This window comes from Providencia sp. PROV004, assembly GCF_011045615.1.
Taxonomy (GTDB): Bacteria; Pseudomonadota; Gammaproteobacteria; order Enterobacterales; family Enterobacteriaceae; genus Providencia; species Providencia rettgeri.
Genome location: NZ_CP042859.1, coordinates 3279411 through 3510096 on the forward strand (window position 1 = coordinate 3279411; position 230686 = coordinate 3510096).

The 230686-nt window shown below is 40.4% G+C and carries 203 protein-coding genes, 12 tRNA genes, 3 rRNA genes and 1 riboswitch (2 of these 219 only partly in view); of the genes, 99 read left to right on the forward strand and 119 right to left on the reverse strand.

Annotated elements, in window-relative coordinates:
- A protein-coding gene (locus FVA69_RS14975) for a M66 family metalloprotease (protein WP_164529062.1) crosses the window boundary here: on the forward strand, window positions 1-1734 show its 3' portion. 1500 nt of this gene lie to the left of the window's left edge; the window shows 1734 of its 3234 coding nt (coding positions 1501-3234); the start codon falls outside the window, past its left edge; its stop codon occupies window positions 1732-1734.
- 69 nt (window positions 1735-1803) lie between these two features.
- Here the strand turns inward: FVA69_RS14975 and FVA69_RS14980 are convergent, their stop codons facing one another.
- Both FVA69_RS14980 and gndA read right to left on the reverse strand, forming a co-directional pair.
- The gene (locus tag FVA69_RS14980) at window positions 1804-3000 is read right to left on the reverse strand and encodes a multidrug effflux MFS transporter (protein ID WP_164529063.1); all 1197 of its coding nucleotides are present in this window, start codon (window positions 2998-3000) and stop codon (window positions 1804-1806) included.
- A 136-nt stretch (window positions 3001-3136) separates the two neighbouring features.
- Window positions 3137-4543, reverse strand: a complete 1407-nt coding sequence (gene gndA / locus FVA69_RS14985; protein ID WP_164529064.1) for an NADP-dependent phosphogluconate dehydrogenase — start codon at window positions 4541-4543, stop codon at window positions 3137-3139.
- A gap of 242 nt (window positions 4544-4785) precedes the next feature.
- On the opposite strand from gndA, the gene FVA69_RS14990 reads away from it, so the two are divergent.
- Window positions 4786-6369 carry a TerC family protein gene (locus tag FVA69_RS14990; RefSeq protein WP_004909274.1) on the forward strand — a complete coding sequence of 528 codons (1584 nt, stop codon included), beginning with the start codon at window positions 4786-4788 and terminating at the stop codon, window positions 6367-6369.
- 182 nt (window positions 6370-6551) lie between these two features.
- Window positions 6552-6932, forward strand: a complete 381-nt coding sequence (locus tag FVA69_RS14995; RefSeq protein WP_123382133.1) for a hypothetical protein — start codon at window positions 6552-6554, stop codon at window positions 6930-6932.
- Between the two features lie 199 nt (window positions 6933-7131).
- Here FVA69_RS14995 and asmA read toward each other — a convergent pair whose 3' ends face one another.
- The 6 genes from asmA to apbC form a co-directional block, all read right to left on the reverse strand.
- The gene (gene asmA / locus FVA69_RS15000; protein ID WP_123382134.1) at window positions 7132-8970 is read right to left on the reverse strand and encodes an outer membrane assembly protein AsmA; all 1839 of its coding nucleotides are present in this window, start codon (window positions 8968-8970) and stop codon (window positions 7132-7134) included.
- A 127-nt stretch (window positions 8971-9097) separates the two neighbouring features.
- Window positions 9098-9679: a dCTP deaminase gene (gene dcd, locus FVA69_RS15005; protein ID WP_004909269.1), complete on the reverse strand. Its 582-nt coding sequence runs from the start codon at window positions 9677-9679 to the stop codon at window positions 9098-9100.
- 38 nt (window positions 9680-9717) lie between these two features.
- Entirely contained in the window at window positions 9718-10362 is a 645-nt protein-coding gene (gene udk, locus FVA69_RS15010; protein ID WP_004256495.1) for a uridine kinase, read from the reverse strand.
- A gap of 178 nt (window positions 10363-10540) precedes the next feature.
- Window positions 10541-11497, reverse strand: coding sequence for a zinc metalloprotease HtpX (gene htpX / locus FVA69_RS15015; RefSeq protein ID WP_164529065.1), 957 nt, complete (start codon window positions 11495-11497; stop codon window positions 10541-10543).
- Between the two features lie 86 nt (window positions 11498-11583).
- Window positions 11584-12144, reverse strand: coding sequence for a LemA family protein (locus FVA69_RS15020; protein WP_004909264.1), 561 nt, complete (start codon window positions 12142-12144; stop codon window positions 11584-11586).
- Between the two features lie 207 nt (window positions 12145-12351).
- Entirely contained in the window at window positions 12352-13464 is a 1113-nt protein-coding gene (gene apbC, locus FVA69_RS15025; protein ID WP_004256506.1) for an iron-sulfur cluster carrier protein ApbC, read from the reverse strand.
- A 262-nt stretch (window positions 13465-13726) separates the two neighbouring features.
- Here apbC and metG point away from each other — a divergent pair, with 262 nt between their 5' ends.
- The 4 genes from metG to cdd all read left to right on the forward strand — a co-directional run bounded on the left by metG (window position 13727) and on the right by cdd (window position 18152).
- Window positions 13727-15754, forward strand: coding sequence for a methionine--tRNA ligase (gene metG, locus FVA69_RS15030; protein ID WP_164529066.1), 2028 nt, complete (start codon window positions 13727-13729; stop codon window positions 15752-15754).
- A 143-nt stretch (window positions 15755-15897) separates the two neighbouring features.
- Window positions 15898-16365, forward strand: a complete 468-nt coding sequence (locus FVA69_RS15035) for a CidA/LrgA family protein (RefSeq protein WP_164529067.1) — start codon at window positions 15898-15900, stop codon at window positions 16363-16365.
- Window positions 16365-17060: a CidB/LrgB family autolysis modulator gene (locus tag FVA69_RS15040; protein WP_164529068.1), complete on the forward strand. Its 696-nt coding sequence runs from the start codon at window positions 16365-16367 to the stop codon at window positions 17058-17060. The genes FVA69_RS15035 and FVA69_RS15040 overlap by 1 nt, the downstream gene beginning before the upstream one ends.
- 204 nt (window positions 17061-17264) lie before the next feature.
- On the forward strand, window positions 17265-18152 hold the full coding sequence (cdd, locus tag FVA69_RS15045; RefSeq protein WP_110731803.1) for a cytidine deaminase: 888 nt from the start codon (window positions 17265-17267) through the stop codon (window positions 18150-18152).
- 157 nt (window positions 18153-18309) lie between these two features.
- On the opposite strand, the gene FVA69_RS15050 is transcribed toward cdd, so the two are convergent.
- From FVA69_RS15050 to FVA69_RS15070, 5 genes are all read right to left on the reverse strand, one after another.
- Window positions 18310-18957, reverse strand: a complete 648-nt coding sequence (locus FVA69_RS15050; RefSeq protein WP_109910993.1) for a hypothetical protein — start codon at window positions 18955-18957, stop codon at window positions 18310-18312.
- On the reverse strand, window positions 18944-19612 hold the full coding sequence (locus FVA69_RS15055) for a hypothetical protein (RefSeq protein WP_109910992.1): 669 nt from the start codon (window positions 19610-19612) through the stop codon (window positions 18944-18946). Before FVA69_RS15055 ends, FVA69_RS15050 begins: the two co-directional genes overlap by 14 nt.
- 155 nt (window positions 19613-19767) lie before the next feature.
- A complete protein-coding gene (locus tag FVA69_RS15060; RefSeq protein WP_109910991.1) occupies window positions 19768-21153 on the reverse strand; it encodes a serine protease in 1386 nt (461 codons plus the stop codon).
- 8 nt (window positions 21154-21161) lie between these two features.
- Window positions 21162-21860 carry a hypothetical protein gene (locus tag FVA69_RS15065; RefSeq protein WP_164529069.1) on the reverse strand — a complete coding sequence of 233 codons (699 nt, stop codon included), beginning with the start codon at window positions 21858-21860 and terminating at the stop codon, window positions 21162-21164.
- 59 nt (window positions 21861-21919) lie between these two features.
- Window positions 21920-22543, reverse strand: a complete 624-nt coding sequence (locus tag FVA69_RS15070; RefSeq protein ID WP_004909242.1) for a hypothetical protein — start codon at window positions 22541-22543, stop codon at window positions 21920-21922.
- Window positions 22544-22968: 425 nt separating this feature from the next.
- On the opposite strand from FVA69_RS15070, the gene FVA69_RS15075 reads away from it, so the two are divergent.
- Complete coding sequence (locus tag FVA69_RS15075) at window positions 22969-24666, forward strand: NAD-dependent malic enzyme (protein WP_109910989.1); 1698 nt, start codon at window positions 22969-22971, stop codon at window positions 24664-24666.
- 282 nt (window positions 24667-24948) lie between these two features.
- Complete coding sequence (locus tag FVA69_RS15080; RefSeq protein ID WP_110731802.1) at window positions 24949-25830, forward strand: rhomboid family intramembrane serine protease; 882 nt, start codon at window positions 24949-24951, stop codon at window positions 25828-25830.
- Window positions 25831-25894: 64 nt separating this feature from the next.
- Here the strand turns inward: FVA69_RS15080 and FVA69_RS15085 are convergent, their stop codons facing one another.
- From FVA69_RS15085 to FVA69_RS15105, 5 genes are all read right to left on the reverse strand, one after another.
- Window positions 25895-26677 carry a sulfite exporter TauE/SafE family protein gene (locus tag FVA69_RS15085; RefSeq protein ID WP_004909234.1) on the reverse strand — a complete coding sequence of 261 codons (783 nt, stop codon included), beginning with the start codon at window positions 26675-26677 and terminating at the stop codon, window positions 25895-25897.
- Window positions 26677-27522 (reverse strand): MurR/RpiR family transcriptional regulator, encoded by an 846-nt coding sequence (locus tag FVA69_RS15090; RefSeq protein WP_004909230.1) that lies wholly within the window; start codon window positions 27520-27522, stop codon window positions 26677-26679. Before FVA69_RS15090 ends, FVA69_RS15085 begins: the two co-directional genes overlap by 1 nt.
- A gap of 15 nt (window positions 27523-27537) precedes the next feature.
- Window positions 27538-28899: a PTS transporter subunit EIIC gene (locus tag FVA69_RS15095; protein ID WP_164529070.1), complete on the reverse strand. Its 1362-nt coding sequence runs from the start codon at window positions 28897-28899 to the stop codon at window positions 27538-27540.
- A gap of 56 nt (window positions 28900-28955) precedes the next feature.
- Window positions 28956-29876, reverse strand: a complete 921-nt coding sequence (gene murQ / locus FVA69_RS15100; RefSeq protein WP_164529071.1) for an N-acetylmuramic acid 6-phosphate etherase — start codon at window positions 29874-29876, stop codon at window positions 28956-28958.
- Between the two features lie 168 nt (window positions 29877-30044).
- The gene (locus FVA69_RS15105) at window positions 30045-30740 is read right to left on the reverse strand and encodes a sugar-binding protein (RefSeq protein WP_109910986.1); all 696 of its coding nucleotides are present in this window, start codon (window positions 30738-30740) and stop codon (window positions 30045-30047) included.
- Between the two features lie 368 nt (window positions 30741-31108).
- On the opposite strand from FVA69_RS15105, the gene sanA reads away from it, so the two are divergent.
- The gene (gene sanA, locus FVA69_RS15110; protein ID WP_109910985.1) at window positions 31109-31813 is read left to right on the forward strand and encodes an outer membrane permeability protein SanA; all 705 of its coding nucleotides are present in this window, start codon (window positions 31109-31111) and stop codon (window positions 31811-31813) included.
- 20 nt (window positions 31814-31833) lie between these two features.
- Here sanA and yeiB read toward each other — a convergent pair whose 3' ends face one another.
- Together yeiB and folE are read right to left on the reverse strand one after the other, a co-directional pair.
- Window positions 31834-32979, reverse strand: coding sequence for a DUF418 domain-containing protein YeiB (gene yeiB / locus FVA69_RS15115; RefSeq protein WP_123382139.1), 1146 nt, complete (start codon window positions 32977-32979; stop codon window positions 31834-31836).
- A gap of 3 nt (window positions 32980-32982) precedes the next feature.
- Window positions 32983-33642, reverse strand: coding sequence for a GTP cyclohydrolase I FolE (gene folE, locus FVA69_RS15120; protein WP_004256561.1), 660 nt, complete (start codon window positions 33640-33642; stop codon window positions 32983-32985).
- 447 nt (window positions 33643-34089) lie between these two features.
- Here folE and moeA point away from each other — a divergent pair, with 447 nt between their 5' ends.
- The 3 genes from moeA (at window position 34090) to FVA69_RS15135 (ending at window position 36634) form a co-directional block, all read left to right on the forward strand.
- Window positions 34090-35331, forward strand: coding sequence for a molybdopterin molybdotransferase MoeA (moeA, locus tag FVA69_RS15125; protein ID WP_110731801.1), 1242 nt, complete (start codon window positions 34090-34092; stop codon window positions 35329-35331).
- A 5-nt stretch (window positions 35332-35336) separates the two neighbouring features.
- Window positions 35337-36089 (forward strand): molybdopterin-synthase adenylyltransferase MoeB, encoded by a 753-nt coding sequence (moeB, locus tag FVA69_RS15130; protein ID WP_181937022.1) that lies wholly within the window; start codon window positions 35337-35339, stop codon window positions 36087-36089.
- A gap of 209 nt (window positions 36090-36298) precedes the next feature.
- Entirely contained in the window at window positions 36299-36634 is a 336-nt protein-coding gene (locus FVA69_RS15135; RefSeq protein WP_004909208.1) for a zinc ribbon domain-containing protein YjdM, read from the forward strand.
- Between the two features lie 69 nt (window positions 36635-36703).
- Here the strand turns inward: FVA69_RS15135 and FVA69_RS15140 are convergent, their stop codons facing one another.
- From FVA69_RS15140 to FVA69_RS15150, 3 genes are all read right to left on the reverse strand, one after another.
- Window positions 36704-38278 (reverse strand): ABC-F family ATPase, encoded by a 1575-nt coding sequence (locus tag FVA69_RS15140; protein ID WP_231136585.1) that lies wholly within the window; start codon window positions 38276-38278, stop codon window positions 36704-36706.
- Window positions 38279-38537: 259 nt separating this feature from the next.
- The gene (locus FVA69_RS15145; protein WP_004909204.1) at window positions 38538-38996 is read right to left on the reverse strand and encodes a GNAT family N-acetyltransferase; all 459 of its coding nucleotides are present in this window, start codon (window positions 38994-38996) and stop codon (window positions 38538-38540) included.
- 30 nt (window positions 38997-39026) lie between these two features.
- Window positions 39027-39602: a TIGR00730 family Rossman fold protein gene (locus FVA69_RS15150; RefSeq protein ID WP_109910982.1), complete on the reverse strand. Its 576-nt coding sequence runs from the start codon at window positions 39600-39602 to the stop codon at window positions 39027-39029.
- Window positions 39603-39921: 319 nt separating this feature from the next.
- Here FVA69_RS15150 and rhtA point away from each other — a divergent pair, with 319 nt between their 5' ends.
- Window positions 39922-40809, forward strand: a complete 888-nt coding sequence (gene rhtA / locus FVA69_RS15155; protein ID WP_109910981.1) for a threonine/homoserine exporter RhtA — start codon at window positions 39922-39924, stop codon at window positions 40807-40809.
- Between the two features lie 325 nt (window positions 40810-41134).
- Complete coding sequence (dps, locus tag FVA69_RS15160) at window positions 41135-41638, forward strand: DNA starvation/stationary phase protection protein Dps (protein ID WP_004909197.1); 504 nt, start codon at window positions 41135-41137, stop codon at window positions 41636-41638.
- A gap of 137 nt (window positions 41639-41775) precedes the next feature.
- Here dps and dinG read toward each other — a convergent pair whose 3' ends face one another.
- Window positions 41776-43887, reverse strand: coding sequence for an ATP-dependent DNA helicase DinG (gene dinG / locus FVA69_RS15165; protein WP_004909193.1), 2112 nt, complete (start codon window positions 43885-43887; stop codon window positions 41776-41778).
- 257 nt (window positions 43888-44144) lie between these two features.
- On the opposite strand from dinG, the gene FVA69_RS15170 reads away from it, so the two are divergent.
- Window positions 44145-44306, forward strand: a complete 162-nt coding sequence (locus tag FVA69_RS15170) for a hypothetical protein (RefSeq protein WP_004256593.1) — start codon at window positions 44145-44147, stop codon at window positions 44304-44306.
- Window positions 44307-44344: 38 nt separating this feature from the next.
- Window positions 44345-45184 (forward strand): 3-mercaptopyruvate sulfurtransferase, encoded by an 840-nt coding sequence (gene sseA, locus FVA69_RS15175; RefSeq protein ID WP_004909190.1) that lies wholly within the window; start codon window positions 44345-44347, stop codon window positions 45182-45184.
- Window positions 45185-45264: 80 nt separating this feature from the next.
- On the opposite strand, the gene FVA69_RS15180 is transcribed toward sseA, so the two are convergent.
- The 3 genes from FVA69_RS15180 to rhlE all read right to left on the reverse strand — a co-directional run bounded on the left by FVA69_RS15180 (window position 45265) and on the right by rhlE (window position 48120).
- Window positions 45265-45513 (reverse strand): GlsB/YeaQ/YmgE family stress response membrane protein, encoded by a 249-nt coding sequence (locus tag FVA69_RS15180; protein ID WP_004256598.1) that lies wholly within the window; start codon window positions 45511-45513, stop codon window positions 45265-45267.
- A gap of 159 nt (window positions 45514-45672) precedes the next feature.
- Window positions 45673-46614, reverse strand: a complete 942-nt coding sequence (dusC, locus tag FVA69_RS15185) for a tRNA dihydrouridine(16) synthase DusC (RefSeq protein ID WP_109910980.1) — start codon at window positions 46612-46614, stop codon at window positions 45673-45675.
- Window positions 46615-46782: 168 nt separating this feature from the next.
- A complete protein-coding gene (gene rhlE, locus FVA69_RS15190) occupies window positions 46783-48120 on the reverse strand; it encodes an ATP-dependent RNA helicase RhlE (protein ID WP_109910979.1) in 1338 nt (445 codons plus the stop codon).
- Between the two features lie 285 nt (window positions 48121-48405).
- Here rhlE and cecR point away from each other — a divergent pair, with 285 nt between their 5' ends.
- The 5 genes from cecR to FVA69_RS15215 all read left to right on the forward strand — a co-directional run bounded on the left by cecR (window position 48406) and on the right by FVA69_RS15215 (window position 54254).
- The gene (gene cecR / locus FVA69_RS15195) at window positions 48406-49104 is read left to right on the forward strand and encodes a transcriptional regulator CecR (protein WP_109910978.1); all 699 of its coding nucleotides are present in this window, start codon (window positions 48406-48408) and stop codon (window positions 49102-49104) included.
- A 153-nt stretch (window positions 49105-49257) separates the two neighbouring features.
- Window positions 49258-50253 (forward strand): secretion protein HlyD, encoded by a 996-nt coding sequence (hlyD, locus tag FVA69_RS15200; RefSeq protein ID WP_115167704.1) that lies wholly within the window; start codon window positions 49258-49260, stop codon window positions 50251-50253.
- 9 nt (window positions 50254-50262) lie between these two features.
- Window positions 50263-52002, forward strand: a complete 1740-nt coding sequence (locus FVA69_RS15205) for an ATP-binding cassette domain-containing protein (protein WP_110731800.1) — start codon at window positions 50263-50265, stop codon at window positions 52000-52002.
- Window positions 51999-53138, forward strand: coding sequence for an ABC transporter permease (locus FVA69_RS15210; protein ID WP_110731799.1), 1140 nt, complete (start codon window positions 51999-52001; stop codon window positions 53136-53138). Before FVA69_RS15205 ends, FVA69_RS15210 begins: the two co-directional genes overlap by 4 nt.
- Window positions 53139-53147: 9 nt before the next feature.
- On the forward strand, window positions 53148-54254 hold the full coding sequence (locus FVA69_RS15215; RefSeq protein WP_109910976.1) for an ABC transporter permease: 1107 nt from the start codon (window positions 53148-53150) through the stop codon (window positions 54252-54254).
- Window positions 54255-54466: 212 nt separating this feature from the next.
- On the opposite strand, the gene FVA69_RS15220 is transcribed toward FVA69_RS15215, so the two are convergent.
- The 8 genes from FVA69_RS15220 to FVA69_RS15255 form a co-directional block, all read right to left on the reverse strand.
- Window positions 54467-55174 (reverse strand): Bax inhibitor-1/YccA family protein, encoded by a 708-nt coding sequence (locus FVA69_RS15220; RefSeq protein ID WP_109910975.1) that lies wholly within the window; start codon window positions 55172-55174, stop codon window positions 54467-54469.
- A 133-nt stretch (window positions 55175-55307) separates the two neighbouring features.
- A complete protein-coding gene (gene moaE, locus FVA69_RS15225; RefSeq protein WP_004909169.1) occupies window positions 55308-55760 on the reverse strand; it encodes a molybdopterin synthase catalytic subunit MoaE in 453 nt (150 codons plus the stop codon).
- 1 nt (window position 55761) lies between these two features.
- Window positions 55762-56007 carry a molybdopterin synthase sulfur carrier subunit gene (gene moaD / locus FVA69_RS15230; RefSeq protein WP_004909166.1) on the reverse strand — a complete coding sequence of 82 codons (246 nt, stop codon included), beginning with the start codon at window positions 56005-56007 and terminating at the stop codon, window positions 55762-55764.
- Window positions 56007-56483, reverse strand: a complete 477-nt coding sequence (moaC, locus tag FVA69_RS15235) for a cyclic pyranopterin monophosphate synthase MoaC (protein WP_109910974.1) — start codon at window positions 56481-56483, stop codon at window positions 56007-56009. Before moaC ends, moaD begins: the two co-directional genes overlap by 1 nt.
- A gap of 24 nt (window positions 56484-56507) precedes the next feature.
- The gene (gene moaA, locus FVA69_RS15240) at window positions 56508-57488 is read right to left on the reverse strand and encodes a GTP 3',8-cyclase MoaA (protein WP_109910973.1); all 981 of its coding nucleotides are present in this window, start codon (window positions 57486-57488) and stop codon (window positions 56508-56510) included.
- Window positions 57478-57617, reverse strand: a riboswitch (molybdenum cofactor riboswitch). It overlaps the preceding gene by 11 nt.
- 432 nt (window positions 57618-58049) lie before the next feature.
- Window positions 58050-60716 (reverse strand): TonB-dependent hemoglobin/transferrin/lactoferrin family receptor, encoded by a 2667-nt coding sequence (locus tag FVA69_RS15245; RefSeq protein ID WP_164529072.1) that lies wholly within the window; start codon window positions 60714-60716, stop codon window positions 58050-58052.
- Between the two features lie 134 nt (window positions 60717-60850).
- Window positions 60851-61792 (reverse strand): FecR family protein, encoded by a 942-nt coding sequence (locus tag FVA69_RS15250; protein WP_162598816.1) that lies wholly within the window; start codon window positions 61790-61792, stop codon window positions 60851-60853.
- 2 nt (window positions 61793-61794) lie between these two features.
- Entirely contained in the window at window positions 61795-62292 is a 498-nt protein-coding gene (locus FVA69_RS15255) for an RNA polymerase sigma factor (protein ID WP_004909157.1), read from the reverse strand.
- Between the two features lie 291 nt (window positions 62293-62583).
- Here FVA69_RS15255 and FVA69_RS15260 point away from each other — a divergent pair, with 291 nt between their 5' ends.
- Window positions 62584-63492 carry a gluconeogenesis factor YvcK family protein gene (locus FVA69_RS15260; RefSeq protein ID WP_004909155.1) on the forward strand — a complete coding sequence of 303 codons (909 nt, stop codon included), beginning with the start codon at window positions 62584-62586 and terminating at the stop codon, window positions 63490-63492.
- A gap of 213 nt (window positions 63493-63705) precedes the next feature.
- On the opposite strand, the gene uvrB is transcribed toward FVA69_RS15260, so the two are convergent.
- From uvrB to bioB, 5 genes are all read right to left on the reverse strand, one after another.
- Window positions 63706-65724: an excinuclease ABC subunit UvrB gene (gene uvrB / locus FVA69_RS15265; protein WP_115167709.1), complete on the reverse strand. Its 2019-nt coding sequence runs from the start codon at window positions 65722-65724 to the stop codon at window positions 63706-63708.
- A 627-nt stretch (window positions 65725-66351) separates the two neighbouring features.
- Window positions 66352-67029 carry a dethiobiotin synthase gene (gene bioD / locus FVA69_RS15270; protein ID WP_109910969.1) on the reverse strand — a complete coding sequence of 226 codons (678 nt, stop codon included), beginning with the start codon at window positions 67027-67029 and terminating at the stop codon, window positions 66352-66354.
- Window positions 67022-67807: a malonyl-ACP O-methyltransferase BioC gene (gene bioC, locus FVA69_RS15275; protein ID WP_164529073.1), complete on the reverse strand. Its 786-nt coding sequence runs from the start codon at window positions 67805-67807 to the stop codon at window positions 67022-67024. Before bioC ends, bioD begins: the two co-directional genes overlap by 8 nt.
- A complete protein-coding gene (gene bioF, locus FVA69_RS15280; RefSeq protein ID WP_164529074.1) occupies window positions 67785-68942 on the reverse strand; it encodes an 8-amino-7-oxononanoate synthase in 1158 nt (385 codons plus the stop codon). The genes bioC and bioF overlap by 23 nt, the downstream gene beginning before the upstream one ends.
- Window positions 68942-69979, reverse strand: a complete 1038-nt coding sequence (bioB, locus tag FVA69_RS15285; protein ID WP_164529075.1) for a biotin synthase BioB — start codon at window positions 69977-69979, stop codon at window positions 68942-68944. The genes bioF and bioB overlap by 1 nt, the downstream gene beginning before the upstream one ends.
- Before the next feature lie 93 nt (window positions 69980-70072).
- Between bioB and bioA the strand changes: the two genes are divergently transcribed.
- Window positions 70073-71341 carry an adenosylmethionine--8-amino-7-oxononanoate transaminase gene (gene bioA / locus FVA69_RS15290; RefSeq protein WP_164529076.1) on the forward strand — a complete coding sequence of 423 codons (1269 nt, stop codon included), beginning with the start codon at window positions 70073-70075 and terminating at the stop codon, window positions 71339-71341.
- Window positions 71342-71582: 241 nt separating this feature from the next.
- On the opposite strand, the gene pgl is transcribed toward bioA, so the two are convergent.
- The 5 genes from pgl to FVA69_RS15315 form a co-directional block, all read right to left on the reverse strand.
- Window positions 71583-72563 carry a 6-phosphogluconolactonase gene (gene pgl, locus FVA69_RS15295; RefSeq protein WP_109910964.1) on the reverse strand — a complete coding sequence of 327 codons (981 nt, stop codon included), beginning with the start codon at window positions 72561-72563 and terminating at the stop codon, window positions 71583-71585.
- 116 nt (window positions 72564-72679) lie between these two features.
- The gene (locus tag FVA69_RS15300; protein ID WP_109910963.1) at window positions 72680-73474 is read right to left on the reverse strand and encodes an inositol monophosphatase family protein; all 795 of its coding nucleotides are present in this window, start codon (window positions 73472-73474) and stop codon (window positions 72680-72682) included.
- A 31-nt stretch (window positions 73475-73505) separates the two neighbouring features.
- Window positions 73506-73934, reverse strand: coding sequence for an NUDIX hydrolase (locus tag FVA69_RS15305; RefSeq protein WP_004909135.1), 429 nt, complete (start codon window positions 73932-73934; stop codon window positions 73506-73508).
- Window positions 73931-75133 (reverse strand): DegT/DnrJ/EryC1/StrS family aminotransferase, encoded by a 1203-nt coding sequence (locus FVA69_RS15310; RefSeq protein WP_109910962.1) that lies wholly within the window; start codon window positions 75131-75133, stop codon window positions 73931-73933. The genes FVA69_RS15305 and FVA69_RS15310 overlap by 4 nt, the downstream gene beginning before the upstream one ends.
- Before the next feature lie 14 nt (window positions 75134-75147).
- The gene (locus FVA69_RS15315; RefSeq protein ID WP_164529077.1) at window positions 75148-76116 is read right to left on the reverse strand and encodes a Gfo/Idh/MocA family protein; all 969 of its coding nucleotides are present in this window, start codon (window positions 76114-76116) and stop codon (window positions 75148-75150) included.
- Window positions 76117-76870: 754 nt separating this feature from the next.
- Here FVA69_RS15315 and FVA69_RS15320 point away from each other — a divergent pair.
- Complete coding sequence (locus tag FVA69_RS15320) at window positions 76871-77689, forward strand: pyridoxal phosphatase (protein ID WP_109910960.1); 819 nt, start codon at window positions 76871-76873, stop codon at window positions 77687-77689.
- A gap of 84 nt (window positions 77690-77773) precedes the next feature.
- Here FVA69_RS15320 and modC read toward each other — a convergent pair whose 3' ends face one another.
- From modC to modA, 3 genes are read right to left on the reverse strand one after another with little or no spacing between them, the layout of a single operon-like run.
- Complete coding sequence (gene modC / locus FVA69_RS15325; protein ID WP_004909131.1) at window positions 77774-78841, reverse strand: molybdenum ABC transporter ATP-binding protein ModC; 1068 nt, start codon at window positions 78839-78841, stop codon at window positions 77774-77776.
- A 1-nt stretch (window position 78842) separates the two neighbouring features.
- Complete coding sequence (gene modB / locus FVA69_RS15330) at window positions 78843-79532, reverse strand: molybdate ABC transporter permease subunit (RefSeq protein WP_109910959.1); 690 nt, start codon at window positions 79530-79532, stop codon at window positions 78843-78845.
- A gap of 25 nt (window positions 79533-79557) precedes the next feature.
- Window positions 79558-80334, reverse strand: a complete 777-nt coding sequence (modA, locus tag FVA69_RS15335) for a molybdate ABC transporter substrate-binding protein (protein WP_109910958.1) — start codon at window positions 80332-80334, stop codon at window positions 79558-79560.
- Window positions 80335-80611: 277 nt separating this feature from the next.
- Here modA and FVA69_RS15340 point away from each other — a divergent pair, with 277 nt between their 5' ends.
- Complete coding sequence (locus FVA69_RS15340) at window positions 80612-81661, forward strand: ElaD/SseL family deubiquitinase (RefSeq protein ID WP_004909126.1); 1050 nt, start codon at window positions 80612-80614, stop codon at window positions 81659-81661.
- A gap of 85 nt (window positions 81662-81746) precedes the next feature.
- Here the strand turns inward: FVA69_RS15340 and FVA69_RS15345 are convergent, their stop codons facing one another.
- Entirely contained in the window at window positions 81747-81899 is a 153-nt protein-coding gene (locus FVA69_RS15345; RefSeq protein WP_004909125.1) for an AcrZ family multidrug efflux pump-associated protein, read from the reverse strand.
- Window positions 81900-82117: 218 nt separating this feature from the next.
- Between FVA69_RS15345 and modE the strand changes: the two genes are divergently transcribed.
- The 3 genes from modE to FVA69_RS15360 all read left to right on the forward strand — a co-directional run bounded on the left by modE (window position 82118) and on the right by FVA69_RS15360 (window position 85546).
- A complete protein-coding gene (gene modE, locus FVA69_RS15350; protein ID WP_004909124.1) occupies window positions 82118-82906 on the forward strand; it encodes a molybdenum-dependent transcriptional regulator in 789 nt (262 codons plus the stop codon).
- 138 nt (window positions 82907-83044) lie between these two features.
- Window positions 83045-84514 (forward strand): molybdate ABC transporter ATP-binding protein ModF, encoded by a 1470-nt coding sequence (modF, locus tag FVA69_RS15355; protein ID WP_164529078.1) that lies wholly within the window; start codon window positions 83045-83047, stop codon window positions 84512-84514.
- A gap of 204 nt (window positions 84515-84718) precedes the next feature.
- Entirely contained in the window at window positions 84719-85546 is an 828-nt protein-coding gene (locus FVA69_RS15360; RefSeq protein ID WP_109910955.1) for a CPBP family intramembrane glutamic endopeptidase, read from the forward strand.
- Window positions 85547-85666: 120 nt separating this feature from the next.
- On the opposite strand, the gene FVA69_RS15365 is transcribed toward FVA69_RS15360, so the two are convergent.
- From FVA69_RS15365 to FVA69_RS21750, 7 genes are all read right to left on the reverse strand, one after another.
- Window positions 85667-87784 carry a metallophosphoesterase family protein gene (locus FVA69_RS15365; RefSeq protein ID WP_110731792.1) on the reverse strand — a complete coding sequence of 706 codons (2118 nt, stop codon included), beginning with the start codon at window positions 87782-87784 and terminating at the stop codon, window positions 85667-85669.
- Window positions 87785-87816: 32 nt separating this feature from the next.
- Window positions 87817-88524: an oligogalacturonate-specific porin KdgM family protein gene (locus tag FVA69_RS15370; RefSeq protein ID WP_109910953.1), complete on the reverse strand. Its 708-nt coding sequence runs from the start codon at window positions 88522-88524 to the stop codon at window positions 87817-87819.
- A gap of 176 nt (window positions 88525-88700) precedes the next feature.
- Window positions 88701-90251, reverse strand: a complete 1551-nt coding sequence (locus FVA69_RS15375; RefSeq protein WP_164529079.1) for a fructose PTS transporter subunit IIA — start codon at window positions 90249-90251, stop codon at window positions 88701-88703.
- 12 nt (window positions 90252-90263) lie between these two features.
- On the reverse strand, window positions 90264-92849 hold the full coding sequence (locus FVA69_RS15380; RefSeq protein WP_164529080.1) for a glycoside hydrolase family 38 C-terminal domain-containing protein: 2586 nt from the start codon (window positions 92847-92849) through the stop codon (window positions 90264-90266).
- A gap of 91 nt (window positions 92850-92940) precedes the next feature.
- A complete protein-coding gene (locus FVA69_RS15385; RefSeq protein WP_110731791.1) occupies window positions 92941-94059 on the reverse strand; it encodes a PTS fructose transporter subunit IIC in 1119 nt (372 codons plus the stop codon).
- A complete protein-coding gene (locus tag FVA69_RS15390) occupies window positions 94046-94366 on the reverse strand; it encodes a PTS fructose transporter subunit IIB (RefSeq protein WP_004909112.1) in 321 nt (106 codons plus the stop codon). The genes FVA69_RS15385 and FVA69_RS15390 overlap by 14 nt, the downstream gene beginning before the upstream one ends.
- A 22-nt stretch (window positions 94367-94388) precedes the next feature.
- The gene (locus FVA69_RS21750) at window positions 94389-94835 is read right to left on the reverse strand and encodes a hypothetical protein (RefSeq protein WP_109910949.1); all 447 of its coding nucleotides are present in this window, start codon (window positions 94833-94835) and stop codon (window positions 94389-94391) included.
- Window positions 94836-95763: 928 nt separating this feature from the next.
- On the opposite strand from FVA69_RS21750, the gene gpmA reads away from it, so the two are divergent.
- The gene (gpmA, locus tag FVA69_RS15400; RefSeq protein ID WP_004909107.1) at window positions 95764-96516 is read left to right on the forward strand and encodes a 2,3-diphosphoglycerate-dependent phosphoglycerate mutase; all 753 of its coding nucleotides are present in this window, start codon (window positions 95764-95766) and stop codon (window positions 96514-96516) included.
- 173 nt (window positions 96517-96689) lie between these two features.
- On the forward strand, window positions 96690-97430 hold the full coding sequence (locus tag FVA69_RS15405) for a hypothetical protein (protein ID WP_109910947.1): 741 nt from the start codon (window positions 96690-96692) through the stop codon (window positions 97428-97430).
- 65 nt (window positions 97431-97495) lie between these two features.
- Here FVA69_RS15405 and FVA69_RS15410 read toward each other — a convergent pair whose 3' ends face one another.
- From FVA69_RS15410 to FVA69_RS15430, 5 genes are all read right to left on the reverse strand, one after another.
- Window positions 97496-98416, reverse strand: a complete 921-nt coding sequence (locus FVA69_RS15410; protein WP_110731789.1) for a hypothetical protein — start codon at window positions 98414-98416, stop codon at window positions 97496-97498.
- Window positions 98417-98832: 416 nt separating this feature from the next.
- On the reverse strand, window positions 98833-99888 hold the full coding sequence (gene aroG / locus FVA69_RS15415) for a 3-deoxy-7-phosphoheptulonate synthase AroG (protein WP_164529081.1): 1056 nt from the start codon (window positions 99886-99888) through the stop codon (window positions 98833-98835).
- 356 nt (window positions 99889-100244) lie between these two features.
- Window positions 100245-100967 carry a nicotinamide riboside transporter PnuC gene (gene pnuC, locus FVA69_RS15420; protein ID WP_004909102.1) on the reverse strand — a complete coding sequence of 241 codons (723 nt, stop codon included), beginning with the start codon at window positions 100965-100967 and terminating at the stop codon, window positions 100245-100247.
- Window positions 100968-101031: 64 nt separating this feature from the next.
- Entirely contained in the window at window positions 101032-102072 is a 1041-nt protein-coding gene (nadA, locus tag FVA69_RS15425) for a quinolinate synthase NadA (RefSeq protein WP_004909097.1), read from the reverse strand.
- 498 nt (window positions 102073-102570) lie between these two features.
- Window positions 102571-103416, reverse strand: a complete 846-nt coding sequence (locus FVA69_RS15430) for a hypothetical protein (RefSeq protein ID WP_123382150.1) — start codon at window positions 103414-103416, stop codon at window positions 102571-102573.
- Window positions 103417-103816: 400 nt separating this feature from the next.
- Here FVA69_RS15430 and FVA69_RS15435 point away from each other — a divergent pair, with 400 nt between their 5' ends.
- Entirely contained in the window at window positions 103817-104695 is an 879-nt protein-coding gene (locus FVA69_RS15435; RefSeq protein WP_164529082.1) for an aminoglycoside 6-adenylyltransferase, read from the forward strand.
- A gap of 345 nt (window positions 104696-105040) precedes the next feature.
- Here the strand turns inward: FVA69_RS15435 and FVA69_RS15440 are convergent.
- From FVA69_RS15440 to sdhC, 22 genes are all read right to left on the reverse strand, one after another.
- Window positions 105041-105116, reverse strand: a tRNA-Lys gene (locus FVA69_RS15440).
- A 160-nt stretch (window positions 105117-105276) separates the two neighbouring features.
- Window positions 105277-105352, reverse strand: a tRNA-Lys gene (locus FVA69_RS15445).
- A gap of 37 nt (window positions 105353-105389) precedes the next feature.
- Window positions 105390-105465 (reverse strand) — tRNA-Lys (locus FVA69_RS15450).
- A gap of 196 nt (window positions 105466-105661) precedes the next feature.
- Entirely contained in the window at window positions 105662-106453 is a 792-nt protein-coding gene (cpoB, locus tag FVA69_RS15455) for a cell division protein CpoB (RefSeq protein ID WP_109912827.1), read from the reverse strand.
- Between the two features lie 22 nt (window positions 106454-106475).
- Complete coding sequence (gene pal / locus FVA69_RS15460; protein ID WP_004909091.1) at window positions 106476-106973, reverse strand: peptidoglycan-associated lipoprotein Pal; 498 nt, start codon at window positions 106971-106973, stop codon at window positions 106476-106478.
- 44 nt (window positions 106974-107017) lie between these two features.
- Window positions 107018-108310, reverse strand: a complete 1293-nt coding sequence (gene tolB / locus FVA69_RS15465) for a Tol-Pal system beta propeller repeat protein TolB (protein WP_004909089.1) — start codon at window positions 108308-108310, stop codon at window positions 107018-107020.
- A gap of 146 nt (window positions 108311-108456) precedes the next feature.
- Window positions 108457-109575, reverse strand: a complete 1119-nt coding sequence (gene tolA, locus FVA69_RS15470) for a cell envelope integrity protein TolA (RefSeq protein WP_109912828.1) — start codon at window positions 109573-109575, stop codon at window positions 108457-108459.
- A 51-nt stretch (window positions 109576-109626) separates the two neighbouring features.
- Entirely contained in the window at window positions 109627-110049 is a 423-nt protein-coding gene (gene tolR, locus FVA69_RS15475) for a colicin uptake protein TolR (RefSeq protein WP_004256786.1), read from the reverse strand.
- Window positions 110050-110066: 17 nt separating this feature from the next.
- Window positions 110067-110750, reverse strand: a complete 684-nt coding sequence (gene tolQ / locus FVA69_RS15480) for a Tol-Pal system protein TolQ (protein ID WP_004256787.1) — start codon at window positions 110748-110750, stop codon at window positions 110067-110069.
- A complete protein-coding gene (ybgC, locus tag FVA69_RS15485; protein WP_004256789.1) occupies window positions 110747-111142 on the reverse strand; it encodes a tol-pal system-associated acyl-CoA thioesterase in 396 nt (131 codons plus the stop codon). The genes tolQ and ybgC overlap by 4 nt, the downstream gene beginning before the upstream one ends.
- Window positions 111143-111276: 134 nt before the next feature.
- Window positions 111277-111564 carry a cyd operon protein YbgE gene (gene ybgE, locus FVA69_RS15490; RefSeq protein WP_004256791.1) on the reverse strand — a complete coding sequence of 96 codons (288 nt, stop codon included), beginning with the start codon at window positions 111562-111564 and terminating at the stop codon, window positions 111277-111279.
- A 5-nt stretch (window positions 111565-111569) separates the two neighbouring features.
- Window positions 111570-111683, reverse strand: coding sequence for a cytochrome bd-I oxidase subunit CydX (cydX, locus tag FVA69_RS15495; RefSeq protein WP_004909083.1), 114 nt, complete (start codon window positions 111681-111683; stop codon window positions 111570-111572).
- Between the two features lie 11 nt (window positions 111684-111694).
- A complete protein-coding gene (gene cydB, locus FVA69_RS15500; protein WP_004909081.1) occupies window positions 111695-112834 on the reverse strand; it encodes a cytochrome d ubiquinol oxidase subunit II in 1140 nt (379 codons plus the stop codon).
- Window positions 112835-112848: 14 nt separating this feature from the next.
- On the reverse strand, window positions 112849-114417 hold the full coding sequence (cydA, locus tag FVA69_RS15505) for a cytochrome ubiquinol oxidase subunit I (protein WP_004256799.1): 1569 nt from the start codon (window positions 114415-114417) through the stop codon (window positions 112849-112851).
- 841 nt (window positions 114418-115258) lie between these two features.
- Entirely contained in the window at window positions 115259-116131 is an 873-nt protein-coding gene (sucD, locus tag FVA69_RS15510) for a succinate--CoA ligase subunit alpha (protein WP_004256808.1), read from the reverse strand.
- Complete coding sequence (gene sucC / locus FVA69_RS15515; protein ID WP_004909077.1) at window positions 116131-117297, reverse strand: ADP-forming succinate--CoA ligase subunit beta; 1167 nt, start codon at window positions 117295-117297, stop codon at window positions 116131-116133. Before sucC ends, sucD begins: the two co-directional genes overlap by 1 nt.
- Before the next feature lie 132 nt (window positions 117298-117429).
- A complete protein-coding gene (gene odhB / locus FVA69_RS15520; protein WP_004909074.1) occupies window positions 117430-118641 on the reverse strand; it encodes a 2-oxoglutarate dehydrogenase complex dihydrolipoyllysine-residue succinyltransferase in 1212 nt (403 codons plus the stop codon).
- 14 nt (window positions 118642-118655) lie between these two features.
- Window positions 118656-121469, reverse strand: a complete 2814-nt coding sequence (gene sucA / locus FVA69_RS15525) for a 2-oxoglutarate dehydrogenase E1 component (protein WP_004909072.1) — start codon at window positions 121467-121469, stop codon at window positions 118656-118658.
- A 496-nt stretch (window positions 121470-121965) separates the two neighbouring features.
- Window positions 121966-122682 carry a succinate dehydrogenase iron-sulfur subunit gene (locus FVA69_RS15530; protein ID WP_110731784.1) on the reverse strand — a complete coding sequence of 239 codons (717 nt, stop codon included), beginning with the start codon at window positions 122680-122682 and terminating at the stop codon, window positions 121966-121968.
- 35 nt (window positions 122683-122717) lie between these two features.
- Window positions 122718-124484, reverse strand: a complete 1767-nt coding sequence (gene sdhA, locus FVA69_RS15535; protein WP_004909067.1) for a succinate dehydrogenase flavoprotein subunit — start codon at window positions 124482-124484, stop codon at window positions 122718-122720.
- Entirely contained in the window at window positions 124485-124829 is a 345-nt protein-coding gene (gene sdhD, locus FVA69_RS15540; RefSeq protein WP_004909064.1) for a succinate dehydrogenase membrane anchor subunit, read from the reverse strand.
- On the reverse strand, window positions 124823-125212 hold the full coding sequence (gene sdhC, locus FVA69_RS15545) for a succinate dehydrogenase cytochrome b556 subunit (RefSeq protein WP_004909059.1): 390 nt from the start codon (window positions 125210-125212) through the stop codon (window positions 124823-124825). Before sdhC ends, sdhD begins: the two co-directional genes overlap by 7 nt.
- Window positions 125213-125882: 670 nt before the next feature.
- On the opposite strand from sdhC, the gene FVA69_RS15550 reads away from it, so the two are divergent.
- Entirely contained in the window at window positions 125883-127169 is a 1287-nt protein-coding gene (locus tag FVA69_RS15550; protein ID WP_004909058.1) for a citrate synthase, read from the forward strand.
- 84 nt (window positions 127170-127253) lie between these two features.
- Here the strand turns inward: FVA69_RS15550 and FVA69_RS15555 are convergent, their stop codons facing one another.
- Complete coding sequence (locus tag FVA69_RS15555) at window positions 127254-128015, reverse strand: AraC family transcriptional regulator (RefSeq protein WP_117162219.1); 762 nt, start codon at window positions 128013-128015, stop codon at window positions 127254-127256.
- Between the two features lie 132 nt (window positions 128016-128147).
- Between FVA69_RS15555 and FVA69_RS15560 the strand changes: the two genes are divergently transcribed.
- Window positions 128148-129275 carry a multidrug effflux MFS transporter gene (locus FVA69_RS15560; protein ID WP_164529083.1) on the forward strand — a complete coding sequence of 376 codons (1128 nt, stop codon included), beginning with the start codon at window positions 128148-128150 and terminating at the stop codon, window positions 129273-129275.
- 315 nt (window positions 129276-129590) lie between these two features.
- Here the strand turns inward: FVA69_RS15560 and FVA69_RS15565 are convergent, their stop codons facing one another.
- Both FVA69_RS15565 and FVA69_RS15570 read right to left on the reverse strand, forming a co-directional pair.
- Entirely contained in the window at window positions 129591-130334 is a 744-nt protein-coding gene (locus FVA69_RS15565) for a type 2 GTP cyclohydrolase I (RefSeq protein WP_164529084.1), read from the reverse strand.
- 199 nt (window positions 130335-130533) lie between these two features.
- Complete coding sequence (locus FVA69_RS15570; RefSeq protein ID WP_004909050.1) at window positions 130534-130740, reverse strand: YbfA family protein; 207 nt, start codon at window positions 130738-130740, stop codon at window positions 130534-130536.
- Window positions 130741-131184: 444 nt separating this feature from the next.
- Here FVA69_RS15570 and kdpF point away from each other — a divergent pair, with 444 nt between their 5' ends.
- The 7 genes from kdpF (at window position 131185) to FVA69_RS15605 (ending at window position 139551) form a co-directional block, all read left to right on the forward strand.
- Entirely contained in the window at window positions 131185-131274 is a 90-nt protein-coding gene (kdpF, locus tag FVA69_RS21845; protein ID WP_071524535.1) for a K(+)-transporting ATPase subunit F, read from the forward strand.
- Window position 131275: 1 nt separating this feature from the next.
- Window positions 131276-132979: a potassium-transporting ATPase subunit KdpA gene (kdpA, locus tag FVA69_RS15580; RefSeq protein WP_164529085.1), complete on the forward strand. Its 1704-nt coding sequence runs from the start codon at window positions 131276-131278 to the stop codon at window positions 132977-132979.
- Between the two features lie 13 nt (window positions 132980-132992).
- On the forward strand, window positions 132993-135056 hold the full coding sequence (gene kdpB, locus FVA69_RS15585; RefSeq protein ID WP_109912832.1) for a potassium-transporting ATPase subunit KdpB: 2064 nt from the start codon (window positions 132993-132995) through the stop codon (window positions 135054-135056).
- Window positions 135057-135066: 10 nt separating this feature from the next.
- On the forward strand, window positions 135067-135660 hold the full coding sequence (gene kdpC, locus FVA69_RS15590) for a potassium-transporting ATPase subunit KdpC (protein WP_109912833.1): 594 nt from the start codon (window positions 135067-135069) through the stop codon (window positions 135658-135660).
- Between the two features lie 8 nt (window positions 135661-135668).
- A complete protein-coding gene (kdpD, locus tag FVA69_RS15595; protein WP_109912834.1) occupies window positions 135669-138356 on the forward strand; it encodes a two-component system sensor histidine kinase KdpD in 2688 nt (895 codons plus the stop codon).
- Between the two features lie 16 nt (window positions 138357-138372).
- Window positions 138373-139059, forward strand: a complete 687-nt coding sequence (gene kdpE, locus FVA69_RS15600) for a two-component system response regulator KdpE (protein WP_004909034.1) — start codon at window positions 138373-138375, stop codon at window positions 139057-139059.
- A 96-nt stretch (window positions 139060-139155) separates the two neighbouring features.
- Window positions 139156-139551, forward strand: coding sequence for a DUF5329 family protein (locus tag FVA69_RS15605; RefSeq protein WP_109912835.1), 396 nt, complete (start codon window positions 139156-139158; stop codon window positions 139549-139551).
- Between the two features lie 216 nt (window positions 139552-139767).
- On the opposite strand, the gene glnS is transcribed toward FVA69_RS15605, so the two are convergent.
- From glnS to nagE, 6 genes are all read right to left on the reverse strand, one after another.
- Window positions 139768-141435, reverse strand: a complete 1668-nt coding sequence (gene glnS / locus FVA69_RS15610; RefSeq protein ID WP_004909016.1) for a glutamine--tRNA ligase — start codon at window positions 141433-141435, stop codon at window positions 139768-139770.
- Between the two features lie 169 nt (window positions 141436-141604).
- Window positions 141605-142420: a sulfite exporter TauE/SafE family protein gene (locus FVA69_RS15615; RefSeq protein ID WP_110732271.1), complete on the reverse strand. Its 816-nt coding sequence runs from the start codon at window positions 142418-142420 to the stop codon at window positions 141605-141607.
- A 210-nt stretch (window positions 142421-142630) separates the two neighbouring features.
- Window positions 142631-143437: a sel1 repeat family protein gene (locus FVA69_RS15620; protein WP_241254165.1), complete on the reverse strand. Its 807-nt coding sequence runs from the start codon at window positions 143435-143437 to the stop codon at window positions 142631-142633.
- The gene (locus tag FVA69_RS15625; protein ID WP_164529086.1) at window positions 143434-144687 is read right to left on the reverse strand and encodes a hypothetical protein; all 1254 of its coding nucleotides are present in this window, start codon (window positions 144685-144687) and stop codon (window positions 143434-143436) included. Before FVA69_RS15625 ends, FVA69_RS15620 begins: the two co-directional genes overlap by 4 nt.
- 185 nt (window positions 144688-144872) lie before the next feature.
- Entirely contained in the window at window positions 144873-145127 is a 255-nt protein-coding gene (locus FVA69_RS15630; protein WP_004909005.1) for a colicin E3-like toxin immunity protein, read from the reverse strand.
- A 241-nt stretch (window positions 145128-145368) separates the two neighbouring features.
- On the reverse strand, window positions 145369-147396 hold the full coding sequence (nagE, locus tag FVA69_RS15635) for an N-acetylglucosamine-specific PTS transporter subunit IIBC (protein ID WP_164529087.1): 2028 nt from the start codon (window positions 147394-147396) through the stop codon (window positions 145369-145371).
- A gap of 416 nt (window positions 147397-147812) precedes the next feature.
- Here nagE and nagB point away from each other — a divergent pair, with 416 nt between their 5' ends.
- The 10 genes from nagB (at window position 147813) to FVA69_RS15685 (ending at window position 153952) form a co-directional block, all read left to right on the forward strand.
- Window positions 147813-148616 (forward strand): glucosamine-6-phosphate deaminase, encoded by an 804-nt coding sequence (gene nagB / locus FVA69_RS15640; protein ID WP_004909001.1) that lies wholly within the window; start codon window positions 147813-147815, stop codon window positions 148614-148616.
- A gap of 75 nt (window positions 148617-148691) precedes the next feature.
- A complete protein-coding gene (gene nagA / locus FVA69_RS15645; RefSeq protein WP_123382157.1) occupies window positions 148692-149855 on the forward strand; it encodes an N-acetylglucosamine-6-phosphate deacetylase in 1164 nt (387 codons plus the stop codon).
- An 11-nt stretch (window positions 149856-149866) separates the two neighbouring features.
- A complete protein-coding gene (gene nagC / locus FVA69_RS15650) occupies window positions 149867-151090 on the forward strand; it encodes a DNA-binding transcriptional regulator NagC (RefSeq protein ID WP_115167741.1) in 1224 nt (407 codons plus the stop codon).
- A 369-nt stretch (window positions 151091-151459) separates the two neighbouring features.
- A tRNA-Met gene (locus FVA69_RS15655) sits at window positions 151460-151536 on the forward strand.
- Window positions 151537-151542: 6 nt separating this feature from the next.
- Window positions 151543-151627, forward strand: a tRNA-Leu gene (locus tag FVA69_RS15660).
- Window positions 151628-151658: 31 nt separating this feature from the next.
- Window positions 151659-151733 (forward strand) — tRNA-Gln (locus tag FVA69_RS15665).
- A gap of 31 nt (window positions 151734-151764) precedes the next feature.
- Window positions 151765-151839 (forward strand) — tRNA-Gln (locus tag FVA69_RS15670).
- A gap of 50 nt (window positions 151840-151889) precedes the next feature.
- Window positions 151890-151966: transfer RNA gene (locus FVA69_RS15675), tRNA-Met, on the forward strand.
- Window positions 151967-151976: 10 nt separating this feature from the next.
- Window positions 151977-152051, forward strand: a tRNA-Gln gene (locus FVA69_RS15680).
- A 545-nt stretch (window positions 152052-152596) separates the two neighbouring features.
- Window positions 152597-153952 carry a dicarboxylate/amino acid:cation symporter gene (locus FVA69_RS15685; RefSeq protein WP_109912839.1) on the forward strand — a complete coding sequence of 452 codons (1356 nt, stop codon included), beginning with the start codon at window positions 152597-152599 and terminating at the stop codon, window positions 153950-153952.
- A gap of 70 nt (window positions 153953-154022) precedes the next feature.
- On the opposite strand, the gene ubiF is transcribed toward FVA69_RS15685, so the two are convergent.
- A complete protein-coding gene (ubiF, locus tag FVA69_RS15690) occupies window positions 154023-155210 on the reverse strand; it encodes a 3-demethoxyubiquinol 3-hydroxylase (protein ID WP_164529088.1) in 1188 nt (395 codons plus the stop codon).
- 461 nt (window positions 155211-155671) lie between these two features.
- Between ubiF and miaB the strand changes: the two genes are divergently transcribed.
- The 5 genes from miaB (at window position 155672) to lnt (ending at window position 161441) form a co-directional block, all read left to right on the forward strand.
- Window positions 155672-157102: a tRNA (N6-isopentenyl adenosine(37)-C2)-methylthiotransferase MiaB gene (gene miaB, locus FVA69_RS15695; protein WP_004908990.1), complete on the forward strand. Its 1431-nt coding sequence runs from the start codon at window positions 155672-155674 to the stop codon at window positions 157100-157102.
- Between the two features lie 39 nt (window positions 157103-157141).
- Window positions 157142-158194 (forward strand): PhoH family protein, encoded by a 1053-nt coding sequence (locus FVA69_RS15700; protein ID WP_004908988.1) that lies wholly within the window; start codon window positions 157142-157144, stop codon window positions 158192-158194.
- A complete protein-coding gene (ybeY, locus tag FVA69_RS15705) occupies window positions 158195-158662 on the forward strand; it encodes an rRNA maturation RNase YbeY (RefSeq protein WP_004908987.1) in 468 nt (155 codons plus the stop codon).
- 365 nt (window positions 158663-159027) lie between these two features.
- Window positions 159028-159912, forward strand: coding sequence for a CNNM family magnesium/cobalt transport protein CorC (corC, locus tag FVA69_RS15710; RefSeq protein WP_004908986.1), 885 nt, complete (start codon window positions 159028-159030; stop codon window positions 159910-159912).
- Complete coding sequence (gene lnt, locus FVA69_RS15715) at window positions 159912-161441, forward strand: apolipoprotein N-acyltransferase (RefSeq protein WP_164529089.1); 1530 nt, start codon at window positions 159912-159914, stop codon at window positions 161439-161441. Before corC ends, lnt begins: the two co-directional genes overlap by 1 nt.
- A gap of 47 nt (window positions 161442-161488) precedes the next feature.
- On the opposite strand, the gene FVA69_RS15720 is transcribed toward lnt, so the two are convergent.
- Window positions 161489-162412, reverse strand: a complete 924-nt coding sequence (locus FVA69_RS15720) for a sugar kinase (RefSeq protein WP_109913201.1) — start codon at window positions 162410-162412, stop codon at window positions 161489-161491.
- Window positions 162412-163431, reverse strand: a complete 1020-nt coding sequence (locus FVA69_RS15725) for an SPFH domain-containing protein (RefSeq protein ID WP_164529090.1) — start codon at window positions 163429-163431, stop codon at window positions 162412-162414. The genes FVA69_RS15720 and FVA69_RS15725 overlap by 1 nt, the downstream gene beginning before the upstream one ends.
- Before the next feature lie 151 nt (window positions 163432-163582).
- On the opposite strand from FVA69_RS15725, the gene FVA69_RS15730 reads away from it, so the two are divergent.
- Window positions 163583-164296 carry an NUDIX hydrolase gene (locus FVA69_RS15730; RefSeq protein ID WP_004908966.1) on the forward strand — a complete coding sequence of 238 codons (714 nt, stop codon included), beginning with the start codon at window positions 163583-163585 and terminating at the stop codon, window positions 164294-164296.
- A 48-nt stretch (window positions 164297-164344) separates the two neighbouring features.
- On the opposite strand, the gene FVA69_RS15735 is transcribed toward FVA69_RS15730, so the two are convergent.
- From FVA69_RS15735 to FVA69_RS15755, 5 genes are all read right to left on the reverse strand, one after another.
- Entirely contained in the window at window positions 164345-164872 is a 528-nt protein-coding gene (locus FVA69_RS15735; RefSeq protein WP_004908962.1) for a hypothetical protein, read from the reverse strand.
- 110 nt (window positions 164873-164982) lie between these two features.
- Entirely contained in the window at window positions 164983-165483 is a 501-nt protein-coding gene (locus FVA69_RS15740; protein WP_004908960.1) for a protein disulfide oxidoreductase, read from the reverse strand.
- 386 nt (window positions 165484-165869) lie between these two features.
- Window positions 165870-166601, reverse strand: coding sequence for a DsbA family protein (locus FVA69_RS15745; RefSeq protein ID WP_004908958.1), 732 nt, complete (start codon window positions 166599-166601; stop codon window positions 165870-165872).
- Window positions 166598-168670 (reverse strand): protein-disulfide reductase DsbD family protein, encoded by a 2073-nt coding sequence (locus FVA69_RS15750; RefSeq protein ID WP_164529091.1) that lies wholly within the window; start codon window positions 168668-168670, stop codon window positions 166598-166600. Before FVA69_RS15750 ends, FVA69_RS15745 begins: the two co-directional genes overlap by 4 nt.
- 48 nt (window positions 168671-168718) lie before the next feature.
- Window positions 168719-169129: a hypothetical protein gene (locus tag FVA69_RS15755; protein ID WP_042851762.1), complete on the reverse strand. Its 411-nt coding sequence runs from the start codon at window positions 169127-169129 to the stop codon at window positions 168719-168721.
- 609 nt (window positions 169130-169738) lie between these two features.
- On the opposite strand from FVA69_RS15755, the gene FVA69_RS15760 reads away from it, so the two are divergent.
- From FVA69_RS15760 to nadD, 8 genes are all read left to right on the forward strand, one after another.
- Entirely contained in the window at window positions 169739-170605 is an 867-nt protein-coding gene (locus FVA69_RS15760) for a glutamate/aspartate ABC transporter substrate-binding protein (RefSeq protein WP_004257033.1), read from the forward strand.
- A 115-nt stretch (window positions 170606-170720) separates the two neighbouring features.
- Window positions 170721-171461: an amino acid ABC transporter permease gene (locus FVA69_RS15765; RefSeq protein ID WP_109913204.1), complete on the forward strand. Its 741-nt coding sequence runs from the start codon at window positions 170721-170723 to the stop codon at window positions 171459-171461.
- Window positions 171462-171465: 4 nt separating this feature from the next.
- Complete coding sequence (gltK, locus tag FVA69_RS15770; protein ID WP_109913215.1) at window positions 171466-172143, forward strand: glutamate/aspartate ABC transporter permease GltK; 678 nt, start codon at window positions 171466-171468, stop codon at window positions 172141-172143.
- On the forward strand, window positions 172140-172865 hold the full coding sequence (locus tag FVA69_RS15775) for an amino acid ABC transporter ATP-binding protein (protein WP_004257041.1): 726 nt from the start codon (window positions 172140-172142) through the stop codon (window positions 172863-172865). The genes gltK and FVA69_RS15775 overlap by 4 nt, the downstream gene beginning before the upstream one ends.
- Before the next feature lie 350 nt (window positions 172866-173215).
- A complete protein-coding gene (gene leuS / locus FVA69_RS15780) occupies window positions 173216-175798 on the forward strand; it encodes a leucine--tRNA ligase (RefSeq protein ID WP_164529092.1) in 2583 nt (860 codons plus the stop codon).
- A 30-nt stretch (window positions 175799-175828) separates the two neighbouring features.
- Complete coding sequence (lptE, locus tag FVA69_RS15785) at window positions 175829-176368, forward strand: LPS assembly lipoprotein LptE (protein ID WP_004908937.1); 540 nt, start codon at window positions 175829-175831, stop codon at window positions 176366-176368.
- Window positions 176368-177399 (forward strand): DNA polymerase III subunit delta, encoded by a 1032-nt coding sequence (gene holA, locus FVA69_RS15790; protein WP_164529093.1) that lies wholly within the window; start codon window positions 176368-176370, stop codon window positions 177397-177399. The genes lptE and holA overlap by 1 nt, the downstream gene beginning before the upstream one ends.
- Entirely contained in the window at window positions 177392-178057 is a 666-nt protein-coding gene (nadD, locus tag FVA69_RS15795; RefSeq protein ID WP_109913207.1) for a nicotinate-nucleotide adenylyltransferase, read from the forward strand. The genes holA and nadD overlap by 8 nt, the downstream gene beginning before the upstream one ends.
- On the opposite strand, the gene FVA69_RS15800 is transcribed toward nadD, so the two are convergent.
- A complete protein-coding gene (locus FVA69_RS15800; protein ID WP_238789255.1) occupies window positions 178045-178689 on the reverse strand; it encodes a DUF1722 domain-containing protein in 645 nt (214 codons plus the stop codon). The genes nadD and FVA69_RS15800 overlap by 13 nt on opposite strands.
- Before the next feature lie 344 nt (window positions 178690-179033).
- Here FVA69_RS15800 and rsfS point away from each other — a divergent pair, with 344 nt between their 5' ends.
- The 9 genes from rsfS (at window position 179034) to lipA (ending at window position 187730) form a co-directional block, all read left to right on the forward strand.
- Complete coding sequence (rsfS, locus tag FVA69_RS15805; RefSeq protein ID WP_080641496.1) at window positions 179034-179360, forward strand: ribosome silencing factor; 327 nt, start codon at window positions 179034-179036, stop codon at window positions 179358-179360.
- 2 nt (window positions 179361-179362) lie between these two features.
- Window positions 179363-179833, forward strand: a complete 471-nt coding sequence (rlmH, locus tag FVA69_RS15810; RefSeq protein ID WP_004908925.1) for a 23S rRNA (pseudouridine(1915)-N(3))-methyltransferase RlmH — start codon at window positions 179363-179365, stop codon at window positions 179831-179833.
- A 32-nt stretch (window positions 179834-179865) separates the two neighbouring features.
- Entirely contained in the window at window positions 179866-181755 is a 1890-nt protein-coding gene (gene mrdA / locus FVA69_RS15815; RefSeq protein ID WP_004908921.1) for a peptidoglycan DD-transpeptidase MrdA, read from the forward strand.
- Between the two features lie 37 nt (window positions 181756-181792).
- Entirely contained in the window at window positions 181793-182905 is a 1113-nt protein-coding gene (gene mrdB / locus FVA69_RS15820; RefSeq protein ID WP_109913209.1) for a peptidoglycan glycosyltransferase MrdB, read from the forward strand.
- A 13-nt stretch (window positions 182906-182918) separates the two neighbouring features.
- Window positions 182919-183887, forward strand: a complete 969-nt coding sequence (gene rlpA, locus FVA69_RS15825) for an endolytic peptidoglycan transglycosylase RlpA (protein WP_004908915.1) — start codon at window positions 182919-182921, stop codon at window positions 183885-183887.
- Window positions 183888-184059: 172 nt separating this feature from the next.
- Window positions 184060-185271, forward strand: a complete 1212-nt coding sequence (gene dacA / locus FVA69_RS15830; RefSeq protein ID WP_109913210.1) for a D-alanyl-D-alanine carboxypeptidase DacA — start codon at window positions 184060-184062, stop codon at window positions 185269-185271.
- A gap of 151 nt (window positions 185272-185422) precedes the next feature.
- Complete coding sequence (gene ybeD / locus FVA69_RS15835) at window positions 185423-185686, forward strand: DUF493 family protein YbeD (protein WP_004908910.1); 264 nt, start codon at window positions 185423-185425, stop codon at window positions 185684-185686.
- Between the two features lie 391 nt (window positions 185687-186077).
- Window positions 186078-186641 (forward strand): lipoyl(octanoyl) transferase LipB, encoded by a 564-nt coding sequence (lipB, locus tag FVA69_RS15840; protein WP_231136593.1) that lies wholly within the window; start codon window positions 186078-186080, stop codon window positions 186639-186641.
- Window positions 186642-186764: 123 nt separating this feature from the next.
- Window positions 186765-187730 (forward strand): lipoyl synthase, encoded by a 966-nt coding sequence (lipA, locus tag FVA69_RS15845; RefSeq protein ID WP_004908904.1) that lies wholly within the window; start codon window positions 186765-186767, stop codon window positions 187728-187730.
- A gap of 133 nt (window positions 187731-187863) precedes the next feature.
- Here the strand turns inward: lipA and cspE are convergent, their stop codons facing one another.
- Complete coding sequence (cspE, locus tag FVA69_RS15850; RefSeq protein ID WP_004257099.1) at window positions 187864-188073, reverse strand: transcription antiterminator/RNA stability regulator CspE; 210 nt, start codon at window positions 188071-188073, stop codon at window positions 187864-187866.
- 216 nt (window positions 188074-188289) lie between these two features.
- On the reverse strand, window positions 188290-188748 hold the full coding sequence (locus FVA69_RS15855; protein WP_004908893.1) for a methylated-DNA--[protein]-cysteine S-methyltransferase: 459 nt from the start codon (window positions 188746-188748) through the stop codon (window positions 188290-188292).
- A gap of 288 nt (window positions 188749-189036) precedes the next feature.
- Between FVA69_RS15855 and nrdH the strand changes: the two genes are divergently transcribed.
- From nrdH to emrB, 11 genes are all read left to right on the forward strand, one after another.
- A complete protein-coding gene (gene nrdH, locus FVA69_RS15860; RefSeq protein ID WP_109913212.1) occupies window positions 189037-189264 on the forward strand; it encodes a glutaredoxin-like protein NrdH in 228 nt (75 codons plus the stop codon).
- A gap of 8 nt (window positions 189265-189272) precedes the next feature.
- Complete coding sequence (nrdI, locus tag FVA69_RS15865; protein WP_109913213.1) at window positions 189273-189686, forward strand: class Ib ribonucleoside-diphosphate reductase assembly flavoprotein NrdI; 414 nt, start codon at window positions 189273-189275, stop codon at window positions 189684-189686.
- Between the two features lie 11 nt (window positions 189687-189697).
- Window positions 189698-191830: a class 1b ribonucleoside-diphosphate reductase subunit alpha gene (gene nrdE, locus FVA69_RS15870; RefSeq protein ID WP_109913214.1), complete on the forward strand. Its 2133-nt coding sequence runs from the start codon at window positions 189698-189700 to the stop codon at window positions 191828-191830.
- Window positions 191831-191842: 12 nt separating this feature from the next.
- Window positions 191843-192814 (forward strand): class 1b ribonucleoside-diphosphate reductase subunit beta, encoded by a 972-nt coding sequence (gene nrdF, locus FVA69_RS15875; protein WP_004908884.1) that lies wholly within the window; start codon window positions 191843-191845, stop codon window positions 192812-192814.
- A gap of 728 nt (window positions 192815-193542) precedes the next feature.
- Entirely contained in the window at window positions 193543-194742 is a 1200-nt protein-coding gene (gene proV, locus FVA69_RS15880) for a glycine betaine/L-proline ABC transporter ATP-binding protein ProV (protein WP_004908883.1), read from the forward strand.
- Window positions 194735-195910 (forward strand): glycine betaine/L-proline ABC transporter permease ProW, encoded by a 1176-nt coding sequence (gene proW, locus FVA69_RS15885; protein ID WP_164529095.1) that lies wholly within the window; start codon window positions 194735-194737, stop codon window positions 195908-195910. Before proV ends, proW begins: the two co-directional genes overlap by 8 nt.
- A gap of 102 nt (window positions 195911-196012) precedes the next feature.
- Window positions 196013-197008 (forward strand): glycine betaine/L-proline ABC transporter substrate-binding protein ProX, encoded by a 996-nt coding sequence (gene proX, locus FVA69_RS15890; protein ID WP_109913278.1) that lies wholly within the window; start codon window positions 196013-196015, stop codon window positions 197006-197008.
- A gap of 130 nt (window positions 197009-197138) precedes the next feature.
- A complete protein-coding gene (locus FVA69_RS15895; RefSeq protein WP_109913277.1) occupies window positions 197139-198338 on the forward strand; it encodes an MFS transporter in 1200 nt (399 codons plus the stop codon).
- Between the two features lie 663 nt (window positions 198339-199001).
- Complete coding sequence (mprA, locus tag FVA69_RS15900; protein WP_164529096.1) at window positions 199002-199517, forward strand: transcriptional repressor MprA; 516 nt, start codon at window positions 199002-199004, stop codon at window positions 199515-199517.
- Window positions 199518-199733: 216 nt separating this feature from the next.
- Window positions 199734-200915, forward strand: a complete 1182-nt coding sequence (gene emrA, locus FVA69_RS15905; RefSeq protein ID WP_109913275.1) for a multidrug efflux MFS transporter periplasmic adaptor subunit EmrA — start codon at window positions 199734-199736, stop codon at window positions 200913-200915.
- Window positions 200916-200968: 53 nt separating this feature from the next.
- Window positions 200969-202468, forward strand: a complete 1500-nt coding sequence (gene emrB / locus FVA69_RS15910; protein ID WP_231136594.1) for a multidrug efflux MFS transporter permease subunit EmrB — start codon at window positions 200969-200971, stop codon at window positions 202466-202468.
- A 151-nt stretch (window positions 202469-202619) separates the two neighbouring features.
- On the opposite strand, the gene FVA69_RS15915 is transcribed toward emrB, so the two are convergent.
- Window positions 202620-203714 (reverse strand): tRNA/rRNA methyltransferase, encoded by a 1095-nt coding sequence (locus FVA69_RS15915; RefSeq protein ID WP_110731775.1) that lies wholly within the window; start codon window positions 203712-203714, stop codon window positions 202620-202622.
- Between the two features lie 169 nt (window positions 203715-203883).
- On the opposite strand from FVA69_RS15915, the gene FVA69_RS15920 reads away from it, so the two are divergent.
- From FVA69_RS15920 to FVA69_RS15950, 7 genes are all read left to right on the forward strand, one after another.
- Complete coding sequence (locus tag FVA69_RS15920; protein ID WP_109913272.1) at window positions 203884-204585, forward strand: tRNA-uridine aminocarboxypropyltransferase; 702 nt, start codon at window positions 203884-203886, stop codon at window positions 204583-204585.
- Window positions 204586-204813: 228 nt separating this feature from the next.
- The gene (locus tag FVA69_RS15925; protein WP_164529097.1) at window positions 204814-207459 is read left to right on the forward strand and encodes a bifunctional acetate--CoA ligase family protein/GNAT family N-acetyltransferase; all 2646 of its coding nucleotides are present in this window, start codon (window positions 204814-204816) and stop codon (window positions 207457-207459) included.
- A 159-nt stretch (window positions 207460-207618) separates the two neighbouring features.
- On the forward strand, window positions 207619-208974 hold the full coding sequence (gene pssA, locus FVA69_RS15930; protein WP_164529366.1) for a CDP-diacylglycerol--serine O-phosphatidyltransferase: 1356 nt from the start codon (window positions 207619-207621) through the stop codon (window positions 208972-208974).
- A gap of 67 nt (window positions 208975-209041) precedes the next feature.
- Complete coding sequence (locus FVA69_RS15935; protein ID WP_184957451.1) at window positions 209042-209374, forward strand: YfiM family lipoprotein; 333 nt, start codon at window positions 209042-209044, stop codon at window positions 209372-209374.
- A 118-nt stretch (window positions 209375-209492) separates the two neighbouring features.
- On the forward strand, window positions 209493-209816 hold the full coding sequence (locus FVA69_RS15940) for an antibiotic biosynthesis monooxygenase family protein (RefSeq protein ID WP_109913268.1): 324 nt from the start codon (window positions 209493-209495) through the stop codon (window positions 209814-209816).
- Window positions 209809-210216, forward strand: coding sequence for an amino acid-binding protein (locus tag FVA69_RS15945; protein WP_109913267.1), 408 nt, complete (start codon window positions 209809-209811; stop codon window positions 210214-210216). The genes FVA69_RS15940 and FVA69_RS15945 overlap by 8 nt, the downstream gene beginning before the upstream one ends.
- Window positions 210197-210907, forward strand: a complete 711-nt coding sequence (locus FVA69_RS15950; protein ID WP_123382167.1) for an ArsR/SmtB family transcription factor — start codon at window positions 210197-210199, stop codon at window positions 210905-210907. The genes FVA69_RS15945 and FVA69_RS15950 overlap by 20 nt, the downstream gene beginning before the upstream one ends.
- 83 nt (window positions 210908-210990) lie before the next feature.
- On the opposite strand, the gene FVA69_RS15955 is transcribed toward FVA69_RS15950, so the two are convergent.
- The 7 genes from FVA69_RS15955 to gmhB form a co-directional block, all read right to left on the reverse strand.
- A tRNA-Asp gene (locus FVA69_RS15955) sits at window positions 210991-211067 on the reverse strand.
- 59 nt (window positions 211068-211126) lie between these two features.
- A 5S ribosomal RNA gene (rrf, locus tag FVA69_RS15960) occupies window positions 211127-211242 on the reverse strand.
- Between the two features lie 143 nt (window positions 211243-211385).
- Window positions 211386-214403, reverse strand: a 23S ribosomal RNA gene (locus tag FVA69_RS15965).
- 315 nt (window positions 214404-214718) lie between these two features.
- A tRNA-Ala gene (locus tag FVA69_RS15970) sits at window positions 214719-214794 on the reverse strand.
- Window positions 214795-214926: 132 nt separating this feature from the next.
- Window positions 214927-215003, reverse strand: a tRNA-Ile gene (locus FVA69_RS15975).
- 65 nt (window positions 215004-215068) lie between these two features.
- Window positions 215069-216608, reverse strand: a 16S ribosomal RNA gene (locus FVA69_RS15980).
- The 16S, 23S and 5S rRNA genes sit together here with 3 tRNA genes alongside, the layout of an rRNA operon.
- Window positions 216609-217037: 429 nt before the next feature.
- Window positions 217038-217604 (reverse strand): D-glycero-beta-D-manno-heptose 1,7-bisphosphate 7-phosphatase, encoded by a 567-nt coding sequence (gene gmhB, locus FVA69_RS15985; protein WP_004915273.1) that lies wholly within the window; start codon window positions 217602-217604, stop codon window positions 217038-217040.
- A gap of 168 nt (window positions 217605-217772) precedes the next feature.
- Between gmhB and metN the strand changes: the two genes are divergently transcribed.
- From metN to proS, 6 genes are all read left to right on the forward strand, one after another.
- The gene (metN, locus tag FVA69_RS15990; RefSeq protein ID WP_004915275.1) at window positions 217773-218804 is read left to right on the forward strand and encodes a methionine ABC transporter ATP-binding protein MetN; all 1032 of its coding nucleotides are present in this window, start codon (window positions 217773-217775) and stop codon (window positions 218802-218804) included.
- Window positions 218797-219450, forward strand: coding sequence for a methionine ABC transporter permease MetI (gene metI / locus FVA69_RS15995; RefSeq protein ID WP_004257375.1), 654 nt, complete (start codon window positions 218797-218799; stop codon window positions 219448-219450). Before metN ends, metI begins: the two co-directional genes overlap by 8 nt.
- A 59-nt stretch (window positions 219451-219509) precedes the next feature.
- Window positions 219510-220331, forward strand: coding sequence for a MetQ/NlpA family lipoprotein (locus FVA69_RS16000; RefSeq protein WP_004257378.1), 822 nt, complete (start codon window positions 219510-219512; stop codon window positions 220329-220331).
- Window positions 220332-220453: 122 nt separating this feature from the next.
- The gene (gene rcsF, locus FVA69_RS16005; protein WP_004908829.1) at window positions 220454-220855 is read left to right on the forward strand and encodes an Rcs stress response system protein RcsF; all 402 of its coding nucleotides are present in this window, start codon (window positions 220454-220456) and stop codon (window positions 220853-220855) included.
- 7 nt (window positions 220856-220862) lie between these two features.
- Window positions 220863-221582: a tRNA (N6-threonylcarbamoyladenosine(37)-N6)-methyltransferase TrmO gene (gene tsaA / locus FVA69_RS16010; protein ID WP_164529098.1), complete on the forward strand. Its 720-nt coding sequence runs from the start codon at window positions 220863-220865 to the stop codon at window positions 221580-221582.
- A 99-nt stretch (window positions 221583-221681) separates the two neighbouring features.
- Window positions 221682-223400 carry a proline--tRNA ligase gene (gene proS / locus FVA69_RS16015; protein WP_004908825.1) on the forward strand — a complete coding sequence of 573 codons (1719 nt, stop codon included), beginning with the start codon at window positions 221682-221684 and terminating at the stop codon, window positions 223398-223400.
- A gap of 62 nt (window positions 223401-223462) precedes the next feature.
- Here the strand turns inward: proS and chbG are convergent, their stop codons facing one another.
- From chbG to nlpE, 7 genes are all read right to left on the reverse strand, one after another.
- Window positions 223463-224218, reverse strand: coding sequence for a chitin disaccharide deacetylase (gene chbG, locus FVA69_RS16020; protein WP_164529099.1), 756 nt, complete (start codon window positions 224216-224218; stop codon window positions 223463-223465).
- 35 nt (window positions 224219-224253) lie between these two features.
- Window positions 224254-225606: a 6-phospho-beta-glucosidase gene (locus FVA69_RS16025; RefSeq protein ID WP_164529100.1), complete on the reverse strand. Its 1353-nt coding sequence runs from the start codon at window positions 225604-225606 to the stop codon at window positions 224254-224256.
- 108 nt (window positions 225607-225714) lie between these two features.
- On the reverse strand, window positions 225715-226581 hold the full coding sequence (chbR, locus tag FVA69_RS16030; RefSeq protein WP_109911813.1) for a transcriptional regulator ChbR: 867 nt from the start codon (window positions 226579-226581) through the stop codon (window positions 225715-225717).
- A gap of 10 nt (window positions 226582-226591) precedes the next feature.
- Window positions 226592-226939 carry a PTS N,N'-diacetylchitobiose transporter subunit IIA gene (gene chbA, locus FVA69_RS16035; protein WP_004908815.1) on the reverse strand — a complete coding sequence of 116 codons (348 nt, stop codon included), beginning with the start codon at window positions 226937-226939 and terminating at the stop codon, window positions 226592-226594.
- A gap of 44 nt (window positions 226940-226983) precedes the next feature.
- Window positions 226984-228342, reverse strand: coding sequence for a PTS N,N'-diacetylchitobiose transporter subunit IIC (gene chbC, locus FVA69_RS16040; RefSeq protein WP_036957985.1), 1359 nt, complete (start codon window positions 228340-228342; stop codon window positions 226984-226986).
- Between the two features lie 115 nt (window positions 228343-228457).
- Window positions 228458-228778, reverse strand: coding sequence for a PTS sugar transporter subunit IIB (locus tag FVA69_RS16045; RefSeq protein ID WP_004908810.1), 321 nt, complete (start codon window positions 228776-228778; stop codon window positions 228458-228460).
- 371 nt (window positions 228779-229149) lie between these two features.
- Window positions 229150-229806, reverse strand: coding sequence for an envelope stress response activation lipoprotein NlpE (gene nlpE, locus FVA69_RS16050; RefSeq protein ID WP_109911812.1), 657 nt, complete (start codon window positions 229804-229806; stop codon window positions 229150-229152).
- 271 nt (window positions 229807-230077) lie between these two features.
- Between nlpE and rof the strand changes: the two genes are divergently transcribed.
- Window positions 230078-230341: a Rho-binding antiterminator gene (gene rof / locus FVA69_RS16055; protein WP_004908806.1), complete on the forward strand. Its 264-nt coding sequence runs from the start codon at window positions 230078-230080 to the stop codon at window positions 230339-230341.
- Between the two features lie 63 nt (window positions 230342-230404).
- On the opposite strand, the gene tilS is transcribed toward rof, so the two are convergent.
- A protein-coding gene (gene tilS / locus FVA69_RS16060) for a tRNA lysidine(34) synthetase TilS (protein WP_164529101.1) crosses the window boundary here: on the reverse strand, window positions 230405-230686 show its end. The gene runs 1071 nt beyond the window's last position; the window shows 282 of its 1353 coding nt (coding positions 1072-1353); its start codon lies beyond the right edge, outside the window — the gene reads right to left on this strand; the stop codon is at window positions 230405-230407.

The following is a 230686-nucleotide window of genomic DNA, read 5'->3' on the forward strand; positions in this document are numbered from 1 at the left end:
TATGGAAATAAAAGTTTAAAACTAGGAACGGGTGAAAGTGTTCTTTTTATTTATGATTTACATAAAAAATGGTTCCCTATTTATCTTAATAACGAACCTTATATCGCAAAGAATGACGATTCAACGAGTAATTTGGAATACATTGAAAATACATGGTCAACGACAATTTCTGAAGAGTATATTCACCCTGATATAAAGCTAGAGTTTGTTTTGAAAGAGCAAAAAGGAACACTATCAAATATTGATATTGGCGCCCCAAATGAATTACTGGTCAATACATTAGATATTGGCCTACTTACCCCCCCAAGGGATGTACTTCTTTTCCAAGAAAAACCCGAGCTTAATCGGCAATATTACCAAACTATTCCCGTTAAAAATTTTATTGTTTCTCGCTATGAGCCAATTCACCTTACAAAAGTAGTGATGCCTAATGGCCAAGTTTTCACCGATAAAGCAACAGGAAAAGGAGGCGCGTATAGCGGCAATATGAGGGAGTCGATAACCAAACGTTTTTATGCCGATGGCATTAATCTAGCAAATTATGGTGTAAACAGTTCAGCTTCTGATGCTGAGTCATTTAATCCTACGAGCCAAATAACTGCCTATAATTCTGTTGGGGTATATGAGAATGGGAGGGTTATTCATGGCTGGTCAGGCGGCGGTGGAAAAGCAACGTTAAATAGAACCGATAGTAATGAGCTTAGTCATGAATTTGGCCATAACTTTGGCCTAAGTGATTACTATGGGGGCACAGAAGGAGGAACACATGCAACTGCCGATAAAAAGAATTCAACATGGCTATGGGATCCTTATAATAACTATTTTATTCCAAATACCTATCAAGATGGTTCATTAAACCATGACGCAATGAGTGGTGGGGAAGCTTACAATCCCAAATACAATGCCTATACCGCATACACACCAAATTCCCTTGTTGCTATCCAAAAAAAATTAGAAAGCAATTATACTTTTAGCTCAGAATCATCGACGGGATATAAAAAATGGGATCCGAATATAAAAAAATTGGTTGACGCTAAATTAGATCTTTCCAATTTCAATATCATTAATTTTTCCCCAAAAAATGGTTCTGATATTACAACTGATCGCATAAATGAACTGTTAAAAAAAAGTAACTTAGTCTATCTTTGCCAAGGAAATGGCTATTATGCACCGAATATTAGTCTCCCAGCAGCATCCGAGCATAATAAAAATAGCATTATCAAGATAAAGTCATATGCACAATGGAATAGCAAAATACATGTCAATAATAAGGTGGAGACAATCACCAAAAATGATTTATTTTGCTATCGTTCAGATGGGGTCAGTTGGAAACGAATTTCGGAACCAGAATCTGCTATTCATAAAAAAGCCAGAAAACAGGGTGTAGAGGTTGTCACTTTAATGGGCTTCTATGATCCTGAAGGAACCATTGATAGCTATATTTATCCCCCTTCATTTGGTTCTTATGGCATGGTTTATCAAAATGATGCGCGAGTTAATACTGATTCCCCCTACCTAGAGGTGATTTTTAACGACGGGAACAAAAAACAATATCAGCTTAATAACTTCCGTGGCAATAAAGATATGATGAATAAATTCCATATTAATATTGAACACGGTTTAATCCCAATTGAGACTAAGCTGTATATTAATAATAAAATGGTTCATTCAAGACCTATTGAAATTAAAGAGAATCGGTTTCTCACTACGATTAATGGCACTATTGTTGAATAAATAATCCAATCCTGTCACTGGTTATATCCAACAACCAGTGACATCTTGATGTATCAATAAAAATAGTTTTTAACCCGCCTTAGTCAGTGAATGGCTAGCAAATGATAAACTCGTTTTTCTTGCTATTAGCCCAAACAGACAACCGACTAACATCACTATTGCTAAGGATAATTTTGGGACAATGGGCAAACCGATTGCACAAAGCCCAAGAGCTGCCCCTCCGGCCATTTGTACAAAACCAACTAACGCAGAAGCGGTTCCTGCTTCCTGACCAAAAGGTTCTAAAGCATAACTAGTTGCCGTTCCCATCATAAAGGCCAGCCCTGTACAAGCACAGGCGACAGGTAACATATAGACTAACCAATGGCTTTGTATTTCTACCGGCAATACGACAAAACCTAGCAATAATCCTAAGCAACCAAGTGCCATCATTAAACTACCCACTAATAAACAGGTTGGTCGCCCTATTTTATGAATAAAGTAATTAGCGATATAACTGGCAAACATGATCCAAAAACCATTAATACCGAATACAATAGAAAACGCTAGCGGAGATAACTGCGCATCCCCCATCAGTACAGTTGGTGCAAGTGACACATAAGTTAATGCCATACCCATCGTGCCTGCGTTCACTAAGGCAAAAATAATAAATTGATAATTTCCTAAAATTCGCCAATAGGTTTTCAGCGGAATAATCTTTGCTTTAGGTAAATTAGCTGGCCGTGTTTCCGGTAAAAAAGCAACAGTTAGCACTAATATAACCAACGCATACAAAGCAAGAAACCAGAACGGTGCCCGCCAGCCCCATGCCTCTGCCAGCAAACCTCCGAGTAGTGGAGCTAATGCTGGAACAATATTTAATGTCCCATTTAAGAAACCAAAAGCGCGAGCGGCTTCCGTACCATTCATTCGGTCACGTACACAACTAAATGCCACTACCGAAGTACAACAAACCGCAACACCTTGCAATAAACGTGATGCAATAAATACCGTAGGTGCTGTTGCTACAATAGCAACACCTGCACCAATGATGTACAACAGCATACCCGCAATCGCGACAGGTTTTCGCCCATATCTATCGACTAATGGGCCCGAAATCAATTGCCCTAACCCCAGAACAAGAATGAACAATGCTATCGTTGACTGGATCACCGACTCACTGCTACCTAACTCCTTCGCAATATCAGGTATTGTTGGTAAATATAAATCAATCCCTAATGGACCAAGTAAGACTAATAAAAGTAATAAGATAAGAAAATTACGCATAAACCATGCCTAGACTCGATAAAATGTAATTTAGAAAATACTCATAATTATAAATTCAACATTTTACGGTGCTTAAAAGTCAAAAAAGGCGCTAAACTTAGCGCCTTTCATGTCATCAACAATCAATGATGACGGATTATTCCATCCATTCAGTATGGAAAACGCCGTCTTTATCAGTACGCTTATAAGTGTGAGCACCGAAGTAGTCGCGCTGCGCTTGGATTAAGTTTGCAGGCAATACCGCTGAACGGTAGCTATCATAATAAGAAATAGCAGCTGAGAATGTTGGTGTTGGGATACCATTTTGTACACCATAGCACACCACATCACGCAGTGCTTGCTGGTATTCGTCAGCAATTTGTTTAAAGTATGGCGCTAACAACAAGTTGGCAATTTTTGCATCTTGGTTATACGCATCAGTGATTTTTTGTAGGAACTGCGCACGAATGATACAGCCTGCACGGAATATTTTTGCGATTTCACCGTAGTTTAAATCCCAATTATATTCTTCTGATGCCGCTTTCAGCTGTTGGAAGCCTTGTGCATAAGACACAATTTTACCTAAATACAGTGCGCGGCGAACTTTTTCAATAAACTCTTTTTTATCGCCTTCAACCGCTTTCAGTACTGGACCTGTTAATACTTTAGAAGCTGCAACACGCTGATCTTTTAAGAAAGAAATATAACGTGCAAATACAGATTCAGTAATTAACGTCAGAGGGATACCTAAATCCAGCGCACTCTGGCTAGTCCATTTACCGGTACCTTTATTAGCCGCTTCATCAAGAATCACGTCAACCAGATATTTACCATCTTCATCTTTTTTCTTGAAGATATCTGCTGTGATTTCAATTAAATAGCTACTCAGTTCACCTTTGTTCCACTCAGCAAAGATGCCAGCTAATTCTTCGTTGCTCAGGTTCAATGAACCTTTTAATAATGAATAGGCTTCTGCGATTAATTGCATATCACCGTATTCAATACCGTTGTGAACCATTTTAACATAGTGGCCCGCACCATCTGCACCAATATAGGTCACACAAGGTTCACCTTCTGCTTGTGCTGCAATTTCTTTTAAGATTGGTGAAACTAACTCATAAGCTTCTTTCTGACCACCAGGCATAATTGAAGGACCTTTTAATGCGCCTTCTTCACCACCTGAAACACCAGTACCGATGAAATTAAAACCTTGCTCAGATAATTCACGATTACGACGGATAGTGTCAGTAAATAAGGTATTACCACCGTCAATTAAGATATCCCCTTTGTCCAGATGAGGAGTCAGCGAGGCAATTGTTTTGTCCGTTGCTTCACCCGCTTTTACCATCAACAAGATGCGGCGAGGTTTTTCCAGAGAGTCAACAAACTCTTCAATTGTATAGTTGGGAACTAATTTTTTCCCTGGATTTTCGGCAATCACTTCATCTGTTTTATCTTTAGAACGATTAAAGATAGACACTGAGTAACCACGGCTTTCAATGTTGAGCGCAAGGTTACGCCCCATGACTGCCATTCCGACAACACCAATCTGCTGCTTTGACATGAACAACTCCTGTCTGATTAGGACCAAGTCAGCCTCGACCGTGCTGACATTCTGTTAACGGGATCACATATTAACCTAGGATTGTGTTGCATGGTAGTTATTGATGCAATCGATGACGTATACAAGGCCATTTTTGTCAAGAATTGTCCAACTAACGTTATTTTTTATTGATATTTCGTTCAACAAACCGCATTATTCACTCGTCGGTATAAGCCGTCATATCAGAAGGTAAAACAAACTGTATGGAATGGATCGCAGATCCTTCGATTTGGGCGGGCCTCGCTACCCTTATCGTTCTAGAAATCGTTCTTGGTATTGATAACCTCGTCTTCATCGCCATTCTGGCCGATAAGCTCCCGCCAAAGCTGCGTGATAGAGCCCGTGTAACTGGACTTTTATTAGCCCTGATTATGCGTGTTGTGCTTCTATTTAGCCTGTCATGGCTCATTACCCTCACGAAACCGATATTAACTCTCTTTGATCACGCCTTTAGTGCTCGAGACCTAATTATGTTGGTGGGTGGTTTATTCCTCTTGTTTAAAGCCACAATGGAGCTAAACGAGCGGTTGGAGGGGAAAGACGAACACACCAATACCCAAAGAAAGACATCTAATTTCTGGGCTGTTGTTGCACAAATTATTGTTCTTGATGCTGTATTCTCACTAGACTCCGTGATCACCGCTGTCGGTATGGTTGACCATATCGGTGTAATGATTGCAGCTGTGACCATTGCAATGGCATTAATGATTTGGGCAAGTAAACCGTTAACGAGCTTTGTTAACCAGCACCCAACCATTGTCATACTGTGTTTGAGCTTCTTACTGATGATTGGTTTCAGCTTAGTTGCCGAAGGGTTTGGCTATGCCATACCGAAAGGTTACTTATACGCTGCAATTGGCTTCTCTATCATGATTGAAGTCCTAAACCAATTTGCTCAATTTAATCGACGTAAATTCCTTAAAGGCTCACGTCCACTACGTGAACGTACAGCAGAGGCGGTATTACGCATTCTTAGCGGTAATAACGAACGTGGAGAATTAGACCCACATACTTCTGATCTTATCGCTGATAATCAATCCGTTTTTGACCCACAAGAGCGTTTAATGATTGCTCGAGTGCTCGGTATGGCACAACGTAACGTAGAAAGCATTATGACTTCACGCCATGATGTGGATTATCTCGACATTAATAAATCATCTTCAGATTTACTGCAATTAATGGAGAAAAACCCACACTCGCGTTTAGTGGTCATTGATGAAACTATCAGCGATGAACCTGTTGGGGTAGTACATGTAATGGATTTGGTTAAACAGCAATTAAAAGGCCAACCATTAAACTTACGTGCATTGATTACCCAACCATTGATATTCCCAGAAGGGTTGTCTCTGTTAAAAGCGTTAGAGCAGTTTCGTAAGGCGCATACTCACTTTGCCTTTGTTGTGGATGAGTTTGGTTCTATCGAAGGTATCGTGACATTGACTGATGTAATGGAAACGATCGCAGGTAACTTGCCGGTTGGTGATGAAGAAAATGACTCACGCCACGACATTCAAAAACTGGATGATGGTACTTGGATTGCCAACGGCTTTATGCCACTTGAAGACCTGATCATGTTTATCCCTATGGAATTAGACGATAAACGTGAGTATGAAACGATTGCGGGTCTTTTAATGGAACACTTACAACGTGTTCCTGAAGTGGGTGAACAAGTGACAATTAACGGTTGTATATTCCAACCTCTTGAGGTTAACAGCCACCGAGTCAATAAAGTGTTAATCACTCCACCAGCCCCTGAGGGGGATGGCTATGAGTTTGAAGATGACTAATTAGCACGTGCTTTTTGACTAAATACCAGCCTATATGGCTGGTATTTTTTTGCCTAAAACCTATAGATATCAACCTTTAGACGATTAAGCGCAAAATAGTGGCGTTTTTTAAAAGAAAAATACATTCAAAGCTTGAATAATTCAGCGTATTAAATACAACTAATTTAAACGAAGGTCACATTGTGAAAATAAAAACTAGCCAATCAAATAGCAGTACGATCCAAGTGCCTAGTACAAGTACAAAAAAAAAATCAGAAAATATAGCAGTTACAGCAATAAGCATTAATAATAACGTTAAATGTTGCCCTGTACTGATTAAAGAGAACAGTAATAATTTAATCACTAATCAAAGTGATAAATTACAAAAAACACCAGAAAAAACAAATAATTTCAATAAAATAAGTAAATTGAGCACCCAAATCACCAAATTAATTACAACTATACATGATATTAACACTGAGCAATTTAATCCGAATGACTCTTCATTTTTTCAAAATTTATCGGATAAAATGATTCAACTAAATAATGATCTTTCTGATTACAAAAATAAAATAAGTTCATAAAAAGAGAAAACACCCATTTAAGGGCGCTTCAGACTGCTGACAAACCTATTATGTTTGGCAGCAAATCTAATAGATTTTGAAAATAAATTAGGAAAATCAATAAATTGATTTTCGGCTGATAACACAAAGCGGGAAAAACCACGCTTTTATCCCGCTTTGTCAACAACCTCAAACGCCCATTTAAGGGCGTTTTGTTATCTTAAAGGGCATTCAATAAATCATTGAGTCCTTTATTTTCTTCTTTCTTCAAGAAGTTACCAAGCGCTTCTTTAGCTTGTGTACGTAACTCATTACGCAGTAATTTTTCGACATCTAATTGGTATTTCAAATTATGCCAATTACCATAAATTCGCAGTGGAATGGTCATGGCTTGCAATTGTTGAACTAAACGTGAATCCCCACCCCAGCCATTGGCAATATTAACCCCTAAATTGACATCAATGGTTTCATTAGGGATATTCATACGGCCTTGCCCACTGATGTTAACTAAGGATGACATCGCATTCATAGAGGAAATGTTCAACGTACCTTTATTTAATTTACCTGCCACAGTGAAAGAATCAACCTCAGTGACGTTCCCCGTATTCACGGGCGCATTAATTTTACTGGTTACTCTGGAAACCGATTGCTGAATTAATAACGGAATATTCAATCCCTGTAATTTGGCATTTCTTAACTCAAAATTAACAGGCCCTTGCCACTGGTTTTTCACTGCATTGTCATCATAACCCACACCCGATAACGCCGCATTTAACGAAATTATTCCACTTAATTTTTGTGGCATATTGAAGGCTTTTAATAATGGAGTTAAATCGATATTTTTTAAATCTGGTTTTGCTGAAACATAAGCGGGAGTTGAACTGTAATTAAATGTCACCGGTATTGAAAAATCACCACCAAATGCCTTACCTTGTAATTTTGAAACAGTTAAACGAGGTGTTTGGTTTTGTGCCTCAAAAACTACATCACTAACCGTCATTCCACGATAGATTAACTGCTTAATGGCTAAATTGATATCGGCGGAAAATGCCTGCAAGCCTGATAAATCATACTGTTGAGGATTTGCACCAGAAATAACAGGCTTAACACCAACACGGTTATTATTCGTCTCTGATTCTACACTGGTACTGGCAGGCGCTGTTCCTAATAGATTATCTAAATCTAATTTCTCGGCGACTAAATTAACCCTAATTTCTGGGGTATTCGTTAATTGGATACTGCCATTACCTGATAGGCCACTTTCGTTAGCTGTTATTAACAAATTGCTTAAACTCGCACTTTCCACTTTCCCTTTGGTATATAGGAAATCACTTGTTATTTGCCCTTCAATTCCACTTTCAGGTAAATCAACACCACTCAATTTATAGTCAAACTGAGTTAATTTGCCACTAATCCTTTGATTAATATCTGATAAATCGATATCTGCGCGTAGATTAAATACAAACTCTTGTTGGTTTTTATTTAGATTTCCACTGAATTTAACTGCGACCTGTTTTTTATCACTTTTCTTCAGTGATAAATCAATGTTGCGCAGATTAAATTCATCTTTAGCAGTTTGCCAAATAACTAAGCTATTAGAAATATTAATTTTTTCTATATCTAATAACCAGTCACTTTTCTCTTGTGCAGAGGTTGATGTTGGCACACCACCAGGCGCTACAGGGGCGTTACGGTGAGTTTGGATTTCGCTATCGGGTGTCTTGCGGATAACAGCACCATCAATAACAATTTGCTCAACAGAGAGTTTATGGGAAATGAGAGGCCATAATTCAACATCTAAGCGCATATTATCTGCACTTAGTATGGGTTTAGCCGCATTCGGCGCAGTAAGAGAAACAGGCCCAGTAATAATGCTTAAGGTTGGCCACACATGCCAACGCATATCACCGTTGAATTCAAGTTGATAACCACTTTTTTTCTCTACTTGTTCAACAATATAATGACGGAAATCATTCGGGTTCACTAACATTACGAGTGTTGTTAACCCAGCAACAATTACCACAAGTAAAATAATCAGTGTCGTCAAAAAACGTTTCATCCTTCCCTCTCTTAAATTCCGCTTGCGCTCGCCACAAAAATGAACTCACACCTATCCCTGAAAATGGGCGGAAATTACCGGTTTAATCTCCATTAAACACAACAATTTCCGCAAAGTTCACCGGTTATCAGTCTTCACTGATACGGCTACCAACAGCACCTTGTTGGTTTTTATATTTAGCATCTTGTCGGCTATTATAAGGGCGATCGGCACTGCCAGATAACGGCTCAAAGCTTAATGCACCAATCACCATGCCGGGACGCAATGCTAACGGTAATTTACCTGAATTATAAAATTCTAACACGATTTGCCCATGCCAACCGGGATCAATTCGATGTGCGGTTACGTGTACCATCAAACCTAGTCTCGCTAATGAAGAGCGCCCGTCTAACCAACCTACAAGGTTATCAGGGAGCGTAACAGACTCAAGCGTCACTGCAAGTGCTAATTCTCCTGGGTGCAGGAAAAATGGCTCATCCTCATCAAGAACAATTTCATCGCTCATGACGCGATCTAATGCGGCATTAACCTCATCTTTAGGGCCACTAAGGTCAATAAATGCAGCAGTGTGTCCTCGAAAAACGCGGAATTGATTTCCCAAACGAACATCTGCAGTTGCACCATTGATTCGTTCAACTGGTGGGCGTGGGCTAATAACTAATTTACCATCATCCATCCATTGAATAATATCGCGGTCACAAAGACGCATGGTTGTTTCCCCCTTCATTATTTTAATTTCTGCGCGGTTTAATCTTGACAGAATTCGCCAATTTTCGCTTTCAAGATATCAATCGCTACACGGTTTTTCCCACCGCGAGGAACAATGATATCGGCATATTGCTTTGATGGCTCAATAAATTGCAAAAACATTGGGCGAACCGTTTTATTATATTGGTCAATAACGGAATCAAGCGTTCTGCCCCTTTCATTTACATCACGTTTAATACGGCGCATCAAGCAAATATCAAGTGGTGTATCAACAAAAATAGAAAAATCCATTTCACCACGTAAGCGTTTATCTGTTAATAACAAAATACCTTCAATGATAATGACTTTTTTAGGTTTGAACGTGATGGTTTTTTGTTTACGTGTATGAGCGACATAGTCGTATTGCGGAATTTCTACTGCTTGGCCACTTTTCAGTGATTTGAGATGTTCATAAAGCAAGCTGTGGTCCATCGAGTTAGGATGGTCATAATTTACTTTAAGGCGTTCTTCCATTGGGACATCGGCTTGGTCTTTGTAATAACAATCTTCTGGAATAACACCGATATTATGATCACCGACCTGTTCTCTTAACTCACGGTATAACGTGCTTGCAATTAAGCTTTTGCCAGATGCAGAGGCTCCCGATATACCTACAATGGTACAGTGATGCGCTATGTCAGTCATAAAATGATAACCTGGTTAAATATTTAGAAATGAGATACACAACAGAAAAATGTTATGTTGGCGGAATTATAGGGGGTAATGGCGTGTTGTTCCAGCATACCTCAACAAAGTTCGCTAAAAAAACACCCATTAGATAGGAAATGCCGTAAATCGGAGCGTACAAAATGTCATTTATACACTAAAACTGTTTTTTTCCTTCTAATACCGCAATGCGATTTTCAATCGAGGGGTGAGTTGAAAACACAGAATCGCCCTTATTAAAAATATAAGCGGCCTTACGGTAAGCTTGCCCTGTGGTACTGTTATCATATTCATGGGTTTCATGATTACCGGAGATTTTTTTCAACGCACTAATCATGGCTTGGTTATCTGCAGTCAAATCCACTGCCGCGGCGTCAGCCATATATTCACGAGTGCGAGATAAATAAAAATAGAGTATTTGGGTTATCCACGGCAAAACAAAATTTAGAACTAATAGGATCATTTGCGCTTTATTAGCGGCATTATTGCGGCTGCGCCCTGCTGTTCGGATAAAAATCTGACTAAATAAATTCGTTACCGTTAAAATCACGTTTGCCAAAATCCCCACATACAGGGTTAATTTTGAATCACCATGAATAATGTGCCCAACTTCATGAGCGAGAACGGCTTGAACTTCTTGCCGATTAAGCATTTGCAACAAACCTCTGGTTACCCCCACAAGCGCATTACGGTTATTCCACCCTGCCGCAAAAGCATTCGGCTCATCCGTTTCTAAAATATATAAACGGGGAATATAACCTAAACTAGCACTTAAACTTAATTCTTCAATAATATTAAAAAGTTGTTTTTCTTGGGGGCTACTCGCATTTTCTTGGGTTATTTCTCTGGCATTCATCCCAGCTAACATCATTTTATGGCCTCTAAAATGAATATAAATCAACCCAAGAAAGGTTAAGCCTAAAACAATAAAAGTGGCGATAGGTAATTCATGAAGTGTCACAAACATCATCGCATTATCGACTAAGTCCAATTGCTCATTTGGGTGTGTTGCAATATCCGCCAATAAGCCAATAATTAGCATTAAAAAAATATAGCTCATCACCACTAAGCGTGTGCGAATATTATTTTTACGAATGACGTTTCTAAAATCCATAATGTGACCTGTTATCTACCACTCATATAATATCGGAACACCATAAGGCATTCCGATGATTGATAACTTCAAAGGTTAAGCGGTTTTTAATCAAAATTAATACGACGTGATTCCTCAGTCTTGATGGTTTCTTCATCAAGACGCCAATATTCCTTGGAAATTTTTAAGCTAGGAATAATGCCAACAATTAGTGCCGCAGGCATAGACGCAATATACGCATTATAAGTTTCTAATGAGCGGTTATAACCACGTTTAGCAAATGACAATTTATTTTCTGAAGAAACGATTTCTTCTTGTAAATTTGCCATAATTGCATCGGATTTTAGCTCAGGATAAGCTTCAACTGCGACATTAATCGCCCCACTGGTCACCATTTTTGATAATGCATCTTCGGCTTCGCGGGCTTTATCCCCTGTCGCATTTTGTGCTTGTGTCCGTAGTTCAGTAATTTTACTGAACACCTCGGTTTCATGGCTTAAATATTTTTTAACTGTTGCCAATAAGCTATCAAATACTTTTCCACGACGGTCTAATTGAACTGAAATTTCTGTTTCACTCGAAATAACAGCTTCTCGCAACGCAACGATACGGTTATAAAAATAAATAACGATCAGCACCACGACAACAATAAAAATTAAAAATTTCATAGTCACCTTTTCGGATTACCCGTAGAAAGAAAACTGATTAAATAACAGATGCGGCTATTCTACGCGAACATGACTCAATAAAGAAATATTCCGCGAACAATTCAGAAAAATAGAAGGCTAAAACAAATGCGTTTAGTAGAGGAAAGTGTCGACAATAAATAAGGCTATTTAGCCATAAACTAAATAGCCTTTTTGCTCTATAACCGATTAAACTGCACGGAAAGAAATTTCTGTTGGGATCTTATCCCCTTCCCAATACATCAAAGCAGAAATTCCTGAAGCAATTTCGCGGTAGATATCGGCAAATTCGCCTTCTGGATCACGCATAACAGTAGGCTGGCCACGGTCAAGGTCTTCACGTAAAGAAATATGCAGAGGAACCTGTCCCAATAATTTAGTATGGTATTTTTCTGCTAATTTCTCAGCACCACCGGTACCAAAAATCGGCTCTACATGCCCACAATTGCTGCAAATATGTGCGCTCATGTTTTCAACCACACCCAGTACTGGGACATTGACTTTCTTAAACATCACAATACCTTTCATGGCATCAACCAAGGCGATATCTTGTGGTGTTGTCACTACCACTGCCCCAGTGACAGGGATATTTTGAGAAAGTGTTAATTGGATATCTCCCGTTCCCGGTGGCATATCGATAACTAAGTAATCCAAATCCGGCCATAGCGTGTCTTGCAGCATCTGCATTAATGCTTTGCTTGCCATTGGACCACGCCAAACCATGGCGTTGTCATCCGTCACTAAGTAACCGATTGAGTTTGTTGCCAAGCCATACGCCATAATCGGGGCCATATGCTGACCATCTGGAGAGGTTGGGCGCTCTAATGTTGTGCCTAACATATTTGGAATTGATGGGCCGTAAATGTCCGCATCAAGGATCCCCACTTTCGCCCCTTCTTGTGCCAGAGCGAGCGCTAAGTTCACAGAAGTGCTTGATTTACCAACGCCACCTTTACCCGAACTGACGGCTAAGATATTACGAACACCATTAATACCCGGCAAATCATTTGCACGTTTTAATGTCGTGATGTCATGACGCAGTTTCCATTCAACAGCATGAGCGCCTGTTTGTTGCTTCAATTCAGCGGTCTTTTCGCTAATTAAAGTTTGAAACGGCCCTTTCCAAACGAATGGCATAACTAATTCGACATGCAGCACGTTGTCCAACATTGCGCAATGATGTAACGCTTTGATAGAAATCAAATTACGTTGCAGTGTTGGGTGTGTAAATGAAGCCAAAACTTTGGAGACTTGTTCAGTCAGCAGTTCTGGTTTGTTCTGCTCGGGGGATTTATCGTTCATCCCGGCTCCTTTATTTATATTTTTGAACTAGGTACATCCTGAATAATAAGCTACATAAAATTAAACAGATATACTTTGACTGAGATTAATCATAACAGAGAACACAAAAAATAGTGATTACCCCGCATAGTAAAAACCACAAAGAGGTAAAAATTTCTTTTTCGAACAAATTGCCAATTAATATTTTATACCCCTAGCAGCGATGGTTTTGATCGGTTAACATCAAAGACCCTTTTCAAATAATGGAAGTAAGAAAGTTACTATGTCTCAAGTCGCGAATAAATTACTGGTAACCTGTGCGTTACCCTATGCTAACGGTTCAATCCATCTTGGTCATATCCTGGAACATATTCAGGCTGATATTTGGGTCCGTTATCAGCGAATGCGCGGCAAAGAGGTTCACTTTATCTGTGCCGATGACGCGCACGGAACTCCAATCATGCTTAAAGCTCAACAACTTGGCGTAACGCCAGAAGAGATGATTGCGGCAGTGAACCAAGAGCATCAGAACGATTTTGCTGGTTTCGCCATTAGTTATGACAACTATCACTCCACACACAGTGAAGAAAACAAAGTCTTATCAGAGCTAATTTACGGGAAACTGAAAAATAACGGTTTTATTAAAAACCGCACTATCTCACAGCTTTTCGACCCAGAAAAAGGCATGTTCTTACCAGATCGCTTCGTTAAAGGCACTTGTCCAAAATGTAAAGCCGAAGACCAATATGGTGATAACTGTGAAGTCTGTAGCGCAACCTATAGCCCAACAGAGCTGATTAACCCACGTTCAGTGATTTCTGGCGCTACACCTGTCATGCGTGATTCAGAACACTTTTTCTTTGATCTTCCTGCATTTAGCGACATGCTTCAAGCGTGGACTCGCTCTGGCGCATTACAAGAACAAGTCGCCAACAAAATGCAAGAATGGTTCGAATCCGGCCTACAACAATGGGATATTACCCGTGATGCGCCTTATTTCGGTTTTGAAATTCCAGATGCACCGGGTAAATATTTCTATGTCTGGTTAGATGCCCCTATCGGTTACATGGGCTCCTTTAAAAACCTGTGTAATAAACGCGGTGACCTCGACTTTGACGAGTTTTGGAATAAAGATTCAAAAACCGATCTTTACCATTTCATTGGTAAAGATATCGTCTATTTCCACAGCCTGTTCTGGCCTGCCATGTTAGAAGGTAGCCAGTATCGTAAACCAACAAACCTGTTTGTTCATGGTTATGTCACGGTTAATGGGGCAAAAATGTCGAAGTCGCGCGGTACATTTATTACTGCCCGCTCTTACTTAGATCACCTAGATGCCGACTGCTTGCGCTATTACTATGCAGCAAAACTGTCTTCGCGTATTGATGACATCGATTTTAATTTGGAAGATTTCGTCCAGCGCGTCAACAGCGACATCGTCAATAAAGTGGTTAACTTGGCATCACGTAATGCGGGCTTTATTGCTAAACGCTTTGGCGGTCAATTATCAGCAAACCTTGCTGAGCCAGAGTTATACCAACAATTTGTTGATGCCGCTAAAGTTATCGGTGAGGATTATAACAACCGTGAATATAACAAAGCGATCCGTGAAATCATGGCATTAGCCGATATCGCAAACCGCTATGTTGATGAAAAAGCCCCTTGGGTTGTGGCAAAACAAGAAGGTAAAGATCAAGAGCTGCAAGATATTTGCTCGATGGGCATCAATTTGTTCCGCGTTCTGATGACTTACCTGAAACCTGTTTTACCAGGGCTCACTAAGCGTGCTGAAGCTTTCTTAAATAGTGAATTATCATGGGATGCGATTAACACCCCATTATTGAACCACAGCGTCGCACCATTTAAGGCATTGTTTAACCGCATTGAAATGGCAAAAGTGGATGCAATGGTCGAAGCCTCAAAAGAGAGTATCAAACCCGTTCAGCAACTTACGGGGCCGCTAGCCGATGACCCAATTCAAGATACCATCACCTTTGATGACTTTGCGAAAATTGACCTGCGAATTGCATTAATCAAGCAAGCTGATTTTGTTGAAGGCTCAGACAAGCTACTGAAATTACAATTAGATATTGGCGGTGAAACTCGCCAAGTATTTTCTGGTATTCGCTCCGCTTACCCAGACCCTAAAGCTTTAGAAGGCCGTTTAACCGTGATGGTTGCCAACCTCGCACCCCGTAAAATGCGTTTTGGTATTTCTGAAGGTATGGTAATGGCTGCTGGCCCTAGCGGTAAAGATATCTTCTTACTCAGCCCAGACAGTGGTGCACAACCCGGTATGCAAGTTAAATAACCCATACTTGCTCTAGTCTGTTATTCATTAAAAGTGGGAAGCTAAATACTTCCCACTTTTTTATTGGCTTTTTATTGTGATCGGTAGCACAATAATAAAGTTAATTGTATGATGAATAGATATTACATTACAGGACCAGCCTCATGTCATTTAAACAGGTACTGATAACGGGATGGCAATATTTGCGAGCTTTCGCAATACTCTACCTTTGCCTGATTATTGGAAACCTTATCTCAACACGACTTCCATTCTCCATCCCTGGCAGCATTGTCGGCATGTTAATTTTATTCATACTGCTTGCGTTACAAATTATTCCCGCGAAGTGGGCACAACCCGGTTGCAGCATTTTGTTGAAAAATATGACCATCCTGTTTGTTCCTATTGGTGTTGGCATAATGAATTACTATGAATTACTCAGCCAACAAATGGTTCCTATCATCGTTTCCTGTGTGGTTAGTACCTTAATCGTTATGGTCGTTGTCGCCATCAGTTCCAACTATATTCATAAGGAACGCCCTGTCGTTGGGGCTCAACCTGATGACGTTCCTTTACCCCCCGAAGACCCAATTTCTTCGGTCATTAATAATGATAAAACTAAGGGGAATGAATAATGTTAGAACATATTTGGTGGTCATTGCCGCTGACCATTGTGGTGTTTTATTTGGCTCGTAAGCTGTCGACCACATTTAAGTTACCGATTTTAAACCCACTATTAATTACTATTGCGGTATTGATTGCACTACTAGTGATCACGAATACCTCTTATGAGCACTATTTTGCAGGTAGCAAAATACTCAATGATTTACTACAGCCTGCAGTCGTCGCGCTCGCTTTTCCACTTTACGAACAAATGCACCAAATTCGAGCCCAGTGGAAATCTTTATTAAGCATTTGTTTTGCAGGTAGTTTAGTGGCCATGTTTAGCGGTGCCGCCATCGCGTTATGGTTGGGGGCAACCCCTGATATCGCGGGTTCTATTTTGCCTAAATCGGTTACTACCCCTATCGCGATGGCTGTTGCTAATTCGGTTGGTGGGATCCCTGCGATTAGTGCCGCCTGCGTGTTATTTGTTGGGATCTTAGGCGCCATGTTTGGCCATAGCTTATTTGATGTGCTGCGTGTACGAACCCACGCATCAAGGGGACTCGCGATGGGAACCGCTTCCCACGCCCTAGGCACTGCCCGCTGTGCCGAAGTGAATTACATTGAAGGTGCTTACAGTTCCCTTGCATTGATGACCTGTGGGGTTATCACCTCACTTATAGCCCCGTTTATCTTTCCTGTTATTTTACATCTTTTTAGCTAAGCTTAATTCACTAAGCCAATATCCAAGCAAATGAGTAAGAGGAATTTATTAGCCTCTTACTCACTAACACACGGAGAAAACATGAGATATATCTCTCAATTAAAGAATTTGTTTCATATGTTTCATTTAAAATGGTGACTTAAGTCACATATTGTTGAGCGCATTATTGAATAGAATAAAAATAATTAATTAGGGAGGTAACACATGCATTCACGATTTAAGGCCGCTTGGGCCGAACTTCCAGAAAAGTTACAGTCGGTACTTAGACCAATCATTGATAATTCTGATTTCCGAGGTATGTTAACAGCGGAACAAGTCAAACAGATTAAAGCTGAAGCAGGTGTAAGCGACGCTGAATTAGCCTTTGCGTTGTTGCCTTTCGCTGCGGCTTATGCAATTACTCCAATCTCCCATTTTCACGTTGGTGCAATCGCTTGCGGCGCAAGTGGTAATTTATATTTCGGCGCCAATATGGAATTTAGCCATGTTTCAATGGGGCAAGTGATCCATGCAGAACAGTGTGCAGTGACACACTCTTGGATGAAAGGTGAAACGCAGATTACCTCAATTACCGTGAATTACACACCTTGTGGGCACTGCCGCCAATTTATGAATGAATTGCGTGAAGGCGGTAAAATTATGGTGAATTTACCGGGCCGCACACCCGCAGTACTACACCACTATTTACCCGACTCATTTGGGCCGTCTGACCTCAATATTACTACTTTACTACTCGACCCTGTTGACCATGGCTATAAAAACCAAAGCCGTGACCGGTTATTAAGTGCAGCAATTGAGGCTGCAAACCAATCCCATGCACCTTATAGCCGATCCCATTCAGGAATTGCGTTACAATTAAAAGATGGCTCACTGTTTACCGGACGCTACGCAGAAAATGCCGCATTCAACCCAAGTTTACCACCACTGCAAGCCGCTTTAATTATGATTAACCTTGCAGGTAAAGATATTCACGCCATCGACCAAGCTAAGTTTGTTGAAAAACAAGATGCGATTATCAAACATTGGTGTGTGACCGAAAATACATTACAGGCACTAGGTTGCCAAAATATTGAATTAGCTTATTTGGATTAATTTGATATTGATTTAAAAGTAACGGTTATTGCTGGGAGCTTGAATAAATAGCAATAACCGTATAGTTGTTATTAGAACTTTAATCTTGTTCACAAAACTATTTACCTGCAAAGTGGCCATCCATAATAGGACTCACTAGTTTTGATTAATATATGCCCTAGTAAGTAAATTCATTAAACAATTTTTCTGTTTCATTTATCGTGTCTTCTAATGTAATAACTAAAGGGATCTTTCGCATTTTTTCTAGCCAAGCTTGGCTTTGTTGCTGTTTTATCGATACAGATTGCGCGGCTTCTTCTTTCATGTCTAGCCAAATGCTAGCAAATAACGCTGATTCACCATTAAGTGATTTATTAGAAAAGCTATTTAATAGTTTCCCTATAATTTTATTCTTTTTATCTATAGATAATACTTCAAATACATCTTTAAACAACCAACCTTCATAAGGAATCCCTGAATTTAACATCGCTTCTTTTTTTATTTTAATAAATTCTTGATGTGTAATATCACCAATTGGGATGTTATCACTTTCTTTGCGATTTTTCATAATTCGTCCATATGCTAATTTGACTTCTTTTTGATACCGACTCCGTTTTTCACTGGTGAATGACTCACCCCGTGCCTTCATATGATTATTTAAAAACTCTTTTTCTAGATAAATAAAAATACTGAAATATTTATCACTTGAATCATTTACCTTTTGAGGGTTATATTTTTCATTAAAAGAGTAACCTTTATTTATGAGAATTAAACATGATAAAATTATAAAAATTAATTTAGAAATAATAAATTTAGAAACCATCATTAGAACTCCTTTTATTCTTATTAAAATTCATTGAATTATTAATCATTTCTTCAAACATAAAGTCTAATTCTTTTTCTATATTTTTAACTAAAGTAATCCGCCTCATTTTCTCCAGCCATCTTTTGCTTTTAATTTGCTTGTCTGATGGTGGTTTGGAAGCTTCTCTTACCATTGCATACCAAAGCATCATGAATAATTTAGCTTCCTTCGCAGGATCGTTGTTATTCATCACAAAAACGAACTGTTGCCATAGTGCCTCTCGGTTTCTCTCATTAATAATATCTAAAACATCTGCTAAAATCCAAGCATGATAAGACATTCCCATTTCATTTAAATTCTCACGATAAAAATCCATTGCCTGTTCATGGCTTAATTTTTTAATAAATGCTTCTTTTGGATACTTTAAAAATTCTAACATTGGGTTATTATCTTTTCCCCCCTTGAAAATAACTAATTTTTTTCTATCAAATATTAAATCCTTAGATTCAGAAAAGTATAACATCTGTAGCATAAAGAAAAGACGTGGCGTTTTAACACCTTTTTTTTCACAAAAATTAGTTGTATTTTTTTTATTATATTTTACATTATTTCCTTGAGGATTTTGGCAAGCACCGAGAAGAAAAACTGAAAGCACAACTATTAATTTATAATTCATATACATCCTTGTGATTCATAAAGTTAGAAACCAATAATCTTAAAAATAAATTATGTAAAAAACACATTGCCCACATAAAAAGAAACATCAGTAATCACCATTCGTTTACTAATAACTAAAATAATTTATTTTATTATAAGTAGACTTTTTAAATATTAATTAAAACTAAAAGATCCTCCAGAAGAATAACCACTATAACTAAATTCAGGTATACTTGGCATTGAGGGTATTGAGTATTTATCTTCAAATGAGTCCATTGAATTGTTCATTGATGACATATTGTCTCTTAACTGGCCAATCATATTTTCAAAATGATGGTTATTTCTTATGGTATCTGTAGGGAAGTCTTTAAATCCTGGCGTTCCCGGAAGAACAACACTCGGGCGTTCTAGATAATAATTTGTTGGTGTTTCATTATCCTTAAACCTATCAAGTAGGTTTGTTGTACGAGGTGCTAATTGTCTATTCGGTTCGGATTTTGGATAAGTGCTTTCCAATATCGATTTATCTACCATATTGTGTGGATACTTAATTGGAGGTGTTGACTTGTTGTTTATTGATGGCATATTTCCCCTTAAATCATCAATCATACGATCATAATGAGCAACATCTGGTTGATAATTAACTGATGGTGAATCAAATAAGCCTGTTTCTGGTAATATATAGTCAGGTCTTTCTAAATAATATTCAGACAATAGATTTTTATGTGTAAATTCCGTTTGGCCACGCCAATCTGTTTGTACTTGAAATGATTCTAAATGTTGTGAAGGATAATCCCAAAATGAAAAACGCTCTGTTCCTCTATCAATTAAAGGGTTTCCTGTATTATAAATAATTGTATTTATTCTATCCATATTATCTTCTTCTATATGAGATATAATATTTTGATAAGATTTCTTGGCTGTAACCACCACGCCATCTACTACATTATCAATATCCAGAACTCGTTTAGTCCAACTATGTATTTTAGGCTGCATATGCGCTGGAGCTTCATATAATGCTCTAAACATTATATCTTTAGTATTTATACTTAATAATATTTCACTTTCTATATCACCTACAGAATTTAAAGCTCTCTGCCAATAACTCTCTCTTTGTTCTCTAGGTAACACAAAAAATACAGGTTCTAAAGTCCATGCATCAGAAGGAAGATTATAATAAGAAAATACACTACTATGAAATAATTTAGCCTCTATGTGATTTATATCACCATAGATTACATCCTTTCCATCTTCAAATCTATTTTTTAGGGTTTGAACATAAGCTATTGCCATATCATAGCGAATACGCTCAATTATAAACTCATCTTGCACTCCAATATGCTCTAAAATAGCTTCATCTAAATAATTAAGCGCAAAAGCACCTGAAAGAGAATCACCTTTAACCACACTATTAGCTAATTTAGCATATCGGTCTCCTTTACTTTCCAAATATTCATACATCAACTTTGGTTCTTTGGTTACGTATAAAATTTTAATTGCATTAGAAACATCACTACGAGTTAACTTTAAATCACCCTTTCTAATTTCTTGAGTTCTCATATTATCTCCTAATTTTTAACATGGTCGAGTAAAAAAATGCGTATTTTTTCCCTCATTATATTGCTATTAGATAATTCTTTAGCATCAAAATAAAATTTAACCTTAGTTCCTATTTCTGGAATCAAAAAATATTGAAAACACTTATGATACTTCTCATCAATTGGTAACCATTCACACTCAATTAAAAAAATTACTTCATTATTAATTTCCTTCCAATAATATCCTTTTTTATTAAAATACATATCATCTTTATGACCAATACTTCTTCGTATTGTTACAGTCACTTCAGTAAAATAAAGATCCAACTCTTCATCATAATATAACTCCCCCTTTCTTTTGAGGTACCCCATATCTAAATACACGTGTTTTCTATAACTCAAATATTTTTCAGGGTTTCCTTTTAATGGTTCAGCATAAACTTCTATAATTTTAACATCATTACTTACCTCATTAGATGGTTTCAAATCAGACCAAGACATTCGCATTGGCAGCACTCTAAAATTAGCCTCACACTCTTTTTTATTTTCAATAAACCTTGGGTCAAAATAGCTATACCCTTCATATTCAGCAAATGGAAAAACATACTCGCTAGGAACTTCTATAATATTCTTATTAAACTGCCCACAGACAAAGCCGGGGCGGTTCTCGCCATTTACAATGCAGGAAAATAATAATAACGGTAGAATTAAACAAAAATATAATTTCATAATAATTGACACCTTAATACTTATATAACATTTAGTTTTCAAACTTATTTAAATGAAAACTATGATTTAGCAGAAGCTAATGTTTTACTCATACGTTCATACCATTTATTAATAATTATTTTCTGTTTTTTAGTGGCCTTCTTTTCCTTTTCTAACATCACTTTCATCAAGCTGTATATTACCGATAATTCATGGCCACGGTCTCCGGAAGCTGCCATAATTTTTTGCCAATAAAATTCTTTTTCTTTTTCATCTAATACAGAAAATACCACACCTAAAACCCAAGCTTCTTCGGGTATTTTATTACGTAACATGACCAGATAGTGTATTTCATCTGCTTCTTTATAAGTCATATCATGAGAGACTTTTTCACCTGTACTCTGTTTCTTCGCTTTTCGCTTCAATACTTGAAGCATTTCTAATGCATGGTCATAATTTATTTTGTCTATCAATGTGTTATTAATTGTTTTGTTTTTTTCTTTCATCACCAAATAAAAATAATCTGTTATAACTCGACCAAAAATTGATGAGCCATATTTGTTTTCATAGAAATAGCTGTCAATATTCCTTAGTGTTTCGATTGGGTTATAGTCTGCTCTTGAATGATTCATTCCTCCTAGAAATGCCATAATAAGTAATATATAAATACGCTTATTTCTTAACACCCCATTAATTAAATTCATAAAACTCCTTAGTGAAAAATGAAATATAAAATAAAATTCAACTTATATAAATTTAAAACTTGCAGCAATATATGATATTTAAAAATATAATTTAACTTTCAGTGAATCCGTTTTTTCTCTCTGTAACTGACTAAAAATAAGAAAAAACATGAAAAAATTGAACCCGCAGAAAAGCTAAACTAACGTTTGAAAACGTAAAAATAACGATGAGACATTCATTATTTGCCTAAGCGTGATCTACCTACCGTAATGCGTATGCCGTTATCGGCTTTCATTCCCTTCCGCGCATAAACTCCTTATCATATGCACAATATTTTTCAGTAAATTTTTTAACGCTTTTTTATCATTATTTACTGTACATATTTGCTGTTTAGCTTAGGATCTACCCTGACTTTGTTGATTAATCGTCCGAAGAGTGATATTTCATGGAACATGAGTACGAAACAAAACGCCCTCTCTATATACCCTACGCTGGCCCAATTTTGCTTGAATTCCCTTTGCTGAATAAAGGAAGCGCCTTCACCGAAGAAGAGCGTGCAAATTTTAACTTGCATGGTTTACTTCCTGAACAAGTAGAAACCATCGAAGAACAAGTTGAACGTGCCTACCGCCAATTAATTGATTTTAAATCAGATATTGATAAACACATTTATCTGCGAAATATTCAAGACACCAACGAAACCTTATTTTATCGCCTTATAGATGCTCACCTCACTGAAGTAATGCCTATTATCTATACCCCAACCGTGGGTGAAGCTTGTGAGCATTTCTCTGACATTTATCGTCGTGCACGTGGTTTATTTATTTCTTATCCAAATCGTGAATACATCGACGACATGCTACAAAACGCCACCAAACAAAATGTGAAAGTGATTGTTGTTACTGATGGCGAACGTATTTTAGGCCTTGGTGACCAAGGTATCGGTGGTATGGGCATCCCAATTGGGAAACTCTCTCTCTATACCGCGTGCGGGGGTATCAGCCCTGCTTATACCTTACCTATTGTTATTGACGTAGGAACCAACAACCCACAGCGTCTGAATGACCCTCTGTATATGGGATGGCGTCACCCACGTATTACTGGTGATGAATACAACGAGTTCCTTGATGAATTTGTTCAGGCAGTTAAACGCCGCTGGCCAAACGTATTATTGCAATTTGAAGATTTCGCACAGAAAAATGCGATGCCTTTATTAACCCGTTACCGTGATGAACTATGCTGTTTCAATGATGATATTCAAGGCACCGCGTCAGTTGCATTAGGTAGTTTAATTGCCGCCAGCCATGCCGCAGGCAGTAAGTTAAGTGACCAACGCGTGACTTTCTTAGGTGCAGGCTCAGCGGGTTGCGGTATCGCAGAACAAATTATCGCTCAAATGAAATCTGAAGGGTTAAGCGACGAAGAAGCGCGTTCGCGCATTTATATGGTTGATCGTTTTGGTTTATTAACCGATAAACTGCCTAATTTACTCGATTTCCAAGCCAAATTAACCCAAAGCAGTGGAAATTTAACCGACTGGGATGTTAACAGTGACTCAATTTCACTGTTAGATGTCGTACGCAATGCCAAACCAACCATATTGATTGGTGTGTCTGGCCAAGCTGGGTTATTCACAGAAGAAATCATTAAAGAGATGCATAAGCACTGTGAACGCCCTATTGTGATGCCGTTATCTAACCCAACATCACGTGTTGAAGCTCGCCCTGAAGACATTATCAATTGGACTGATGGCAAGGCCTTAGTCGCAACAGGAAGTCCATTTAACCCAGTGTCTTACAAAGACCAAGTGTTCCCAATTGCACAATGTAACAACTCCTATATCTTCCCGGGTATTGGTCTTGGTGTGATTGCCTCTGGTGCTAAACGTGTCACTGATGGCATGTTAATGGCTGCCAGCCGTGCTCTCGCCAGCTGTTCGCCACTAGCCAAAAATGGCGAAGGTGCGCTATTGCCTTTACTGTCTGATATCCAAGATGTTTCACGCATTATTGCTAAACAAGTGGCAAAAGAAGCACAAGTTCAAGGTGTGGCAACGGTCACTTCGGATAGCGCGCTTGATGAAGCTATTGAACGCAATTTCTGGAAGCCTGAGTACCGTACCTATAAACGAACTTCGTTTTAATTTGTCATAATGACGTTGAAAGGAGCTCTTAGAGCTCCTGAGGTTATTGACAAAGCGGGATAAAAGCGTGGTTTTTCCCGCTTTGTGTTATCAGCCGAAAATCAATAAATTGATTTTCCTAATTTATTTTCAAAACCTATCAGACTTGCTGCTCTTTAGAGCTCTTTTTTTGTTTTTTATGACCCCTACAAAATGATATCTGCATTCTCAGATAATGATAAATTGCGCTAAACAAATCACTTATTTAAGATAACGGCCATGACTGATTAATAGGACATTTACATGACTGGCGACCTCAATACTGCTATTCCACAGAAACCTAAGTTTTCCCTATGGGCAATAGCCCTAACGCTTTTTATTGCAGTGCTGAATATTGTTGTTTATTTTTACCAGCTCAATTATGCCGCCCCACTCGATTCCCAAGAAAATAACTTATTGTTATTTGGTGCCAATGTTTACCAACTTTCATTAACTGGGGATTGGTGGCGTTATCCAGTCAGTATGGTATTGCACTCAGGTGGTATGCACCTTGCTTTAAATACATTGGCCTTGTTTGTTATTGGGATTGAATGCGAACGCACCTATGGAAAATTTAGGATGCTCGCGATATACCTATTTTCAGGTATTGGTGCCGCATTTTTTAGTGCTTATTGGCAATATAGCGAAGCCATTAAGGAAGCAGCAAGCCGAGCATCAATGAATGCATGGAACAGTTTATATTTACCTGATAACACAGTGTATATTACTGTTGGCATTGGTGCATCTGGTGCCATTATGGGGTTAGCTGCGGCTTCTGTCATTGATTTATTAAAAAGAATTAATCACCCCAACCTTTCTCTTGAAGAACGCAACCAATTAAAACGCCCGCTATATAATATTATTGGGATGATTGCGTTAACTCTTATCAATGGTTTGCAGTCAGGTATTGACAACGCAGCTCATATTGGTGGCGCAATACTCGGTGCGGTTATCAGTGGCGCTTTTGTACTAGCTCCCCATGCAACAGCTCGAGCAAAACTGCTGTCTAGTGGCTTAATTGTACTTATAGCCGCCGCCTTACTCACTATTACACTCAGCCAGTTTTCTTCCTTACAAGACGAAGACCTAAACTATGAGCGCCAATTTATTTACCAAGAAATGACAAAAGAGCTTAATCAGCGATAAACGCACCGTTTTTAGTGAAGAGTCAGTCCTATTATTAACAACATCAATAATAGGACTCATGACCCTAGAAGGTGAATAAATTCATTGTCATCATTACTGCACTACAGGTAATTAATAACAATGTAATGTATTGAAAGGTGCGTTCAGATAAACGGATCAGTAAATATTTAGCCAGTGGCATCACAATCAATGCCCCTGCACACAATATCAGCGCCAATTTTAAATCCGTATAGCCATCTTGCGCATAAGCTAAAGCAGAGGAACCGGATAACACGGTTGTTACAAAAATCGATGTGCCAATTGCTTGCTTAATATTTAGTTGCATATAGCGCAATAACATAGGGAGAACAACCACCCCACCACCAACACCCGTTGCACCAAGTACAACACCCGCCAAGATAGCTGGCACAGCCATGGATTTTAGCTGGTCCCCTTTCGCCGTTTCTTGTTTGATGATCGAAACAAAAAACATTCGCTGAATAAATAAATAGAGCGAAAAAATAATGGCAGCAGCCACTAAGAGATTAATCCCCCACTCAACTTGTTTTTCATACCCCGGTAACCCCCCCAGCCATGTCACAAACAAACTAGAGAGAAAGGTGCTCGGTAACATAATCGCTAACACAATCATTGCCCCTTTAAAGGGAATATTGCCTAGTCGAAAATGCATATAAGAAGAAGAAACCTTCATTAACATCGAAAGAAAATTGGCAGTGGCTACTGCCGCTAATGCATTTAGCCCAAAAAAATAGGTCAGTATCGGTAATACAATCACACCACCACCGACACCCGTTGTGCTAATAATCAGCCCAATCAGTGCACCTATCGCTAACTCCGTTACAATCATTAACTCTTGCCTTGTATCAGTGCTCGTCGCCCTTTTTGTAATGCTTCATTTGCATCACTATCTGCTAACGTGAGGTATTTAAAAAATAATGTATCGAAAGTAATCATCTGTAACACTTGGGGGGTGATGATGCCTAATTGGGAGTGTTGCTCATCATAAAAATAAGGCAAGGCGAAGTCCGCTAACTTCATCGCTTCATCTTGGCCAAAACGCGTCAGTGCGACTGTCGGGCATCCGGTTTCTTTTGCAGAACGAAGCATGCTATTGATTTCTTGAGTATTTCCGCGTGCCGTTACCGCAATAGCAAGGTCTTCTGGCCCCAAATTTGCCGAGTAACTTAGCTGAACATGCAAATCATAACTAAACAGTGCATGTTTATTAATGCGAATTAATTTATGGAAAATATCACTGGCAACAATAGCTGAAGACCCGACACCAAACAGCACAATACGTTTGGCCTGGTACATTTTTTGCGCAATCGTATCCACAACTGGTGGTTCAAGCAGATCCAGTGATTTTTCAATAGCCGAAATAAACATGTGCCCCGTTTTAGCGATAATCTGAGAAGTATCATCGTGGCGACTCAGATTACCGTATAGGCTTTCGGCTTTGTGTTGTTTCTCATCCGACAAATAATCGACTTTAAATTCAGGATAGCCACGGTACCCCATTTGACGTGAAAAGCGGATAACAGATGCACTACTTACCCCAGCCGCCTGCGCCAACTCCGCTGCATTCATCGCGATAAGACTTTCGCGGTTATCCAGCAAAAAGGTGGCAATACGTTGTTCTGTGCCTTTACCGCGTGTCTGCAAGCTTTCCAGTTTTACCGTCAGTGTCGACATGGCTTTTCCTTCTAATTATTTTTCTGGATCAGTGAAGCCTATTATCATACTGGCAATGAACCCGACAATCCATGCACCCGCAACAGCAATTAAGAAATCCAATATTTGGCCATCACCCACTAATGGAATTAATGATAACCCGGCAGTACCAAATGGAATGATGATCCCGACATGGAAGAACGCCATTAATGCGCCGCCAGCTGCGCCACCAATACAACCTGCAATGAATGGTTTACCTAATGGTAATGACACACCAAATAAAAGTGGTTCACCGACACCAAAAATACCCACAGGTAACGCACCGACTAATGTTTTCTTCAAGCGTTGGTTTTTGGTTTTTAAATAAACCCAGAAACATGAACCCACTTGCCCCATTCCACCCATGGCTAAAATTGGGAACAAGTAATTCAGGCCAAACGTTTGTAAAATTTCAGCATGAATTGGGATCAAGCCTTGGTGTAAACCCGTTAATAATAAGAATAAGAAACTACCGCCTAAAATACCGCCCGTCGCCACGGCACCACCGCCACTATTTAATAAAGCGACAGAAACACCTTGCGCTAAAATTTGGTTTAAGTAATGTCCTGCAGGTTGGAACACTACAATTGCCACCATCGCTGAGACTAAAATGGTCACAAATGGCGTCACGATGAGGTCTAAGCTTTCTTTAATGATACTTCTAAACCACACTTCAAATTTAGAAGAGAAAACGACCACCATAAGCACTGCAAAAATTCCCCCACTACCCGGGACTAACTTCGAGCCAAATAAGGTGATATCCGCTAAACCTGGCATTGAAAGTAATCCAGCCATGACCGCACCAATTGAGGTAGATGCACCAAGCTCTTTCGCAGTATTCACCCCAATCATAATTGAAAGATAAACAAAGACTGCACTACCAATCAATTTTAATAACTTAAATAATTCAGGGAATTGTTCAACAACGCCTGGTGCCACTAAACGCACAATATTGATCAACCCCATAATCAAACCACAACCAATCAGTGCAGGAATGGTTGGAACAAAAATGGCGGCCAACGTATTTAGCATACGTCGTATGGAAAATGCTTTTTTCTCTGCTGGTGCTGCAATTTCCGTTGTTGCAGAGGTACTACCTTGCATGCGTTTGTTCATCACCGAAAAGACTTTCGCTGCGGTTCCCATTCCAACAATCACTTGTTGTTGCTCACCATTGAAAATAACGCCTTTTACACCCTCAATTTGTTTCAAAGCTTCAGCATCGAATTTACTGTTATCTTTTAAAACTAAACGGATACGCGTCATACAGTGAGTTAATGTTGCCACGTTCTCAAAGCCGCCCGCATATTTTTCTATTTCTCTGGCGAGTACTTCCAGATGTTCTATCTTATTAGCCATATGATTCCCCTGATGTTGACTGAGCCAGTAAACCCGCTCTTCATCACGCTATCCCATTACTTAACGGTGATTGCTAACATGCTGTCCAAGGTGGTGTTTGGATGCTGTTGAACAATATCCGTTGCTTGCTGTGCATTAATCTGTAGCTCATGCATTAAAATTGCGCGTCGTGGATGATAATCCACTTGTGCCAATAACCCTGCCGCGGTGTGTTCATCAATACCGCAGACTTCACTAACAATCCGTTCTGCGCGGCGCAGTAATTTGATATTACTAGCAACGACATCAACCATTAAATTAGTATGAATACGACCTAATCGCCCCATTACACAGGTACTTAGTATGCCTAAAATCATTTTTTGTGCAGTACCGCTTTTCATGCGAGTTGAACCCGATAACACTTCAGGGCCAACATCGGGTGCAATAGCTAATTTTGCGACATCACTGACTAATCCCCAGCCTCGCGTGGTAATAGCCACCGTTAACGCACCGATTTCATTGGCGTATTCAATACCTGCTAAAGTAAATGGTGTACGTCCACTGGCAGCAATCCCCACCACGACATCTTTTGCGCAAAGCTGGCGCTTTTTAAGCTCATCAATCGCTGATTCCGCTGAATCCTCAATATTTTCAACCGCTTTTAACATTGCATCTTGGCCACCCGCAATAATCGACTGTACCATTTCAGGCGAAGTACCAAATGTTGGTGGGCATTCTGCACTGTCCAATACAGCTAGCCTGCCACTGGTACCCGCCCCAATGTAAAACAAGCGTCCACCTTGCTTTAAGCACTCAGCAACAGCATCAACCACTTGGGCAATCGCAGGTAGAACGGCCTGAATAGCACCTGCAACCGTACTATCTGCTTGGTTAATAACGTTCACCATAGAGAGTGTATCCAAACGTGAAAACTGTTGCGTTTCCTGATTGAATTCATTGTGTAGACAGTCACTCAGAGTATTTTCGGCTAGAGACATTCAAACGCCCTCATGAAATTTAATTTCATTAAAAAATACATTAAATGAATTTTTATTTCAATTTAAATCACTGCGATTTCATCCAACTTAATTGCAGGTTATGATCTTTCTCACAATATTACGTTTGTATTGAAAAGCTACCGGTGACGAAAGCCACCGGCGATAGCGCTATTTTACGAACTTGCAGGTTCCGAAGGCTGATGGGATGTGAAAATCAGGTTTAACGGAATCAGGTTTGATCCAGCTAATCCATTTACGCACTTGCTTTGGCTCACCTGCACTAAACTCTCCGCGCAAAATGGCACACATTAGTGTCTGTTTGTCCGCATCTTGCCATAAATCGAGTTTAGTAAATTCATCTAAATCAATTTTTCCTGTTAATACATAACCATTTGGCGTTATTTCACCCACCGTTTGTAATGTTTCCCAGTTCCAACTTGGGTCAACTTCACGATAATAATTAGCTTTTGCATCGAAAGTACGCCCTTTCGGGTCCATTTCCGCCGTGTAATACGGTTTTAATTCAGGACTAGTCGCGAAAAAGAGTTCAACTCGGTCAGAATCTAACACCGCCTGGTCTTTATCTGAGTTATCACCTAGCTGAATATCTTTATCATCTGCAATAAATCGGAAATATAATGTGTCATCACTCCACAGGGCACGAAAATCTGTTTTAGGAGCCGCTTCCTTTTCCCATGGGTAAGTAAAATCGGTTAATACTTCTGCTTTTTCCCAGACTTCCGTACTTTTTGTCGCATCATTGAGTGATTTTAACTGATCGGTATGATTGATTTGGTATTCTTTCGCCGCCACACTTGCTGTAACAAGTACAGCACTTGTGGCTAATAATGTCGTTAGTTTCATACTTTCCTCACCTTCCTGATTAAAAATCTGTTATTCACAAAAAACCATTAAAGAAACAATATTTCACAATCAATTCAAAATATAGAATTAAAATTTCATAATATATAGCTTCATTCTATAAAAACTATCATGATGTGAAGCTGCTCACTCTTTGATGAGAATGTGATTTATCTTTTTCATCCAATGTCTGATTAATTTTGATTCAATTAATAGGCTTAATATTAGTTAACCCCGATTGTAATGTAGACATTGACATGATTTTACGTTACGCGACTTGCGTCACTAATTTAAGTCAAGTAGCCTAGAGATACTGGCCTATTGAGGCTAACAATTTCTAAATTATGACTCTTTATTATCAAGGCTAGGACATGAGGAAACGTCTGTTTTTTGGTCTTATTATTCTTGCAGGGATCGCATTTACGACCATATTGTTGCTTGATCGCTGGATAAGCTGGGATACCGCCCCCTATATCTATGAAGATGTAGAAAAATTGCCTGCGCGCGATGTCGGGATGGTACTTGGCACATCCAAATATTATTCCTCTGGCGTTAATAACCTCTACTATACCTATCGTATTAAAGGCGCAGCTGAGGCATACCACAGTGGAAAAGTTAAGTATTTACTTCTTAGTGGTGATAATGGCGCACATAATTACAATGAGCCAATCAACATGCGTAAAGATTTAATAAAAGAAGGGGTTCCAGCCTCTAAAATTGTGCTCGATTTTGCAGGTTTTAGGACATTAGACTCGGTGGTACGTACTAAAAAAGTGTTTGATACCGATAACTTTACCATTATTACCCAGCGTTTTCATTGTGAACGAGCGGTTTTTATCGCCAAACATAAAGGTATTGATGCGCAGTGTTTAGCGGTTCCGACACCATCTGGAATGTATAAAGTAAGAGTACGTGAAGTATTTGCACGGCTAGGTGCTCTGGCGGATTTATATATTTTAAAACGCGAACCTAAATTTTTAGGTGAGCAAGAATCCATCCCTGCTCCCATTAAAATGCCTGCAGGAATTAAAGGCTATCCGGCTGTTTCACCGGATGAAGTCAATAAATTGAATTAGACCTATAAGTAGATGAACCTTCATCTACTTATTAACTTTCCCGTCAATTTGCGCCAACACCATTCAAGAGGCCCCTGGCTAAAAAACATTAACCAATAATAAGAAAACAATAAATTTGCTCCCCAAATAACGGGAACCAAAACAAGTAATTCAACCCGTGTAAATTGCCCAAAATAGCCTAAGTGGTAAAACAGTGTGGTACAAATTAGCGTTTGCAAAATATAATTACTCAACGCCATACGACCCACATATTGCAGCCCATGGATTATTTTGTTGTTTACCACTATCCCCCAAAAGCCATACACCAGAGCTATATATCCTAAAGATTGAAATGGAATAACTAGCTCATTAATAATATAACCAATGATTGATGTTGAAAAATAGCTCCAATTGAATTGGCTTTGTATGTATAGCGAAACTATTTGAATCAATAACGATGGCAAGATAAATATGCAGGCTATTTTGCGATAATGTTGAGCGGTGAATTGCCCTCGTAACCAACCATTTTTCATTAACAACGCGCCAATAATCATCAACGCAGATAATTGCCAGCCATATTGGATAACCAGCATTTCAACCATCTTGAGCATCTCTGATGCTCGATAATACACACCATCCATTCCCCCAGAGGTATGTATAGTATATTCAAATGCTAATTGCTTATCCGAGGTTTGCCAAAAACCTGAGGGATCTACACCACTTCCCAACACGAGCAAGATGACTAGCCCAATCAAATATAGTGATAGTGCTATTTTCAATAAAAAACCATCATCATATTGATTAAGCAAATAGGTTACCAACAAGCCCGTTAATGCATAGGCCAAAAGAATATCACCGTCCCAAAAGCCAACCCCATGAATCACCCCGAACAGAGCTAAAACAAATAAACGACACTGGTTCCAACGAAGAGAACGAGGCTGCAACAACACGAGAGTTGCCCCAAAGAGGATGGAAAAAATAGCGAGAGCTTTACCTTGAAAAAGGACATTGAAAACACCCCAGAGGTAAGCCTCTGACTCGGGTGTTGTATTGGTGTAATAAGGGTTTAAATACGCCGCTTGTGGTAAAGCAAAAGCAAAGATATTCATTAAAAGAATACCTAAAATCGCTATACCACGGACGGCGTCAAGCGCGTCAATACGACTTGACGGTGTCGTTGTTGTCATAAATTATAAATGACGAACTGCACGTAAAAATTCTTGCCGTGTGTTTTGGCTTGATTTAAACAACCCGCCTAATGACGTTGTTGTTGTTGCACTTGTTGCGTCACGAATACCACGTGCTTTCACGCAATAATGCACTGCATCTATGCAAACAGCCACATTCGTAGTTCCCAGTAATGTTTGCAAAGCAACCAAAATTTGCTGTGTTAAACGCTCTTGCACTTGTGGGCGTTGTGAAAAAAATTGCACAATCCGGTTAATTTTCGATAAACCAATAACTTTATCTTTTGGAATATAGGCAACCGTTGCTTTTCCATCGATCGTAACAAAGTGGTGTTCACAGGTGCTTGTAAGCGTAATATCACGCACGGTGACCATTTCATCCACTTTCATTTTATTTTCAATCAGAGTGATTTTTGGAAAGTTCGCGTAATCTAGCCCTGAAAAAATTTCATCAACATACATTTTTGCGATGCGACGAGGGGTATCAGCTAAACTGTCATCGGTTAAATCCAAATTCAGCAGCGTCATGATCTCTGTCATGTGCCCTTCAATCAGTTTCTTGCGTTCGTCGCCTGATTTTGGCTGGATACGCAAAGGCGTTTCTAAGCCTCTTGCCTCCAGTGCGGCATGAACTAATTCGGCCTCTTTACTCAGAGATGACATGTGATCCTCCACAAATGGTATAACTATTTTTATAAAATGCAGGTGTGCGGTACTCTAAAACAGCAGGTACAGATAATCCAGTACAACATGGATAATTACCGTGAAATATTTGCATTTATTCATGCAATTCATTCACCCTGTCAATCTATTCTTTAAAAGGTTTTACACCTTATATACGGTGATTAATAGCACATTTTTTATTGATACATTAATTTTAAAAGATAAATATAAAGTGCCTAGAATATTTAACATGATTATAGCAGCAACAGTTTTGTTATTTTGTGCATAATTTTCTCTGTGCTAATACCAGCTGATTGACTAAATCTCACTAAAAGCTATCTGTAATCAATTTCTATTCATTCACCCACTAATGGATTTCTGCCATAATATGCATTACGAACACATTTTAAGCCTCAAGGCAGATAACAATAATGAGGGTCATTATTTATGGATCAGTGTCATACTAACGATTTGATTTCTCTAGATGTTGCATTGGAAAAATTACTATCTCAAACAAAAACCGTCACAGATACCGAAATCATTCCACTGACCTCCTCTGCACAGCGCATCATTGCGACAGACCTGATTTCCCCTATCAATGTCCCACCATTTGATAATTCTGCTATGGATGGCTATGGCTTACGTTTTGCCGATTGGGATGGGAAAACACCAATGCCAGTGGCAGGTAAATCATTTGCCGGCAACCCAATGGAAGGCGAATTAAAAGCAGGTTGCTGCGTGCGTATTATGACGGGCGCCCCAATCCCACAAGGTGTGGATACGGTTGTGATGCAAGAGTCTACAGAGCAAACGGACGAAGGCATTGTATTTACCCAACCTATTAAACAAGGTAGTAACGTTCGTAAAGCAGGGGAAGATATTGCCCAAGGCAGTGCAGTGTTCCCAGCAGGAACGTTACTCACAACAGCCCAACTGCCGTTAATTGCTTCACTGGGGATTGCAGATGTCACCGTATATCGTCGCCTTAAAGTTGCCGTTTTTTCAACGGGCGATGAGCTACAAGCCGTTGGCCTTCCTTTAGCAGATGGGCAAATTTATGATACTAACCGTTTCACCGTTCGCCTGATGCTTGAAAAACTTAACTGCGAAGTACTTGATCTAGGTGTGATACCGGACTCGCCAGAAAAACTCAAACAAACCTTTATCGAAGCTAACCAACACGCTGATTTGGTCATCAGTAGTGGCGGCGTTTCCGTGGGTGAAGCTGACTATACCAAACAAATTTTGGATGAATTAGGCACGATTGGTTTTTGGAAGTTAGCCATTAAACCAGGAAAACCCTTTGCATTTGGTAAGTTAAGTGACGCTTGGTTTTGTGGGCTACCGGGGAACCCTGTTTCTGCCGCACTCACCTTCTACCAATTGGTTCAACCACTGATTGCACGCCTTTCAGGACACAGCCAATGGCGTGCCCCGCTACGCTTCAAAGTTCCGGTTACCACCGCGTTGAAGAAAAGCCCTGGTCGTTTAGATTTTCAACGAGGAATTCTAAGCGCTAATGAACAAGGACAATTGCAAGTCGCCACGACGGGTCACCAAGGCTCACACGTGTTTAGTTCATTTAGTTTAGCTAACTGCTTTATTGTCCTTGAAAGAGAACGTGGCCGTGTTGAAGCGGGTGAAATGGTTGAAGTCGAAATGTTTAACTATTTATTAAAAAGTGAATAATAACAGTGCAAGAGCTTAGCGATCCGGAAATGTTGCGGTACAACCGCCAAATTATCCTCCGTGGGTTTGATTTCGATGGGCAGGAAAAACTTAAAGCTGGCAAAGTGCTGGTTATTGGCCTTGGTGGTTTAGGCTGCGCTGCAACTCAATACCTTGCCGCAGCAGGTGTTGGTCACCTGACATTGGTGGATTTCGACACCGTGTCATTATCTAACTTACAACGGCAAGTGTTGCATCGTGATGCGACCATTGATATGCCAAAAGTTGATTCTGCAAAAACACAGCTTGCAGCCATTAACCCACATATCCAAATTGATACCGTCAATGCACAGCTAGATGATGCACAACTTGATGAATTAATCACACATCATGATGTGATCTTAGATTGCACTGATAACGTCGCCATTCGTGAACAGCTCAACCGGTTGTGTTTACCGCATAAAAAACCATTGGTTTCAGGTGCAGCTATCCGCATGGAAGGACAATTATCTGTTTTCACTTATGAAGAAAGTACTCCTTGCTATCACTGTTTAAGCCGTTTATTTGGTGACAATAACTTAACTTGCGTTGAAGCTGGGGTCATGTCCCCTTTAGTCGGGACCATTGGTACGCTAGAGGCGATGGAAGCAATTAAATTATTAGCTAATTATGGGAAGGTTAATTCAGGAAAAGTATTGCTATTTGATGCAATGACAATGGATTTCCGCCAATTTAGACTTAGCAAAGACCCGCATTGTGAAGTCTGTGCTAAAGGCTAACGGCTAAATTTTCGAGCAAGTTGACTTTTTTCATCATTCAGGCGAGGCTTTTCTCGCCTTTTTCCTATTTCAATCACACTAAAATTAAGAATAATCCGAAAAAATAATTTAATTGTCCTTTCACCTTATACTATCCCTCTTTTGTGGTGCTTGATGGTTTAAATATCACCACTGTTTATTCTTTTGATAAAGTTACTGAGAGTATGAATATGCAATTCCCTCCTTGCCCGAAATGCCAGTCTGAATACACCTATACTGATAACGATATGTATATCTGCCCTGAGTGCGCGCATGAATGGAATGATGCCGAGCCTGTAGCTGATATTGATGAATTAATTGTAAAAGATGCCAATGGCAACCTGCTAGCTGATGGCGATACCATCACCGTGATTAAAGATCTCAAAGTCAAAGGCAGCTCTTCAATGCTAAAAATCGGTACCCGCGTTAAAGGTATCCGTTTGGTCGAGGGCGACCACAATATCGACTGTAAGATTGATGGTTTCGGTCAAATGAAATTGAAATCTGAGTTTGTGAAGAAAAACTAAGTTTACTTCGCCCATTAAAAAGCCCTCAATCAAAACTGAGGGCTTTTTGTTTCTAATCCAAAACGATATTTAAAGCACTACTCCTTGGCTTGTCAGGTATTCATCATAACTACCTTTGAAATCAATTACTTTATCTTCTTTGATTTCTAAAATACGGCTCGCCAACGAGCTAACAAACTCACGGTCATGGGAAACGAAAATTAACGTTCCTTTGTATAATTCGAGGGCTAAGTTTAATGACTCGATGGATTCCATATCCAAGTGGTTGGTTGGTTCATCCATAATCAAAATATTTGGCTGTTGCATCATTAACTTGCCAAATAACATACGCCCTTGTTCACCACCGGATAACACTTTAACTTTCTTTTTAATGTCATCTTGAGAAAACAGTAAACGGCCTAAAATACTGCGCACCGCTTGCTCGTCATCCCCTTCATTTTTCCACTGACTCATCCAGTCAAACACGGTTAAATCTGTTTCAAAATCTTCTGCGTGGTCTTGGGCATAGTAACCAATGTTACTGTTTTCTGACCATTTAACCATTCCGCTAGTTGCAGGCTGCTCGCCCACCAACGTTTTTAAGAATGTCGTTTTACCGATACCATTAGCACCAATAACCGCCATTTTTTCGCCAACTTCCAGTAATAAATTGATGTTTTTGAATAATGGCCCTTGATCATAACCATTGGTCACTGCTTCTAATTCAAGTGCATTTCGGAACAATTTTTTCTCTTGTTCAAAACGAATGAATGGGTTTTGACGGCTAGACGCTTTCACCTCATCCAATTGAATTTTATCAATTTGACGTGCACGAGAAGTCGCTTGTTTCGACTTAGAGGCATTCGCGCTAAAGCGGCTAACGAAAGACTGTAACTCAGCAATTTGCGCTTTTTTCTTCGCGTTATCCGATAATAGGCGCTCACGCGCTTGGGTTGCCGCAATCATATATTCATCATAGTTACCTGTGAATAAACGCAATTCACCGTAATCTAGGTCAGCCATGTGCGTACATACGGTATTCAAAAAGTGCCTATCATGGGAAATAATGATCATTGTGCAGTTACGATCGTTCAGCACTTGCTCTAACCAACGAATAGTATCGATATCCAAGTTATTCGTCGGCTCATCGAGTAATAAGATGTCTGGGTCAGAAAATAGGGCTTGTGCCAACAGCACACGCAGTTTCCAGCCTGGTGCAACTTCACTCATTGGCCCATAGTGTTGTTCAACAGGAATACCTACACCCAACAATAATTCACCGGCACGAGCTTCCGCGCTATAACCGTCCATTTCACCATAAGCGACCTCTAGATCAGCCACGCGGTAGCCGTCTTCTTCGCTCATTTCAGGTAAGGCGTAGATTCTATCGCGCTCTTGTTTGACGTCCCACAGCTCGCTATGACCCATAATCACGGTATCAAGTACGGTAAATTCTTCAAATGCGAACTGATCTTGGCGAAGTTTACCAATACGCTCATTTGGATCAGTCGTGCTCACATTTCCAGCTGTAGGGGTTAAATCTCCCCCTAAGATCTTCATAAATGTGGATTTACCCGCGCCATTTGCGCCGATCAAACCATAACGGTTGCCTGTGCCAAATTTAACTGAAATGTTTTCAAACAGTGGCTTACTGCCAAACTGCATAGTGATATTGTTCGTTGTTAACACTGCTATGCCTTAAATTAAACGGTGTAAAATAGCCTGCGATGATTAGAGGCCCATGACTACGGCGTGCAAAATAACCCAAAATAATCATTTGAGCAGTAAAATGCATTCCATGCATGGTCATTAGAGTACGGCAGGTATAAATAGCGGCGCATTATGCCATATTACGCCGCTTAGATCTTGTGCTGTTTTCAGCAAATTGATTAACACGAAAGGAAAGACCGATTATATTGCCAAACTATAGTGTGATCCCCATAGTACGACTGATTTCAGTAAGCCCTTCTCGTTCATAAAACTTAATCGCTTTATGATTTTGCGCTAATACTGACAGCTCCAAGTGGCTCAGTTGTCGACTTTTCGCCCACGCTTTCATCGCAGTTAGTAATTTTTGCCCTGCTTTTTCACCACGGAAATTAGGATCAACCACTAGGTCAAAAATATAACCAAAATTTCGAGGAACAATGCAGCTATAAGGGTCAGCGATTTGCTGTTGTGCAATACAAAACCCTTTAATCTCACCGTTGAATTCAGCAACTAACACATAAAATTTATCGTCAATAATTGCATTTTCAATAAATTCCTTAGCCTGTTCAGCGGGTTGTAAGCGCTCAGGGTCAAGTAATGCCATCTCCGAAAACAAAATTTGGTAAAGTGAAAGAATAGAGTCCACATCATTTTTGATAGCTTCCCTTATCATGCATTCCTCTCTGTTATTTCAGTATTGATGCTAGTCGTAGGTTTTAATTGATGGGGCAATATAAGATTCAAAACTTTCTAATAATTCAGCAGGTGAATCATTCACAATCGCCATATGACGATATTTTTCATGCAGGAAACCTTCATCTGCCATTTTATTTGTCATATCAATCAATGGCTGCCAATAATTATTAATATTAAACAAGGCACACGGCTTAGCATGTAAACCAATTTGGCTCCAAGTAAATACTTCTGCGTACTCTTCAAGTGTGCCATAACCGCCAGGTAAAGCGACAAAGGCATCAGCAAGTTCGATCATTTTACTTTTACGCTGATGCATCGTTTCAACTTTATATAGCTCGGTTAAATTTTTATGAGAAATTTCGCGTTCTTCTAGCAATGATGGGATAACTCCAATCGCTTTTCCCCCTAATGACAAAACGGTATCAGCAATTGTCCCCATAATTCCCACACTAGCACCGCCATAAACTAATGTAATATCACGCTTAACCATTTCTTTAGCAAATTCAATGGCTTTTTGCTGATAGACCTCATTATTTCCCATACTGGAACCACAATACACTGCAATACTTTTAATCTTTCCCATCTGTTCCTCATTTTCCATTTTTATTGTGACTTTTTAGAGAATTGAATTATACGAGCCTAATGCAGAAGCTCAAGCTTCGCCCTCTGTCATAATAAAATGAGACTAATTCATGTTTATAGCACTACAATTCACCTAAACCAACATATTGACAGCCAATAGAGCACATTTCCCCCCTTATGAGCGATAGCTAAACCACAAAGAAATATAAAGCCGTGCCGTTTTATGAGATAATCTTTAAGAAATTATTTTTCATCACTAAATACTTATTTTCTAAATATTTATTATCAATTAAGTTACGTTTTCCGAGGTTTACTTATTTATGTCTGCCGACACTAAAAAGAGCGCATTTCCGCTATTACCTATAGGGTTATTACTGCTTGCAATGACCTCTATTCAAAGCGGGGCTTCTTTAGCTAAAACTTTATTTCCCGTTATCGGCGCTCCCGGTGTTACTGGTTTACGTTTATTGCTTGCTACGATTATATTATTTGTTATTTTTAAGCCTTGGCGTTTAAAATTCAGAAGAAATTCACTGGTTCCATTGTTAACTTATGGCTTGTCCTTAGGAACCATGAATTATTTATTTTACCTTTCTCTTGAGCGTATTCCATTAGGGATAGCCGTTGCATTAGAGTTTACAGGGCCATTAGCCGTTGCGATGTTTTCTTCTCGTCGCCCTATTGATTTTCTGTGGATAGCGCTGGTTATTGTTGGGTTGTTATTTTTACTTCCTATTGGCGATGATATCGATTCCATTGACCCACTTGGCGCCATTTATGCACTTGGTGCAGGGGTTTGTTGGGGTATTTATATTATTTTCGGACAACGCGCAGGGGCTGGCTACGGTGCAGCAACCGTCGCAATCGGTTCATTTATTTCTGCCTTGATCTTCTTCCCTATTGGCTTAATGCAAACTGGAGTCGAGGTGATGTTTGACCCATCAATCTTACCTCTTGCGCTAGCCGTCGCGATTTTATCAACCGCATTCCCTTATACATTAGAAATGATCGCGCTAACTCGCTTGCCTGCTCGAACTTTTGGTACATTAATGAGCCTTGAACCTTGTATGGGCGCATTTTTGGGGATCGTTTTTCTACATGAACACTTAACGATGACTCAATGGTTGGCATTGTTATGTATTGTCTGTGCTTCTATTGGTTCAACCTCAACAGCGGTACCAAAGTCAAAAATAGAAAAAGTGTCCTAGCTACAAAATCTAATGGCAAACGAAGTCGTTAAGGTTAATAAATTCGATATGCTGATATTTATTAACCTTTTTTCATGTAAAGATTTATTCATCAATTTGAAATAATCATTTTTTATTTTTATTTTATTATTTAATTGGTGCTATAGCACTTATTGCTAAAAACTATCAGCATTCAAGATCCACAATAAATTAACAGTTAATAAAACCTATCGAATAGGCCTATTAAACTAATCGTTTATTACATTATGACAAAGTCGGTTTATTATTTTATATTTATTGACAGATGAGGTTACTAAACAAATTCATATTTAAGAGAGGATGAATCATGAGTACAGCTAAATTATTTAAAGCATCTTCAAATGAACTTTTATATACACGCAATGATATGGAAGACAGCGTAAAATTGGAAACCATTGGAATACTTAATGTTATGGTAGTCCATTTTACCGATCTCTCTCTAATGACTAAACAAGCCCACTGGAATATGCGTGGTCGCAATTTTATCGCCGTACATGAAATGTTAGATGGTTTTAGAACCACGCTAGTTGAACACTTAGATGAATTCGCTGAACGCGCAGTTCAATTGGGAGGCGTTGCTATTGGTACAACCCAAGAAGTTAGCCGCTTCACTTCGTTAGAGGCTTACCCAATTAATATTCACAGTGTACAAGATCATTTGAAAGCATTAGCAGACCGTTATGCGGTCGTCGCGAATGATATTCGAAAAGCAATTGATGAAGTGGAAGACGAAGATACCGCAGATATGTTTACCGCGGCTTCCCGCGATATGGATAAATTCCTCTGGTTTTTAGAAGCTAATATTGAGTAATGTCGTAAATAGAGTCAATTCAAATTGACCAATGGCCACTGCAAAGTGGCCATTTTATTTACTAACAATTAGCTATATAAATCAAACTATTATTGAAATTTAAATACCTTAAAAAAAATACATTAACTTAATGATAATTATTTACTGTTTTTAGATATTTCAGGCTGTTCTATCGGAAATACAGGTAATGCATTTAATAATCTTTTGCCATAATTTTTAGTTAATAACCGTTTATCATAAATAATAATTTCACCATAACATTCATGACTACGAATTAACCTACCTGCTTGCTGTATCAAATTAAATGAAGCACTCGGTAAACTTTGAACTTCAAACGGGTATCGCTTCAACGACTTCAACCAATCACCTTCAGTGATAATCACAGGGTTTGTTACTGGTGGAAATGCAATTTTATGAATATGGACCTGCGTTAAATATTCCCCTTTTAGGTCTAACCCCTCAGCAAACGATTGTAAGCCAATTAAAGCACTAGATTGCCCTTGATTAATTCTTTCACAATGTGTTTCGACTAACCGATAACGTGGTTGATCTCCTTGAACTAAAAGCTGCAAACGCAAATCTTTTACGTGCTCAAGAAAACCTTCCATTGCTCTTTGACTACTAAATAAAACCAACACGCCACGGTGAGTATTTTTAATAAATTGTTCACGAAAAAACACCGCCATTTCCGCTAAGTGTTCCGCTTCATTGTTTATCGTTGGCTCATATTCCATTTTAGGAATAATAATTTTTCCCTGCTCAACATGGTTAAAAGGAGAGGACAATGTCACAAAGCGATCATCACTTTTTTCAGACAGCCCAGTAAGTTCCATAAAACGTGAATAACTGTTCAACGACCTCAGCGTTGCTGATGTAATCACAATATGAGGAATATTTCGCCATAACAAATGTTGTAATTGCTCACTCACCCGGATCCCAGCACAATGCATAAAGAAACGAGATTGGTTTTTCTCATAACGCCGACTTAACCATTTTGACACAGGGGCACCTGAACTTTGCTCTAATGCCGCCAGCCGCCAGAGCTTCGACATATTTTCAAAGTATCCCATAGCCCTACTAGTTACAATAATCGACCGATGTAAGCGAACAATATCTTGCTTCGCAGTTTGTTCCGTCAAATCATTTAAGATAGCTTCCGCTAACCCCTGTAGGGCATCTGTCTGCTTAAATAGCACCTGACAGCTTAATTGCATTGCTTCAGGCAATACACCTAGCGGAAATAAATACTCAGTTTCTTTTGACGTTTCTGGCAATAAGGCATTTGCTAGTAATGAAAAATCACGAAATGTTTCACGCAATTTTTCTGCATGTTGCTGTAATCGTTCAGGGTTAGCTAACTTTGGTGGTTTTGCTGGGCGAAATTGCCCCATATATTGCCCAACATGCTGAATAAAGCTATCAAGCTGTGCCGTTAATTGAACTAGCGTAATTTCGCCTTCAACTTCAAGGGCATCCCTTGCAACGTCTGGAACATGGTGACCTTCATCAAGCACTAATAATAAATTTTTCGGGTCAGGTAATACCGACTCACTCTCCATAGCTGCCATTACCAACGCGTGGTTAGCAACCACTACATCTGCATCTTCGATTTCTCGCCTAGCAATAAAAAATGGGCACCGCTGATAAAATTGGCAATTACGGCCTAAACAGTTCATTTTATCTGTGCTGACTTTACGCCATAAGCTATCGCTAAATGCCCTTTTGTGATGATCCCTTAGCCCATCCCATGCAAAGCTTTGAAAATCATGCCGCAGCTGCTGACAAATTGCCCGTTCTTCACTATTCGCAATTTCCGTTTTGTCTTCCACCAATAACATTAAATCTATTTGCTCACCTTCTGCTGCACAAATAGCTTCTAAATTACGGGGGCAAACATAACGAGCACGCCCAAATGCACCTGTATATTTTAGATCAGGAATAATTTTGCTTAATAACGGTAAATCCTTACTATAAATTTGGTCTTGTAATGCCACATTCGCCGTACTAACCACTAAGGTTTTTCCTTCTTCCCTACCAACCGCTATCCCCGGTATTAAATAAGATAGAGTTTTCCCTACTCCAGTAGGCGCTTCTATGACCAAATGGCGGCCGTCATCATCCGCTAAATTTTTCGCGACTTGCGCTATCATCTGCCGCTGCGGGGCTCTTGAAACAAACCCATCAATTTGTACGGACAACCCTTTATACCACTGAGTTATTTGTTCTTTAGTTTTATTCGACAGGGACATAAATTATGCAGGTGACCAAAGTTAAAATGAAAGATAACGAAACTGACAACAATATGAAATATGAAAAAAACTCTTTTGCCAACCGCTTCGCAAAACTACTGTATTAATACCCATTATACATAAAAATTGGGAAGCTTTTTGCAAAACGCCCATTATGCGACAGAAAAAATAGCTTTTAACTTGTTTGCAACACTCATCCGGTTATACTTTGAGTTCTTACACTATTTGGATTTTTATCACTAGGCAGGCTATAGAAAATGAAAAAGGTTGTTATCGCACTTTGCGCATTATGTGCTTTTGGTTCTGTAGGCGGTATTGTGTTAGCTGGTATGAACATTTATACCCGTTCAACAACACCACTTGAACAAGGTCAACCGCAATCCCCTTCAGCACTGCCAGCACCTAATCAAATTCAGTAATTTTTAAATAATTTAGCAACCCAGGATGGAGATAGCTTATGTACAACGATTATTTCGTAACCCCACAATGGTTAAATTCACATCTATTTGATAATAACATCATTGTGCTCGATGCTTCCTCTCCACCACCAACCGCACCTTATGACTGCCGCCAACAATATTTAGAAGAACATATTCCTAACGCTCAGTTCTTTCATCAAGATGAAATTGCAGACAAAAGCTGTGATTTACCTCATATGCTGCCAAGTGCTGAAGTTTTTAGCCAAGCAGTTAGTGCCATGGGTATTGGCAATGACACCCAAGTTATTATTTATTCTCAGAATAACTTATTTTCATCCCCAAGAGCATGGTGGACTTTCACCACGATGGGCTGCAAAAACGTTAAAATTTTAGCCGGTGGCATCGATGCTTGGAAAGCTGCTGGGTTTGATGTTCAGTCAGGGGAAGTCACTCCGCCAGCTGCGAAGCAATTCCATGCCACACGTAAAGACAGTAACGCACTGAATCAAGAACAAGTACTTGAGATTGTAAATCAAGGCAAAATTCAAATTATTGATGCTCGCGCAGAGCCACGCTTTCTTGCCCAAGCGCCAGAACCGCGTCCGGGTTTACGTATGGGGCATATTCCAGGGAGCAAAAACGTCCCATGGGATCTTCTTGTGGAAAATGGTACATTCAAATCACCAGAGCAACTTAAAGCTATCTTTGCTAAGCAAGGTGTAGATATCCATGCGCCTTCTGTGACGACCTGTGGTTCAGGAATGACCGCTGCAGTGGTATTAATGGCATTAACCTTATTAGGTAACCAAAACCTGCGTTTGTATGATGGTTCATGGGCCCAATGGGGGCAAGATAACGGCCTGCCAATCGAGTCGTAACCCTCTTCTTCCATAAAAATATAAGCCACTCGATATTTAAGTGGCTTATAGAATGAGCATTTACCAAGTAGAAGAAATGGCTATTTGGCAAATATCCCGGCTAAGAACAGTACGACAATCGCACCGATGACCGCGACAACAAAACTCCCAAAGTTGAAGCCATCAACTTTTCCTTTACCAAAGAAAGTACTGATGTAACCACCCACAACAGCACCAACAATCCCCAGCACGGTGGTCATAATGAACCCCATGTGATAAGTACCTGGCATCAGCCACTTAGCTAAAACACCAGCAATTAAACCAAAAATAATCCAAGCAATTACACCCATCTTACGCCTCCCAGACTCGGTAATTTCACTATAATGTTAAAATGTTCCCATATAATAGTAGAGCTTTAAATAAATTAAATCACTCTCCTACCAATTAAGTAAAGACCCTATAAGTTAATTTCGCAACTATAAATTCTTGCTAATTAACATTATTCATAATTAATTGTTCACTATTTCAGTTATCACTTGTGCAATCTGTTGGGCATTTTTTAATGATCTAACTTGAGAAAATAGTTCATCTGCCTGATGATATTCTTTGCGTAAATAGCCTAGCCATTGTTTAATTCGGGCTGCATGGTAATGGCCTGTATCTCCTTGTTTTTCAAGTTCCGTATACTTTAATAGCAACTTGCCAACTTGCTCCCAAGGCATTTTAGACTCATTAAATTTGACCACCCGGCTAAGGTTTGGCGTATTGAGTGCTCCACGGCCAATCATTACGGCATCACATCCTGTGATTTCAAGGCAGCGCTGTGCGCTTGTATAATCCCAAATCTCACCATTAGCAATCACTGGAATCGACAATTTACGACGGATTTCGCCAATGGCAGACCAATTAATGTTCTCTGCTTTATAACCGTCTTCTTTGGTTCTACCGTGAACAGTAAGTTCTGTTGCTCCTGCTTGTTGAACTGCATCTGCAATCTCATAAGCAAATTCAGAACTATCCCACCCCAAACGAACCTTAACCGAAACAGGTAACTCTTTTGGAACTGCTTCTCGCATTGCTTTAGCGGCTCGATAGATTAAATCGGGTTGCTTTAATAAAGTCGCACCACCACCATGACCATTCACTGTTTTTGATGGGCAACCACAATTTAAGTCGACTCCCCAAGATCCTAATTCAGCCGCTCGGTTTGCATTTTCTGCCAACCACTGAGGGTGCTGCCCTAATAGCTGCACACGAACTAATGTCCCTGAAGGGGTGCGGCTTCCATACTTTAGTTCAGGGCATAAACGGTAGAATGTTTTTGCCGGTAAAAGGGTATCAACCACGCGAACAAACTCGGTTATGCACAGGTCATAGTCATTAACTTCACTTAATAAACAACGAACTAGAGGGTCTAAAACTCCTTCCATAGGAGCTAACAAAACGCGCATAAATGGCTCACAAAAAACGTAATAATACCTGCTTATCATACCGTTTATTTAATAGATGAGCAGAAAAACTTCTAAGGTGGGAGATACCAAAAACTAGCTTAACGTGACTTTGCAAGTAGCTCTTTTTAATGCTATTAACATTAAAAAGAGCCGCAAGCTTATGGAAGGTTAGCTGTCACTTCGCCCTTGTTTAACTTTTTTCTGTGCGTTTTTCCATGGGGAACCCGCCCCCTTCCCTGAACTCGGCTTTGATGATGGTGCATTGCTACGACGTGGTGCTTTACTTTGATTCCTATCACCTGAACCGCCTGAACGACGTTCATTGCGTTGTGGTGTTTTTTGAATTGGCTCAGCCTTTATGGAAGGGTCGGGCTCATAGCCTTCAATCGCCATCAATGGAATCGATTTTTTCAATAATTTTTCGATATCCTTGAGTAATTTAGCCTCATCGATACACACTAAGGAAACTGCCATCCCAGTTGCTTCTGCGCGGCCTGTACGACCGATACGGTGAACATAGTCTTCGGCAACATTAGGAAGCTCAAAATTCACCACATAAGGAAGCTGTTCAATATCGAGACCACGGGCTGCGATATCCGTTGCCACTAACACACGAATATCTCCAGATTTAAAGTCAGCTAGTGCACGAGTACGAGCCCCTTGGCTTTTGTTGCCATGGATAGCAGCAGCTTTGACACCATCTTTATTTAAATGCTCAGCCAGACGGTTTGCACCATGCTTTGTACGTGTAAAAACAAGGACTTGTTGCCAGTTTTCACGGCCAATCATAAACGAAAGTAATTCCGCTTTTCGTTTTTTATCAACCAAATGCACATATTGAGTCACTTGCTCAGAAGCTGAGTTTCGCGGAGCAACCTCAATAGTCACAGGGTTATTGAGTAATTTATTTGCCAGTTGTTTGATTTCATCTGAAAACGTTGCTGAGAATAATAAGTTTTGGCGCTTTTTGGGTAACTTATTAATCACCCTACGAATATCATGAATGAACCCCATATCTAACATACGGTCAGCTTCATCCAGTACAAAAACTTCGACTTGAGAAAGGTCTACCGCATTCTGGTGTTCTAAATCTAATAAACGCCCCGGAGTCGCAATTAAGATATCAACCCCACCACGCAACTTCATCATTTGTGGGTTAATACTCACCCCACCAAAGACCACAAAAGAACGAATACGTAAATGACGGCTATATTCTTTTACATTTTCAGCAACTTGCGCTGCAAGCTCCCTTGTTGGCGTCAAAATTAACGCACGAATAGGCTTGCGATCCTTTCCTGCACGAGGAGTTGTAATAAGCTTTTGTAAAATTGGTAATGTAAAACCTGCTGTTTTACCCGTACCAGTTTGAGCGCTAGCTAAAAGGTCGTTTCCTGCAAGCACAGCTGGGATAGCCTGTTGTTGAATAGGCGTAGGGCTTTCATAACCTAATTCATTAATGGCAAGCAAAATTTCCTCGTTTAACGCGAGGTCTGAAAAAGTAGTCAAATTAAATTACTCCGGGCTTCACCGCTTCAAATTGAATGTGGCAGTTATGGGGGAAGTGAGTCAGAAGAAAAAGCGCAAACTGCCGTGCGACACTGTGTAAAATTCTAACATTATTTGCAGATGATAAATATATTAATTTAGTTTGCTTAATAAATTAATATAAAATCTCATTCGTATAGTATATATACTTATATGGTACTATGAGATGTCGTTTTTTACTTTTTATTGACATGAAAAGCCATTAAGAGCTAATTAGGTGTTATTTAATTCTGAATTTTTAAAGGAATGGTTATGAATACAAGTTCATCGTCAACGTTGCGAGGAGAAAATGCGAAAATGCAATTGCTTCTCACTGCTGCTGATGTATATGGAGAACAAGGGCTTGATGGCGCTACTACACGCAAAATCGCACAGGCATCAGGGCAAAATATTGCCGCAATTTCTTATTATTTTGGATCAAAAGAAGGGCTTTACTTAGCTGTTGCTCAGCTTATTGCAAAAACAATCAGGGACGATTTCCATGATGTTTTTCAAGCAATTGACAACTTTCTAAATCAACCTTTGTCAGTACAGGTAACTGATGATGCGCTTGATTTACTACAAAAAACAGTCATTGCTTATAATCATTTTCAGTTGGAAAAGAAAAATTTAAGCTTTTCTCGCATATTAGCACGTGAACAACTCAACCCCACCGAAGCCTATACGATAATTCATGAACAGGCTTTAGGCCCAATACATTCGCGCCTAAACCGTTTGATAGCGATTTATATTGGTGCTGACCCCAATCATTTAACAACGTTAATTCATACACACGCAATCCTTGGCGAAACCCTTTCATTTCGTATTGCTCGAGAAACGTTATTACGCCAAACTGGTTGGAAACATATTAATGAAAATGAATTTAAAATTATTAATCAAGTTCTTATTGAACATACAAATATATTATTAGCAGGCTTACGCCATCGCAAACAATATGAAAAGTGATATGATAAAAATATTAAAGTGATTCATTCACATTGATAATAACTAGAGGCTGATGATTTTATTGCAACTTGAGCCACATTTTCCCATTAAAAACAGCGGCCTCTAACAACATAATTTGTTTTCATATCATGGATTCTTTAAGTAAGGTTAGCTATGAGCAATAAAAGCCGTTCTATTGTTGTTTTCATTATTCTCATATTAATCGGTGCTGCAATTGGCGGTTATTACTACTATCAATCACAGCAAAACAAAATATTAACACTGTACGGCAATGTAGATGTTCGGACAGTGAATCTTGGTTTCCGAGTATCAGGTAAGCTCAAATCCCTAAACGTTGATGAAGGCGCAAAAATTATTGCAGGCGAGCAACTTGGTCAACTGGATGATCGCCCCTACATTAACGCCTTAAATAAAGCCAAAGGGGTACGTGATAGCGCCAAAGCTCAACTTGCTTTGAAAGAAAGTGGTTACCGAACTCAAGAGATTGCACAGGTTGAAGCTGAAGTAGCGCAAAAACAAGCCGCTTGGCAGTATGCCGATAACTTTTATAAACGTCAGCAAGGGCTTGCTGCGTCTCGCGTTATTTCAGCTAATGACTTAGACAACGCGAAGAACAATCGAAACCAAGCATTTGCCGCCCTTCAAGCAGCACAAGATAAGCTGAATCAATACCAAAGTGGCTTTCGCCAAGAGGAGATAGCGGCTGCGCGAGGCGAATGGCTACAAGCCGAGGCAGCTGTCGCTCAAGCTGAACTTGACTTACAAGATACCGTTTTAACTGCGCCTTCCCCTGGAACTGTTTTAACCCGAGCAATAGAGCCAGGCACGATCATCGGTGCAGGTAATACCGTTTTTAGCGTCACTTTAACAAATCCAGTTTGGGTTCGAGCCTATGTGAGTGAACCGCACCTTGGTGATGCCATCCCCGGTAAAGAAGTCTTACTGTATACGGATAGCCGCCCAAACCAGCCTTACCATGGCACCATCGGTTTTGTTTCCCCTACTGCCGAATTTACCCCTAAAAGCGTACAAACACCGGATTTAAGAACCGACTTAGTCTATCGACTACGTATCGTCGTCAATGATGCTGATGATGCTTTACGTCAAGGAATGCCAGTGACTATTCAATTTGCTGATAATAAACAGTAAGAGTTTGCTATGAGTGATGATTACAGTATCCGCCTATCCAAAGTCGAGAAAACATTTGTTGGCTTGGATACTCCAGCCGTTGAAAGTTTAACAATCGAAATTCATGGGGGTTCTGTAACAGGCCTTGTCGGCCCTGATGGTGCAGGAAAGACAACCTTAATGCGTATGATTGCAGGACTATTAAAGCCAGATGCAGGGAAAATTAGCGTGATGGGGCTCGACCCTATCGACGACAGCATTGCTATGCGAGCCAGCCTAGGCTATATGCCCCAAAAATTTGGTTTATATGAAGACCTGACCGTACAAGAAAATTTAAATTTGTATGCAGATTTGCGTGGGGTACTCGGCGAAGAGCGGCAAAAAACCTACCAACAACTGCTTTCTTTCACCAGCCTAGCTCCTTTTACCGATAGGCTAGCCGGTAAGTTATCGGGAGGAATGAAGCAAAAACTCGGATTAGCCTGTACATTATTAGGAAAACCCAAAGTTCTTTTACTCGACGAACCCGGTGTTGGTGTTGATCCCATCGCTCGACGCGAATTATGGCAAATGGTTCATACTCTTGCCGATGATGGAATGCTAATTCTTTGGAGTACCTCCTATTTAGATGAAGCTCAGCAATGTAAAAATGTGCTACTGTTAAATAAAGGCAAACAGCTTTATGCAGGAAAACCCGAATTATTGACTCAAAAAATGGCGGGACGTTCGTTTTTACTTGATGTACCTGCCTCACAAAAACGCACGGTATTGCAAAATGCACTCGTATTACCTGAAACCACCGATGGTGTGATCCAAGGCCGCTATATTCGCTTAATTTTGAAACCTAATGCGTCACAAGCGAATTTATTAACTGCATTAAATATGGCAGATGGAAAACTCATTGAGGCGCAGCCGCGTTTTGAAGATGCGTTTATTGACTTATTAGGTGGGGGTCCATCTCATCGTTCAGAATTAGCCGCTATCGTACCGCAAATTCCGCCTAATCCTGAAGAAACCGTCATAGAAGCGCGTAACTTAACCAAAAAATTTGGTCAATTTGCGGCAACTGATACCGTAAATTTCCAAGTTAAACGTGGAGAAATTTTTGGTTTATTGGGGCCAAATGGCGCAGGGAAATCGACGACTTTTAAAATGATGTGTGCGTTAATGAAGCCAACAGATGGGCAAGCACTCGTTCTTGGAATGGATTTAAAAACAAGTTCAAACAAAGTCAGACAGCACCTTGGTTATATGGCACAAAAGTTCTCGCTGTACGGCAACCTAAAAGTAGGGCAAAACCTGAAATTCTTTTCAGGTGTTTATGGTTTGCATCATCAACAGCAAGCAAAAAAAATCCAAGAAATGGTTGAGGCTTTTAACTTCAAACCGATTATCAATCAGGTTACTGAATCCCTCCCTTTGGGTTATAAACAACGTTTAGCCCTCGCCTGCTCATTGATGCATGAGCCTGATATCTTATTTTTAGATGAGCCGACCTCAGGAGTTGACCCACTAACTCGTAGGGAATTTTGGTTACATATCAATGGGATGGTTGATAAAGGCGTTACCGTTATGGTTACGACCCACTTTATGGATGAGGCAGAGTATTGTGACCGTATCGGGTTGGTTTACCATGGAAAAATTATTGCAGCAGGAACCCCTGATGAACTGAAACAGCAAATCGCCAGTACTGAAAACCCTGATCCTTCCATGGAAGATGCATTTATTGAGCTTATCATGAATTATGATAAGCAACAGGAGGCTCAATGACTCACACCGCTTCCCATTTTTCATGGCGTAGGCTTAAAGCGCTATGCTGGAAAGAAAGTAAACAAATTGTGCGGGATCCTAGCAGCGCCCTTATAGCTGTACTTATCCCATTGATGTTATTATTTATTTTTGGTTACGGTATCAATTTAGACTCAAGTAAATTACGTGTCGGTATTTTACTTGAGCAACAAAGTTCGCAAGCACGTGAATTGGTTGATACCTTCACGGGCTCACCATTTATTGATGCCACCATTAGTAATAACCGCCATTTATTAATCGATAAAATGCAAGCAGGAGAAATTCGCGGCATTATCGTCATCCCAGTGAATTTCGCAGCCGAATTGTTGAAAAAACAAGGCAATGCTGCAATTCAAGTCATTACTGATGGTAGCGAACCAAATACCGCTAACTTTGTACAAGCTTATACTCAAGGCGTGTGGCAAACGTGGCTAATTCAACAAGGGGAAAATAAAGGCTACCCAACAGAACCCTTAATTGAGCTCAATATGCGCTATTGGTTTAATGAAGCTGCAATTAGTCAGCATTTTATTATTCCAGGGGCAATTAGTATCATTATTACCGTAGTTGGTGCCATTTTGACCTCTTTAGTTATTGCAAGAGAATGGGAACGTGGCACGATGGAAGCATTACTTTCAACTCAGATTACTAAAACTGAATTATTGCTTTCAAAATTATTGCCTTACCAAGTTCTCGGTACTTTTGTGATGGTGTTATGCATGTTTGTCACCACATTTATCTTAGGGGTACCCTATCGCGGTTCTCTATTGGTCTTATTTGTCATTACCAGTCTTTATTTGGCAACCGCACTGGGGATGGGGTTATTGATTTCAACAATTACTCGTAACCAATTTAATGCAGCAATGGTCGCTCTGAATGCCGCCTTCTTACCTGCCATTATGTTATCTGGGTTTATTTTTGAAATTGATAGTATGCCAGCCATTATTCAGGCTGTAACTTATTTTATCCCTGCCCGGTATTTTGTCAGTAGCTTACAAACACTCTTTCTTGCCGGTGATATCTATATCGTTTTATTGATAGATTTCCTGCTATTAATCGCTTCTGCAATACTATTTATTGGACTAACGGCGCTAAAAACTCGCCGTCGTTTGGATTGAGGTGAGGTTATGTTTTATCGTCTATACACCTTAATTATGAAAGAACTTCAATCATTACTTCAAGAACCGCAAACACGGGTTATCCTCATTTTACCCGTAATATTTCAGATGATTTTATTTCCTCTGGCCGCCACACTTGAGGTGACTAACACAACTATTGCTATCTTTGACCAAGACAATGGTGAGCATTCTATCGAGCTGACGCAACGTCTCGCTAAAGCCAGTGCGTTTTCTCAAGTTTTATTATTGAAGAATGAACACGATATTCGTGAAACGCTTGATAACCGCAAGGCGCTGCTGGTTGTCCGTTTTGGGCAAAATTTTAGTGCTGATATTGCAAGTCACCATAATGCTAATATGCTGTTACTCCTTGATGGACGTAATTCAAATAGTGCGCAAATTGCAGCAAACTATGTTGCACAAATTGTCACTCAATACCAACATGAGCTAACTCAATCACAACCCGTACCAAACAACAGTAAATTAATCGTTCGTAATTGGTACAACCCAAATTTAGATTATAAATGGTTTATTGTACCTTCATTGGTAGCTTTAATAACGACGATTGGGGTATTGATTGTGACATCTCTTTCTATCGCGAGGGAAAGAGAACAAGGCACTCTTGACCAATTACTCGTTTCTCCCCTGACCACTTGGCAAATATTTATTGGTAAGGCGGTGCCTGCATTGATCGTTGCGACTGCACAGGCGAGCTTAGTCCTAGTTATTGGGATCTTTTGCTATCAAATTCCTTTTGCTGGCTCCCTGCTCCTGTTTTATGCCACCATGTTATTTTACGGATTGTCATTGGTGGGATTTGGTTTACTTATTTCAGCACTGTGTTCAACTCAGCAACAAGCGTTCATTGGGGTATTTGTATTTATGATGCCAGCGGTGTTGTTATCAGGTTATATTTCCCCAGTCGAGAACATGCCAGTTTGGCTGCAACAAATTACTTGGATTAACCCAATTCGCCACTTTACTGAAATCACTAAGCAGATATACCTAAAAAATGCTGATTTTTCAGTTATCTTCCATAGTTTATGGCCATTATTTATCATTGCGATAATCACCAGTTCAGTGGCTTATTATTTATTTAGAAAGAAAATAGCGTGATCATAAAGAAACAACATTACGCTTTGAAAGTACAACTAAAAATGCTGGAACTACCATTAACATCTTGAATTACAAATGAGCTAATAATATTCAAATCATATTTTACGATAGTATTTAGATCAAAAAACCCTTGTTACCAAAGTAACAAGGGTTTTCAATTTTAACGACTGCTATCCCCTCATTTCACTGAGTAATGAGGAATGCCAACCAAATTAGCGACGGTCGCCAAAGATACGCAGTAACATTAAGAACAGGTTAATGAAGTCTAAATACAGAGATAATGCACCCATGATAGAGTATTTACGCATTGTTTCTCTGTCGTTTTCATCAATTTGTGAACCCATTTCTTTCAGTTTTTGTGTGTCATACGCGGTTAAAGCAGCAAACAGTAAAACACCACCGTATGTGATCACCCAATACATCATGGTGCTTTGCAGCCAGATGTTAACCAAAGAAGCAACAACAATACCAATCAGCGCCATAAACAGGAAGTTACCCATACCTGTTAAGCTACGTTTAGTGGTATAGCCGTAGAAGCTTAATGCACCAAACATTACCGCGGTAATGACAAATGTACCCGCAACAGACTCACCTGTATACGCAGCAAGAATAACTGAAATCGTTAAGCCTGTGAGCAATGAATAGAGCATAAACATGCCCGTTGCTGCCATGCCACTAATTTTTTGCAGTAGGAATGAAATTCCCATCACTAAACCGAGCTCAGCAATAATCATTCCAAAAAAGAGAATTTTATTGGTTGCAATGGTGTAGTACAAACCGCTGCTAACTGAATACCATGCAACAAAAGCTGTCAGCAGTAGACCGACTGTCATCCAGCCGTATACTTGCGACATAAATGCCTGAACGCCAGTATTGGCACCCTGGACAAGAGAATCATTACGTTGATCAAACTGACCCATGATGGTTACCCTTTCGCTAAAAGAAAAATCGACCCAGTAAAAATACTGTAATCGGAGAAATTAACCAAAGTCTAACACATTCTTTTGACAATACCATTCAGCAAATTCGTATTTTTCAGAGGAAAAAGTGCGATTACCAGCGGTTTGCAGACGCCTCGTCGGTTTCTTTCGCTTCCACCCATCGCTCATTTTCAGGTAATGTTTCTTTTTTCCAAAATGGTGCTTTAGTTTTTAAGTAATCCATAATAAATTCAGCAGCTTGAAATGCTGCATTTCGATGGGCACTCGTCACCCCAACAAAAACAATTTCTTCGCCAGGTTGTAAGGTACCAATACGGTGGATCACACTGACTCGCTGCAATGGCCAACGTTCTTTTGCTTCTACAACTATATTTGTTAACGCTTTTTCTGTCATTCCCGGGTAGTGTTCGAGTGTTAATGCCGCAACACTGTCACCTAAATTATGGTTACGCACTTTCCCCGTAAAAGTCACGACTGCACCATCACTATCGCATTGAGCAAGCCATTGATATTGCTCGCCAACACTAAAATTTTCTGTTTGTACTGCAATATGGGTGTTTTCCATATCACCCCCCAGTGACTGGTGGGAAAAAGGCCACTTCGTCCCCTTCTGAGAGTGGGTGGTCTAGTGAAACAAATGATTGATTAACAGCGGCAAGTAATTTGCCATCTTCAAGTGCCAACGCCCAGCGATCGCCTTTTTGTGAAAGCGCTTGACGTAAATCTTCAACTTTTTGGTAAGTGTCAGTGAGTTCTAAGCGTTCTGTTCCGACTAGCTCACGTACTTGAGCAAAAAATAATACTGTGATCATTATTCCACCTTAAAATGTCCAGACTTACCGCCTGTTTTTTCTAATAAACGAACAGGGCCAATCACCATATCTTTTTGCACTGCTTTACACATGTCATAAATCGTCAAAGCAGCAACGGATGCAGCAGTTAATGCTTCCATTTCAACCCCTGTTTTCCCTGTTAATCGGCAACAAGTTTCAATACGAACTCGGTTATGCTCAGGTTCCGCTTTGAGTATCACTTCAACTTTGGTTAACAGCAGTGGGTGGCATAATGGGATAAGCTGCCAGGTATTTTTTGCCGCTTGAATACCCGCAATACGCGCCGTGGCAAACACATCGCCTTTATGATGGCTACCGTCAACAATCATCGTTAGAGTTGCTGGATTCATAGTGACATAAGCTTCTGCGCGAGCTTCACGAACAGTTTCAGCTTTGGCTGAAACATCAACCATATGCGCCTCGCCCGACGCATTGAGGTGAGTCAGTTGGGACATATCTTCTCCTGAAATAAAAAAGAGTTAACCGCCGATTACAGATAAATTAGGTGTAATTCCGCTATCACCCATATGCAGAAAATGGGTTTCTCGTTTATGGTGTAAGCCTCGCTGAATGCGGGCTTTTAACGCTTCGTTTTGGTCATCTGCACCCAATAAATCACGCAGCGGAATGCCATTTTCACCAAATAAACATAAATGTAGGTTTCCTAGTGAGGAAACACGTAAGCGGTTACAGCTTTGGCAAAAATCTTTTTCGTACGGCATGATAAGCCCGATTTCGCCTTGGTAATCTGGGTGACTAAAGACTTGAGCAGGGCCGTCGCTTCGGGAACGTGGAAGCATATACCAGCCTTCTTCAATTAAACGCTCGCGAATAGTTTCACCCGAAATATGAAAACGTTGGAAAATATCGCTGCCGTCGCCGGTTTCCATTAACTCAATAAAGCGTAATTGAATAGGACGATGTTTGATCCAGTTTAGGAATGACTTCAAAGCGATATCGTTGACATTTTTCATTAATACCGCGTTCACTTTGACTTTTTCAAAGCCAGCTTCAAAAGCAGCATCAATACCTTTCATCACCTGAAAGAATTTGTCTTGTCCCGTGATGGCCGCAAATTGACGTGGATCGAGGCTATCAACACTCACATTGATCGCGTTCAGTCCAGCATCTTTCCACTCTTTTACGTCTCTGGCCATACGATAACCATTAGTGGTCACGGCGATTTTTTTGATCGATTCATTTTCATTGATGGCAGCAATAATATCACTGAAATCTTTGCGCATGGTCGGCTCACCGCCAGTAATACGCACTTTTTCTGTGCCTAATTCTGCGAATGCCGTACTGATACGACGAATTTCATCCAGTGTTAAGAATTCATGACGACCGCTTGGCTTATAGCCATCGGGTAGGCAGTATGTGCAACGAAAGTTGCAAACATCTGTTATAGAAAGTCGGAGATAGTAAAATTTCCGGTCAAATTGATCGACAAGTTGCTGCATAATCACACCTTTCCAAGTACGGGAGATGCAGACATTTCTATCTTGCACCCTGGTGGCTCTAGGCCACGGCCAGTGCATCATATTCAGTCGTTCAAACTTAGACGCAAAGGCTAGGAGTTTTATTTGGAACCGAGTCACTGATTTTAAACTGTAAAATGCGTCACTCTGTTCACTTAATTTATGTAAGGATTCTAGCCGATAGAAATTGAAAAAGCGAATTGCAATTCGATATATATCATTATATACAACGACTTACAAAAAATATTATAGAATCACCGAAGCTATTATTATCACTGATAATTTTCCATTTTAGATGGCTTTAAAAAACATAATTTCATACTAATTGATTAACATCTCTAATTATTTAATTAAACATTTATTGATATAGATCTAAAATGGGGAGCAAGCTCCCCATCTAATTGTTTACGTTATCAATATCAACACTCAACGCTTATCAAAACCGATATTTCAAATTGAATAATTGGCATATCAATTAAAAATAAATAGTAAGGTGCAAAATTTATTAACCAATAACACGACAGCGTAAAGTATGACGTATATTTAGAAACGGTATTCTATCCCGCCCGACACCGTTCGCCCTCTACCTAACGTATTGGCCAAGCTTTCCCCATAACTAACCACGTACGCCCGATTGGTCAAGTTTTCGACATTTCCTCGAATAGTTAAATTATCGGTTAAAGCATAACTTGCATATAAATCAATCAATGTATATTTAGGCCAGTCAGCTAAGTAAGGGGAATTTGATTGTACTGAGTAGTCTTGAAAACCTGGCGTGAAGCGAACGACTACACCACCATCGAGTTTTCTATCAAACGCTCGCCCACCTAATGTAAAGGAACCACGGTCACCGGGTAAGTTCGCTGCACTGCTGAAAATGGCGCTGCTGTCACAATCCACATGGTTATTTGATGCCTCATTTGGCTCAACATACCAGTTACCTGGGCCAACGTCTTCGCCATACTTCAATACACCACCTAGCCATGCAGGATGTGAACAAAATTTATTTTTGCCAATCATATGGGTAAAGGTCAGGTCTGCATACACAAAACCTGCGTCGTAATTTAGTTGATATTCAACCCCTCTAAAACGGGTCGCAACCAAGTTGTTGCTATAAGCAGCATTTCCAATATTAGGGCTAACCATCCCTGGTTTCTTACGGTCAATCGCTAAGTTAATGTAGTTATCTACACGTGTATCAAAATAGGCAACTTTTGCCACAAATCGGTCTTCTTCGATAAACAATTGCGGATAATTGATGTTCATCCCCACTTCCCAAGCATTTGAACGCTCAGGTTTTAAATACGGATTGGGAAATTGAGTCGAACTACTGTGAGCACTTCCTGTGGTTAACGTTTCTGTAATCGCTGGCGGGCGCCATGACCGCCCATAACTGGTAAACAATTCCATCCATTCAAGATTAGGACGTACCGCTAAACGAATATGGGGTGAAAATGCCCCTTCTGAGTTATCAACATCCCAATTTTCCGTCGTCATAACAACCTTGCAATCACGTAACCTTCTTCCTGTACATGGATTGTCTCTGGTATAAGGAAGTACTGCATAACTCATACTCGTTTGGCCTTTGAGAGAATAATAGTCATAACGCATTCCCCCTTCTAATGTTAACCAATCATCATATTCATAAGTCAAATTAGTGAAAAGTGAGCTCAATGAACGTTTTCCGTCCGGTGTCACTCCACTCGCCGCTTCACGTGTCGAACTACTACTCGCTTTGTCTTGGAAAGTTTCCAAACCATAATGCGCTTTTAATACATTGTTATGGTTAAATTCAATTTCTGAATGATTTTCAAGCTGTATCCCTACCGTTTTGACTCGAGTGTCCATCTGGTAGCCATTATTATAAATTTGGCTAGTGGAATAGGTGTCTGTATTGTCTTTGGTATCAACAAAATACACTTTTCCTTTTAGCTCGGTGCTCCATGGTTTATCGCTAAATTGAGTGTAATCAAGGGAATAATTCTTGGCTGTTACATCACTGAAACCGCTACTTTTCCACCCTAGCTTATAAGGCCACGAGCTACCTAAATTCGTTAGCGTTCCTGCATTTGGCGTTGCCACTTTGGTTTCTAAGTAATTAAATTGTAAACGCTGTTCGTCACTTATATTCCAACCGGCTTTTGCCAAATAAGAGGTCATTCGGTAATTACTGTCATTAATACGAGTGTGTTTTAATTGGTGCGCAAGTTCATCATAATGCCCTGCCCCATTATTGACTCGAATATTACCGATATTACCGTGAGTTCCTGGTTTATAATCCCCAAGACGTCGTTCACTGGCCGCAAATAACAAATCCGCGTTTTCATTCCCTAATGCCAGCACACTACTGCCAATAAAATGAGTATTATTTGACCCCATACTCGCATGTAATTTTCCACCAAAAGTTTTATCTTTTGATAAAAAATCAGACGCATTGACTGTATTGAAGGTCGCCACACCACCTAAGGTTCCACCGCTTCCCATTCCACTTGTATTGCCCTTTTGTATTTCCACCCCAGAAAGCAGTTCTGAGTCGATATACATAGAACCATTGCGCTGCCCATGTCCGCTTTTTTGAAAGTTTTGCCGCATACCATCGATATTCATATTCACACGACCATAATCCTGTATCCCACGGATATTCACAGATAAAGAAGGGTCTTGTTGGCTAACACTCGAATAGACACCTGTCGTTAGCTCTAACACATCAGCTATGTGCTTTGGTGGGCGGTCATCAATTTGTTTTTTACTAATTACACTGACAGATGATGGACTGTTATATACCCAATCCCCTTGTTGGATCTGGCTTGCTGTGACGGTAATGTTATCTAGCTTAATCACCGAATCACCGGTAATAGGCGCGATACGCTCTATTGTTATTCGGTTATTTTGTAATTGATATTGCACAGGGTTTGAACCAATTAATCGACGTAATCCCTCCTGTAGCGTAAAGCTTCCTTTCAAGCCTTGACTTTGTAAGTCATTAATTTCTCGGCTCTGAATGATTATTTCTACCTTTGCTTGCCGAGCGAATTGCAGCAAAGCATTTTCAAGTGAGCCTGCAGCAACAGAAAATGTTATTTCCTGCTGTGCGGATGCTACCGCTGAGTTAGCCTGTGCTAGATTGAAAAATGAAAATGCAGGTAACGTAAATAATGCAAGGTGAACACAGATTGTTGCTTTTTTATAGTGGTGCTTTTTTTGAGTCATTTCCCATCCCTAAAATGATAATGGTAATAAAAATCATAATCACTTAGATTAAGACGCGGGAATTAGGAAAACCCGTAAATAAATTTAAAAAAAATAATTTATTATTATTCGATATCTATATTAATTATTAATAATCAATATATTAAAGTGAAAAATGGGATTTCATAAACGGATAAGCCATATGATGACACCAAATGCGTTAGCCCACTATCAAGTGTGTTAATTTGTAATACACCACTAATGTGCCCTACTCGCTCCTCAGTCAATAAAATAATTTGCTTGTCACGGTATCGATTTATTTCAGCAATAACCTCCGGAAAGGTTTGCTGCTGAAAAATAATTTGTCCTTCTCGCCATACCGTAGAATGTGAGTTGACCATTGAAGTCATAGGCGTTATATCTGATTGATATTGAGTGAAATTTCCTGCTGGAATGACCATTTCTTGCCCTGAGAATAGTGACACCTTTACACTGTGTTGATAAACACTGACTGCCACTTTGCTATTTTCATTATCAACTGAAAATTCAGTGCCAAGTGCCTGAGTTATCCCATTTTTCGCCATAACCTGAAAAGGCCTTGGTTCCGTATCCGTTTTTGGTGCAACAGTAAAATAAGCACGCCCTCGTAATAAATTAACTTGCCGATACTGCGGGCTAAACGCTAATTGCAATTGCGCACCACTGTCGAGGTCAACACGGCTACCATCAGGTAAGGTAATATGCTGTATTTCACCGGTTTTCGCATAGTAATCCACTGGCTGTGTATATTGAAAATACCAAATTGACATGGATAACACACTCACTAGCACAACCGCCGCTATTGATAAACCAATATAGCGAGGCCGCCTCTTTTTATTCATTCCCTGTTGGTTATCTACTGTTTGTTGTCGCGGTTTATTGGCTGTTAATGCCCATAATTGCCGTGCACGATAGTATGTAGACTTATGTAACTCTGACGCATTGAGCCAAGACTGGAAATCTTCATTTTCTTGCGACGTCAGCTCTCGTTGCGTGGTTTTAACAACCCACATTGCGGCTTTGTTTTCAATTTCAGATGGACTATCAGATGGCTTCATGACTAGTCTCTCCATTTATGAATTAGCATTGCCAATGCATTGGCTAAATGTTTTTCGACTGTGCTTAATGAAATATTTAAGCGCTGCGCTACTTCCGTTTGAGCTAATCCTTCTTCTCGATGCAAGCGAAATATCTCCTGAGTCCTGGGCGGCAAAGATTGAATAATTTTCTGAATTTGTGCAAGTTGTTGATCATGAATAACCGTGGCTTCAATACCTTTTACCCGCGATGGGATCTCTTGCCATTGTTGGTCACTGATCGCCATTAATTGTTGTTTTTTCTGTAGCCGGAAGTGGTCAACCATCAGGTTTTTCGCAATTCGATACAAATACGCATCAAAATCTTGAATAGTTGATGTTTTCATTAACTCTGCCATTCGAGCAAAGCTTTCCTGTGTGATATCCATACTTAAATTATGGTCTTTAAGGTACATATTCAGATAACGGCATAACGACGATGAATGGCGAGCAAACAGGCGCTGTAATTCTGAATCAGACATATTGATCCATAAAATAAATAATGAAAATGAGAATTATTTACATGATATAGATAATAATTTAAAATGAAAACTCCCTAGCGCATTTTTCCTTCTAAGACTCACATCAATACAGAATCGTCTCTTTTATTGTTTTTTGTCACAGTACTTAAGCTAAGAATGATGTTTTATGATAGATTAACGCCCAATTTATTTTAGTCGCCATAAAACGGGCTTAGCGTAAAAAACGCATTTCGTAACTCGCTGGTTTACTTGCTTTTATAAGTACTGAAAATTAACTGATATAGGAACACTATGCCGAATTGCAGTCTGGCGGATCTCAGGCATGTTGTCGCTCTAGGTGGCGGGCATGGACTTGGTCGCGTGATGTCTTCACTTTCTTCTTTAGGTTCTCGTTTAACGGGTATTGTTACCACAACCGATAATGGGGGCTCAACAGGCCGTATTCGCCGCTCTGAAGGCGGGATCGCTTGGGGAGATATGCGTAACTGTTTAAATCAGCTAATTACTGAGCCATCTATTGCTTCTGCGATGTTTGAATACCGTTTCAGCGGTAATGGTGAACTTTCAGGCCATAATTTAGGTAATTTAATGTTAAAATCATTAGACCACCTAAGTGTTCGTCCGTTAGAAGCCATAAATCTTATCCGTAATATGCTAAAAGTTGATGCGCAGTTGATCCCGATGTCGGAATCCCCTGTTGATTTAATGGCTATCGATGAAATGGGCAATGAAGTATACGGTGAGGTGAATGTTGATGCCTTACATGAAATCCCGCAAGAATTACGCTTATACCCGACAGTAAAGGCAACGAAAGAAGCCTTACAGGCTATCCACCAAGCAGACTTAATTATTATCGGCCCCGGCAGCTTTTTTACCAGTTTAATGCCATTATTGCTTTTGGATGAAATTGCAGCTGCACTGCGCGAATGTAAAGCCCCGATGATTTATATTGGTAACTTAGCGAAAGAAATTAGCTCCCCAGCAGCAAACCTGTCTTTGCCTGACAAGCTAAAAATGATGGAGCATTATATTGGTTGCCAAAAAATTGATGCGTTAATCCTTGGCCCTCGCACACAAACAAGCAATATCAGCCCTGAACGCAAAATAATTCAACGGGTACTCGAAGCTGACGATATTCCCTATCGCCATGATAGAAAGCTGTTACTGCAAGCCATCGAAGAAACCATCAACTTGTTATAACCCCCTAACCGCCATTCCGCTGCTAAATACCCGCAGCGGAAAACCTTCCCTAAAATTAGCCCTTTGTTTCCCGTATTTCCACAAAATCTATTTTCAAAATACTTTGCGTTATGGGTAGGCGGCAAGTGAAGGCAGCTCGGGGAGCATACATAAATATGTGACCCGAGTGACTAAACGTAGCCAACACCCCCACAACGTGAGGTATGAGGAAAATTACGAATTAGCGATAAACTGAGAGCGTATCTCCTGCAATTCGTCTCGGACTCGCGCAGCCGCTTCAAATTCAAGATCTTGAGCATGCTTATACATTTGCGCTTCAAGTTGCGAAATCCGTTGCTCCAACTCTTTTGTCGACATCGATTGGATATCAACCGAATTATTATTTTTACCATTGTCTTTCGTACGGTTTTTTCCTTTACCACCCACTTTGTGGCCAATTTGCAGGATATCACCGATTTTCTTATTCAAACCTTGTGGTACGATTCCATGTTCTTCGTTGAACGCCATTTGTTTAGCACGGCGACGCTCTGTTTCTGCAATCGCTTTTTGCATGGAGTTGGTGATCCTGTCTCCGTAAAGGATTGCCTTACCATTTAAGTTACGAGCCGCACGCCCTATGGTTTGAATAAGCGAACGCTCTGAGCGCAAGAAACCTTCTTTGTCCGCGTCCAAAATAGCCACCAGAGAGACCTCTGGCATATCCAAGCCTTCTCTTAATAAGTTGATCCCAACCAGTACATCAAACTCACCAAGTCGCAGGTCGCGAATAATTTCCACACGCTCTACTGTATCGATATCTGAGTGAAGATAACGCACTCGCTCACCGTGCTCTTCGAGATATTCCGTTAAATCCTCTGCCATACGTTTTGTTAAAGTAGTGACTAATACACGTTCATTTTTCTGTACACGGATACGGATTTCAGACAGTAAATCATCCACTTGGGTAGTAACTGGGCGGACTTCAATAATCGGGTCAAGTAGGCCAGTAGGCCTAACAACTTGCTCAATCACTTCATTGCCTGATTTATCAAGCTCGTAGTTACCCGGCGTTGCCGACACATAAATAGTTTGAGGAGCTAAGGCTTCAAATTCTTCAAAGCGCATTGGCCGGTTATCTAATGCAGAAGGAAGACGAAACCCATATTCAACTAAGGTTTCTTTTCTTGAGCGATCCCCTTTATACATCGCGCCTATTTGCGGGATAGTAACGTGAGATTCATCCACCACCAGCAAGCCATCTGCGGGTAAGTAATCAAATAGTGTCGGCGGTGGCTCACCAGGAGCACGACCCGATAAGTAGCGTGAATAGTTTTCAATACCTGAACAATAACCGAGCTCGTTCATCATCTCTAAGTCGAATTGCGTTCGTTGAGTAATACGTTGCTCTTCCAGTAATTTATTGTTTTCTAGTAATACTTTTCGTCTATCCGCCAATTCAACCTTAATTTGTTCCATTGCCTCAAGAATGCGTTCTCTCGGTGTGACATAGTGCGTTTTTGGATAAACGGTGAAACGAGGAACACGATGTTGTATTTGCCCTGTCAATGGGTCAAATAATGACAACCGTTCAACTTCGTCATCAAATAGCTCAACACGTAAGGCATACTCGTCTGATTCCGCAGGAAAAATGTCGATAACCTCACCACGGACGCGGAAAGTCCCCCGCGTAAAAGCTTGGTCATTCCGCGTATATTGCAAGTCCGCTAAACGCCTTAAAATTGAGCGTTGGTCGATGATCATGCCATCCGTTAGGTGCAACATCATTTTTAAGTAGCTGTCAGGGTCACCCAAACCGTAAATAGCCGACACAGAAGCCACCACAATCACATCGCGACGTTCGAGTAAGGCCTTGGTCGCAGATAACCGCATTTGCTCAATGTGTTCGTTTACAGACGCATCTTTTTCAATGAAAGTATCGGAGCTTGGGACGTAAGCTTCAGGCTGATAATAGTCATAGTAAGAAACGAAATATTCCACAGCGTTGTCTGGGAAGAAGGCTTTCATTTCGCTATAAAGCTGTGCCGCTAAGGTTTTATTATGCGCCATTAACATGGTAGGCCGGTTCTCTTGCGCAATAACGTTGGCAATAGTGAACGTCTTACCAGACCCCGTTACCCCTAATAGGGTTTGATGAGCAAGTCCATCTTGTAGCCCTTCCCTTAACTTATGGATGGCTTCGGGTTGGTCCCCTCCCGGCTGAAAATCAGAATACAGCTTAAAATCCTTACTCATATTAACGCCCCTTAACTAGTTTCTCCCATTATGATACTGGATAAAAAACCAGCTTCAAGTATTGAAGCTAAATTTTCTGTTATTCTCCGTTCTAATATGTTTATAAAAATGTTATCCCCAAAAAAGTGCTTGACCTTTTTGAAACTTTATATTTTATGCTATTGCATTTTTATGCCGTATCTCAAATGCAAATTGAAGGCTTGATTTTATTTAACCATTTGTATTTATTAAAAATTAATTTAAAGTCCAGAATCACATCAAATAAAGTCAAAGCCGCTTGTCGCCTAGCGTAGAACTTGTTTTATAACGTTAATACACAAGGTTATCCACAGAAATGGTGGATAACTCTTGAAGCCCTTTAGGCTCATGGATTCACAAGATCCCTAAGATTTGTTCAATGGAGGCTAAATGACAAAAAGATGGCAGTTTAATGAAAAAATTTTTACGTAGTAACTGCGATGAAAAACAGATTTTATCTTTTTTATTAAGATCTGAGTGGTATTTTTACTGAAATACTTGACAGTATTTCAGTTGAGAACGTTAAAAAAGATCGGATCTCTATTTAACAATTGATCAGCCCCAAGCACTTGACTTACTTGGGGTAAAATATTTATAAATTTTATATAATCAAAGAGTTAATAAAGAAAGATCTAAATAGCTGCCTAATTCACCGTTAAGAGTGTCTTGATGTGGGATCACACCTAAACAAGGTGCCTTAATCATTCGATTAAGTGTCAGCAAATATTGTGCTTGGAAACGACCAGCAGGTTCAACTTCATTGGCGACCCAGCCAGCCACAGGCAAACCTGAAGCCTCGATAGATTCCATGGTTAACAATGCATGGTTTATACAACCTAACTTAACACCAACCACTAAAATAACGGGTAACTGCTGTTCAATCACCCAATCTGCATACGTTTTTTCTACGGATAACGGGGTATACCAGCCACCAGCACCTTCCACTAATAACCAATCAGCTTGAGATTTCAAATAAGCCAACCCTTGATTGATTATTGAAAATTCAATAGGTTGATTTAATTCTTCACTGATAATATGTGGCGAAGTGGGTGCTTCAAACACAATCGGGTTAATCACCTGATAGGGTAATTTTACTCGGCTATTGGCTTGTAATAATAACGCATCGCTATTACGCAACCCGTCTACCGTGAGTTCACTTCCAGATGCAACGGGCTTAAAGCCCACCGTGTTCAAACCTTGATAACCTGCGGCTTGCAGTAAAGCACAACTTACAACGGTTTTCCCTACTTCTGTATCCGTTCCTGTTACAAAATACACTTTAGTCACGGTAAATCACTCCAAACACCGTATGGTAAGTTAAAGGTAGGCCTTGCTCTGTCATTGGATAGAGCAAAGCAAGTTGCTGCAAATGCTGACGAGTCACTAGCCCAGCTTTACGCCCAGTGGTCAAATGTGTCGCGCCAATCCCTTTCAATGAATGGAGCAACGCTATTAACTCAGGAAAATAGAGTGTATCCTTCTGAAAAATAAGTTTATGTCTCCATGACTGACAACTATTTCGTATCTGTTGAACACTGAGAAAGGAATTCACATGCGAATAGCCATCAAGTGAATGCCAAGCTGAAGATAATTCTGTGAGAGAATGCTCTGCAAGCGTAGTGAACACCACAACTCCACCCGGTTTTGTCACCCGATACAATTCGCTTAATGCTTTACTCAGATCTTGGCACCATTGGACCGATAAATTTGAAAAAACCACATCAAAGGTTTGTGAATCTAATGAAATGGATTCTATATCAGCACATAAATAGTGATCGGCCACGGCTTTCGTTTGTGCCATTTCAAGCATTCCCACAGAAAGGTCTAATGCAGTGACGCGATGCCCTTGGTTTTTCAATTTATAGCTAAAATAGCCCGTACCGCACCCTGCATCTAAAATATGCAATGGCGCCGTTGATTGTGAGTGATTTAAGGCTGAAATCAGATGATCAAGGAGTTGTGTTCCTGTTGATCGTTGATAACTTGCCACTGCATCATAACTTTTAGCTGCACGGCCAAATGCCGCTGCAATTTTATGCTTTTCACGACTGAGCGATAAAGTCATGTAAAGCCTCCAATAATTGATCGATATCTTGACGTTGGTGTGCAGCACTTAACGTGATCCGTAGCCTAGCACTCCCGGGCGGAACCGTTGGCGGCCTAATCGCTTGCACCCAAATATTTTTGTTGCGTAAAAAATTGGCTAACTGTTGGCTAGCTTGGTTTTCGCCAACAATTAATGGCTGAATAGCCGTCGTTGAATCAGTCAGTTGCATGCCATGAAAATCAGCATTATGTCTAAAATATTCAATATGTTGCTTAAGATTTTCTCGTGCCTGATCCGCAAGCTGAATTTGCTCAACGGCCGCTAGAAGAGCAACTGCCTGAGCCGGAGGCATCAAAGTGCTATAAATTAAATGGCGTGCAGATTGGATGAAAAATTCAGCCGTTGGCTCATCACACAGCACCGCTGCGCCACTTAAACCAAATGCTTTACCAAATGTTACGACTAAAATTTCAGGTTTAACCCCACTCGCAAAGCAGCTACCACGACCTTGTTCTCCGATAACGCCAATACCATGTGCATCATCAACCATCAACCAAGCATGCAGATTTCTTGCTATTTCCTGTAATTGTTGAAGGGGAGCACTATCACCATCCATACTAAAAACGCCTTCCGTCACAACAAGCGTTTTTCCCGAAATAGGCTTGTGGATTAAGTTTTCGAGTGATAATGGATTATTATGCTGAAAGCGCCTTAATTGAGCCCCCGAATGAATCGAGGCTTCCATGATCGATGCATGGCTGAGCTTATCCGCTAAGATACGATCTTTTTCCGTCATTAATGCGGTGATCACCGCATGGTTCGCAGCAAATCCAGAAATAAACAATAAGGCTTTTGGGTAGCCTAGCCAACCAGCGAGCGCTTGCTCTAATTTATCATGCGCTTTGGTGAACCCTGTGATATGTCCCGATCCCCCACTCCCCACGCCATATTCATCGGCACCACGTTGCCAAGCGGCAACCACTTGGGGATGGTGAGATAACCCCAAATAGTCATTGGATGAAAAGTTGAGATATTCTTTTCCGGAAAAATAAAGAGACCTACCATTCGCATGATCAATGCACTGACGCTGACGCCAGATAGACGCCTGCTTACGCTGCGCTATCTGGTTTTGTATAAATGATTGCCAAGTCATTATACTGCAGCGTTATAAAATTGAGCGTTATCAGCAGTTAACAACGTTTCGGCTAACTTAGCAGCTTGATGGTTATTCCCTTCGTCGGTTTCAAAACGCTCAGGGTTAATATTCAGTTTTCTGAATAGCGCCAAGTCTTTGTTTTCGTCAGGGTTTGGCGTCGTTAATAATTTACACCCATAGAATACGGAGTTTGCACCGGCCATAAAACATAATGCCTGGGTTTGCTCATTCATGTATTCACGGCCTGCAGACAGCCTAACGTATGACGTTGGCATCATGATGCGTGCAACGGCAATAGTACGAATAAAATCAAATGCATCGACATCTTCGTTATCTGCCATTGGGGTGCCTTCAACTTTCATCAACATGTTGATCGGCACACTTTCTGGCGGTTTCGGTAAATTGGCTAATTGGACTAATAAGGCCGCTCGGTCACTAACTTTTTCACCTAAGCCTAAAATCCCACCCGAGCAGACTTTGATCCCTGCATCTCGTACATTTTCGAGTGTATTTAAGCGATCTTGATAACTGCGAGTCGTAATAATATTGCCGTAGTATTCTGGAGAGGTATCAAGGTTATGGTTATAATAATCTAATCCTGCTTCTGCTAAGCGTTGAGCTTGGGAATTATCAATCATCCCTAAAGTCATACAGGTTTCCATGCCGAGTGACTTCACTTCTTTTACCATCATTTCAAGGTAAGGCATATCGCGTTCTTTCGGGTTACGCCATGCCGCGCCCATACAAAAACGGGTTGAACCTGCTTGTTTTGCTTTTTTCGCCGATTCCAGAACTTGCTGAACTTCCATTAATTTTTCAGTTTCTAGCCCTGTTTTATAGCGGGCGCTTTGCGCGCAATACTTACAATCTTCAGGGCAAGCCCCAGTTTTAATCGATAACAAAGTGCTGACTTGCACTTGCTGGGGGTCGAAATGTTGGCGATGAATTTGCTGTGCCTGAAATAATAGTTCAAAAAAAGGCATTGAAAACAGTTCATTAGCTTGTTTTATTGTCCACTGTTTTAATTGGCTCACGGAAACGCTCCAGTTGAAAAAGTTGTTGCCAGTTTAAATATTGTGATTATCATGTCAACTAAAATGAGATAAAAAAGTTGACGATGATAGCAAATGGATAACGTAGATATTCAATTTGATGCCAAACATATTTGGCACCCTTATACCTCGATGAGCCAACCAATTCCGGCTTATCCGATTGTTGAAGCCCATGGAGCTGAGCTAATCATGGCCGATGGGAAAAAATTAATTGATGGGATGTCTTCATGGTGGGCAGCCATTCATGGTTACAATCACCCTGTATTAAACCAAGCGGTCACAACGCAATTAGCCAAAATGTCCCATGTGATGTTTGGTGGAATTACGCACCCACCCGCAGTGAATCTATGCAAGCAGTTGGTTGCAATCACGCCAGAGCCACTCGAATGTGTCTTTCTTGCCGATTCCGGGTCAGTGGCGGTTGAAGTTGCTCTGAAAATGGCATTGCAATATTGGCAAGCCAAAGGGGAAAAGCGTCAACGGATCCTCACATTACGTCATGGATATCATGGTGATACCTTCGGTGCGATGGCCGTTTGTGACCCTGATAATTCAATGCATGGCCTGTATAAGGGGTATTTACCTCCGCATATTTTTGTGGAAGCCCCACAATGCGGTTTTTACGATGAATGGGATAGTGCAGATTTGCACCCTCTTGAGGTACAACTTGCCGAAAATAGCCATGAAATTGCAGCGATCATCCTTGAACCGATTGTTCAAGGCGCTGGTGGAATGCGCATCTATCACCCTGAATATTTAAAGGGAGTTCGCCATTTATGCGATCAATATGGTCTATTATTAATTGCCGATGAAATCGCTTCGGGGTTTGGTCGTACAGGCAAATTGTTTGCTTGCCATCATGCAAATATATCACCGGATATTATGTGTTTAGGAAAAGCATTAACCGGTGGTTATATGACCCTTTCGGCAACGATCACAACCCGCCACGTTGCAGAAACTATTAGCAATGGGGAAGCGGGTTGTTTTATGCATGGCCCAACCTTTATGGGCAACCCACTTGCCTGTGCCGTTGCAGATGCTAGCCTGACTTTGCTGCTCAATAGCCCTTGGCAAACAACAATTACCACTATTGAACAACAACTTAAGACTGAGCTAACACCATTAGCATCCCATCCTAGCGTAGCAGATGTGAGAGTTCTAGGTGCAATTGGCGTGATTGAAATGAAGAAACCTGTAAACACAGCGGCTTTGCAAAAAGTATTTGTGGAAAATGGTGTTTGGGTTCGCCCATTCGGCAAACTGATTTATGTAATGCCACCGTACATCATCACCCCAGAGCAACTGAGCAACGTGACGAATACGATGGCAAAAGTGTTGGGATAACTCAATAAATTCAATCTTAATCTAAGTCGATTTTTTAACTAGATTTTTAACTAGATTTTTAACTAGATTTTTAACTAGATTTTTAACTAGATTTTTAACTAGATTTTTAACTAGAGAATCTTCTAAATAATTCGAGTTATAGCAAGGCGGCAATCGAGGATATCTTGGGGAGCATACACCAGTATGTGACCCAAGTAGCCGAGTGAAGCCAACACCGCTATAGCTCGAAGTATGACGAAGATTAAAGGATAGTGACCCACATAGGTCCTTTCCCTACCCCATAGCGTGCTAATAAACGCAATTTTCCCGTAATCGGGTCAATTTCAGAAACTGAAACGTGGTCTGATTTTTGCCCGCTGGAAATTAAAAAACGACCTGTCGCATCAATATTAAAGCCCCTTGGGTGCGTCTCTGTTGGGTAACGTGCTTCTAATGTTAGCTCGCAACCGTCATCAGAAACCAGATAGTGGCTGAGGTAGCTTTCAGAACGTTCACTAACATATAAATGGCGGCCATCTGGCGTAATATGGATATCGGCAGCCCAGCGCTGGCTTTCGTTACCTAATGGGTAATTTGCCAAAGTTTGCATGTTACGATAGCGAGTGAATTTACGATATACGCCTACCGTTGAATCTAACTCATTCACACAATAAATGACCTTTTCAGTCGGATGGAAGGCCAGATGACGAGGGCCAGATTTTTCAGCCGTAGTAATTTGGTCTGCAGTTGCTTCGGTTAAATAACCATTTTCATGTAAATCGAATAAACGGATATGGTCTTCACCTAAGCAAGGCACCCAAAGCTGTTGATTATCAACATCAACATGAGACGAATGTGGATTTTGCAATCCTTCAATCACTTGAACGACTTGGTTTGGTACACCTTCATCATTGATAGTCAGAACTGATAGATTATGTTGATGATATGAAGGAACAAATAAATATTTGCCCGTGTTATCCAATGATAAGTGAACTGGCGTTCCCGGAACGGATGTTTCTGCTTTTAAACGCAGTGTCCCTTTGCCTTCAATTTCATAGGTTACGACACGAAAATTCGGGCGCACACCAATATAAAGGTATTTTTTATCATGGCTTAATACCATAGGTTGCACTTGGCCTGGTGTTTTTACTGTTTGTAAAAGAGTAAGTTCCCCAACCTCATTCATCGACCACACGTGAATTTGCTGACTCTCGGGGCTCGCAATATAAACAACCTGATTCATCCTGACTCCTTAATTCATGATAAAAATACAAAACCGCATCTATAGTCCACTACATTGGCTTCACTATACCCTATATTATGCAAATCACAGTGAGTAAATAGCGCCAAAGTTCAGCGTCATGAATTTAAAGCTACAATTAATTCATCCAATAACTCAGAGGAGGATGCTGACACCAAACTTCCCCCATTGATCACGTTTGTTTTATTACCATTAATGTTTGCATAATAAACTCCAGCTTCAGTAAGGCAAGGTAAAATAGCCGCGATATCCCATGGTTTCATTAACGTATCAATAGCACAATCGATCCTTCCTGCTGCTACCATTAAATGCTGATAACAATCATTTATAAAAACCATATCTTGAGCAGAATTAACGACATTTGATAGATTGTAAGCTTTGTTACCTTCTCTGTTATCAAAATTGGTACTGTGTATACCTGATATCGAAACAACAGCTTCGCCTAATTTTTTCGTTTTTTTTATCTGAGTGCATATCCGTTTTGGTGCAAGATCACCTTTTTTAGACCAACACCCGTTCCCTAACGATGCATAATATATAGAATCAATAGCGGAAAATGATATAACTCCGACAAGGGGAATGCCACTTTCAACATAAGCAATTAACGTACTAAATAATGGAACGCCATACAAAAATGCTCGTGTTCCATCAATAGGATCTATTATCCATCCGGTAGAAAATTCACCTTCAATATTTGTTCCGAACTCCTCCCCTAAAATAGGAATATGTGGAGTTCTCGCCTGAAGTACTTCTCTTATCACATTTTCTACTTTAAGATCTGTAGCGGTAACAATGGTGTTATCTATTTTTCTGGTAAATGTACCAGCTTCGTAAAAACCTTTTAGTAAATATTTACTAGCAGTATTCGCGGCTTCTAAAGCAATATTTAACACTGTAGAACTCCTTAACTAGCTTTTTGGTAACTCATTGCAACCCTAACGTTCTCAACATAAAACGATCAAGATTTCCCTTGAATGATTCAACAGTAGACCATGCAAAATCTGAGTGCTCAGAGCTTAAACAAACATGACCAGAGCATGAAACATTAAAGTTTAATTGGATACAACGTTGGCCCATTGCTTGGTACTCAACCGCACCGGAAAACCCAGAAATTTCAATAATTATCATTCCGGTTTCTTCTGCGATTTCACGACTAAGCGCTGTCTGCATATCTTCATCACACTCCATGCCACCAGAAGGAATTTCCCATACATTTGGCATGAACTCGCCTTCTGAACGCTTCAAAAAAAGAATTTTTGAATCATGTCCAGCTTTGATTAAACCGCCTACAACAACACGATCATAGTTTTTAAGTTTGGACATGACTGAATGAGGGATATATTTTTCTATCATCTTCGATACTTCTCTGCAACAGATGAAATGATTGATAAATAATTATCAATAAAATTGAAACGCTCTTCTCCGTACCAAATATCCAACTTAAACATACTATTGTGAAATTTTATAGCATTTCCGAAATAAGCTTTATTAATTCGAATTTTCTCACCATAGTCACGAGAGATTTTATTTGGTGAGTGAAAGAGAGAATATTCATTGATAGGGCACGTTGAGCCAGGTATATCAGCCTCAAGTGCACCAGCTTGGTTTAATATATCTACGAATTCATGCAGACCAATTGAAAATTTAGACTGATCAAACATAACTGGCATGGCATACCAAGCTGGGTTCGCTTTTTTAGGAATGCGAACTATCTTTAAACCATCGATCTGCTCAATTCCAGTTTTCAATAAATGAGCAGTTTCCCTTTTTTCTTGCATCATCTGCTCAAAGTTTAGCATCTGAGGCATAACAACCGAAGCACCAAGTGGGTGCATTCGTAAATTAAGGCCAGTCCCTGTAATAGCAAAATCTCTTAAACTATCAGTGTTCACTTCCTTTTTTGCACGCTTATTAAAATGCCCGACTAACACAGCTCGTTCGTAGAATTCACGATGCTTAGTGGCAAAGAAGCCACCTTCGCCTGAAGTTAGTATTTTCTTACCCTGAAAACTCCAAGCAGAACCATCAGAAAAACTCCCAATCATTTTGCCATCCCAAGTTGCTCCATGTGCATGAGAACTATCTTCTAATAAAAGAATTTCGTGTCGTTCGCATATATCTATCAGTTCATCCATATCACACGGTATCCCCCACATATGTGTAATAATCACCGCTTTTGTTTTATCGCTAATCAGGGCTTCTACGGATTTTGGATCTACATTGCCATTATCCCCACAGTCTGCAAATTTTAGCTCAGCGCCTAGCTGGTGGAGTGGAGAGCATGTAGCAAAGAATGTATAGCTAGGGACTATTACTTCATCCCCTCGGCCTATACCAGCACCATAAAACATGGAAAATAATGCTGTAGTACCAGAATTAACAGCAATTGCATTTTCTACATCAAAAATTTCTTTAAATGTACTTTCTAGGCGCTCGTAAATTCCACCATTATCATAAATTGAGATATCTTCAAAAAGTTGCCTATTAACACTATCTTTAATTTCATCTGTAATAATTGGATGACTAAACTTACAGTATTTTGATTTCATCATACTTCCATTCCTTTTTATTTTATCGCTTTATAACCACTTTCTTTGAAAGCAATTTCTAAAATATCGGTCACGGCAAGTGAACTGACTAAGTTACTATTGAAACTGTCTTGAGAATCACTGAAAAAAAGCTCTCGATACATACGAACAAATGGTGACTCAAGTGCATTAATAAAATTAAATTCATTTATTATTTTTTGTTTCTTTGACTTAACCTGAACTATATTTTCATTTCCATAAATAATACAATTATTACTTATTAACGTTACATCTTCATGTTTCTTATATCCTACGCATGATATATATATAAAAATAATTGTATCTCTGCATTGTAACTCTACAAAAGCAACATCATCAACATCATATTCACCAGAAGAAGTATTTATTAACCTAGAGTAATTAACATTAATTTCATCTCCATCAAATAAATAGTTTACTAAATTTACAATGTGATAGCCCATATCCAACCAAACACCACCACCAGAACTCGCATGACTGCTTCTCCAGTCACTATTTGGATTTTTACTAGGAATAGTGTATCTTATTTCTATTTGGGAGACTTTTTCTTCTGTTGAGATTAAATATTCTTTCAGTTTTTCATAAGCTAACGTATATCTCTTTTGACAAACAGTAAAAAATCTCATATCATTTTTAATTATTAAATTCTTTAATTTTTTCGCCTGCATGACATTTAAAGCAAATGGCTTCTCTTTTATTATTGTTATATTATTTTTACAGCAATAAAAAATTACATTTCCATATAACTCATGAGGAAGAGCAATAATAATTGTATCTGGCTCAATTTCATCGAACATTTTACGATAACATAAATAAGTAGGAGGACTGTAATTTAATAATAATTTTGTTTTATAAATATTACTTATCGATATATCACACAGCGCACTAATACTCACCCCCAAACTACATAATGCAGGTATGTGTTCCTTTCTTACAATATTCCCACATCCAATTATCGCCAACCTCATATAATTAAATCCCCATATTAATGGCCCAACTATTTCGCATGAAATTTATTTTCAATTTAAAACGACATGCATATTAGTTAATATTTCACAAAGAAAACAATCTAAGAAAATTACTTTTTATATTATGCTTGTTTATTTTTAATAAATAACGAAGTATATTATTTCAACTTGATTTTTTAATGTAACATCAAAGTTTTATTGGCTACCACAATAAACCCTTTATTCTTACTAGCAAGATGCTAAATACTATCTAAATAACCTTCGCCACAAATCACTTCAATGTAGTATGAGTCCATGCTAACAACTTTTTGAGCGTTCGAAATTTCAATTCTGCAATTTACTAAAAAAACGCCTCATTATCTTAAAATTTTAAAATCATAGTCGATATTGAGCTTTTCACATCAAAAGTATCTACCTAAACAATATGGAATATCTGTCTCTGACAGACAACCTCAACAACAGCTAGATTTAACAATGCCAATTAATATTATCTACAATTTATCGCAGCTATTAGTTTAATTTCGCTTTAACTGTAAAAAATGACACCAACACCACTATATATATCGTGCCAAGAACAAATAATAGTGATACTAAAACGGTTCAGTTCGTTACTATTATCCGCTATGATGATAAAACAACCTTAGCTTACTAACATGAATATGATAGTTTATAGCTGTGCTCAATATATCCTCATCTCCTATACTGATGCTGCCAATCATCGTATAGATAACTCTAAAATCACGTGGAGCCGTTTATGTCATACCGCGTTATTGCGCTCGATCTTGATGGAACACTACTTGATCACCAAAAGAAAATTCTACCGGAATCTCTAGCTGTCTTACAGGAAGCCCGTCGCCAAGGCGTTAAGGTCATCATTGTGACAGGTCGTCATCATGTCGCTATTCATCCGTTTTACCAAACCTTAGACCTTGATACACCAGCGATCTGCTGTAACGGAACTTATCTATACGATTATTTAGGCAAAAAAGTCCTAAAATCTAATCCGATGACCCTCGATTCAGTCACGCAAATGATCGATAAACTGCGTGGTACTGATATTCAACATTTAATGTATGTTGATAATGCGATGCTCTATAACGCGCAAACAGAAGGCATTAAACGTACATTAAATTGGGCTGAATCCTTACCTGTTGCACAGCGTCCAACCATTGAATTTGTTGAAGATTACGCTGATGTGATGCATAACTATGATTCTATTTGGAAATTTGCTGTTAGCTCACCAAATACAGATCAACTTCATCAAGTCGTTAGTGAAATTGAAAATGACTTTGGTTTAGATTGTGAATGGTCTTGGATGGATCAGGTGGATGTCGGCCGTAAAGGTAATAGTAAAGGCCAACGCTTAAAGGAATGGGTTGAATCCCAAGGGATGACAATGAATGATGTTGTCGCTTTTGGTGATAATTTCAATGATTTAAGTATGCTGACAACCGCAGGTTTAGGTGTCGCGATGGGTAATGCGGTTGATGAAATCAAGCAACAAGCTAAGCTCGTGACTCGAGTTAATACTGAACCGGGTATTGCTGAAGTTATCCGTAAGTACGTTCTGTAACGTCCAATTATTTTATTAATTCAAGGAAAGCTCAGCTTTCCTTTTCTTATTTTCTATTGTCACAACGCCAAGAACGACGAGTGATTATAGATGACGAGATAGCGATACAGCCTTCACTTGCGCATACACTTTTCTACCTTTACGAATAGACAGCTCATCCCTTGCCCAGCGGGTAATACGTGCCCATAAATAATGTTCTTCGCCTAAATCTAGCTTCACATCCACTTGTTCGCCATCTTCAATCCATTCAACCACTTCTGCGGCCAAAATATTTCGAATACTGCTCACTTGTGGTTTTTCAAGCACCAAAGATACATCCGATGCATCAATACGTATCCGAACGTTAGTGCCTTGTGGTGCGTTAACACGTGGGATCCACAGTTTTTGACTCCCCACAATCACCGCTGTCATTTCATAATCAGGGTGTTGACTATGTACAGTTGCACTGACCACACTGCTTAACGTTTCTTGCTGTAGCCAAGGACGCAAAGCACTGCTTGCCCAAACATCTTCCAAGGCGCCAAAGGCTTTAACTTTACCTTGTGCCATCACGATGACTTTATCTGCTAAACGCAAAATTTCATCCAAACTATGGCTGACATATAAAATCGGAATTTTAACGTCTTGAGAAAGCTTTTCTAAATACGGCAGCAATTCCCGTTTTCGGGGCAAATCCAAAGAGGCTAACGGCTCATCCATCAGGAGAATTTCAGGGGCTGTAAGCAATGCACGACCTATGGCAACTCGTTGTTTTTCACCACCAGAAAGGGTTATCGGGTAGCGATTGAGTAATTTTTCAATACCAAGCAGCCCGACAATATCGTCGAAGCGGGCTTTCATTTCAGGCGCCATGCCATAACGCAAATTGCTTTTCACCCGATAATGAGGAAACAACCGTGCATCTTGAAATACATAACCGATATGGCGTTGTTCGGGCGGTAAGCAAATCCCTTTTTCTACATCCACCAATGTACGACGATTGAGTACAACACGCCCTTTACTGGGTTTAGTTAGCCCACCTATCACATTGATAAGCGAGGTTTTTCCTGCGCCAGAAAGCCCAAAAACCGCGGTAATACTTTCCGTTGGCAATTGCGTTTTAACTTCTAACTGTAAGTCGCCTAATTTTTGTGAAAAATCGAGTTCTAACATATTAGGCCACTCCCAAACGCTTTTTACCCCAGCGGGTTAGCCACTCTGAGATCAATAATGAAATCAAGGCTAAAATAATCGCAATGACACATAAGCGCGCAGCGTCTACTTCTGCCCCCGGCGTTTCAATTAAGGTGTACATCGCTAATGGGATGGTTTGTGTTTCACCTGGTATATTCGAAACAAAAGTAATTGTGGCGCCAAATTCACCAAGCGAACGTGCAAAGGCTAACACTGTTCCGACAATAATGCCGGGAAGAGAGAGCGGAATGGTTATCGTGAAAAATACACGTAATGGTGTCGCACCTAATGTCCTCGCTGCTAGCTCCAATTTTTGGTCAACCGCTTCAAGCGCTAAACGAATTGCACGCACCATTAGTGGAAATGCAACCACGGCAGACGCAAGCGCAGCGCCCCGCCAACTAAAGGTAAAACTAAAGCCAAACCAGTTGTATAACCATTCACCGATAAAACCGCGTTTACCCATACTGATCAACAGTAAGTACCCCACTACCACTGGCGGCAATACCAGTGGTAGGTGGATAATACTATCAAGCAGTGTTTTTCCAGGAAAATTACAGCGAACCAATACCCACGCAATTAAAATACCTAATGGTAAACTGAAAATTACAGCTACACTGGATACTTTTAGACTTAGGTAAATCGCTTCCCATTCATAAGGACTTAACATCTGCAAAAAAATGCTCTCTTAACGTTTATTTAGTTCGAGGTTCAAAACCGTAACGTTTGAATACTTCTGAAGCCGCAGGGGTTTTCAAGTATTCATAGTAATCACGCGTTGCTTGGTTATCTTGATCTTTAACAATTGCCATTGGGTATTCAACAGGTTTATGTGTATCTGCTGGGAACACACCGACCACTTTGACTTTTTGGCTAGCGACAGCATCAGAACCATAAACAATCCCTAAAGGGGCTTCTTGGCGTTCAACTAATGCCATACCACTACGCACATTATTCGTACGCGCTAATAGTGGATTAACCGTTTCCCATGCGCCTAAATTGCTTAACGCTTCTTTGGCATAAATACCAACAGGGACATGGTCAGGATCACCAACGGCTAAACGGCCACCATCTAGCAATTTTTTCCAATCCGTTTGTTTATTGATTTCGACTTTATCAATTTTTGCATCTTTCGGTGCGATTAACACCAATTCATTACCTAATAATGTATAGCGTGTATCTTCGACCATCAACTTTTTATCAATAGCGTAATCCATCCACTGTTGGTCAGCAGAAATGAATAAATTAGCGGGAGCACCTTGCTCAATTTGACGAGCTAGAGTCGAAGAAGATGCATAAGAAGCAACAACTTCAACTTGGGTGTCTTTCTTATATTGTTCTGAGATTTCATTTAATGCATTAGTCAGTGATGCAGCGGCAAAAACCGTAATTTTATCAGCTGCAAAACTGTGGCTAGCCATCGTTAATGTCAATGTTGCGCCCGCGAGAAGTGATACCAAACCTTTTTTCATTTTTATCTACCCTAGTATTAATCGACACGTTATATATAACAGGACACAGCGATAACTTAAAGTCAAACTCGCGATAAAAGTGTGCTGGCGCAAGAAATGATGCAATTTTGTTGCATGTTTTCCCTAAAGGATAAATTAGCTGATGAAAAAACACACAAGTACCCAAATCGTTTTTCTATAGAAAACTTTCTATTGCCCTTATAACTTTATCGGCACAAGTTGTGCACATTTCAGTATTCCATTCCACTTTTACAAATGACATAGCAAAGGTAATTATATGGTGGCCTTTCCGACAAAGCTTAGTACGCACTTTATGGCAGAATTAACAGTCGAACAGTTTAATGGACTGTTTGATAAAGAAATAGCATCTGAAACCTTAGCTTCTTTAGCAAAATCGGCTAGTAATGGGAACTTAGAGAGTATCGATTTATTACACAATATCGCTCTACGGCAAGACAGTGAGGGAAGAAAAGCAGAAAATATTCTGTTTGATTTATTTAGCGGAAAGCTGCCTGCAAAGAAAGGTATAGATAAAGAAATACAAGAAACTAGCAAAAAATTATATCAATTACACCTTAATACAAAAACCAAAAAACACCTAAAAGACTCGAAACTAACGACCCCTTCTAAGCTCCTTTATATTGTCGGATCTGCAATAGAAAAAGTTATTGATAGACTTGGTTTAACAAAACTATTGATGAAAAATGAACCTACGGAATCCACTCTTTGGGATAATAACAGGATGACAACAAGTGATGAGATTGATGCAAGCAATAAAAATAACCCAACTTTGCCATCAAATATGACGGTCAATGACTCAATAGGCCTCACCCAAAGCGGATACAATTTATTAGCAGAAATAATTGAACAAAAAGTCTTGAATAGCAACACATTAAACCAATTCGAATTATTCCCTATCAATGTTAATGATAACCATTGGATCTTATTTGTGCTCTATCAGGCAGATCCAATACATCAATCAGCGAATAATAAAAGAAAATGCATTCTATTTAATTCATACGATAACGTGAGTACCGATATTCGAAAAGAAATAACAGTGGCAGCCAAAAAGGGCGGTGTTACTGAAGAAGATATCACTTACATAGAAGGAAACATCCAACAGAACGTACCTAATGGCTGTGGATTATTTGTTATTGCAGCAATAAAGCAATTAACTGAAAATATTCAGCAAGATCCTGATAAAACGCTCAAACAATTCCACCAAGATTTCTTAAATAAAACAATTTATGAACAAGAGCAATTTAATCTTCATGAACGTCGGCAATTATTTTCTACTTACTACGATAACGAATACCGACCATCATGAAATTCCTCTCCAATATGAAAAACCCCCTGACTGCATTTACAGTCAGGGGGTCTATAATCAGCCACATAAGAAATTTTGTTAAAAATTACTTGTTTTCAGTGTTGTGATGATGGGGTACATGTGCTTTAGACAGTAAGTTAAAGAATGCACCCAAGCCATAGATCAAACCCATGATCAAAAACATAACGACTGGAACCATCATCAGGGCAAAACCCAAACTTTTAATTAGTTCAAACATAGGAAAAAACCTCTTCAGTGATACTGTGCCCACCAGCCTACAAGATACGCCGACGAGGGAAAACTTGACTCTCAGTACATTGAGTATAAATCAAATCAGAATAATAACGCACAATTACGTTATAATGGAGACTATTTTAGACAAAATATTATACTAACGACATACTAAACGTGCTTTTTACGTCTGTCATCACCAGCCACGCCGGAAGGGAGAAATTTATGCAGGCCGAAATTTTACTCACACTGAAACTACAGGGCAGTTTATTTGCTGATCCTCGCCGTATCGCGCTACTAAAACAAATTAAAGCGACAGGGTCAATCAGCCAAGGCGCTAAACTCGCAGGGATCAGCTATAAAAGTGCTTGGGATGCCATCAATGAAATGAATCAACTCACTGATGATATCCTTGTTGATAGAGCAACAGGTGGCAAAGGCGGTGGCGGCACAACACTCACCCATTATGGTGAAAGATTACTTCAACTTTATGATTTACTGGCGCAAATTCAACAAAAAGCCTTTGATGTACTCAAAGAAGATAATCTCCCTTTAGACAGCTTATTAGCGGCTATTTCACGGTTTTCATTGCAAACCAGTGCCCGTAACCAATTTTTTGGTACTTTAATTTCCCGTGACCATATGCAAGTTCAACAACATGTACAAATTCGCTTAGCCGATAACAGCACTGTGATTAATGCCGCACTAACAGAGCAAAGTGCTAACCGTTTAGGGTTAACCGAAGGTAAAGAAGTTCTCGCATTGATTAAAGCACCTTGGGTAAAAATAACTAAACAACCTAACCCAACAGGCTTTGATAACTACCTTGCAGGGAAAATTACCACTTTGGAGAGAGGTGATGAGAACAGCGAAGTGATAGTGACACTCACAGGCGGTGAAACTTTATGTTCAACCATGCCAAACAGTGAAATTGATAGCCAATCTTTGAAAATTAATAATAGCGTTACTGCACTATTCAATGCTGACCAAGTGATTATTGCCACCCTGTGTTAATTTGTCCTGCTTACTTACTATAAAAGTAAGTAAGCATTCACCTTTTTTTCCTGCCATGCCGTTCAGTTGTTGACTTTATCTTCAATCCTGATTATTTGTGATAGATGACAAGGTAAATAATCATGATAAGGAAGCTTGATGAGCACAATAACAATACAACATGGCAACTTTAAGCTCAGCGAAATCCAGACTTTAGACATTCAACAACTTAACATCGAAAAAGGGGAAAGTTGGGCTTTTATTGGTGCTAATGGCAGCGGTAAATCTTCACTCGCTCGAGTGCTTTCCAATGAGCTCCCTCCACTTTCGGGTGTCGTAAAAAATACATTCACCTCTCCAGTTCGTTTATCATTTGAACAATTACAAAAAATCATCAATGAAGAATGGCAGCGCAACAATACGGATATGCTCAGTGATGATGAAGATGACACAGGGTATACCGCTGCTGAAATCATTCAATTTAACCATAAAGACAATGAATTTTGTCTCGAACTGGCCGCTCGCTTTGGTATCAGTGACTTACTTTCGCGTCGCTTTAAATACCTTTCCACCGGTGAAACTCGTAAGGTTTTATTATGCCAAACATTAATGGGCAACCCTGACTTGCTAATCCTTGATGAGCCATTTGATGGCTTAGATGTTTACTCAAGAAATCATCTTAGTGAACTACTCTCTAGTTTGTCTGAAAAAGGCCTCACCTTGGTGTTAGTACTAAATCGCTTTGATGAACTCCCTGAATTTATTGAAAATATGGGTGTTGTCGCAGACTGTAAGCTAACGATGGCGGGAAATAGAGAGTCAGTACTCGCTAACACGCTAATCACACAATTACAGCACAGCGAGAAAATTAAACATCTTTTCATCCCTGAAACCGAAGACCCAACCGCAGACGAAAAACTGGATGATACAACGCCTCGTATTATTTTGAGAAATGGGACCGTTAGCTACAATGACAAACCGATACTGCACGGTTTAAATTGGCAGGTAAATCCAAACGAACACTGGCAAATTATCGGCGAAAATGGAGCAGGAAAATCAACGTTACTGAGCTTGATTACAGGAGATCACCCTCAAGGGTACAGTAATGACTTAACCTTATTTGGCCTCCGTCGTGGGTCAGGAGAAACCATATGGGATATTAAGCGCCATATTGGGTATGTCAGCAATAGCATTCACCAAGAATACCGAGTCGCAACCAGTGTACTCAATGTCATTATTTCCGGTTTTCATGATTCTATTGGCTTGTACCAAGCACCTTCTGACCGTCAAATACAATTAGCGCATGAATGGTTAGCTTTGTTAGGTTTTTCAACACAAACAGCTCAGCAACCTTTCCATAGTCTTTCGTGGGGGCAGCAGCGCTTAGTTTTGATTGCCCGAGCGCTAGTTAAACAGCCTGCCATGCTGATTTTAGATGAGCCATTACAAGGCTTAGATGGTCTTAACCGATTATTAGTACTGCGGTTTATTGATGTAATGCTAAGCCAAGGTAACACACAACTCCTGTTCGTTACCCATCATCATGAAGATGCCCCTGCTTGTATTACGCATCGGCTCACTTTTGTCCCTGATAATGGAAAATACCGTTACGATATTGAAGCGCTCTAATTTTTGACTTATTTGCCAATAGATACGATGAAACTATTGGCAAATTTAATCTAATGTTTAATAGATGATAACTAAATTATCTAATTACAACCATTTGATTTTGTTTAATTTATTATTATTCAGTTATTTTCAATTAGAAAAATAACACAAAATCATTACACTTCGCCTCTTCTAATAATTTAGACATTATAATGGATATTCTTTATGGCTTGGTTAATGTTAGCCTCTTCACTTGCTACACTTGCAACACATCGTTTAATTGCTCTTTTTTTACTCATCTGCACAATCATTACTGCTGCATACACACACATTATTGATTGGCAAGCGATTCTACTCTTAGCTTGTATTACGTTAATTGCCATTATTCGTTTGCGTTTCCAACACTACCTACCCATAAAAATTATCAGTGAAATCACCTTACTAATCTGTGCGATCGGGTTATTCATTCACTTATTTCCTGGTTTTAATAACCTGAAATATCTAGATAAAGTCACAGTAGGAACACATAGCGCTCCTTTCACAATGTATTTTAATTTTGATAAGGCACTCGTCCCTTTTATTTTACTTGCCTGCTTACCAACATTATTTATTTGCCGTCCAGCCAAACATGCAACTAAAGTTCAATGGGCACTATTAGTTAGTTTTGTTCCACTTTTATTGCTAATTGCGACTGCTGCTGGTGGGTTAGCCTTTGAATGGCATTTTCCTAGTTGGTTACCTGCTTTTATGCTCTGTAATCTATTTTTTGTTTCATTAGCAGAAGAAGCGCTATTTCGTGGCTATTTACAGCAACGCCTAACCCTTTGGTTAAAATCACCTTACCTCGCATTAGTTATTACTTCACTGTTATTTGGTGCAGTGCATTTTGCTGGTGGGCCGTTGTTAATTCTCTTTGCTACGTTAGCTGGTTTGATTTATGGCTTAGCTTGGATGTGGAGTGGTAAATTATGGCTGGCGGTATCAATTCATTTCGGGTTGAATTTAGGGCATCTATTATTTTTTACTTACCCATTTAAGTTGGTTACTAGTTAATATTAGCGAATTGAAAATTCATAATCCCCCATAAACTGGATGATTTTTATCATAAAAAATCACTAACACAAGTGATGTTAGTGATTTTTCATTATTATAGCCATGTTATCTATCGTTAATCTAATTACTAGCTTGATTAACATTCATTGGTTTAATTTCACCAGACTCAATATTAAGATAAAAATCTCGACTCGGATTTCCTTGTAGATATTTATCAATTACAGTGAAAATACTGCCAAAACGTAATTTAAAAATATTTTCAAATGAACTACCCGCATTAATTTTGTCAGTCTCAGTTGGTAATGACGATAACAAGGTTCCTGTGAGGAATCGATACTGATTTAATCTTTCTACAGGTATATCTTGTAACGCAAGCTCGTCTGCATTACGTAAACGATAAAAATCCACAGCAAGATCAAAACCATTCCATTTTGCAAAGTCCTTTAACTGATACCCTGTATTTTTAGCAAGAATAGCGGCTTTATCACTGGCTTTTTTCCATGCATCAGAGTCTTTCTTCAAATAGATTTCGGTGACATTAACAGTCCCAGGGTCGTTTGCACAGATTTCATGATTTTGGCTCAATGGTGCCGTTAATACTTCATTATAAGCTTTCTTTGTATCTAATTGGCTTAAAATAAGCATCTCTTCACCATTCAAACTAAATAACATTTGACGAATTTCACATGGCCATTCCTCTGGAATAAAACGTAAACGTGTCAGTTCAGTAATATGCCAATTAGTGAAGTCATAATAATTATTTGCGCTTAAGATATCTTTATTCCAAAGATGCGACGAGTTGGTATTTTTGAGGTGATCCCATTCTTGCTGATAGTGCTCAAATAACTCATCAAACCGAGGTACATCTTCTATTATAATAGTTTGCACATCAATTTCATTGGCATTTCTAAAATTCAATATTTTATAAGCAGGGACATATGCTGCCATTGAGGGAGCTTGAATATTAAAAAGTAAGCTGCCATCCGAATACTTACGTACACCTGTATCATTAAAATGCATATGACCGCCAACATGAACACCGATGCCTGTTTTTGCCATTGCATGGCTCGTGTCTTCTTTTGGAGCCCTTTCTAACTGAAATTTACCTTTACCAAAAATGGTTTCAAGGTCATCTGCTGCGCCATTATCAAATTCAACCATCGGAAAATGGCTAAACGTGATTAATGTTTTATTTTGTTCTTTCGCGCGCTTTGCAACATCCGCCATCCACTCAACAGTCTGTTGTTTGTGTGTCAACATTTTGTTGTAACCCGCATTCCCCGACCCCGCAAAGTTTTTAGCCGCCTTAGGGTGGTTAATATCTGCTTTTTCAGAAGGAACATAGACATTGGCATCAACGGCCATTAACCACAAACCAGGAGTAGGCTCAACAAGGTAACTACTGTCTGCAACATTAAAACAAGGCCCATATCCCTCCTGCTTATATTTACCGCCTGTTCCTTGAGTACAAATTTCATACTGTCTTTGGTTAAAATCACTGGATTTTAAAGCTGCTTCATAGCTGTAACCTTGAGAATCATAGTTTGAGTATGGCGTTTCCCAATAAATATCTTCTGGTAGTGGATTAATACCAAACGATTTCATTGCATCCATCACTCGACCATAACCACTATATACCATTTCTTCGGTACAAATTGTCGGTAACTCAGCGCCCGTTTCTATAACGGCCGTTTTTCCTTTATATCCCGTACACTCATTAGCCCCTAAACTAAAGATACGTTGAGTTTTACCATCAATTCCAAGAAAATCTTCCTTTCCTGCTGGCATATCAAATGGGCGGTTCGGATCATGATTTCCTGGCGTTGCAAAGAAACGCATACCATATTTTTGCTCGTACTCTTGCAAGACTTTCACTAGCCCACGTAAATGAATAGGTTGGCCGTCATCGGTAAAATCGCCAGGTAATGCAATGAGTTTAATACCTTTCTTACCTGCATCATCAAGTGCAGCACGTAGAGCAAAATAATTTTCATTAAATAAACGCGTAGAAGTTAATTGCGCATACATAGAACGAATAACGGCATTTTGACCACTTTTACTATTTTTTAATCCTTCAAATGCATTATCAGCAAACTGCCCATAAACATCATGAAAATGGATGTCGGGCATAAACGCGACGCGATAATTATAAGATTGAGCCGTAGGGTCATTTGCCATTGCGACAGTTCCAACGGACATTAATGCAAGGGCAAAACCATATTTTAATTTATTGTTCATATTTGTTCCCTTTAGATAATTAACTATTTCTATCAGAAGTTATATGCAATGCCAACACGATAACGCCACTGCCATGCATCACGGTAAGTTTGTCCATTTTTGACGTATGAACCGTCATCATAGGAAACATAGCCTAATTCAATATAAGGAACCCATGTCTTATTACCAATCCAAGACACATTCAGATTATGTGCATAATCCTTTTCTTTACCTTTATATGCGGGATAATCAGTATCAAATTTATATTCAAAGTCATAACTTAATGAGAAATCTTGCAACTTATAACCTAAATAAAAATTACTCTGCCAATAATGTTGATTATCTTTTTTAGGCTTATTAGAGTTATCATAATGCCTTACGCCATAACGTAAACGAGTTCCAATATTAAAATCATCCGTTAAATTATAAGCAGCTTTGACACTGAATTTATAAGCTGTATCTTTATCTCCTGAATCTAGCGCAAAAGAAGGAGTTAAAACAAAATCTTTTGTGGCTTTATATTTATAACCGACTTCAACCTCATTTCCTTTTGATGATAGGTTTTCACCGAAACCGCCATCTCGGCTTCTCCATTTTCCTTCAAGGCTAAAATAAGTTCCATTTTGCATGCTATGGCCAATTTTGACACGATCTTCATGACGATGCTCATCCCCTAACCATTCATGACGATAGTCAATATATGTCGCATTCGCTGCTGTGCAAAATAATAACGTAGAGATACCTAGAGTTAAGTTTTTCATAAACTGATTCCTATAATTAATATTTATTTTTTATTTAACGATTAAAACAATGAGTTATTAGTTATCTTTTATGTATATACACTCCTTATTTTTTTGAAAAAACCATCCCATCCCTTTAAGTAACTTAAAAGAAAATTAACCTTATTAAAATTTTAAAATTATTTTATATTCTTATCTCACATCCCTAATTCCAACTTTAATAAATCAACAATATATTTTGATTTTTTCGCATTTAATATTTCATTTCTAAAAGACTCATGCATTAATTTACGTGCGAGAACAGAAAAGATTCGCATATGCTGATTTTCATCTGAATCATTAATTGTTAGCATAATTACCAATTTAACATCAACATTGTCTCCCCACGCTAGCTCATTCGGTAAACGCAATACTGAAATACTACTATGTTTAACAAAAGGTGATTTACAGTGCGGTATTGCAATTGAGAAACCTAATGCCGTACTAAAAATTTCTTCCCTCTGCCATATTGCTTGTTCAACTTGTGCCCCTGAATCAGCTCGATGATTAATCTCTAAATTATCAGTTAATCGTTTAATGACTTCCTCTTTACTTTCCATTTTTTCATCAAGAAAAATTAAAGACGGATCCAATACTGAATAATTAATTTTTGGTTTATTCGTAGAAATAGCCAAATGAGATAATTTATATTTTTCAAGCTTGAACCAATTATCTGCATATACATCAGGTTCAATAATTAATAAATCGTATTGCGTGTCTACCAATAAAACATGAGCAGATTGGATTGATTCAATCATAGAGGATGAAAGGCATATTAAAGGAAGAGAGAAAGATTGCGCTAAAATAACGGTATGTGATATTTCTGCGCCTGTAGCCATCATAATACCTTGCAAATATTCACCTCTCAATGCCAATAATTCGCTTGGAGTTAGTAATCCTTGACAAATAATAATCGAATCTTCTGTTAATTTAGGAAGTTGTATTTTAGATTGAATACCAAGATGCCTCGCTATACGCAATCCCAAATCCTTAATATCTAACTCACGTTGGCGTAAATATTCATTACTACTGCTTCGAAATGGCAAGCTGAGTTCCTCAATTGCCATTGATAACGCCGCAATCGCATTACGTGCCTCTCTTGGTTCAAGCAAGCAGGCTTCAATATCCTCATCATCCAATAATTGGCTTTGTGCCTCTAGAATATCAACCGCTGCTTTATCAGCTTGCTGAATGTCTAGACTAAATTGCTGACGAGCTCTTTGTAACGCAAGTTTTAGTATTTCACATTGCTCTGATTGTGAACTCGATGGCTCTGATAATGAAATCTTTTGTAAATCAAAAGATTCCATATAAATAGACCTACCTTTTGCAATACCTTTGCTAACACCGTCACCCTGAATAATTTGGGATAGTGTCCGGCTCAGATATATCGGGATCATTCCTTGTTCTGGTTTATCTTTTTTCGGCATTAATCCATCACAATGAATAAACTCTTGCTCAATAAATATTTTTAGTTTTTCATAAGCTAGATTTTCATCATTTCCACTGATTGTAAAATAACATTCGTCACCAACAGTGACATCTGCACCAACAAGAGCCAGCACACTTTTCGCATTGGCTTGGCGTTGTTTACTTTTATTAAAAAGTAAAATATCTGATTGAAAACAAGCTGTTTTTTGCTCAATTGCACTCGCTGGTCTTGCATGAATACCATTTGGTAACTCACAACGAAATGTAAGTACTTTCATTACTTTTCCTTATTAATTAATCAACCAAGACACAGGCGTACAAGGGGCTGCTTTATCTGTATTTATGCATGGAGACTCCGATAAAGTAACTTGGTGTATCTGTGTATTCGACTTAGGCTCTGAATAAGTTTTGGTTTCACTACTTGGGTTCCACCCTCGTAAAATAAGTGATTCTTGGTTCTGTGCTTTTTTCAAAGTGCTGAAATGCAGCTCGCTATCCCACGTCAGTAAACTATAAATATCAGGAAAAACAATATAATGAGGGTTAGTTTTAAATTGAGACCAACCAGAATCTAGGTAACCAAACGCAGGTAAACGCCAATGCTCAATATCACGCCAAAGTTGGGCACTTTGACCATTATCTATCGGCAGTACAGCAAAATGGAAATGATGGAGCCCCTGAATTTGTGACTCTGGTGATGGAAGAACCATACCCGATGCACGTCCTGGCCGCCAAGTGAGATTGGCTTGGCCTAACCAACCCACACTGCGCAGTAGGGTTACGCGAATAATATCGGTTTGGTTTGCTGGTATCTCATACTCTCTGAGCCCTTTAGTAACAACACACATACCTTTTTTATCATCATATTGCATTACCAAACTTTGCATTGGATAGAGTGTCGTTGGTGCTTCCGTCCAGTTTTCGTCTCGCCATATTTTCATGGCAGCTGGCTGATTTTCTCGTTGGATCAAACCAAAAGGTTGGTCTGCGAAATGAAACACCTGTTGAACTACCGTAGGGATCTCTACCTGGATTCGATGGTCTTCGACTGTATTATTGATCGTGATTTCGACATCTAACCATGCCTTATCATGAGGCAAAGAAAGTTTCATGGTGGCAGTTAAATGCGCATTAGCTTGCTTTTCTTGGCGGGCCATCGCATTTTGAGGAACGGGTATCAGCCAATTAAGCATAAGCGAATCCATTAAAAGCGCCCTGATACAATCAAATTGCTCTAAATGGCCATCACTACTGATTAACCAATCATTTTCAGGTGGCGAATAGTTATAATTATCCCCTGCGTCCCCACCATCAATTAACCGAAGAATGTTCGGATAATGCTGTTGACTGCGTTTATCGGTTAGCGTCAACTGCCCTTGATGTATTTCGAGCTTCAACCATTCATTTTCTAATATATTCTCAGCCTGAATATGGGTAGGAGTGTCAAAGCCCGCATTTTCACCTTCAAGTAAATAAAAAGTCCGATAACCACAGGAAGGCAAGTCTTTCGCTTCAAGTAATATTTCACACTTCCGATACCATGTCGTTGTTGTACTATTTGCTAGTTCCTGTACGATCAATGACATATCCTGTTTTTCTTCGTGAATAAGTTGCCAGCGGCAAGGTCTTCCTGCATCGTCCTTAATACAAAATTGTTTTTCCGGTGTATAAAGTGTAATGCGAACCTGCGCATCTCTTTTATGTGGCAATGAATTGAAGATAATCACTTTTTTACCTTCTTGGGTCGCCTCTATCCCACAAGCAAGCATTTTCATATTCAGATCAAACAGTTGATTCGCACTTTCTAAGCCGTCTTTTAAGCGCGCTTTTACCATGCTATTAACACGGTCAGAGTTACACCCACCAATACTGTCGTGGGCATGCGACTGCATCGCTTTGCGCCAAATATTATCAATCGCGGTTTGTGGGTAAGGCAAACCAAGCCGCCAATTAATCGCCAAAAGTGGCTCGAGTTGTTGGCTAACAAATTGCTCTAACTGCGCATTTAATAATTTGATATCCACCCGTGTGGAAAAAATACCGCGGTGGACACGCATATATTTCGAGCTCAGTAATTCACCTTCGAATTCAGGTAATCCCGAACTATTAGCTTGAAGCGCATCAAAAAATGCACTAAAGCTACTTTTGACAAAATAATAGTCATTTTGTACTTTATTTAGCTGCTCAAGCATTCTAGGAACGGCATACTCAAATGGCGACTGGTCATTACCATTAGGTAACAATATCTGGTCCGAATGAGCAAACCGAGCCTGTTTTTCTAGGATTGCAGGCAAAACAGCTGACGCTTTTTCCGGGTTATCAGGCAACCATTTCGCACAACCATACCCCCAAGGTAATACCGCCGTAGTGACTCGATGGCCTGACTGCGATTTCCAAATAAATTCACTACTGGCAACATCATGTTCACACCAGCCGCGCCATACCACCGCATGGTTAATGCCAAACTCTTGTAAAAACATTGGAAGTTGCGAACTTTGTCCAAATGAATCAGGCACATAACCTATTGGCATATAATTTTCCCATTGATCACAATCGGCTTTGCCCAATAATAAATTACGCGTAATGGATTCAGCTCCCACCACTAAAAAATCCGTTTGTGTATACCAAGGCCCAATAAGAATTCGACCTTGTTTAATTAATTTCTGTAAACAATCACGCCTTTCTGGTGCAACCTGTAAATAATCTTCCAACACTACAGTCTGTCCATCTAAGACAAATGGGCCAAGAGAAGGGTCTTCTTCTAAATGTTTTATTAAATCATTCATGAAATAATAAAGAACAATTTTTGAATCATTCTCAGTGAAATACCATTCACGATCCCAGTGCGTATGTTGAATTAAATGTACCGTTTTCATTTTATGACCTTAAAATATTTTTAGCAGAACAAACCCGTCACGTTATTCACGCTAATTAACACAGCATAAGATTATTAAGATAAAGTTCTAATTAACGTCCGACTTTAAATTTAGGAATCGCCGTTTCTATTTTTTTAGTTTCTATCGTTTTATTTCCACGAAATATTAATAAAGAACCAACAGTGATAATTCCAGATCCTACAGCAACCGATAATATATATATCGGCCATTTATCTACGGCCAACCAGCCATAAAACCCTGAAATAGGCGCATGGTTTATCGCACCTAAACCAACTGCCATCGCCGCACCTGTTGCTGCACCAACTATATTAATAATAATAATTTTTGGATTTGCCAGCGCAAATGGAATTGCACCCTCTGAAACACCAATTAACCCCATTAATGTCGACGCTTTGCCAGCCTCTCGTAATGACTCAGGAAAACGTTTTGCCCAAATTAACGTTGCTAAGCCAATGCCAATTGGGGGAATAATAATAGCCACTTGAGCCGCAGTATTTGGCTCATAAATTTCCGATGCTAATAATGCCATTGCAGTAGTTACAGCCGCTTTATTAACTGGCCCCCCAAGGTCAAATCCAACCATGGCACCAATAACGGCAGCAAGAATAATTTTGTTAGATCCCGACATTGATAAAAGCCATTGTTCCATACCATGATTAAGTGCCGCTAAAGGTGCACCAATCACAAATGCCATAATAATACAGGTGAGTAATGTACCCCCGACTGGTAAAATAAAAATAGGTCCTGCTGATGCAAGTGATTTGGGTAATTTCGTATATTTCGCTAATAAACGAACAATGTAACCCGCAATAAATCCTGCCGCTAATGCACCTAAAAACCCCGTCCCTAAATTGCTAGCCAATAGGCCGCCAACCATGCCTGGCGCTAGTCCGGGTTTATTCGCAATCGCAAAACTGATATAACCCGCAACAATGGGTAACATGAGTGATAACGCTAACCCACCAAAACCATCAAATTTATGAAGCATTTGCACCACAAAATTTGTCGCATCCTGATGGCTTGCATCCCAAATATTATCAATGCCATATAAAGATGCACCAATACGCGCTATCCCCATAATTACCGCACCAGCAATAACAAATGGCAGCATCCATGACACACCAGTCATAATGGCATTTTTAATTTCCGTACCAATACCTAATTTAGACGCACCATTAAACTGCCCCATTCTTCATTTCCTCCTCGATGGCATCAATAATTGCATCGCCATACTTAATTGGATCAGCAACGCTACATTCAAGCTTAATCATTCCATCAAATCGTTCCTTATTAATAACAGCGACATCAGCAGCCAAAATGACCGCATCTGCTCTTGCTAAGTCGTCACTGGTAATTTCATTTTCAATTCCCATACTCCCTTGGGTCTCAACTTTGATTTCGTGACCACGTTTTTTCCCTACGATATCCAATGCTTCCGCTGCCATATAAGTATGAGCAACACCAGTAGGACAAGCAGCGACACAGATAATAAACATAACAACTCCTTAAAAATTTAATTCAGGTAATAAAAAAAGCACAATGGCGAAAACGCGCATTGTGCTTTTGAAAGACAATTAAAGTTAAATTAGCCAAATTTCCAGGCGCACCACTAGAATGACGGCAAGTCATCATGTGACGTAAACTAGAAACAAGGAACAAAAATAGCAATTCGTAACGCTTACGAATATTCAGTGATATTAATGGCTTTACGTAATACTTTCTTTCTACTTTAACCACACCGCTAGCAAATAATTCGGTATAAAGCGTCTGTGCACTCAGCCATAATTGCGACCAATTAACTGAAAAATCATTTTCTAATTGGTTAGGGTATTCGGATTCGTCTTTTTCTAAAGAGGTAACGGGAACAAACCAGCAAATTTTGCTCAATAAAGCCTTCATTTTGCTATCAAGTGACAGCAAAAATAAAATGCAGGTCTTAAAAAATGAAGCAAAATGTAAAGACATCGTGTTTCCCCTTTAGAAATTGGCATCATTCTAAACGTATAAAATAGAAAATTACTGTGATTCCACACTCATTTATTAAAATAGATATAAATTAAAACCGTCAAAACCTTATTAACGACCTTCGTTAATTAATAATAAATTGATTATTAATGACTTAGATTAAATTATAAAAATATTTTTTATTTTAAAAATATATTTTAGTAAAAAAAGCAAAAGAATAAAAAACTGGAAATTCCACAATAATATAAATTATTAATCTGGCTTCTTTATATTAATTCAAAAAAAGTATTTTTATGCATTTTTATATAGAATGCGATTCAATCCACAAGCTTAATTAAAAGGAATTTAATGAAATAAAAAATTTGAAAAATAACAAATTTAAGATAGGTCAGAATAATGAAGTATTGATTAATGCTTAACTCATTAAATTTATATTGCTCAATAAGTGAGACAATGTAATTCATCAAAAGCTGATAACATTTTCAATGTTATCAGTTCATTGGACCATTACAAACTCACGACTTCAAGCACAATGTTCAAACGAGTCAGTGTACCTCAATCACCGAACAAAAAACTTATGGTGAAAAAACAAACTTGGTTTAAACAGCAATCATCAGTAATTTGTAAAAAAACAACCAACTGCCTGTTCTTTGCCTTAAAGTTATTAGGCACTTTGCTTGATATCCATCATAAGAATGTACAAACCGTCATTTTATCGCTTGCTGTATCGATTCAATTCGAGTTAAATTTAGAGTATCCACAGGATCTACAAACTTAGAAAACAAGTCATTACCCTCATGTAAAATTTGTTTTTCACATAGATAGGGAGAAAACGCAAGTTGCTACTGGCGTTCGAGTTGACTATCCCTATAATGTAGGTCAGCAACAATTCATTTCTAATTAGAATGTACTGATAGGAGTTTTAGCTATGGCTGTAACTAAACTGGTTTTAGTAAGACACGGTGAAAGTGAGTGGAACAAAGAGAACCGCTTCACAGGTTGGACTGACGTAGAACTGTCTGATAAAGGCCGCGAAGAAGCAAAAATTGCAGGCCAACTGCTAAAAGACGAAGGTTTTGTTTTTGATTTTGCTTACACTTCCGTTCTGAAACGCGCTATCCATACTTTATGGAACATCCTTGATCAAGTTGAACAATCATGGTTACCAGTCGAAAAAAGCTGGAAATTAAATGAACGTCATTACGGTGCTCTGCAAGGTTTAGACAAATCAGAAACCGCAGCAAAATACGGTGACGAACAAGTTAAATTATGGCGTCGTGGCTTTGCCATCACACCACCTGACCTGACTAAAGATGATGAACGCTTCCCTGGCCACGACCCTCGCTATGCGAAACTGTCAGAAAACGAATTACCAGTCACTGAAAGCTTAGCAACAACAATTGAACGTGTTGTCCCTTATTGGGAAGAAGTGATCAAACCACGTGTCACCAGTGGTGAGAAAGTGATCATTGCCGCTCACGGTAACTCACTGCGTGCTTTAGTTAAACACTTAGACAACTTAAGTGAAGATGAAATTCTTGAATTAAATATCCCAACTGCGGTACCAATGGTTTATGAATTCGATGAAAACATGAAACCAATCAAACGTTACTACCTAGGTAACCAAGATGAAATCGCTGCTAAACAAGCTGCAGTTGCAAACCAAGGTAAAGCGAAGTAATTACTTACTTTATCTTTAATACAGAAGGGTTAAGCCATTTGCTTAGCCCTTTTTTATTATCTGAAATATGACCTTATTCCCTCTATAACAAAAAACACTAACTGTTAGTTTTAGAAAGAGGAATAAGCGGCTATCATAGGGAAAACACATTGAAAGGTTGATAAAACAACAAAATGAACAAATTTAATATGTATGTTTGGGTTGGTCTTGTATTGAGCGCCAGTATCTTAGGCTCTCTGCTGTATATGATCCAAGGTGGCGAATTAGTCGTTGATGGTTCAAATGGTGCAGCTAATGCTGAGCTGATGAAAACCTTAATGATCATTGCCTGTGTCAGCTTTCCAGTACAAATTATTAGTATGATGGTGATGGCTTATAAACCTCGGTTATCCATTGTTCTTACGATATTAAGTAGCCTAGCATTGATGCCAATCACCATTGTATTTACTATGGGAATGATTTTCTCTGCGATCCGCTGGCGCTATCATCAACTAAACCAATTTGATACATCTTTAAATGTTCAATTTGACCAACGTGTTGAGTTCAACAAACGTAATAACCGTATTTTAGTCGGCGCACTTGGTTTAATCAGTATCACTTTCATTATATTAAGCCAAAGTTTAGGGATGTTCCTGTTTGTTTTTACCATTTTTCTTGGTTACTTCGGCAAAAAAGCGGGAGATGGCGTTTATTTAGCCGTCAAAGATGCTCATTTATATATTCGCCCCAATATTTTTGCTCATTGTTACCGTATTCCCTTAAAAGATGTCACTTACGTGAAAGGTGAAAAAGGAAAAGTGCATTTCGATGTTCAGACCGACAATGAAGTATTGCAATTAACGGCAACGCCAGCTAATGCAACATCTGAAGAGAAAGCTAAGCTAATGGAGTTATTGAGTAAAATACAAAAATAGCTAGAGGATAATATTCTCTGCCAATAAATATATTGACAGAGAATTTTATTAATTAAATTTTACTATTAGTTGTATATAGCTGGGTGAATAATCTGTGTATGGCTGAGTGAATTAATTTGATGATCATTCCTCACCCCAAAACTCATATCTGCTGGAGCAAAACCTGCCATAACAGAAACAAAGTTTTGAGTTCCAGCTTCTTGTTTTCTAATCGCCTCTTTGTACGCTTTCATCGTTGATTTAGTATGAGTTATATGAGACTCGAAAATATCTCGGTTACTTATAGTATCGTTATATTTGGTTTCTATTTCTCTTGCTTCCGTTAGAGATCCCTGAAGACACTTATCAAATATTTGTTTCTGATAATTTTTTGCCATTGAATCATACAAATCAACCATTTTCTGATTACTGTTTAGTTCGCCAATATAATCCGAATAAAAAGCTTCTTTATCCGCAAGAAATTCCTTAACATTATTAACTAAAGAATGTACACTATTACTTCCATACCTAGAGTTTTTAGCTAGTTCTGAAAATTCATTGTCAATTGACTTCAATTCATGAAATAGTTTATCATTCATTCCATCAGTATCAATAACATCGAATACATACTTTAAATAAGGCTCTTCTTTAACTAATTTACTTCCATATTCACTTAATTCTTTAAGTAATGACTCTCTTTCATCAAGGCTTTCAGAATTAAAATATTTGATAATCATTTCCTTGAAATCAATTATACTACTTATCTGCTTTAGTGTTCCAATAGCATAATTATTAACTTCTAGAATATAATCTTTAATCTGCTGTAATTTTTTTTCACTAATCTCCCCCATATCTTTCTTATCAGAAAAAATTTTAATGTATTTTTCTGTACTGTTACTCATTATATGATAAATTTTCTCTCCAGAATCAATATACACACCTAAATCATGTGAATTTATTCTCATATATATATTACGATTCAATTCAATTTTGATATTTTTTTCCATTTTATTTCCTTTACTTTCCATATTTATTTAATCATAACTAAATTTAACAAAATAACTTTCACTAAATTACACTTAATAAATTGATAAAATTAACCATAGATTCTAGAAAAGCATATTTGCTAGTAAAATTAAAAAATCATTCCATTAAATAAGCCTCTAAGAGCCAAATAAAATCTAACAACTAAGATAGTGAATAAAAAATATCACACTTCAATAATTAGGTTTAAAATCAATTTAACCCAACCTAATAAAATAAACAAATTTTTATTTAATATTTAATAACACACAAACATTAAAAATGAAAATAATATATTTCATATGGATTGAAACTAGAGAGCTTAATATTTATAATTATATAAATATTAAAAAAGCCAATTCAATTATAGAATTAGCTTTTTATTTTAAAAAGAAGATATTTATTTCGTACGACGTGTAATCACTGCATCAGATAATTGACGTAAAACTTTTTCAGTATCATCCCAACCAATACATGCATCAGTGACACTTTTACCATAAACTAATGGCTCGCCCGATTCTAAGTTTTGGTTACCTTCAACAAGATTACTTTCAATCATAATCCCTGTAATAGAACGGTCACCATTACGGATTTGCTCGCTCACATCGGTCGCGACTTCCATTTGTTTTTCGAATTTTTTACAGCTATTTGCATGGCTAAAGTCAATCATGATACTCGGTACAAGCCCTGCTTTTTCCAGCCCTTCACGTACTTCTTGTACATGTTTAGCACTGTAATTTGGTTCTTTACCGCCGCGTAAAATAATATGACAATCAGGGTTTCCGCTAGTGTTCACAATGGCAGAATGCCCCCATTTAGTGACCGATAAGAAACAATGAGCTGAGCGCGCTGAATTAATTGCATCAATGGCAATTTTAATCGTGCCATCGGTACCATTTTTAAAACCGACAGGACAAGATAAACCTGACGCTAATTCACGGTGAATTTGTGATTCCGTCGTACGAGCACCGATTGCTCCCCAACTCATCAAATCTGCAACATATTGCGGGCTAATAACATCTAAGAATTCACCTGCAGTCGGTAAACCTTGGTTATTGATTGTTAACAGCAATTCACGTGCAATACGCAAACCTTCGTTAATATTAAAGCTACAATCCATTTTAGGGTCGTTGATCAACCCTTTCCAACCCACTGTGGTGCGCGGCTTTTCAAAATATACACGCATGACAATTTCTAAAGAACCTTTAAGTTCTTCACGCAATTTACCTAAACGCTCTGCGTACTCTAAAGCCGCTTTAGTATCATGGATTGAGCAAGGCCCGATGACGACAACCAAACGGTCGTCCTTGCCTGCTAAAATATTGTGGATAGCGAGGCGTGCTTCATGAACGGTAAACGCAGCTTTATCGGTTGCTGGAAATTTTTCAAGCAGAGCAATAGGTGGTAAAAGTTCTTTTATTTGTTTTATTCTGACGTCATCGTTCTGATAATTCATACCCGTATATCCAATGTTTATTATTTTTTACTGTAGTTGATTTGCATGCTAGGTTTCTCCCAAGTTACTGCGCTTGAGTAAAGCGTTGAGCGGAACGGTGAATGACTTCACTGGGCTTAAAAAAACTTACAAGATAATTAGCATCGAATTTTTAATCTAACCGTTCAACCGAAGTCTGTAAACAGGCAAACGCACGATAAAACCATGGTTTTATTAATCGCTAATTATAAAATGAGGTGAAAGGCTGATATTTAGCACAATAAACAAGCTAAAAACCCATTTAGCAGAGCAAAGAATAACTAAAACGGCTAAACAACGATGATGTCACTTTAGCCGTTTTATCGGATTTTTTCTGGCTAAACACGCGAAATTGGTGAGGAGCCATTCTCTTTAGCTGATTTTATCCAAAGTCTGGAGCCATTGACCGCGATACCTAACAAAATTAAGTATTCTAAAGACATCGCATAAACACCTTGAATAAAGAAAATAATAATACTAATCACATTAATAATGACCCACAGTAGCCAGTTTTCTACATACTTACGCGTCATCAAGATCATTGCGACGACAGAAAGTATGGTCATTGCAGAATCCCAGAATGGGAATGCATCCGGTTCTATCGTAGGCATCGCAAGGTTGGCACCAAACAGATTTAACAACTCGACTGCCCATCTTGCTAGTACGCCAAATACTGCATCAATATTAAATGTGAGATAAATAATAGCAACGACTGAAATAACCAGTGTTATAGCCGCTTTTGGTAAGCTCAACCAACGAATTTTTAACTCTGCTTGCTGCGAACTGGTGACCCTACTCCATGCATACCAGCCATAAATATTGGCGACAAAGAAAAATATCTGTAGCAATAAATTTGCATATAGCTGAATTTGAAAGAAAATAACTGCAAACAGAGAAACGTTAATTAGCCCAAACAGATAATTAATCGTTTTTTCTAAGCTGGCAAGCAAGATACAAAGTAAGCCGGCAATGGTCCCCACGGCTTCAATGTAAGATAAATCATAAACTGAACCCCATAGCGGGATCTGCACTAACGTATTGGCTGTACTAAAGAAATCCATCCCAAAATCCTTTATAAGTGATCGTTAATGTTGTATTGCTCAGTACTTCATTAAATTGAATTTATTATTTTAGACTCTCTGCAAAATCTAGCATCTTATTTAATGGTCGTAATGCTTTTTCTCGTAATATCTCACTGACATGAATTTGATGATCTTGCGTATTCCCTTCTAAAGCGTCAGCAATCGCTTTTAAGCCATTCATTGCCATCCAAGGGCAATGTGCACAAGTACGGCATGTAGCGCCCTCACCCGCTGTTGGAGCGATGTAAAGCGTCTTCTCGGGGCAAGCTTGCTGCATTTTGTAAAAAATACCTTTATCCGTCGCCACTATCATCGATGGGTTAGGTAAATTTTGTGCTGCTTTAATTAATTGACTTGTAGAACCAACCGCATCCGCTAGGTCGACAATCGCTTGGGGTGATTCAGGGTGCACCAATACCGCTGCTTCAGGGTATAGTGCTTTCATTTTTTCTAATGATTGCGTTTTAAATTCATCATGAACAATACAAGCCCCCTGCCAACACAGAATATCTGCCCCAGTTTGCTGTTGAACATAACGTCCGAGATGGCGGTCAGGAGCCCAAATAATTTTTTCACCTAAGCTGTCTAAGTGTTCAATCAATTCCACTGCTATACTTGAGGTCACAACCCAATCAGCCCGAGCTTTAACTGCTGCAGAGGTATTGGCATACACCACTACGGTTCTATCTGGGTGCTCATCACAAAAACGGATAAACTCCGCTTCAGGACAACCAATATCAAGGGAACATTGGGCTTCTAATGTCGGCATTAAGACTTGCTTTTCTGGGCTGAGAATTTTTGCAGTTTCGCCCATAAATTTCACCCCAGCAACAACCAAAGTTGATGCCGAATGCTTTGCACCAAAACGCGCCATTTCAAGAGAGTCTGCGACACAACCCCCCGTTTCTTCAGCCAATGCTTGAATTTCAGGGTCAGTATAGTAATGTGCAACGATCACCGCATTTTTTTCGAACAAAAGCGATTTGATCCGCTGCCGATAAAATGATTTTTCATCCGAGCTTAATCGTGCGGGTTTTGCTGGGAATGGATAAACTGACTGGTCAAAATCGATAAACACGCTCATTGGTTGTCTCTGTTTAGCAAAAAGCGATTTTAATAGTTAAACCAAGCTAAAAACCGCCTAAATTCACAATTTTTGTTTTATATACTAAACACGATACGCTAATTTGCTCAATAAGTCTTCACTATTTTTACTTATCTAGCATCATTTCCTCCCCATTAGCGATTCTCCTCAAAGGATATACCCTGCATGAAAGCAAAAGTTGATTCCTCTTTGATTTATCAATAGATGGTGTTTAATTAAGAGGCTAACTTGTATATGTAATAGGGATCGTACACGTTAATTTTATATCCCCCAATAATTCGGGTTGCGGGCAGGCGACAAGGAAAATAGACGGAGTGCATAGATAAACTCTGTGGCTCGACGAGCGTAGTCACTTATACCTCAACGAAATGCCCTGCAACTTGAAGAGTCACGGGTATAAATGTCATGAAATAAAAAAGTTACAACCTGCCGACTTGTACTGTAGACAGGTATGATAAATCAAAGGAAGATATGCAACTAATATATTGGTATAGGTAGAAAAATGGATTCTATAATATTATTATGACTTACTATATTAGATAGAATTTTCTCTCTACTGTAAAACCCTGCAATATTCTCGGTCAAATTTCCACTCTCAATATGTAATTCAGATTTTATTTTGTTTTCGTAACTAATAGCATCACCCTCTTTAGTACTATCTTGTATTAATTTATCACTCGACATATCCATTTTTTGCCTATACTCAGTAATAATTTCAAGTTCATCATTCTCAGCATTATTAATCTCTAATTCCTCATCCGATTGTTTATATTGCTGTAAACTTCCTATCGAATAAGATATATCACTTGCAGTGTATCTTAAATTAGCCAAGGAAGAGTGAAAAGTTAAAGTATATTCTTTAGTATCAGTGATCAACTGGCTAACCTTCGAGTCAAACGTGGATAACAATCTGTGTAATCTAGAACTAATGGATGGATAATTACGAATGCTTTCTGTCACATTGTCATAACACTCAGCGATATTTGGTGTAATGTTTTTTATCTCTTCTGGGTTTTTAATATAAAAGCGCAATTCATCTTGCAGTTGCTTATATTTATCTAGAGCATTCTTAACGGTATGAATATAAACTTTAACCCTATCAATATATATTTTAGATTGAATATATTCAACATATGTTAGTTTACTTTCCAACTTATAACTTTCGGCAAGGAATATACTCTCGTGTTCAGCTTCTATTTTTAATGTTTGTTCAGTTAATGTATCTAGTTCTACATGAAGTTCTTTTATATTTCCACTTATGGATTCATGATAATCTTTTAATTCAAAAAGATTATCATCTCGTTTTAATATACTTATTTTCATTTTATTCCCTTTAAAAAATAAATGATAATTTGATAAGAAATAAAATTCTATTTTAATATATAATAAGGGAAACAATAATTTATAAATATAGCTACAGATAATAAAAAACAGCGTAAGTTCAGGAGACTTTCCAAAAAGTAAAATTTAAATTAAGTTTACATTAGCGATATCACCACGGTACTTTTTCCGTCCCCATGTTTAACACAATGTGCTTTTCGCAATTAAGGCAATTTTGGTACTAACACAGCTTAAATTCTGTCACATCACCTATAAACGCTAACAATTTTCCCTCACTTCGAAAAAAACTTGGGCATTTAAGTAGTTTTTTGCGTCTGAAGCTTCGCTTTTCTGCCTCTTTATCGGTATCTTAGCCATCCTTACTTAATTCATTAGGTCAGTTATGGAATCACCTGCATTATTAATAAATAAAATTATTTCAGTTTCATTGCTCGATCCAAGAATTGAAGCCGTGGTATTAACTGGCTCTCGAGGGCGAGATCAACATGTTGATAGTTATTCCGATATTGATATCGAGCTGATCGGCCACGGTACATCTGAAATATTCAATCAGAAGTCTTGGATAAATCAGTTTGGTGGACCTATGGTTGCCCTTCATTTGCTAAATCTTGAAGAGGATGCCCCTGATTGGCCAACTTGCTTGGTGATCTTTGAAGAAGGCCGCAAAGTGGATTTCACTTTTGCTGAGCCTGAGCGCTTATCTAAGATGAAGCTGCAAGGTTTAGATACGACATTTTCCCGTGGTTTTACTGTATTACTCGATAAAACAGGGATCACTGAAGGCTTACCTGAAAGTGCTAACCAACAAGTATTTGCTCCTCCTCAATTAACAATATCGCAATTCGCTGACGTTGTATCTGATTTTTGGCATGAAGCACATCAAGTTACCATTGCTTTAACACGAGATGAGTTGTGGGTCGCATGGTCAAGAAGTGCGGATATGAAACAGTATTTTTTAACGCTGCTAGAACGCCTTGTTTCTTTACAAGGTGGACATGTTTGGTATAAAGGACGCAACTACCATGAGTGGATGCCTAAACCTTATATCGAGGCATTGGAGGTTATTTTTAATTGTGGAACGGCTCAAAGCGCCGCATTGTCTCTTCAGTGTTTAATGCGCTGCTTTAAAGATGTAACTATTGAGCTCGCTAGCCTTCAAGGATTTGATAATATGCAGATTATGGCTGAGAAAATGCAAGAACTACTTATTGGTATTTTACAGGATAACGCCTTACTTCCAGAAACTGGTGAAATAAGATAAATAAAGTACAGCAAAGGAATGCAGTGCTTTCATGTCGAGATATGGCTCGGCAGCTGAACATTTACTGGATTGGTATTGAGATGGTGGGTCGTGCAGGATTTAAATCCTTCGGATTTACCCTACGGGCTGAACCTGCAACCAGCTTATCGAGGTATGGCTTAACGATTGAGTATTTACTGAATTGGGAATTGAATACTAAGGCTGGACTTGAGATGGTGGGTCGTGCAGGATTTAAATCCTTCGGATTTACCCTACGGGCTGAACCTGCAACCAGCTTATCGAGGTATGGCTTAACGATTGAGTATTTACTGAATTGGGAATTGAATACTAAGGCTGGACTTGAGATGGTGGGTCGTGCAGGATTCGAACCTGCGACCAATTGATTAAAAGTCAACTGCTCTACCGACTGAGCTAACGACCCATCTTTGGGATTACTTAATTACTTGTTTGTGCAGGATTTTAAGTTCTTCGAACTTCCCCTTAAGGGCCGAACCTGCAACCATCTTGTAAAACTCAAATATTCTACCGACTGAGCTAACGACCTATCTGGATTACTTCTTTTTGCTACTATAGGTTTTAGATGGTGGGTCGTGCAGGATTCGAACCTGCGACCAATTGATTAAAAGTCAACTGCTCTACCGACTGAGCTAACGACCCATCTGGATTACTTCTTTTTGCTACTATAGGTTTTAGATGGTGGGTCGTGCAGGATTCGAACCTGCGACCAATTGATTAAAAGTCAACTGCTCTACCGACTGAGCTAACGACCCATCTAAAACAATATTTCTAACTAAATTTCTTTTTGTCTTTCGAGATTCTTGGCTAACAGTATTCTCGTATCAACGGCGGCTTATATTACTGATTTCTGACGAGGGTGCAATGATTTTTTTGCAAAAAAAGATTAAATGCACACTTATCATACTGATAACCCCGAAATATTCGGTAATATGGCTTCGGGGTTATAAATTAAAGTGTACTCAGCTTTTTTTCGGCTAATTTTGAACCAGCACTGTTTGGATATTGTTTCAGCACCTGTTGGTAAACAGCTTTTGCTTTATCTTTCTGTCCCTTATCTTGCATGATCAGCCCAACTTTATATAAGGCTTCGCTGCTTTTTTGGGATTTAGGATATTGCTTAACTACAGTTGCGAAATAAAAAGCAGCATCGTCTTTGCTACCTTTATTGTAGTTTAACTGCCCCAACCAATAATTGGCGTTAGATTGATACCCAGACTTAGGATAGGCTTTAACAAAGCCTTGTAATGCCCCTATTGCCTGATCAATTTGAGCTTTGGATTTGCTTTCCATCGCTAATTTGACTGCAGCATTGTAATCATCTTTCTCATTCCCACCTGTATTAGCAGCTGCCGTAGGTGCCGTTGAGGAAGGTGATGCGTTTGATGCACTAGTGTCAGGTGTTGTTGTATCACCTGAAGTTGCTGAGTTTCCACCGCCTGCATTGTCTAATTGCATGTATAAATCTTTCTGGCGCTCAATAACTTGATTCAATTTGTATTCACTTTCTTGAATCTGACCACGTAACATGTCGATGTCGCGTTGGTTGTCAGCGAGTTGTTGTTGGATTTGATACATGATTTGACCTTGAGAGCTAACTGCTGTCTCAAGTTGGGTAAGGCGATCTGTTGTTGAACCAGATCCGACATTGTTGATTGGCGCTTGGGCAATAGCGGCCCAAGGGGCCGCTACGCCAACCAATAACGACAGACCGACTAGTAAGTGTCTGAAGTTACTGTTCATAATAGATAATTTCGCTTATCTATTAGTATGCAATGACTGCACGACGGTTTTTCGCGTAGTCTGCTTCAGTGTGACCTAACACAGCTGGTTTTTCTTTACCGTAAGAAACCAGTGAAACTTGGTCACCAGAAACACCTTTGCTTTGCAGGTACATTTTAACTGCATTAGCACGACGCTCGCCCAGCGCGATGTTGTATTCTGGAGTACCACGCTCATCCGCATGACCTTCAACAACAACACGTACAGATGGGTTGCTACGCAGGAATGCTGCGTGTGCATCTAACATTTCAGCGTATTCTGGAGATACGTTGTATTTGTCAAAGCCAAAGTAAACAGTGTTGTTTTGTTGCAGCTGTTCCATTTGCTGACGTGCCAGCTCTTCCGCAGACAGACCAGTGTTAGTTTGGTTAGTAGAAGTATCTACGCCATCTTGGTCATTGTTTTTGTTAGAGCTACAAGCTGCGACTGCCATGATTGGTAACGCGATCATCAGCCCTTTAAGCACTTTATTCAGTTGCATCGTTTTGATCCTTAATATTTTTTGCCACACATTATTATTATGCATCACAGATACGGCGACCAGGCAGGGAATTTAACCTGTCCATCGGTAGCCGGAAGACGCGCTTTGAAACGCCCGTCGGTCGAAACTAGCTGCAATATAGTCCCCAAGCCTTGAGAGGAGCTATAAATTACCATAGTGCCGTTAGGTGCGATACTCGGCGTTTCATCTAGGAACGTTTTCGTTAAAAATTCAACGTTGTTCGTTGCCAGATCTTGTTTGGCGACATGTTGCTGACCGCCGCCGGAGCTGACCATCACTAAGAAAGTACCATCCGGGCTAACATCAGCGTCCTGATTTTGTGTTCCTTCCCAAGACACACGTTCAGGGCTGCCACCATTAATATTTATTTTATAGATCTGCGGACGTCCCGCCTGATCTGAAGTATAGACTAAAGTTTGGCTATCTGGCATCCAGCTTGGTTCCGTATTGTTACTACGTCCATCAGTCACCTGACGAATTTGCCCACTCGCTAAGTCCATAACATATAAATTCAGGCTGCCTGTTTTAGACAGTGCAAATGCCAATTTTGTGCCATCTGGAGAGAATGCAGGTGCCCCATTATGACGTGGGAATGATGCTACCTGACGAACTGCTCCTGTTGATAACGTTTGAATGACAAGTGCTGAACTACCGCTTTCAAATGTAACATAAGCCAATTTCTCACCATCTGGTGACCATGCTGGCGACATCAAAGGTTCTGGTGAACGGTGAACCGTAAACTGGTTAAAACCGTCATAATCAGAAACTCGTAATTCATATGGATACTGACCGCCTTTGTTAACAACAATATAAGCAATACGAGTACGGAATGCGCCACGAATACCTGTCAATTTTTCAAAGACTTCGTCACTTGCAGTATGCGCTGCATAACGTAACCATTCTTTGGTTACTTTATATTGGTTCTGAGATAAAACAGCACCTGGGTTAGCCGCAACATCAACTAACTGATAGCTAACGACAAAGCTACCATCTGCTGCTGGCTGTACCTGCCCCACAACAACAGCATTAATACCTAATGCTGTCCACGCTTCAGGAATCACTTCAGAAGCGGTACCAGGTTGTTGAGGCATGCGGCTTGGCTCGATAGGGTTAAATTTCCCACTATTGCGTAAATCAGCTCCGACTATTTGGCCGACTTCTTGTGGTGGTGCACCCGCACCTGACCATTTAAACGGCACAACGCCAATAGGTTGAGCTGAATTAACACCTTCAGTGATCTCAATACGTATTTCAGCCTGAGCCACTGTCGCCCATAGCATTAGGAACCCTAAAACTACTTTAAAAGCCTGCTTCATTCTTATCTCCCTTACTGCGGATTATTTACTACCGCAATAATTCGCTGAATTTTAACAAAGGTATAATAACAAAACTAGATACCACACAAACTATTTATGCTATTGCCTTAATAATATCAATACAGACTGCTCTGAGTTATTGAAAATCAAGGCTTAAACACAACTGTGCTACCCGCTTTATTAAACGTATCATAGACTTCTCTGCTCGGTGGCTTAGGCATCGTTGCAAGTTTTGCTGCACGAATTGCTGCATCACAGAGTGCAGCGTCATTAGCTGGGCTATTTTTTGGTGTAATACTCACCAATAACCCATCAGGCGCGAGCTTCAATTGAAGTTCACAAGTACGTCCACGGAAAGTATCTGAATCATAAAATTTACTTTGGATAGCCGCTTTGACTTTACCAGCATAGCTGTCCACATCCGCATTGGAAGCGCCCGATTTTTTACCACCACCTTTTCCAGCTGCGGCTTCACCACCTTGTTTGCTTGGGCCCGAGGCAGTTAAATCACCAAGCAAATCATCTACGGAAGCCGCGTTTTTAGCCGCTTCAGCTTTGGCTTTCGCCGCTTTTGCTTTAGCTTCTTTATCGGCTTTTTCTTTAGCTTCTTTATCCGCTTTAGCTTTCGCTTCTTTTTCAGCTTTTACTTTAGCTTCTTTATCGGCTTTTTCCTTGGCTTCTTTTTCCGCTTTTTCTTTAGCTTCTTTTTCAGCTTTGGCTTTAGCGGCTTCGGCTTCTTTCTGCGCTTGCGCCTCGGCCTTCGCCTTCTCAGCCGCTTGCTCTTTAATTAGCTTTTCTTTTTCAGCTTTCGCTTTTGCAGCAGCTTCTTCCGCTATTTTTTGCTCTTCCTTCGCTTTTTTAGCAGCGTCTAATGCTTTTTTCTGTTGTTCCTCAGCTTGCTTTTGTTGCTCAGCTGTATCACGTTGAATTTTAATACGCTCTTCTTCAAGCTGCTGAAGACGCTTTTGTTCCTTTTCTTGCTGTTCTCTAAGCTCAGCCTCTTGCTTTTGTTCTTGCTCTTTGCGCTCTTTTGCCGCTTGTCTGACGTTATTTTGCTGTCTTTGCATTTCTTCATACTGCTCAACAACCACGCCAGGGTCAACCATCACCGCATCGATGACAGTTCCCTCTTCCCCGCCACCACCAAGTTTGACGACGGAAACTAAAGAGCCTATAACAATCAAACCAATCAATAGGACGTGCAATACGATTGACATCACTAACGATCGATTTAAGTTATCTTTTTTCTCTTTTGTCTTTCCCACTCTGGTATCCAAAAAAAGAATTGTGACTTATTCAAACGACAATAACCCAGCCTAAATAGGCTGAGTCATCAAGCCAACCGATTTTATCCCTGCGCTGTGTAATATATTCAGCGCCTTAATCACTTCTTCGTAAGGGACTTCTTTTGCACCACCAATCAAGAAAATTGCTTTTGGATTTTTCTCTAGTTGAGATTTCGCCTCTGCAGCAATTTGCTCTGGTGGCAGCAATTCTAAAACCTCACCATCAAGGCGCATGTTATATTGGCCAACCCCCGACACTTCTAAAATAATCGGTGGGTTATCACTTGATGATACGGTTTGTGTATCTGTTGCATCCGGCAATTCAACTTCCACACTTTGAGAAATAATCGGTGCTGTTGCCATAAATATGAGCAACAGTACCAACAATACGTCCAGTAATGGAACAATGTTGATTTCGGATTTCAGCTCACGTCTGCGACTTGTGCGCGCCATTCGCTTATCTCCCCGTCTTATTTCTTATCAGCAGAGAAGGCTTGACGATGCAAGATGGCTAAAAACTCTTCCATAAAGTTATCGTAGTTTTGCTCTAATTTGCTGACACGTAAGTTCAAACGGTTAAATGCCATAACTGCTGGGATCGCTGCAAACAAACCAATTGCGGTTGCAATCAGCGCTTCAGCAATACCCGGTGCAACCATTTGTAATGTTGCTTGTTTTACCGCTCCCAATGCAATAAACGCATGCATAATCCCCCAAACAGTACCAAATAAACCAATATATGGGCTAATTGAACCAACAGTACCTAAAAATGGGATATGTGCTTCAACTGATTCGAGTTCACGATTCATTGAAATACGCATTGCACGGGAAGCTCCCGTCACTACTGCATCTGGCGCATGAATATTCGCTTGGTGTAAACGAACGAACTCTTTAAAACCAGAATGGAAAATTTGTTCGGCACCACTCAATTCATCACGGCGAGCTTGGCTTTCTTTATATAAGCGCGATAGCTCAATACCTGACCAGAACTTATCTTCAAATGCTTCAGCCTCACGCGTTGCCGCATTTAAAATTTTCGTTCTTTGAATAATGATCGCCCATGATGCGATAGAAAAACCGATCAAAACGAACATAATGAGCTGAACCAAAAGGCTCGCTTTAAGGAATAAATCCAGGATATTCATGTCAGTCACTGTTTAAACTCCGCGACAATAGACTTAGGAAGCGCAATTGGCTTCATTTTTGATGTGTCCACACAAGCAATAAGGGCATTTGCCCCACAAAGCAGGTTACCTTGCGAATCAACTAACCTTTGCTGAAAAGTTAAGGAAGCACGTTTCATTTCAATAATTTGTGTTTCAACTTCCAGCAGGTCATCCAGCTTCGCCCCTTTGACAAAATCAATTGTCATGCTTCGCACAACAAAGCCAAGGTTCTCAGCAAGCATACTTTGTTGATTGATACCTTTATTTCGCAGCATTTCGGTTCTTGCTCGCTCAAAAAAGGCTAAATAGCGTGCATGATAAACAACACCGCCCGCATCTGTATCTTCATAATACACGCGAACAGGCCAGCGAAATAACATAACAATCACTCCGTCTTAGGTTAAATTAATTAACGGTGCCACTATACGCAAGACAGTGCCAGTTTGGAATCACTTTGAAAGTAAAGATATCAAAAATAATTATGGGTCAATGGACCCATAATTAGCAATTAGAATTATCTAAAGACCTGAAAAAGTCCCCAAATAAGAATGATGGCAGCAGGCAATGGATGAAAAATTGCACGAAAGATAACTTTTTTAGGTTTAAAACCCACACCAAAAATCATCGCGGTACACGTTGCCCATATTAACAGCAGCCCTTGCCATATTTGAAATGAACTAGTTTTTGCAGCAAATAGGGTTGGATCCCACATGACTGCACCTGCAGTAACTAAAGCTAAAATAAGGATAAGGGCCCTTATCGGCCCCTTATCCAATAGCTGATAGGTTTTATCCACCAGCATTTTTATTACTCACCATCTTTAGCGGCTTTAGAGTCTTCAGAGTGCTCTAACGCTAATGCTGCGATCACTGCAAAACTACAAGCTAACAGCGTGCCGAGGATCCAGGCGAAATACCACATAGTTATGCTCCTTAATACAGTGAATGCTTGTTGCCTTCGATGAAGTTTTTGTCCAAACGACCGAACATTTTGTAGTAACACCATGCGGTGTATGCCAGTACGATTGGTACAAAGATAATAGCAACAACAGTCATTACTTGCAGTGTGAACAAGCTAGATGTTGCATCCCACATGGTCAAACTTGCGTTTGGCATGATGCTTGAAGGCATGATGAATGGGAACATTGCTACACCACAGGTTAAAATGATACAAGCGATGGTTAATGAAGAACTCACAAACGCCAAACCATTTTTGTCTGCTTTACTAAACAGCATTGTCACTAACGGCAGTGCTACACCCAGAGCAGGCAACGCCCACAGGATTGGGTAAGTATTGAAGTTAGTTAACCAAGCACCAGATTCAACGGCAACAGTTTTGTTTAGTGGGTTAGATACGCTTAATGTATCGATAGTTGAAGTAACAACATAACCATCAATACCCATCACTAACCAAACACCTGCGCCTGCGAAAGCCACTAAAGTGACTAATGCACAGATATAAGTTGCTTTACGAACACGTAAGTACAGTTCACCAGTGGTACGCATTTGCAAATAAGTTGCACCTTGCGTCACAATCATCATTAAGCCGACAACACCCGCTAACAGACCATATGGGTTTAGCAGACCAAACAGGTTACCTGTGTAAGTCAGATACTGTTGATTATCGATTTGCAGTGGAACACCTAATAACAGGTTACCAAACGCAACACCGATAACTAATGGTGGAACGAAACCACCAATAAACAGACCCCAGTCCCACATGTTACGCCATTTTGGGTTCTCCAGTTTTGAACGGTAGTCGAAACCAACCGGACGGAAGAACAATGCAGCTAATACCAAAATCATAGCAACATAGAAACCAGAGAATGCCGCAGCATAAACTTGTGGCCATGCAGCGAACATTGCACCACCCGCAGTGATTAACCAAACTTGGTTACCATCCCAGTGCGGTGCAACAGCATTAATCATGATACGGCGTTCAGTATCTGTTTTACCTAAAATAGGTAATAAGAAGCCAACGCCCATGTCAAAGCCATCTGTGACAGCAAACCCAATCAGTAATACACCGATAAGGATCCACCACACAAATCGAAGAACTTCATAATCAAACATAAGTGGACTCCTATTTACTGAACGTCGTGTGCAGAAGTGTTTTTCTGTTCAAAGTGATAACGACCGGTTTTCAGGCTACTTGGCCCTTTACGAGCGAATTTGAACATTAAGAACATTTCAGCAATTAAGAACAGTGTGTACAGACCACAGATCAATACCATAGAGAAGATCAGGTCATGAGTCGTCAAGTTAGAGTGTGCAACCGAAACAGGTAACACTTCACCAATTGCCCATGGCTGGCGACCATACTCTGCAACGAACCAACCTGACTCAATTGCAATCCATGGTAGTGGAATACCGAGCAGTGCAATACGCAGCAACAGTTTATTTTGACCAATACGGTTACGAACTACTGACAGGAATGCCCAGCCAATAATTAACAGTAACAGGAAGCCAACACCAACCATGATACGGAATGCCCAGAACAGAGGCCCAACGTTAGGAATACTATCTTTCACTGCTTTTTGGATTTGAGCTTCAGTTGCATCAACAACATTTGGTGCATATTGTTTTAACAGCAGACCATACCCAAGATCTTTTTTGCTTGCTTCAAATGCTGCGCGCAATTCAGGATCTTTGTTACCTGCAAGAAGTTCTTGTAACTGACCATATGCAATCATACCGTTACGAATGCGAACTTCGTGTTGTTTCATTAGGTCTTTCAGACCTAAAACAGGAGTGTCAACCGAGCGGGTTGCAATGATACCCATCGCCCAAGGAATCGAGATCGCAAATTTATTTTCTTGTTTCTCGGTATCTGGCCAAGCGATTAAGTTAAACGCGGCAGGAGGAGCATGAGTTTCCCACTCAGCTTCAACCGCTGCAAGTTTAGTTTTTTGCACGTCACCCATTTCGTAACCTGATTCATCACCAAGAACGATAACAGATAGAACCGCTGCAATACCAAAACTTGCTGCAATTGCAAAAGAACGCTTAGCAAAAGCAACATCACGACCTTTAAGCAGGTAGTAAGAGCTAATACCTAAGATAAACATTGCACCGGTACAATAACCCGCAGCAACTGTGTGGACGAACTTAACTTGTGCAACTGGGTTCAAGACTAGCTCAGAGAAGCTAACCATTTCCATACGCATAGTTTCAAAGTTGAAATCAGCAGCGATTGGGTTTTGCATCCAACCATTCGCAACCAAAATCCACAGAGCAGAGAAGTTAGAACCTAAAGCAACTAACCATGTTACAGCAAGGTGTTGTTTTTTGCTTAAACGATCCCAACCAAAGAAGAATAAACCGACAAAGGTAGATTCTAAGAAGAACGCCATCAAACCTTCGATTGCAAGAGGTGCACCGAAGATATCTCCAACATAGTGCGCGTAGTAAGACCAGTTAGTACCGAATTGGAACTCCATGGTCAAACCCGTTGCAACACCTAGGGCAAAGTTAATACCGAATAACTTACCCCAGAACTTAGTCATATCTTTATAAATTTGCTTGCCTGACAGTACATATACCGTTTCCATGATCGCAAGCAAAAACGCCATACCTAGCGTTAATGGTACGAACAGAAAGTGATACATCGCAGTTAAGGCAAACTGTAATCGTGACAGTTCGACAATATCAAACATCTTGACTCCTTGCTCCTAGCAGGAAGACACCGACTTGCGGCAACCCAGCTTCCAGTTTTTAATACTTAGAAAGCCTCTTAACTACCAGCAAAAAATGCCTCAAAACAACAAATAATTAACAAAATTAAAAGAACGAACATTACTATAATAATAGTACGCCTATCTTCACACACAATAAACTTCTTTTACGTGACTCAGATTTGAATTCTGAATTTACATCAATAATTATACCCTTTAATAGAAAACCGAGTATTTGATCGAGCACCAATTTAAGCAATTTAAGCAAATAAAGCCAGAGGCAATGAATTGATTTACGTCAATTTTTTTCCTATTGTTAATTGCTATACCTGCCAGTCAATTAATGGTTATTTACTTGTTAAAATGCTGTTATTGATAATGACATAAATGTTCTTAATTTTTCCAAAGATTAACAAAAAATATAATCTATGAATTAAAGCCTCGAAAAAAGAATATTTAATTTGTAATAGTATCTTATTTTAAACTTATTATGAATTTTATTAATATAGCCTTTTTTATCAAAAAACGGTTATATTGGCTTAATTGAATTATCGTCAATATTATAAAATTGACATGTCGCAATTTTGCTATTTTTTGCACAAAATGCGACTAACTCCCCCCTTCCTCGCCTGATTGGCATTTTATTACCCATTTTCCTTCATATAACCCTTTAGTCCGCATTTTTAAGTATAGACATACTTTTCATAAAACCGCATAACCATACAAAAATTGTTTGAAACATTTTTGCAAGGTATAAAAAAACCCGCGCTCTCATGAGCACGGGCTTTCGTCTCTTACTCTTGCTAGTTACCTAGCGAATTACTTATTTGTTCAACAGTGATTTTACTGCATCACCGATGTCTGCAAGGCTACGAACGGTTTTCACACCAGCCGCTTCTAATGCAGCAAATTTCTCATCAGCAGTGCCTTTACCGCCTGCGATGATTGCACCTGCGTGGCCCATACGTTTGCCTTTTGGTGCAGTTACACCTGCGATGTAACCGACAACAGGTTTAGTGACGTGCTCTTTAATATAAGCCGCTGCTTCTTCTTCTGCGTTACCACCGATTTCACCGATCATGACGATAGCTTCAGTTTGTGGATCCGCTTGGAATAATTTCAGGATATCAATAAAGTTTGAACCGGGGATTGGGTCACCACCGATACCAACACACGTTGATTGACCTAAGCCTGCATCTGTTGTTTGTTTAACAGCTTCATAAGTCAACGTACCTGAACGCGAAACGATACCGACTTTACCTGGCATATGGATATGACCAGGTTGGATACCAATCTTACATTCACCCGGAGTGATAACACCTGGGCAGTTAGGACCAATCATACGAACGCCTGCTTCGTCTAATTTCACTTTAACTGTCAGCATATCCAACGTTGGGATACCTTCAGTGATGGTGATAATCAGTTTAATGCCAGCATCGATAGCTTCTAAGATAGAATCTTTACAAAATGGTGCTGGAACATAGATAACAGAGGCTGTTGCACCCGTAGCTTCTACAGCTTCACGAACGGTGTTAAATACAGGTAAACCTAAGTGTACAGTGCCACCTTTACCTGGAGTCACACCACCCACCATTTGCGTGCCATAAGCAATCGCTTGTTCTGAGTGGAATGTACCTTGGCCACCTGTGAAACCTTGGCAAATTACTTTGGTGTTTTTATCGATTAAAATAGACATTATTTAGCCTCCGCTGCTGCTACTGCTTTCTTAGCTGCATCTGTCAGGCTGTTCGCAGCGATAATATTCAAGCCGCTGTCTGCCAGTTTTTTAGCACCTAACTCTGCATTGTTACCTTCTAAACGCACAACTACTGGTACATTTACGCCAACTTCTTCAACTGCACCAATGATGCCGTCTGCAATCAGGTCGCAGCGAACGATACCACCAAAGATGTTAACAAAAACTGCTTTCACGTTTTCATCAGAAAGAATAATTTTAAATGCTTCAGTTACACGCTCTTTTGTCGCGCCGCCGCCAACATCTAAGAAGTTAGCTGGTGCACCACCGTGCAGCTTAACGATATCCATGGTACCCATTGCAAGGCCCGCACCATTAACCATACAGCCGATATTGCCATCTAACGCAACGTAGTTCAGTTCCCACTGAGCGGCTTGTGCTTCACGTGCATCTTCTTGTGATTCATCACGCAGTTCACGAATTTCTGGTTGGCGATATAACGCGTTGCTATCGATACCTAATTTACCATCTAAACAAACTAAATCACCCGCAGTACTAATAACCAGTGGATTGATTTCAGCTAATGCTAAATCGCGTTCTAAGAATAACGTTGCCAGACCCATGAAAATTTTCGCGAATTGGCTAACTTGTTTACCGGTTAAGCCTAATTTGAATGCTAATTCACGGCCTTGGAAAGGCATTGGGCCAGTCAGTGGGTCGATAATCGCTTTATGAATTAACTCTGGAGTCTCTTCTGCTACTTTCTCGATTTCCACGCCACCTTCGGTAGATGCCATGAATACAACGCGACGAGTGCTACGGTCTACAACCGCACCTAAATAGAGTTCTTTAGCAATATCAGTTGCCGTTTCAACCAGAATTTGGTTAACAGGCTGGCCGTTTGCATCAGTTTGATAGGTAACTAAGTTTTTACCTAACCAGTGTTCTGCAAATGCTTTCACTTCATTGATATCACTAGTGACTTTTACGCCGCCAGCTTTACCACGTCCACCTGCGTGAACTTGGCATTTAATTACCCATGGGCCGTCACCAATTTTTTTAGCAGCATCGACGGTTTCAGCGACTGATGAACAGGCATAACCTGTCGGTGCAGGCATCCCATAACGTGCAAACAACTGTTTTGCCTGGTACTCGTGTAAATTCATGATGTTCTATCCATAATTGAGTCTGAAGAGGCGTTTATTCGCCTCCTGCAATTGTTACTGATTTAGCAACCCGCGAACGGGCTGCATCGGTTACTTCAGACCGGACAAGTTGTACCCTGCCCTGTTATGTTGCTATACGTCCAGCAGTAAACGAGTTGGATCTTCCAGCATATCTTTGATAGCGACTAAGAAGCCAACTGACTCACTACCATCGATTAAACGGTGGTCGTAAGACAGTGCTAAATACATCATAGGAAGAATCTCTACCTTACCATTTACAGCCATAGGGCGGTCTTTAATCGCATGCATGCCTAAAATCGCGCTCTGTGGTGGGTTAATGATAGGTGTAGACATCAGAGAACCGAATACGCCACCATTAGTGATAGTGAAGTTACCGCCACTTAAGTCTTCAACAGTTAATTTACCATCACGACCTTTGACAGCCAGTTCTTTAATTTTCTTCTCGATATCAGCCATGCTCATTGCATCGACATCACGTAGAACAGGTGTTACCAGACCACGTGGTGTTGAAACTGCAATACTAATATCGAAATAGTTATGGTAAACCACATCATCGCCATCGATAGAAGCATTCACTTCTGGGTAGCGTTTCAGTGCTTCAACAGCAGCTTTCACATAGAAAGACATAAAGCCTAAACGAACACCATGACGTTTTTCGAATACTTCGCCATATTGTTTACGTAAGTCTTTGATTGGTTGCATATTGACTTCGTTAAACGTCGTCAACATTGCAGTAGTGTTTTTCGCTTCTAACAGACGCTCTGCGATACGTTTACGTAAACGCGTCATTGGAACACGTTTTTCGCTACGATGCGCTAAAGGCGCTTGTGGCGCTTCTGGTGCTTTCGCCGCAGGTGCCGCAGATTTATTTGCTGCTAAATGTTTTTCAACATCTTCGCGAGTTAAACGTCCACCAACGCCAGTCCCTTTGATATCCGCAGGGTTTAAATCGTGCTCTGCAATTAAACGGCGAATAGCTGGGGTCAGCGCATCGTTGCTTTCTGTTTCTAGACTTGCAGTTTGACGTTGTGCAGGTGTTGATTCTTGTGCTTCTTTCACTTCAGCAGGGATACCAGTGCTGTCGCCTAAACGAATGCGCCCCAGTAATTGCTTAGATAATACCGTTGCACCTTCATCTTCAACGATAGCTTCTAATACACCCGCTTCGCTTGCAGGAACTTCTAATACGACTTTATCTGTTTCGATCTCAACCAGTACTTCATCACGCTGAACACTGTCACCTGGTTTTTTATGCCATGTGGCAACCGTAGCATCTGCAACGGACTCAGGAAGATCGGGAACAAGAATTTCTACGCTACTCATTTTCTATCCTTTAATTATTCAATGTTCAAAGCGTCATTAACCAGGGCTTTTTGTTGTTCCTGGTGTACGGACGTATAGCCAACTGCTGGAGATGAAGAAGCAGCTCGACCTGCATAACGTAAAGTTGCCCCTGCTGGGATAGCTTCACGGAAGTTATGTTGACTGCAATACCAAGCACCTTGGTTTAATGGCTCTTCTTGACACCATACAAAGTCTTTTACATCAGTAAATTGCGCCAACGCTTTTTGAATGTCTTCGTGTGGGAACGGATATAGCTGTTCGATACGCACGATAGCAACGTCAGTTTGTTCATTCTTACGACGTTGTTCTAACAGATCGTAATAGACTTTCCCTGAACACATAACGACGCGTTTCACATTTTTCGGATTGATTTCATCGATTTCACCGATAACTGGCTCAAATGTACCATTTGCCAATTCTTCCATGCTAGAGACCGCTAATGGGTGACGTAGCAGAGATTTTGGTGACATCACAATCAGAGGACGACGCATGCCACGTAAGGCTTGGCGACGTAACATGTGGTAAACCTGAGCAGGTGTTGACGGAACACACACTTGCATGTTTTGGTCAGCACACAGTTGCAAGTAACGCTCTAAACGTGCAGATGAGTGCTCTGGACCCTGACCTTCATAACCATGAGGCAGTAACATGACCAGACCACACATACGACCCCATTTTTGCTCACCAGAGCTAATGAATTGGTCGATAACCACTTGAGCACAGTTAGCGAAGTCACCAAATTGTGCTTCCCAGATAGTCAATGCACGAGGTTCTGTGGTTGCATAACCATATTCGAATGCTAATACGGCATTTTCAGTCAGAACAGAGTCCCAAACATTAAACACGCCTTGGCCATTATGAATATTTTGCAGTGGAACATAAACTGAACCATTCGTTTGGTTGTGGACCACTGCATGACGGTGGAAGAATGTACCACGGCCCGCATCTTCACCCGATAAACGAACAGGAATACCTTCATCAACCAATGTTGCGTACGCTAAAGTTTCAGCTGCACCCCAGTCGAGAAGCTTTTCACCTTTCGCCATTTCGGCACGGTCTGCATAAATTTTCTCAACACGAGATTGCGCAACCACGCCCTCTGGAATGGTACTAACTTTAGTTGCCAGTTCAGTTAAGCGTTTAATATCAACGGTTGATTTATATGATGCATCCCATTCATGGTTTAAATATGGAGCCCATGTGTATGAATTCAGACCCATTTCACGGTACTCTTCAACCACACAGTTACCTGCATCTAGCGCATCGCGATACAGATTGACCATTTCAGTGACATCATTAGCACTTAACACATTTTCTGCAATTAAACGGTCTGCATAAATTTTACGTGGTGTTGGGTGCTGCTTGATTTTTTGATACATCACTGGCTGAGTTGCACTTGGCTCATCCGCTTCGTTATGGCCATGGCGGCGATAACATACTAAATCAATCATAACATCGCGTTTGAACGTGTTACGGAAATCCAGTGCCAAACGAGTTACAAATGCCACTGCTTCAGGGTCATCTGCATTCACGTGGAAAATTGGGGCCTGCACCATCTTCACGATATCTGTGCAGTATTCTGTAGAACGGGTGTCTTTCGGGTTAGAAGTGGTAAAACCAATTTGGTTGTTAATTACGATACGCACCGTACCGCCGACTTCATAACCACGTGCTTGTGACATATTCAACGTTTCTTGCACAACACCTTGGCCAGTTACTGCGGAGTCACCGTGAATAGTAATAGGCAGAACCATGTTGCTACGGCCTTCATCTAAACGGTCACGACGAGCACGTACTGAACCAATAACCACAGGGCTAACAATTTCAAGGTGAGATGGGTTAAATGCCAATGCTAAGTGAACACGAGAGCCTGCGGTTTCAAAGTCAGAAGAGAAACCTTGGTGATATTTAACGTCACCCGCACTAGAGTGGTCTTTATGTTTACCCGCGAATTCATCAAATAATTCGCCCGGTTTTTTACCTAAGATATTAACTAAAACGTTTAAACGACCACGGTGAGCCATACCTAAAACAACTTCACGGGTATCTTGCTTGCCTGCGTGGTGGATTAAATCTTTCAGCATTGGGATCAGTGAATCACCACCTTCCAATGAGAAACGCTTGGCGCCTGGGAATTTAGCCCCAATGTAACGCTCAAGCCCTTCAGCCGCGGTTAATTCAGCTAAGAAGCGTTTTTTCTCTTCTACTGAGAAGATCTTAGAAACGTCAACAGACTCAAGACGTTGTTGGATCCAACGTTTTTCTTCTGTATTCGTGATATGCATATATTCAGCACCGATAGAACCGCAATAAATACGTTTCAGGTGCTCATATAGCTCACTAAGCTTCATGGTTTCTTTGCCAATAGCAAATGAACCCACGTTGAATGTTTCGTTGAAGTCTTCTTTCGTCAGGTTGTGGAATGCTGGGTCTAAATCTGGAACAGATTCACGTTTCCAAAGACCTAACGGGTCAAGATTCGCATTTTGGTGCCCGCGGAAGCGGAACGCATTGATTAATTGCAAAACTTTAACTTGTTTTGCGTCGATAGCTGGATCGCTAACAGAGGTGTGATAACGTGTAGAGTCTTTTGCTAAGCGACGGAAGTAATCGCGCGCTTGGGAGTGGAATTGTTCGCCGCTAGTGCCTAATGCTGCACCAGGGAGTTGCTCAAAAATTGCTTTCCACTCGGCATCGACAGAGTTAGGGTCAGTCAGATAATCTTCATAGAGCTGTTCTATATAAGTCTGGTTCGCGCCTGCCAGAAAGCTTGAATCCAGCCAGTCCTTCATTACGCCGTTCTGCATTGTGATCCCTTAAGCTATTAAAGCTTTAGTTTTCGCCGTGGTTAACTAATCGCCGCATTTAAGCGACCTCGATAAAGGTTCTCTTGGACGTGCTTTATGCATGTTCTCTCTTTGGGAGGCCCTTTATCAGTAAGGGTTTCCCTTTTAAGGAACCTTTAAAAACTGGCTGCGGTTTTTAAAGGCCCCTATGCTTGGGCTGTCGTCTTCATCTTTTGCAGTTGGCTATTTTTTCTACTTTTTACTGTTACTTTCTTTGCTTTCACTTTTTTACGCTTTTGTAATGACAACGTTTTAATAAATACTACTTTTTATGGGTGACAATGTTACTTTCTGATGCTCATTGTTGGTATTTCGTTTTCGCGCTTTTGTGAGCTTCCGCGCATTAAAATCATGTCATTGTTTTTACTTTACGCGTTTCTTTTAACTTATGTTTTTATTTTGTGCTATTTCCATTTTAACCCACAGCACCTGAGCACTGCGGGTTAAATATTCATCATTAAGCGCTATGTTTTAGTAACATAGATTTAATATGACCAATAGCTTTCGTTGGATTTAGTCCTTTAGGGCATACATTGACACAATTCATGATGCTATGACAGCGGAAGACACTAAAAGCGTCGTTCAGATCATCTAATCGTGAATCGGTTTCAGTATCACGGCTATCAATTAAGAAGCGATACGCTGCCAACAAGCCTGCAGGCCCGATAAACTTGTCCGGATTCCACCAGAAAGATGGGCAAGAAGTCGAACAACAAGCACACAAAATACACTCATATAAACCATCGAGTTTTTCACGTTGTGCAGGAGTTTGTAAATTCTCACGCGCCGGTGGATTCTTGTTATCATTAATGAGATATGGACGAATTTTTTCGTATTGGGTATAGAATTGTGTCATGTCGATAATCAGGTCACGCACAACAGGCAGACCCGGCAATGGACGAATGACAATTTTCTTCCCACCACGGATTAAAGCAGATATTGGCGTAATACATGCCAACCCGTTTTTACCGTTCATGTTCAGACCATCAGAACCGCATACCCCTTCACGACAAGAACGACGGAAGGATAATGTTGGATCTTGCTCTTTGATTTGGATTAACGCATCCAGCAACATCATGTCACGCCCTTCAGGAACTTCTAGCGTGTAATCTTGCATACGAGGTGCGTTGTCCACATCAGGATTGTAGCGATAAATCGAAAATTGTAATTTCATAGTTTATTTCTCCGCAACTGGATTAACACCACGCATTAGTAGGTACGAATTTTCGGTGGGAAGGCTTCACGCAGTTTTGGCTGCATGTTGACTTCACGACGCGTCATCGTTTCAGATTGCGGTAAATATAATGAGTGACATAACCAATTCGCATCGTCTCGCTCTGGGTAGTCAAAGCGGCTATGCGCACCACGACTTTCTGTACGGAAGTTTGCAGCTTGAGCAGTTGCATAAGCCGTTTCCATCAGGTTATCCAGTTCTAAACATTCGATACGCTGAGTATTAAATTCAGTCGAGGTATCATCAAGACGCGCATTTTGTAGACGTTCACGAATCACTTTCAGCTCTTCTAAGCCTTTCGCCATCGCATCACCTTCACGGAATACCGAGAAGTTATGCTGCATACAGGTTTGCAGTGCTTTACGGATTTCAGTTGGGTCTTCGCCAGTACGAGCACCTTCCCAACGGTTAAAGCGAGTCATCGCTGCATCGATATCAGATTCAGACGCATCACGCATTGAACCTTGTTCCATGATGGACTCTTTCAAATGCAGACCCGCTGAACGACCAAATACGACTAAGTCGAGAAGTGAGTTACCGCCTAAACGGTTAGCGCCATGTACAGATACACAGGCAATTTCACCGACAGCAAACAGACCCGGAATAACTTCATCTTCGCCATTTTCGTTATAACGAATAGCTTGACCAGTGACTTTAGTCGGAATACCGCCCATCATGTAGTGACAAGTAGGAATAACTGGAATTGGCTCTTTGATTGGGTCAACGTGAGCAAAGGTGCGAGATAACTCAAGAATACCCGGTAAACGTGATTCCAGAACTTCTTTTCCTAAGTGATCCAGTTTCAGTTTGGCATGTGGGCCCCATGGACCATCACAACCACGACCTTCACGGATTTCAATCATAATAGAACGTGCGACAACATCACGACCCGCAAGGTCTTTTGCGTTCGGCGCATAGCGCTCCATGAAGCGTTCACCGTCTTTGTTCAACAGATAACCACCTTCACCACGGCAGCCTTCAGTGACGAGAACACCTGCACCTGCGATACCTGTTGGGTGGAATTGCCACATTTCCATATCTTGTAGTGGAACACCTGCGCGAGCAGCCATCCCTACGCCATCACCCGTATTGATGTGTGCGTTAGTAGTTGATTGGTAAATACGACCAGCACCACCGGTTGCTAAAATAGTGGCTTTCGCTTTGAAATAAACCAGCTCACCTGTTTCCATACAAATTGCAGTACAACCTACGATATCGCCATCTTGGTTTTTAACTAAATCAAGGGCATACCATTCAGAAAAAATGGTTGTGTGGTTTTTTAAGTTCTGCTGATACAAAGTATGTAACAGTGCGTGGCCAGTACGGTCAGCCGCAGCCGCAGTACGTGCAGCTTGCTCACCACCGAAGTTTTTAGACTGACCACCAAATGGACGTTGATAAATACTTCCGTCATCAAGACGAGAGAATGGCAACCCCATATGCTCTAATTCGAGGATAGCCTCTGGCCCTGTTTTACACATATATTCAATCGCATCTTGGTCACCGATGTAGTCGGAACCTTTCACGGTATCGTACATGTGCCATTCCCAGTTATCAGGGTGAGTATTACCTAAAGCAACAGTAATACCGCCTTGTGCTGATACAGTATGAGAACGGGTTGGGAAGACTTTTGACAGAAGTGCGCAAGATAGGCCCATCTGTGAAATTTGTAATGCGGCACGCATACCTGCGCCACCCGCACCGATAACGATAGCGTCAAACTCTCTGATTGGCAGATTCATTTATGCACCCCACACAACAATTGTTCCGTAAATTAAATAAGCCAACAGACCTACAACGATAGCCAGCTGCAATACTAAACGAATTGCTAAAGGTTTAACGTAGTCAGTCAGCACTTGCCACATGCCAATCCACGCATGGACAAGAATCGAGAACAAGGTGAGGATTGTGAATACTTTCGTCACAGAAGAGGCGAAAAAGCCACGCCAGACTTCATAGGTAATGTCGTTAATAGCAACAAAACCAACAATGTAGAGTACGTAGAGTGCGATGACAATCGCAGAACCACGGATTAATAGCCAGTCCTGGATACCAGTACGGCCTAAAGCTGAAGCATTACTTACCATACTAAAATCCCCGCCAGAATTGCTAAAATCACGGTAATGACAAATGTAATTTTTGCAGATGAGTTACCAGCAGCAAGCGTTTCATCAACACAACCAAAATCCATTAGCATATGACGAATACCACCACAGATGTGGTAAGCCAAAGCAGTCAAGATGCCCCAAAGAATGAACTTAGCAAAAAAGCCAGTCATTATTTCAGACGCGTATTGAAAACCTTCTGGAGAGGAGAGAGATGTCCCTAACAACCAAAGCAGAATACCAACTGCGATGAGAGTAATGACGCCAGAGACACGGTGCAAGATCGAAGATATTGCAGTGATCGGGAAGTGAATCGTCTGCAAATCAAGGTTGACAGGTCTTTGTTTTTTCACAATTTTGCCCACACAGCTCTTTATTATTTTCCATCCTCCGGACCTGGGGTGGAAATCAGACAGCGACAGGGGTACAAAATGCAACTTAACACAAACTCTAATCCATCATGTTTAAATAAAGTTGCATACTGATCACGCTGGGAACTCCTACTACAGGGTAATCCGGAGACCTGCCGCTAGTATAAAGTCTTCACAATGCCATTACAATTCCCACACAAAATGTTTGGAGACATTTAGCCCGAACAGTGAGAAGGATCACGATTTAAACATTTTGTATAAATGTGCTTATCTTATTTGACAATGATTCAACATTTATCTTACATATAGGTCTGGCAGAATTATCTTAACGGTGCTGTTTACCCTTCATCGTAAAAGAAAAAACGTGAATGTTGCAATGTTAAATACTCTTCAATTTGAACTATGATGGGTATTAATAACAAAAGTTATGAAAGTTGTTCCTCTTACCACAAATAATGATATTGTAGGGAAAACAACAAAAAGAACATAACATCTACACACTCATAAACAACCTAATTACATTGTCGTCGGTCTCAGATTTCAGGTTTTATGTGATAGCGAGCTGATTTCCAAAGCATACCGGTAGAACAATGCACGAAGACACAGTATAACGCTGAGCTTCTGGGTTGTTGGGTGTCGATTATCAAGCGCTAAGGAGACCGTAATGGCTGATAACAAAGCTAAGCTAACGACTGGTAGTAAGGGTGATATTGACCTAGATATTTTAAGCCCAACGATTGGTCAAGACGTTATCGATGTCCGAACTTTAGGTTCTAAAGGGTTCTTTACCTACGACCCTGGTTTTACTTCTACTGCATCCTGTGAATCAAAAATCACCTATATCGATGGTGATCAAGGCATTCTGTTGCACCGTGGTTTCCCTATCGATCAACTCGCCACTGAAGCCTCTTATCTCGAAGTTTGTTATATCCTGCTATACGGTGAAGCACCGACTCAAGAACAATATGACGTATTTAAAAATACGGTGACTCGCCATACAATGATCCATGAGCAAATTACACGCATGCTTAATGGTTTCCGCCGTGACTCACACCCGATGGCCGTTTTATGTGGTGTTACGGGGGCATTAGCCGCGTTCTATCACGATGCGTTGGATGTTAACAACCCACGTCACCGTGAAATTACGGCTTATCGCCTGCTGTCAAAAATGCCAACAGTTGCAGCGATGTGTTACAAATATTCAATTGGCCAACCTTTTGTTTATCCACGTAATGACCTGTCATACGCGGGTAATTTCTTGCACATGATGTTCTCTACACCCTGTGAAGAATACACGGTTAATCCTGTTTTAGAGCGCGCAATGGATCGTATTTTGATTCTGCACGCTGACCACGAGCAAAACGCCTCAACATCTACAGTTCGTACTGCGGGTTCATCTGGTGCAAACCCATTTGCTTGTATCGCAGCGGGTATTGCATCACTGTGGGGGCCTGCTCATGGTGGTGCTAACGAAGCTTGCTTGCGTATGTTGGAAGAAATCCAAACCGTCGAGCACATCCCAGCATTTATCGAGCGCGCTAAAGACAAAAATGACTCTTTCCGCTTAATGGGCTTCGGCCACCGTGTTTATAAAAACCATGACCCACGTGCAACAGTAATGCGTGAAACTTGCCATGAAGTTCTAAACGAACTTGGCCTGAATGACAGTTTGCTAGAAGTCGCAATGGAGCTGGAACGTATCGCATTAAACGACCCGTACTTCATTGAGAAAAAACTGTACCCGAACGTTGACTTCTATTCAGGTATCATCTTGAAAGCAATGGGTATTCCTTCTTCAATGTTTACTGTTATTTTTGCCATTGCACGTACTATTGGCTGGATTGCACATTGGAATGAAATGCACGATGACGGCTTGAAAATTGCTCGCCCTCGTCAGTTGTACACGGGTTATGATAAACGTGAATTCAACTCAGAATTAGCAAAAAAATAATATTTAATTAAATCTACCCCTACACATGCTAAGGCCTCGAATTTTCGGGGCTTTTTTCATTTTTGTTTACCGAAGTTGTTTAACTTACTGTTGTTGATATTCCCTTGGTGTCATCCCACTCATTTTACGGAAAAAACTAATAAATGCGCTATCGCTTGTTAGACCAAGTTCTTGAGTAATATAGTGATAGGGTTTTTCTTGTGCGAGTAATTCAATCGCTTTAATGTAACGCCATTGTTGACGCCATGCTTGATAATTCATTCCTGTTTCTTTAAAAAAAATCCGGGTAATCGTCTTCTCACTAGCCCCAACAGTTTGTGCTAATTGGTTTAAATTTGGAGGTAATTGTTCGATATCAACCCCTTTAAAACGCCTATCTTGCGGTAATGGTAGCAGTGTTGGCTCTAAAGTTGCACTTTGTAACTCATCGATAAATACGGGCAATAAATTAGCTAAATTCCCTTGTTGCCAATCACTATCAAATGGCGCAATCGCAATACGTTCAAGTACTTCTCTCAATAAGGATGAAATGCTTAATATCATCACTTCATTCCCTATTCTGTCAGCGTATTCTTGCGCTAAATAAACCGAACGGTAACCCACTGATGCCCGCATTTGAGCCCGATGAAGAACAAATGGTGGGATCCAAGCCACTCTTCCCGGAGGAAGTAAAGACAAACGATTTTCCAGTGAAATTCGTATACATCCTTGTTGTGTAAAAAGAAGTTGTCCCATTTCATGTTTATGAAAGCCAGAGTCATGCTGCCCCATTTTTGCTGCAATTCCCAATACTGGCGAGCGGTACCAGTGAGTTTGAAATTCATCTGTTTGATTTAGCCAAGCCATAATGTCTCTTTTTTGATATTTATAGTCTTTATTATTGTAATAAGACAATAAAAATAACACTAAACTGCCTGCCATTGAATCGTTGTATCTAATTAGACCCTTTATTTTTAGTAGATTGGCAGGAAAAAAAGTATGAAACACCCTCTTTCATTATGGCTTGCTGTTGCCTTGATGATGTTTCCACAAATTGTGGAGACCATATACAGCCCCGCACTCACTGATATCGCTAGTGCTTTCTCAGTAAATGCGGAACAAGCTTCACAAACGCTGTCGCTTTATTTCTTTGCTTTTGCATTAGGCGTGGTGTTTTGGGGGCGTATGTGTGACACCTTAGGGCGCCGCCCGACGATTCTGGCGGGTTTATTGATATATGGTATTGCGTCTATTGGCGCGTTATTTGTCACACATTTTTATTTATTATTACTAATGAGAATGTTGTCAGCCTTTGGCGCTGCCGTAGGTTCAATTGGTACACAAACCGCCATGCGCGATAGCTACCAAGGCCATGAATTAGCAAAAGTTTTCTCTATTATGGGCGTTGCTTTGGCTATCAGCCCTGCTTTAGGGATGTTATCTGGTGCTGGACTCGTTAATTTTGGCGGTTACCGAACCGTTTTTATCGGCTTAGCGATTTTAGCTGTGGTGCTTTTTCTCTGGTCAATCTGTCGTTTACCCGAGACTAAGCCTAAAACCGTGACTCATATCTCATTTATTAAGACATTTTTACGCATGATCGCAGATAAAGAAATTGTTAGAAATGTGATCTTGATAGCATTTTTCAACATTAATTTATTTAGCTATTATCAGCTGGCACCATTCAGTTTTGAACAATTAATGCTCACTCAACAACAGTTTGGATTAACTGGGATTTTATTAGCACTTGGAGTCGGTTTAGGTTCGATATCAAATCGCTATTTATTGGCTAAAAAACACACATCTGAACAACTTGTTAAGCTTGCCAGCCTCATTTCATTGGTGAGTGGTTGTTTAGTTTTTGTGCTAATGGATTCAATTTGGTTTGTTTTACCCGTTATTGGCATTGTTATTGGTTATGGAATTGCGATCCCGAACATACTTGCCCATGCATTAAACCGTTATGGTGAGCAAAAAGGCACCGCCGGCGCCATTTTAGGGTTATTTTACTACATCGGGCTCGCCATTGGTTTGATGGTTGCAGGTTGGAGCCAGCACTTAGGTTTACTGTTAACTATTTCAAGTGCAGTATTGGTTTTCGCATCGTTAAAATACCGAACCCAATAGCTATTTTTATTTTTATTTTTATTTTTATTTTTATTTTTATTTTTATTTTCAATAGATTATCAATCTTCTAAGTATTTCGAATCACCGCTAGGCGGCAAAAGAGTGAAGCCCTAGGAGCATATATAAGTATGTGACTAGGGTTCGTGAATGCAGCCAACAACGCTTTGATGTAAAAGGCGGCAAAAATTTAATTCTCTAAATAGTTCGAGTTGTGGCTAGGCGGCGAATAAGGGTATCTTGGGGAGCATACAAAAGTATGTGACCCAAGTAGCCGAGTGAAGCCAACACAGCCACAGTTCGAAATATGACGAGAATTTAGGCAGGGTTATCGATATCGATAAACTCCGCATCTAACCCATGTTCATCTACAAGCCACTTAGTCAGCGCTTTAATCCCATAACGTTCCGTTGCGTGATGCCCTGCACTGTAGAAATGGATCCCCATTTCCCTTGCTATATGAATGGTTTGTTCCGAAACTTCACCTGTTACAAAGGCATCAACACCAAATTCAGCCGCTTGTAGGATGAAGCCTTGCCCTCCCCCTGTACACCATGCGATTTGACGAATTTCTTCTTTTGCATTATCACCACAATGTAGGACTTTACGACCAAGGCGAGTTTCTAAACGAGACGTTAATTCTGAAGGAGTAATCGGTTGATCAAAAAAACCAAATGGCATTAATGGGTCGATTTGGCCATTTACCTGCACCCCCATAATATAGGCAAGCTGGGTATTATTACCTAATTGATGATGTGCATCTAATGGAAGGTGATAACCATACAGGTTGATATCATTCGCTAATAATGTTTTTAAGCGATTTCTCTTCATTCCTTTGATAATGGCGGGCTCATTTTTCCAAAAATAGCCATGATGAACAATGATGGCATCGGCTTTCTTTTCAACGGCAACATCCAATAATGCTTGGCAAGCTGTCACACCGGTGATGATTTTATGTACATGTGGTTGCCCTTCAACTTGCAATCCATTCGGTGCAAAATCTTGGAACTCACTAACTTTCAATTCGTCATTAATGATTTCTTCTAATCTTAAGTTATGCATTATGTTGTCCTTTTTACTGCACAGCTAAACGGTTTATCCACCAGTTTGAACGTAATTGACTGATAATCAATAAGCATAAACGGAAACATGATTTTTTTCTGTGTTATTTGAAGTATATAGAATAAAAATAGGCGGGATTAAAAACAAAACCCCCACAATTCAATATTGCAGGGGTTATTACTCACCATTAAGCACTAAATTAACGATGGCCTTCTAGGGTTGTTTCTGAACGTTCTAGCCAAACAGGTTTATCACTGGTTTTTGCCCAAACCTTATGTAAATGACTATAAAACTTTGCTCTTTTTGGATAAAAAACCATAACCGGAAACGCAATAATGCCAGCTGTTACAGCAGCAGTGCGGCGTGCAAGTACCTGATTACGGGAATATTCGCGATATGTGGACATCGGTATCCTCCTTCAGTTGCCACTTTATTTGTCGATTCCAGCTTTGCTCTATCATTCCCCATTAACACACATTTCCCATTAACACAGTAGTAAAGAGCGACTAAAACCGGACAGATAATATGAAATATATTGACTGTAGATAGGATATCGCAAATTGTGTAATAAAACTACTCATCTGACCACTTAATCTGTAAATTTTTCTAAAAAATCTGCTCATTCCGTATTTTTATTACATTTTTTAACCAATCAATGTTTTAATTATACATTTAAATCACAATAATTTAACAAACAAGGCCGTACGCCGCTTTCTCTATTAAGCTCTCTATTTTTGCTAAATAAACAGCCATTTTTATACTTTTTTTACACCCTACCCGTGCTTTTTATCAGCTTCTTTACAGCGAACTCTTTAGCCTTATCACATGGAAATAATAAGGAGAAAATACTGTGTCATTACTTTCCATTATTGGGGCAGTTCTCGTTGTTTTACTGCTGACGTATCTGATTTATGCCCTGCTTAACGCGGAGGATTTCTGATATGACTACCACCACATTGCTATTTTTAGGTAGTTTTTTACTGTTCTTATTCATCTTAGCAAAGCCTTTAGGCAATGCTATTGCTCGGTTAATCGACAATGATATACCTCGTAGGTTAGCAAGCAGTGAGTCCTTACTTTGGCGTTTAACCGGAGTCAAACAGCCAGGAAGAGACATGGCTGAGATGAATTGGAAACAATATGCCTTAGCGATTGTATTATTTAATCTTTTAGGTTTTATTTTATTATTCGTTATCTTAATCTGCCAAGGCCGTTTGCCCCTTAACCCTCAACACTTTGAAGGGATGAGCTGGGATTTAGCCTTTAATACCGCCGTTAGTTTCATTACTAATACTAACTGGCAAGCTTATAGCGGCGAAAATACATTAAGTTATTTGAGCCAAATGGCCGGGTTGACGGTACAAAACTTCCTTTCCGCAGCGACAGGTATTGCCGTTGCTTTCGCAATTATTCGCGCTTTTTCACACCATGGTAGTAAAACTGTCGGTAATGCGTGGTTAGATATTTACCGAATTACGGTGTATTTACTCTTTCCTTTAGCGATTATTTTTGCATTATTTTTTGTCAGCCAAGGGGTTATTCAAAATTATTCCAGTTATTTACTTATTCACCCTTTAGATAACAGTGAACAACTATTGCCGATGGGGCCAGTAGCTTCCCAAGAAGCGATAAAATTGCTCGGCACCAATGGTGGCGGCTTCTTTGGCGCTAACTCATCACATCCTTTTGAAAACCCAACCGCACTGAGTAATTTTGTGCAAATGTTTGCTATTTTCCTGATCCCTACTGCACTTTGCTTTGCTTTTGGTCGTGCAGTTGGTAACAACAAACAAGGCCATACTTTACTCTGGGTTATGGGGATCATTTTTGTGGTTGCCGCCATCGTTGTGGTTAAGGCTGAATATGTGGGAAACCCATTTTTAACCGAACTACATGCCACTAGCTCTGCCAATATGGAAGGAAAAGAGAGCCGCTTTGGGATTGTTGGTTCCGCTTTGTTTGCTGTCGTTACCACTGCCGCATCTTGCGGAGCAGTTAACGCCATGCATGACTCCTTTACCGCAATGGGCGGAATGGTACCGATGTGGTTAATGCAAATTGGTGAAGTGGTCTTTGGTGGCGTTGGTTCCGGCTTATACGGTATGTTGCTGTTTGTGCTACTCGCTGTCTTCCTTGCTGGACTTATGATTGGTCGTACGCCTGAATACCTCGGTAAAAAAATCGAAGTTCGAGAAATGAAAATGGTGGCACTGGCGATTTTAGTCACCCCAACCTTAGTGCTACTTGGTACCACTCTTTCATTAATAACCGAAGCGGGCCGTGCAGGAATTTTAAACCCTGGAGCGCATGGGTTTAGTGAAGTGTTATACGCCTTTTCTTCTGCGGCTAATAATAACGGTAGCGCTTTTGCTGGGCTCAGCGCTAACACTCCGTTTTACAATGTGCTACTTGCCATTACGATGTTTATAGGCCGCTTTGGTGTCATTCTTCCTGTCTTGACTATCGCAGGTTCCATGGCCAATAAGAAACCCCAAGCCAAAAGCCATGCCACATTGCCGACAACTGGCCCATTATTTATTGGCTTACTGGTTTTCACCGTACTTCTCATTGGCGCACTGACCTTTGTACCCGCTCTTGCATTAGGCCCTATCGCTGAGCAATTACACATTGGTTTTGCCGGATAATGAGGAAAAAAAAATGAAAAACAAACAAACTAAATTATTCAATAATCAATTAATTAAACAATCCATTATTGAATCTATCAAAAAATGTACACCACAAGCACAATGGCGTAACCCAGTCATGTTTGTAGTTTTTATTGGCAGTATTATCACCACGTTACTCTGGTTAGCGATGGTAACGGGTTACACACAAGGCAGTGCTTGGTTCAGCGGAATGATCACCCTTTGGCTGTGGTTCACGGTTATTTTTGCCAACTTTGCAGAAGCGCTTGCTGAAGGGCGAAGTAAAGCACAAGCTCAAAGCTTAAAAGGCGTAAAGCAACAAAGTAGCGCAACGCGGCTAGCGTCTGCCTCATTGGAGGCGAACCAAGATATCGTGAGTTCAGATCAGTTACGTAAAGGCGATATTGTGTTGATCCGTGCCGGAGAAACCATTCCTTGCGATGGCGAAGTCATCGAAGGTGGTGCTTCCGTGGATGAAAGTGCCATCACGGGGGAATCCGCTCCCGTGATCCGCGAATCTGGTGGTGATTTCTCTTCAGTGACAGGCGGAACTCGCGTACTTTCCGATTGGCTGATAGTCGAGTGTACCGTCAATCCCGGTGAAACCTTCTTAGATAGAATGATTTCCATGGTTGAAGGCGCACAACGCCGTAAAACCCCCAATGAAATCGCGCTCACTATTTTATTAACTGCACTGACTATTATCTTTGTGTTAGTTTGTGCCACCTTGTACCCATTCACCGTTTTTGCCGCAGAGCATGCAGGCGCAGGCAGTGCCGTTTCTATTTTAGTGTTAATAGCGTTATTAGTGTGCTTAATTCCAACAACCATCGGTGGCTTACTTTCATCTATTGGTGTGGCAGGGATGAGCCGCATGCTAGGAGCAAATGTAATTGCCACCAGCGGCCGTGCTGTAGAGGCAGCAGGTGATGTCGACGTTCTATTACTTGATAAAACGGGGACCATTACACTGGGAAACCGCCAAGCCTCTGAATTTTTACCGCTAACAGGTATTACAGAGCAGCAACTGGCGGATGCCGCACAACTATCGTCTTTAGCGGATGAAACCCCAGAAGGACGCAGTATTGTGGTCTTGGCAAAACAAAAATTTAATTTACGTGAAAGAGATATTCATGCCCTGAATGCAACTTTTGTTCCTTTCTCCGCAATGACACGTATGAGTGGTGTCAATATTGGCGAGCGAATGATCCGCAAGGGCTCTGCGGATGCCATCCGCCGTTATATCGAAGCCAATCACAGTAAATTTCCTGTCGAAGCGGATCAACTGGTCGAAAAAGTGGCCCATTTAGGCGGAACGCCACTTGTGGTGGTTGATAATAAAACGGTTTTAGGTGTCGTAGCATTAAAAGATATCGTCAAAGGGGGCATGAAAGAACGCTTCGCCCAAATGCGTAGTATGGGCATCAAAACGGTGATGATCACCGGAGATAACCATTTAACAGCAGCCGCAATTGCAGCCGAAGCAGGCGTCGATGATTTTCTTGCAGAAGCGACACCAGAAGCCAAACTGGCGTTGATCCGCCAATATCAATCTGAGGGTCGCTTAGTTGCTATGACCGGTGACGGCACCAACGATGCGCCAGCACTCGCGCAAGCGGATGTCGCAGTCGCAATGAACTCAGGTACCCAAGCCGCAAAAGAAGCCGGTAACATGGTGGATTTAGACTCCAACCCAACCAAACTGATTGAAGTGGTGCATATTGGTAAACAAATGCTAATGACCCGTGGCTCATTAACCACCTTCAGTATTGCTAATGATATTGCTAAATATTTTGCCATTATCCCTGCCGCTTTTGCAGTGACTTGGCCACAGCTAAATGCGTTAAATATTATGCAATTACACTCACCTGCATCCGCTATCCTCTCTGCGGTTATCTTTAACGCATTGATTATTATCTTCTTGATTCCCCTCGCCATTAAAGGGGTCAATTATCGGCCAATGAGCTCTCAATCATTATTGCAACGTAATTTAGGCATATATGGCTTAGGCGGGTTAATTGTGCCATTTGTTGGGATCAAACTGATTGATCTGCTTATTAGTCTCTTTGGAATATAAGGAATTGATTATGAATATGATCCGTTCGTCGATGATTATGTTATTTATACTCACCATTTTTACAGGTATTGCTTACCCATTAATGGTGACTGGCCTCGCTAATATTTTTTTTCCCTGGCAGGCTCACGGTTCTTTACTCACACAAGATGAGCGCATTGTTGGTTCTGCCTTAATCGGGCAAAATGTGGGTAATATTCGCTATTTTCACGGTCGCCCCTCAGCAACTGTCGATATCCCCTACAATACCTTAGCTTCTGGTGGAAGTAATTTGGCTGTCAGTAACCCATTATTACAACAAACGATGGCAGAGCGTAGCGAACAACTGCGCGCAGAGAACCCCGATGCAGGTAATGCCATCCCAGTAGATTTACTCACGTCTTCCGCCAGTGGCTTAGACCCCAATATTTCTATTGATGCAGCGTTATACCAAGCTCCACGTATTGCAAAAAGCAGGCAAATTCCATTAGATACAGTAAAATCATTGATAGAAACGCATACTGAACAGGCATTGTTGCCCTTTTTAGGTGAACCCGTCATTAATGTGCTAAAACTGAACTTAGCACTTGATGAATATCAACAACAAATAAACAGTCAAACTCACTAGGGGCTGTGATGGACAATCAAGAACCTATTCGCCCTAACCCTGATGAACTCTTGGTCAAAGCCAATGAAATTGGGCGTGGCAAATTAAAGATTTTTTTCGGTGCCTGTGCTGGTGTTGGAAAAACGTATGCCATGCTGCAAGAAGCACAGAGACTCAGAGCTCAAGGGCTAGATGTGCTGATTGGCGTAGTAGAAACCCATGAAAGAGAAGAAACGGCCGCGCTACTTGACGGCCTTTCTCTGTTGCCACCTAGGCGCATAACTCATCACGGTCGCCGCCTAAATGGTTTCGATATTGACGCAGCAATTGCTAGGCATCCAGCCATAATTTTAATGGATGAATTAGCATTTAGTAACCCCCATGGCAGCCGCCACCCTAAACGTTGGCAAGATGTCGAAGAACTCCTTGATGCCGGAATTGACGTACTGACAACCATCAACGTTCAACACATTGAAAGCCTGAATGACATCGTGGGAAGTATTACAGGTATTCGCGTACGTGAAACAGTTCCAGATCATATTTTTGATGCAGCTGATGAGGTGGTATTAGTTGATCTTCCTCCTGACGACCTACGACAACGCCTTAAAGAAGGCAAAGTGTATATACCGGGGCAAGCCGAACGCGCTATTGAGCATTTTTTCCGCAAAGGAAACTTAATTGCACTGCGTGAGCTGGCTCTTCGGCGTACTGCTGACCGGGTTGATGACCAGATGCGTGAATTTCGTGATGGTAAAGGCCAAGCCCCCGTATGGCACACTCGCGATGGGCTCTTGCTATGCATTGGCCATAATACCGGAAATGAAAAATTAGTCCGTACTGCCGCACGACTTGCTGCAAAATTCGGTAGTGTCTGGCATGCTGTTTATGTTGAAACTCCCTCACTTCATCAGCTACCTGAAACCCAGCGTAGAGCTATCTTAAAAGCGTTGCGTCTTGCTCAAGACTTAGGTGCAGAAACAGCAACTTTATCCGACCCTTCGGAAGAAAAAGCGATATTACGTTATGCCCGAGAACATAATTTAGGGAAGATATTGATTGGTCGGCGTAATAAAGTAAACAAATGGTTTAAGCTCAATTTACGTCCCGGTTTTGCCGATCGTCTTGGTAAGCTCGGCCCTGATCTGGATTTAGTGATCGTCGCACTTGAAGAGAAAAGTGAGTGGGACAAAGAACCAGAAAGAAAGCCGTTCTCTGAAAAATGGCGATCGGATATGAATGGCTATTTAATGGCTATTGTGATGTGTGCTGCTATCACCTTATTTTCGCGCACCTTTTTATTGGCCCTCGATAAAGCCAACCTCGTGACACTCTATCTATTAGGTGTCGTGTTAATCGCATTATTTTATGGCCGACGCCCCTCTGTCTTCGCCGCTCTGGTCAACGTGATCAGTTTTGACCTGTTCTTTGTTCAACCCCATTTCTCCCTTGCTATCATGGATATGCAATATTTAGTCACGTTTACAGTGATGCTAATTGTGGGGGTTGTTGTGGGGAATTTAACTGCAGGTATGCGCTACCAAGCTCGTATCGCTCGGTATCGAGAGCAGCGAACACGTCACCTATATGAAATGACAAAAGAATTAGGACAAGCTATCACGACTGATGATATTGGGAGAACTGGGTACCATTTCCTTAATAATGCATTTCAAGCCAAAAGCTGCTTACTGCTCCCCGATGAAAACGACCAGTTATCACCATTAAAATGTGAAGGCCACAGTGAAATGCTGATTGATAAAGCCATTGCTAAATGGTGTTTTGATAAGCGGCAACCCGCCGGTGCTGGTACGGATACACTACCAAGCGTTCCCTATCAATTGCAACCTATCATCACTGCCGATCAAACCCTTGCCGTTCTTGCCATTGAACCAAGAAACATGCGCCAGTTATTGATCCCAGAACAGCAACGCATGCTGCAAACCTTTACAGGACTGATTGCGAGTGCTCTTGCACGTCTGCAGCTGACAAAACAAGCTGAATCAGCCAAATTAGATATTGAACGAGAACAACTAAGAAACTCCTTACTTGCCGCACTGTCTCATGACCTAAAAACACCGCTCACCGTTTTATTCGGCCAAACCGAAATCTTAATGTTGAATTTGTCTGCGGAAAAATCACCACTAACAGAACAAGTGAACCAAATGCGCCAGCAAGTACTTAGCACTTCGCGCTTGGTGAATAATTTACTGGATATGGCTCGCTTACAATCTGGCAGTATTCAGCCCAATTTAGCGTGGGAATCACTGCAAGAAATTACCAGTAGTGCTGTTAGAACCTTAGATTACACCTTACACAGCCATCCTTTAGAAATTGATATTCCAGCAGACTTACTACTTTATTGTGATGCTAACTTGATTGAACGGGTGCTAATCAACCTATTAGAAAATGCCGTAAAATACAGTCATGACGATACCCCGATTGGTATTCGAGCTACAGTTGAAGGGCAAAAAATTCATATTGAAATATGGGATGCCAGCAATGCGATTCCAAACGGACAAGAAAAAACCATTTTTGATAAATTTTCTCGGGCGCAAAAAGAGTCCGCAATTCCAGGAGTTGGCTTAGGGCTCGCCATTTGTCGTGCTATTATTCAGTTACATGAAGGCGAAATTTGGGCGCAAAATAATAATAAAGGTGGAGCGAGTTTCCATTTTGTCTTACCTTTAAAGCAACTACCTGATATCGAAGTAGAAACATAAAAGGATTAACAATATTGTGAGTACTAGCCATCAAATTCTGGTTGTTGAAGATGAAAAAGAAATCCGCCGCTTTGTTCGTTTAGCGCTGGAAGGTGAAGGCTGGAAGGTATTTGAGGCGGAAAATTACCAACGCGGCCTCATTGAATCCGGTACGCGACAACCTGATTTGTTAATTTTAGACCTTGGCTTACCCGATGGTGATGGGCTTGATTTAATTCGTGATCTACGTCAGTGGAGTAGTATTCCGATTATTGTTTTATCCGCTCGTGAAGAAGAATCACAAAAAGTGGCAGCATTGGATGCAGGTGCTGATGATTACCTCACAAAACCCTTCGGAATTAGTGAGTTACTGGCTCGAGTTAGAGTGGCTTTACGGCGCTTCGGCAAAGCCACTCAAGAAAACTCAAAATGCCAGTTTGGGGATATTACCATCGACTTTATTAATCGTGTCGTGACTAAACAAAATGAAGAACTTCATCTAACCCCGATTGAATTTCGTTTACTCAGTGAACTCGTGGCTAACAGCGGTAAAGTATTAACTCAGAGGCACTTATTACTGCAAGTCTGGGGGCCTAATTATGTGGAACATAATCATTACTTACGCATCTACATGGGCCATCTACGGCAAAAATTAGAAAATGACCCAGCACGCCCTATTCACTTATTAACCGAAACAGGAATTGGTTATCGGTTTATGCCTTAACAGATGACCATTTATTGAATTCTAGGAATCTTACCGATAGTTTAAATTAAAAGACTGCTTATAATTTACTCACCTTTTTTCTATGGAGAGAAATTCGTGCAATCACTCACAGCCCAACTATCAAACCGTTTTTCATCTGCTTTAGTCCTTTTTTTAAGTGTTTTTGTGACTACTCAAGCCCTTGCGTTAAGCCCTGAAGAAAAAATGCGTACTGAATCATTATTAGCTGAGCTTGGTAAACAACAAAACCTTACTTTTACACGTAATGGCACTGAATATTCTGCCGCTGACGCAGAGTCTCATTTGCGATTAAAACTGCGTAAAACAGAAAAACGTCTCAAAACTGTAGAACAATTTATTGATAACGTAGCTTCAAAATCGTCCATTACTGGCGAAGAGTATCAAGTTAAAGATGCGCAAGGTAATGTGACTTCCGCGAATGAATATCTGCATGAATTATTAAAAGAAAAAGTGGATAGCAAATCCAAATAAGTTCTTCAGATTTTGTAGGCTTTGTAGATTACTATAAAAAACGCTGACATTTATTTGTCAGCGTTTTTTGTGCTAATACTCGATCTGGCCCCTAAATAATTTGTACCACAGGTAGGCGGCAAATTAAGTTATCCCGTGAGCATACATAAGTATGTGACTCGAGTAACTTAATGAAGCCAACACCCCTGTGGTGCAAAGTATGACGGGGACATCAAATTAAGAATTTTCGAGTTTCGCCCAAGTATCACGCAACCCCACAGTCCGGTTAAAGACTAAATGTTCTGCACTACTTAACTTGTTATCCGCACAGAAATAGCCTTCGCGTTCAAACTGATACGCTTTTTCTGCCACGGCATTTTTCAGGCTCGGCTCAACAAAACCTTGACGAATAACCAGTGAATCTGGATTGATAACCGATAAGAAATCGTCTTCTGCACCTGGGTTTGGCACAGTGAATAAACGGTCATACAGACGAATTTCTGCAGGTAATGCGTGAGCGACACTTACCCAATGAATAACGCCTTTCACTTTACGGCCATCTGCTGGGTCTTTATTTAATGTGCCTGCATCATAAGTACAGTAGATGGTTGTGATGTTACCATCTGCGTCTTTTTCAACACGCTCTGCTTTAATAATGTATGCATTACGCAAACGAACTTCTTTGCCTAATACTAAACGCTTATATTGGCGGTTCGCTTCCTCACGGAAATCTGCACGGTCGATATAAATTTCATTGCTAAATGGCACTTGGCGCGTTCCCATCTCCGGTTTATTTGGATGGTTTGGCGCTGTTAAAATCTCTTCACCCGCTGGCATGTTTTCAATCACCACACGAACTGGGTCAATAACCGCCATAGCACGTGGTGCTGACTCATTCAGATCATCACGAATACAGGACTCTAAAGAGGCCATTTCAACGTTGTTGTCTTGTTTTGTCACACCAATACGTTGGCAAAATTCACGGATAGAGGCTGCAGTATAACCACGACGGCGTAAGCCTGATATGGTTAACATACGAGGGTCATCCCAACCATGCACGTGTTTTTCAGTGACTAATTGGTTTAATTTACGCTTAGACATCACCGTGTATTCCAAATTCAGACGAGAAAACTCGTACTGACGTGGATGGCAATCAATAGTGATATTGTCTAATACCCAATCATATAAACGACGGTTGTCTTGGAATTCTAAGGTACATAAAGAGTGTGTAATACCTTCTAATGCATCAGAAATACAATGCGTGAAGTCATACATTGGGTAAATGCACCATTTATTGCCAGATTGGTGATGTTCCGCAAATTTAATGCGATATAAAACCGGGTCGCGCATCACCATAAATGGGGATGCCATATCGATTTTCGCACGTAAACACGCTTTTCCTTCTTCGAAGCCACCCGCACGCATTTTTTCGAATAATGCTAAGTTATCTTCAATAAGGCGCTCACGGTATGGGCTATTTTTACCCGGCTCTTTCAATGTTCCACGATATTCGCGAATTTGATCTGGGCTGAGCTCGTCAACGTAAGCTAAGCCTTTTTTGATCAGCTCAATTGCATATTGATACAAGGTATCAAAGTAGTCAGAGGAATAGCGAACATTACCGCTCCACTCAAAACCAAGCCATTTAACGTCTTCTTGAATCGAGTTAACGTATTCGACATCTTCTTTTACAGGGTTGGTATCATCAAAACGTAAATTACATTGGCCTTGATAATCCTTGGCAATGCCAAAATTCAAGCAGATTGATTTCGCATGACCAATATGTAAATAGCCATTCGGTTCAGGTGGAAAACGCGTATGCACTGACGTGTGTTTTCCGGTCGCCAGATCTTCATCTATGATCTGACGGATAAAATTTGTTGGGCGAGCATCTGCCTCATTCATTGTCATCATTCCTCAATGCCAAAAGCGCGCTAAAAGCGTGTAGTAACTAAATATATTCTACCATAATCAATCAGGAAACAACCGTTTGATTGCGCCAAGTGCGGCAAAAGCGATGATCAGAAGGAATTTAGGACAAAAACCTCATTTTTGCCTACCGAAATACGCGATTTTAAACCAGTAACATAACAGCTAAAACCACGAGTAACAGTAGTGGATAACTTTGGGCATGACGTTTATCGCTAAGGTAAGGCATTAATAAAGAAGCAAAACGTATCCCTAGCCACGATGTCACAATTAAAATTAATGCCCCTTTGATATAGATCATCCCCAGAAAGCCCGATCCGAGGTCAATGTGTTTATCAATAGCGAAATAAAAATAGGTTAATGTACCCGTGATCGCCATTGGTAATGTCAATGGATTCGCAAAGGCAGCGGCTTGGATCATACTGGCACCACGGCGCCGCATTAATGGAACAGTCATCACACTGCCACCAACACCTAAAAATGCCGCTACCGCGCCAATCACCACACCAATCGGAGTATCTGCAAAAATACCACCACGAGAGAGTTGTATCCCCGTAGATTCTGTCTTCATAAAACCGGGACGAATAAAACAATCTAAAATAGTGATGATGAGATAGCCAATAAATATCCAACGAATTAATGCATTATCTACCGATAACGCCACAATCGCTCCAAATATCCCCCCCACTGAAATAGGGATAATAAATGGCTTTATAATTGGCCAGCTGAGATTTCCTTTTAAATAATGAGCGCGACTTGATAATGTTGATGAAAAAATCATCACGCAAGTGGATGTTGCCACCGCGATTTGCATCGCCACAGTTCCTGCATCGCTTTGTGGCCCCCATACTAAGGTAATTAGCGCATATAACAGTGGAACGGTGATAAAGCCGCCACCAAAACCAAATAGTGCGGTGGTGATCCCCGAAATAAAGCCAAATAAGCACAGAAGCAGTTCCACAGAAAATTCCTCATCAGTCATTGAGAAAATATCTTATCGATGAAAAAAGCCCCTTGCTTATGCAGATTTGACAACCTTGTTTGAGATTTCGCCAATGTTATTAATAAATGCAATTTTTTAATACGAAAAATAGAGTGTTTTTACACTCTATTTTTAACGTATTATTCATAACTACCTTTCATACTAGTCATAAAATAAAATTTTGGTAAATTAACCAATCGCATCTTTCTCTTTCTGATTTCCTCTATGTTTTTTTAAGTACGCTTCTATTTTCTTTTCTACTTTATCATTACATTCTTTTACCCAGATACGGTTATTAGAGTTTTGTTGCTTACATTTATCACCTTCATTTGATATTTTAAGTAAATCAACATATGTATCAAAATTCTTGAGGTAATATGCATCTTGCCCCTTTGGGTTATCTCTTGCGGCCATTTCTAAATAGTATTTAGCTTTATTAAAGTCCTGAGGGATCCCGCCGAGTCCATGTAAATAAATCGTCGAAAGATTTTTTCCTGCTACAATTACCTTATTACCATGAAGGTGGTAAGCTCGTTCATAATATGAAATTGCTTCTGGCATATTTACTTCCCCCCCATTACCATGCTGATAGTTTACCCCTGTAAATAACAGAGCTAACCCATTGTTAGAATTAATTTTTAATACTCTCTTCAAAAAGAAATTTGCCAGTGCACACTCTTCTTTTGCAGCTTTCACATTATGTAAATGCTTAAAATCGGTGCAACCAATTCTGAAAAAAGAAAATAAGGCATAATTATCATCTTCATTATTATTTTTTAATGCCCGATGATATAACTCAAGCACTTGCTGTTGGTTTGCAGGATAAGAAACTTTTTTAGGTAGGTCTGGGTCATAACGTAGTTCTGTTTCATTATACCCAATGGTATATAGACGATCTCTTACAGTTGGAATTAAAGGAGGATTTGTATTCCCTCCCCAAGTTGGAGTCCCGATAATGAACGCTCCTATAACGATAGACCATGAAAGCAACCTCACGAGATTTTTCCTAAATCATTGGTAAAGAGTGAAGTTGCATGAGGATAGCTTGTTATGGTGTCTGCAATTAAAAAGATACAGTCATCATTTGAGGGGAATGAAAAACCAACCATATTATCAATAAGTTGATTAAAATTTTGTTGTAAATTAATCGTATTCGCTCGCTGGTGAAATAATACATCAACGACTTCAGTTTGCTTATTATTATCCCAACTTACCTTAGCCATTAATTTATGGAAATTACCATTCTCATCATAAAAATTGAGCTCATTTGCATTCAACTCAATTGCGTTAATGCCCATATTACTTAAATTTGTTAATTCATGGAATTGACTAATACCATCCGAATTTTTATCTTGCCAGACTTTTAACTCCAACCAAAACTTATCACTTGAATTAATAATTCTATCAGTATTACTGTCCAATTCAGATAAAGCAGAAAAGCCATCTTTCAGTCGTGTATTACTAATCTGTAGGCTATTGTTACCAAACAATTCGTTACCTGAATTAATCATGCCATCTTTATTTTTATCCCACACCAGTAATCCATCATCTGGGTGTACCCAGCCTGTTCGCGACTTAATTGCATTTCCTTTAAAATCGAATTCAACGCCAAAACTATCTACTAAAGTTTGTACACCATTACCACCTAAATCAATTACTAATGGTGTTTCGTAATCATCAGCCAAATTGTCTAAATTCTCATAAGCATCATCAGGCCAAAAGGGGATATTAATACCTTGCATGCCTGCTTTTTCTAGCTCTGACTGAACAAATTTACCGCACGTTTTTTCCCCAGTTAAACTAAATGGATTATAATTCGGAGGCTGCGTTTTTCCTGTTTTATAATCATGCATAGCCGTATATAGATTATTGAAATGACTAAAAAACTGTTGATTATTTGATGTTATCGTCAATGTGGAAGCACTTTTATAACGAACATGATCATTAAAAGACAAATTATCTTTTGATGACCCCCAATCTTCTCCTGGACTAAGTCCCATGCTAATTTGTTCATAATTATGTGTCACAGGATTAATGCCTCGAATACTAATATAGGTATGTCCCCATTGTGATGTATTCCCCGTGTCTTCTCCTAACTGATTGTAAATTGGACTACCTTTAGGCGCCACATGAATGGTTATGCTGGGTGGCCCTATCTGCATCGGGTCATGACCTGCGCCTAAGTTTCTATGAATATTCATATCTTCTAGTTTATGGATCTGTAGGTGCTTTATTGACTCTGTCATAATACATATTCCTTATGTTATTACTTTGAATAAATCCCTAATATTTCTACAGATTTTTACCTTTATTTTAAATAAATAAATTATTTACCAATTATTTTATATAACCCCCATTTTTATGGGTAAATATTAACCTGCATAAAAAAAGCAAATTAAATGATTTACTAATAATTTATAAATATAAATAATTACCATTCTTCTCGATAATCGAATGAAACTTGATAATCATATTTATTAAATTTAAATTTATGTTTTATATGCTTTTGAAGATTAGAGGCCCAATCAGAAAGCACATCAAAACAACCATTATTAATAATGTTTTCTTCAGGGTTAATAGTTTTTTCTATAATGCTACCATCATCCCCTAAGTCAAGAGAATACTCTTCACCAACATATTCTTCTGTTTGTTTATCAAACCAAACCAGATGAATTTTTAATCCCATTTTTTCTCCTTATAGATACTTTGTTATATTGCTTTTAGGCGCTTTTATTTTAATTACTCTCGTATTTCAGCCTCTCCACAAAGCTAACAATTAATTATATTTTCTTTATACACTGGACTCAATTGATAGTGATTATCATTATTTGTTATGCCCTATATGATTATCTTTTTCTTATTTAAGCTGCATAAACAAAGAGGGTGGCCTAAGCCACCCTCTTACTCACTTATAATATTAAACTGAATTATTTCAGAACATTATAAATAACGGTTTCACCTGCTTTCACGTCACCTTCAACTAAAATTTCGACGCCAGAAAAATCATCGATATTGCTGATGATAACAGGGCTAATCATTGATTTAGCATTGGCTTCAAGGAACGCGAGGTCTAAGTTCAGGATTGGTGTGCCAGCGGTTACTTCAGCACCTTCTTCCACTAAACGTGCGCAACCTTCACCTTTCAGTGCAACCGTATCGATCCCCATATGAACAATGAGTTCAACACCGTTTTCTGTTTCAAGGCAGAATGCGTGGTTAGTTTCGAAAATTTTCACCACCGTACCTGACGCCGGCGCTAACACTTCGCTGCTTGTTGGTTTGATGGCAATACCATCGCCCACAATGCGGCTAGAAAACGCTTCATCTGGCACATCGTCAAGGGAGAACACTTGACCACTGACTGGCGCAACCAGAGATAAAATCACATTACCTTTTGTTTTCGCAGGCTCTGCGGCTTTTTTCTCTTCTGCTGCTGCAACTGGTGCAGAACCGGCAATAGGGCCTTTTGCAATTACTTCAGTCATTGCTTTTGCGACCAATTCAGCACGTGTACCGACAATCACTTGCACATTTTGTTTGCTTAAGCGGATAACACCTGAAGCGCCTAAACGTTTAGTCATCGCATCGTTAACAACTGCTGAATCTTTAACGCCTAAACGTAAACGTGTAATACAAGCATCAATACTGACGATGTTATCACTACCACCAACCGCTGCAACATATTGGCGAGCTTCTTTTTGAATATCGCTGTCACTGTTATCGGCAGGGCTAATGCTTTCGTCATAACCATCAATCGTTTCATCACCTGCGCTCTCTTCACGGCCTGGTGTTAACAGGTTGAATTTACGGATCATGAAACGGAAAATGACATAGTAAATGCAGAAGAAGACTAAGCCTTGAACAATCAACATATACCACTGAACGGCTAATGGGTTACGTGATTGCAATAACATATCGACTAAACCTGCGCTGAAACCGAACCCTGAAATCCATTCCATTGTTGCTGCGATATAAACCGAAATACCCGTTAACAATGCGTGGACTACGTACAGAATTGGCGCCACGAACATGAATGAGAATTCAAGTGGTTCAGTGATACCGGTGAAGAATGCCGCAAACGCACCAGCAATCATAATACCAGCCACTTTGGCTTTGTTTTCCGGGCGAGTACAGTGGTAAATCGCTAATGCCGCACCAGGTAAACCAAACATCATGATTGGGAAGAAGCCTGCTTGATAGCGACCAGTGATACCTACCGTTGCCAAGCCGGCATCAATTGACTTAGCGCCGCCTAAGAAGTTCGGAATATCATTGATCCCAGCAACGTCAAACCAGAACACAGAGTTAAGTGCGTGGTGTAGACCAACAGGAATTAATAAACGGTTGAAGAAGGCATAAATACCCGCTCCCACAGAACCTAAATCTTTAATGCTTTCACCGAAAGAAACCAAACCATTATATACCACCGGCCAAACATACATCAGAATGAAGGCTAAGATGATCATTAAGAATGATGTCAAAATCGGCACGAGGCGACGACCGCTAAAGAAAGACAACGCTTTTGGTAGCTCTACGCCACTGTAGCGGTTGTACAATTCAGCAGACAATACCCCAACTAAGATACCCACGAATTGGTTATTTATTTTACCGAATGCCGCAGGAACGCTTTCCAACGGAACATTCATGATCATGGAATAAGATGCCGGCGAACACAGTGTTGTCACGACTAAAAAGCCAACAAAACCGGTCAGCGCAGCCGCACCGTCCTTATCTTTTGACATTCCATAAGCAACACCAATAGCAAACAGTACGGACATATTATCAATAATAGCCGCACCCGATTTTATCAGTAACGCTGCGATTGCACTATTGGCTCCCCAACCATCTGGGTCAATCCAATAGCCAATCCCCATCAGGATTGCTGCGGCTGGTAGTACAGCAACTGGCACCATAAGTGCCCTACCAATCCGCTGTAAGTAGCTAAGAATATTCACAAACTCCCCCTTTATCGCCCTATTTTTGCCCCATTTACGGGATCTTATTGTTCACACACCTAAATCATAATTTAGGTTATTGAGAGTATCAATTTCATAGTCTAAATTAATTGTTTCGCGATGCAAAATAAATAGGTTCGATTTGTGATAAATGTCAACGAAAGAGTTACTGATATGACTAAATTACTAGCTATTATCGAAAACTTATTTTATGATTAAAAATAACTTATTTGTACTATTAACCTGTATATTCTCAGCACACTTGAATGCATGTCCTGAAACAAAAATAGCATGTCAACCAAGTGATAATGCACAATAAATTTGAAGTATAACGAGTATTCCTATATCTAATGAATAACATCAGGGATACATATATACATGAAAGATTTCACAGACTTATTAGAGGTAATTGAGACATGAGGCTAATTCCACTTAATAATGCGCATGATGTTGGCATTTGGTCCGCACAGTATATCGCTGACAAAATCAACGCATTCAACCCTACTGCTGATCGCCCTTTCGTTCTTGGGTTACCAACAGGCGGTACCCCTCTTGCCACTTATAAAGCACTGATTGCTTTATATAACGCAGGAAAAGTTAGTTTTAAGCATGTGGTAACATTTAATATGGATGAATATATTGGTATTCCAGCTAATCATCCTCAAAGCTATCACACATTTATGCATGAAAATTTCTTTAACCACATCGACATTCAAGCGCAAAATATTAATTTACTGAATGGTAATGCCCCAGATGTTGATGCGGAATGCCAACGTTATGAAGATAAAATTAAATCTTACGGCAAAATTAATTTATTTATGGGCGGCGTAGGTAACGACGGTCACATTGCTTTTAATGAACCCGGTTCTTCATTGAACTCACGCACCCGCATTAAAACATTGACACCAGAAACGCGCCAAGCTAACTCACGTTTCTTTGATAATGATATCAATCAAGTACCAAAATTTGCTTTAACTGTCGGTGTCGCCACATTAATGGATGCTGAAGAGTTAATGGTACTTGCAACGGGTGCGAATAAAGCGAACGCAGTTCATGCCGCAGTTGAAGGTTCAATTAACCATATGTGGACAGTGAGCTGCGTGCAAATGCACCCAAAAGCACTGGTCGTCTGTGATGAACCCGCAACACTCGAATTAAAAGTTAAAACGCTTAAATATTTCAAACAGCTAGAATCTGAAATTATTGAAAAGTTTAACTAAGATTATATTTATCAATCACCCGATCAGCGAAGGCTGATCGGTGACCCACTTTCCAGAGGTCAGGAGTTTTAAGCCATGTATGCATTAACAAATTGCATTATTTATACAGGTCATGAAAGACTGGATAACCATGCGGTCGTCATTGATGGTGAAATCATCAAAGATGTTTGTCCTGTCTCTGAATTACCTTCCCATATTCCACAACATGACCTACAAGGTGCGACGTTATCTGCAGGGTTTATTGACCTGCAAGTCAACGGCTGTGGTGGTGTCCAATTCAATGATAATAAAGAAAATGTCACATTAAAGAATTTGGATATCATGCAAAAAGCCAATGAGCGTACAGGATGTACCAGTTACCTGCCAACGCTGATTACCTGCTCTGACGAATTGATGAAGCATGGTATTGAGGTCATGACTGAGTACTTAAAAGACCACAAGAACCAAGCTCTCGGGCTCCATTTAGAAGGCCCATATATTAATGTTATTAAAAAAGGCACACATAACCCTGAATTTATCCGCCAACCATCCGCGCAGATGATTGATTATTTAGCTGCTCATGCAGACTCCATCACTAAAATCACTTTAGCGCCTGAAATGGTTGAACTTGATTACATTCATCAATTGAAAGATTCCGGCATTGTTATTTCTGCTGGGCATTCAAATGCAACGTATGAAGAGGCTAAACAGGGCTTTAAAGCCGGAATTCGCTTTTCAACGCATCTTTTCAACGCCATGCCATATATTTCAGGCCGTGGCCCCGGTTTAGTTGGTGCTATTTATGACACTCCTGAAGTGTATGCAGGAATTATTGCTGATGGCTTACATGTTCAGTGGGCAAATATCCGTAATAGTAAGCACTTAAAAGGTGATAAATTAATTTTAGTGACTGATGCCACAGCGCCGGCAGGAATAGATCCTCAAACTGGTGAAATGGATCATTTTATCTTCGCGGGTAAAACCATATACTACCGCGATGGATTATGTGTAGATGAAAATGGCACACTCAGCGGCTCGTCACTCACCATGATAGAAGCAGTGAGAAACAGTGTAGAGTACGTGGGTATTCCATTAGATGAAACACTGAGAATGGCAACGCTCTACCCCGCAAGAGCCATTGGAGTTGATGAGACTTTAGGGTCTATTGCTCCGGGTAAAATTGCGAATTTAACCGCGTTTAACCACGACTTCGACGTCCTTGCAACCTATGTTAACGGAGCAGAAGTCTACAAAAAATGAGTAACTAGCTAATGAATCAAAGCCACTCGCTGAAGCAAATTGGTAATATTGATCTCGTCAAACAACTAAATAGCGCTGTCGTCTATAGTTTAATTGACCAACATGGCCCGATATCAAGAATTCAAATCGCGGAGCAAAGCCAACTTGCCCCAGCCAGTGTGACTAAAATCACTCGCCAGTTACTCGAACGTGGTTTAATTAAAGAAGTTGACCAACAGGCCTCTACTGGAGGCCGTCGTGCCATATCTATTGTTTCTGAACACAAAAATTTTCACACGATTGGCGTCCGCTTAGGGCGCTATGATGCCACCATCGCCTTATACGACTTAGGTGGCAAAATGATTGTCGATGCCCATTACCCTATCACAGAGCCTTCTCAGCAAGCCGTAGAACAAAAGTTGATTGCCGCTCTTGAAGATTTTATTGAGCACAATCACAAGCGCTTAAAAGAGCTGATCGCGATTTCTATTATTCTCCCTGGACTAGTTAACCCAAATAGTGGGATTGTTTACTACATGCCACATATCAAGGTCGACAATTGGCATCTCATCGACAATTTACAAGCACACTTTAAAATTACCTGTTATGCAGGGCATGATATTCGCAGCCTAGCCCTCGCTGAGAGCTATTTTGGTGCTACTCGTGATTGCGAAGACTCTCTACTAGTTCGCATCCACAGAGGCGCAGGGGCGGGTTTAGTCATCAATAAAGAGATATTACTCAACCATCGAGGTAACCTCGGGGAAATTGGGCATATTCAAGTTGACCCTCTTGGCGAACTTTGCCATTGCGGTAATTTTGGTTGTTTAGAAACCATTGCCTCAAACCAAGCGATTGAAGCCCGCGTAAAACAGCGTTTAGAACAAGGCTATTCGAGCTCCCTTACATTGGAAACTTGTACGATTTCCCATATTTGCCAAGCCGCTAATAAGGGAGATCCTCTTGCTACGGAAGTTATCCAGCACGTTGGCCGGCAAATCGGTAAAGCGATAGCTATCTCTATAAACTTATTTAACCCTGAAAAAGTCGTTATTGCAGGCGATATCACAGAAGCAGAACAAATTCTGTTACCCGCAATTCAAAGCTGCATTGATACACAAGCCTTAAAAGGATTTAGAGAGAATCTTCCCATCGTCACATCGCAGCTAGTTCATAACTCGGCAATAGGCGCTTTCGCACTCACTAAACGCGCGATGCTCAATGGTGAATTATTACAAAAACTGTTTGAAAGCTAATTTTTGGCGTGTTTTTTTAAAGCAGGTTGAGATACCTGCTTTTTTATTGTCTATAAACTGAACGCTGCATTCCATACATCACTTTTAGCATACTCCCCATTCCTCCGTTTTGTTCCCCCACACAAATTTTTTAGCTCTTTCGCTGTTTTATTTCACACCATAACCAAATTACATTTATCTAGCGTCTAAGACAAAAAGTGATTTTTTTCAAATACGGGCTTGTTTTTTGCTGGCTTTATCGACAAAATGATTATTCAACAAACAAACAGTCACGTTTTCTAAAAAATAGTGCAAAAAGCTGTTGACTGTCGGGTCTGTAATTAGCATAATGCGCCCCGCAACGCCGACGAAGGTTATGCAAAAAAAGATGGCTATGTAGCTCAGCTGGTTAGAGCACAACACTCATAATGTTGGGGTCACAGGTTCGAATCCCGTCATAGCCACCATTATTTGCGGGAGTGGCGAAATTGGTAGACGCACCAGATTTAGGTTCTGGCGCCGCAAGGTGTGCAAGTTCAAGTCTTGTCTCCCGCACCATTTTCCTTCTCGGTAGCATTGAATTTAAGATTGGGGTATCGCCAAGCGGTAAGGCACCAGGTTTTGATCCTGGCATTCCCAGGTTCGAATCCTGGTACCCCAGCCATCTTAAAACAATCAATAGTAGAATTCCCGGATGGGGTATCGCCAAGCGGTAAGGCACCAGGTTTTGATCCTGGCATTCCCAGGTTCGAATCCTGGTACCCCAGCCATCTACTATCCTACCTAGAGTTGCACAATTCATTTCAAAGAAATTATATATGGCTATGTAGCTCAGTTGGTTAGAGCACAACACTCATAATGTTGGGGTCACAGGTTCGAATCCCGTCGTAGCTACCATTTCTTTTGTTGGGGTATCGCCAAGCGGTAAGGCACCAGGTTTTGATCCTGGCATTCCCAGGTTCGAATCCTGGTACCCCAGCCATTCTCTTTTCAATATCACTTAAATTAACGCCTATTCTCTCTTTCTCTGCCTAAACTATCTTAATTTTGCTTATCGATTTTATTGATAAATTAAATAAAAAATAAAAAAATAGCAGATAACTCCATTTTTTAATAGGTTGAGGCTTCATCTCTACTGTTTTTTATATTTCTATCTCTATTTTTAGCTTAAATGATGACTTTTTGGTAGTTTCTTTATTTATTTAATTCCAATATTATCGGATAACCAATAGCTTAATCGCTTAAAGTGATATTAAAGCAACATTTAGCTCATAAAATTTACGTTTGCATAACTTTTCTATCAAATATGTGACTTCAATCATTTCTCTATAACTGCTGAAAGTGGTAATCTGCGCTCGAATTGTAGTTAGGTATGATTATTACCAGTTAAATTATTATCAACCTCTGGTACTAATAGATTCAGCCCCTTCTTCCATTCCAACTAAATTAGTTCTCAGAAACTCTAATAAAAGTTTTAAACCTAATAATTATAAATTGCCAAACGCAACATTTTTACAGAGAAAATTTATGCGAAACATGATAAAGCAACCAATATATAAGATTTTATATGTTCAGGTAATCGTAGCCATCGTTCTGGGTATCGCACTTGGCCACTTTTTTCCAGACATTGGAGAATCATTAAAACCGCTTGGTGATGCATTCATCAAAATCGTTAAAATGATTATTGCGCCAGTTATCTTCTTAACTGTTGTTACTGGTATATCTGGCATGTCAAACATGAAGGCCGTTGGTAGCGTCGCAGGTAAAGCGATGCTCTACTTCATCACTTTCTCGACCATCGCCCTCGTCATCGGTCTTATCGTCGCGAATATCATTCGCCCAGGTTCAGGCCTTAATATTGATCCGGCAACCCTTGATAGCACTAAAGTTGCCACCTACGTTGAAAAAGCACACGAATCTTCGATAGTTGGCTTCTTGATGAATATCATCCCTGATACCGTCATTAGTCCATTAGTAAACGGCAACATCCTGCAAGTTCTATTTATTGCTGTCATTTTCGGATTAGCATTAGCTGCAACAGGTAAACACGGCGAGCCCATTGTAAAACTACTACAAAACTTCTCTGAGCCTGTGTTCAAAATGGTTGCGATGCTCATGAAACTCGCACCTATCGGGGCATTTGGCGCAATGGCATTTACTATTGGTAAATATGGAATATCCTCTATCGGCAACTTAATGATGCTGATTATGACGTTCTATATTACCTCACTGTTGTTCGTCTTACTTGTTCTGGGTGCAGTTGCTAAATACAACGGCTTCTCCATCATTGCGCTAATTAAATATATCAAAGACGAGCTATGGTTAGTTTTAGGTACCTCTTCTTCCGAAGCGGCACTGCCAAGCTTAATGCGCAAAATGGAGCATGCAGGGTGTGAAAAATCGGTTGTCGGGTTAGTTATCCCAACGGGTTATTCATTCAATCTTGATGGTACGAATATTTATATGACGATGGCTGCATTGTTTATTGCCCAAGCCACTAATATTGAGCTCACTATTTGGCAACAAATTTCGTTGCTGTTAGTTGCGATGATAAGCTCAAAAGGTGCAGCTGGTGTGACGGGTGCAGGGTTTATTACCTTAGCAGCCACACTGATGGTGGTGCCAAGCGTTCCTGTCGCAGGTATGGCGCTTATTTTAGGTATCGACCGTTTTATGTCTGAGTGCCGTGCATTAACTAACTTAGTGGGTAACGCATGTGCGTGTATCGTTGTTGCGCGTTGGGAAAAAGAACTCGACACAGAAAAACTGGCTCATGCATTTTCAGCAAAAAATGAAACATTAGATTCAGTGATTACTGAAGATGACAGCATCAATACAGACACAAGTAATATTCAGCCGGTTGATTTAGCTAATAATAAATAACCATAACTTCTTCACTTAATAATAAATAGGCCGCTAATTAGCGGCCTATTTATTATATTCAAGATAATTTCTATAAACCTAAAGCATACTTCAACGCCAGCTTTTTCGCTTCTCCAGCACGCTGTGCCGCCATCAACCCAAGGTTCCTAACTATTTTCAATCCTGGTAACTTTTCACTAAATGCCATATAAAATACGTCCATTCCAGCTTGCATAATTAAATTATCAGGCAAACGACGGCGTTGATAACGCTTCAATACATCAAGGGAATGCCAAGGTTGTATGTATTCGCGCGCGTAAATCACTTCTTTCAACAACGCATCAACATCTCGGTAGCCTAAATTCACTCCCTGCCCCGCTAATGGATTAATGGTATGAGCGGCATCACCAATCAATGCTAATCCATCTATTACATAGCGACGAGCATGATGACGAGTCAGTGGAAATGCCCCTGACGCAATTGCGGTAACAGGCCCTAAACGTGCAGGGAAAGCTTCAGAAATCGCTCCCGTCAACTGTTCCATTGACATGCCTTGTAAACGCCTAATCTTTGCAGGGCTGTCATACCAGACTAATGAAGCCCAATTATCATACAGCGGTAAAAATGCCCTAGGCCCTGATGGAAAAAACTGCTGCCATGTTTTATCTTGCTGAGACTGCTGTGTTTGAATGCTAATCAACATACATGATTGGCGATACTGCCAGCCACGGCTACCAATCCCTGCCATTTTGCGGACCTGCGAATTCGCGCCATCAGCTCCAATAACAAGCTTAGCTTGCAGAGCTCGGCCATCATCTAATGCTAATATCCACTCTTCTTGTGACTTAGGTTGGTATAAATTGATAAGTCTTGCAGGGCAGACAAGGTCTAGATTGCTGTATTTTTCACATTCTTGCCATAATGCAAGCTGTAACACACGGTTTTCTACCATAAACCCAAGTTCAGGCAACCCAAGACTCTGAGCATCAAAAACCACATTGCTCTCTGGCTCTTCCCATGTTTCTAACTGACGATATGGAGCACTTCGCATTGTCTTAACATGTTGCCAAGCCCCTAATTGCTCCAACAATTCAACAGAAGCACGGCTAATCGCAGAAATACGAACATCTGGAGCACTTTGTGGGTCAAAGGCCGCAGGTTGTGCTTTTTCAAGCAAAGCGACTCGCATGCCTTCTTGAGCAAAGCCCAATGCTGCTGCCGCGCCAGTCATACCTGCGCCAACGACGACAACATCATAAGATTCGATTAATTTATTCATACGTTCGCTACTATTTATTGTTTAATAAAGATTGTTGTTTGATAACAGTGACCACGTTGATAAAGGTATTGTACCGAAAAATGATGATCCTCACAGGAAATATAAGCATTGAAGGCTTAGAGGTTATTCGAGCCCTTCATCTTTATAACCTTACAAACAGTGTATTTTGCCGAAAACACTTTAATTTGCACAAAAAACAACCACAATTTTGCAACATCCTCTGGTCACTGATGCCGCAAATGAATACAATACGTGCTAATTTTAAAACAATAGGCAAATTGCCTGCCCTTAGATTTCGTGTGGTGATATTATTTTAAATATCTTTGCATTTATCCCATCATACAATGATGTCCTTAATCAAAATGCATGCGAGTTCCCAAATATAAAGGGTAGGACTTTGGATTTACAACGCGTTTCGGAGTCCATTACACTAGCCGCTTCGAAAACACCGGATATACGACATGTCGACGAATAAAAAGCTATACATTAAAACTTGGGGTTGCCAGATGAATGAGTATGACTCATCCAAAATGGTTTCTTTATTAGAAAATACCCATGGTTATCAACTCACTGAAATTGCTGAAGAAGCAGATTTATTACTGCTTAATACCTGTTCAATTCGTGAAAAAGCACAAGAAAAAGTCTTCCATCAACTTGGTCGTTGGAAGTTTTTTAAAGACAAAAACCCTGACATTATTATTGGTGTAGGCGGCTGTGTCGCTTCACAAGAAGGGGATTTTATTCGCCAACGTGCACCAAGCGTTGACATCGTTTTCGGCCCGCAAACTTTGCACCGTTTGCCTGAGATGATTAACCAAGTTCAAGGTACACGCAGCCCAGTTATTGATATCAGCTTCCCTGAAATTGAAAAATTTGACCGTTTACCCGAACCTCGTGCTGAAGGGCCAACGGCTTTCGTTTCGATTATGGAAGGCTGTAATAAGTATTGCACCTTCTGCGTAGTGCCTTATACCCGTGGTGAAGAAGTTAGCCGCCCTTGTGATGATATTCTATTTGAAATCGCACAGTTAGCTGCACAAGGTGTGCGTGAAGTTAACTTACTGGGTCAAAACGTGAATGCTTACCGCGGTGAGACCTTTGATGGTGAAATTTGCTCATTTGCAGAATTACTGCGTTTAGTTGCAGCTATTGATGGTATCGACCGAGTTCGCTTTACCACTAGCCACCCAATTGAATTTACTGACGATATCATCGAAGTTTACCGCGATACTCCAGAATTAGTCAGCTTCTTGCATCTACCTGTGCAAAGTGGCTCAGACCGCGTTCTAACGATGATGAAACGTGCTCATACGGCACTTGAATACAAAGCCATTATTCGCAAACTACGCGAAGCACGCCCTGGTATTCTTATCAGTTCAGACTTTATCGTGGGCTTCCCTGGTGAAACAACCGAAGACTTCGAAAAAACCATGAAACTGATTGCTGACGTGAATTTTGACATGAGCTACAGCTTTGTTTATTCCGCACGTCCTGGCACACCCGCTGCAGATTTACCTGACGACGTAACGGAAGATGAGAAAAAACAGCGTCTATACTTACTGCAACAGCGCATTAATCAGCAGGCATTAAGCTTCAGCCGCCAAATGGTGGGAACCATTCAACGTATCTTAGTTGAAGGAACATCGCGTAAAAATGTTATGGAGCTGTCTGGACGTACTGAAAATAACCGTGTTGTGAACTTTGAAGGTACACCGGATATGATTGGTAAATTTGTGGATGTCGAAATTGTGGATGTTTATACCAACTCATTACGCGGTAAAGTCATTCGTACAGAAGATCAAATGGGTCTTCGCGTTCATGAATCGCCAGAGTCTGTTATTGCACGCACCCGTAAAGAAGATGAGCTAGGTGTTGGTAGTTTTCAGCCCTAAGCCACAACCATAGGATATTCAGTGACCGAGACAAAAAATTTGCAAATCGCAACACAAGAAATCTTTCTAGAACCCGCAGATAACCAACGTTTAATGAGCCTCTGCGGGCCATTTGACGATAATATCAAGCAGCTAGAACGCCGCCTTGCTATCGAAATTAATCGCCGTGATAACCGTTTTAAGTTATCGGGTAAGCCGCTGAACGTTCAAGCGGCCAGCAAAATTTTGCGTCAACTGTATGTTGATACCGCGCCTGTGCGCGGTGTTATCCCTGATATCGACCCTGAAAATATTCACTTAGCCATTCTGGATAGCCGTGTTTTAGAGCAATCCGCCGATAGCGTTCCTGACTACGGTAAAGCGGTGAATATTAAGACTAAACGTGGTGTGATCAAACCACGCACCCCAAATCAAGCGCAATATATCGCCAATATTTTAGACCATGATATTACGTTTGGCATTGGCCCTGCGGGAACTGGGAAAACCTATTTAGCGGTAGCCGCGGCAGTTGATGCCTTAGAACGCCAAGAAGTTCGCCGCATTCTGCTTACGCGCCCTGCTGTTGAAGCAGGTGAGAAACTTGGTTTTTTACCGGGCGACCTCAGCCAAAAAGTCGACCCTTACCTGCGCCCACTTTATGATGCGCTATTCGAAATGTTAGGCTTTGAAAAAGTTGAAAAACTGATTGAGCGTAATGTTATCGAAGTCGCGCCGCTGGCCTATATGCGTGGCCGTACGTTGAATGATGCTTTTATTATTTTAGATGAGAGCCAAAACACCACCATCGAGCAGATGAAGATGTTTTTAACACGTATTGGCTTTAATTCTAAAGCGGTTGTGACGGGAGACATTACTCAGGTTGACTTGCCTCGCGGTAGTAAATCAGGATTACGTCATGCCATTGAAGTGCTCTCCGAAGTCGATGATTTAAGCTTCAATTTCTTCCACAGTGAAGATGTGGTTCGTCATCCTGTTGTTGCCAAAGTCGTCATGGCTTATGAAGCATGGGAAGAACAAGACAATAAACGTCGCCAACAGTTACGTGAAGAAAAAGAACAGCAAAAGCAATTTGAAAAGCAGGAAAATCTATAAATGAGTGACATTATTCTCGATTTACAAATTGCGTGCGAAAACCCTGAAGGCTTGCCTCCTGAAGCCGAATTTCAGCGTTGGTTAACAGCTGTTTTGCCTAAATTTCAAGCACAAAGTGAAGTCACTATTCGGGTGGTTGATGAACCCGAAAGCCATCACTTAAACTTAACCTATCGTGGCAAAGACAAACCGACCAACGTGTTGTCATTCCCCTTTGAGGCTCCGCCAGAAATTGAGCTGCCTTTGCTCGGTGATTTAATTATCTGTCGCCAAGTTGTTGAGCAAGAAGCTATCGAGCAACAAAAAACGGCAGAAGAACACTGGGCTCATATGGTCGTTCATGGTTGCCTTCATCTTTTAGGCTATGATCATATTGAAGATGATGAAGCAGAAGAAATGGAAAGTTTAGAAACCGAAATTCTGGCTGAATTAGGCTACGAAGACCCATATCTTGCAGAAAAAGAGTGACCTAACTATAATTTTTTGAGATATCTTTCTCAAAGAAAGCATTATTTTACAAAAAACTGACGGTTATTTTGCAGATAAACTGTCAATTTTGTGCTAAAAAAGAATGTAGCAAACTGTTTTTATTAACTAACCTAAGCTCCAAATACTTTGACTTGGGCTACTTTTGGTACCAAGTGCGGCCAACAACGCTGCGGTTCGAGATACGACGAGTGAATACTCTAAATAATTCGAATTGCAGCTAGGCGGCAAGCTAGGATATCTCGATGAGCATACATAAGTATGTGATTCGATTAGCCGAGTCCAGCCAACAACGCTGCAGTTCGAAGTATGACGAGTATTTTTTGAGGAAAAAAAAATTAACCGCCATGAGCGACGATAACTCTTCGAGTAGCGATAACCCTGGTCCTAAGAAAGGGTTCTTTGCACTGTTAAATCACCTATTTCATGGTGAACCTAAAAATCGTGATGATTTGGTCGAATTAATCCGCGACTCTGAACAGAACGATTTGATCGATCCTGACACCCGCGAAATGCTTGAAGGGGTAATGGATATCGCGGATCAACGCGTGCGCGACATTATGATCCCGCGTTCCCAAATTGTTACCTTAAAACGTAATCAAACGCTTGATGAGTGCCTTGATGTCATTATTGACTCTGCTCACTCACGCTTCCCTGTTATTAGTGAAGACAAAGACCATATCGAAGGGTTATTGATGGCAAAAGATTTACTGCCATTTATGCGTACCGACGCAGAGCCTTTTAGTATCGATAAGGTATTACGCCAAGCGGTTGTTGTACCTGAAAGTAAGCGAGTAGACAGACTACTCAAAGAATTCCGCTCTCAACGCTATCATATGGCTATCGTTATTGATGAGTTTGGTGGTGTTTCTGGTCTAGTAACCATTGAAGATATTTTAGAGCTCATCGTAGGCGAAATCGAAGACGAGTATGACGACCAAGACGATGTTGATGTTCGCCAGCTTAGCCGCCATTCTTATTCTGTCCGCGCCCTGACGCAGATTGAAGATTTCAATGAAGCCTTTGGGACTCATTTTAGTGACGAAGAAGTTGATACGGTCGGTGGCCTCGTTATGCAAGCCTTTGGTCATCTGCCTTCTCGTGGTGAAACCATAACCATAGACAACTATCAATTTAAAGTTGCGATGGCAGATAGTCGCCGGATCCTTCTGCTTCACGTAAAAATCCCAGACGACGCGCCAGTTCCAACTTTGGAAGAAGAAAAGACTTAATGAACTCAACGTCTATTTATCAAAGTCAGCGGTTGCGGTTACTGCTGGCTTTAATTTTCGGAGCCAGTGGAACGCTGGCTTTTTCGCCTTTTGACATCTGGCCTGCCGCACTACTTTCTATCCTTTTCCTCCAATTACTGACCTTGCAGCGCACGGTCAAGCAATCTTTTGCTATCGGCTTTGCTTGGGGATTTGGCTTATTCGGTAGTGGCGTTAACTGGGTTTACGTCAGCATTGCAGATTTTGGCGGCATGCCAGGCCCTGTTAACGTATTTATTGTTATTCTTTTAGCGGCATACCTTTCTCTTTATACTGGGCTTTTTGGCGCATTGATGGCTAAATTTGCCCCACATGCCAATATTTGGCGTTTAGTCTTTTTTGCCCCAGCACTGTGGCAGGTTACTGAGTTTTTACGTGGTTGGGTTCTCACTGGTTTTCCATGGCTGCAATTTGGTTATAGCCAAATTGATGGGCCGATGAAAGCTCTCGCTCCTATATTTGGGGTGGAAATGATTACGTTGCTATTATTTAGCATCAGTGGTCTGCTAGTACTCGCTATCCTACGCCGCAGCTTTATCGCGCTCGCTGTTGCGGCTGCCTTAATTTTTGCCCCATTAATTGCCAAAAATGTACAATGGTTTACCTCCCTTGAAGACAAGAAAATGGAAGTGGCACTGGTTCAAGGCAACATTCCCCAATCAATGAAGTGGGAAGCCAGCTTCTTACAACAAACCAAAGACACCTATATGGAGCTCTCTCGCCCTTATATCGGTAAAGCGTCTTTGATTGTTTGGCCTGAATCGGCAGTACCTTCCGTTGAGCTCGACAACCAAACGTGGCTTAAATCTCTCGACCAATTACTGGCAGAGTCGAACACTCAGTTAATTACGGGTATTGTGGATGCACGCCCGATGGATGGTGAATATACTTTTTATAATACAATCATTGTATTAGGCAATAAAAAACCGTATTTATATCCATCTAAAAACCGCTATAACAAACACCATTTAGTGCCATTTGGTGAATATGTACCTTTAGAAGATTTACTGCGCCCTATCGCACCGTTCTTTAATTTGCCGATGTCGGGTTTTAGCCGTGGCGATTATGAACAAGCGCAATTAGCAGTTGGTAATATTCATCTAACGGCTGCGATTTGCTATGAAATTATTTTAGGTACACAGGTCAGAGATAACTTTAAGCCTGATAGCGACTACTTACTTACTGTTTCAAATGATGCGTGGTTTGGAAAATCCATAGGCCCTTGGCAACACTTCCAAATGGCACGGATGCGTTCTTTGGAGTTAGGCCGCCCACTGTTGCGCTCAACCAATAATGGTATCACCGCAGTGATCAGTGCAGATGGCTCTATTCAGGATATGCTGCCACAATTTAAAACGGCAACACTGGCTACTGAAGTCACCCCAACAACAGGGCTGACTCCTTACGCACGTTGGAGTAATTATCCGATGTGGGGAGTGGTCGTGATATTTGGTATTCTCGGTTTTGCTATGAATAGACGTCAAAAGTAACGATGTTAACCCCACCTCGATGCCTATAATTGAGGTGGGGAAACTAGCTAAGCAACTAATAACCCTCGTACATCTGCAATTTTCACTGTCACAATACAACCTGCATTGAATTGTAAAAAATCATCTTCAATACCATCGGAAAAAATAACGCCGTTATCGGGCATTAATGACTCCACCGCTAACGGGTTACTCGGCTCTATCGTGCCAAATACCCATCTGGTTCCTGTCGTTTTACTTAAAAACGGCTCCCTAACACTAAACTGTAACTTACATTCCTCCCAGCCAAATCCTTGTGCTAACGGATGATTATTCCCTCCCATAATTGCCTGTGCCCCCGCTAAAATAGATTGAAACCACCCCGTTGACCCAAGTCCGGTCGATATAATAATTCCAGAGGATGATTGAAACTCTTGTTCTCCATTCCAGTTCAATAAATAACGTGCCGATGTGTGGCTTTTCGGGCCAATAAATAAATCGTTCACCGCCAGTAGTGATTGCCCGTCATTGGTTGTTGCCTGTGCAAAGGTCACTGATTTTTGTTCAACCTGACCTTTCAATGTTTTCGTTACCACCTCCTGTAATTGACTAATTTCAAATGGCAGTAGTTTTCCATCCCACCTTGCAGGATCGGGGTTAATCGCAATAACGGGCTGCCCTTTTAAATACTTTAACGTATTAGCCACTAAGCCATCCTGCCCAATCACGACGATAATGTCCTGCTTAGAAAATTGGTAACTTGGTAATAATTTTCTTTCCAATAATTGAAATCGGCCTAAAGACTTCAAAATTGATTCAGCTTGAACTAATTGCCGCTGATATAAATCATGTTCATTCAAGTAATCATCGACTTCCACATGATTATGTTCCAAATAAAATTTTGCCTGAGGCCATGTATTGAAGCGTTCAATGAGCTCCTGTAAGCGAGTTTTACGTATCACGAGAATAAATCGGGCATCATCAATCTTATTCATTATTTCGCCCCTTTTTTCATTAGCTGTCCAAATAAATCAGGGGAAATATTTAACTCGCCAATTTTTCCTGCATTTTGTGCTAATGATTCAAATGCCATTGCCATCAATTGCTCTGGTCCCATTTTCGCCAACGCAAGGGCTTTTAAGTTCTCCACTGGTAATTGGCTATAAGCTTTCATTTTAGATTCAATCGCATAGGCATCTGCATCAGATTGGATCCGTTGGTTTTCCACGCTAAGTGCCACCAACTCATTACGTTTTGCTTCCGCACTCACCTGTGCTGTTAATTCTTCTTGCTTAATCTCTGCACGTTCACGTAACAACTTACGTTCATTATCAAGGCGAGCTTCTTCAATTTGCTGCTCTTTGGCCTGCACAGATAAGTCAGTTTCTAGCTCAGCTTCTTTAATCGTCCTTTCTTGTTCGACAGAAAATTTTCGTCTGGCATAGATAGCGTCATCCGCTTCTTTCAAAATGGATTCTCTCGCTTGTGCTTCTAATGCTTTGAGGGTTTCAGGTGAAGGTGCAATTGCTGCAATGGAAACATCTAAAATAGCGATGCCTAATGACTCGATTGCAGCTTGTTCTGCAAGTTGCTTGCTAACTAATGTCACCAATGATTGGCTAATCAATAATGCATCTCGTAATGAAGTAGTTTGTATCTTAGCTTGGATAATAGTTTGAGCCGCACGCACTACCCTGTCGCTCAGTTTAAGTGGATCTTCAGATGCATAGCTTTTTCCATCTTTAGTTAAGTTAAAATTTAAAACATCCGCCGTTTTTTCGGCAGCGACTACCTGAAAAGAAATTTGTCCCTGAATACGTAAACTTTGGAAATCAGAAGATTGTAAATTAAAAATAAAGGGGGCTTCTTGTGCATTCAATGGAAGCGCCGCAATAGAGGTTTTATCCAAGTTATACCAAAAACTGAGCCCCTTACCTTGTTTACGCACTTTTCCATTCACTGATTGAATAACAAAAGTTGATGAGTCTGCTTTGAAATATTTAAAGTTAAACATAGTGTACTCCTCATTAATGTCCTTAAGACTTTAACTTATTATTGTCTTATAGACAAAAACAAGTCAAGAACTAAATGTCCTAATGACAATAACTATTTTTATCTGTATGATTTCCCCCTAAACTTCACCTTTGAATTTGAGTGGTAACAATATGAATGAAAAAGAATTTCTTGCTAGCTATGACAGAAAGGATTATTTATCACCTTTACTCACTGTCGATGCCGTTTTGTTTGCTTACCATGAAAACACGTTGAAGGTATTACTGGTTGAACGAGCTAGTTTCCCCGAAAAGGGGAAATGGGGTTTGCCGGGAGGATTTATTGATGAGCAACATGATCAAACCTTAGAAGAAGCTATTTTACGTAAACTAAAAGAAAAAACAGGCGTGATCCCCCCTTATATTGAGCAGCTTTGTACAGTTGGAAACCACCAACGTGATCCACGCGGTTGGTCTGTCACTGTTTGTTATACGGCTCTAATTGCTTACCAAGCCTGTGAAGCCCATATTGATACAGTAGATTCTGTCAGGTGGGTCTCTATTGATGAAATAGATCAGCTTTCTCTTGCGTTCGACCATTTTAAACTCTATCAACAAGCGAGAGAACGTCTAAAGCAAAAATCACTTTATTCGATAGTTCCAGGCTTTGCATTACCTGAAGTTTTTACCTTAGCTGAACTTCAACATGTCCATGAAGTTCTGATTGGTAAGCCCCTGCAAAATAAATCATTTAGGCGCCGACTTGAACAAGCGGATTTGTTGATTGATACTGGAGAGAAACGCCATGAGCGCGGTCGCCCTGCTAATTTATATCGCTTAAAACCACAATCAGCGGATTACCGTTTTATTCGTAATTTGGAATTTTAATTTTTGAACTGCCTGATAAATCAATATTATCAGGCACCGCAATGAATGCTATTGGCAAATCGCAGGGGTCACAATATAAGTAAAAATGAGTTTGTTGGACTTATGGTAATTATGCGTAATGCCTTCAGGGAACATTCCATGCAAAATATCCATACCTGCATTTTTACCGCAGTAGTTGCGGTTCAAAATTTCACGCATATTTTGCTGCCAGCTATCGCCTTCCAATACGTTATCAGGGATCCCTTTGATGGTGTATTGGTAAAATAACATGCCATTTTTCGCGGTGACTTCAGTCAATAGAGTCACATCATCAATCAGCATAGGTAATGATTCTGCCATGTCAGACAGAAAAATGCCCCGTAACATCGTTGGGTCATCATCTCCTTTAGCATTAAAGGCATTAATTTTATCTTCTGTTGAATTAGCTTTTATTTCATCATAACGCTGTTCTATTTGTGAATTTCCGATCGTTCCTGACGGTTGTTCTGGTACTGTTTTCTCTTCCACCTCAGGGGAACATCCCGCGATTAGTATCACACCTAAAAATAATCCAACCACTTTTTTAAACATAGCCATCCCATTCACCTATTTTATTATTTATATAGCCGAATGAGTTTACCATAATGATAAATTAAACTTATAGGCAGAAAAATCCCCTTTTTTAGCCCAAAGGGGATGATAGAAAACTAAAAAGATGCCAACCACATACGCATTTTTAAGCCATAAGAACTCGTCCAACCCGATGTAAAACTGACTAGCTCACCGTTATCAATCACCATAAAAGTGGGCGTCGCACTGACCCCAACCGCATTGGAAAGTTGCCCGCTTATATCGTTGATCACAGGAAAGGTTAGCTCCTTGTTTTCCATCCCCTTGATTAAGCGAGATGTTTCACCTGAACGTATCGCTACCGAAATAATTGGCATACCTGATTGGCTTAATTCTGATACCGTTGGCGAAGTCAAATTACAGACCCCACACCACGTCGCCCAGAAATAAACCAATATCGGTTTTTCTTTACTTAACTCTGCCAATGAAACCGTCTCACCGTTGGCCAGAGTGTGTTGTTCCAATAATACAGGCGCAAGGGTTTGTGGCTTGCGCCATAAATCCATCACTGTAAAGGCAATAAATAAAATAATTGCCAAAACAATAATTTCTTTAGACCATTTTTTTATTTTATTCATATAGTTGCTTACCTATTTGGTATCAAATAGTACAAATCAATGATGTAAGAAACCAAAACATCCACTTAAAATGAATGCTTTAGCATTTAATTAAATATTTGTTTTCCTATCCTCTAATTCTAGAGTTTTGGATTGTTTAATCTTTATCCTCTAATTTTAGAGTTTGGATTGTTTAATCTTTATCCTCTAATTCTAGAGTTTGGATTATTTAATCTTTATCCTCTAATTTTAGAGTTTAGATTATTTAATCTTTATCCTCTAAATAATTCGCGTTGTGGCTAGGCGGCAAACGAGACTATCGTGGGGAGCATACACAAGTATGTGACTCACGTAGTCGAGAGCAGCCAACAACGCCACAGCGCGAAATATGACGAGGATAACGAGGATTATTTGAGCTTAGCCAACTGCTCCTTCACTACCGCCTCAAACTGCTGTGCATCAATAGCACCTGGGATCAACTCATCACCTACCAATGTTGCTGGCGTACCATTCACACCCAATTTCTCTGCCAACATCATATTGGTGCGAATGCCATCACGGCTCTTATCACTGGCTTTCAGTTTATCGTTTCCTGTCGCTTTAAGCGCATCTTTGATATTGGCATCTGATAGCATGCCTTGTTTTTGCATAAATTTGTGGTGTAGAGCTTCAAATGCTTTCGGGTCTTCTTGCCACAGCGTCATGGTTAACTGAGCTGAATCCATTGAAGTCTGGCCTTTAAATGGTAAGTATTTAATTACCACAGCCACATCATCAGGGTATTTTTTCACAAGATCCATCAGTTGTGGGTCGAAACGCTTACAGAATGGGCAGTTAAAATCAGTAAAATTAACCAAAACTAACTTGGCATCTTTTTTACCGATACGCGGGCTGGTTGGGTCATTAAACAAAGCATCGTGCTCCGCTTTTAACGTTTCTTTCATTTGGGCTTGTTGTCTTTCCCCTTGTTTAGCTTGCAGGGCAACAATCGCTTCTTCCAAAATTTCTGGGTTTTCAATCAAAGTATCACGCACTAATTTACGCACTTGCGCTTCTTGGTCTGCACTTAAAGGTGCCGCTTGTGCTACTGACCCCATCATTAGCGACGAAAATAAAACGGCTAAGATTGTTTTTTTCATTTTGTGGCTCCTTTGGCCTGATTCATAACGGATATTAGCGATTCACGGTCAAGTATTGTTGACAGTACTTCGCCTTCGGCCAAGTTAGGGCCATAAATTTGATTAAATGGAACAGCGACCTGCCCACGTTTTTGTAAAAATGCCGTAATTTCAGGTGAAGGTTTGGTCCAATCACCTCGTAAAGTAACAACATCAGGTTCACTAAGTAGCTGTTGGATATCATCTCTCAGTAGTACATTGTATTTATTTGCCTTACAAGTCACACACCATTCAGCAGTAACATCAATAAAGACGCGCTTGTTATCCGCCAGCGCAGCCGTAATCGCTTGCTCAGTCAAAGGTTGCCAATTTACGGTATCTTTAACGAGAGAACGGCTGCCGGAATGCTGTTCTTGCGTCATCCAAACAAACCCACCAGCAAAAACGGCAAATAATATGAATGGCAAGATAGCTGCCCTTACACCTCGTTTTATCGCGATAAAAACAACTAATAATACTAAGAAAATGACAGCAATCGCCGTCGAAGTAGGCACACCAAAATGTGGTATTAATAAGCTAATTAACCATAAGCTAGATACCAGCATCATTAACCCTAGTATGGCGCGTAATTTCAGCATCCACATACCTGGTTTTGGTAGTAAGCGAGAGATAGCCGGAAAAGCAGCGATCAGTAACCACGGTAAACTCATACCGATACCTAATGCGGTGAAGATCAACCACAACTCTTCCATCGGCGCTGCCAGTGCAAATGCTACGGCTGTGCCCAAAAATGGTGCAGAGCAAGGTGTTGCCAATAATGTCGCGAATACCCCTTGCCAAAAATGACCGCTGCTACCATGCCCCCCAGCTGTTGCCAAGCGTGTATTGGCCTTGCTACCTAAGTTGATTTCAAATAAGCCAAATAAATTTGCAGTAAATAGCGCTGTTACCAATACCATAAAACCGATAAACCATGGGTTTTGGAACTGAATACCCCAACCAACAGCTTGTTGACCGACTCGTAATAACGTCATCAATAGCGCCAGTAACCAAAAGGAAACTAAAATACCAAGAGATGACAATAAAAACTGACGGCGAATGGTATTTTGCTCACCATGAGGCACCATCAATACAGAGCCAAGTTTCATCGCTAACACAGGCAGAACGCATGGCATCAGATTAAGGATCAAGCCCCCCAAAAGTGCAAATAGCATCACCTGCCATAACGAAGCACCACTCACTTTTGATGCTATCGTGCCAGTAAATGTACTCACTTGATGACTAATTTGCTGCGAAATTTCGCCATCTGCAACCACAAAAGAAACTGTTTTACCGGTTAAATCGGGAGACTCGCCTCCCCAATCATCACCAACATCTATTGTTGCTGTTAAATGATTGCCTGTTGTCTCTATTACAGGCACGCCTAATGCTGCACCTTCAACCACATCAGTAAAAATGTTAGGTTGTTCCCACGAATTTCCTGAACTTTTTTGTAATTCAATGATTAGCTTATCATTGGTAAAGCCAACTTTGGTTTGCTCTACTAAGCCACTAGATGGTGGAACCGCCCCTTTGGCTTGGTTAAATGCCCAAGTAAAGTCAGCAGGAGCTGGCTCTGTTAAATCGAGTTCAAACGGGTAATCGGTTAAAATACACACATTACTGCAGGTTGATAACGTGAGTGTTCCAGCAAGTTTATCGAGCTTTTCATTACTTGTGACTGTAATGGGGAAAACAATATCTCCCATATAGCCTTGAGTTGAAACACCCGCGACATCAAAGCGACCAGGTGTTGGCCATTGCCAATCTGTTGATTCAACAGGTGACGACCATACAATTTCAGGTGCGACTCCACCTTCGCCAGGCGAACGCCAATAGGTTTTCCACCCGTCATCAAGTTTTACATCGAGCAAAATGTCGATTTTGCCATTTTCCTGTGCCGAACTTAATAACCTGACCTGCGCATGCCGTGGAGTGTTGTCATTCATCCACCCCGTATTCGCAGGTTGCAACCACCCCGTATCTGCAGCGTATAAACTGCTCGAAAATAGTGCAAAAAATATAAAAAATGAATTAATTAAAAAACGCATTGTTTCCTCCAGAATAAATTACACAAACGAGTCCCTATCCGTTGTGTGCTAATTCCGAAGATTACAAAATTGTAAGTGTCGTCTGACTCTTGGAGGGGCATGCTTCTCTTCATTATTTGCTCTAGATATAAATAGATTAGTACAAAATAAAGTTAGCGCAGCCAAAGAAAGAAACATGAAGAAGAATGGTTCAAGAACAGCAGGTAACAAAGTCATTAATGACTTAGCACTCAGTTCACAGCTGGAAAGATGTGTACCGCTGCTATCACTTTGTTTTACCTGTGATTGATCGATATAAGAAACGTGAGTACCCGTGTTAATTTGTGCTTGCGCTAATACATCTGGCACAAAAAAATTGGCGAGCAAACGCTCTCCGACGGCACGTTGATTCATACAAACCAATACCATCAGACAGGCGAATATCACTAATCCTTTACCTAATTTTAAATGCCTGTTCATGCGCATCTTGGTATAACTTCCTGAAATAACACTAATTATGCGACTTTGACAACCATAACGATAAAAACCTATCTTTGACTAATACCGTTACCCCATCTATAAGTTAAATAGAGGTTACATCTTACACAGCAAAACATTCCGTACAAGTGCCATCAGCTAACTTTACAAATATCACCCTCTTTTTCAGTAAACAAAAATGCAGTTCTACCAAAACTAGGCACGCAAATTGCTTTATCTAATATATGGCATGAAACGAAGATAACTTGCACCTTAACAGTGCATGATTATCAGTTTAAGACAATTTTAGATGGTAAATCACCATGTTAGTGCGGTAATTCAAAAATTACCCAAATAATATGCGAGACAGCTCCCGAAATTGAAACAATTCGTTTTCATTAATTAACAAATTTAATTACTTTTTAACAACAATAAAACATATAGCGGATAATCGCGGAATTGTCTAAATCTGCGAAATATTTGCAAACACAACACTACGAAACCACAGTAATTCAGGCGTTATCTCGCGATAGCACCTTAAAAATTACAACGGGTTTACACCGATGTTCTAAAGGAGTTGTAACTATGCGTATAAGTAAACTTGTATTATCGATGATGATTTTAGGTGCAACCTGCGCAGTCCAAGCAGAGGAGTTAAACGGCACTCTGAAAAAAATCAAAGACAACGGTGTAATAGTTGTTGGTCATCGTGAATCTTCCGTACCTTTCTCTTACTATGATAATAGCCAGAAAGTGGTTGGTTACTCACAGGATTATTCAAATGCCATTGTTGATGCAGTGAAGAAAAAATTAAACATGCCTGATCTGCAAGTCAAACTCATTCCAATCACATCACAAAACCGTATTCCACTCCTGCAAAATGGCACATTTGATTTTGAATGTGGTTCAACAACCAATAATGTAGAAAGACAAAAACAAGCCGCTTTCTCTAACACAATCTTTGTGGTTGGGACGCGCTTACTCACTAAAGGTGACTCTGGTGTGAAAGACTTTGCTGACTTAGCCGGTAAAAATGTCGTCGTGACCTCAGGTACAACTTCTGAAATTCTGTTGAATCAGTTAAATGATGAAAAAAATATGAAAATGCGCATTATCAGTGCGAAAGACCATGGTGATTCGTTCCGTACCTTAGAATCAGGTCGTGCTGTTGCCTTTATGATGGACGATGCGTTGTTAGCAGGTGAGCGTGCAAAAGCGAAGAAACCGGATATCTGGGAAATCGTTGGCAAGCCGCAAACCGAAGAAGCTTATGGCTGTATGTTGCGTAAAGATGACCCTCAATTTAAAGCGCTTATCGATGAAACCATTGCGAATGCACAAACATCAGGTGTCGCTGAAAAATCCTTTGATCGCTGGTTCAACCAACCTATTCCTCCGAAAAATCTGAACCTGAAATTTACGTTATCCGATGAAATGAAAGCCTTATTTAAAGAACCAAATGATAAAGCATTAAACTAATAAAAAGACAAACAGGGTATTACTGAAGTAAGAATTGCAAGGCGGTCGTTCCCCGCCTTGCATCCTCTTTTACGACAGTATTCGGGAATTTCATTGCCCACAGGAAGTCAATATTATGTCTATTAATTGGAATTGGGGGATTTTCCTTCAGGAAGCCCCTTTTGGGAATACCACCTACTTAGGGTGGTTAATATCTGGCCTCGAAGTCACCGTAACACTTTCTATTTGCGCCTGGATCATCGCATTTTTAGTCGGTTCATTTTTCGGTATTTTACGTACCGTACCTAACCGCTTTTTAGCTTTTTTAGGTACCGCTTACGTAGAGTTATTCCGTAACGTACCGCTTATCGTACAATTTTTTACTTGGTATTTAGTTATTCCAGAACTTCTCCCTCGTTCAATCGGGGATTGGTTTAAAATGGAATTGGATCCTAATTATCAATTCTTTATTTCCTCAATGCTTTGCCTTGGGTTATTCACCGCAGCACGAATGACTGAGCAAGTACGTGCAGCCATTCAGTCACTGCCTAGAGGGCAAAAAAGTGCCGCACTCGCAATGGGGCTCACTTTGCCACAAACCTATCGCTACGTTCTATTACCCAATGCCTATCGGGTCATTTTGCCACCAATGACCTCAGAAATGTTGAACTTGGTTAAAAACTCAGCCATTGCGTCAACCATTGGCTTAGTCGATATGGCGGCACAAGCAGGAAAGCTATTGGACTATTCTGCTCACGCATGGGAATCCTTTACCGCAATTACATTAGCTTATGTCGGTATTAACGTCATTATCATGATTTTGATGACGTTATTAGAGCGCAAAGTTCGCTTACCAGGCACCATTGGAGGGCGATAAAATGATGTATGAATTTGATTGGAGCTCAATTGCTCCGAGTATGCCCTTTTTAATCGATGGCTTCATTGTCACTGCGAAAATTACACTGACCGCGATAGTGGTGGGAATTTTGTGGGGAACGGTTTTGGCCGTGATGCGGTTATCCACATTCAAGCCAATCAGCTGGTTTGCAGCCCTGTATGTGAATACATTCCGTTCTATTCCGTTGGTTATGGTTTTGCTGTGGTTCTACTTAATCGTTCCTAGCTTATTACAAAATGTTCTAGGCTTATCACCAAAAAATGATATTCGTTTAATTTCTGCAATGATAGCCTTCTCTCTTTTTGAAGCCGCTTATTATTCTGAAATTATTCGTGCGGGTATTCAAAGTATTTCACGAGGACAAGCTTCTGCGGCGTTAGCTTTGGGAATGACAAATATGCAAACCATGCGGCTCGTGGTATTACCGCAAGCCTTTAAAGCCATGGTGCCGCTGTTGTTAACTCAAGGAATTGTTCTGTTTCAGGACTCATCCCTCGTGTATGTACTCAGTTTGACAGACTTTTTCCGTACTGCCACCAATATTGGTGAGCGTGATGGGACACAAGTAGAGATGGTACTGTTTGCGGGTCTGGTGTACTTTATTATCAGTTTTGGCGCTTCTATGTTAGTGAATTATCTTAAGAAAAGGACTGTTTCATGATAACCCTGAAAAATGTATCCAAATGGTATGGCCAGTTTCAGGTGCTTACAGACTGCACAACTGAAGTTAAAAAAGGTGAAGTTGTGGTTGTGTGCGGGCCATCTGGTTCTGGTAAATCCACATTAATAAAAACGGTGAATGGTTTAGAACCAATTCAACAGGGTGAGATTTTTGTGAATGATATTCAAGTTAATAACAAAAAAACTGACCTTGCAAAACTTCGCTCTAAAGTTGGGATGGTATTCCAACACTTCGAGCTATTTCCTCATTTGTCGATTATTGAAAATCTGACATTGGCGCAAGTTAAAGTATTAAACCGCGATAAAAAAGAAGCTGAAGCAAAAGGTTTGAAATTATTGGAACGCGTGGGTTTATCCAGTCATGCCAATAAATTCCCAGCTCAGCTTTCAGGGGGACAACAACAACGTGTCGCTATTGCTCGAGCGCTGTGTATGGATCCTATCGCCATGTTGTTCGATGAACCAACATCGGCCCTTGACCCTGAAATGATCAATGAAGTACTCGATGTTATGGTTGAGCTCGCCAATGAAGGAATGACCATGATGGTGGTGACCCATGAAATGGGCTTCGCCAAAAAAGTGGCTAATCGCGTTATTTTTATGGATGAAGGCAAGATTGTCGAAGACAGTAAAAAAGAAGACTTTTTCGCTAACCCACAATCTGATCGTGCAAAAGATTTCCTCGCAAAAATTCTCCATTAATCTTTCTCAGGGAGCCATTAGGCTCCCTAGCCTTAACACACATTCATGCGGGGCAATATTGTTGCACTATGAGTATTGCCTAAGCGAATAAATCAACAACAACTTGCTGAATTTGAAATAGTTCACGAAACCACTACCATTTCACTGTTTTTTTAGTTAAGTTGTTTGGTTATCAGCGTAAAATATCCTGATCCGTTCCCCGAAAAACAATATCCAGCTTCCCCCTATTAGGTTCAGCTAATCAACTATTGTTGTTTTCGGTGTAGATCCGCTATGCTATGCGGATCTCAATTAAGAAAGACATTCACGCTACAGATGTAGCCTTTATTCACCATAGGATTATCGGTGCCATGCAAGAACAATATCGTCCAGAAGATATAGAGCCTAAAGTACAGCGTCACTGGGATGAAAAAGCAACTTTCAAAGTGACAGAAGACAACAGCAAAGAAAAATACTATTGCCTGTCCATGCTACCTTACCCTTCTGGTCGACTACACATGGGCCACGTACGTAACTACACCATGGGTGACGTTATCTCTCGTTACCAACGTTTGTTGGGGAAAAACGTTCTCCAACCAATTGGTTGGGATGCGTTTGGTCTGCCTGCTGAAGGTGCTGCGGTTAAAAATAATACTGCTCCTGCACCATGGACTTACGCCAATATCGATTACATGAAAAACCAGCTGAAAATGCTCGGTTTTGGTTACGATTGGGATCGCGAAGTCACCACTTGTACTCCTGAATATTACCGTTGGGAACAATGGTTCTTTACTAAACTGTATGAAAAAGGTTTAGTGTACAAAAAAACCTCTGCGGTTAACTGGTGCCCTCACGACTTAACTGTTTTGGCGAATGAACAAGTGGTTGATGGCTGCTGCTGGCGTTGTGACACCCCTGTTGAGCGCAAAGAAATCCCACAGTGGTTTATTAAAATTACCGACTACGCAGAAGAGCTGCTCAACGACCTCGACAAATTAGATGACTGGCCAGAGCAAGTCAAAACCATGCAGCGCAACTGGATCGGCCGTTCCGAAGGGACTGAGATCACATTCAATGTTGCAGACCGTGATGAAACCTTAACAGTCTATACCACTCGCCCTGATACCTTTATGGGGGCAACTTATGTGGCTGTTGCAGCGGGTCACCCTCTGGCTAAAGAAGCCGCGGCAAATAACCCTGAATTAGCCCAATTTATTGATGAATGCCGTAACACCAAAACTGCGGAAGCGGATATGGCGACCATGGATAAAAAAGGCATGGCAACCGGCTTATTCGTTATTCATCCATTAACCCAAGAAAAACTGCCAATTTGGGTCGCTAACTTTGTTTTAATGGAATACGGTACTGGCGCAGTTATGGCCGTTCCTGCTCACGACCAACGTGACTGGGAATTCGCCCACAAATACAACTTACCCATCAAAGCGGTTATTGCCGATGCTGATGGCAACGAGCCTGATTTATCCCAAGAAGCGATGACTGAGAAAAATGCACTGATTAACTCAGGTGAATTCAGTGGATTAGACCACCAAGCGGGTTTCAATGCTATTTCAGATAAACTCGTTGCTCTGGGTGCTGGTCAACGCAAGGTAAACTACCGCTTACGTGACTGGGGTGTTTCACGTCAACGCTACTGGGGTGCTCCAATCCCAATGGCAACATTGGAAGATGGCACTGTGGTTCCGGTTCCTGAAGATCAGTTACCTGTCATTTTGCCAGAAGATGTCGTAATGAACGGTATTACAAGCCCGATTAAAGCAGATCCTGAATGGGCTAAAATGACCATTAATGGTCAACCTGCATTACGTGAAACCGATACCTTCGATACCTTCATGGAATCTTCTTGGTACTATGCTCGTTATACCTGCCCGCAATATGACGACGGCATGTTAGACCCTGAGGCAGCAAACTACTGGTTACCGGTTGACCAATATATTGGTGGTATCGAACACGCCATCATGCACTTAATGTATTTCCGCTTCTTCCATAAGTTGATGCGTGATGCAGGGTTAGTCAACTCCGATGAACCAGCAAAACGCTTACTGTGCCAAGGCATGGTGCTGGCTGATGCATTCTACTACACAGGTAGCGATGGCCAACGTGTTTGGGTTTCCCCAGCCGATGCCATTGTTGAACGTGACGACAAAAACCGTATAACTAAAGCGGTAGACAATGAAGGTCATGAACTGGTGTATACCGGCATGAGCAAAATGTCTAAGTCGAAAAACAACGGTATTGACCCTCAATTAATGGTCGAAAAATACGGTGCGGATACTGTTCGTCTGTTTATGATGTTTGCTGCTCCACCAGAGTTAACCCTTGAGTGGCAAGAATCCAGCGTTGAAGGGGCTAACCGCTTCGTGCGTCGCGTTTGGCGTTTAGTGCATGAGCATTCACAAAAAGGTGCAACTTCACCTTTAGATATCAGCACATTAACACCAGAACAAAAAGACTTACGTCGTGACCTGCACAAAACAATCGCGAAAGTCTCCGATGATTTCAGTCGTCGTTATGCATTTAACACTGCGATTGCCGCTATCATGGAATTCTTGAACAAATTAGTTCGTGCACCACAGGAAACTGAGCAAGACCGTGCATTAGTACAAGAGTCTCTCGAAGCAATCACACTGATGCTATCTCCAATCATTCCACATGCTTGCTTTGAAATGTGGAAAGCGCTCGGTCACCAAACAGACATCGATTTCGCACAATGGCCAGTTGCTGATGAAACAGCCATGATTGACGATACCAAACTGGTTGTCGTTCAAGTTAATGGCAAGGTTCGTGGTCGCATTACCGTTCCGGCTGATGCAAACCAAGAATTTGTCCTAGATATGGCAAAAAATGAACCGAGCGTAGCGAAATACCTTGAAGGTGTTAGCATCCGCAAAGTAATCTATGTCCCAGGCAAATTGCTTAACCTTGTTGTAGGTTAATATTAGGTTATTGGCTGATAAGGAGGCCAGGTGCGTTATCTGATAACTTTATTTTTGAGCTTAGCGGTACTAGTCACCGCAGGTTGCGGTTTTCGTCTTCAAGGAACAACTCAAATTCCTGAGGAACTGAGAACATTGCAGCTAAGTTCAAGTGACCCATATGGCTACCTTACAAGGGCGCTTAGGGAGCAACTGCGGCTCAATAACGTGACCATTCTCGAAACGGGAAGAGCCGGTGTCCCCATTTTGAAAGTTTTGAGCTCTAATGAAAACACTGAAACTGTGTCCGTTTATCAAGATGGTAAAGCGGCAGAGAAACAATTAACACTGGTAATGAATGTGCAAGTGTTGATGCCTGATGGAGCTATCTATCCTTTACAAAGCCGTGTTGAACGCACTTTCTTCGACAACCCTTTAGAAGCGCTTGCGAAAGATGCTGAAAAAGAAATTGTAAGACAAGAAATGCAAGAACAAGCTGCACGTAATATTGTACGTAAATTATTGCTTGTTCATTCAGCAGAACTTGAGAAGGCAAAAAACCAAGCGGCTGATGCGAATACTCAACCATAATGACGCGTATCTACCCTGAACAGCTGGCCTCTTCGTTACAAGAGTCTCTAAGAGGCCGCTATTTAATATGGGGCAATGAGCCCCTTCTTCTTCAAGAAAGCCAAGATGCCATCCGCAAAGCGGCACAAGAACAAGGCTTTGAGGAACATTTTTCGTTTGCTCTTGAGCAAAATACTGACTGGGATGAAATTTTTAGTCTCTGTCAAGCTTTAAGCCTGTTTGCTAGCCGCCAAACACTCACTCTGCTGTTGCCTGAAAATGGCCCTAACGCTGCCATGGCAGAAAAGTTGAATGAACTGGCGCAGCTACTCCATTCAGACCTACTTCTTGTGTTACGCGGCCATAAACTCACGAAAGCACAAGAAAACAGTGCTTGGTTTAAAGCGATTAGCCAAGACGCCATTTATATCAGTTGCCTGACCCCTGAATATCAACGGTTACCACAATGGGTTTCTAAACGCGCCTACAGTATGCGGCTTTCTTTAGAAACCGAAGCTAACCAACTACTTTGCTATTGTTATGAAGGGAATTTACTTGGCTTAGCGCAAGCACTTGAACGGCTATCCCTTCTTTATCCTGATGGTAAACTCACCTACCCTCGTGTCGAAAGTGCCGTGAATGATTCTGCGCATTTTACGCCCTATCATTGGGTTGATGCCCTATTGGCTGGTAAATCGCGCCGTTCTTGGCATATTTTAGAGCAACTGCAACAAGAGGATGTTGAGCCCGTTATATTATTGCGCTCAATCCAACGCGATCTGATGCTGCTAATTACATTGAAACGCCAATCTGTAACAATCCCATTAAAAACATTGTTTGATCAGCACAAAGTTTGGCAAAACCGCCGAGGTGTGCTCACTGAAGCCTTACAACGCTTAACACTGCATCAATTGCAATCCGCATTAATGTTATTAACGCAAGCAGAAATCAATATAAAACAAGATTTTAGCCATTCTCCATGGCCTGACCTGCAATCACTGTCTATGCTATTATGCGGCAAAGCATTTGCAGAGAATTTTATTCATGAGTAATTCATTTTCAAAACAGCATAACTTACTAGCGTTATTCGGTGGAACATTCGACCCCATTCACTTTGGCCATTTACGCCCTGTGCAAGCCCTTGCTCAGCAAGTTGGGCTCGAAAAAGTGATCTTGCTACCAAACCACGTTCCCCCCCATCGCCCACAACCAGAAGCAACTCCATCACAACGTTTAGAAATGGTGAAGTTAGCAATACAGGATAACCCTTTATTTGCTATCGATACGCGTGAATTAGCGAAAAATAGCCCTTCTTATACGATAGAAACTCTCGCTGAACTACGTCAAGAAATTGGGCCAGAAAAGCCCCTTGCGTTTATTATTGGTCAAGATTCTTTATTGTCGATTAATAAATGGTACGGTTGGGATCGAATTTTAGATAACTGTCATCTATTAGTCTGTTCGCGTCCGGGGTATGCCACTCAATTTTCCGACCCTATAATGCAAAACTGGCTGTTAGAACATCAAACAACAGACCCGATTGCTTTAAATCAAACGGCCAATGGGTACATTTTTATTGGGGATACCCCATTGGTAAATATCTCTGCAACAGAGATCCGCGAAAAATTAAGCTCGGGCGACTCTTGTCACGAATTAATTCCAGATGCGGTTTTGCAATATATTCATCAACAGCACCTTTACCAACAATAAGGGAACTCTCTTATTGAACAACTATTAGGATATGGCTCAAAAATAACTTGCTCCATTAAATAGCTGTCTGGGTATTGAACAAGCAATTGCTTCATCATCTCTAATGGCCTGTTTAGTGGTAAATTACCCGCTAAATAGTCATTAATCAGCCATAATAAGCGTTTTTTCTCATCTTTCGTGGCTTTATGTTTGAAATAGCCTTGCATATGGCTCAACGCATTAACTTCAATGTTTTTTGCTGGCACTGCCGCCAATATTTCCATTAAACAGGCTTTATATTGATTAAAAAAACACACAAGGTCGGTACTACTTTTAATACTCGCCACTAAACGCCCTGTATACTGATAGCCAATAGGTGAATACGCCATGATGAGATATTTATGGCAACTATGAAATTGAATCATGTTGTGATGTGTTAAATCGTTATATAAACCATCTAATCTTTCTATCGTATACAATTTCGTTAAAAAGCAGTCCCACAACGCTATATCTTGTAGCTTATCATCCGTTAATATCGGAATATTCGCAGGGAATAATCCTTGTAATTTAACAAGTTGCTGTCTAGAGCAAATAATACCATTAACTTTATTTTGCATCCGCTCATGGGTGAGGTTCGTTACAAATTCAACCATAGAATTCACCTGTGGATGAATATTAGCGGATAGATGATTAATTCCTTCAAATATAAAAACTTTTGGTTTAATTATTTGCACAATACACGTCTCATTCTAAAATATTTGTCAGGAGTACAGTTTTTAGCGTTATTTTGTAAAGTTAGCACAAACTTCTTGCTCAAATGTACGGATATCCCTATAAATTTCACTCCACGATGAATAAAAAATAATTTAGCCGATTTTTCTTAAAATCTAGGGTAAAATAGCAGGGCTGTTAATATGTTTACTTTGTTATCAGCGATTATTTTATCTACAAACTACAAACAGTGTTTAACGTGATATTCTGTTTATTTGAATAAAAGGTGAACCTTTTGCAAGGAACTGAACTCCAACAATTTATTATCGATCAGCTTGATGATGCTAAAGCAGAAGATATCATTACTATCGATGTTCAAGGGAAATCAAGTATTACCGATCAGATGATCATCTGTACAGGGACATCGAGCCGCCATTTGATGTCAGTCGCTGACAGGTTAATCGAAGCTTGCCGTAAAAATGGTTTAATGCCATTAGGTGTTGAAGGGCAAGGTATTTCTGATTGGATAGTCGTCGACCTTGGCGATGCCATTGTTCATATTATGCAAGATGAGAGTCGTCGTATGTATGAATTAGAAAAGCTCTGGAGCTGAGTTTGAAATTACAGCTCATCGCCGTTGGAACAAAAATGCCGGACTGGGTCCAGACCGGCTTTATGGATTACCTCCACCGTTTTCCTAAAGATATGCCATTTGAATTAACGGAAATCCCTGCAGGAAAACGCGGGAAAAATGCAGATATAAAACGCATTCTAGAAAAAGAAGGCGAATTAATGCTCGCAGCTGTAGGTAAAGGAAATCGCATCGTCACCTTGGATATTCCAGGCGATCGTTGGGACACCCCAAAACTTGCCGTACAACTCGATAAATGGAAACAAGATGGCCGTAATGTCAGCTTATTAATCGGTGGTCCCGAAGGCCTTGCACCTGCTTGTAAAGCGGCGGCAGAGCAAAGTTGGTCACTATCACCACTAACGCTACCTCATCCACTGGTTCGTGTTCTTGTTGCCGAGAGTCTTTATCGCGCATGGAGTATTACGACTAACCACCCTTATCACAGGGAATAGTCAGGTTTAAATATGTTCAAAATGGCAATGGGATGAAAACACAACGCACCCCTTTTCGCGACCATACCGCTGAATCAGTTTTATTTATCCGCCGAGCGCTTATCGCCTTCGGTGTGATTGTCATTTTAACGTCTATTCTTGTGACCAATTTGTATCACTTACAAATTGTCCGCCACGAAGATTACCAAACACGGTCAAATGATAACCGAATCAAATTGGTGCCTATTGCACCAAGCCGTGGGATTATTTATGACCGCAGAGGGACTCAACTCGCCCTTAATAGCACGTTTTACCAGCTAGAAATCGTGCCGGAAAAAGTCAGTAATCTGCAAGAAACCTTAGATAACCTTCGTAATGTAGTAGATTTAACTGACGAAGACATTACTAATTTTGAAAAAGAGCGTAAGCGCTCACGTCGGTTTACCTCTATTGCATTGAAAACCCAGCTCAACGAAGTTCAAGTTGCTCGTTTTGCCGTTAATCAGTACCGTTTTCCCGGTTTAGAAGTCAAAAGTTACCAACGACGCTCTTACCCATATGGTTCAGCATTAACCCATGTGATTGGTTATGTGGCAAAAATCAATGACAAAGATGTTGAACGTCTTGATAAAGAAGGTTTATTACCTAATTATGCTGCTAGTCATGATATCGGTAAATTAGGTATTGAGCGTTATTATGAAGATGTCTTACACGGTAAAACCGGCTATGAAGAAGTGGAAGTGAATAGCCGCGGTCGCGTTATTCGACAATTGCATGAGCAACCACCGCAAGCAGGTCGAGATATCTACCTCACTATTGACCTTGAATTACAAATTTATATCGAAAAACTGTTAACCACCAGCCGTGCAGCCGTAGTGGTCACTGACCCACGTAATGGCGAAATTTTGGCTCTGGTATCTAATCCAAGTTATGACTCTAACTTGTTTGTAAACGGCATCTCAAATAAAGATTATCAAGCGTTATTAAATAATCCTGACAGACCGCTGATTAACCGAACAACTCAAGGGTTATATCCCCCTGCATCGACAGTAAAACCCTTTATTTCTGTTGCGGCATTAAGTGAAAAGGTCATCACACCGAATACGACCATTTTTGACCCTGGTTGGTGGCAATTGCCGGGCTCCGAAAAACGTTACCGTGACTGGAAGCGCTGGGGGCACGGCAAGCTGAATGTTTCAAAGTCAATCATTGAATCAGCGGATACTTTCTTCTATCAAGTGGCTTATGATATGGGGATTGATCGTATTTCTGAGTGGATGGGTCGTTTTGGTTTTGGTGATTATACCGGAATTGACCTTGCAGAAGAACGTTCTGGTATCATGCCAACCCGTGAATGGAAACAAAAACGCTATAAAAAGCCTTGGTATCAAGGCGATACCATTCCAGTTGGGATTGGGCAGGGCTATTGGACAGCAACACCAATTCAAATGTCAAAAGCATTAATGACATTAATCAATGATGGCCAAGTTAAAACCCCACATTTGCTTTACGGCACAAAATTGGGTAATGCCATGGTGCCTTATGAAGACAAAGAAACCAAACAAATTGGCGATATCAATTCCGGTTTTTGGGAGCTAGCGAAGCATGGAATGTACGGTGTCGCTAATGCACCGAATGGTACTGGACGCCGTAGTTTCATTGGTACCCCTTATAAAGCGGCAGCAAAATCAGGTACTGCGCAGGTCTTCAGCTATGAAACCTATAATGCCAGTAAACTTGCTGAGCACCTACGCGACCACAAATTGATGATTGCTTATGCTCCGTATGATAAACCCACGATTGCCGTTGCAATTATTCTGGAAAACGGGGGCGCGGGCCCAGCAGTCGGTGACATTGTGCGGCAAATATTTGACCACGTTCTTCTTGGTGATAACCGTACTGAAGTCGCGGTGTCAGCAACTAATGCAGGAGAAGATCGCTGATGCATAATCCTAATAATAACAATGAGCTATAAAGAATATGACAGACGATAAGAAAAAAATTTCGTTATCCACACGTCTGCATATAGATGTGCCTATGCTGCTAATTATTATCGCGTTGCTTGCATACAGCGCATTTATTATGTGGAGTGCTAGCGGCCAAGATCCTGAAATGATGGAGCGTAAATTAGGGCAGATAGCGACAGGCTTCGTCGTTATGATAGTAATGGCGCAGATCCCTCCTAGAATGTATGAAAATTGGGCGCCTCACCTGTTTATCTTCTGCGTTATTTTACTGATTTTTGTTGATGTTTTTGGGCAGATAAGTAAAGGGGCACAGCGCTGGTTAGACTTGGGTTTTATTCGGTTCCAACCCTCTGAAATTGCAAAAATTGCCGTCCCTTTAATGGTCGCTCGTTTCATGAACCGAGACCTATGCCCTCCTTCATTCAAAAATACATTAATTGCACTCGTATTGATTTTTGTACCAACATTATTAGTGGCTGCACAGCCTGACCTTGGTACCTCGATTTTAGTTGCAGCTTCAGGCCTATTCGTTTTGTTCCTTGCCGGAATGAGTTGGCGGCTTATTGCAGTTGCCGCCATTGCGCTCGCCGCCTTTATTCCACTACTGTGGTTCTTTTTAATGCATGGTTATCAAAGAGCCCGTGTCATGATGTTATTAGACCCAGAAACTGACCCACTAGGCGCTGGTTACCATATTATCCAATCAAAAATTGCGATTGGTTCTGGTGGATTAATGGGTAAAGGTTGGCTACATGGCACACAATCACAACTTGAATTTTTACCGGAAAGACATACCGACTTTATTTTTGCCGTGTTAGCAGAAGAACTTGGCTTAGTCGGTGTGCTTATTTTACTTGGTTTATACCTTTTATTGATTATTCGTGGGCTTTATATTGCTGCTAGCGCACAAAATACTTTTGGTCGGGTTATGGTTGGTGGTTTGATCTTAATCCTTTTTGTCTATGTATTTGTGAATATCGGTATGGTCAGTGGTATATTACCAGTGGTTGGTGTTCCCCTCCCTTTAGTGAGCTACGGGGGCTCCGCTTTGATTGTTTTAATGGCTGGATTCGGTATTATCATGTCGATACATACACACCGAAAATTCCTTTCCAAAAGTTTATAAAATGAGGCTTAGTATGCGTTTACAATGGATAATGCTTGGCGTCACCGCCGCGCTACTTAGTGGCTGTGTGACAGACGAAGTTAAACAACCAGCCCAAGTGCCAACCAATGTACCCACTCAAGATGTATTAGGTGCAGAGCCTCATTATGAGCCGTATCATCCAACTGCCAATAATGATTACTCACGTAATGGTCAACAGTACCAAATCGTACGCGACCCGTCACAATTTAGCCAAGTGGGTTATGCGTCTATTTATGGTGCGGAGTCTGCAGGAAATATGACTGCGATTGGTGAACGTGTTAATCCAGTGGAATTAACTGCAGCTCACCCAACGTTACCGATCCCTAGCTATGTCCGCATCACCAACATGATGAATGGCCGGATGATGGTCGTGCGTGTTAATGATCGTGGGCCTTATACGCCAGGAAAAAGTATTGCAGTATCACGTGCAACCGCTGACCGCCTGAATTTAATGCCGACGACAAAAATTAAAATTGATGCCATTCAAGTCGCTCAAGACGGCACCTTGTCAGGAACTGGAACCGTTGGCTCTAATTTTGTGAAACAAAGCTATGCATTGCCGGGGCGCCCGCAATTAGGTTCTGGCCCAATGGGTACCCCTGTGATGGAGAACTTGCCAACGCCAGAAAATACATTGCCCGTTCAGCAACCAAAAGAGCCGATGCAGCCTACGATGCCTGACATGAGCTTACAAACACCAACGCCACCACCAACAACAACGGAAGAAGTGGTTCCTGAGCGTGGTTTTCTCGTTCAAGCAGGCGCCATTAGTAGCCAAACCAATGCACAAAATATGCTGAATGAATTGAAAACACAGTTTAATGTTCCTGGGCGGTTACAACCCTATAATGGCATTTACCGAGTACAGTTAGGACCATTTAGTACAAGGCAACAAGCCGTTGAGGTTCAAGGCCGTTTACAGTCTGAAAAAAATCAATCGTCAATGGTCGTTGCGCCTTAGTACAACGTAGCTTTAGGTTGCTCCATTACATTTGATGCAACCTAAAGTTAGGCAATGTTAAACTGACAAAAAAATCATTGGTACAGTGCAAAAGTGGCTTTTTTCTTATCCCATTCTTTTGCTAAACTGCGCCTCCTTGTGTTAACCGAATTTCGGATGTAATGGTAAAACCATGAATAATGTCGCTCCATCACGCATCGTGCGTCATACTGTGCTGGGCTCCGCACTCCTTCTTATGACTGCTAATATTGCGAATGCTAATGAAACCTTCCCGAATACATCAATTCCTGCAGCACCTGCTATTGATGCAGAAGCTTATATCTTAATTGATTATAATTCAGGGAAAGTTCTCGCTGAAAGTAATGCCGACCAACGCCGCGATCCTGCGAGTTTGACAAAAATGATGACCAGTTATGTTATTGGTCAAGCAATTAAGTCAGGTAAAATTGGTGAAAATGATATCGTCACGGTCGGAAATGATGCGTGGGCTACCGGTAACCCGGTGTTTAAAGGCTCATCATTGATGTTCTTAAAACCTGGCGACCGCGTTAGCGTATCTCAATTAACTCGTGGTATTAACTTGCAATCAGGTAACGACGCTTGTGTTGCTATGGCCGACTACATTGCGGGTGACCAAGCCAACTTTGTTCAATTAATGAATGGCTATGTAAACAAATTAGGGCTAAAAAATACCCATTTCCAAACCGTTCATGGTTTAGATGCCGAAGGCCAATACAGCTCAGCCCGTGATATGGCACTTATTGGGCAAGCACTCGTACGTGATGTGCCTGATGAGTACGCAATCTATAAAGAAAAAGAATTTACCTTTAACAATATCCGCCAAACAAACCGTAATGGCCTATTGTGGGATAAGAGCCTTGCTGTTGATGGCATCAAAACAGGCCATACTAATGCCGCTGGCTATAACCTTGTCGCCTCCGCAACCGATGGTGATATGCGCCTGATCTCCGTTGTTATGGGAGGTAAAAGCAGCAAAGGCCGTGATGCCGAAAGTAAAAAGTTACTCACTTACGGTTTCCGCTTTTATGAAACCGTTAAACCATTACAAGCCAATGTGGATTTTGCCAGTGTGCCAGTCTGGTTTGGTGATGAAAATGAAGTAAAATTAGGTGTCACTGAAGATTTATACCTCACCATCCCACGAGGTCGCTTAAAAGATTTAAAAGCCAGTTATGAGCTATCTACAACTGAGCTAGAAGCCCCATTAACCAAAGGGCAGCAAGTCGGTACTATTAGCTTCCAACTTGATGGTAAAATTATCGAACAGCACCCTTTAGCAGTATTAAAAGATGTTGAAGAAGGTGGCTTTTTCAGTCGGTTAATTGACTATATTAAATTACTCTTCCACCGTTGGTTTGGTTAAGACTTGAAACTAAAATAAGTCATCCCCATATAGTAAATATCGAAATAGAGTAAGTATCGAAATGTTTGTTGGATGAATACATCTCATTGGCTGGTTTAATACCAGCCAATCTTTTTCAGCCAGCAGCCCAATTTAAAAATTAGGAGTGCCCATGAAAACGAAATTAGGTGAACTGCTTGAGTTCCCATGCCCATTAACTTACAAAGTCATGGGTTTGGCACAGCCTGAATTGGTTGATCAAGTGATTGAAGTGATACAACGTCATGCTCCGGGGGATTACTCTCCAGACGTAAAACCGAGCAGCAAGGGGAATTATCACTCCGTTTCTATAACTATCAATGCCACCCATATTGAACAAGTGGAAACTTTGTATAGCGAATTAGGTGCATTAGAATTAGTTAAAGTTGTACTTTAATTTCTGTAAAAATAAACTACATCCCAAAGGTTAACCATAACCGATTAAGGTGTAGTTTTTTATTTATTCTGCACTACAGAGCCTTATAATTATTTTTTCTTGCTGATAGTACAAATAAAATAAGTTTTTCATCAAAATGCCTAATGAGAAATAACTTTTCATATCAATTCCCAAACCTAAAAATATAAACGTCCCCAAATTTTTACCTTTTTCATATTTCACTCAAAAAAATCGCGTTAACATATTCATAACATGACAAAACTAGCACTCCCCCCCTACCAGCGTTATACTAAGTACTCAATTTTTTCAGGTGGATGTTAAAACATTGTCAGAACGAACGATAATTATCCGTCAATTAGGCCTTGCGCCGTACCAGCAAGTATCCGATGCGATGCATCAATTTACTGAAGAGCGCACTGAAAATACGTGTGATGAAGTATGGCTAGTTGAACACCCTCGCGTATTTACTCAAGGTCAAGCAGGGAAAGCAGAGCATGTACTAGCCCCCGGTGATATCCCTGTTATACAAAGTGATAGAGGTGGTCAAGTCACCTATCATGGGCCAGGACAGCAAGTGATGTACGTGATGCTCAACTTAAAGCGCAACAAAATTGGTGTTAGAGAACTCGTCACCGCACTGGAAAATACCGTCGTGAATACCCTTGCCCACTTTAATATAGCAGCGTATCCTCGCCCTGATGCTCCCGGTGTCTATGTGAATGGCGACAAAATTTGTTCTCTTGGATTACGCATAAGGCAAGGCTGCTCTTTTCATGGTCTCGCTTTGAACATTAGTATGGATCTTGAACCCTTTAATCGCATAAACCCTTGTGGTTACAGTGAATTAAAGATGACTCAGGTTAGTGATCTTGCTCCCAATGTGTCATTATCTGATGTTCAACCTGTGCTAATTCGTCAATTCTGTGACACACTGGGATTTCATATTGTTCAATAATAATGCTATAATTTTTTAACATTTTTAAAAAATATTTTAATGAATGGATAACAGCCTTCATTTGGTTTTATTTAGAATTATCACTTATCCATCAGCATAAAAGATAACTGGAATCGTCATATTATGAGTAAACCAATTCAGATAGAACGCGGAATTAAATATCGTGACGCCGACAAAATGGCGCTGATCCCTGTCAAAAACGTTGTGACTGAACGAGAAGAAATTCTACGTAAACCTGACTGGATGAAAATTAGGCTTCCAGCTGACTCCACTCGTATTCAAGGCATTAAAGCAGCCATGCGCAAAAATGGGCTGCATTCTGTTTGTGAAGAAGCTTCATGCCCTAATCTCTCTGAGTGCTTTAACCATGGTACTGCGACCTTTATGATTTTAGGCGCTATCTGTACCCGCCGCTGCCCATTCTGTGATGTTGCTCATGGTCGTCCAAATGCACCGGATGCCAACGAGCCTGAAAAATTAGCGCAAACCATTAAAGATATGGCATTACGCTATGTCGTTATTACGTCAGTTGACCGAGATGATCTACGTGATGGCGGAGCACAGCACTTTGCTGATTGCATTAGCGCTATTCGTGAAAAAAGCCCATCGATTAAAATTGAAACACTAGTTCCTGATTTCCGTGGCCGTATGGATCGCGCATTAGAAATTTTAACCGCGACACCACCTGATGTGTTTAACCATAACCTTGAAAATGTACCACGTGTTTACCGTCAAGTTCGCCCTGGTGCTAATTATGAATGGTCTTTAAAATTGCTCGAAAAATTTAAAGAAGCCCATCCCGATATCCCAACTAAATCAGGGTTAATGGTTGGTCTTGGTGAAACCAATGAAGAAATTATCGAGGTTATGCGCGACTTACGTCGCCATGGCGTAACGATGCTTACACTAGGCCAATACTTACAACCAAGCCGTCATCACTTACCCGTCAAACGCTATGTCAGCCCTGCGGAGTTCGATGAGATGAAAGAAGAAGCCATGGCAATGGGCTTCACTCACGCAGCTTGCGGCCCATTCGTTCGCTCTTCTTACCATGCTGATTTACAAGCTAAAGGTGAGGAAGTTAAATAGCCTCCACTATTTTACGTATAAACAAAAAATGCCTGATTTTCATCAGGCATTTTTTATTGCAATAGATAAAAAAACTCGCCCTAGATAACTAGCGCGAGTTTTCAGCTGTTCGTTTTAATCTTAATTATAAAAATTACAGAGGAATAACGTTAGCAGCAGATGGGCCTTTAGCACCTTCAGTAATTTCAAATTCCACTTTTTGGCCTTCAGCTAAGGTTTTGAAACCATCGCCCATAATCGCAGAAAAGTGAACAAATACATCTTTGCTACCATCTTCTGGAGTGATAAAACCAAAACCTTTAGATTCGTTGAACCACTTAACGTTACCTTTAACTTTAGACATCAAATATTACCTTTAAAATAAAATAGACACACCATCTGTATCAAGCTCAGTACATCAGATTTCTCAGTTACTTGTCTACAACCTAGATCACGAAAATGGACTAAAAAGATAAAAAAATATTATTTATCGATAGAACAGGTTCTGATTTCGACAATAATTCTTATCAATAGCAATTATCACAACCAATAGTATTATCTATAGCTAATTATTTAGTTTTTACTTCTCATGTAAAAGTAGCCAGTCTTTGATATCTAAGCCCCCTGTATACCCCACTAATTTCCCATCATGTCCAAGTACACGATGACAAGGAACAATTAATGAGATTGGATTACGTGAGTTTGCCATGCCGACTGCGCGACAATAATTAGCTGAGCCTAACTTTAAAGCCAAATCTTTATAGCTCCAGCGTTCCCCATAAGGTATCCCACAAAGATGTTTCCAGACTTTTTTCTGAAATTCTGTACCTTGTGGATTTAATGCCACCGTAAAAACTGTTCTTTTGTGATTAAAATATTCCTTTAGTTCTTTCACACAAAGCTTCGAATGCTCATTCTTCGTTTCTTTTTCTGTTTTTTCATCAACAAAATAAAGGCTCGTTATTCCGTTGTCATCAGCCGTAATATGGACCCACGGTTTAGGAAATTTATCCGGTGTCGCTAAATATTGATGGTACATAGTATCTCCTCAAAAGGACTCAATTACCTGATTGTATATACAGTTATAGAGTAAATTATTTCCACTTTGCAATGATCTTTTTTCTTAGAGTGTCTATCTGAATCATCTAATACGATATTTTTTTATTTTCAATGTTAATAACCACCTAGCCAACAATTAGAATGATTATCATTCAATATTTCATATTCACTACATATTGTATGGTTGATAAATTTAAAATCCATATATAGTATTTATGTATCACATGCCTTATTTTTAATGCGAATAAACATTCAAAAGGTAAATAACATGACTGAGATTACCATTTATAGTAAACCTAACTGCGTTCAGTGTAATGCTACTTATCAAGCCTTAGATCGCAAATCTATTTCCTACCAAATTATTGACCTTACTGAAGATAACCAAGCCCTTGAACTCGTAAAAAAATTAGGTTATCAACAAGTCCCTGTTGTTATTGCAGGTGACAAACATTGGGCCGGTTTTCGACCTGACATGATTAGCCTATTAGCCGCTTAGGTGATGTCATGGAAACGGAATCACTCATCTATTTTTCAAGTCGCTCAGAAAATTGCCATCGCTTTATTGAAAAGCTCGGTATCCCTGCAACACGGTTACCTATTGGCAACCACGAAAGTAGCCTAATTGCGACAAGACCTTATGTTTTATTACTACCAACCTATGGTGGTGGCGGTACAAAAGGGGCTGTTCCAAAAGAAGTGATTCAATTTCTTAATATTGAAGCCAATCGCGCATTTATCCGTGGTGTTATTGCTGCGGGTAATACCAATTTTGGTGATGCCTATGCAATAGCTGGAAATATCATCGCGCAAAAATGCCATATTCCCTACCTATATCGGTTTGAACTTCTTGGTACTGATAAAGATGTTCAATCCGTTCAACGAGGCCTAAAAACGTTTTGGCAACGTACAAACAACTAGAGTTATTCCAAATGGATAAAATGCAAAATATATCAGATGTGGATTATCATGCGCTCAATGCGATGTTGAATTTATATGATAACGAAGGCCGTATTCAATTTGATAAAGACAAAGAAGCGGCTCATCACTATTTTCGACAGCATGTGAACCAAAACACCGTATTTTTCCATGATTTAAAAGAAAAGTTAGACTTTTTAGTACAAGAAAACTATTACGAAAACAGTGTATTAGAACAATATAACTTTGAATTTATCAAAGCACTGTTTAAACAGGCATACGCACACAAATTTCGTTTTCAAACGTTTCTCGGTGCCTTTAAATATTATACTAGCTATACGCTGAAAACCTTTGATGGTAAACGCTACCTCGAACGCTATGAAGATCGCGTCTGTATGGTTGCTTTAACCCTTGCTCAAGGGGATGAATCCCTTGCTAAGTTGTATGTCGATGAAATTATTACAGGTCGTTTTCAACCTGCAACTCCCACCTTCCTTAACTGCGGTAAAAAACAACGTGGTGAGTTAATCTCTTGTTTTCTTTTAAGAATTGAAGACAACATGGAATCCATTGGTCGCTCAGTCAATTCTGCTTTGCAGTTATCCAAACGCGGGGGCGGTGTTGCCTTTTTAATGACCAATTTACGAGAGCAAGGTGCCCCAATAAAACTAATTGAAAATCAATCTTCTGGCGTTGTTCCTGTTATGAAAATGTTAGAAGATGCTTTTTCTTATGCCAACCAATTAGGCGCAAGGCAAGGTGCCGGTGCCGTTTATTTGCACGCTCACCACCCTGATATCATGCGTTTTCTTGATACGAAGCGTGAAAATGCAGATGAAAAAATACGGATTAAAACACTGTCTTTAGGGGTAGTTATTCCTGATATCACTTTCCAGCTAGCGAAAGATAACCAGGACATGTATTTGTTTTCACCATATGATGTTGAACGCACCTATGGTGTCCCTATGTCTGAAATCAGTGTGACAGACAAATACCATGAAATGGTCAATAACAAAGCGATAAAAAAATACAAAATTAATGCTCGGGAATTTTTCCAAACTTTAGCTGAAATCCAGTTTGAATCAGGATATCCGTATATTTTATTTGAAGATACCGCGAATCGAGCCAACCCTATCGCAGGGCGCATTAATATGAGCAATCTGTGCTCAGAAATACTGCAGGTTAATCGCCCTAGTGTTTATGAAGACGATTTAAGCTATCAACAAATTGGTAAAGATATTAGCTGTAATTTAGGCTCCATGAATATTGCTAAAACGATGGATTCACCGAATTTCGCTCAATCAATAGCGGCTGCCGTTAGAGCACTGAGTGCGGTTTCAGATATGAGTAACATTCGTTCTGTCCCTTCCATTGCCGAAGGTAACCGACAATCACATGCGATTGGGTTAGGGCAAATGAATTTACATGGCTACTTGGCAAGAGAACATATCTATTATGGTTCAGAAGAAGCGCTCGATTTCACCAATATCTATTTTTATGCCGTCACCTATTACGCATTAAAAACATCCAATCAATTAGCTATTGAAAGAAAAACTGCATTTGTTGGTTTTGAACATTCAACTTATGCCTCTGGTGATTATTTTGATAAATATATCAACAATATTTGGCTGCCAAAAACACAAGCCGTTCAGGAATTATTCCGACGTTCGGGTATCGAAATTCCAACTCGTGAAGACTGGCAAGCCTTAAAACAGTCTGTTATTACCTATGGAATTTATAACCAAAACTTGCAAGCGATACCTCCGACAGGGTCTATCTCTTATATCAATAATTCAACATCAAGCATTCACCCCATTGTTTCACGAATTGAAATTCGTAAAGAAGGTAAGATTGGTCGTGTCTACTACCCTGCGCCTTTCATGACGAATGAGAACTTGGAATATTACCAAGATGCTTACCAAATCGGGCCTGAAAAAATTATTGATACTTATGCCATGGCAACTCAGCACGTTGACCAAGGTTTATCTTTGACTCTATTTTTTAAAGATGATGCCACCACGCGAGATATTAACCGAGCGCAAATATATGCTTGGCGAAAAGGAATCAAGACATTGTATTACATCCGATTACGCCAAACTGCCCTCGAAGGAACTGAAGTCGAAGGCTGCGTATCTTGCACTTTGTAATAGGAAAATATTATGACCACCAGCACATCTAGCACACCAGTAAAAGCCATTAACTGGAACCGTATTCAGGATGATAAAGACTTAGAAGTATGGAACCGATTAACAAGTAATTTTTGGCTTCCCGAAAAAGTGCCATTATCTAATGATATTCCTTCTTGGAATACTTTAACTGCTGCAGAAAAACAGCTAACAATACGTGTATTTACTGGCCTTACCCTGCTAGATACGATTCAAAATACAGTGGGTGCGCCTTGCTTAATGCCAGATGCACAAACACCTCACGAAGAAGCCGTTTTATCGAACATTAGCTTTATGGAAGCAGTACATGCGCGCTCTTATAGCTCAATATTTTCAACTCTCTGTTCAACGATTGATGTTGATGATGCATACCGCTGGAGTGAAGAAAATATTGCATTACAGAATAAAGCTAAGATCATCCTATCTTACTATTGTGATTCACACCCTTTAAAGAAAAAGATCGCAAGTGTCTTTTTAGAATCATTTTTGTTTTATTCGGGTTTCTATTTACCAATGTATTGGTCAAGTAGAGGAAAGTTAACCAATACCGCAGATCTTATACGTTTAATTATTCGAGATGAAGCCATACACGGCTATTATATTGGCTATAAATTTCAAAAGTCATTATCCCAATATGATGAGAATACTCAGAAAGAAATTAAGGATTTTGCTTTTTCATTATTATTCGATTTATATGAAAATGAAGTGAAATATACACAAGAACTTTATGACACAGTAGGTTGGTCGGAAGATGTCAAAAAATTCCTTCATTACAATGCCAATAAAGCATTAATGAATTTAGGTTATGAAGCCTTATTTCCTGATACCGTCACCGATGTAAGTGCAGCGATATTATCGGCTTTATCTCCTGATGCAAATGAAAATCATGATTTCTTTTCGGGCTCCGGTTCATCTTATATTATTGGTAAAGCAGTCAGTACCGAAGATGATGACTGGAACTTCTAATTGAACTGTTAATTTAATTTATCAATAAGAATCACTCACAACCAAATCCATACCATGATGAATTATAATAATTTTATTTGTCATGGTATTTTTTCGCTCAAAAAACAGCCGAATTAATTCGTTTTTTATATGTATATCTGTTTAATTGCTCATTTTTAATGAGTTAATCTGGCAATAATTTTTAATTCAATCAATTATCACCTTATTTTACATAAATTTATTTAATGAATTTGATATTAATTTCTATTTTTTCATCTATCAACCAAGCATTTATTCCACATAAAAATCGAATAAAATCGGCAACTCGCATATTGATTAAATTAGTGTGAATTATTTTCAATTAAATTCAATCCCACCAGTAAGTTAACTTTAATATAGAAACTATAAAAGCTATCATCATATAACTTAACATCGTTTTTATTTACATTAATCGCATCACATTTCATCTCTATTATTTTTGATTAATTATACTTAACCTAGGGTTGTCAGCTGATTTTATTATGCTAGGGTTTATTGCTTGCAAATTTTACTAATAACTCAAATGGAGAAATTTGAATTTAATCCATAATTAACTAACCCATTAAACCGAATATAGGAATCTCTGCCCTAATAATTTTCAAAGGATAATCATAGATAGGAAACATAATGTTAACTATCACTATAGAATTCATCACTTTCAATATAGGTAATTTGTCTTCCTTGTTGATTGAAAATTGGGTAAATAATATATGGCAATAAAATTACAAGTTAAAAATTTATATAAAATATTTGGGGACAATCCTGATCAAGCATTTAAGCTATTAGAGTCAGGTATGAATAAAGATGATATCTTTGAAAAAACAGGCCTTACCGTAGGTGTTCAAGATGTTAATCTGACGATTGAAGAAGGCGAAATCTTTGTTGTCATGGGACTTTCTGGCTCAGGAAAATCGACCTTGGTGCGCCTCCTCAATCGCCTGATCGAACCGACCAGCGGGCAAGTCATGATAGATGGAGAGGATATTTCCAATATTTCAGACAAAGCACTGCGCGAAGTTAGGCGAACAAAAATTAGTATGGTGTTTCAATCCTTTGCGCTGATGCCACATATGAACGTGATCGATAACACTGCTTTTGGTATGGAACTTTCTGGCATTCCAAAAGAAGAACGCCATAAGAAAGCCATGAGTGCGCTTGAGCAAGTTAATCTTGAAAAATGGGCTAATTCATACCCAGATGAGCTCTCTGGTGGGATGCGTCAACGTATCGGGTTAGCCAGAGCGCTAGCTAATGACCCTGATATTCTGTTAATGGACGAAGCGTTCTCCGCTCTCGACCCACTCATTCGTACTGAAATGCAAGATGAATTGCTATCCTTACAAGGGGATAAACAACGCACGATTGTCTTTATTTCTCATGATCTTGATGAAGCTATGAGAATTGGCGACCGTATTGCCATTATGCAAGGAGGCGTTGTCGTTCAAGTCGGCACACCTGATGAAATTCTCAATAATCCAGCAAATGACTATGTTAAGACCTTCTTCCGCGGTGTAGATATCAGCCAAGTATTCAGTGCTAAGGACATTGCACGCAGACGGCCTAATGCACTATTGCATATCGCACCGGGTTTTGGCCCTCGTTCAGCGCTAAAAGTCCTCAACGATGAAGACCGCTATCACGGTTATTTAATTTCTCGAGGACATACCTTTGCCGGTGTGGTTTCTGTTGAATCCTTAGAAAAAGCACTCCATGAAAAAGCTGGTATTGAAGCTGCAATATTAACTGATATCGAGCCAATTCAAGGTGATACATCCTTAAATGAAGTTATTTCTACCGTGGCACAAGCCCCTTGTGCTGTTCCGGTTATTAACGAAAAAAACCGCTATTTGGGCGTAATTTCAAAAGGAATGCTGTTACAGGCGCTGGATAAGGAGACACCAAATGAGTAAGCAGAATCAAGAAGCAACGAATACCCAACAAGACCCGTGGGCGGATACTGAAGCCACGAATACGCCAACACAAGGTACTGAGAATATACCGGCGGATGCCCCATGGGCAGCAACAAGCTCTAGCGAAATAAATACCGCTGGGGATGATCCTTGGGGAAATGCATCAGACACAACCACACCTGCTGACACCAGTTCAAGTGATTGGCTTGATGCCACTCCAACAGATAGCATCATCCCCGATCAGTTTAATATTATGGATCCCTTCCAGCACACACTGATCCCTCTTGATTCATGGGTTGCGCATGCTATCGATTGGGTAGTACTTAACTTTCGTCCTGTATTCCAAGGGATTCGTGCCCCCATTGATTTTATTCTAAGTGGGTTTGAACAATTTCTCACCTCACTACCGTCCCCTGTTGCCATTATCATTTTCGCATTACTCGCTTGGCAATTAGCAGGACGCGCGATGGGGGTGGCCACATTTGTTTCGATGATAGCCATCGGAGCAATTGGTGCTTGGTCAGAAGCCATGGTGACTCTGTCTCTGGTTCTCACTTCTTTGCTGTTTTGTATTGTCATAGGATTGCCTCTGGGTATTTGGCTGGCACGTAGTGATAGAGCCGCTAAAGTTATTCGTCCATTACTTGATGCGATGCAAACCACACCAGCATTCGTCTATTTAGTCCCGATTGTTATGTTATTTGGTATCGGTAATGTACCTGGTGTTGTCGTCACTATTATATTTGCTTTACCGCCCATCATTCGTTTGACCATTTTAGGGATCAAACAAGTTCCAGCTGATTTAATTGAAGCCGCTGAATCATTTGGTGCAAGCCCTCGCCAAATGTTGTTTAAAGTGCAATTACCATTAGCGATGCCAACCATTATGGCTGGGGTCAACCAAACCTTGATGTTAGCACTGTCAATGGTCGTTATCGCTTCAATGATTGCTGTTGGGGGCTTAGGCCAAATGGTCTTACGGGGTATTGGTCGACTTGATATGGGGCTCGCATCTGTCGGAGGGGTCGGTATTGTTATTCTAGCTATCATCTTAGACCGTTTTACCCAATCTTTAGGGCAAGATACTCGTGGCAAAACATCATGCCGCTGGTACCAAAAAGGGCCTATTGGGTTAGTTATGCGCCCATTTTGTAAAAAAAACCATTAATCAAAACATCCTCCATTCACCTGAGTGCCATTCATATGGCACCTAACTTGGCACTTAGCATGAAAGCCAAGCTCGCTGCGAAAAAACAGAGGGAACAATATAATGAAACATAAAATCATTCTTGCATCTGCACTAACAGCCATGTTTGCCGTTCCATTTGCCGGTGCTAACGACCTGCCGGGTAAAGGAATCAAAATTAACCCAGTGCAAAGCACGATCAGTGAAGAAACATTCCAAACACTGATTGTGGCGAAAGCCCTTGAAGAACTTGGCTATGATGTTCAGCCTATCAAAGAAGTCGACTATAACGTAGCTTACGCATCCATTGCGAACGGCGATGCGACTTACCTAGCCACCAGCTGGGTTCCTTTACATAACGCACAATATGACGCTGCTGGCGGCGATAATGTATTCTATCGTCAAGGGAATTATGTTGTTAATGCGGCTCAAGGCTACCTCATCGACAAAAAAACGGCTGAAAAATACAATATTACCAATGTTGAACAACTCAAAGATCCTAAAATTGCCAAGCTCTTTGATTCAAATGGCAATGGTAAAGCGGATTTAACGGGATGCAACCCAGGTTGGGGCTGTGAAGCGGCCATCAATAACCATTTAAAAGCCTATGACCTAGAAAAAACGGTCGACCATAACCAAGGTAACTATGCGGCGATGATGGCTGACACCATTACCCGATATAAAGAAGGTAAGCCTATTTTATATTATACGTGGACGCCTTATTGGATAAGTGATGTCCTCAAGCCGGGTCGTGATGTAGTTTGGTTAGAAGTGCCATTCTCTTCAATGCCAAATGGTGAAAAAACAGACACCACATTACCTAACGGAAAAAATTATGGTTTCCCACCAAATACCATGCATATCGTCGCCAATAAAAAATGGGCTGCGGATAACCCAGCAGCAGCAAAATTATTTGAAGTGATGAAGCTACCTATTGCCGATATCAATGCACAGAACTTAAGAATGCATAACGGTGAAGCCTCACAATCGGATATTCAACGCCACACAAATGCGTGGATCAAAGCCCATCAATCCACTTTTGATGGTTGGGTAAAGGAAGCGCAAGCAGCCGCTAAGTAAAAATAAACAAACCGATTAATAACCTCAGCCACCCTAACCGGTGGCTTTTTTGCATCAATGACAAAAAGAAATAAACCAAGGTAATAAATTTTGTTTATAGTAGTCACCTAGCTAATAATAGGTAATCCTCATGAAACAGACCCAAACTGCAGAGCTGACAACGGGCCTCACTATTTTAATGGCCATTGCCACAGGCCTTGTCGTTGCCAGTAATTACTATGCTCAACCGCTTTTAGAGACCATTGCGGGGCAGTTTAATTTAACAACCAATATGGCTGGGTTTATTGTCACCGCCGCCCAACTCGGTTATGCCGCAGGTTTACTATTTTTAGTCCCTTTGGGCGACTTATTTGAGCGTAAACGCTTAATTTTAACCATGACCTTTCTTTCTGCATTAGGGTTATTAATTACAGCGCTTTCAAATAATATTTGGCAAATCCTTTTAGGTACCGCCCTTACAGGGCTATTTTCTGTTGTTGCACAAGTTCTGATCCCTCTCGCGGCATCTATTGCTAAGCCACATAAACGAGGCAAAGCGGTAGGAATGATTATGAGTGGTTTATTGCTAGGTATTTTACTTGCGAGAACTGTATCGGGTGCTGTTGCTATGGTCGGTGGCTGGCGTGCTATCTATTGGGTGGCCTTTGCGCTATTGATGCTATTAATGATTGTTCTAGCCATTAAACTTCCACGTTATCATCAAAAAACTAACTTAAACTACTTTCAGCTGATTTGCTCTATTGGCCGGCTATTTTTCGGCACTCCAGTGCTCGCGGTACGCGCTTCTCTCGGTGCACTATCATTTGCTAATTTTGGTTTACTTTGGACCGCAATGGCTTTCTTGTTAGCCAGCCCGCCATTCAATTATTCCGAAGGGACTATTGGTTTATTTGGCTTAGTCGGTGCTGCAGGTGCACTTATGGCTTCCCAAGCAGGGCATCTTGTCGATAAAGGAAAAGGAAAGCGCATTACGACTATTGGATTGGTATTATTGCTATTGTCCTGGATACCTATCGGCTTAGCTAAATATTCCCTCGTTGCATTTATCATTGGTGTATTAGTGTTAGACCTTGCAGTGCAAGCCGTCCATGTCACTAGTCAGAGTACGTTATATCGTATATTACCAGAAGCTCGTAACCGCCTAACCGCTGGCTATATGACCAGTTATTTTATTGGAGGCGCTCTAGGGTCTCTCCTTTCAGGTTATGCCTATGAACATGCGGGTTGGGAGGGTGTTGCGGTTGCAGGTGCAATCTTGACCACCATAAGTTTAATTATTTGGTCTATAGGGATTCGCTTTGATCCCGTCATCACCACAACTGATGACTAAATATGACTCATACCGATATCAATACGTTTTTAGATAAAAATTAACGAGCCCACACATCAATATATAAAAAGTTATAATGCATTAAAAATATACGGTTCAATTTTATCCATCCAATACGTTGAATATTGAATAAATAAACAGCCCATCACAGAACTGATAGTTATCAACTGTAATAGTAAACAAAGTAAATATTAGTGAATGACACAGTTAAACAAATACAATGACTCGATAAAAAGGTAGTATTCCTGTTAATAAATTAAATTACTGTTTCATCAAATAATGTTTTAATTATACAAAAATAAGTAATTACACCTACACATTGAAAATATCTATCTAACTTGTAATTATTGGGTAACAAAAAAAATGGTATTGAGTTAATGTCATGTGATTATATATTGTTTTGTATGATTGGAATTAGCCTTTAATTTAGTATTAGGTTGGTTGTTTTATAGTCAAAATTAACGCACTCTGAGTGAAATAGTCGATAGGCTATGCTAAAACTGGCGAATTACATTCATAAAATTTATGAATCATGTATCATTATCAAAATAAAATCGGCGATATTAATTAAGTATAATTGCTAATTCTATCTTTTAATATACCATTTAGATGGTTGATGACAGTTGTAATCTTACCAACTGAAACTAATAAGGTATCCCAATAATGGAAAGTTCATTTACACCGACTGAAGAGCTACTCAATGCTCGTGTAGAACAACAAGATTCACATGAAAGTCCTATTCCGTATCAAGAAATTCTGCTAACACGCTTATGCATGCATGTTCATGGAAAATTACTTGAAACTCGGAATAATATGTTAAGGTCTCAAGGTATCAATGAAACACTGTTTATGGCACTCATGATCCTTGATACAAAAGACTCCCGCAGTATTCAGCCATCTGAACTCAGTGCTGCTCTTGGTTCCTCAAGAACCAATGCGACACGAATTGCAGATGAACTGGAAAAAAATGGTTGGATTGAACGCAAAGAAAGTCACAACGATAGACGTTGCCTTCATCTACACCTCACAGAAAAAGGGACTGAATTTTTAAATGGTCTATTGCCACCTCAACACAGCGCATTAATTGATATTTGGTCTGTTTTAGATACTGATGAAAAACAACAGCTTGACACGCTGATGCGTAAATTACTGACAAAACTAGATACTATAAAATATTGACCACAGAAATTGTAAGGTTAATGTATTTGAGCCATTCTTTAGCTCAAAGCTGAAAAAATACTTTTCAGCCAATAATATTTCATTATCCTTTCAGCCTTATGCTTTACGATATCCCATCAAACAGCAAAATCATTTGTAGTCTCAGTTTCCAGTGGTTAATACCTAACTACTGGAAACAACCGTGATCCTTATCCATAGAAGTGGAGAAATACGAGTATGAGTTCCCCTGAGGAAATGCAACAAACGCAAACTCCCCAACGAAATAAAAAAAGACAACGCAAAAGTGCGCTTATCTTTTTGACTCTATTATTTATTATTATAGGCGTTGGCTGGGTGGTCTACTGGTATCTCGTTCTTCGCCACTATGAATCAACTGACAACGCTTATGTCGCGGGTAACCAAGTACAAATACAATCCCAAGTTTCTGGGAGCGTTATGACAGTCAATGTGGATAATACCGATTTCGTGACAAGTGGAACTGTTTTGGTTGAACTAGACCCACGTGATGCAGAATTAACACTCGATAAAGCAAAAACAGAATTAGCGAACAGTGTACGCCAGACTCGCCAGCACATGGTTAATAGCCGCCAGCTACAAGCCAATATTGACGTAAAACGGTCTGAATTAAACCGCTTACAGAATGATTTAAAACGTCGCGAAGTTTTAGGCAGTAGCCATGTCATCGGTAAAGAAGAACTACAACACGCGAGAGAAGCCGTTGTCAGTGCAAAAGCAGCATTAGACATGGCAATAGAACAATATAATGCTAATCAAGCCATTGTTTTGAATACCGCAATTGAAAAACAACCCGCAGTAGAACAGGCCGCGACACAAGTTAGAAACGCTTGGCTCACCCTACAACGGACAAAAATCGTCAGCCCTGTTGATGGCTATGTTTCACGTCGCAGTGTGCAAGTGGGTTCACAAATTACCCCTTCAACACCATTAATGGCCATTGTCCCTTCCAATGGTATGTGGATTGATGCGAACTTTAAAGAAACACAACTTGCGGACATGCGTATCGGCCAACCCGCGAAAGTCACGACTGATTTTTACGGTAAAGATATCGTGTTTAACGGTACTGTCGTTGGGCTTGATATGGGAACAGGTAGCGCATTCTCTTTATTACCTGCACAAAATGCCAGTGGTAACTGGATCAAGGTAGTCCAACGCCTCCCCGTGCGTATTGCCTTAGATGAAACTCAGCTTGAAGAGCATCCACTACGTATCGGTTTATCCACCGAAGTTACGGTTGATACATTAGATAAAAACGGCAAAGTGCTTTCTAAAGGGATGCGCGCTACTCCTGCTTATCATACTGCTGCATTAGCTGTGGATATGTCTCCTGCAGACAAAATAGTTACTGAGATAATTAATAATAACCTAGAGAATCAATAGGTGGAGGTGCAATCGTGACGACAGCACCTTTAACGGGATCTAAACTCGCATGGATGACGATTGCCCTTTCATTGGCAACATTTATGCAAGTTCTTGATTCTACAATTGCTAACGTAGCTATCCCGACCATTGCTGGAAATTTAGGGGCTTCCAATTCACAAGGAACATGGGTAATAACCTCTTTCGGTGTTGCTAATGCAATTTCCATCCCTGTTACTGGTTGGTTAGCGCGTAGAATCGGTGAAGTCAGGCTATTTTTATGGTCCACTGGCTTGTTCGCTTTAACTTCATGGCTGTGCGGTATTTCTGGCAGCCTAGAGATGTTGATCTTATTTCGTGTTTTACAAGGTTTAGTCGCAGGGCCTCTCATTCCTTTGTCTCAAAGCCTACTGCTTAATAATTATCCTCCTGCCAAGCGCAACATGGCCCTCGCCCTTTGGTCAATGACTATCGTTATTGCACCTATTTGCGGACCGATTCTTGGTGGTTATATTAGTGATAATTACCATTGGGGCTGGATATTTTTTATCAATGTGCCATTTAGTATTGCAATCATCTTTGCCATCATGCGTACCTTAAAAGGCCGTGAAACTAAAATATCTATTCAGCGTATTGATACTATTGGTTTGGTACTATTGGTTGTCGGTATTGGTGCTTTACAAATCATGCTTGACCAAGGCAAAGAGCTGGATTGGTTTAACTCGACTGAAATTATCGTCCTAACCGTTATTGCCGTTGTCGCTATCGCCTTCTTAATTGTCTGGGAACTCACCGATGACCATCCCGTCATCGACTTATCCCTGTTTAAAGAACGCAATTTTACGATTGGCTGTTTATCCCTAAGTTTGGCTTACATGCTCTATTTCGGGACGATTGTACTACTGCCGCAATTGCTACAAGAGGTTTATGGCTATACTGCGACCTGGGCAGGGCTAGCCTCTGCTCCTGTAGGGTTATTACCGCTACTGATTACGCCAATTATAGGGCGTTTTGGTAACCGAATTGATATGCGTTATTTAGTGACATTCAGCTTTATTATCTATGCAGTTTGTTACTATTGGCGTGCTTATACATTCGAACCTGGAATGAGTTTTGCCGAGGCCGCTTGGCCGCAATTTGTGCAAGGTTTAGCTATCGCTTGTTTCTTTATGCCTTTGACAACCATTACATTATCTGGCCTACCACCAGAAAAAATGGCCTCTGCATCCAGTTTATCTAACTTCACTCGTACCTTAGCTGGAGCCATCGGGACATCAATCACAACGACCATGTGGACCCAAAGAGAGTCAATGCATCATGAAAACCTCACTGAATTTGTTAACCCATACAACCCAAATGCCCAACAGATGTACAGCGAGCTGGCAAAAATTGGTATGAATGAGCAGCAAAGTTCGGCATACCTCGCTAAAACGATCACTGACCAAGGACTGATTATGTCAGCAAATGAGATATTTTGGCTCTCAGCTGGAATTTTCATCCTACTAATGGTCATTGTCTGGTTCGCTAAGCCACCATTTGGGGCAGGTTCGAAAGACGGCGGTGGTGCTCATTAATCAGCCCAACCCCATATAATTTTATGGGAGGCTATTGGCAAAATACTCTTACTGATTCAGTAAGTTGTCTTCATGACAGAAATAAAAAAGCCATACAACTGGGATATGCATCCTTTATGTATGGCTTTATTTTTCTTATAAAACGTAAGGATTATTTAACTTGGTTTTGTTGCCACCACTGGGCCAACATAATTCCCGTTGCAACAGAGACATTCAAGCTTTCCACTTTACCTGTTCCACCGATATACAAACTCATATCGCCTTGATCCCACGTACTATCACTTAAACCATCACTCTCTTGGCCTAAAACTAGTACCATTTTGGCGGGTAACTTCGCTTTTGCGAGATCTTGACTGCCTTTATGGCTGGAAGTCGTCACAATGGTGTAGCCTGCTTTACGGAATTTATCCAAAGTGTCAGTCAGCCCATCAGCATCAATCGCCTTAATATGCTCAGCCCCACCTTCTGCGGTACGAATTGCTGCACCTGACTCCAACATGCCAGCATCTTGTAAAATAACGCCTTTTACGCCAAAGTGGGCACAACTACGCATCATTCCACCTAGATTATGTGGATTCCCCACATCTTCAAGTGCCAATACGCAATCTTTTTCTGCGGCTTGTTGTAAATACGCATCCGCACTCATTCCACCACGTTTTTTGATGATAAAACAGACACCACCATGATGTTCGGTTCCTGATGCTTTCGATAACTCTTCGTCATCTACCACGTGGTAAGCCTTGCGATTTGCCGCCATCCATTTTAACGCGTCTCGAAAACGCGGCGTAACGGATTGTAAGAACCATGCACGAACAATCGCATCAGGGCGGTTTTTAAACATAGCTTGGCAGGCATTCTCACCATAGATACGAGTTTCTTCCTGGCGCTGCTTACGTAGTTGTTCAGGATCTATTTGACTCTTGCCAACAATTCCGCCGTGGTCATTCGCTAATTCTTCGCTATCTGGCTTTGAAACAGTGCGCCATGGCGAACGTTCACGAGATACCTCATTTCGGTTATCGGAGCGACGCCCTTCACGACTTCCTTCAGGGCGATTTGAGCGGCCACCACGATCTTGACGGGCCCCCTCTCGTCTATCGCCACCACGCTTGTCATTACCACGCCTATCGTCACGGCCACCGCCTCGGCGTTTGTCATTACCTTTATTATTGTCCTGCTCTTCACTGCGGACATACATCACTTTTACTTTGCCGTTTTTACCACTAAAATCATTCGAGTCGTTCATCACTATCCCCTACTAAGCTATGGCGCGAAGATTACATGATGTTGCATGGCTACGCTACCGATTCACACTATTATCTCATCTAAAAGTTATTGAATATACTTCTATCGCATAGAAATCGTTTTGCGTACAATATGTGCCTTCATTTTAGACCTAAAAAATATCACTCAACATGACTTCGAATGCCGTTTATCACTTGCGTCAACAGCGCCTCGCATTATCAACTAAACCATTTAAAGCGCGAGGCTGCCGAGTAAAACGTTGCCAATATTGCTTGTTACCTATCCCACAATGCCTGTGCCAAGATACCGTATCGTCACAAGCAAAAAGTCAATTCTGCTTGATTATGTTTGATGGTGAAGTATTTAAGCCAAGTAATACGGGAAAATTGATTGCGGATGTTTTGCCCAACACTTTGGCCTTTCAGTGGTCAAGGACAGAGCCTGATGCGCAGCTACTGGCAGCATTACAAGACACCACAAGGCAACCTTACCTCATTTTCCCAGAAAGCTACGCTCAAAATGAACGCGTCGTAGTCAACGAGCCTACTTTGTCGGATAAACCCGCTTTATTTATTTTACTCGATGGGACCTGGCCAGAAGCACGTAAAATGTTTCGGAAAAGCCCTTATCTTAATGATATTCCAATGCTTTCAATTAATACCAAAGCAAGGAGTGATTACTTACTACGTACACCATCAAGGGAAGAGCAACATTGTACCGCTGAAGTTGCAGCTACCGTTTTAGAATTAGCGGGAGATTTAAACGCTTCACAACAACTCTTTAGCCATTTCAATTTGTTCCGTCAAAAATACCTTGAAGGAAAGCCGCATCACCCTATCGCACAGATGCTACTCACTGAATCTCATCTCTAACTATTTATTGGTACTATTTTTCTCTTTCTTTTCGAGCCTAGTACCATTAAATGATAACTTTTAGATAATCGAGCTGATAAAACGTGAACGTGCTTGTATAAATTAATTAAACTCACCAGATAAACTAGCGCAATCGCAAAGATAAGGCATAGTATTCATAAGTATCACTCAGCCACTTTTTACCTATTGAACGCTTATCTCGTTCAGCAAAGCAAAGGGTTATCAACTATGGGTTTAGTCAGTCAGTTAGAATCTTTATTCAGGCCAAAGTCTATCGTTGTCGTTGGAGCATCTGAAAATCCTGGCCGTGCAGGTTCGGTGATGATGAAAAACCTACTTACCAGCGGCTTTAAAGGCCCTATTTTACCTGTTAACCCAAACCGAAACTCTGTCCTTGGCGTACTTGCTTATCCTTCCATAGATAAATTGCCACTCAAACCCGACCTTGCCGTTATCTGCACGCATTACTCACGTAATATCGCCTGTTTACAGCAATTAGGGGAAGCCGGCTGTAAAGTGGTTATTATTTTATCATCCCCTTCCATTCAGTTTAATGAATTAAAAAAAGTCGCCCAGCAATATCAAATTCGCCTATTAGGCCCGAATAGCCTCGGTTTTCTCGCCCCATGGCAAGGATTGAATGCCAGTTTCTCCCCGATTCCAATCTTAAAAGGGAAACTCGCGTTTATCTCACAATCTGCTGCTGTATCAAATACCGTTCTGGATTGGGCAAGGCACCGAGACATCGGTTTTTCTTATTTTATTGCCCTTGGTGATAGCATCGATATTGATATTGACGATTTACTCGATTATTTAGCCCGTGATAGCAAAACCAGTGCCATTTTGCTGTATCTCGAAAGTATTAGTGATGCGCGACGTTTCTTATCCTCATCTCGCAGTGCTTCACGTAATAAACCTATATTAGTAATAAAAAGCGGTCGAACCCGCAAAGCACAAGAACTTCTAGGCGATAAACCGAGCCTAGATGCCGCTTATGACGCCGCTATCCAACGTGCTGGGCTACTTCGCGTGCAAGATACTCACGAAATGTTTTCTGCGGTTGAAACATTAAGCTATATGACACCATTACGCGGTGAACGCCTCTCTATTATGAGCAACGGTTCTGCACCCGCAGCGATGGCATTAGACGAACTTCTCTTGCGTAGTGGCAAACTTGCAACGTTAAGTGTTGAAACAGAAAATGAATTAAGCTCCCTGTTACCCCTTGATTTATCGACGAAAAACCCGATTGACTTGGGGGATGATTCCACTGTTGAGCGCTACATCAATGTACTGAACAAAATGCTCGACAGCCACGACCATGACGCTTTATTGCTTATCCACACTCCCAGTGCGATAACGGAAAGTAAAGCCATGGCAGAAAAAATTATTAAAACGATTAAGCAGCACCCACGAGGGAAATGGCTAACCATCTTAACCAACTGGTGTGGAGAATATTCATCTCAAGAATCTCGCAGGCTATTTAGTGAAGCAGGGATCCCAACCTACCGTACTCCAGAAGGGGCAATCACAGCATACATGCATATGGTGGAATATCGCCGTAACCAAAAACAACTCAAAGAAACTCCGGCTTTACCTATTGGTATTACAGCGAATACTCAACAAGCTCATGAATATATTCAACAAGCACTGGAAAATAATAAGCTACACTTGGATACACATGAAGTTCAACCTATTTTAAAAGCCTACGGGTTAAATAGCTTACCCACATGGATAGCACACTCTAGTAATGAAGCCATTGAAATTGCAGAAAAAATTGGCTATCCCGTCGCCTTGAAATTACGCTCTCCTGATATTGTTCATAAGTCAGAAGTACAAGGGGTCATGCTCTATTTACGCAATGCTAAAGAGGTAGAAGATGCAGCTAAAGCGATTATGGAACGTGTTTCAACAAATTTCCCTAATGCACGAATTGAAGGCCTGTTGGTACAAAGTATGGCCAATCGAGCTGGCGCTCAAGAACTCAGAATCGCTGTTGAGCTAGACCCTGTTTTTGGCCCTCTCATCATGTTAGGAGAAGGTGGTATTGAGTGGCAACAAGAGAGCCAAGCTGCTGTCGCTCTTCCCCCGCTAAATATGGCTTTAGCTCGCTACCAAGTTATCAATGCCATCAAAAGTTACAAAATCAAATCTCGAAGTGCTTTAGAACCTTTAAATATCATAGGGTTGTCAGCTTTATTAGTGCGCGTTTCAAATTTAATTATTGATTGCCCAAATATTACAAGGTTAGACATTCACCCATTACTTGCCTCAGGGGATGAATTCACTTTACTTGATGTCTCCATGACTCTAAGCCCAACAGATGATGCAACAACATCTAGGCTGGCAATTCGCCCTTACCCTAGTGAACTCGAAGAAACGATTCATTTAAAAGAAGACCTTACCTGTTTACTACGTCCGATCCTCCCTGAAGATGAGCCTTTGCTAAAATCCTTTATAGAACAAGTTACTAAAGAGGATCTTTATTATCGTTACTTTAGCGAAATTAGTGAGTTTACCCATGATGATCTCGCCAATATGACTCAGATTGATTATGATCGGGAAATGGCTTTTGTTGCGGTAAGAAACCCCAATACAGCTCCTGAAATTATAGGTGTAACACGGGCTATGGCGGATCCTGATAACCAAGAAGCTGAATTTGCAGTACTGGTTCGTTCCGACATGAAGGGGCAAACGCTCGGTTATCAACTGATGCAAAAGTTACTTAACTATACTCGGAGCCACGGCATTAAAAAACTGACGGCAATAACCATGCCTGAAAACCGTAATATGATTAGCCTAGCGAAAAAACTCGGCTTTGAAATTGACGTTCAGTTTGAAGATGGAGTAGTTAATCTGACACTGCACTTATAGAAATATCCAAGAATACGGCTCAACTTGTATAGTAATTAAACAAGTCGTCAATTTATACTAAATGGTTTGGCTAAATATGCTATCATCCATAGATCATTCGCTTAAAAATGTGCGCAAAGCGAGTTGCTATTAGACTAATAAGAGAAAATTCACACTGTGATGTTGTCAAAATTAAAACAAGCAAAACATCAACAATATTTGGTCAGTTTGCCAAAACTATCTCAAGAAATTGCTGATGTAAAAACGCTATATAAGACAGAAGATTTTCGTGATGAACTGCTTAAACAAATCTCTCAGGCTCAAAATACTATCTACATAACGGCTTTGTATTTAGAGAAAGACGATGCAGGTAAAGACGTACTTCATGCTCTATATGCTGCAAAACAAGCTAATACATCATTGGATATCAAAATTCTCGTAGACTGGCACCGTGCTCAACGAGGCCGGATAGGGGCTGCTGCAAATGCCACAAACGCCGATTGGTATTACGATGTTGCAAAACATTACCCTGAAATTGAAATTCCTATCTACGGTATTCCTGTAAATACACGGGAAGCACTAGGTGTTCTGCACCTAAAAGGCTTTTTATTTGATGATACTCTGCTCTATAGCGGTGCAAGTATTAATGACGTCTATTTACAGCGTCATAATAAATACCGTTATGACCGTTATCACCTTATCAAAAACAGCCAACTTACCGCATCAATGAAAAAATTTATTGATGACGCATTACTACAGTCTGATGCCATTCATCTATTAAATACACCGAATCGGCCAAAAACAGCTGAGTTTAAGCACCTAATTAAGCAATTTCGTTTGGGCTTACGGGGAGCGTCCTATCAATTTTCAGGAAACGCATCAAATGATGAGTTGTCTGTCACTCCCTTTGTTGGCCTCGGCAAGAAAAACGATTTAAACCGTGTTATCACTCATTTAATGGGTGCAACAAATAATAAACTAACAATCTGCACGCCTTATTTTAATTTACCTGCGGTGTTAGTCAGAGTTATTATTCGGTTACTCCGTGATGGCAAACAAGTAGAAATTATCATTGGCGACAAAACTGCCAATGACTTCTACATCCCACCTGAAGAACCCTTTAAAATAATTGGTGCGTTACCATACCTTTATGAGATCAATCTGCGCCGCTTTGTTAGTCGCTTGCAACGCTTTATTGATAGCCAGCAGTTAACAGTTAGGCTCTGGAAAGACGCAGACAATACCTATCATCTAAAGGGAATGTGGGTTGATAATCACTGGCAATTGATCACGGGTAACAACTTAAACCCACGCGCTTGGGGGTTAGATCTTGAAAACGCAGTATTAATTCACGACCCAAAACAACAGTTGCAAGAGCAACGCAATCACGAGCTAGAGTGTATTCGAACTCATACTAAGGTTGTTAGCCATTTTCGTGAATTAGACAGTATTCAAACCTATCCTGTTAAAGTGAAAAAATTAATCCGACGTCTACGTCGAATACGAGTGGATCGGTTAATTAGTCGGATTTTATAATACATCTCAATTTAGCGTCACTTAAGTGACGCTTTTTACATTCATCATCTGGATAATGATACCTAATATGTTTAAGCCATTAATTTTTAGCTTACTTATATTTTCCATCACAGGATGCAGTGGTTTTCATTGGTCCAATGACAATTGGCAAGGCAAAGATAAAGCACAACATTTTGCATTTTCAGCCGCTATGGCTGCATCGGGTAACGCTTATGCAGACAAACAAAATATACAACACCGCGATGCTGCCATATTCGGTATTCTATTCTCAGTTTCTCTTGGCGCAGCAAAAGAGCTTTATGACAGCAGGCCTGCTGGTACGGGGTGGAGTTGGCATGATTTTGCCTATGATGTTGCAGGGTCAATAGCGGGTTATAGTTTATATCAGTCCTTAAAGTAACCCTCTCCTTACTTCCCATTCTTTTAAATTCCCCTGCTATTTTCAATATTTCGCTCACCATCGAAGTATCTCTTAATTAACCCTTTATAGTTGAGCTCTCAATATTAAGGAGAGACTCATGATCGCAGTGATTTTCGAAGCCATCCCAGTACCAGAACAAAAAAATCGTTATTTTGAACTAGCCGGTCAACTAAAATCTGAACTTATGCGCATAGAAGGGTTTATTTCGGTTGAACGTTTTCAAAGTATAACCACTGAAGGAAAAATTCTCTCACTTTCGTGGTGGGAAACAGAAGAAGCCGTAAAAAATTGGAAAAAACATTTCATGCATATTGAAGCACAAGTTGAAGGACAACAAACCATTTTTTCTCATTATAGAATTCGAATTGCTAATACCCTAAAGGATTACTCATTCAATAAAGAGGATAATTTTAATGTATGATATTCATGTGATTATTGAAAACCAAGTGGGTGCTTTAGCACTATTGGCGACAACATTAGGGAAACATGGTATTGGCCTTGAAGGTGGTGGTGTTTTTTCTATCGAAGGAAAAAGCCATGCTCACTTTCTCGTCACCCAGCCAGAAAAAGCAAGCAATGCTCTGGCTACAGTAGGGCTGAAGATTGAAAGTATTTCAAAACCTGTGATCCGCAAATTAAAACAAGAACGCCCAGGCGAACTTGGAGAAATTGTTTCTCTGCTTGCACGCCACCAAATTAATATCTTAGTCCAATATAGCGACCATAATAACAGGCTAATATTAATAACAGACAATAATATATTAACTACTGAAGTTACAAAGAAGTGGGAAAACCTACCATATGATACCAAGCAAAAATAGTATTCTCATTGAAGAAAAAGAACCATTAGAGAAATCTATCGCAAAAATTGCATTTGCGATTGCTGACCCTTCAAGAGTCAGCATTTTGTGTGCATTAATGGATGGTAGGGCATGGACAGCAACAGAATTAAGTGCAGTTGCAGATATAGCACCATCAACAACGAGCGCACACCTCACTAAGCTATTAAATAGCCACTTAATTAGCTGTCTATCTCAAGGAAGGCACCGGTATTACCGACTTGCAGGCTCAGATATTGCCGAATTATTAGAAACATTAATGGGGGTATCCATTAAATTAGAGTATACCCCAACAATAGCAACACCTATTCATCTGCGAAAAGCACGTACTTGCTATGATCACTTAGCAGGGGAAGTTGCTGTTCAGATCTACGAATTTATGGATAAAAATGGTTGGTTTACCGCTAAAGAAAACAAGTTATCAGATATTGGTATGGCGCAATTTAAAAAATTTGGGATAGATATTATTCCTCATACAAAACGAAAAATAGCATGCGCTTGCTTGGATTGGAGTGAAAGGCGTATGCACCTAGGAGGACTTGCAGGAGCCTTGCTACTACAATTCTTTGAAAAAAATAGATGGATAGATAAAGCAAAAGGCTATAGAGAAATTACTTTTACTTCCAATGGTAAAAAAGCTTTAAAACGTATTTTTGATATTAATATCGGTTAACCTAAAATAGGCATTATCGATAAAATTCAGTATGTTATCAATACAAAAAAGCCTCGCGATTTTCATCACGAGGCTTCGATAAGTGGCGGAACGGACGGGACTCGAACCCGCGACCCCCTGCGTGACAGGCAGGTATTCTAACCAACTGAACTACCGCTCCACTTATTCTTTTGCCTTTCGGCTGTTTACCGCTAATTGAGCAATAAACCTTTAATTAATGTCTGGCAGTTCCCTACTCTCACATGGGGAGACCCCACACTACCATCGGCGCTACGGCGTTTCACTGCTGAGTTCGGCATGGGGTCAGGTGGGACCACCGCGCTATTGCCGCCAGACAAATTCTGTGTGTTCCCGTTTAATCTCACTTTCGTGCACTAAACCAGAACATTAATCTCGAACAAGCTGCTGTGTCCTTCACCTCTCGGCTTCTCACGCTTATTGAATCAACATAATCTCTCTAAAACACCTTCGGTGTTGTCAGGTTAAGCCTCACGGTTCATTAGTATTGGTTAGCTCAACGTATCGCTACGCTTACACACCCAACCTATCAACGTCTTAGTCTTAAACGTTCCTTTAGGACCCTTTAAGGGTCAGGGAAGACTCATCTCAAGGCAAGTTTCCCGCTTAGATGCTTTCAGCGGTTATCTCTTCCGCACTTAGCTACCGGGCAATGCCATTGGCATGACAACCCGAACACCAGTGGTGCGTCCACTCCGGTCCTCTCGTACTAGGAGCAGCCCCTTTCAATCTTCCAACGCCCACGGCAGATAGGGACCGAACTGTCTCACGACGTTCTAAACCCAGCTCGCGTACCACTTTAAACGGCGAACAGCCGTACCCTTGGGACCTACTTCAGCCCCAGGATGTGATGAGCCGACATCGAGGTGCCAAACACCGCCGTCGATATGAACTCTTGGGCGGTATCAGCCTGTTATCCCCGGAGTACCTTTTATCCGTTGAGCGATGGCCCTTCCATTCAGAACCACCGGATCACTAAGACCTACTTTCGTACCTGCTCGAGCCGTCACTCTCGCAGTCAAGCTGGCTTATGCCTTTGCACTAACCGCATGATGTCCGACCATGCTTAGCCAACCTTCGTGCTCCTCCGTTACTCTTTGGGAGGAGACCGCCCCAGTCAAACTACCCACCAGACACTGTCCGCACCCCGGATAACGGGGCTACGTTAGAACATCAAACATTAAAGGGTGGTATTTCAAGGTTGGCTCCATGCAGACTGGCGTCCACACTTCAAAGCCTCCCACCTATCCTACACATCAAGGCTCAATGTTCAGTGTCAAGCTATAGTAAAGGTTCACGGGGTCTTTCCGTCTTGCCGCGGGTACACTGCATCTTCACAGCGAGTTCAATTTCACTGAGTCTCGGGTGGAGACAGCCTGGCCATCATTACGCCATTCGTGCAGGTCGGAACTTACCCGACAAGGAATTTCGCTACCTTAGGACCGTTATAGTTACGGCCGCCGTTTACTGGGGCTTCGATCAAGAGCTTCTCCTTACGGATAACCCCATCAATTAACCTTCCAGCACCGGGCAGGCGTCACACCGTATACGTCCACTTTCGTGTTTGCACAGTGCTGTGTTTTTAATAAACAGTTGCAGCCAGCTGGTATCTGCGACTGGCTTCAGCTCCATCCGCGAGGGACTTCACCTAGCGCCAGCGTGCCTTCTCCCGAAGTTACGGCACCATTTTGCCTAGTTCCTTCACCCGAGTTCTCTCAAGCGCCTGAGTATTCTCTACCTGACCACCTGTGTCGGTTTGGGGTACGATTAATGATAATCTAGAGCTTAGAGGCTTTTCCTGGAAGCGGGGCATGAGCTACTTCATCACCGTAGTGACTCGTCGTCGGACCTCAGCATATAGTGAACCGGATTTGCCTAATTCACCTGCCTACATCCTTAAACCGGGACAACCGTCGCCCGGATAGCCTAGCCTTCTCCGTCCCCCCATCGCAATTATCACCAGTACGGGAATATTAACCCGTTTCCCATCGACTACGCATTTCTGCCTCGCCTTAGGGGTCGACTCACCCTGCCCCGATTAACGTTGGACAGGAACCCTTGGTCTTCCGGCGTGCGGGTTTTTCACCCGCATTATCGTTACTTATGTCAGCATTCGCACTTCTGATACCTCCAGCATACCTCACAGTACACCTTCACAGGCTTACAGAACGCTCCCCTACCCAACAATATTTACATATCGCTGCCGCAGCTTCGGTGCATAGTTTAGCCCCGTTACATCTTCCGCGCAGGCCGACTCGACCAGTGAGCTATTACGCTTTCTTTAAATGATGGCTGCTTCTAAGCCAACATCCTGGCTGTCTGAGCCTTCCCACTTCGTTTCCCACTTAACTATGACTTTGGGACCTTAGCTGGCGGTCTGGGTTGTTTCCCTCTTCACGACGAACGTTAGCACCCGCCGTGTGTCTCCCGTGATAACATTCTTCGGTATTCGTAGTTTGCATCGAGTTGGTAAGTCGGGATGACCCCCTAGTCGAAACAGTGCTCTACCCCCGAAGATGAGTTCACGAGGCGCTACCTAAATAGCTTTCGGGGAGAACCAGCTATCTCCCGGTTTGATTGGCCTTTCACCCCCAGCCACAAGTCATCCGCTAATTTTTCAACATTAGTCGGTTCGGTCCTCCAGTTAGTGTTACCCAACCTTCAACCTGCCCATGGCTAGATCACCGGGTTTCGGGTCTATACCCTGCAACTTATTCGCCCAGTTAAGACTCGGTTTCCCTACGGCTCCCCTATACGGTTAACCTTGCTACAGAATATAAGTCGCTGACCCATTATACAAAAGGTACGCAGTCACCCCACCCCAAAGCACATTCACTGCTTGTTTTGTGTGTTGGGCGTCGCAAAAAACGCTCCGCCAACGCGTGTTGAATGTCACTTCAAAGTTGTCCTCAACACCAGAAAATGCTTTGGTGGTGGGGCTCCCACTGCTTGTACGTACACGGTTTCAGGTTCTATTTCACTCCCCTCGCCGGGGTTCTTTTCGCCTTTCCCTCACGGTACTGGTTCACTATCGGTCAATCAGGAGTATTTAGCCTTGGAGGATGGTCCCCCCATATTCAGACAGGATAACACGTGTCCCGCCCTACTCGTCGAGTTCACAACACTAACACCTTCGGATACGGGGCTATCACCCTTTACTGCCGGCCTTTCCAGACCGTTCTCCTGATGCTAATGTTGATTAAGACTCTGGGCTGCTCCCCGTTCGCTCGCCGCTACTAGGGGAATCTCGGTTGATTTCTTTTCCTCGGGGTACTGAGATGTTTCAGTTCCCCCGGTTCGCTTCGTTTGACTATGTATTCATCAAACGATAGTGCAACGAATTGCACTGGGTTTCCCCATTCGGAAATCGTCGGTTATCACGGTTCATATCACCTTACCGACGCTTATCGCAGATTAGCACGTCCTTCATCGCCTCTGATTGCCTAGGCATCCACCGTGTACGCTTAGTCGCTTAACCTCACAACCCGAAGGTGTCTTCTTACAACGAGTGACTGTGCTTCATGATTTCGGCGTTAGTCCGTGCGCGCAATGCTCACGTACGTTAAGTACGCTGCGCTTGCTGTGCGCGGGCTGCCTTGAACTCATGTCGCTCGTCGACTCGATAGTTCAAAGTACACTATTCAAGTTGAGATTTTTGAGAGACTCTCACATTGTTTAAGCGATAAACAATGTGCGTTGTTTTCAATTTTCAGCTTGTTCCAGATTGTTAAAGAGCATAATTATTCGCAATAGACTATTTCACTAATCTATTCTGAATAATCAGAAAAATTTATGGTGGAGCTAAGCGGGATCGAACCGCTGACCTCCTGCGTGCAAGGCAGGCGCTCTCCCAGCTGAGCTATAGCCCCATAAAGGTATTTTTCGGTATCGTTTCTTTTTATGAAAGAAATTAGTTATAAATCGAATTTAGGCAAGGCATAACATGGCGACGTTTACGCTAGGTAAACGAGCTAGGTTATAACGACGCATCAATTCGATTTTGGTAGGCCTGAGTGGACTTGAACCACCGACCTCACCCTTATCAGGGGTGCGCTCTAACCACCTGAGCTACAAGCCTATCGATACCGCTACTCTATTTCATCAGACAATCTGTGTGAGCACTTCACAAAAACACTTCAATGGTAAGGAGGTGATCCAACCGCAGGTTCCCCTACGGTTACCTTGTTACGACTTCACCCCAGTCATGAATCACAAAGTGGTAAGCGCCCTCCCGAAGGTTAAGCTACCTACTTCTTTTGCAACCCACTCCCATGGTGTGACGGGCGGTGTGTACAAGGCCCGGGAACGTATTCACCGTAGCATTCTGATCTACGATTACTAGCGATTCCGACTTCATGGAGTCGAGTTGCAGACTCCAATCCGGACTACGACGCACTTTATGAGTTCCGCTTGCTCTCGCGAGGTCGCTTCTCTTTGTATACGCCATTGTAGCACGTGTGTAGCCCTACTCGTAAGGGCCATGATGACTTGACGTCATCCCCACCTTCCTCCGGTTTATCACCGGCAGTCTCCTTTGAGTTCCCGACCGAATCGCTGGCAACAAAGGATAAGGGTTGCGCTCGTTGCGGGACTTAACCCAACATTTCACAACACGAGCTGACGACAGCCATGCAGCACCTGTCTCAGAGTTCCCGAAGGCACCAAAGCATCTCTGCTAAGTTCTCTGGATGTCAAGAGTAGGTAAGGTTCTTCGCGTTGCATCGAATTAAACCACATGCTCCACCGCTTGTGCGGGCCCCCGTCAATTCATTTGAGTTTTAACCTTGCGGCCGTACTCCCCAGGCGATCGATTTAACGCGTTAGCTCCGAAAGCCACTCCTCAAGGGAACAACCTTCAAATCGACATCGTTTACAGCGTGGACTACCAGGGTATCTAATCCTGTTTGCTCCCCACGCTTTCGCACCTGAGCGTCAGTCTTTGTCCAGGGGGCCGCCTTCGCCACCGGTATTCCTCCACATCTCTACGCATTTCACCGCTACACATGGAATTCTACCCCCCTCTACAAGACTCTAGCTGACCAGTCTTAGATGCCATTCCCAGGTTAAGCCCGGGGATTTCACATCTAACTTAATCAACCGCCTGCGTGCGCTTTACGCCCAGTAATTCCGATTAACGCTTGCACCCTCCGTATTACCGCGGCTGCTGGCACGGAGTTAGCCGGTGCTTCTTCTGTCGGTAACGTCAATCGTTGATGATATTAGCATCAACGCCTTCCTCCCGACTGAAAGTACTTTACAACCCTAGGGCCTTCTTCATACACGCGGCATGGCTGCATCAGGCTTGCGCCCATTGTGCAATATTCCCCACTGCTGCCTCCCGTAGGAGTCTGGGCCGTGTCTCAGTCCCAGTGTGGCTGATCATCCTCTCAGACCAGCTAGGGATCGTCGCCTAGGTGAGCCATTACCTCACCTACTAGCTAATCCCATATGGGTTCATCCGATAGCGCAAGGACCGAAGTTCCCCTGCTTTGCTCCTGAGAGATTATGCGGTATTAGCTACCGTTTCCAGTAGTTATCCCCCTCTATCGGGCAGATCCCCATACATTACTCACCCGTCCGCCGCTCGTCAGCGAGAAGCAAGCTTCCCCTGTTACCGCTCGACTTGCATGTGTTAGGCCTGCCGCCAGCGTTCAATCTGAGCCATGATCAAACTCTTCAATTAAAAAGCTTGATGCTCAAAGAATGTTTACTGTCGTTTGATTTCCGAAGAAACCAAATTACCTATTAGTTCATATATATGAATTAACGTGTTAGTCACTCTTCAAGACTTAAAATCAAATATTTTTTGATAGTGTCCTGTGAGTGCCCACACAGATTGTCTGATAAATTGTTAAAGAGCGTTGCGACTAAATCTTTTGATTTTCGACTTCGAGGTCGTTGTCGCGAGGAGGCGTATAATACGTTTTCCTCTGTGAGAGTCAAGCAATTTTTTGCTTTTTCTTTTCAGAATCTCTCGCTGCCGTTTCAGTGTTCATCGCGCTTTGCGTTGTCTTGTTCCCGGTCAGTGGTGGCGCATTATAGGGAGTCAGAAAAATCTGGCAAGTGTTTTTTTACATTTTTTTTCTAACTGCCTATTTACCACACAAAACGACTACTTTTTGATTCTTTTTAGTGCTTCTGGCAGTTCGGCAATACTATTAATAACAAGATCTGCATTATTAATTGCCTCATCTGTGACTGGCTCGCCACTTTTTACTAATACGGTCGTACCGACGTTAGCACCTTTACCTGCTAACATATCAGCCAGTTTGTCACCGACCATAATGGATGAAGCCATATCTATCTTTAAAAAGTCTTGTGCATCTAATAGCATTCCAGGTTTTGGTTTACGACAATTACAGTCTTGGCGATATTCTTCTACTGTAGCTTCCGTATGATGGGGGCAAAAATAAATACCGTCTAAGTCAATACCGCGATCTGCTAATGACCAATCCATCCATTCTGTTAGTTGCATAAACTGGTCTTCTGTATAAATTCCCCGACCAATACCTGACTGGTTGGTTACGATAACTAATGCATAGCCCATCTTTTTTAATTCAAGCATTGCTTCAATTGACCCTTCGATAAATTCGAAGTCATCAATTTTATGCACATAGCCATGATCGATATTAATTGTTCCATCTCTATCTAAAAAGACTGCTGGGATCCCGTTACTCACCTGTTTGCTCCTAAAATTTAGTATTTTTTTAGTATCTCATGAAAAGAAATAAAAGGAGAATAGAATAAATAGAACAATCTTTATTGACTTAGACGTCTAGACGCCTTAACATCCAACCTTATTAGATACACTATCTAAAAACAATTCAGATAAAGTTAGAAACTATAAATGATAAAGCTCTCAAATATTAATAAAGTTTTCCAGCAAGGAAGCCGTAACATTCAAGCACTTACTGATATTAGCTTGCATGTGCCTGCTGGTCAGATCTATGGCGTTATTGGTGCTTCAGGTGCAGGTAAAAGTACGCTTATTCGTTGCGTAAATATGCTTGAGCGCCCAACTTCAGGCCAAGTTATTGTTGATGGGCAAGATTTAACGTCGATGACTGAAAAAACCTTGACGAGAGCACGTCGCGGCATTGGCATGATTTTTCAACATTTTAACTTGTTATCTTCACGCACTGTTTTTGATAACGTTGCTCTACCTTTAGAGCTTGATAATACGCCTAAAGAAAAAATTAAAGAGCGTGTGAATGAATTACTAGATTTAGTTGGTTTAAGTGAAAAGAAAGATGCTTATCCTGCGAATTTATCCGGCGGACAAAAACAACGTGTAGCTATAGCTCGCGCATTAGCTAATTCCCCTAAAGTATTGCTATGTGACGAAGCTACAAGTGCATTAGACCCGGCGACAACTCGTTCAATTTTAGAATTGTTGAAAGATATTAACCGCCGATTAGGACTAACTATCTTATTAATTACTCACGAAATGGATGTTGTAAAACGTATTTGTGACCAAGTTGCAGTAATAAGTGGTGGTCAATTAATCGAGCAAGATAAAGTGAGCGAAGTATTCTCTCACCCAAAAACACCTGTCGCTCAAGCATTTATACAGTCAACATTAGTCATTGATATTCCAGATGATTATAAAGAACGATTGAAAACAGAACCAGGTCAAGACCTATCTCCATTACTTAAGCTCGAATTTACAGGGCAGTCTGTTGATGCACCTTTAATTTCAATGGCAGTACGTAAGTTTGATATTGATATTAATATTTTAAGTTCACAAATTGACTACGCTGGCGGCGTGAAATTTGGTGTGATGCTAGCAGAGCTACATGGCATCAATGGTGGCGTTGAGTCCACAATTGCATTTTTGAAAGAGCACCACGTGAAAGTAGAGGTTTTGGGTTATGTCTGAGAGAATGATTTATCTGCTGATTAACGGCACAATTGACACTATCACAATGACCTTTGTTTCCGGCTTTTTAGGTTTTGTTTTAGGTTTACCTTTAGGCGTGTTGCTCTATATTACGCGCAAAGATCAAGTTATGGAAAATGTTGGCTTATATCGTGCTCTTGCGGTTGTTGTTAATATTTTCCGTTCAGTACCGTTTATTATTTTGCTAGTTTGGATTATTCCATTAACGTCGTTTCTTGTTGGTACCACCATTGGTTTAAAAGCAGCTATCGTGCCTTTAACTATTGGGGCCGCACCATTTATTGCTCGTATGGTTGAAAATGCGTTATTAGAAATTCCAAGTGGTTTAATTGAATCAGCTCGTGCAATGGGGGCAACTCCACTTCAGATTATTCGTAAGATTTTAATCCCTGAAGCATTGCCAAGTTTAATTAATGCAGCCACTATCACGTTAATTATGTTAGTCGGATATTCTGCAATGGGTGGTGCAGTTGGTGCCGGTGGTTTAGGCCAAATCGCACTACAATATGGTTATCAAACCTATAACCCTGTTGTGATGAATACCGTTATTGTTCTACTTGTCATTTTAGTAAATCTAATTCAGTTTGGTGGCGAGTATTTAATGAAAAAAGTTTCACATCGATAGTTAGTAAAATAGCGGCGCCGTTGAGGTGCTTATAAAGTCCGTTTTAAAGGGGTAAACCAATGTCTATTAAATTAAAATCTATCGCAGTTGTCGGCGCGCTATTAGGCACACTCGTTCTCACTGGTTGTGGTGAAAAAGAGAAAGATGCTAACAGCATTAAAGTTGGTGTGATCATGGGCAAAGAATTAGAAGTTGCTGAAGTCGCGCAAAAAGTAGCTAAAGAAAAATACGGTTTAAATGTTGAGCTTGTTTCATTTAATGACTTCGTCTTACCAAACGAAGCATTAAGTAAAGGCGATATCGATGCGAACGCATTCCAGCACAAGCCTTATCTTGATCAGCAAATTAAAGACCGTAACTATAAATTAGTCCCTGTTGGAAATACTTTTATTTATCCAATTGCGGCTTACTCTAAAAAGATTAAGTCAGTTGATGAACTTGCAGATGGTTCACAAATTGCGTTACCAAATGACCCAACTAACTTAGGCCGTTCATTACTGTTATTACAACAACAAGGTTTAATTAAATTAAAAGATGGTACAGGTTTAATGCCAACGGTTTTAGATGTGGTTGAAAACCCGAAAGACCTGAAATTTGTTGAGTTAGAAGCACCTCAATTACCTCGTGCTTTAGATGACCAAAAAATTGCCTTAGCGATCATCAATACTACTTGGGCGAGTAGTGCTACACCTAAATTAACCCCAGCAAAAGATGGTTTATTTGTTGAAGATAAAGATTCTCCTTACGTAAATATTATTGTTGCTCGTGAAGATAATAAAGATAGCGAAAATGTGAAGAAATTTATTCAAGCATATCAATCAGATGAAGTGGCAAATAAAGCTAACGAAGTCTTCGATGGTGGTGCAGTTAAAGGCTGGTAATCTTTTTTATTATTTAAAAAACGATTAAAATACTAGACGGCTTAACGCCGTCTAGTATTTTTTGTAATTTATAGACTATAAAACAACGGCATTATTTTGAATAATATAAGAAAGGTATAATTATGAGACTGTTATTGCTCACTTTGGTGACATTTTTGTTAGCCGGGTGTGGAATTAACCAATACACGAGTCCAGGGCAAAATAAAGGTTTCACTAGTATGAAATTGTCTAAACCTGTACCGAGTGAGACAAAACCAAACACTGCAAACGTTAAATTAATGAATAGTCCAGAAGAATTATTAGGGATGCCTTTCAAAGATTTAGGTGTTGTTTCTGGGGAATCTTGTCGAGAAAGTGTTCAAAGCCCTCCGGCAAATTTGAATACCGCAAAAAACAGTATGTTATCACAGGCTGCCTATATTGCGGCTGATGCAGTACTTTTACACCAGTGCCAAACTATGACCTCCCCAGGTTGTTACCAGGCAACTATTTGCGAAGGCAGTGCATTAAAAATTGTTGAATAAGTATCTTATGCAATCTTTTCAGTTTAATGTTATTGGGCACATTGAATCACCTTATAAAGAAAAGTTTGCGATCCCTCGCCAACCTGGACTTGTTCAGGGAGGTGCGGGACGCTTACATCTAAATTCTCCATTTAACGAGCCAAATGCAGTCCGAGGTCTCAATCAATTTAGCCACGTTTGGGTTTTATTCATTTTTCATCAAACGATGGAAAATGGCTGGAAGCCACTAGTGCGTCCTCCAAGGCTAGGAGGCAATGATAAAATGGGTGTTTTCGCAACCCGTTCAACATTTAGACCAAACCCAATAGGTATGTCACTTGTTGAATTACATGAAATAACAATAAAAAATAACCAAGTGATCCTTGAGCTTGGTAGTCTTGATTTGGTTGATGGCACCCCAGTTATCGATATAAAACCTTATTTACCTTTCGCTGAGGCAATACCTACTGCAACTGCAGGGTATGCGCAAGAAACACCTTCAGATAATATGCCGGTTATATTTACCCCACATACAGAAACTGTATTAAATACTTATCAAAGTCAGTACCCGGGTATTAAACAATTTATTTCACAAGTTTTAATGCAAGACCCTCGCCCTGCATATAAAAAACAATCTACTGAAATACGTGACTATGCAGTCCATTTATTAGATTTTAATATTCGTTGGCGAGTAATTGATGGTGTGACTGAAGTATTCGCTATTGAACCATACGAAAAATCACCTTAACCCCTTTTGACAAGTCTTCGTCACTGGTAGACTAGCTCACTATATACCTTGGCAAATAAGTCGTTTGCCATAACTTGTTGTTCTAATGGAACCTATACAATGCGTACTAGCAAATATCTGCTCTCAACTCTAAAAGAGACCCCTGCGGATGCAGAAGTTATCAGCCATCAGCTGATGCTGCGTGCAGGAATGATCCGTAAACTTGCCTCTGGTCTGTATGACTGGTTACCCACTGGTGTGCGTGTTCTGCGAAAAGTAGAAACCATCGTTCGTGAAGAAATGGAAAATGCAGGCGCTATAGAGGTATCTTTACCCGTCGTCCAACCTGCAGATTTATGGCAAGAAAGTGGACGTTGGGAACAGTATGGCCCTGAATTGCTGCGTTTTGTTGACCGTGGTGAGCGCCCGTTTGTTCTCGGCCCAACCCATGAAGAAGTGATCACCGATTTAGTGCGTAACGAAATTACGTCTTACAAACAACTACCATTGAATTTATTCCAAATTCAAACCAAATTCCGTGATGAAGTTCGCCCACGTTTTGGTGTGATGCGTTCACGTGAATTTATCATGAAAGATGCATACTCTTTCCACACTAGCCAAGAATCATTGCAAGAAACCTACGATACAATGTACGAAGCCTACAGCAAAATTTTCACGCGGATTGGTTTTGATTTTCGTGCTGTTCAAGCTGATACAGGCTCTATCGGTGGTAGCGCATCCCACGAATTCCAAGTATTAGCAAAAAATGGTGAAGATGACGTTATTTTCTCTACCGAATCTGATTATGCTGCTAACATTGAATTCGCAGAAGCATTAGCACCAACAACACCTCGTGGCGCTCCAACAGAAGAAATGCGGCTTGTTGATACGCCAAATGCAAAAACAATTGCAGAGCTTGTCGAACAATTCAATTTACCTGTTGAGAAAACTGTTAAGACATTGATTGTCCACGCGAAAAAAGATTCAGGGCACACTTTAGTCGCTTTATTAATTCGTGGCGACCATGAATTAAATGAAATCAAAGCAGAAAAACACCCTTTAGTGGCTAGCCCATTAGAATTTGCCACTGAAGCTGAAATCAGAAATGCGGTGAATGCAGGCCCAGGTTCTTTAGGCCCTGTCAATATGCCTCTACCGATTGTTATCGACCGTAGCGTTGCAGTAATGAGCGACTTTGGTGCTGGCGCAAATATTGATGGCAAACACTATTTTGGCATCAACTGGGAACGTGATTTAGCGTTACCAGAAGCTTTTGATTTACGTAACGTTGTTGAAGGCGACCCAAGCCCTGATGGTAAAGGCGTACTACAAATTAAACGCGGTATCGAAGTTGGCCACATTTTCCAATTAGGCACTAAATACTCAGAAGCAATGAAAGCATCAGTCCAAAATGAAGATGGCCATAACCAAATCGTCACCATGGGTTGTTATGGTATTGGTGTAACGCGTATTGTTGCCGCTGCCATTGAACAAAGCCATGATGACCGAGGAATTATTTGGCCGGATGCAATTGCTCCGTTCCAAGTGGCTATTTTACCAATGAATATGCACAAATCTTATCGTGTTAAAGAGGTTGCAGAAAAACTTTACACTGACTTAAAAGCAAACGGTATTGATGTGATTTTCGATGACCGTAAAGAGCGCCCTGGTGTGATGTTTGCCGATATGGAGCTGATTGGTGTTCCATATACTATCGTTATTGGTGACCGTAACTTAGACAACAACCAAATTGAATATAAATCACGCCGAAGTGATGATAAAGAACTTGTTGGTTTAGAAAATATTGTTAGCTTCCTAAAAGGTAAGCTCGGTAAATAAAACAGGTTAAAAGCTAGAAAATAAAGCCCAAATTTAGGTTACTTTGAATTTGGGCTTTTTCTTTAGATGTCTCGGTACGAACCAATCTTAAAGCCATGTGCCAAAATTTGTGATTTTAAGTTTTCAGATGTTAAAACTTCCAATTCATTTAAACGTGGATATGCATAGTTACTTTTTAATAGTGCATTATCAATAAAAGCAGGATGGCTCATAACTTCAATAGATCTATTACCTTGTACCTTAGCTTCATTAATAATCTTCAAAAACAGTGTTTCTGAAATTTCATCACCATAGAATTCGCTACTAAAACAGTCCGTACTCACCACTTGATATGATAATGGTGGCCAATTCTTCTCTAATTGACGATCAACGCGTAATGCAACTCCCTTCTCTTGGGCGAAAGCAACTACAATTGGAAAAATACCTTCAATCATATGGACATGATGATGGCTATCAATATGGCTAGGTTTTTGACCAAAAATTTCGATAAACTTTTGATATTGCAAGTTTAGCTCTTGTTCAATCTCAATCAATGGTAAATCATTAATATCAATATCCCAAAGCCATTTCCCCAACATTCCATCACGGCTGAGTGTAGGCATTGATGAGAAGGGCTTTCCTGCAGTTAAAACAAAATGCATGCCCACCGCTAAGTTCGGATTTTCTTGGCTTAATTTAGCTGCATGGGATATTGTTGGCATATTCATCATCGCACTAGTTGAATGAACTATCCCATTACGATGAGATTCAATAATACCATAATTGACAGCTTCACAGAGCCCAAAATCATCAGCATTTACAATAAGTAGTACAGCCATATGCTCTCCCTTAATTCTATAAGCTATCTGGCTAATTAACCTTCTTGCTCAAGCTGTTGTATTGCTTTAGCAAAGTTGGGTAGATATTTTTTATGGGCGATAAGTAATTCCTTAGAAATTAAACGCGCATCGTTATCAGAATGAATTAATGGGTTTAAATTCATCGCCAATAAAACATCATTAAACTGACCATTTACTGCAGCTTGGCTAGTCGCAATCTCAAAGTTTTTTAAGGTATAAATTAAACCAAGTACTTTATCATCAAAATGTTTTACCCGTGGGTGCGGTTTCGCACCATCACGACCTAATATACATGTCATTTCGACAGTCCAGTCTTCAGGAATATTATCGATATGTCCATGATGTGGAATATTAACATAGTGCTCCGTTTGCTTATCATTGTATATCGCATTGATGACTTCACAAGCTGCATCTGAATAATAAGCCCCACCTCTTAATTCAAGCTCTTTAGGCTTTACATCTAATGTCGGGTTTTTATATAGTTCAAATAGTTGATGTTCAACTTTTTGCACGACTTGTGCCCTAGCACCGCCTTTATAATACTCACCCAGCTCAATCGCTAGCATTTCCTTAGGTTTAAAATAGTACAATAAATAGGAACATGGGATCAGATTTAACCCGCGAATTAGACCTTCGTCAAAAGCAAGGTCAGTAATGTTTTTAACTGAATTGGCACTTAACGTTCCAGAGGCAATACCCTCTAATAATTCATTAAACCTCGATGAGCCATTTACAATAACATCTTTGATAAAAACCATATGGTTTAAACCAAATAAATCGATAGATAATTCATCACTATCAGATAGTTTTAAAACGTCGGTAATAAACATTTTCATACCGATAGGGATATTACAAACACCAATAAAGCGTGTGAAATTAGTATGCCGATAAACAGCCTCAGTCACCATACCAGCAGGGTTAGTAAAATTAATTATCCAAGCATTCGGGCAAATTTCTTCAACATCTTTGATAATGTCAAAAATCACAGGTATTGTTCGTAACCCTTTGAATAAACCACCAGCACCATTAGTTTCTTGTCCCAAATAACCATGTTTTAAAGGGATCGATTCATCTAATTCACGCGCTTTTAATTGCCCAACTCTTAATTGAGTCGTGACGAAATCAGCATCTTTTAATGCTTCTCGCCTATCCAGTGTTTTAAATATCTTTAGAGGTATATTGGCATGCTTAACCATGCGTTCGCATAAATTATAGATAATATCTAATTTTTCTTTACCTTCTTCGACATCCACTAACCATAATTCAGTAATAGGTAATTCATGGTAACGTTTAATAAAACCTTCCAGTAATTCAGGAGTGTAGCTACTCCCCCCTCCAATAGTAACAACTTTTAATTTCTGAGTCATATTAACCTCATGGACCTTTATAATAGACATAGAAAAGCACACCATCCTTATATATAAAGATGGGTATGCTAGAGATTTTAGTAATGGAAAGCTTATTTAGATAATAATTTAACCTACCATTTTTTGTTCAACGCTAAATAGATTTTTTCTGTAATCACTCGGTGTTAATGAAGTTAGCTCTTTAAATTTTTTTACAAATAAACTTGGGCTGCTATAACCTGATTCAAAAGCAATATCTGTAATTGAATAATTAGTTATTTCAAGTTGCTTTTTAGCAAAGTTAATTCTGATATCATTAATAATCTGCATTGGCGTTTTGCCATAATATCTTTTTGTTGCCCGGGTTAAGTATTCTTGTGATTTTCCCGTTATAGAAATCATATTTTGTAGAGCTCTCTCACTAAACATAGCGATATCATGCATTTCTTCCAATGTGCTTTTTAACCACTGCGGTGCATCATCTCGCATACTTTTTTCACGATAATGGCGTAATCGATTTACTACATTAAATGTAACTAACTCAATAAATTCATTAAATTCGCTATCACGAAAATTTAATGATGCGATTACGGATTCTATATAAGCCATAAACTCATTTTTCAATTGATAACCCTGTGATGCAACAAAACAACTTGGTAATAGTGGTAAGTAATGTTTATCAAAAAATGATTTACTGATACCCACATTCAATATTCGTGTTGGCCCAAAATCATAAGCACTTTCGTGATAAGACCCTATTGGAAGAAAAATGAAATCTCCTCGTTCTAATAAAACTTTTTTTCCATTAATTATTTGATAACAACGCCCCGTTAAAACGATCATATATTCATAATAATCATGTTGATGCAGTCCACTTGCACTCTCAACTTTATTATAAATAAAGACATGAAAGGTTTTATTATTAAAAAGTTCACTTTCTTGAACTAGTTTAATTTCAGCATTAGTGTCGGTTCTATTCATCAGTGTCTGCATCATGACCCTCTCTCTAATGGTTTAGTTTTTCATGTAATTCAATTAACTCTGTAATTAATTCACGGGCTAACATTGCGTTCATTAAATGATCCTGCGCATGAACTAGGACTAGGCTTACTTTGATTCGCCCTTCCCCCATATCACTTTCAATTAACTGAGTTTGCACTTTATGAGCTTCATTCAACGAGGAATGAGATTGCGCCATTAAACTTTTTGCGGTCACAAAATCACCTTCTTTCGCTTTTTTTAATGCGGTGTAAGCTAAGCTTCTTGCTTGCCCTGCATTAATAATCAGTCCCATGACAACTTCTTCAAGTTCATCCGTAGTGGCATTTTCTTGGATATCATTAAGCTCAAACATATTTTTATCTCTATTTTAATGAGAGGAGCAAGCTCCTCCCTATTTTAAAATTTAAGTGCGTTAGCAATATCTTCTTCACTTTCTTCTTCATCAATTGTGTTTTGTGCTTTATTAGAAATCACAACAAATGGAAGATAAACGAGTACGGCCACACCAAGGTTAAATAATGCAAGTAATAAAGCGGCAATACTACCATTTGTATTGAAGAATGCAGCTAGCCCAGTAGGCATCGTCCATGGTGCAATATTCGTCACTGGCGGGATAATCCCTAGATAATAAGCCGCGACCATTATTCCCGCCAATAAAGGCTGAATAAGAATAAATGGAATAAACATTACTGGGTTCATAATAATGGGTAGACCAAAAATAATCGGCTCATTAATTTGGAAAATACCCGCTGGTAATGCTAATTTCGCAACCTGACGATGATCGGCACGGCGTGATGCAATAAAGATAGCAATAATTAATCCTAATGTAGCACCGGTTCCACCTAAGAACACATAGGAATCAAGCATCGGTTTTGCCCACATATGGAAAGACTTACCCGCAGCAATCGCAGCGTCAACTGAGCCATATTCAGCATACAAAGACACGTTTTCCAATGCCCATGGGGTCATTATGCCACTATCTAATGCGGTTAATGCGAGAGAACCGTGAATACCAAAGAACCATAGTAGAGACGTAAATACAACATATGCCCAACCAACAACATTCCCCATAGAAGCAAGTGGTGTTGATACTGTATCCATTATAATTTGATGGAAGTTACTACTAATACCGCTTAATGCCCACGACACAATTCCCATAATGGATAAGATAATAAAACCAGGAATAAGTGCAGAAAATGAACGAGATACAGATGGAGGTACGCTATCGGGTAATCTGATCACCCAATTACGGCGAACAATAAAAGTGAACATTTCAGCAACGACTAGCCCTAGAATGATCCCTGAAATGATATTTGCCCCACCGAGCCAGTTAGCACCAACAGCATAAGCACCATTGACGTCATAAGGTGTTACTGTCATGAAAGATGCAACGGCTAACAAACCAGCCGCTAGAGGATCCACCTTACGTTCTTCCGCCAGTGCCATTGCAATAAAAAAAGGTGCCATTAAGGACATTATCCCCAATGTCCCGTTATAAACATTTCCACCGATGGCTTTAAAGCCATTTAGTGTTTCTATCGTTGAGGGTTCTAGTCTAACGCCCAAAGAATAGAAAAAAGACCCTGTATCAAAACTCAGAAAAACATTATTAATTAGCACAAACATTGCCCCAACTAATGTCAGAGGCATAATTCGAATAAAACCATTCTTTATTGCATTAACATGAGGTTGCTTTCCCAATCTAACTGCGAATGGAAGGAGAACCTTTTCAAGCGAAGTGATAAAAAGACTCATAAAATTACCCTCAATTTTTTTGAGTGTGCTCCATTCTTAACTAATTACGTTGTATTAATAGCGTTCATGTCGATGGAGTTATTATGTTGTAGAGGTAGTAAATAGCTTTTTGATACTAGCTTGCCGATTGTTGTTTTATGATTGCAACAGCGACTTTTAGTACACCAAGCCCATCCACTTTTCCGTATAAAAGTGAATCAATAACTTCAACTGGCTTATTAGGTAATAATTTCTGAATATCCGATAACATCCACGCGATTTGCGGGCCCAGCAATATTACATCCGCATCTACACCCTTCTCTGAAGCTAAGCTTTCAGGGAAGGCTTCAATATTGACAGGTACATCATATTTTTCTGCTTGCTGTCTCATTTTGTTAACTAGCAGTGAGGTAGACATACCTGCAGAACAAAATAGATAAATATTTTTCTTATTCATTCCTTATCCTTTAATTCGTTCTATTTTTTATTACCGCTGTGACTTATAAGTTTTCTTATAGACTTATCATATAACTCAGCCCTACACGCTAAAGAATATAATTATCTCTAGTTGAATTGAGTATACTGCCTTCCCAGCCTTTTCGATAATTCAAACTGAGCAACAATTGTCTCCTATTGACCAGCAGCTATGACGACCTTCACATTTATATAAATATTTTGCGTCAATAAAAAAGTTATACTGATGTCAAATAATGATAAGAAATGAATTAAAGATAGAGAATACGAGGCGTTAGTCGATAATTTAGGAGTCCGAAAGAAAAAGACCCACTTCAACTGAAGTGGGTCTTTTAAGAAAGGAAAAAATACGAATTAGTTACAAGAAGCCGATTTGTCGAATTTAATTGTACCTGTTGGTACTAATGCTGAGTCGAACTGACCATCTTCCATTGAAGGACGAATGGTATAATAACCTTCAATTTCAGCGTAAACTGGCGTACCACCATCTACACCCGTTTCTCCATACGCTTTTTCTAATTCGATACCAGAAGCTGCATATTGACGACCACTAGCGCACTCTGTGAATACCGCTGCATCTGCCATATAGCGGTATTGCCCCACTTTTTTACTTGGCTTAACTTGGTCTAATGTATAATTCATCTGTGTTTCAATCGGGTTACCGTCTAAATCCAGTAAGGTCATTGATTGGCCATCTGCTGATTGGGCAAAATAAGTGCTCTCACCTTTAGGATTAGTTGCACGTAATTTATTATTTTCTATATTCCATTTACCAGTATCATGGAAAGCAGTGTCACCATCTTTCGTTCCTAAGTAGACAAGCTGCTCAACATAACTACCGTCTTGGTTAACTAACAATGTCGCCTCAATACCAGAGCAATCTGCACAAGGTAAAACGCCTGTATATACTTTATCGACTGGTGCTGCATCAATATTTTTTGTCGCACTCTGACAGCCAGCTAACGTAATGCTTCCAACCGCCATTAAGACTAACATTAGTGATTTTTTCATTATAATTCCCTTAAAACCATGTGTTTTAACTTATTAACCAATATAAACATCATAGCATTTCATCTAATAAAAATATGGCAAACATAAGAAAATTCGGACATTACTGATAAAATACGTTATGCATTGATTTGGTGAATAAGAATTGTCTTTTTCCCAGTGCTGTGATTATAGTTATTAAAGTTACTGTGCTATTATCGTACTAAGCACATTTTTGCTTGGTACAACATGTTCAAGGCGGCAATAACCGCCACTAACACAGTGGTGAGGGAATATGTCTACAGATACTGAATATCAACCTATCAATTGTGATGATTACGAATATCTAGAAATCGCATGCCAACGTCAGCTAAAATTGCAAATAGCACTTAATGACGGCGTGAATATTGAGGGGCAGGCCAATGATTTACTCCTACGAAAAAAAGTTGAGTACCTGATTGTTGAGACACATGAAGGAACCAAGGAGTTAAGATTGGATTGCATAATTTCCTTCAGTCATCCAGAAATCGGCACGATTGTTGTCGACCACTCTCACTAATACTCGCTATTTTGAGTCCTTCTATGGTCCCTTATGGTAATCACAGTCATAAGGGGCTTCTCATTAACTCAACACCTTAAATTCACTCTCTTTTTGCCAATCAATAGCAATACCAAGAGTCGCTTCATCAGCCATTCCTTCAGGAGTAATAAAACACCCCACCGCAGTAATGAGCTGGTCGTTATAATAAATTAGAGGCACTCTTTCTCTCATCCATGGAGCTACTCCTAATTCTTGCCAGATCTTCTTACTGCTTCTGGAACGATGCCGTCCTACAATATTGAGCGTGCCTTGCAGCCCAAAACGAACCGTCACATTTTCATGTGAAAATGGTGGACGTATTTG

Coding starts and splice junctions, on each gene's coding strand:
- FVA69_RS14980 (WP_164529063.1), bottom strand. CDS start 3,000: ATGCGTAATTTTCTTATCTTATTACTTTTATTAGTCTTACTTGGTCCA.
- gndA (WP_164529064.1), bottom strand. CDS start 4,543: ATGTCAAAGCAGCAGATTGGTGTTGTCGGAATGGCAGTCATGGGGCGT.
- FVA69_RS14990 (WP_004909274.1), top strand. CDS start 4,786: ATGGAATGGATCGCAGATCCTTCGATTTGGGCGGGCCTCGCTACCCTT.
- asmA (WP_123382134.1), bottom strand. CDS start 8,970: ATGAAACGTTTTTTGACGACACTGATTATTTTACTTGTGGTAATTGTT.
- dcd (WP_004909269.1), bottom strand. CDS start 9,679: ATGCGTCTTTGTGACCGCGATATTATTCAATGGATGGATGATGGTAAA.
- udk (WP_004256495.1), bottom strand. CDS start 10,362: ATGACTGACATAGCGCATCACTGTACCATTGTAGGTATATCGGGAGCC.
- htpX (WP_164529065.1), bottom strand. CDS start 11,497: ATGGATTTTAGAAACGTCATTCGTAAAAATAATATTCGCACACGCTTA.
- FVA69_RS15020 (WP_004909264.1), bottom strand. CDS start 12,144: ATGAAATTTTTAATTTTTATTGTTGTCGTGGTGCTGATCGTTATTTAT.
- apbC (WP_004256506.1), bottom strand. CDS start 13,464: ATGAACGATAAATCCCCCGAGCAGAACAAACCAGAACTGCTGACTGAA.
- metG (WP_164529066.1), top strand. CDS start 13,727: ATGTCTCAAGTCGCGAATAAATTACTGGTAACCTGTGCGTTACCCTAT.
- FVA69_RS15035 (WP_164529067.1), top strand. CDS start 15,898: ATGTCATTTAAACAGGTACTGATAACGGGATGGCAATATTTGCGAGCT.
- FVA69_RS15040 (WP_164529068.1), top strand. CDS start 16,365: ATGTTAGAACATATTTGGTGGTCATTGCCGCTGACCATTGTGGTGTTT.
- cdd (WP_110731803.1), top strand. CDS start 17,265: ATGCATTCACGATTTAAGGCCGCTTGGGCCGAACTTCCAGAAAAGTTA.
- FVA69_RS15050 (WP_109910993.1), bottom strand. CDS start 18,957: ATGATGGTTTCTAAATTTATTATTTCTAAATTAATTTTTATAATTTTA.
- FVA69_RS15055 (WP_109910992.1), bottom strand. CDS start 19,612: ATGAATTATAAATTAATAGTTGTGCTTTCAGTTTTTCTTCTCGGTGCT.
- FVA69_RS15060 (WP_109910991.1), bottom strand. CDS start 21,153: ATGAGAACTCAAGAAATTAGAAAGGGTGATTTAAAGTTAACTCGTAGT.
- FVA69_RS15065 (WP_164529069.1), bottom strand. CDS start 21,860: ATGAAATTATATTTTTGTTTAATTCTACCGTTATTATTATTTTCCTGC.
- FVA69_RS15070 (WP_004909242.1), bottom strand. CDS start 22,543: ATGAATTTAATTAATGGGGTGTTAAGAAATAAGCGTATTTATATATTA.
- FVA69_RS15075 (WP_109910989.1), top strand. CDS start 22,969: ATGGAACATGAGTACGAAACAAAACGCCCTCTCTATATACCCTACGCT.
- FVA69_RS15080 (WP_110731802.1), top strand. CDS start 24,949: ATGACTGGCGACCTCAATACTGCTATTCCACAGAAACCTAAGTTTTCC.
- FVA69_RS15085 (WP_004909234.1), bottom strand. CDS start 26,677: ATGATTGTAACGGAGTTAGCGATAGGTGCACTGATTGGGCTGATTATT.
- FVA69_RS15090 (WP_004909230.1), bottom strand. CDS start 27,522: ATGTCGACACTGACGGTAAAACTGGAAAGCTTGCAGACACGCGGTAAA.
- FVA69_RS15095 (WP_164529070.1), bottom strand. CDS start 28,899: ATGGCTAATAAGATAGAACATCTGGAAGTACTCGCCAGAGAAATAGAA.
- murQ (WP_164529071.1), bottom strand. CDS start 29,876: ATGTCTCTAGCCGAAAATACTCTGAGTGACTGTCTACACAATGAATTC.
- FVA69_RS15105 (WP_109910986.1), bottom strand. CDS start 30,740: ATGAAACTAACGACATTATTAGCCACAAGTGCTGTACTTGTTACAGCA.
- sanA (WP_109910985.1), top strand. CDS start 31,109: ATGAGGAAACGTCTGTTTTTTGGTCTTATTATTCTTGCAGGGATCGCA.
- yeiB (WP_123382139.1), bottom strand. CDS start 32,979: ATGACAACAACGACACCGTCAAGTCGTATTGACGCGCTTGACGCCGTC.
- folE (WP_004256561.1), bottom strand. CDS start 33,642: ATGTCATCTCTGAGTAAAGAGGCCGAATTAGTTCATGCCGCACTGGAG.
- moeA (WP_110731801.1), top strand. CDS start 34,090: ATGGATCAGTGTCATACTAACGATTTGATTTCTCTAGATGTTGCATTG.
- FVA69_RS15135 (WP_004909208.1), top strand. CDS start 36,299: ATGCAATTCCCTCCTTGCCCGAAATGCCAGTCTGAATACACCTATACT.
- FVA69_RS15140 (WP_231136585.1), bottom strand. CDS start 38,278: ATGCAGTTTGGCAGTAAGCCACTGTTTGAAAACATTTCAGTTAAATTT.
- FVA69_RS15145 (WP_004909204.1), bottom strand. CDS start 38,996: ATGATAAGGGAAGCTATCAAAAATGATGTGGACTCTATTCTTTCACTT.
- FVA69_RS15150 (WP_109910982.1), bottom strand. CDS start 39,602: ATGGGAAAGATTAAAAGTATTGCAGTGTATTGTGGTTCCAGTATGGGA.
- rhtA (WP_109910981.1), top strand. CDS start 39,922: ATGTCTGCCGACACTAAAAAGAGCGCATTTCCGCTATTACCTATAGGG.
- dps (WP_004909197.1), top strand. CDS start 41,135: ATGAGTACAGCTAAATTATTTAAAGCATCTTCAAATGAACTTTTATAT.
- dinG (WP_004909193.1), bottom strand. CDS start 43,887: ATGTCCCTGTCGAATAAAACTAAAGAACAAATAACTCAGTGGTATAAA.
- FVA69_RS15170 (WP_004256593.1), top strand. CDS start 44,145: ATGAAAAAGGTTGTTATCGCACTTTGCGCATTATGTGCTTTTGGTTCT.
- sseA (WP_004909190.1), top strand. CDS start 44,345: ATGTACAACGATTATTTCGTAACCCCACAATGGTTAAATTCACATCTA.
- FVA69_RS15180 (WP_004256598.1), bottom strand. CDS start 45,513: ATGGGTGTAATTGCTTGGATTATTTTTGGTTTAATTGCTGGTGTTTTA.
- dusC (WP_109910980.1), bottom strand. CDS start 46,614: ATGCGCGTTTTGTTAGCTCCTATGGAAGGAGTTTTAGACCCTCTAGTT.
- cecR (WP_109910978.1), top strand. CDS start 48,406: ATGGTTATGAATACAAGTTCATCGTCAACGTTGCGAGGAGAAAATGCG.
- hlyD (WP_115167704.1), top strand. CDS start 49,258: ATGAGCAATAAAAGCCGTTCTATTGTTGTTTTCATTATTCTCATATTA.
- FVA69_RS15205 (WP_110731800.1), top strand. CDS start 50,263: ATGAGTGATGATTACAGTATCCGCCTATCCAAAGTCGAGAAAACATTT.
- FVA69_RS15210 (WP_110731799.1), top strand. CDS start 51,999: ATGACTCACACCGCTTCCCATTTTTCATGGCGTAGGCTTAAAGCGCTA.
- FVA69_RS15215 (WP_109910976.1), top strand. CDS start 53,148: ATGTTTTATCGTCTATACACCTTAATTATGAAAGAACTTCAATCATTA.
- FVA69_RS15220 (WP_109910975.1), bottom strand. CDS start 55,174: ATGGGTCAGTTTGATCAACGTAATGATTCTCTTGTCCAGGGTGCCAAT.
- moaE (WP_004909169.1), bottom strand. CDS start 55,760: ATGGAAAACACCCATATTGCAGTACAAACAGAAAATTTTAGTGTTGGC.
- moaD (WP_004909166.1), bottom strand. CDS start 56,007: ATGATCACAGTATTATTTTTTGCTCAAGTACGTGAGCTAGTCGGAACA.
- moaC (WP_109910974.1), bottom strand. CDS start 56,483: ATGTCCCAACTGACTCACCTCAATGCGTCGGGCGAGGCGCATATGGTT.
- moaA (WP_109910973.1), bottom strand. CDS start 57,488: ATGCAGCAACTTGTCGATCAATTTGACCGGAAATTTTACTATCTCCGA.
- FVA69_RS15245 (WP_164529072.1), bottom strand. CDS start 60,716: ATGACTCAAAAAAAGCACCACTATAAAAAAGCAACAATCTGTGTTCAC.
- FVA69_RS15250 (WP_162598816.1), bottom strand. CDS start 61,792: ATGAAGCCATCTGATAGTCCATCTGAAATTGAAAACAAAGCCGCAATG.
- FVA69_RS15255 (WP_004909157.1), bottom strand. CDS start 62,292: ATGTCTGATTCAGAATTACAGCGCCTGTTTGCTCGCCATTCATCGTCG.
- FVA69_RS15260 (WP_004909155.1), top strand. CDS start 62,584: ATGCCGAATTGCAGTCTGGCGGATCTCAGGCATGTTGTCGCTCTAGGT.
- uvrB (WP_115167709.1), bottom strand. CDS start 65,724: ATGAGTAAGGATTTTAAGCTGTATTCTGATTTTCAGCCGGGAGGGGAC.
- bioC (WP_164529073.1), bottom strand. CDS start 67,807: ATGACTTTATCGCTCAGTCGTGAAAAGCATAAAATTGCAGCGGCATTT.
- bioF (WP_164529074.1), bottom strand. CDS start 68,942: ATGACTTGGCAATCATTTATACAAAACCAGATAGCGCAGCGTAAGCAG.
- bioA (WP_164529076.1), top strand. CDS start 70,073: ATGGATAACGTAGATATTCAATTTGATGCCAAACATATTTGGCACCCT.
- pgl (WP_109910964.1), bottom strand. CDS start 72,563: ATGAATCAGGTTGTTTATATTGCGAGCCCCGAGAGTCAGCAAATTCAC.
- FVA69_RS15305 (WP_004909135.1), bottom strand. CDS start 73,934: ATGATAGAAAAATATATCCCTCATTCAGTCATGTCCAAACTTAAAAAC.
- FVA69_RS15310 (WP_109910962.1), bottom strand. CDS start 75,133: ATGATGAAATCAAAATACTGTAAGTTTAGTCATCCAATTATTACAGAT.
- FVA69_RS15315 (WP_164529077.1), bottom strand. CDS start 76,116: ATGAGGTTGGCGATAATTGGATGTGGGAATATTGTAAGAAAGGAACAC.
- FVA69_RS15320 (WP_109910960.1), top strand. CDS start 76,871: ATGTCATACCGCGTTATTGCGCTCGATCTTGATGGAACACTACTTGAT.
- modC (WP_004909131.1), bottom strand. CDS start 78,841: ATGTTAGAACTCGATTTTTCACAAAAATTAGGCGACTTACAGTTAGAA.
- modB (WP_109910959.1), bottom strand. CDS start 79,532: ATGTTAAGTCCTTATGAATGGGAAGCGATTTACCTAAGTCTAAAAGTA.
- modA (WP_109910958.1), bottom strand. CDS start 80,334: ATGAAAAAAGGTTTGGTATCACTTCTCGCGGGCGCAACATTGACATTA.
- FVA69_RS15340 (WP_004909126.1), top strand. CDS start 80,612: ATGGTGGCCTTTCCGACAAAGCTTAGTACGCACTTTATGGCAGAATTA.
- FVA69_RS15345 (WP_004909125.1), bottom strand. CDS start 81,899: ATGTTTGAACTAATTAAAAGTTTGGGTTTTGCCCTGATGATGGTTCCA.
- modE (WP_004909124.1), top strand. CDS start 82,118: ATGCAGGCCGAAATTTTACTCACACTGAAACTACAGGGCAGTTTATTT.
- modF (WP_164529078.1), top strand. CDS start 83,045: ATGAGCACAATAACAATACAACATGGCAACTTTAAGCTCAGCGAAATC.
- FVA69_RS15360 (WP_109910955.1), top strand. CDS start 84,719: ATGGCTTGGTTAATGTTAGCCTCTTCACTTGCTACACTTGCAACACAT.
- FVA69_RS15365 (WP_110731792.1), bottom strand. CDS start 87,784: ATGAACAATAAATTAAAATATGGTTTTGCCCTTGCATTAATGTCCGTT.
- FVA69_RS15370 (WP_109910953.1), bottom strand. CDS start 88,524: ATGAAAAACTTAACTCTAGGTATCTCTACGTTATTATTTTGCACAGCA.
- FVA69_RS15375 (WP_164529079.1), bottom strand. CDS start 90,251: ATGAAAGTACTTACATTTCGTTGTGAGTTACCAAATGGTATTCATGCA.
- FVA69_RS15380 (WP_164529080.1), bottom strand. CDS start 92,849: ATGAAAACGGTACATTTAATTCAACATACGCACTGGGATCGTGAATGG.
- FVA69_RS15385 (WP_110731791.1), bottom strand. CDS start 94,059: ATGGGGCAGTTTAATGGTGCGTCTAAATTAGGTATTGGTACGGAAATT.
- FVA69_RS15390 (WP_004909112.1), bottom strand. CDS start 94,366: ATGTTTATTATCTGTGTCGCTGCTTGTCCTACTGGTGTTGCTCATACT.
- FVA69_RS21750 (WP_109910949.1), bottom strand. CDS start 94,835: ATGTCTTTACATTTTGCTTCATTTTTTAAGACCTGCATTTTATTTTTG.
- gpmA (WP_004909107.1), top strand. CDS start 95,764: ATGGCTGTAACTAAACTGGTTTTAGTAAGACACGGTGAAAGTGAGTGG.
- FVA69_RS15405 (WP_109910947.1), top strand. CDS start 96,690: ATGAACAAATTTAATATGTATGTTTGGGTTGGTCTTGTATTGAGCGCC.
- FVA69_RS15410 (WP_110731789.1), bottom strand. CDS start 98,416: ATGGAAAAAAATATCAAAATTGAATTGAATCGTAATATATATATGAGA.
- aroG (WP_164529081.1), bottom strand. CDS start 99,888: ATGAATTATCAGAACGATGACGTCAGAATAAAACAAATAAAAGAACTT.
- pnuC (WP_004909102.1), bottom strand. CDS start 100,967: ATGGATTTCTTTAGTACAGCCAATACGTTAGTGCAGATCCCGCTATGG.
- nadA (WP_004909097.1), bottom strand. CDS start 102,072: ATGAGCGTGTTTATCGATTTTGACCAGTCAGTTTATCCATTCCCAGCA.
- FVA69_RS15430 (WP_123382150.1), bottom strand. CDS start 103,416: ATGAAAATAAGTATATTAAAACGAGATGATAATCTTTTTGAATTAAAA.
- FVA69_RS15435 (WP_164529082.1), top strand. CDS start 103,817: ATGGAATCACCTGCATTATTAATAAATAAAATTATTTCAGTTTCATTG.
- cpoB (WP_109912827.1), bottom strand. CDS start 106,453: ATGAACAGTAACTTCAGACACTTACTAGTCGGTCTGTCGTTATTGGTT.
- pal (WP_004909091.1), bottom strand. CDS start 106,973: ATGCAACTGAATAAAGTGCTTAAAGGGCTGATGATCGCGTTACCAATC.
- tolB (WP_004909089.1), bottom strand. CDS start 108,310: ATGAAGCAGGCTTTTAAAGTAGTTTTAGGGTTCCTAATGCTATGGGCG.
- tolR (WP_004256786.1), bottom strand. CDS start 110,049: ATGGCGCGCACAAGTCGCAGACGTGAGCTGAAATCCGAAATCAACATT.
- ybgC (WP_004256789.1), bottom strand. CDS start 111,142: ATGTTATTTCGCTGGCCTGTTCGCGTGTATTATGAAGATACAGATGCG.
- ybgE (WP_004256791.1), bottom strand. CDS start 111,564: ATGCTGGTGGATAAAACCTATCAGCTATTGGATAAGGGGCCGATAAGG.
- cydX (WP_004909083.1), bottom strand. CDS start 111,683: ATGTGGTATTTCGCCTGGATCCTCGGCACGCTGTTAGCTTGTAGTTTT.
- cydB (WP_004909081.1), bottom strand. CDS start 112,834: ATGTTTGATTATGAAGTTCTTCGATTTGTGTGGTGGATCCTTATCGGT.
- cydA (WP_004256799.1), bottom strand. CDS start 114,417: ATGTTTGATATTGTCGAACTGTCACGATTACAGTTTGCCTTAACTGCG.
- sucD (WP_004256808.1), bottom strand. CDS start 116,131: ATGTCTATTTTAATCGATAAAAACACCAAAGTAATTTGCCAAGGTTTC.
- sucC (WP_004909077.1), bottom strand. CDS start 117,297: ATGAATTTACACGAGTACCAGGCAAAACAGTTGTTTGCACGTTATGGG.
- odhB (WP_004909074.1), bottom strand. CDS start 118,641: ATGAGTAGCGTAGAAATTCTTGTTCCCGATCTTCCTGAGTCCGTTGCA.
- sucA (WP_004909072.1), bottom strand. CDS start 121,469: ATGCAGAACGGCGTAATGAAGGACTGGCTGGATTCAAGCTTTCTGGCA.
- FVA69_RS15530 (WP_110731784.1), bottom strand. CDS start 122,682: ATGAAATTACAATTTTCGATTTATCGCTACAATCCTGATGTGGACAAC.
- sdhA (WP_004909067.1), bottom strand. CDS start 124,484: ATGAATCTGCCAATCAGAGAGTTTGACGCTATCGTTATCGGTGCGGGT.
- sdhD (WP_004909064.1), bottom strand. CDS start 124,829: ATGGTAAGTAATGCTTCAGCTTTAGGCCGTACTGGTATCCAGGACTGG.
- FVA69_RS15550 (WP_004909058.1), top strand. CDS start 125,883: ATGGCTGATAACAAAGCTAAGCTAACGACTGGTAGTAAGGGTGATATT.
- FVA69_RS15555 (WP_117162219.1), bottom strand. CDS start 128,015: ATGGCTTGGCTAAATCAAACAGATGAATTTCAAACTCACTGGTACCGC.
- FVA69_RS15560 (WP_164529083.1), top strand. CDS start 128,148: ATGAAACACCCTCTTTCATTATGGCTTGCTGTTGCCTTGATGATGTTT.
- FVA69_RS15565 (WP_164529084.1), bottom strand. CDS start 130,334: ATGCATAACTTAAGATTAGAAGAAATCATTAATGACGAATTGAAAGTT.
- FVA69_RS15570 (WP_004909050.1), bottom strand. CDS start 130,740: ATGTCCACATATCGCGAATATTCCCGTAATCAGGTACTTGCACGCCGC.
- kdpA (WP_164529085.1), top strand. CDS start 131,276: ATGACTACCACCACATTGCTATTTTTAGGTAGTTTTTTACTGTTCTTA.
- kdpB (WP_109912832.1), top strand. CDS start 132,993: ATGAAAAACAAACAAACTAAATTATTCAATAATCAATTAATTAAACAA.
- kdpC (WP_109912833.1), top strand. CDS start 135,067: ATGAATATGATCCGTTCGTCGATGATTATGTTATTTATACTCACCATT.
- kdpD (WP_109912834.1), top strand. CDS start 135,669: ATGGACAATCAAGAACCTATTCGCCCTAACCCTGATGAACTCTTGGTC.
- glnS (WP_004909016.1), bottom strand. CDS start 141,435: ATGAATGAGGCAGATGCTCGCCCAACAAATTTTATCCGTCAGATCATA.
- FVA69_RS15625 (WP_164529086.1), bottom strand. CDS start 144,687: ATGACAGAGTCAATAAAGCACCTACAGATCCATAAACTAGAAGATATG.
- FVA69_RS15630 (WP_004909005.1), bottom strand. CDS start 145,127: ATGGGATTAAAAATTCATCTGGTTTGGTTTGATAAACAAACAGAAGAA.
- nagB (WP_004909001.1), top strand. CDS start 147,813: ATGAGGCTAATTCCACTTAATAATGCGCATGATGTTGGCATTTGGTCC.
- nagA (WP_123382157.1), top strand. CDS start 148,692: ATGTATGCATTAACAAATTGCATTATTTATACAGGTCATGAAAGACTG.
- nagC (WP_115167741.1), top strand. CDS start 149,867: ATGAATCAAAGCCACTCGCTGAAGCAAATTGGTAATATTGATCTCGTC.
- FVA69_RS15685 (WP_109912839.1), top strand. CDS start 152,597: ATGCGAAACATGATAAAGCAACCAATATATAAGATTTTATATGTTCAG.
- ubiF (WP_164529088.1), bottom strand. CDS start 155,210: ATGAATAAATTAATCGAATCTTATGATGTTGTCGTCGTTGGCGCAGGT.
- miaB (WP_004908990.1), top strand. CDS start 155,672: ATGTCGACGAATAAAAAGCTATACATTAAAACTTGGGGTTGCCAGATG.
- ybeY (WP_004908987.1), top strand. CDS start 158,195: ATGAGTGACATTATTCTCGATTTACAAATTGCGTGCGAAAACCCTGAA.
- corC (WP_004908986.1), top strand. CDS start 159,028: ATGAGCGACGATAACTCTTCGAGTAGCGATAACCCTGGTCCTAAGAAA.
- lnt (WP_164529089.1), top strand. CDS start 159,912: ATGAACTCAACGTCTATTTATCAAAGTCAGCGGTTGCGGTTACTGCTG.
- FVA69_RS15720 (WP_109913201.1), bottom strand. CDS start 162,412: ATGAATAAGATTGATGATGCCCGATTTATTCTCGTGATACGTAAAACT.
- FVA69_RS15725 (WP_164529090.1), bottom strand. CDS start 163,431: ATGTTTAACTTTAAATATTTCAAAGCAGACTCATCAACTTTTGTTATT.
- FVA69_RS15730 (WP_004908966.1), top strand. CDS start 163,583: ATGAATGAAAAAGAATTTCTTGCTAGCTATGACAGAAAGGATTATTTA.
- FVA69_RS15735 (WP_004908962.1), bottom strand. CDS start 164,872: ATGGCTATGTTTAAAAAAGTGGTTGGATTATTTTTAGGTGTGATACTA.
- FVA69_RS15740 (WP_004908960.1), bottom strand. CDS start 165,483: ATGAATAAAATAAAAAAATGGTCTAAAGAAATTATTGTTTTGGCAATT.
- FVA69_RS15745 (WP_004908958.1), bottom strand. CDS start 166,601: ATGAAAAAAACAATCTTAGCCGTTTTATTTTCGTCGCTAATGATGGGG.
- FVA69_RS15750 (WP_164529091.1), bottom strand. CDS start 168,670: ATGCGTTTTTTAATTAATTCATTTTTTATATTTTTTGCACTATTTTCG.
- FVA69_RS15755 (WP_042851762.1), bottom strand. CDS start 169,129: ATGAACAGGCATTTAAAATTAGGTAAAGGATTAGTGATATTCGCCTGT.
- FVA69_RS15760 (WP_004257033.1), top strand. CDS start 169,739: ATGATGATTTTAGGTGCAACCTGCGCAGTCCAAGCAGAGGAGTTAAAC.
- FVA69_RS15765 (WP_109913204.1), top strand. CDS start 170,721: ATGTCTATTAATTGGAATTGGGGGATTTTCCTTCAGGAAGCCCCTTTT.
- gltK (WP_109913215.1), top strand. CDS start 171,466: ATGTATGAATTTGATTGGAGCTCAATTGCTCCGAGTATGCCCTTTTTA.
- FVA69_RS15775 (WP_004257041.1), top strand. CDS start 172,140: ATGATAACCCTGAAAAATGTATCCAAATGGTATGGCCAGTTTCAGGTG.
- leuS (WP_164529092.1), top strand. CDS start 173,216: ATGCAAGAACAATATCGTCCAGAAGATATAGAGCCTAAAGTACAGCGT.
- holA (WP_164529093.1), top strand. CDS start 176,368: ATGACGCGTATCTACCCTGAACAGCTGGCCTCTTCGTTACAAGAGTCT.
- nadD (WP_109913207.1), top strand. CDS start 177,392: ATGAGTAATTCATTTTCAAAACAGCATAACTTACTAGCGTTATTCGGT.
- FVA69_RS15800 (WP_238789255.1), bottom strand. CDS start 178,689: ATGGTTGAATTTGTAACGAACCTCACCCATGAGCGGATGCAAAATAAA.
- mrdA (WP_004908921.1), top strand. CDS start 179,866: ATGAAAACACAACGCACCCCTTTTCGCGACCATACCGCTGAATCAGTT.
- mrdB (WP_109913209.1), top strand. CDS start 181,793: ATGACAGACGATAAGAAAAAAATTTCGTTATCCACACGTCTGCATATA.
- rlpA (WP_004908915.1), top strand. CDS start 182,919: ATGCGTTTACAATGGATAATGCTTGGCGTCACCGCCGCGCTACTTAGT.
- dacA (WP_109913210.1), top strand. CDS start 184,060: ATGAATAATGTCGCTCCATCACGCATCGTGCGTCATACTGTGCTGGGC.
- ybeD (WP_004908910.1), top strand. CDS start 185,423: ATGAAAACGAAATTAGGTGAACTGCTTGAGTTCCCATGCCCATTAACT.
- lipB (WP_231136593.1), top strand. CDS start 186,078: ATGCATCAATTTACTGAAGAGCGCACTGAAAATACGTGTGATGAAGTA.
- lipA (WP_004908904.1), top strand. CDS start 186,765: ATGAGTAAACCAATTCAGATAGAACGCGGAATTAAATATCGTGACGCC.
- cspE (WP_004257099.1), bottom strand. CDS start 188,073: ATGTCTAAAGTTAAAGGTAACGTTAAGTGGTTCAACGAATCTAAAGGT.
- FVA69_RS15855 (WP_004908893.1), bottom strand. CDS start 188,748: ATGTACCATCAATATTTAGCGACACCGGATAAATTTCCTAAACCGTGG.
- nrdH (WP_109913212.1), top strand. CDS start 189,037: ATGACTGAGATTACCATTTATAGTAAACCTAACTGCGTTCAGTGTAAT.
- nrdI (WP_109913213.1), top strand. CDS start 189,273: ATGGAAACGGAATCACTCATCTATTTTTCAAGTCGCTCAGAAAATTGC.
- nrdE (WP_109913214.1), top strand. CDS start 189,698: ATGGATAAAATGCAAAATATATCAGATGTGGATTATCATGCGCTCAAT.
- nrdF (WP_004908884.1), top strand. CDS start 191,843: ATGACCACCAGCACATCTAGCACACCAGTAAAAGCCATTAACTGGAAC.
- proV (WP_004908883.1), top strand. CDS start 193,543: ATGGCAATAAAATTACAAGTTAAAAATTTATATAAAATATTTGGGGAC.
- proW (WP_164529095.1), top strand. CDS start 194,735: ATGAGTAAGCAGAATCAAGAAGCAACGAATACCCAACAAGACCCGTGG.
- proX (WP_109913278.1), top strand. CDS start 196,013: ATGAAACATAAAATCATTCTTGCATCTGCACTAACAGCCATGTTTGCC.
- FVA69_RS15895 (WP_109913277.1), top strand. CDS start 197,139: ATGAAACAGACCCAAACTGCAGAGCTGACAACGGGCCTCACTATTTTA.
- mprA (WP_164529096.1), top strand. CDS start 199,002: ATGGAAAGTTCATTTACACCGACTGAAGAGCTACTCAATGCTCGTGTA.
- emrA (WP_109913275.1), top strand. CDS start 199,734: ATGAGTTCCCCTGAGGAAATGCAACAAACGCAAACTCCCCAACGAAAT.
- emrB (WP_231136594.1), top strand. CDS start 200,969: ATGACGATTGCCCTTTCATTGGCAACATTTATGCAAGTTCTTGATTCT.
- FVA69_RS15915 (WP_110731775.1), bottom strand. CDS start 203,714: ATGAACGACTCGAATGATTTTAGTGGTAAAAACGGCAAAGTAAAAGTG.
- FVA69_RS15920 (WP_109913272.1), top strand. CDS start 203,884: ATGACTTCGAATGCCGTTTATCACTTGCGTCAACAGCGCCTCGCATTA.
- FVA69_RS15925 (WP_164529097.1), top strand. CDS start 204,814: ATGGGTTTAGTCAGTCAGTTAGAATCTTTATTCAGGCCAAAGTCTATC.
- pssA (WP_164529366.1), top strand. CDS start 207,619: ATGTTGTCAAAATTAAAACAAGCAAAACATCAACAATATTTGGTCAGT.
- FVA69_RS15935 (WP_184957451.1), top strand. CDS start 209,042: ATGTTTAAGCCATTAATTTTTAGCTTACTTATATTTTCCATCACAGGA.
- FVA69_RS15940 (WP_109913268.1), top strand. CDS start 209,493: ATGATCGCAGTGATTTTCGAAGCCATCCCAGTACCAGAACAAAAAAAT.
- FVA69_RS15945 (WP_109913267.1), top strand. CDS start 209,809: ATGTATGATATTCATGTGATTATTGAAAACCAAGTGGGTGCTTTAGCA.
- FVA69_RS15950 (WP_123382167.1), top strand. CDS start 210,197: ATGATACCAAGCAAAAATAGTATTCTCATTGAAGAAAAAGAACCATTA.
- metN (WP_004915275.1), top strand. CDS start 217,773: ATGATAAAGCTCTCAAATATTAATAAAGTTTTCCAGCAAGGAAGCCGT.
- metI (WP_004257375.1), top strand. CDS start 218,797: ATGTCTGAGAGAATGATTTATCTGCTGATTAACGGCACAATTGACACT.
- FVA69_RS16000 (WP_004257378.1), top strand. CDS start 219,510: ATGTCTATTAAATTAAAATCTATCGCAGTTGTCGGCGCGCTATTAGGC.
- rcsF (WP_004908829.1), top strand. CDS start 220,454: ATGAGACTGTTATTGCTCACTTTGGTGACATTTTTGTTAGCCGGGTGT.
- tsaA (WP_164529098.1), top strand. CDS start 220,863: ATGCAATCTTTTCAGTTTAATGTTATTGGGCACATTGAATCACCTTAT.
- proS (WP_004908825.1), top strand. CDS start 221,682: ATGCGTACTAGCAAATATCTGCTCTCAACTCTAAAAGAGACCCCTGCG.
- chbG (WP_164529099.1), bottom strand. CDS start 224,218: ATGGCTGTACTACTTATTGTAAATGCTGATGATTTTGGGCTCTGTGAA.
- FVA69_RS16025 (WP_164529100.1), bottom strand. CDS start 225,606: ATGACTCAGAAATTAAAAGTTGTTACTATTGGAGGGGGGAGTAGCTAC.
- chbR (WP_109911813.1), bottom strand. CDS start 226,581: ATGATGCAGACACTGATGAATAGAACCGACACTAATGCTGAAATTAAA.
- chbA (WP_004908815.1), bottom strand. CDS start 226,939: ATGTTTGAGCTTAATGATATCCAAGAAAATGCCACTACGGATGAACTT.
- chbC (WP_036957985.1), bottom strand. CDS start 228,342: ATGAGTCTTTTTATCACTTCGCTTGAAAAGGTTCTCCTTCCATTCGCA.
- FVA69_RS16045 (WP_004908810.1), bottom strand. CDS start 228,778: ATGAATAAGAAAAATATTTATCTATTTTGTTCTGCAGGTATGTCTACC.
- nlpE (WP_109911812.1), bottom strand. CDS start 229,806: ATGAAAAAATCACTAATGTTAGTCTTAATGGCGGTTGGAAGCATTACG.
- rof (WP_004908806.1), top strand. CDS start 230,078: ATGTCTACAGATACTGAATATCAACCTATCAATTGTGATGATTACGAA.